The following is a 223581-nucleotide window of genomic DNA, read 5'->3' as shown; positions in this document are numbered from 1 at the left end:
TCCAGCAAGGGGCGCCGCCGGCGCCGGTGATTGCGGCGATCCGGCGATACCTCGAGGAGGCCCGCGCGGGGGCTGATCGGATCGCACGCCTGGCGATGAAACTGCCGTGAGCTGAAGGCAAAAGACCGTCCGACGCGGACGCATTCGGACGGTCGGACACTGGCGATTTTCACCAACATTAACGTATTGTAAAATAACGGAAAAGTGGTGAGCCCAGCAGGATTCGAACCTGCGACCCACTGATTAAAAGTCAGTTGCTCTACCAACTGAGCTATGGGCCCATCGCACGGGAGGCTAACTACGGTCGGCGGTGGGTGGGGTCAAGCGGAAAAAACGCCGCCTCTGGCAAAAACTTCGGGGCGGGCGTAAAGGGGCTTCATGGAACATCAGCAAAACCTCGGCCTGCCTTTCATGAAGATGCATGGGCTCGGCAATGATTTCGTCGTTCTCGACGCGCGCGGAACGGGCCTCCTGCCCGAGGCCGGCGTTGTTGCTGCCATGGCCGATCGCCATCGCGGCGTCGGATTCGACCAGCTGGCCGTCATTCTGCCCGGAGAAAACGTCGATGCGCGGCTGGTGTTCTTCAACGCGGACGGCTCGCGCTCGGCGGCCTGCGGCAATGCCACGCGCTGCGTCGCACGCTTCCTGATGGACGAATCGGGGGCGGGGGCGCTGCGGCTTGCTACCGATCATGCCGTGCTGATGGCCGAGGATGCGGGCAATCGCCTGACCCGCGTCAACATGGGCGCGCCGGTGCTGGATTGGGCGCGGATCCCGCTGGCGGCGGATCTCGACCTGCTGCACCTGCCGATCGCGGGCGATCCGGTGGCGACCGGCATGGGGAATCCGCACATGACCTTCTTCGTGCCCGACGCCGCGGCGGTCGACCTGGAACGCTTCGGCTCCCTGCATGAGCATCACCCGCTTTACCCGCAGCGCGCCAATGTCGAGGTCGTGCAGGTCGTCTCGGACAGCGAGATCGTCCTGCGCATCTGGGAGCGCGGCACCGGTATCACGCTGGCCTCGGGTTCGTGCTCCTGCGCGGCGGTGGTGGCGGCGGCGCGGCGCGGGCTGACCGGGCGGCGGGTCAAGGTGAACGTCCCCGGCGGGCAGCTGGAAATCGACTGGCGCGAGGACGGGGTCTGGATGACCGGCCCGACCGCGCATGTCTTCGACGGGGTCTGGCGCGGATGAAGGACCTGAAGGCGCCTGTCTTTGCCACTCTCGGCTGCCGGCTGAACGCCTATGAGACCGAGGCGATGCGCGAGATGGCCGAAAGCGCCGGGCTTTCCGGCGCGGTGATCGTGAACACCTGCGCGGTGACGGCTGAGGCGGTGCGCAAGGCCCGGCAGGAGATCCGCCGGCTGGCGCGCGAGAACCCCGGCGCCCCGGTCATCGTCACCGGCTGTGCGGCCCAGACCGAGCCCGAAACCTTTGCCGCCATGGCCGAGGTCAGCCGCGTCATCGGCAACCACGAAAAGATGCAGCCGGCGACCTGGGCCGCGATGCAGGCCCCCGACCTGATCGGCCAGACCGAGCGTGTGCAGGTCGACGACATCATGTCGGTCAAGGAAACCGCCGGCCACCTGATCGACGGCTTCGGCCGGCATCGCGCCTATGTGCAGGTGCAGAACGGCTGCGACCATCGCTGCACCTTCTGCATCATCCCCTATGGCCGCGGCAATTCGCGTTCCGTGCCGGCGGGGGTGGTGGTGGACCAGATCAAGCGGCTGCGCGACCGCGGCTTCAACGAGGTGGTGCTGACCGGGGTGGACCTGACCTCTTGGGGCGCCGACCTGCCGGGGACGCCGCGGCTGGGCGATCTGGTGATGCGCATCCTGCGGCTGGTGCCGGACCTGCCGCGGCTGCGGATCTCCAGCATCGACTCGATCGAGGCGGATGAGAACCTGATGCTGGCCATCGCCGCGGAGCCGCGGCTGATGCCGCATCTGCACCTGTCCTTGCAGGCCGGCGACGACATGATCCTGAAGCGGATGAAGCGCCGGCACCTGCGCGACGATGCCATCCGCTTCTGCGAGGAGGCCCGCAAGCTGCGGCCCGGCATCATCTTCGGCGCCGACATCATCGCCGGCTTCCCGACCGAGACCGAGGCGATGTTCGAAAACAGCCTGAAGCTGGTCGGCGATTGCGGGCTGACCTTCCTGCATGTCTTCCCCTATTCGGCGCGCAAGGGCACGCCGGCGGCGCGGATGCCGCGCGTGCCGGGACCGGCGATCAAGGAGCGGGCCGCCCGGCTGCGGGCCGAGGGCGACGCGGCCTTGGTCCGGCATCTGGCGTGCGAGGTCGGGCAGAGCCGCATGGTGCTGACCGAGGGTCCGCGCCTGGGCCGGACCGAGCATTTCACCGAGGTTGCCTTCGACCGCGACATGCCCGAGGGCACGCTGATGGAATTGCGCATGGCGGGGCATGACGGGCAGCGGCTGACGGTTTGAGTCTGGCGCGGTTGCTGCCGGGGGCTTTGCGCCCCCGGACCCCCGCAGGATATTTCTGCACAAAAGAGAGCAAGTCCTGGGGCTGCGGTTCCGCCCGGGGCGTCGATTTCGGCAGGTCGCGGAACATTTGCTTGCCGGGGCGGGGGGCGGCCCATAATCCTTGGCCGATGACATTGCTTTACACCCATCCCTCGGGACAGGCGCATGTGACGCCGCCCAGCCACCCCGAGCAGGTGGCCCGGCTGGATGCGGTCCTGGCAGCCCTGGAGGGGCTTGCGCTGGAGCGGCGCACGGCACCGGAGGCCGATGAGGCAGATCTGCTGCGCGCGCATCCGCCCGAATATCTGGCGATGCTGCGCCGCAAGCAGCCGGCCGAGGGCTGGGCGATGCTGGATTCGGACACCTATCTGTCGCCGGGCAGCCTGCTGGCGGCGCGCCATGCCGCGGGCGGGGTCTGCGCCGCGGTCGATGCCGTGCTGGCGGGGCAGGCGCCCAATGCCTTTGTCGCCATGCGTCCGCCCGGCCATCATGCCGAGCGCATGAAGCCGATGGGCTTTTGCATCCTGTCCTCGGTCGCGATCGGGGCGAAGCGGGCGCTGGACCATCACGGGCTGGAGCGCGTGGCGGTGCTGGATTTCGACGTGCATCACGGCAACGGCACCCAGGACGTGCTGTGGGACGAGGCGCGGGCGCTGTTCGTCTCGACCCATCAGTCGCCGCTTTACCCGGGCACCGGGGCGGCCTCGGAGACCGGGGCGCATGGCCAGGTGGTGAACGTGCCGCTGGCCGCCGGCAGCGATGGCGCGCGGGCGCGTGAGATCTGGCGCGGGCTTTTGGCCCGGGTCGAGGCCTGGCGGCCGCAACTGGTGCTGGTCTCGGCCGGTTTCGATGCCCATGCCGACGATCCGCTGGCCGGGTTGCACTGGGACGAGAGCGATTTCACCGCCATCACCAGGATGATCTGCGATACCGCCGCTGCCTGTTCGGCCCCGGTGGTGTCTGCGCTGGAAGGCGGCTATGATCTCGGCGCTTTGGGCCGCTCGGCGCGTGCCCATGTCGCAGTGCTGAGGGAGACCGCCGCGTGACCGAGATCGAGAACATGTCCTTTGAAGAGGCGATGAAAGAGCTTGAGGCCACGGTCGGCCGGCTGGAGCATGGCGAGGCCACCTTGGAGGAATCCATCGCGCTTTACGAACGCGGCGCCAAGCTGCGCGCGCATTGCGACAAGGTGCTGCGCGCCGCCGAGGAGCGGGTCGAGAAGATCACCCTGGCCGCCGGCGGCCAGCCGACCGGGACCGTGCCGGTCGAGGGGCTGTGATGCAGGACCGCCTTGAGGATGTGAAGGCGCAGGTCCAGGCCGCGCTGCAAGAGGCCATGGCCGGCCTGCCTTCGGGCGACCTGGCCGACGCGATGCGCTATGCCTGCATCGGCGGCAAGCGCATCCGCGCGCTGCTGGTGATGGAATCAGCCCGGCTGTTCGGCCTGCGCGACCGGGAATCGTTGCCGGTCGCGGCGGCGGTCGAGGCGCTGCATGCCTATAGCCTGGTCCATGACGACCTGCCGGCGATGGATGACGACGACCTGCGCCGCGGCCTGCCCACCGTGCATGTGCAATGGTCCGAGGCGACGGCGATCCTGGCCGGTGACGCGCTGCAATCGCTGGCCTTCGGGCTGTTGACCGATCCGGCGGTCGGCTCGGCCGAGGTGCGGCTGGCGCTGGTGCATGGGCTGTCCGAGGCCATCGGCGCGCGCGGCATGGTCTGGGGCCAGGCGCTGGACATCGCCGCCGAGACCGCGCTGGAGCCTCTGGACATCGTCGCGATCAAGCGCCTGCAGGGGGCCAAGACCGGCGCGCTGATCCAGTTCTCGGCCACGGCGGGGGCGGTGATGGCGGGCGAGGATGCGGCGCCCCTGGCCGACTATGCCAAGAACCTGGGCCTGGCCTTCCAGATCCAGGACGACATCCTGGACGTGACCGGCAACGAGGAAGAAACCGGCAAGCGCACCGGCAAGGACAGCGCCGCCAACAAGGCGACCTTCGTGTCGCTTTTGGGGCTCGACGGCGCGCGGGACAAGGCCCGCAAGCTGGCGCGTCATGCCGAGGCGGCGCTGGACCCCTATGGCGAGCTCGCCGGAAACTTGCGACAGCTTGCGCGTTTCGTTATCGAACGCGACGCCTGAAGCCCGCCCGGAAAGGGGCAAGCCATGACCCAAGACGATCACCGCCCCGCGACTCCGGTTCTGGACCGGGTGACCCTGCCCTCGGACCTGAAGGCGCTGACGGATCGCGAATTGCGGCAGCTGGCCGAGGAATTGCGGGCCGAGACAATCAGCGCGGTCTCCGTCACCGGCGGCCACCTGGGCGCCGGCCTGGGCGTTGTCGAGTTGACCGTGGCGCTGCACGCCGTCTTTGACGCGCCGCGCGACAAGATCATCTGGGACGTCGGCCACCAGTGCTATCCGCACAAGATCCTGACCGGGCGTCGCGACCGCATCCGCACCCTGCGGACCGAGGGCGGGCTGTCCGGGTTTACCAAGCGCAGCGAAAGCGCCTATGACCCGTTCGGGGCCGGCCACAGTTCGACCTCGATCAGCGCGGCCGTGGGCTTTGCCATGGCGCGGGAACTGGGCGGCGATCCGGGCGACGCCGTGGCGGTGATCGGCGACGGCGCCATGAGCGCCGGCATGGCCTTCGAGGCGCTGAACAACGCGGGCCACCTGGGCAAGCGGCTGTTCGTGGTGCTGAACGACAACGAGATGTCCATCGCGCCCCCGACCGGGGCGCTTTCGACCTATCTGACGCGGCTCTATACCGGCGGCCCGTTCCAGGATCTCAAGGCCGCCGCCAAGGGCGCCGTCAGCCTGCTGCCCGGCCCGATGCAAGAGGGTGCCAAGCGCGCCAAGGAGATGCTGAAGGGCATGACCGTGGGCGGTACGCTGTTCGAGGAGCTGGGCTTTTCCTATATCGGCCCGGTCGACGGCCACGACCTCGACCAGCTTCTGCCGCTTCTGCGCACGGTCAAGGCCCGCGCCGACGGTCCGGTGCTGATCCATGCGGTGACGAAAAAGGGCAAGGGCTATGCCCCCGCCGAGCGCGCCGCAGACAAGGGCCATGCCACCGCCAAATTCGACGTGGCGACCGGCACCCAGGCCAAGGCGAAATCGAATGCGCCGAGCTATACCTCGGTCTTTGCCCGCGCCCTGGTCGACCAGGCCAGCCGCGACGACAAGATCGTCGCCGTGACTGCCGCCATGCCGGACGGCACCGGGCTGAACCTGTTCGCCGAGCGTTTCCCGCGCCGCTGCTTCGACGTGGGCATTGCGGAACAACATGCCGTGACCTTCTCGGCCGGGCTGGCTGCAGGCGGGATGAAGCCCTTCTGTGCGCTCTATTCGACCTTTTTGCAGCGCGGCTACGACCAGGTCGTGCATGACGTGGCGATCCAGCGGCTGCCGGTGCGCTTTGCCATCGACCGCGCCGGGCTGGTCGGCGCCGATGGCGCGACCCATGCCGGTGCTTATGACATCGCCTTCCTCGCAAACCTCCCCGGCTTCGTGGTGATGGCCGCCGCCGACGAGGCCGAGCTGGTGCATATGGTCGCCACCGCCGCCGCCCATGACGACGGCCCCATCGCCTTCCGCTATCCGCGCGGCGAGGGCATGGGCGTCGAGATGCCCGAGCGCGGCATTCCGTTGGAGATCGGCAAGGCCCGCGTCATCTGCGAGGGCAAGCGCGTCGCGATCCTGTCCTTCGGCACGCGCCTCGCCGAGGTGATGCGCGCCCGCGAGGCCCTGGCGGCGCGCGGCGTCACGCCGACGGTGGTCGATGCGCGCTTCGCGAAGCCCCTGGATCGCGAGACGATCCTGCGCCTTGCGCGCACGCATGAGGCGCTGATCACCATCGAAGAGGGCGCCGTCGGCGGCTTCGGCTCGCTGGTGGCGCAGCTGCTGTCCGACGAGGGCGTGTTCGACGGCGGGCTGCGCTTCCGCCAGATGGTGCTTCCAGACACCTTCATCGACCACGCCAGCCCCGAGGCCATGTATCGCTGCGCCCGCATGTCGGCGCCCGACATCGAAGCCAAGGTGCTGGAAGTCCTCGGCGTCGCCCAGATTGGGGAAAAACGGGCGTGAGCGAAATTCCTTCGATGTATGAGCTGTTTCGGCCGTGTCTGGAACTCTTGGCTGCTGGGGCGACCAATGCCAAGGAATGCGCGGTGGGCATTCAGAAGCGATATGGCCTCAGCCAAGATCAGATGGCCGAATTGATACCCAGCGGTACAAGAACCCGCGTTGTCGACCGTGCCGATTGGGCCATTTTCCGCTTGATGAAGGCGGGGCTCGTCGTACGCCCGAAGCGCGGTGTCTATGAACTTTCGCCGCAAGGCCAAGCTGTGGCGCGCTCAGGTGCGCACGTTGACAAGAACTATCTCAACGCTCTTATCGCCGAGCGGGAGGAGGGGGCTGGCCTGGCTGCGGTCATAGAGGTGGATCGAGTGGTCGAGTCTTCACTGCCGCCCGTCGAGACGATCGAAGCGGCTTATCAGGAAATCAGTGAAGCCTTGGCGGAAGACCTGCTGGAACAGGTTCTCTCCCTCACCCCCGCCCGTTTCGAGCTTCTGATCGTCGAATTGCTGCTCGCCATGGGCTATGGCGATGGCCGGGCCGAGATGGGGCAGGCCATCGGCAGATCCGGCGACGGCGGCATCGACGGCGTGGTGAACGAGGACAAGCTGGGCCTCGACGCCGTCTATATCCAGGCCAAGCGTTACGCGCCCGAGAATACCATCGGCCGCCCGGCGCTTCAGGCCTTCATCGGCTCGATGACCGGCGAAAGCGCCACCAAGGGCGTTTTCGTCACCACCTCGTCCTTTAGCAAGGACGCGCGGGACTATGTCCGCCGCGTCCAGCAGCGGGTGGTGCTGATCGACGGCGCCCGCCTGGCGCGGCTGATGATCGACCACGGCGTCGGCGTGCGCATCGACAAGACCTATGTCCTGCGTTCGATTGATGCTAATTTCTTCGATGTAACCTGACCGACACGGTGCCCCCATGAACCTGTTGACGACCCTTCTGGCCGGCTTGGCGCTGGCGGCTCCGGCGGCGGCCATGGCCGAGGATTATCTGCCGAATCTCTTCGACGTGACCGTGGTGGAAACCTGGGACACGCTGAACGTGCGCGAGGCGCCGGATGGCAAGGCCAAGGTCATCGCCACGCTGCCCTCGACCGCCAAGGGGGTGGAACTGCTGGCCCGCGACGGGTCGGGCAAATGGGGCCGGGTGAACGCGGGCGAAAAGACCGGCTGGGTGGCGCTGCGCTTCCTGAAGCCGCAGCCCTCGGCCTGGAAGCCGAACGCCCTGCCGCTGACCCTGCGCTGCAGCGGCACCGAACCCTTCTGGTCCTTCAAGACCGTCGAGAAGGGCCTGGTGTTCAGCGCCCCCGACCAGCCCGAGCGCCCGCTGTCGCTGCGCAAGGTCATGGACCGCGGCATCGAGGGCGAGCCGATGCGCGGCATGATCGCCGGCGACGACAAGGGCCGGCTGACCGCGGTGATGCAGCCCGAACAGTGCTCGGACGGCATGTCCGACCGCAGCTTCGCGCTGGCGGTCACGGTGATCCTGGACGGGCAGGACCAGCCATCGCGCATGCTGACCGGCTGCTGCTCGATCGCGCCCTAGATCAACCCCTCGGCCCGGGCCAGCGCCACCAGCCCGGCGCGATAGTCGGGATAGCGCAGCGCGACGCCCAGCTGGCGCTTGATGCGGGTGTTCGTCACGCGCTTGCTTTCGGCATAGAAGCTGCGCGCCATCGGCGTCATCTCGGCCGTGGCGAAATCCTCGGCCGGGGGCAGGGGCAGGCCCAGCAGGGCCGCGGCATGGCCGATCACCGCCTCGGGCGGGGCGGGATCGTCGTCGCAGACATTGTAGACCGCGCCGGGGCAGGGCGCCTTGATCGAGGCCAGCAGCACCCGGGCGATATCCTCGGCATGGATGCGGGAAAAGATCTGCCCGGGCTTGACGATGCGCCGCGCGGTGCCGGCGCGCAGCTTGGCAAAGGGCCCGCGTCCGGGGCCATAGATTCCGGCCAGGCGAAAGATGTGCAGGGGCAACCCGTGTTCCGCCGCCAGCCGCTGCCAGCCCTGCTCGGCAGCGACCCGCTCGCGCCCGCGCCGTGTGGATGGGGTCAGGGGCGTGTCCTCATCGACCCAGCCGCCGCCGTGATCGCCATAGACCCCGGTGGTGGACAGATAGCCCAGCCAGCGCGGCCGCGCGCGCCCGATCTCGGCGCCGAACGCCGCCAGCACCGGGTCCGCGCCGCCGTCCGGCCCGACCGAGACCAGGATCGCATCGGCCGCCGCGATCTCTTGCCGCACCGCGCCTTCGTCCCCCGGCCAGAGCAGCGGCTCGGCCCCCGCCGCCGCCACGCGCGCGGTGTCGCCGCGCGTGGTGCCGGCGACCTGCCAGCCCTCGGCCACGAGCAGCGGCGTCAGGAAGCCGGCGGAATAGCCGTGGCCAAAGACCAGCACCCTCACGCCCGGCCCCGCAGGATCTCGGCCGCGATGGCGAAGGAGCGGTGTCGCGCCGCCTGGTCGTAGATGTTCCCAACCAGGATCAACTCGTCCGGGCGGTATGTCGCGATCAGCGCGTCCAGCTGCGTGGCGACCGTCTGGGGCGCGCCGACGGCGCTGACCGACAGCGCGTGCTCGACCATCGGCAGCACCGCGGCCGGCACCGCGTCATGGATGTCGTCGACCGGCGGCGGCAGCAGCCCCGGCATGCCGGTGCGCAGCCGGGCAAAGGAAATCATCTGGCTGCTGCGCAGCCGCTGCGCCTCGGCGTCGGTGTCGGCGGCGATGACGTTCACCGCCAGCATGAAGCGCGGGCGGGTGCCGAACTCGGTCGCCTCGAACCGCTCGCGGTACAGCCCGACCGCCTGCTCCAGGTCGCCGGGCGCGAAATGGCTGGCAAAGGCATAGGGCAGGCCCAGCACGGCGGCGAGGCTGGCGCCGTAAAGCGACGAGCCCAGGATCCAGACCGGCACATTCGTGCCCTCGCCCGGATGGGCCGCGACCGGGGCGCCGGGGCGCGGCGTGCCCAGATAGCGCATCAGCTCGACCACGTCGTTCGGGAAATCGTCGTTGCGCTGCATGGCGCGGCGCAGCGCATGCATGACGGCACCGTCGCCGCCGGGCGCGCGGCCCAGGCCCAGGTCGATGCGGTCGCCATGGATCGTCGCCAAGGTGCCGAATTGTTCGGCAATCGCCAGCGGCGCGTGATTGGGCAGCATGACGCCGCCGGCGCCGACGCGGATCGTCTGCGTATGTTCGGCGACATGGCCGATCAGTACCGCCGTCGCGGCGCTGGCGATGCCGGGCATGTTGTGATGCTCGGCCAGCCAGAAGCGCTTGTAGCCCCAGCCCTCGGCGGCCTGGGCCAGCGAAACCGAATTGGCGATGGCCTGCCGGGCGTCCGCGCCTTCGGCGACGACGGCAAGATCGAGAACGGAAAATTCCATGCGGATCACTCCTTTGTCTCCCCAGATAGGCACTGGGCCAGCCGCTTGCCAGTGCCGGGCGGCGCTGGCACTCTGGCGCCAAATTGGAGAGCGCGCATGACGACCGACCGCCGGACCCTTCCCCTGGAAACGCCCGAACCCGCCGAGCGGCAGTCCTTCGACGACCCCGCCGCCGCCGTCGCGCGGCTGATCGAACTTTACGAACGCGCCTCGCATTTCCTGCTGGAGCGCTTCGTCGCCACGTTGCAGGGCGCCCGGCCGCAGGCGCGCTATCGCGCCTTCTACCCCGAGCTGCGGCTGCGGGTGCCGGTGCATTCCAAGACGGATTCGCGGCTGTCCTTCGGCCATGTCGCGCTGCCCGGGGTCTATGCCACCTCGATCACCCGGCCCGACCTGTTCCGCGGCTACCTGACCGAGCAGATCGGGCTGTTGATGAAGAACCACGGCGTCCCGGTCTCGGTCGCCGACAGCGGCACGCCGATGCCGGTGCATTTCGCCGTGGCGACGCAAAGCGACCTGAACGTGCCGCAGGAAGGCGTGCTGAACTATTCCCTGCGCGACGTCTTCGACGTGCCGGACCTGAACACGATGAACGACGACATCGTCAACGGCACCGCGGGGCTGAACCCGGACGGCAGCCAGCCGCTGGCGCCCTTTACCGCGCAGCGGGTGGATTATTCGCTGGCGCGGCTGTCGCATTACACCGCGACCCTGCCCGAGCATTTCCAGAACTTCGTGATGTTCACGAACTACCAGTTCTACGTCGACGAGTTCGAGGGTTTCGCCCGCCGCGCGCTGTCCGACCCCGAGTCGGGCTATACCGCCTTCATCGCGCCGTGGAACCAGGTGCTGGAGCGGCCCGAGGACATCATCGCCACCGGCGCCAAGATGCCGCAGATGCCGGCCTATCACCTGAAACGCCCGGACGGCGACGGCATCACCCTGGTGAACATCGGCGTCGGGCCGTCCAATGCGAAAACCGCGACCGACCATATCGCCGTGCTGCGGCCTCACGCCTGGCTGATGGTCGGCCATTGCGCCGGGCTGCGCAATTCGCAGTCGCTGGGCGATTTCGTCCTGGCCCATGCCTATCTGCGCGAGGATCACGTGCTTGACGACGACCTGCCGGTCTGGGTGCCGATCCCGGCTCTGGCCGAGGTGCAGGTGGCGCTGCAAGAGGCGGTGGCCGAGGTCACGCAGCTGGACGGCTACGACCTCAAGGCGATCATGCGCACCGGCACGGTGGCGACGATCGACAACCGCAACTGGGAACTGCGCGACCAGTCCGGCCCCGTCCAGCGGCTGTCGCAGTCGCGCGCCGTCGCGCTGGACATGGAAAGCGCCACCATCGCCGCGAACGGGTTCCGCTTCCGGGTGCCCTATGGCACGCTGCTCTGCGTGTCGGACAAGCCGCTGCATGGCGAGTTGAAGCTGCCCGGCATGGCCACGGATTTCTATCGCACCCAGGTCGCGAACCATCTGCTGATCGGAGTCCGGGCGATGGAAAAGCTGCGCGCCACGCCGCTGGAGCGCATCCACTCGCGGAAGTTGCGGTCGTTCAACGAGACCGCTTTCCTCTGACAGGCCGGTTTTCGGGTATTTTCGCTACGTCCGCGGCCCGAAAACACAGGAAAACGCTTGATCTGCGCGCAAAAACCTTGTGTAGCGACTTTCGTGCCGCCACTGTGGCGTCCGAAAATTTCCCGAACGGGGAACAACGAGGAGACAGAACATGGCTCAGGCCGCTTCTAAACCGATGACCAAGACTCAGCTCGTCGCCACGCTGGCCGATGAAATGGGCAGCGACAAGAAGACCGCAGCGGCGGCTCTGGATGCGCTGTCGGCCGTCGTGTCGCGCACTGTTGCCGAAGGTGGCGCCGTCACCCTGCCGGGTATCGGCAAGGTTGCCTGCCGCGCCCGCCCCGAACGTCAGGTCCGCAACCCGCAGACCCAGGAAATGATGACGAAGCCTGCCGACAAGGTGGTCAAGGTCACCATCGCCAAGGCGCTGAAAGACAGCGTGAACGCCTGAAACCGGGCGTTCGTGTCAGGAGGGGCCGCGCAAGGAGAGCGCGGCCCTTCTTCGTTTTCGCCCGATCCGCGGGTTCCGGAACCCCGCGCGCGCTGGGCATGGGTATCGGGCCGACGGTGAAGGCCGGCCGCGCTTGCACCGGCGGCGCGATCTGCTAGCCCAAGGGGGGCGGGCAGGGAAAGGAAGCGCCATGGACCTGAAAGCCATCCTGATGGGGGTCGGTTTCGCGCTGGCCTGGGCCTCGGCCTTTACCACCACCCGCATGATCGTGCTGGCCGCGCCGCCGCTGACGGCGCTGGTGATCCGCTTTGCCCTGTCGGCCCTGGTGGCGATTCCGCTGGCCCGCGCCATGGGGGAAAGCTGGCGACTCGGCCGGGCGGAATGGCGCACGGTGGTGATTTTCGGTATGTGCCAGAACGCGCTTTACCTGGGGTTGAACTGGGTCGCCATGCAGCATGTCGAGGCCTCGGCCGCGGCGATCATCGCCTCGATGATGCCGCTTCTGGTGGCCCTGCTGGGCTGGCTGGTCCTTGGCGAGCGGCTGCGTCCCATGGCCGTGGCCGGGCTGGTCGCCGGCATCCTGGGCGTGGGCCTGATCATGGGCGTGCGGCTGCGCCACGGGCTGGACATTCCCGGGCTGGTGCTGTGCCTGATCGGCGTGGTGGCGCTGACCCTGGCGACGCTGGCCGCACGCGGGGCCGGGGGCAGCCGCAACATGATGATGATCGTCGGCCTGCAGATGGCGGTGGGGGCGCTGGCGCTGCTGCTGCCCGCCGCGGCGATGGAGTGGAGCCGCCCGGTGCATTGGAGCCCCGGCCTGGTCGGCGCCTTTCTCTATACCGTTCTGGTGCCCGGCATCGGCGCGACCTGGCTGTGGTTCCTGCTGGTCAACCGCGTCGGCGCGGTGCGGGCGGCGACCTTTCATTTCCTGTCGCCGATCTTCGGCGTCGTCATCGCCGCCGTGCTGCTTGGCGAACGCTTCGGCGCCGCCGATGTGCTGGGCGCGGCGGTGGTGGCGGCCGGCATCCTGATGGTCCAGCTGGCGCGGCTGCCCGCCGGCGGCCCGGCTCAGCCGTCGAAATCGCGGGCCCATGCCATCGACGGCCGCGACTGAACCCGGCTGACCCATGCCTCCACCACCGGCGGGCGCGGCATGCCCTCGCCGAAGAAGATGAAGGGCGAGGCGATCAGCAGGTCGGCGGCCGAGAACCGCTCGCCCAGCAGAAAGGGCTGCTTCGCCAGCACCTCTTCGAGCCGCCGGATCGCGGTGTCGTAGTCGCGGAAGGTGGCTTGCAGCGCCGGATGCTCGATCTTGAAGAAGTTCAGGATCGCCACCGGTTCCAGCACGCCCTGATACCAGCTGAGCCAGCCCAGGTATTGCCCGCGCGCGGGGTCGCCGGGCAGGGGACCCAGCCCGGCCTCGGGGAACAGGTCGGTCAGGTAGAGCATGATCGCGCCGCGTTCGCGGACATGGTCCTGGCCGTTGGTCAGGTAGGGCACCTTGCCCTCGGGGTGCGGGTTGGCGGGATCGCGGGCGCCGCTGCCGTCCTGACGCGGGATATCGACCTTGCGGATCTGCACCCGGTCGAGCGCGTCGAGTTCCTTCAACAGCACGAGCACGCTGGACGAGCGGCTTTTCGGGGCGTGGTATAGGGTCAGCATCTTGGCCTCCTGTGACGATGGCGGCAGGATGCGGCAGAGGTCCTGACAGAAGGTGACAGCATGTCCCGCACCGACCGGCTGATGCGCCTGATGGATGCGCTGCGCCGCCTGCCCGCCCCGGCGACGGCGGCGCGGCTGGCGGCGGAAACCGGCGTCTCGACCCGTCAGCTTTACCGCGACATCGCCACCCTGCGCGCGGGCGGGGCGCTGATCGACGGCGAGGCCGGCGTGGGCTACAGCCTGACCGAGGACCCGGCCCTGCCGCCGCAAAGCTTTTCGCGGCTGGAGATCGAGGCGCTGGTGCTGGCGATCTCGGCCCTGCGCAGCATCGGCGACGCCCAGCTGACCGCGGCGGGCGAGGACGCCATGGCCCGCATCATCGCCACCCTGCCGGAAAGCCAGGGCCGCCACGCCCTGCACGCCACCCTGCGCCTGTTCCGCCCCGAGGCGCGCCTGCCGGTGCCGGGCATCGACATGTCCCTGCTGCGCGCCGCTATCTGGGAGGAACGCAGCCTGGTCATCGACTATCAGGACCTGCGCGAGGCGCGGACCACGCGCGAGATCTGGCCCCTGGGCCTGAGCTATGGCGAAAGCCACATCATGCTGCTGGCGCATTGCCGGCTGCGGCAGGATTTCCGGGTCTTTCACGTTCCCCGCATCCAGGCCATGCGGCCGGGCGGGACCAGCTTCCGGCCGCGCCGGGTGGCCTTGGTGCGGGACTATGCCGCCCGGCGGTGCGCGGGCTAGGGACCCGGAACGCGCCGGCGGCGTTTTGCCTTGGCGATCGACGGATCTCCCGTTGATTTTCACGAAATGTTCCACATCTTGGGCCCATGCGCAGCGATCCGATCCTTTTGCCGACCGAGGCCGGGCTTTACTGCCCCGAGGGCGGCTTCCACATCGACCCGCTGAAGCCGGTCGCGCGGGCGCTGATCACCCACGGCCATTCCGACCACGCCCGTTTCGGCCACGGCGCGGTCATGGCCACCGCCCAGACGCTCGACATCATGCGCCTGCGCATGGGCGAGGGCTTTGCCGGCAGCACCGAGATCGCCGAGGGCGAGACCCGCATCGGCGGCGTCACCGTGGGCTTTCATCCGGCGGGTCATGTGCTGGGCTCGGCGCAGATCGCGGTGACGCGGGGGGATTGCCGGATCGTGGTCTCGGGCGATTACACGCGGCAGCCGAACCCGACCTGCGCGCCGTTCCAGCCGGTGCCCTGCGACGTCTTCGTGACCGAGGCGACCTTCGGCCTGCCGGTGTTCCGCTTTCCCGATCCCGCCACGCAAACGGCCAAGCTGCTGGCCAGCATGGCGGAATTCCCCGAGCGGCCGCATCTGGTCGGCGCCTATGCGCTGGGCAAGGCGCAGCATGTCATCGCGCTGCTGCGGCAGGCGGGCTATGACGCGCCCATCGCCATCCACGGCGCGCTGAAGACGCTTTGCGATTATTACATCGCCCAGGGGGTGGATTTGGGCGCGCTGGTCCGTGCCACTGCCGAAGAGGTGCCTGCGCAGCTGGTGGTTGCCCCGCCCTCGGCCTTTGCCAGCCCCTGGGTGCAGCGGTTCCGCGACCCGGTGATCTGCTTTGCCTCGGGCTGGATGGCGGTCCGGGCCCGGGCGCGGCAGCGGGGCGTCGAGCTGCCCCTGGTGATCAGCGACCATGTGGACTGGCCGGCGCTGACCGGCACGCTGGCCGAGCTTGCGCCGGCCGAGGTCTGGGTCACCCATGGCGCCGAAGAGGGCGTGATGCGCTGGTGCGAGCTCGCGCAGATTCCCGCCCGGCCCCTGCGGCTGGTCGGCTATGAGGACGAGGCCGAGGAATGAAGGCCTTCGCCGCCCTGCTGGAACGCCTGGCCTTCACGCCCGCGCGCAATGCCAAGCTGCGGCTGGTGCAGCATTACCTGGCACGCACCCCCGACCCGGATCGCGGCTGGGCCCTGGCGGCGCTGACTGGGGACCTGGACCTGCGGCGGGTCACGCCGTCCCTGCTGCGCACGCTGGCCGAAGAGCGGGTGGACGCCCAGCTTCTGGAGCTGTCCTATGATTTCGTCGGCGACCTGGCCGAGACCATCGCCTTGGTCTGGCCCGAAGGCGCGCAGGACGATCCGCCGCTGTCGCAGGCGGTGGCGCTGTTGCAGGGAACAGGCAAGGCGGCGCTGCCGGGGGCCATCGCCGGGATGCTGGACCGGCTTGGCGCGTCCGAGCGGCTGGCCTTCCTGAAGCTGGCGACGGGGAACCTGCGGATCGGCCTGTCGGCGCGGATGGCGCGGATGGCGCTGGCGGCAATGGGCATGCCCTCGGTCGCCGAGATCGAGGAGATCTGGCACGGGCTGGTCCCGCCCTATGCGCCGCTGTTTCACTGGATCGGCGGCGGGGTCCGGCCGGAAAGCGCGGGCCGCGCGCCGTTCCGCCCGGTGATGCTGTCCACGCCCACCGACCTGGACGAATTGCGCGCGCTGGACCCGGCGCAGCATGTCGCGGAATGGAAATGGGACGGCATCCGGGTGCAGGCGGTCAGCGACGGCGGCGTGCGGCGGCTTTATTCCCGCAACGGCGAGGATATTTCCCATGCCTTTCCCGACGTGATCGAGGCGATGGATTTCGACGGCAGCGCCGACGGCGAATTGCTGGTGCGGCGCGACGGCGACGTGGCGCCCTTCGGCGAGCTGCAGAAGCGGCTGAACCGCAAGACCGTGGGCAAGGGCCTGCTGGCCAGCCACCCGGCCGGGCTGCGGCTTTACGACCTGCTGATCTGGCAGGGCCGCGACCTGCGCGCCGAGCCTCTGGAGGTCCGCCGCGCGGTGCTGGAAGCGGCGGATTTCGGAGCGCGGATCGACATCTCGCCACTGCTGGATTTCGGCTCATGGGACGATCTGGCCGCGCTGCGCGCCGACCCGCCGGTGGCGGTGATCGAGGGCGTGATGATCAAGCGGCGCGATTCCGTCTATCTGTCGGGGCGTCCGCGCGGGCCGTGGTTCAAGTGGAAGCGCGATCCGATGGTGGTGGATGCGGTGCTGATCTATGCGCAGCGCGGGCATGGCAAGCGCTCGGGTTTCCATTCGGACTTCACTTTCGGGCTGTGGGACGGGACCGAACTGGTGCCGGTCGGCAAGGCCTATTTCGGCTTTACCGATGCCGAACTGCGCGAATTGGACCGCTTTGTCCGCGCCAATACCGTCGAGCGTTTCGGTCCCGTGCGGGCGTTGGCGCCGAAGCTGGTGGTCGAGGTGGCATTCGAGGGGCTGAACCGGTCCTCGCGTCACCGCTCGGGCGTGGCGATGCGGTTCCCGCGCATCAGCCGCATCCGCTGGGACAAGCCGGCGGCCGAGGCGGACCGGCTGGAAACGCTCGAGGCGATGCTGTGATCCTGCCGCAAGCGTTTCAGGACTGGTTCGCGCGCCAGGGCTGGCAGCCGCATCCGCATCAGCTGGCGCTGCTGGCGGCCGAAGGCGACAGCCTGCTGATCGCGCCGACCGGGGGCGGCAAGACGCTGGCGGGGTTCCTGCCCTCGCTGGTGGAACTGGCGCGGTTGCAGGATGGGTATTTGGAAAACGGAAAGACGCGCGGCTTGCATACGCTTTACGTCTCGCCGCTGAAGGCGCTGACAGCGGATATCGCCCGCAACCTGGGGCGGCCGGTGGCGGAACTGGGGCTGGCGATCCGGGTCGAGGACCGCACCGGCGATACCGGGCAGGGCCAGCGGCGGCGGCAGCGGGTCGATCCGCCCGAGGTGCTGCTGACCACGCCGGAGAGCCTGGCCCTGATGCTGAGCTATCCCGAGGCGCCGGCGATCTTTGGCGGGCTGCGGCGGGTGGTGCTGGACGAGTTGCACGCCTTGGCCGAGAGCAAGCGCGGCGACCAGTTGATGCTGGGGCTGGCGCGGTTGCGGGCGTTGTCGCCGGGGGTGCGCGTCACCGGCCTGTCGGCGACGGTCGAGGATCCGGCGGGGCTGGCCGGTTTCATGGCCGGGGCGGGGCCGGTCCAGATCGTCGAGGCCGATCCCGGCCCCGAGCCCGACATCGCCATGCTGCGGACGGCGCGACCGGCGCCCTGGTCCGGCGGCGGCGGCCATTACGCCATCCCCGAGGTGCTGGCGGCGATCCGCGAGGCCCGCACCACCATCGTCTTCATCAACACCCGTGCCCAGGCCGAGCTGTTCTTCCAGGCGCTCTGGGCCGCGAATGACGAGAACCTGCCCATCGGGCTGCACCACGGCAGCCTGGAGCGCGAGGCTCGCGCGCGGGTCGAGGCGGCGATGGCGGCGGGGCAGTTGCGGGCGGTGGTGGCGACCGGCAGCCTGGACCTGGGCATCGACTGGGGCGCGGTGGACCTGGTGATCCAGGTCGGTGCGCCGAAGAACGTCAAGCGGCTGGTCCAGCGCATCGGCCGGGCGAACCACCGTTACAATGCGCCGTCCAAGGCGCGGATCGTGCCGGCGAACCGCTTCGAGCAGATCGAATGCGTGGCGGCGCTGGAGGCGGTGCGGGAACGCGACCTGGACGGCGATCCGCGCGGGCCGGGGCCGCTGGACGTCCTGTGCCAGCATATCCTGCTGACCGCCTGCGCCGCGCCCTTCGACGCCGATGCGCTTTTCGCCGAGGTGGTCACGGCGGGTCCCTATCGCGGTTTGAGCCGGGCGGATTTCGACGCCTGCCTGGATTTCGCCGCGACCGGGGGTTATGCCCTGCGCGCCTATGACCGCTGGCAGCGGCTGATGCTGCGCGACGGGCTGTGGCAACTGCGCGATCCGCGCGCGGCGAAGCTGTTGCGGATGAATGTCGGCACCATCGTCGAGGCCGAGATGATGAAGGTCCGGCTGCGCGGCCGCGGCGGCGCCCCCCTGGGCGAGGTCGAGGAGGGGTTCGCCGCCAGCCTGTCGCCCGGAGACAGTTTCCTGATCGGCGGCCGGGTGGTGCGGATGGACGCGATGCGCGAGATGGTGATCGAGGTCACGCCCGATCCGCGCAACCAGCCCAAGATCGCGGTCTATTCCGGCGTCAAGCTGGCCACGTCCACGCAACTTTCCCACCGCGTGCTGGAACTGATCGGCGATCCCTCACGCCACAGCGCCCTGCCCGCCGACACCCGCGACTGGCTGGCGCTGCAGGCCGAAGTCTCGGCGCTGCCACAGCCCGGGCTGCTGCTGTCGGAAAGCTTTCCCCATGCCGGGCTGTGGCATTTCGCGCTTTACGGCTTTGCCGGCCGCAACGCCTTGCAGACCCTGGGGCTGCTGGTCACCCGCGAGATGGAGCAGGCCGGGCTGGGTCCGCTGGGCTTCCTGTCCACGGATTACGCGCTGCTGGTCTGGTCGCTGGACCCGGTGACCGATCCCGGACCGCTTCTGGACGCGGCGCGACTGCGGGCGGGTCTGGGCGACTGGCTGGGCGGCAATGCGGTGATGAAGCGGACCTTCCGCAATGTCGCCACCGTCGCCGGGCTGATCCAGCGCAACATGCCCGGCGCGCGCAAATCGGGCCGGCAGGCGACGTTTTCCAGCGACATTCTCTATGACACGTTGCGGAAATACGATCCCGGCCACCTGATGCTGCGCATCACCGCCGATGAGGCGGGCAGGGGACTGGTCGATTTCGGCCGCATCGAGGAAATGCTGGCCCGCTCGCCCCGGCGCGCGCATCGGATGCTGGAGCGCGTCTCGCCCATGGCCGCGCCCCTGCTGCTGGAGGTCGGCCGGGTGCCGATCCGCGGCGAGGGCCGCGAGCGGCTGGCCCGGATCGAGGCCGAGGATCTGATGCGCGAGGCCGGGCTGGAAGGGATCGCATGAGCGGCTATGGTTTCGATTTCCACGGCCTGCGCCTTGAAGCGCGGCCCTCGGGCGCGCTGTGGTGGCCGGAAGGGCGCTGGCTGGTCGTCGCCGACCTGCACCTGGGCAAGGCCGAGCGCATGGCCCGCCGCGGCGGACCGCTGCTGCCGCCCTATGAGGGGCTGGCGACCCTGGAACGCCTGGCAGGCGAAATCGAGCGGCTTCAGCCCCGGGCCGTGATCAGCCTGGGCGACGGGTTCGACGATCCGACGGCGGCCGCGACGCTGGATCCGCAGGTCGCGGTCACGCTGGCGGGGCTGGCACGGGGGTGCGACTGGATCTGGATCGCGGGCAACCACGACCCGTCGATCCCGGCGGGCCTGCCCGGCCGGGCGCTGGCGGAACTGCAGTTGGGTGCGGTCCGGCTGCGGCACGAGGCGGGGCGGGGGCCGGACATCTCGGGGCATTTCCATCCGGTGGTGCGGCTGGCTGGCGAGCGTCGCCGGGCCTTTCTGCTGGGGGCCGAGCATCTGCTGTTGCCGGCCTTCGGTGCCTATACCGGCGGCTTGTCCCATGACGATCCGGCCTTGCTGGCGCTGGTGCCGCAGGGGCTGGCGGTGGCCTGCGGTGCCCGCGCCATCGTGCTGCCGGTCGGGCTGCGCCGGCGGCGCTGAACGAGAAAGGGCCGCCCGAAGGCGACCCTTTCCCGTCCGTGGAGCCGGATCAGATCTTGCGGATCAGAACTTGAAGTTCACGCCCAGCTTGATGTTGTGGAACTTCGGCGTCGCATTGGTGGTGTTGGTGCCGTCCGACAGCTTTTCCTTGCCGAAGTTGGCATATTCGTATTCGCCGGTGACCGACCATTTGTCGTTGATCATCCGTTCGGCGCCCAGACCGACGATGTAGCCGGTCTTGGTGTAGGTGTCGTTGATGTCGGCGCCGTTGCCGGTGACCGAATAGTCGATCTTGCCGCGGGCCACACCGGCGATGCCGTAGACCAGCGTGTTGGGGGCGACTTCGTAGCCGGTCTTCATGCGCAGGGCGAGGACGTTCTTGACCTTCGATTCGGCGTCATAGCCGTCGGTCGAGAAGCTGTCCTTGATGTTGCCGCCTTCGTAGCCCAGTTCCGGACCGAAGACCCAGCGGTCTTTCTGCCAGCGATAACCCAGGCGGACGCCGCCGTTGGCACCGCTCATTTCCAGCGAATCGGGGGTGACGCCGCTGACGCCGACATCATCGTCGCCGCCGAAGGCATAGCCCAGGGTCAGACCGGCATAGCCGCCCTGCCAGTTGCCGACCGGAGCGACCTCGGTGATCGGAGCCACGACACCCGTGTCCACCACCGGGGGGGTATAGCCACCGGCATTCGCGGCCGCGGCGCCAAGGGCCAGGGTGGCGAAGGAGGCGATCAGGCGAGTTGCGCGCATATTCATTCTCCTAACGATTGGGTGCCTGGCACAGGAGCTGTCTCGCAGGCGTCGGATTTGAACCAGAACTAGTCTCGTGACCGGCTGGCCGCAACCGGTGCGGCGCAGATAAAGATTTCTGCCGCGTGATGCGCGACATGATGGCAACAATCAACCTAAAATTGCATCAACATTTGGCGACCTGTCCAGAAGGGACTTGGCGCCCGCCCTCAGATATCCAGATTCTCCACGCTGAGCGCATTCTGCTGGATGAAATCGCGCCGCGGTTCGACGACATCGCCCATCAGCTTGGTGAAGATGTCGTCGGCCTCGGAAACATCCTCGATTCGCACCTGCAGCATCGTGCGGGCGACCGGGTCCAGCGTGGTTTCCCAAAGCTGCTCGGGGTTCATCTCGCCCAGACCCTTGTAGCGTTGCAGCGACAGGCCCTTTTCGCCCTCCAGGAAAACCGCCTTCAGCAGGTCCAGCGGGCCGTGGATCGGAATGCCGCGGTCCTTGCGCATCAGATGCGCGGTCTGGCCATAGATTTCCTGCAGGCTTTCGGTCATCGCACCCAGCCGCCGGCTTTCGGCGCTGCGCAGCATCGGCCCGTCCAGGGTGCGGCTTTCCTCGACGCCCCGCAGAAGCCGGGTCAGGCGGATGCCGGCGTCCTGGGTCGGCCGGCCGGTCCAGCCGCGCTCGTATTCCTCGGCGATCATGTCGAGCCGGGCGGCGACCGCCGAAGCCACGCCCTGGGCATCGGCATCGACGCGCCCCTGCACCAGCGCGCCGGCAATCGCGGCCTGTTCGGTGATATGCGGCGGATAATGCGTCGGATAGGCGCGCAGAAGGCGCCGCGCGCTGCGCGCTTCCTCGACCACCCGGGCCAGATCGGCGCCGGTCAGCTGCTCGCCGTTGCCGAGCCGCAGGCTGGCGCCGTCGACGCCCTGCTCGATCAGGTAATCCTCCAGCGCCGCCTCGTCCTTCAGATAGACCTCCGAGCGGCCGCGCGCGACCTTGTAGAGCGGCGGCTGGGCGATATAGAGGTGCCCGGCCTCGATCAGTTCCGGCATCTGCCGGAAGAAGAAGGTTAAGAGCAGGGTGCGGATATGCGCGCCGTCGACGTCGGCATCGGTCATGATGACGATCTTGTGATAGCGCAGCTTGCCCAGGTTGAACTCGTCCCGGCCGATGCCGGTCCCCAGCGCGGTGATCAGCGTGCCGATCTGGTCGCTGGACAGCATCCGGTCGAAGCGCGCGCGTTCCACGTTCAGGATCTTGCCGCGCAGGGGCAGCACGGCCTGGTTCTGGCGCGAGCGGCCCTGCTTCGCGGAACCGCCGGCCGAGTCGCCCTCGACGATGAACAGTTCCGACAGCGCCGGATCCTTTTCCTGGCAATCGGCCAGCTTGCCGGGCAGGCTGGCCACGTCCATGGCGGTCTTGCGGCGCGTAAGCTCGCGCGCCTTGCGCGCCGCCTCGCGGGCCAGCGCCGCCTCGATGATCTTGCCGACGATACTCTTCGCCTCGGTCGGGTTTTCCTCGAACCACTCGGCCAGCTTCTCGTTCACCAAGCTCTCGACGGCAGGGCGCACCTCGGATGAGACCAGCTTGTCCTTGGTCTGGCTGGAAAACTTCGGATCCGGCACCTTGACCGACAGCACGCAGGTCAGCCCCTCGCGCGCGTCGTCGCCGGTGAAATCGACCTTTTCCTTCTTCGCGATGCCGCTGGTCTGGGCGTAATTGTTGATGACCCGGGTCAGCGCGCCGCGGAAACCGGCCAGATGGGTGCCGCCGTCGCGCTGCGGAATATTGTTGGTAAAGGGCAGCACCGTCTCGTGATAGCTGTCGTTCCACCACATCGCGACCTCGACGCCGATGCCGTTCTTCTCGCCCTGGATGAAGATCGGGTCGGCCATGACCGGCGTCTTCGAGCGGTCGATGAACTTCACGAACTCGCGCACGCCGCCCTCGTAGAACAGCTCGGTGCGCAAAGCCTCCGCAGGCCGCTCGTCCTCCAGGATGATGCGCACGCCCGAGTTCAGGAAGGCCAGCTCCCGCAGCCGGTTCTCCAGCGTCTTGAACACGAAGTCGCGATTCGAGAACGTGCCATCCGCCCGGTCTTCCTTGGACGAGGCCAGGAAGCGCACCTCGGTGCCCTTCTCGCCCGGCTCGGCGTCGCCCAGCACGCGCAGATGCTCGACCGTGTCGCCATTCTCGAAGCGGGCGTAATGTTCCTTGCCGTTGCGCCAGATGCGCAGCTCCAGCCAGTCCGACAGCGCGTTCACCACCGAGACGCCGACCCCGTGCAAGCCGCCCGAGACCTTGTAGCTGTTCTGGTCGAACTTCCCGCCCGCATGCAGCTGGGTCATGATGACCTCGGCCGCCGAAACCCCCTCGCTCGGGTGCAGGTCGACCGGGATGCCGCGGCCGTTGTCGCGCACGGAAACGCTGCTGTCGGCGTGGATCTTGACGCGCACGAAATCGGCATGACCGGCCAGCGCCTCGTCGATGCCGTTGTCCACGACCTCATAGACCATGTGATGCAGGCCCGAGCCGTCGTCGGTGTCGCCAATATACATGCCGGGACGCTTGCGCACGGCTTCCAGGCCCTTGAGAACCTTGATGGAATCTGCGCCATATTCCGAGGACTGCGGGGCGGGTTCGCTCATCGTCTTCTTATCCTGCCTTGGGCTCGCATCTTATAGGGGCAAAGCCGGGGAATGTCACGGGAAAGCCACAAGATTTAGCGGTTCGCACCGCGTTCCTCCGCCTCTCCCGATTCAGCGTTTCTTCGTTCCGCAAATACTCATGCCGAGAGCACCGTTCAGACTGCCGGATGGGCTTTCGCGAAACCGCGCAAAATGTGCCAGCGAGCCGCGCATCTGGACGGTTGGCATGAGTATTTGCGGAACGAAGAAACGCGTGGCCGGGCGTGGATGCTCAAGCCAGCCCGTCCTGATCCAGCATGGTGCTGCCGTCGCGACTCTCGATCTCGATCACCCACAGGTCCGGGTCGCGGGCGGCGTTGCGGGCGATCTCGGCGTCGATCTCGCGCTCGGGCGCCTCGTTCAGCCGGATCCACAGCCGCCGGTCGGTCTCCAGGTCCCACTCGCGGACCCAGAGGCTCGCCCGCCCGTCCAGCGTCGCGCATTTCACCATGACGCTGCCGGCGGTGTCGTCGCCGTGGCGGGTGACATAGGCCGGGATGTCGGCCAGCCCCAGCCGGCGCAGATAGGCCGCGACCCAGATTCCGGCCGCAAGACGCGCCTCAGCCATGGCGGAGCCCGGTCGGCCGGACCTCAGGCATCGCCGTCGCGGAAGTCGAGGCCCATCTCGTTGTAGCGCTCGGCCTCGTCCAGCCAGTTCTCGCGCACCTTGACCTGCAGGAACAGATGCACGGGGCGACCCATGAATTCCATCAGCTCCGCCCGCGCCGCCTGGCCCACGGCCTTGATGGTCTCGCCGCCCTTGCCCAGCACGATGCCCTTGTGGCCGGGGCGGGCGACATAGACGATCTGGTCCACGCGGGCCGAGCCGTCCTTCTTCTCCTCCCACCTCTCGGTCTCGACCGTCAGCTGGTAGGGGATTTCCTCGTGCAGGCGCAGGGTCAGCTTCTCGCGGGTGATCTCGGCGGCGATCATGCGCATCGGCAGGTCGGCGACCTGGTCCTCGGGGTAAAGCCAGGGACCGGCGGGGACCTCGGCGGCCAGCCAATCCATCAGGTCGTTGCAGCCATAGCCCTTTTCGGCCGAGATCATGAAGGTCCGGGCGAAGGGGAAGCTCTCGTTGACCTGTTGCGACAGCGCCAGCAGCACCTCGGCCTTGACCCGGTCGATCTTGTTGATGATCAGCGCGACCGGAGTCTTGCCGGCATGTTCGCGCAAGCTGGCGATGATCGCCTGCGCGCCCTCGGTCAGCCCGCGATGCGCCTCGATCAGAAACAGGATGATGTCGGCATCGGCCGCGCCGCCCCAGGCCGCCTTGACCATGCTGCGGTCCAGACGGCGGCGCGGGCGAAAGATGCCGGGCGTGTCCACGAACACCACCTGCGCCGGCCCGTGCATGGCGATGCCGCGGATGCGGGCGCGGGTGGTCTGCACCTTATGCGTCACGATCGAGACCTTGGCCCCGACCATCTGGTTCAGCAGGGTGGATTTCCCGGCATTCGGCTCGCCGATCAGGGCGACGAAGCCCGCGCGCGTTTCGGTCATGTCTTCCCTTCGATCTGCCCGAGCAGCACGGCCGCGGCCGCCTGTTCGATGCTGCGTTTGGTGCCCTTGCCGCTGGCCTGGGCCTCGCGGCCGTCGTCCAGCCGGACGGTGATTTCGAATTCCGGCGCGTGGTCCGGCCCTGTGCGCGCGGTCTGGACATAGCGCGGCGGGCTCATGCCTTGGGCCTGGGCCCATTCCTGCAGCGCGGTCTTGGGGTCGCGGGCGTCGTCATCGACCCGCGCCAGCCGGTCGGCCCAAAGCCGCAGGATCACCGCGCGCGCGGCCTCGAGCCCGGCGTCGAGATAGATCGCGGCCAGCACCGCCTCCATGGCGTCGGCCAGCAGCGCCTCCTTCCGGCGCCCGCCCGACATCATCTCGGAGCGGCCCAGCTTCAGCACCTCGCCCAGGCCGATCTCGCGCGCGACCTCGGCGCAGGTCTCGCCCTTGACCAGCGCGTTGTAGCGCGGCGCCAGCTGGCCCTCGGTCGCGGCGCGGTCGGCCGCGAACAGCGCCTCGGCCATGGTCAGGCCCAGCACGCGGTCGCCCAGGAACTCCAGCCGCTGGTTGTCGGGCCGCGTCGCGGTCGAGATCGAGCCATGCGTCAGCGCGCGCAGCAGGAGCTCGGGGCGCGAGAATTCATGCCCCAGACGGTCCGAGAAAGCGCGCAGGTCGGCGGAAATCTTCATGTCTCATCCTGCCACGGCGGGGGCCGCCGCGGCAATGTCCCCTAGTCCACGGCCTTGAAGAAGCGGTCGGCGCGCCAGGTCCAGAAATACAAGAGCGACTTGCCGGCCGAAGAGAACATGATCCGGTCGGCCCGCCCGATCAGCGCATCCGCCGGCACCATGCCGACGCCGCCCGCCGCGGCCGGCCAGCGCGAGTCGCCGGAATTGTCGCGGTTGTCGCCCATGAAGAAATAGTGCCCTTCGGGTACGGTGAATTCCGGCGTGTTGTCGCCCGGGCCGTTGTCGGTCAGGTTCAGCACGTCGTGGCTGACACCGCCCGGCAGGGTCTCGGTGAACCGCTGGGCGACGCATTGGCCGTTCTCGGCCTCGCGGATCTGGCCGGGGCAGGGCAGGCTGCCGGCCGGGCCCTGCGGTTCCTGCGCCTCGATGAATTCGCCCGCCGGGACTTGCGGCGCGGCTTCGCCGTTGATCCACAGCACGCCCTGCTTCATCTGGATGCGGTCGCCGGGCAGGCCGATCAGCCGCTTGATGAAATCGTCGCCGCGCGGGTGGCGGAACACCACCACGTCGCCGCGCGCGGGCTCCGAGCCCAGGATCCGGCCCGAGATCGGGCAGATGCCGAAGGGGCAGGAGACGGCGGAATAGCCATAGGCCATCTTGTTCACGAACAGGAAATCGCCGATCAGCAGCGTGTCCTTCATGCTGCCTGAGGGGATCCAGAAGGGCTGGAAGAACAGCGTGCGGAAGACGCCCGCGATCAGCAGCGCCCAGAAGATGGTCTTGACGGTTTCCCAGATGCCCCCATCCTTGCGGGCGTCGCTTTTGGCCATGGCCGTTCCTTCCTGCGAAAGTCGCGCGTTCATGGGCCGCGCGGGGCGGCAAAGTCAAGCCGCGGCGGATGCGGGCCTGCGCCCTCGGGCAGCGCCTCGATCAGCACGAAGGCCTGCGCCCAGGGGTGGTCGTCGGTCAGGGTGACATGGACATGCGCCCGGTGGCCGGGCGGCGTCATCGCGGCCAGCCGCTCGGCGGCCCAGCCGGTCAACTGCATCCTGGGCTGGCCGGTCGCCAGGTTGCTGACCGCCATGTCGCGCCAGGCGATGCCCATGGCAAGCCCGGTGCCGAGCGCCTTGGAGCAGGCCTCCTTGGCGGCCCAGCGTTTCGCCAGCGTCGCGGCCTCTTGCTTGCGGCGCGCGGCCAGGGCCAGCTCGGTTTCGGTAAAGACCCGGTTGCGGAAGCGGTCGCCGTGGCGCGCGAGCACGCGCTCGATGCGCTCGATATTGGCGAGGTCGCTGCCGATGCCGAGGATCATCGCGAATGGGCGCCGTTGCCGGGGTATTTGGAAAACGGAAAGATCACGGGCGCACCGCGTCCATGCAGCGGCGCATTTCGGTGATGGCGGCGCCAAGGCCCATGAAGACCGATTCCGCGATCAGGAAATGGCCGATGTTGAGTTCGCGGAACTCCGGGATCGCGGCGATGGGGCCGACGGTGTCGAAGGTCAGGCCGTGGCCGGCATGGACTTCGAGCCCCAGCAGCTGGGCCTGGGCCGCGGCCCGGCGCAGCGCGGCCAGTTCGGCGTCGCGTTCGGGCAGCCGGCCCTCGGTGTCGAGGTCGCAATAGGCGCCGGTGTGCAGTTCGACCACGGCGGCGCCGATGCGGGCGGCGGCCTCGATCTGGGTCTGCTCATGGCCGATGAACAGCGAGACGCGGCAGCCGGCCTCGCGCAAGGGCGCGATGAAGTCCCGAAAGAAAGCCTCGTTGCCGGCGACGTCGAGGCCGCCTTCGGTCGTGCGCTCTTCGCGCTTTTCCGGCACCAGGCAGACGGCGTGCGGGCGGTGGCGCAGGGCGATCTGCTGCATTTCGGCGGTGGCGGCCATTTCCAGGTTCAGCGGCAGCTTGAGCCCCTGCATCAGCCGGTCGATATCGGCATCGGTGATATGGCGGCGATCCTCGCGCAGATGGGCGGTGATGCCGTCGGCGCCGGCCTGCTCGGCCAGCTGCGCGGCGCGCAGCGGGTCGGGCCAGGGTGTGCCCCGGGCGTTGCGGATGGTGGCGACGTGGTCGATGTTGACGCCGAGGCGCAGCATGGTGATCCCCCCTGGTGGATTTGCTTGCAGGTTTAGGGATTTGCCGGCGCGAGTCCAGATGCGGCGACCCACCAGCCCGGGTTCGCCCCGGCGATGCGGGTGCGGGCGGCCTCGGCCTGGGCCGCGCTGGCGAAGAGGCCGAAGCAGGTCGCGCCCGAGCCGGACATGCGCGCAAGCTGCGCACCCTGGTCGCGGATCGCGGCCAGGCAGGCGGCGATTTCGGGCATGAGCCGGATGGCCGGCGCTTCGAGGTCGTTGCGGCAGCGGCGCAGGAAGTCGATCAGCGCCGCGGCGTCGGGAAAGCCGGGCATCGGCTCGGGCATGGGCGGGTTGTCGCGCCGCTGCAAGGCCTGGAACACCTGCGGCGTCGACAGGCCGCGTCCGGGGTTGACCAGCAGCACATGCAGCTGGGGCAGCGGCGGCAGCGGGTCGAGGATCTCGCCCAGGCCGCGCATCCGGGTGGGGCGGCCGGCCAGGCAGACGGGGACGTCGGCGCCCAGGACCTCGCTGCCCTCGGGGCGGGCGTCGAGCGCGCGCAGCACCGCCGCCGCATCGGCCGAGCCGCCGCCGATGCCCGAGGCGACCGGTAGGTTCTTTTCCAGCGTGATCCGCGCCTCGTGCCCGGCCAGCCGGGCGGCGCGCAGGCAGAGGTTGTCGGGCTCGGCCGTCAGCCCCTTTGCGAAGGGGCCGGAGAGTTCCAGGGACAGCGGCCCGGGTGCCACCGTCACCACATCGCCGAGTGCCAGGAACACCACCAGCGAATCCAGCAGGTGATAGCCGTCGGGACGGCGCCCGGTCACGTGCAGCGTCAGGTTCAGCTTGGCGGGCGCCAGCTCGCGCCGGGGCTGGGGCATGGCTCAGTCGGCCTTGGCGGGTTCCGGCGCGGGCTCGGGAAGGCGGCCGCCGTTGGACTTTTCCTGTTCCAGCACCGCATCCAGCCCGTGTTCCAGCTTGGCGCGGATGCGGCGGGCGTCCTCGTCCTTGTCGGGCTTCAGGGACAGGGCGCGATGCCACTGGATTTCCGCCTCGCGCTGGCGGCCGGCCATCCAGTAGATGTCGCCCATGTGGTCGTTGACCAGGGAATCGCCGGCCATGGCGGCGACCGCGCGTTCCATCGGCGCCACCGCCTCGTCGTAGCGGCCGAGGCGGAAATAGGCCCAGGCCAGCGAATCGAGGATATAGCCGTCGTCCGGGCGCAGCTCGACCGCGCGCTGGATCAGCTTCAGCGCCTCGTCCAGCTTTTCGTTGCGGTCGACCAGGCTGTAGCCCAGATAGTTCAGAACCTGCGGCGAATCCGGACGGATCTTCAGCGCGGCGCGGAAATCGGACTCGGCCTGCGGGAACTTGCCGGCGCGTTCCAGCGCGATGCCGCGGGCATAGAGCGGGAACCAGCGCGCCTCGGGCGCCTTGTCGCCGATCAGGGACAGCGCCTTGTCATAGGCGGGGACCGCCTGGGCGAACTTGTCCTGCTGGCGCAGCAGGTCGCCAAGCGCGATCCAGCCCTGCGCCAGTTCGGGGTGGGTGGCGGTCAGCGCCAGCGCCGCCTTTTCGGCGTCGTCCAGCCGCTCGGCCCGGGTCAGGGCGTCGATGCGGGCCAGTTCGGCGATGGGGCGCATGTCGCCCAGTTCGCGCAGCTTCTCGAATTCGCGCTCGGCCAGGTCGAACTGGCCGAAGCCCTGCAGAAGTTGCGCGGCCAGCAGATGCGCCTCGCCCATGTCGGGGGCCAGGTATTCGGCCAGGCGGACATGGATCAGCGCCAGCGGGTCGGGCTCGTCGGTCGAGGCCAGCACCGAGCCGAAGGTCAGGAACACCTGCGCGATGCCGTCCGCCGGGGTGCGGATCGAATCGAAGGGCAGCGTCTGACCCTTGGCCAGCCGGTCGCGCAGCGCCAGCAGATGCGGCTCTTCGGCCACGCCGGGGGTCGCGTCCAGCATGGCGACGGCATCCTTGTCGCGTTCCAGCTGCGACAGCACCTGCGCCCGGGCCACCACGCCCAGGATATGCGCGCCGGTGGTCGGATCGGCCAGCAGTTCCTCGGCGCCCTCGAAATCGCCGACCTTGGCCTTGGCCAGCGCCAGGTGATAGTTCACCATCGGCGCGGCGCCGCGCAGGGTGGCGAGCTTCTTGAAGGCAGAAAGCGACTCGCCGGCCTTGCCCGCGCCCAGAAGCGCCCAGGCCCGCATCATGCCGTCGACCAGCGCGCCGCCGCCGGGCATGTCGCCCGCGTCCTCGGGCGAGGGGGCGGCGTCGATGGCCTTGATCAGATCGTCCCAGCGGCCGGCGCGGGCCAGTTCGGTGCGCTGCACCAGCTTCGCAAGCTCGGTGGCGCGGCCCTGGTCGGACATGGTCAGGGCCAGGGCGGTCGCCCGCTCCATCTCGCCGGCCGAGATCAGCGCGACCAGGGCGCTGTCCTGCAGATAGCCGTCGGTGTCGTTCTGGGCCAGCGCCTGCAGGTAATAATCGGCGGCGCTGCGGTAATCGTTCTGGATCGCGGCCATGCGCGCGGCCATGTAGGGGCCGGCCAGGCCGTGGATCTCGGCCGGGGCGGCGGGACGATGCGCGGGGCGCACGGCCGGCTGTTCCTGGCCCTGCGCCTGGGCCAGCAGGGGGGCCGCGACGACGGGCCGCAGCGGAAGCGTGGCGGTCAGCGCGATCAGCGCCAGCGGGATCAGTCTTGTCGTCACGGCTTTGGCCCAGTCCTTGGCAATTCGCGAGGCGACCCTAGCCGCCGCCGCGGCGATGGGCAACGCCGCGGCCGGGGCCACTGCCGTCCCCGCGATCACATATTCGGGTAATTCGGGCCGTCGCCGCCCTGCGGGGTTGTCCAGTTGATGTTCTGGGAGGGGTCCTTGATGTCGCAGGTCTTGCAGTGCACGCAGTTCTGGAAGTTGATCTGGAACTTCGGCCCCTCCGGCCCCTCCAGCACCTCGTAGACTCCGGCCGGGCAGTAGCGCTGCGCCGGCTCGGCATAGAGCGGCAGGTTCACCGCGATCGGGATCGCGGGGTCCTTCAGCTTCAGGTGGCAGGGCTGGCTTTCCTCGTGATTGGTAAAGGAAAACGCCACGTTGGTGAGGCGGTCGAAGCTGAGCTTGCCGTCGGGCCTCGGGTAGTCGATGGGCTGGTAATCGGCGGCCTTGCCGGTGGCGGCGGCGTCGGTCTTGCCGTGCTTCCAGGTCCCCATCGGGTTCCAGCCGGTCAGGTTCGCCACCCACATGTCGAAACCGCCAAGCGCCAGCGAGGGCCACAGCCCCAGCTTCGACCAGATCGGCTTGACGTTGCGCACCGGGCGCAGGTCCTTGCCGATGGCGCCCTGGCGCACCTCGGCCTCGTAGTCGGTCAGCTCGTCGCCCGCGCGCCCGGCGGCGATGGCGGCGGCAGCCGCCTCGGCCGCGGCGATGCCGGACAGCATGGCGTTGTGGTTGCCCTTGATGCGCGGCACGTTCACCAGCCCCGCCGAGCAGCCCAGCAGCATCGCGCCCGGCACCGTCAGCTTCGGGATCGACTGCCAGCCGCCCTCGGAGATGGCGCGGGCGCCATAGGCGACGCGCTTGCCGCCCTCCAGCAGTTCCGCGACCAGCGGATGGTGCTTGAAGCGCTGGAACTCCATGTAGGGATAGAGATAGGGGTTCTTGTAGTTCAGGTGCACGACGAAGCCGACCAGCACCTGGTTGCCGCCGAGGTGATAGATGAAGCTGCCGCCGCCGGCGTTCTTGCCGAGCGGCCAGCCCATGGTGTGGGTGACGGTGCCGGGACGGGCCTTGGCGGGGTCGATCTCCCAGATCTCCTTCATGCCGATGCCGAATTTCTGCGGATCAACGCCCTTGGAGAGGTCGTATTTGCCGATCAGCTCCTTGGCGAGGCTGCCGCGCACGCCCTCGGCGATCAGCACGTATTTGCCGCGCAGCTCCATGCCGGGCTCGTAGCCCGGGCCCGGGGTGCCGTCGGCGTCGAGCCCCATCTCGCCGGCGACGACGCCGACGACGCGGTCGCCCTCGTAGACCAGCTGCGAGCAGGCCATGCCGGGGAAGATCTCGACCTCCAGCGCCTCGGCCTGCTCGGCCAGCCAGCGGCAGACATTGCCCATCGAGACGATGTATTTGCCGTGGTTCGACATCAGCGGCGGCATCGGCCAGTTCGGCACCCGGACCTGGCCGCCCTCGCCGAGGATGTAGAAATTGTCCTCATGCACCTCGGTGCTGATGGGCGCGCCTTTTTCCTTCCAGTCCGGGATCAGCCGGTCGAGGCCCGCGGTATCCAGGACCGCGCCCGACAGGATATGCGCGCCGATCTCCGAGCCCTTCTCCAAGAGCACGACGGAGAGCTCGGGGTTGACCTGCTTCAGCCGGATCGCCGCCGACAGACCCGCGGGCCCGCCGCCGACGATCACGACATCATATTCCATCGACTCGCGTTCGATCTCGGACATAGCTCGGCCCCCATCCCTGGCTTTTGAATCTGAGCTGCACACCTAACCCGTCATATTCTGTGCGGCAATCGGAACGCGACGAACAAATGCAATTCTGCGACCTTTCTGCGCGCGGCCGTGCCGATCCCCGGCGGCGGGGGCTTGAAACAGGGGGCGGAACGGGCCACGATGCCCACCGGATTTCTGCGGACGCCCCCGGCCCAAGGCCGGGGGCGTTCCAACACCTCAGTATCGCTGTGAATGGTAGCGACCGGAAGGACTGGAATGGAAAAGATACCGATGACCCGCGCGGGCTACGACCAGCTGGACGAGGAATTGCGCGAACTGCGCGCCGTCGAGCGGCCGGCGGTGATCCGCGCCATCGCCGAGGCGCGCGAACATGGCGACCTGTCGGAAAACGCCGAATACCACGCCGCCCGCGAGAAGCAGAGCTTCGTCGAGGGCCGGATCAAGGAGCTCGAGATGATCATCTCGCGCGCCGAGGTCATCGATCCGTCGAAGCTGAACGGCAGCATCAAGTTCGGCGCCACCGTCACCCTGCTGGACGAGGATACCGAGGAAGAGCGCACCTATCAGATCGTCGGCGAGGCCGAGGCGGATCTGGAGCGCGGGCTGCTGAACATCCGCTCACCGCTGGCGCGGGCGCTGATCGGCAAGGACGAGGGCGACAGCGTCGAGGTGGTCACGCCCGGCGGCGGGAAATCCTATGAAATCATTTCGGTTCGCTTTCTCTGAATGGCGGGGTCGGGTGCATGAACTCGCTTGATGCCCTGCGCCGCCTCGCCGCAGCCCAGGCCCGCGACCGCGTGCTGGCGGCCGGTGTCGCTGCCAGTCTGGCCTGGCTGGCGCTGGCGGGGCTTTTCGCCCTGATCGGTTCCGATTCGTCCTCGGACGGCGCCCTGGGCTGGGCGGTCTGGCTGGTCGGGCTGCTGCTGCCGCTGGCGCTGATCTGGCTGGCGGTCTGGTCGGCGCGGGCGCTGCTGGCGCTGCGCGCCGAGGCGGCCGAACTGCGCGAGACGCTGGCGCGGATGCAGGGGCAGGAGGGCGCCCCGCCCACCGCCGCCATCCCCGCGGCGCCGCGTGCCGAACCGGCGCGCACGGTGACGGCCCGGCGCGCGGCCGTTCCCGCGCCGCCGCCGCGCGCCGCCTCCGACAACCGCCAGGCGACGCTGGAGCTCGATTCGCCGCCCGCGGCGGAACTGACCGGGCCCGAGCTGTTCTATGCGCTGAACTTTCCCGACGGTCCCGAGGATCGCGAGGCGATTCGCTGTCTGCGCCTGGCGCTGTCCGATCCCGGCATGGCGCGGCTGATCCGCGCCGCGCAGGATGTGGTCACGCTGCTGGCCGGGCACGGCGTCTATATGGACGAGCTGGCGATACCGCAGACCGATCCGCTGCTATGGCGCCGCTTTGCCGAGGGCACGCGCGGCGAGGCCGTGGCCGGGCTTGCGGTGATCGCGGACGACGCCGCGCTGCATACCGCCGGCGCCATGCTGCGCGAGGACGAGGTGTTCCGCGACGTCGCGCATCACTTCCTGCGCCATTTCGACCGGTTGCTGAACCGCAAGGCCCAGGACAGCGATCCGCAGCTGCTGGCGGCGCTGGCCGAGACCCGCTCGGGCCGCGCCTTCACCCTGCTGGCGCAGGTCACCGGGATGCTGGGCCGGGACGGCGCCGAGGATCCCGAGGCCGATACCGAGCCCCGGCCCGAAGCCTAGCCGGGAAGCGGCAGCCGCAGCACATGCGCCGGGGCGGCCCAGGGCCAGCCCAGCCTCTGCCGGGGCAGGGGCTGGAACCCCAGCGCCCGCCAGGCGGCAAGACCGGCCTGGTTGCGCGCCTCGACCTCGGCGCGCAGCCCGGCGTGGCCCCGCGCCCGGGCATGGTCCATCGCCGCCCGCACCAGCGCCCGGGCGATGCCCTGCCGGCGCCAGAGCGGATGGACCGCAAGTCCGTCCAGCACCAGATCGGCCGTCGCCGCGCCCGGGCGATAAAGCGCGGCCGCCATATGCCGCAGCCGCCCGCCCGCCTGTCCCCAGACCGCGACGAAACTGTCCGGTGCCGGGTCCAGGAAGCCGCCGCCCGCGTCGCGCAGCCCGGCAAGGCCCAGCAATTCGCCCGAGGGCGACAGCGCCACCAGCGCCTGCTGCGGCCGCATGGCGGTGCGGATCAGGGCGATGCCCCGGCGCGGCGCCACCGGCAGCGGCAGCAGCTGCGCGCCGAAATGGCGCCAGTAAAGCACCGCCGCCGCCTGGCGCAACGCGTCCGGCACGCCCCGGCGGATGTCTGGCGGAACCGGCTGCGGGCGATGCTGCGCTTGGGGCATGGCGCTCCTTGTCAATGGCCCGCGGATGCGCCTATCTGCCCCAGTCCTGTCCGTTTGGCGAGCCCCGTTCACCATGCCCACCTCCTCTGCTTCCCCCGGCGCGCCGCCGCCCCTGGCCGAAGAATTGCGCTCGCCCCGGCAATGCGCCCGGCAGGGATTCGTGCAGGCGCTGCCCTTCGTCCTGGTGCTGCTGCCCTTCGGGATGCTGTTCGGGGTGGTGGCCTCGGACGCCGGGCTGGACCTGCCACAGGTGATGGGCTTCACCGTGCTGGTGCTGGCCGGGGCGTCGCAATTCACCGCGGTGCAGCTGATGACCGATCATGCGCCGGCGCTGGTGGTGATCGTCTCGGCCATCGCGGTCAACCTGCGGCTGGCGATGTATTCGGCCTCGCTGGTGCCGTGGCTGGGCGCGGCGCCGGCGCGGGACCGCGCCTGGCTGGCCTATGTGCTGGTGGACCAGAACTATGCGCTGGCGATCCAGCATTATGAAAAGCACCCGGGACTGAGCGTGCGGCAGCGGGTCGCCTATTTCTTCGGCACGGTCTTTGCGACCTGCGTGCCCTGGTTCGGGGCCACGCTGCTGGGGATCTGGGTCGGCAATGCCATCCCGGAAAGCTGGGCGCTGGACTTCGCCATGCCGATCACCTTCATCGCCCTGATCGCGCCGATGCTGCGCAGCCTGCCGCATATGGCGGCGGCGCTGGTGGCGGTCGTGGGGTCGCTGATCTTCGCCTTCCTGCCCTCGGGCCTGGGGCTTTTCATCGCCGCGCCTTTGGCGATGGCGACCGGCGCCGGGGTCGAGACCTGGATGGCCCGCCGCAAGGGCGCGCGGACATGACCGGCTATGGCGATACCACGATCTGGATCATCATCCTGGTGCTGGCGCTGGGGACCTATGGGCTGCGCTGGTCCTTCCTGGGCGCATTGGGCAACCGGCCGCTGCCGGTCTGGGCGCAGCGGCTGCTGCGCTATACGGCGGTGGGGGTGCTGCCCGCGATCGTCGCGCCGCTGGTGGTCTGGCCCGCGGCTACGCATGGCCAGCCCGATCCGGCGCGGATGATCGCGGCCATGGTGGCGCTGGCGGTGGGGCTGGTCACGCGCAACGTGCTGGCCGCCATCGTCTCGGGGATGGCGGCCCTTTATCTGGCGCTTTACCTCATCGCGTGAAGCTGGCCGTCCTGGCCATAGCCCTGCACCACGCCGGTTTTCTGCCGCAGGAGCACGTTGTGGTTGTTGGCCGGATCGCCGTCCATGTGCTTTTTCGACTGCACGCCCGGCAGCGTCAGGAACCAGTCCCGCAGCTTTAGCGGCGAGAAACCGGTCGGCGCGCCCTCGAAGCCCGGGATGCGGCGCAGCGCTTGGCCGGTGTTCACGGCGCAGAAGCTCTTGTTCGAGGATCCCTGCGCCTCGACGGCGCGGATCGCGGCATCGGCCACGGCCAGCGACACCTGAACGGTGTCCTCGGCGACCCAATAGGTCTCGCGCGCGTGGTAGTCGATGTAGAAGTTCTTGAAGTTCGGCGTGATGCCATAGAGCACGTCGTTGCGCTCGGGGATGGCGGGATGTTCCCAGCTGCCGGCCGGATCGTAGATCACCCGCTGGCTGCCGTTGATCATCAGCGCGGAATGGCCGCCTTCGCCGCGCGGAATGCCGATCACGGTGAAGAGCGTGATCGAGGGCGGCTCGTTCGAGACATAGCGCGCCCGGCGGACCGCCTCGTCGCTGGCCCATTTGTTCTCGGCACCGCAAGCCGCAAGCGCGGCCGGCAGCGCCAGCGCAAGAAACGCGCGCCTTTGCATGATCTGTCTCCGATTGCCGGGGGCGTCAGGCGTTGCTGAGCGCCATGAACACCAGGACGGCGATGGCCAGGCCGGACACCCAGATCGAGGCCTTGACGAAGCCGGCGAAGGTCGCCTGATGTGCGCGGATATCCATTTCGCCGTGCTTGTGTTCGGTGATTTCGTGATGCGAGGCCATGATCCTGTCCGTCAGATGCGATGCGTCGCGCCAAGGGATAGCGCAAGCGTGCCGGCCTGTCACGCCCCCCACAGCACGGCGCCGCTTTCGGATGTGCCGGCCTGCCACACCCGGCCGCCGGCGCGCAGGTGGTTGACATGGCCCACCGCCTCGGCCAGCGCCAGGCCGAACTCGGGCTTGGCGATCTGGCGGCGATAGAGCGCGGGAAAGCAGCCGACGGCGCTGAGCGGCTCGGCCCGCAGCGCCTGCACCACCCGGTCCAGTGCCGCGCGCTGGTTCTCGGCCAGCTGCCGCAGCCGGGTCGGCAGGCCGCGATAGGGCAGCCGGTGGCCCGGCAGGACCAGCTGCGCAGCCGTGGCGAACCGGGCCAGCCGGGCGCAGCTTTCCAGCCAGTCGCCGATGGTATCGGCCTCGGGCTCGGTCGGATAGACGCCGAGATTGGGCGAGATCGTCGCCAGCAGCTGGTCGCCGCCGATCACCAGATCGTCGTCCAGCGACCACAGCGTGACATGTTCCGGCGCGTGGCCGTTGCCCATCCGCACGATCCAGCGCCGCCCGCCGAAGGCGATCTGCTGCCCCTCGGCCAGCCGGCGATAGCCCGGCGGCAGCGGGGCGCAGATGTCGGCGCTGTTGAAGGGACGCTCGTGGCTGCGTTCCTCGATCAGGTCGGGCGGCATGCCGGCCCGGCGCCAGAAGGCCAGCGCCTGCGGAGTCGGCCGTTCCTGCACGTCGAGGATGCCCATCCGCGCCGTCAGCCAGGCGGTGCGCGAGGTCCAGAGCTCGGCCCCCTGCGCCACGAACCAGCCGGCCAGGCCCATGTGGTCGATGTGGTGATGGGTGGCGATCACCCGGGTGACCGGCGCCCCGGCCAGCGGGCCGGCCAGGATCGCCTGCCACAGTGCCCGGCCGCGGCGGGTGTCCAGCCCGGTATCGACCAGGGTCCAGCCGTCGGCGTCGCGAAAGGCATAGGCGTTCACCGTGTCGGGCTTGAAGGGCAGCGGCAGCTGCAGCCACAGCACGCCCGGCGCGATCTCATGCGCCTCGCCTTCGGCCGGAGGGGTGTGGGTCTCGCTGCGTATCACCCGGGCATTTGACCTGCGAGGAGGCGATCGTCAACCGCCAGCAGGTCGTCGAGCCCGGCGCGGGCGGCCGCCAGGTCGGCGGCGTAATGCGGCAGGATACGGGCGATATGGACCCGCGCCAGCGGCTTGCTGCCGCCGCCGGTCGCGGCCCGCAGGTGGAAATGCGCGCCCAGCACCCGGGCGAAACCGGCGAGATAGGGTGCCGCGCCCGCGAAACGCGCGTCCAGGTCGCGGTCCAGCAAGTCCTGCGTCGCCTCGCGCAGGGTCTCGGCCGCCTGCCAGACCTGGTTCGCCAGTTCCGGCTCTTCGGCCTGGGCCGCCTTGGCGCCGTCCAGGATCTCGTCCAGCAGCGCCATCGCCGCCGCGCCGCCGTCCATCAGCTTGCGGCCGACCAGGTCCATGGCCTGGATGCCGTTGGTGCCCTCGTAGATCGCGGTGATGCGCACGTCGCGCAGATACTGCGCCGCGCCGGTTTCCTCGATATAGCCCATGCCGCCATGCACCTGCACCGCGGTATCCGAGACGCGGATGCCGACATCGGTGCCATGCGCCTTGGCGATGGGGGTCAGGAAGGCGGCGCGCGCCGCCCATTCGTCCGAGCCGGTGGCCTTGGCCATGTCCAGCGCCACGGCGCAGGCCATGCAGATGGCGCGGGCGGCAAAGACCTCGGCCCGCGATTCGGCCAGCATCCGGCGCACGTCCGGGTGGCGGATGATGGGGCCCATCTGCACGCGCTCGGCCGCATAGGCCACGGCCTGTTGCAGTGCCGCCTCGGCCTGGGCCACGCCTTGGACGCCGACGCCCAGACGGGCGCAGTTCATCATGGTGAACATGGCGGCCATGCCCTTGTGTTCCTCGCCGACCAGCCAGCCCTGGGCGCCCTCGAAGCTCATCACGCAGGTGGGCGAGCCGTGGATGCCCAGCTTGTGCTCCAGGCTGACGACGCGCAGGTCGTTGGCGACGCCGGGGTTGCCGTCCGCGTCGGGGATCAGCTTCGGCACCATGAACAGGCTGATGCCGCGCGTCCCCGGCGCGCCGTCGGGCAGCCGGGCCAGCACCAGATGGCAGACGTTTTCCGTCACGTCGCTGTCGCCCCAGGTGATGAAGATCTTTTGTCCGGTGATGCGATAGGTGCCGTCCCCGGCCCGCTCGGCCCTGGTGGTCAGCGCGCCCACGTCCGAACCCGCCTGCGGTTCGGTCAGGTTCATCGTCCCCGACCATTCGCCCGAGATCAGCTTCGGCAGATACAGCGCCTTGAGCGCGTCGCTGCCGTGATGCTCCAGCGCCTCGATCTGGCCCTGGGTCAAGAGCGGGTTCAGCTGCAGCGCCAGGCAGCCCGAGGCGATCATCTCGTTCATCGCCATGTTCAGCGCCTGCGGCAGGCCCATGCCGCCGTGTTCGGGGTCGGCGGCGATGCCGATCCAGCCGCCCTCGGCCAGAGCGCGGAAGGCCTCGGCATAGCCGGGCGAGGAGCGCAGCCTGCCGTTCTCCAGCCGCGCCGGGGTCAGGTCGCCGGCGCGGTTGACCGGGGCGATGATCTCGGTGGCAAGCTTGCCGGCTTCGGTCAGGATGGCGTTCAGGGTCTCGGGGGTGGCCTCGGCGAACAGTTCGGTCTCGGCCAGTTGGGGAAAGGATACGATCCGGTTCAGGATGAATGCGATCTGCTCGACCGGTGCTTGATAGGCCATCCGTCTTCTCTCTCCCTGTTGCGCCTTGGCAAAACCGGCCGCGGCGCGTAACTGACTCCCTGACAAGGATCATAGGTGCCGTCTGCCGGCCGGCAATCGCAACCTGACGTAACAGCATGAAAACCCGAATCCTGCATCCCGATCCCCAAGGCATCGCCGCCGCCGCCGCGCTGCTGGGGCAGGGCGCGCTGGTCGCCATGCCGACCGAGACCGTCTATGGCCTGGCCGGCGATGCGCGCGATCCCCGCGCCGTCGCCGCGATCTATGAGGCCAAGGGCCGGCCGGTCTTCAACCCGCTGATCGTGCACCTGCCCGACCTCGCGGCGGCCGAGCGCATCGCGCTGTTCGACGATCAGGCGCTGGCGCTGGCCCGGGCCTTCTGGCCCGGCGCGCTGACGCTGGTGCTGCCGCTGCGGCCAGAGGCGGGGATCGCCGGGCTGGTGACCGCGGGGCTGGACACGGTGGCGATCCGGGTGCCGGCGCTGGCGGCGGCGCGCGATCTGCTGCGCGCCTTCGGCGGGCCCTTGGCGGCGCCCTCGGCCAATCCCTCGGGGCGGATCAGCCCGACCGCCGCCGCGCATGTCGCCGACCCCGAGACCGGGCTGGGCGGCCGCATCGCCGCGGTGCTGGATGCCGGGCCCTGTCCGGTCGGCGTGGAATCGACCATCCTGGGCTGGGTCGACGGCGCGCCCGCGCTGCTGCGCCCGGGCGGTATCGCCGCCGAGGCGATCGAGGCGGTTCTGGGTCGCCCCCTGTCTCATCCCGCGCCGAACCCCGAGGCGCCGAACGCGCCCGGCCAGTTGACCAGCCATTACGCGCCGCGCGCGCAGGTGCGGCTGGATGCGGTCGCGGCGCGCCCTGGCGAGCTGCTGATCGGCTTCGGCCCGGTCGCGGGCGAGATGTCGCTGAGCGAGGCCGGCGACCCGGCCGAGGCGGCGGCGCGGTTGTTCGAGCTTTTGCACCGCGCCGACGCGGACGGCCGTCCCATCGCGGTGGCGCCGGTGCCCGAAACCGGCCTCGGCGCCGCGGTCAACGACCGGCTGCGCCGGGCGGCGGCGCCGCGGTAGTCATCCTCCGCTTGGTTGGAGGATGCGTCAGGAGAATTTCCCCGTGAGCCGTGCCGTGGAAAATCGACTAAGGGAAAGCCGTTTCACGCCGTCGCAGATCGTGGACTTGCTGCGCCAACCCGCGTCGGCTGGCTTTCAGGGCGAGGGCGTCGGGCGGGTGCGGATGCCGCTGGCAGACAGACCAGGGGCAATTCGCCGGTGGGGCAGGCTGCTCGTCCGGCCTCCGCCGCCGGCGGACCGCGCAGCGGTCGGATCGGCCCTTCGCGGCGACCGGCGTCAGCCCCGGCTGCCGCCGTGGGCTGAATGCGCCCAGATCTCGTAGCGGATGCGGGCGCGCTTGTAGGCGTCGAAGATCGCCATGGCGTGGACGAAGAAGGCGCCGGCGAAGCGGCCGACGAAGGACACGTCGGGTCCGGAGGTCACCAGCGTGAAGCCGCCCAGCAGCAGCAGGAAGAACAGGAAGATCAGCCCGCGCTGCGGCTCTCCGTTCCAGACCTGGCCGGAACCGGGCAGCACGATGGCCGAGGCCAGCACCAGATGCGGGTTGGGCGGTTGTTTCATGCGCATTTCCTTTCCGGGGCATCCGTTTCCAGGATGTCCGCGCGCAGAACGGCCAGCGCGGCCAGCAGCGGGTCCAGCGACTCGGGGGCCAGCGGCGTCCGGCCCATCTCGGCCTCGCGGAAGATCAGGTAGCGGCCGCGTTCGGCCTCGTCCGCCAGCCAGCTGATCCGCAGGCCCTGGGGCGCGATCACCAGCTCCTTGACCCTGGGATCGTCCAGGATCGCGCGGTGGCGGGCCAGCAGGGCGGCCTCGTCGGGCGACAGCGGCCTTTCGCTGCGCAGGGTGGCGTCATAGGGAAAGCCCGGGGGCAGCAGCGTCTGGTGCGGCAGCGTGTCGAAGGCCGAGAAGGGCTCGATCCCGCGCGGGCGCGCCATCAGGTGGATGCGTTGCGGCACCGGCAGGGCGGCGGGCTGGGTCACCAGCAGCCACAGCGCCGGCAGCTTGCGATAGGTCAGCGTGTCCGGCACGACCTGGAGGTCGGTCTCGACCCCCGCGATCCGGCCCGAGACGCGGGCGAAACCGGTGGCCGAGATGGCGCGGCGCAAGCCGTCCATCAGCGGCGCTACCCGGTCGAAATAGCCGGCGCGGGCGGCTTTGCGCCGCGCCGCGTCGGCCCGAAGGCGAAGGGCCAGGATCACCAGCCCCCCGCCCAGGATCAGGACGGTCAGTCCCGCCAGCATGTCAGTAACCCTTCGGCTTGGGCCAGGGCATGGTGAACTGGGCGCCGCGGTTCACGAAGCGGTAGCGCCAGAAGTGGAACCACAGCGACACGACGATGTAGAAGGCGATCATCGCGACCAACTGCGTGCCGTAGCCCAGGAACACCGCGAAGAAGGCGGTGCCGCACAGCGCCAGCAGCGCGATGGCCGGCACCGGGTGGAACGGATGTTCATAGCCGCGCTTGATGGTGTCCAGCGGCCATTTGCGGCGGAACAGGATGATGTTCAGCGGCATGAAGGTGTATTCCAGCAGGCCCGACAGGATCGAGAAGGTGATCACCTGGTCGATCGGCGCGCCCAGTGCGAAGATCAGCGCGATCGGCACCAGGAAGATGATCGAGCGATAGGGCGTGCGGTATTTCGGATGCACCGCGCCGAACCATCCGGGCAGGTAGCGGTCGCGCGCCATCGCGAACCAGGCCCGGCTGGCGTCATTGATGCAGCCGTTGGCCGAAGCCAGCGTGGCGAACATCGTGCCGATGCCCAGGAACACCATCAGGAAGGTCGAGCCCGACAGCCGCGCCGCGTCGAAAAGCGGCACCCCGGCCTGGCCCAGGTATTCCCAGGGCATCAGCCCGGTGCAGACATACCAGGTCAGCGTCGCGGCGATGGCCAGCGTCATCACTCCGGCCAGCGTGCCGAAGGGCAGCGACCGCGCCGGGCTGCGCACCTCTTCGGCGGCCTGAGTGGTGCCCTCGATGCCGAGGTAGTACCACAGGCCGAAATGCATCGCCGCCAGCACGCCCAGCCAGCCATAGGGCATCGCCGCCTGGCCGCTCATCAGGTCGATGTGGCGCAGCGGGCTGTCGCCGATCACCCCCGAGGTCGACAGGAACAGCACGATCACCGCGGTGAAGGCGATGGCGGTGATGACTAGGTTGAAGGTCAGCGTCGCCAGCACGCCGCGATAGTTCAGCCAGGCCAGGAACATGATCGCCAGGATGATGAACGGCCGCTGGTCCAGCCCGCCTTGGTGGCCGCTGATCGTGGCCACGGTATCGACCAGGAAGCCGAAGGTGATCGCATTCGCCGCTTCCAGCATCGTATAGGCAAAGACCAGATACAGCCCGACGTTGAAGGCCATCAGCGGCCCGACGATATGCTTGGCCTGGGTGTATTGCCCGCCGGCCGCGGCGACGGTCGAGGTCACCTCGCTGTCGATCATGGCCACGCAGGTGTAGAGGATGCCCGCGAACCAGCAGGCCATCAGCGCCGCATAGGCGCCGCCCTTGCCGACCGAGAAGTTCCAGCCCATGTATTCGCCGACCAGCACGATGCCGACCCCCAGCGCCCAGACGTGGGCGGGGCCAAGCACGCGGGCAAGGCCGACATGTTCGGTTTGTTGTGCCTGTGCCATGTTACCCCCGGTGATGCTGTTCTTCGGTCAGAGCTTCCAGCTCGCCCTCGCGCGAGGAGGTCAGGAATTCCTCGCTGTAGGTGCTGTCGGTCCTGATCCAGTCGATCACGATGAAGAGGCCGAACAGGAACGATACCGCCCAGGCCGCGTATTCCAGAAAGTCAAACAGATCCATGTTGGCCCCTCACTCGCCGAATTTCTCGGCGATCACCTCGCGGTATTCCTTCTCGGAGAACCGCAGCAGGATCGCGTAATAGCCCACGATGACCACGATCATCACGATCAGCGCCGTGATCGAGAAGCTGTAGTCGAAGCGCGCCGTGATCAGTTCCGCGGCCGAGGCGGGGTCGGCATAGCCCAGCTTCTGCCATTGCTCGACCATGACCGGGTTCTGGCCCAGCGATTCCCAGGTCGGGTTCTCGATGGCCTGCGGGGTCTTGGCCGAGCCGGCAAGGCCCATCCACAGCGGGATGTAAAGGGCGCCGATGGCCATGATCAGCAGCACGATCACGTCGATGATCTGGCCGACCTTGCCCTGGGTCGGGGCGACATATCTAGGCATGGCGGCGGGCCCTCTTGGCTTCGCGGGCTTCGTCCAGGAACTGGATGTCCAGCCCGTACATGAAGTCGCGGTCCTCGCGGTAATGGCGCAGCATCGCCATGATCGCGGCCGAGTTGAACAGCAGCACCACGGCGCCGCTGATCAACAGGATCGTGCGCGCCGCCGGCGTGGGCGCGAGCGGCCAGGTTTCGATCGCCACGAAGATGATCGCAAACCAAAGCCCCAGGACGAAGGCCAGCGCCACAGCGATGTCGCGCTGGTGCATGGCCTTGATCCGCTTTGTCAGATCCGACACGTTTTATCCTCCCTGATGGCCCGATTTTTGATGGATCTCCCGCGCGCCGGGCCACTGCGCTTGTTTCTGCGGTCGAAAACTTTTTTCCCTACAAGAAACGTGCCCTGCGACATTCTGTCAAGTTTCTTCTTTCGGATGGGGGGAAACCGCACAGGGCGACGGCTGGCGGGGCCGAGAGGCGCCCATGCGGAAAGCCCCGCCTCGGAAGGGTCCGGGCGGGAGGCGGCTGTCGCGATTGCAGGACAAGGAAACCCGTGGCCGCGCGGACCAAAGCGCGCGGCCGGGTCTTTTCAGGCAGGGGGCGTGGTGTCAGCCCGGCTTCAGCGGGCGACGGTCACGGTGCAATGCGCGCGCGCCATCACGTCGGCGGCGACCGAGCCGATCATCAGCCGCGACAGGCCGCGCTTGTCGCCAGTGCCGACGACGATGTGGTCGAAGCCGTTGTGCTCGGCATAGCTGACGATGCCGGCGGCGGCTTCGCGGCTGACGATGTCCACCATCTTTGCGTCGGGGACGCCGTTGTCGCGCACCAGGGCGCGGGCGCGGTCCAGCTTCTCGGACATTTCCTGGTCGGTCCAGTGGTTGATGACCGGGCCGCGGGCGCCGCCATGGGCGATGTTCACCACGCAGACCGTCAGCGGCACGCCGAATTTCGCGGCAAGCTGCGCGGCATAGACCACGGCGATGTCGGAATGATCGGTTCCGTCAGTGGGACAGAGTATCTTTTGGATCATCGGATTCCTCCCTTTCCTAAAATCCACAGGGCCGGAGGCTCACATTTTTTTGCATGGCCTGCCAAGGAGTTTTTGCAAGCCGCCCGCCGGCGCCGTGGCGTTATTGCGCATATCGGCGCCGGGCCGGAATCGCCCGCCCGCCTTTGCCGGCAAGCCCCGGACGCGGGCTTCGCGCGACGCGGCGGCCGCAAACCCGGACCCTGCGGCGAATCGTCGCCCCGGCCGGATGCGGGGCGCGCGGGGGCGCCGGGGCGGATCCGCCCCGGGCCGGTGCCGTCGACCTGCGGCGACGCGCGCCGCCGCGACCGCTGCCTAGAACCGGTGGAGCAGGGTCAGCGTGGCGTGGCGCTCGGGGCCGATGAAATTGCCGTAACCGGGGCTTGCGATGGCCGAGTAATAGGTCTTGTCGAACAGGTTCGCGACATTCAGCTGCAGCGCCGTTTCCTCCGAGAACGCGTAGCGCGCCATCAGGTCCACCACGGCGAAGCCGCCCTGGTCGATGCGATAGGGCAGGCCGCCGCTGTCGAAGCTGCCCTCGGGCGCATCGACGAAGGTCCGGCTCTGGAAGCGCAGCGCGCCGCCCAGGGTCAGACCCTCCAGAGCGCCGGCCATGCGATAGGTGGCGCCCAGCTTCAGCAGGTGCATCGGCGCGGTGCCGGTGTTGAAGCGCTGGCCGGCGTTCTCGCCCTCCTGATACTTCGCCTTGGCATAGGTATAGCCGGCGGCGATGTTCCAGCGCTCGCCGATCGTCCCGGTCAGCTCCAGTTCCAGGCCGCGGGTGCGGATCAGCCCGGCGTTGACCGAACAGGTGGGGCCAGGCCCGCCGCAACCGCTATGGTCGGGATCGGTTTCGGCCAGCCCGTCCTGGTCGGTCTGGAACAGGGCCGCGGCAAAGGTCAGCCCGCCGTCCAGCAGCGCGGCCTTGGTGCCGATCTCGTAGTTCTTGCCCTCGACCGGATCCAGCAGCCCGTTCACCCCGCGCGCGGATTGCGGGCTGAAGATGCCGGTATAGCTGCCATAGACCATCCAGTCCTGGTTCAGGTCGTGGACCAGGCCCAGGTAGGGGACGAATTCGCCGTCGGCCTTGAAGCCGCTGCGGTTGTCGCTGCCGTCATAGCCGTTGTGGTCGTCGAGCTCGTACCAAGACAGGCGCGCGCCGGTGATCAGCTTGGTGCGGTCCGACAGGCTCCAGCGCGCCGCGGCATAGGCGCCGTAGTTGCGCGACACCATCTCGCCGAAATAGGTCACGTCGTTCGGGGCGGGAAAGGGATGCTCGCCCGGATCGGCGACCGAAGGGTCGGCAAAGGCGTAGTTATAGGGATTCGCGCCGTCGTAGCGGGTGCGGTCGCGGTTGCCGTTGATGCCGAAGACCAGGTCGTGGCTGCGGCCGAACAGCTCGACCGGCCCCGCCAGCCGGACATCGGCCGAGACGGTCTGGCTGATATAGTGAAACAGCGCCCCGTCGCGATACAGCGTCCCGGCAGCGTCGTAATACATGTAGGACGACAGCATATCCACGTCGCCGTCCGAGGCGCGGGCCTTGGCGTCCAGCGTCCAGCCGTTGTCGAATTCATGCGACAGCGAGAAATAGCCGACCGTCTGCCGGCGATCCGAATATTCCCAGTCGGTCGAGGGCGAGGTGCGGGCGTCGAAATCGTAGAAGCCGCCGTCCTGCCGGGTCCAGAGCCCGCCCCAGGAATAGCCGTCGATGTTTTCCCTGCCGTAGCTGAGGCCGATGTTCACCCTGGTGGTCTCGGTCAGGTCGTAATCCAGCGTGGCATAGTAAAGCTGGCGTTCGTCGGTCAGGTTGTCGCGCTGGCCGTCGCCGCCAAGGCCCGAGGCGACGAAACGCCCGCGCAGGCGGCCGTCGCGGCTGATCGGCCCCGAGGTGTCGTAGGTCAGCCGGGCATTGCCGAAGCTGGACAGCTCCGCCTCGACCGAGCTTTGCCGCACCGCGGTCGGCAGTTTGCGCACCAGGTTGATCGAGGCCGAGGGATTGCCGGTGCCCTCCAGCAGGCCGGTGGCGCCGCGCACGACCTCGATCCGGTCGAGGATGGCCAGGTCCTCCTGCGGGTTCACGTCGCGGGAATAGTAGTGGACATAGTTCGGGACCCCGTCGAACTGCTGGTTCTCGACCGCCGAGCCGCGGGCGTAGAAGACCCAGCGGAATTCGCCGTTGCCCTGCATCGCGGTCAGGCCCGGGGTCCAGTCCACGGCCTGGTTCAGGGTCGAGATGCCCTTGTCGCGGATCTGCTGGCTGGTGAGGATGCTGACCGATTGCGGCGTCTCGCGCACCGTCAGCGCCAGGCCGGCGGCGGTGCCCGAATCGGCGGGGGTGGTGTAGCTGCCGCTGTTCTCGGTCGCGCCGTCGCCTTCCAGAACGACGGTATCCAGCACCACGGGCGCGGCCGCCGCCTGCTGCGCCCGCGCCGGGGCCGCCAGGGTGGCGGCGCCCGACAGGGCCAGGGCGGCCAGGCAGGTGCTGCCGGCCAGCCGGACGAGTTTTCTGCGATGCGATGCCTGGGGCATGGCAATATCTCCTGCGAAGGCCCGCGGCCAGGGGTGGCGGGCGAGGATGGCTCAAAAGGGGAAAGGGTCGCTGGGTGATCGCCGCGCGATCGCCTGGCTGGGGTATCTGCCGGACTTCCGGACAAAGTATTTGCTGGATTTGACGGCCGCCGTATAGGGGGCGGTCCGCGGTTTCCGCGTCCTGTGTCGCCGCCGTGACACCCGGGCGGCGTCGGCGGCAATTCCGCCGCGTCTTATTTCTGACTATTCCACTCTGAAAAGTTTTGCGATAATCGCGGCGGGACGAGGGCGGGGCGGACGATGACGGGACAGAGTCGTATCGGCGGAACGGCGGCAAGGCCGGCCAAGCGCAAGAAGGGCAGTCTGGCGCGGCTGTGGCTGCTTTTGCACGGCTGGCTGGCGCTGCCGCTTTGGGCCTATATCTTTTTCATCTGCGTGACGGGCACCATCGCCACCATCAGCCACGAGCTGATCTGGGTGACCAATCCCGATGTCCGCGCCTCGCGCCCGGCGGGGGTGGAACAGCGGCTCGGGGCCGACGCCATGGTCGCCGCGGTGCTGGAGCAGCGTCCGGGCAGCCGCGTCACCGATATCTCGTGGCCGGTCGAAACCCATTTCGCCCCCTCGGTCGGCATCGTCGATGCCGGCGGCACCGCCAGCACGCTTTACGTCAACCCCTATGACGGCCAGGTCCAGGGCGTCGCCGGCACGGTCGGATTCCGCTATTTCATCCGCGCCCTGCACGGCTGGCTGTTCCTGCCCTGGACCGGCGGCTATTCCTGGGGCTGGTATGCGGTGTCCTTCATGGGCATCCCGATGCTGGGATCGCTGATCACCGGCATCCTGGTCTACAAGAAATTCTGGCGCGCCTATTTCAAGCCGCGGCTGCGAATCGGCAAGGGCGCCCGCACCTTCTGGGGCGACTTCCACCGCCTGGCCGGGATCTGGTCGATCCCCTTCGTCGCCATTATCGGCGTGACCGGGACCTGGTTCTTCATCCAGGCGCTGCTGTCGGACAACGGCATCACCGTTTCGACCGCCGGGGTGCCGGTGGTGCTGGACCGCGAGACGGTGCCCCAGGTCGCCAGCCGCGCCGATCTGCCGCCGGTCAGCCTGGACGCGATCATCGCCTCGGCCAAGGCGGCGCATCCGGGGCTACATGTGGACTATCTGTCGCTGCCCGGCGACGCCTTCTCGCCCGCCGGGATCTTCGGCCGCGGGACGGTTCCGCTGTTCTACGAGACCGCCTCGATCAACCCCTATGACGGCCAAGTTGTGGACCTGCGCCGGGTCTCGGACAAGACCACGGTCGAACTGGTCACCGAATCGATGTATCCGCTGCATTTCGGCGATTTCTGGGGCGTCGGCCTGAAACTGGTCTATTTCCTCTTCGGTGTGCTGCTGTCGATGATGGTGCTGTCGGGCATGCTGATCTGGACCAAGCGCACCGCGCGCGAGACCGGCGTCTTCATCGCCGAACGCCGCGCCGCCCGGCTGGAGCCCGCGGAATGAGCGCGGGGGTCGCGCGCGGCACCGCCGCCACCCGGCTGGGCCGCTGGTGGCAGGACTGGCGCTTTCATCTGTGCGCGCTGCTGATCCTGCTGCCGGTCGGGGCTTTCCCGTCCTTCTATCACCTCGCCCGTCTCGATACCGGCGAGGCGGGCCTGGGCGCGCGCGCGCCGAGCGCGGTCGAGGTCGGACCTTTCGCGCTGAAGCTGGTGGAATTCGACGCCTATGCCCCCATCGACGCCGGTATCGCCGGCAAGCGCAAGGTGTTCCGCCTGGCCCAATGCACCGGCTGCGACGACCGCATCCGCGCCGTGCATGTCCGCATCGGCAAGCCGCGGTCGCTGCGGGCGGCGGGGGCGATGTTCAGCGGCCCGCCGGCGCGGCAAAGCGCCGATCTGGCGGTGCCGGAAAGCGCCCGGCCCGACGACGGGCTGTGGCTGACGGTCGAGGAATGGGACGGCAGCGTCCACAAGGCCGAGATCCCGCTGGCCGAGGTCTCGCCCGCGACGGCGGATTGGCTGCGCCGCATCCAGGAGAAACGCAAATGAAACGCATCGCCCCGGCCCTGGCGGCCCTGGTCCTGTCGGCGCTGCCCGCCGCAGCGCACTATCCGTTCTGCACCTGCGTGGCGCAGGGCGGCAAGATCACCTGCCAGGGCGGGTTCTCGGACGGCACCGGCGCCGAGGGGGTCAAGCTGGACGTGATCTCTTATGACGAGGAGGTGCTGGTCCCCGCCAAGTTCGACGCCTCGTCCAAGGTGGATTTCCCGAAACCGGAGGGCGAGTTCTACATCCTCTTCGACGCCGGCCCCGGCCATGTGGTCGAGGTGGACTGGCAGGATGTCGAGGGGCTGACCCCGTGACCACGCGCGTCCTGGTCCCGCCGGCCTCGGGGCGGCGGGAAAGCCTTGCGGTGGCGGTGCTGGTCGCGGCGATCCTGGCGGTCGCGGCCGCCGTGGTGTCGCTGCACCGCGACCGCGGCGAACTCGCGGCCCTGCCGGGCTGGCAGATCGATCTGCGCAGCGGCCTGAACGCCGCCGAACAGGGGCTGACCGCCGACCTGCTGAACGCGGCGGCGGAAATCCCCTTCCTGCCCGACAGTTCGCCGCAAGCCCTGGCCGAAGAGGGGCTGCCGCCCTTCGTCGCCGATGCCACCGCCGCGGCGCGCGGCGGACATGGCTGGCGGCTGGTCGAGTCCGGAATCTTTCGCGCCTGGCTTGGCCTGCCAGAGCGGCCCGAGACGGCGCGGGCGATGCTGCTGCGGCTTCAGGACCGGACGCCGACGGTCTGGATCGGCGAGACCCTGTCCGATGCCTCCGATCTGGCCGACTCCGACCTGGCCGATGCCGGGCTGATCGCCGCCGGCTGGCGGCAGGTCGTGACCCGCTACGACGCCAGCGTGACCCGAAAGGATGCCCCGCATTGAGCCTGACGAGACGCGGCCTTCTGGCGGCCGGACTTTCGCTGCCCTTCGTCGCCCGTGCCCACGCGGCCCGGCCGCCGCTGCGCATCGGCGTGACGCTGCATCCCTATTATTCCTGGGTCGCCAATATCGCCGGCGATGCCGGCCAGGCCGTGCCGCTGGTGCCGGTCGGCTTCAACCCCCATGCCTATGAACCGCGGGCCGAGGACATCCGCCGCATCGGCGCGCTGGACGCGGTGGTGCTGAACGGCATCGGCCATGACGATTTCGCCGGCCGCATGATCGCCGCCTCGGAACGGCCCGACGTGCCGGTGATCGAGGCCAACCGCAACGTGCCGCTGCTGCCCGCCGTCGGCGCCTTCGCTCGCGGCCTGGGCGACACCATCGGCGGGCGGGTGGTGAATTCGCACACCTTCCTGTCGATCGCCGGTGCGATTTCGCAGGTCCAGACCATCGCGACCGATCTGGGCGCGCTTCATCCCGACCGGGCCGAGGCCTTCGCCGGCAACGCCCGCGCCTATAACCGCCGGCTGCGCAAGCTGCGCGCCGATGCGCTGGCGCAGGTGGTCGCGGCGCCGTCGCCTGATTTCCGCGTCGCCACCATCCATGGCGCCTATGACTACCTGTTGCGCGAATTCGGGCTGGAGGTCAGCGCCGTGGTCGAGCCCGCCCATGGCATCGAGCCCTCGCCTTCGCAGCTGGCGCGCACCATCGAGAAGATCCGGGCGATGAACGTCTCGGTGATCTTTTCGGAATCCAACTTCCCCTCGGCTTATGTCGAGACCATCCAGGCGGAAACCGGCGTCACCATGTATCCGCTGTCGCATATCATCCACGGCGACTATACGCCGGAAAAGTTCGAGACCGAGATGGGCCAGAACCTGGCCACCGTCACCCGCGCCATCCGCGAAGCAGGCCAGGCGTGACCGGTCCGGCGATTTCCTTCGAGAGCCTGTCGCTGAGCTTCGGCCGCACCGAGGTGCTGCGCGACGTCTCGTTCCGGATCGCGGCGGGCAGCATCCATGCCGTCGTCGGGCCGAACGGCGGCGGCAAGTCCTCGCTGATCCGCTGCCTGCTGGGGCAGGTCGCGCATCGCGGCCGGGTGATGCTGGACTGGCCGGGTGCGCCGGGCCGTATCGCCTATTCGCCGCAGGCGCTGCAATTCGACGCCGGCCTGCCGATGACGGTGCAGGATTTCCTGGCCGCGCTGGACGGCGCCCGGCCGGCCTTCCTGCGCCCTTCGGCCGAAAGCCGCGCCCGCATCGAGACCCGGCTGGCGCGCGTCGGCATGGCCGGCAAGTCGCAGCGCCGAATGGGTGCGCTGTCGGGGGGCGAGCGGCAGCGGGTGCTGATGGCCCAGGCCCTGGACCCCGCGCCCGACCTGCTGATCCTCGACGAGCCCATGGCCGCGCTGGACGAGGCCGGCGCCGCGCTGGTCGAGGACCTGCTGACCGGGCTGCGCGCCGCCGGCGTCACCGTGATCTGGGTCGAGCACGACCTCGACGCCGTCCGCCGTCTGGCCGACCGCGTCACCGCGCTGAACCGGCAGCTGCTGTTCCAGGGCGCCCCGCGCGACGAACTGACCGCCGAGCGGGTGATCGGCCTCTTTTCGCACCGGGCCGCGGCATGAGCTTCGAGTCGTTCCGGCAAGGCGTGCAGGCGCTGGCCGAGGCCGGCTGGCTGCCCTCGGCCCTGGGCTGGGGTTTCGCCGTCAACGCGCTGCTGGCGGGGCTGATCGTCGGGCCGATGCTGGGCGGGCTGGGCACGCTGGTCGTCATCCGCCGCCACGCCTTCTTTGCCGAGGCCGTGGGCCATGCCGCCCTGACCGGCGTCGCCATCGGCATCCTGTTGGGCGAGCCTTATACCGGCCCCTATGGCGCACTCTTCGGCTATTGCCTGGTCTTCGCGGTGGGGCTGGAATACCTGCGCGGCCGCACCGGGCTGTCCGCCGATACGCTGATCGGCGTCTTCCTGTCGATGTCGCTGGCGCTGGGCGCTTCGGTGCTGCTGATCCTGGCGGGGCGGATCAACGTCCATATCCTGGAAAACGTGCTCTTCGGCTCGATCCTGACGGTGAACGGCACCGATCTTGCCGTGCTGGCGGTGGTGGGGGTCGTGGTGCTGGCGCTGACCGCCTGGCTTTACAACCGCTTCATGATCGCTAGCTTCCACCCGGCGCTCGCCAGCGTGCGCGGGGTGCCGGTGCGGGTGCTGGACTATCTCTTCGTCATGCTGGTCACGGTGGTGACCGTCGCCAGCCTCAAGATCGTCGGCGCGGTGCTGGTGGGGGCGCTGCTGGTGATCCCGGCGGCCGCGGCGCGCACCGTGGCGCGGGGGCTGCGCGGCTTCTGGTGGGTCTCGATCGGCATCGCCAGTTTCGCGACGCTGGCGGGAATCCTGCTGCCGATGCAGTTCGACCTGCCGGTGCCCTCGGGCGCGGCGATCATCCTGGTCGCGGGTGGCTGCTTCCTGCTCTGCGCCCTGATCCGCGCCCTGAAAGGAGACGCCGCATGAAACGCCTGGTCCTTGCGCTGACGCTGGCCCTGGCCCCTGCCGCCCAGGCAGAGACGCTGCTGACCGCCCATCCCGCGGCCGAGGCGCTGGCGCGGCGGCTGACCGAGGGCACGACGATCTCCGTCGAGGCCGTGCAGCCGGTCCGGCTGCCGGCCTCGCGCCTGCATTCCTTCCTGGCCGGCCGTGGCAGGGCGCAGCTGGAAGAGGCCGCCCGCAAGGCCGACGCGGTGCTGACCTTCCGCAGCTTCTGGCCCGAGGACCCGCTCTATCCCGCGGCCCGCCGCGCCAATATCCGCATCGTCGAGATCGACGCGGCCCAGCCCCTGGACCAGCGGATGCCGGGCATCGCCATGCTGAAGCCCGACGACACCGACGCGGCGCTCTATGCCCGGCTGGGGCTGGAGCCGATGCCGCCCGCCGGCGAGGAGACCGCGCCCTGGCTCGCGCCGACTCGTCTGGGCGAGATGGCCGAGGTGGTGGCCGGAGACCTGTCGCGGCTGGTGCCCGCCGATGCCTCGCGCCTTGCCGAGAACCTGCGCGCGCTGAAGCACGACCTGCTGCTGGCCAAATCCGAGGCCGACCGCGCCATGGCCGCGCGCGACAGCGTCGACTTCGTGGCCTTGTCGCCGCAATTCGGCTATATGGCCGCCGATTACGGGCTGGACCTGCGCGCCCGCATCATCGCCGCCCCTGCCGAATGGACCCCCGAGCGCGCCGGCAGCCTGGCGCGCTGGATGGCGCAAGAGGGCATTGCGGACGTCCTGACCGCGCGGGCCTTGACCCCAGAGCTGACCGCCGCGCTAGAGGCCGAGGGCATCCGCATCACCCGGCTCGATCCCACCGCCGAGGGCGACCTGGCCGCACTGATCCTGGCCAACCTGAAGCGTCTGGAGCGATAGGGCCCGAGGACGAATTTCTCTCCGGTGCAACTGCCCTTCTGCGGGAGGCCGTCTAGCGCAGATCGCGAAGCTATCGGCGGGCAATGCAGCCGTGGGCCGGCAATCTTCCCCGTGGCAGTTTCAGGCCGATTGACTACTGGATAGTCCCGAACTTTGGGGTCTGGTGCCAGCGTTCGTTCTTGCCTTGGGTCTGGGGATGCATCCGGCACCATGCCTATGACTCATGCCGTTGGTGCTGATCCATTCGGCAGAGTTCCTCGGCGATCATCTCACGCTGTTGCCGATGTACCGGCACGGGCTGCTAGTCGGCGAGTTGATCGCCCTGCGGCGCGCGGACTTGCACCTGACTTCGGGCCATCTCTGGGCGCAGCGGCTGAAGCGCGGTCTCGACCAGCCAGCGGCTGGCCGGTGGTGGGCTTCGGGCGCTGCGACGTCAATCGGCCAGCCGCCAAGACGCGCTGCCCTGGCTGTTTCTGTCGGAGCGTGGCGAGCCGCTGATCCGGCAGGCGGTGAACACTCTCCTGAGCTGCATCGCGGCGCGAGCCGGGCTCGGCGTGGTGCAGCTCCATACGCTGCGCCATCCTGCGGGCGCGCCCTTGCCCGTGCCGAGCGACCTGCGGCTGATCCTGGCCTTCCGGGCCATCGCGATCCCCGGCATACGGTCCCGACCGCCCTTCGTCCGCGTCAACGGCGTTTGGCGATTGGGGTTCTGGCCGACGCGACCTCGCTATGATCGGGGAGGACACATAGCTTGGCGGAAATGCGCGTTGCGATCTCATTCACCGACATACAATCGTTCATGCCGAGGACGATTTCGGCCTCGATGAACGCTGCAAGCCGGCTCAAGTCGCCTGGCATGGCGGCGGGGTGCGGGAGCGGAAGATGGAAAGTCATGCTGGCCTGGCCTCGTTGGTCTCGAACCCAAAGGTTAACGAGGAAACATGCCAGTTTGACGACACCGGCACGATCGGCGGTTGTATTTTCTGGGCAGCACTGTATGACTGAGGACTTGACAGCCCCAGGACGATGACTTGGCCGCCGGGTGGCCGCGATGGGGACGGCCTGAACTCGCGCGGATGCCCGGAGCGAAGTGATGCGGCGTATTCTGACCTACGGTACTTTCGACACCCTGCATTATGGACATATCCGTCTGCTGCAACGGGCCCGGGCGCTTGGCGACTATCTGATCGTCGGCTTGTCCACCGACGAGTTCAATGCCCGCAAGAACAAGCAGGCCTTCCATAGCTGGGAGGAGCGCAAGGCGCATCTTGAGGCGTTGCGCTATGTCGATCTGGTCATCCCGGAACGGACCTGGGAACAGAAGCCCGACGACGTGCGCCTTTATCATGTCGATGTCTTCACCATGGGCAGCGACTGGGCCGGCAAGTTCGACGATCTCGCATCGCTTTGCGAAGTCGTCTATCTGGAAAGGACCAACGGCATTTCCAGCACGATGATCCGCAGCAGCCTGCAACCGGCCGAGCCGGAGCCCGCACGGCCGGCCATGGTGAAATAGAGGCGCGCCGGACCCGCTTGCGCCCGTTCGGCCGGCAGCGTCAGCAAGCCGGGGTCACGTTTTCCAACAGCACCCCGGCGATACGGGCGGGCGTCTTTTCTTCGGGCATCGTCAAGGTCGAACGAAGTTCGTGTTCGGCATAGAATTCTCCCGGATGGCGAGCGGGCGAAAGCAGCAACCGGTCGCCGGGTCCAAAGAGCCAGTGCGTGTCCCAACGCTTGCCGAGTGCGTTTTCAAGCGACACCGCCTTGAGAATGACGCGCCGATGGCTGCTGTTCGTGGTCGAAAAGCGCATTTGCCGCATCTGGTCCGCGTCTCGCTGCAATTGCACGCGGATGCCGCTTTCGAAATCCGCATGGCAGAGGGCGCAGACGGCGGCGACCCGGCCGTGCCCGTTCAGCTCGATCGAAAGCGGCAATTGCGCCGTCGGAATGCGCATCAGCGCGTTCTCGTGCCAGCCCTGCGTCAGCCCCTCGACCAGCGCGACGCTGCGTCCCGCGGTATGCAGGGGCGCGACCGGGGCCGGAACGCGGCAGGCGGCGACCAGTTCCGCGACTCCGGCGGCGATGAACGCCGTCAGTTCCGGTGCGCGCGTGTAATGGGCGCTGTCGGTGTAAAGCGCGTAGGGCAGGCGTTGTCCCGCGTTCCGCTGGCGCCAAGCCACCGAGACGTCGAAGGGGACGATGCCGTGATGGGCGAAAAGATCCGTCAGCATCTGGTAATAGGGATCGCGCTGCGGCGCCCGTTCCTGCCAGAGCGGAGTCAGGATCAGCGGAACGAAGCGGCAACCGCGCGCGCGGCACAACGCCATGAGATGCTCGACATTCTTCAGCAGCATCTCGCGGCGATAGCCGCGTGCGACATGGTTCACCTCGTTGAGCGCATACTCCCAAAGAACGCAGTCGCCTTCGCCCGGTTGATCGCCGTCTCCGGGCATCAGAAAGCGGAAAAGCCCGGTGAGCGTCGTCGTGGCCCCGACCGAGCGGTTCAGGACGGGCTGTCCTGTCTGCTGGGAAAAACTGGACACCCAGCCGTCGCGGAAAATTGAATTGGACCCGCCGAAAACATAAAAAGGCATGATGATCTCCGACCGGCCGTGCGCGGAAAATGGCCGGTTCCATGCGGCGGATCGACCGCTTTTGTCATGCCGCCGCGCACTGATGCCGTTATCGCGTCCAACCGATCGGACCAGGACCGAAAGAATGGCCGCAGCCATTGCTCATCGCGGCCATATGGGCCATTTTCTCCGCGCCCCCGACCGTCGATTCCGCTTCGGCCGCGCCCAAGCAACATGGTACCGGAACATGACCAAGACATTTTTGCGCAACCTTCTTCTTGCCTACAAGCCCCTTGATGCCCGGCTGCGCCATATCGGTCCCTATGCACGGCTCTCGCGGGTGCTGCAAACCCGCTACAACGCGATGATGAGCGGCGAGGGCGCCGCCAGTGCGAAGGCGCTCGACGCGCGCGCCTATATCGACAATTTCGAGCGCGTGGCGCCGCGGACCGATACGATCCTGTTCGAATGCTACTGGGGCAAGAAATTCGCCGACAATCCCCTGGCCATGTATCGCGCCCTGCTGCGCAACCAGCCGCAGGGGCGGTTCCGCATCATCTGGGTCGCCAAGGAGGGCGAGTCGGCCCCCGACGAGATCGCCAGGAACCCCGATGTGCGGCTGGTGCGGGCCGGCACGGCGGAATACGGCATGGCGCTGCTGGAAGCGGGCTATCTGGTGAACAACGTCACCTTCCCGACCTGGTTCATCCGCCGTCCCGGCCAGCACTATTGCAACACCTGGCACGGCGTTCCGATGAAGGCGATGGGGCGCGACATGGTGGCGCCGCTGGTGTCGAAGGCCAATTCGCAACGCAATTTCCTGCAGGCGGACGTCATTCCCGAACTGAGCGAATATTATCGCTGGGCGACGATCCGGCCCTGCTATGCGGATGAACTGCTTGCGGACGCGCTGTTCCCCTGCGGTGCGCCGCGCGTGGACGACGTGATCGTGCCCAAGGTGCCCGCGCGGCAATTGCGCGACCGCTACGGTATCGGCGCGGATCAGCAGATCGTGCTGTTCGCCCCCACCTGGCGGGGCAATTCGACACAGATTTCGCAGGTTTTCGGCGACCAGGCCAAGCTTTGCAGGGAGATGGCCGAGGCGCTGGGGCAGGGGTATTTCGTGCTGTTCTCGGCGCATCAGATGCTGAGAGTCCGCCAGACCGACCTTGCCCCGAACATGGCCTTGCTGGCCGAGAACGACAATATCAACGACATTCTGACCATCGTCGATGTCATGGTCAGCGATTATTCCAGCATCCTGTTCGATTTTCTGCCCGTGGACCGGCCGATCGTCCTGTTCACCCCCGATATCGACCATTACCGTGAAGACCGGGGACTCTATCTGGAGCCCGCCGATCTGCCTTGCGCCAATACGACGGATTTCGCCGGTCTGGTCGGTGCCATCCGTGCGGCCCGGCGGCCGTCGGACTTCCCGGGTTACGAACAGATGCGGCAACGCTTCACCCCGTTCGAGGACGGCCATGCCGCAGAAACCGCGCTGGCGGCCTTGCTGGACCCGGCGACGAAGGCCAGTCACCGCCGTCCCGACGGGCGCCTGCGCCTGCTGATCGAGCCGGGGGGGATGCTGCCGAACGGTATCACCGCATCGCTGAGGAGCCTGATTGCCAACCTCGATTACGAGCGTTTTGACCCTTATATCCTGATCGATGCGACAGCCATGGACAATGAACCTGGCCGTATGCAGCAGTTTCAAGAATTTGATCCGCGCTGCAATTGGATCTGGCGCTATGGTGACATGCTGCGCACTAGCGAGGAGCAGTCCGTTTATCAGAGTTTCTGCATCGGCGATACGCTGAACGCTAATAGGGACCTGCCTATACTCCGTCGCATCTTCGAGCGCGAGGCCCGGCGGGTGTTGGGCAGCGCTCATTTTGATATTGCTATCGAGTTTGGCGGCTACTCTCCTTACTGGACGAGCTTGATTGCTTGCAGCAACGCCGTACGCAAGGTTTGCTATCAGCACAGCCATCTGTGGGCTGAATACAACAACCTTATGAAAGCGCACCGTCAGCTTAACGCGGTATTCCAGATCTATCGTTGGTTCGATCAGATCATTGCAGTCTCTGACGAAACGCGGACGGTAAACGAGACGCATTTGAAGCAATTCTATCCAGCGGCGCGGGCGCGAACCGTGCGCAATACGCTGGATGTGAAACGGGTTCTGGAAAAGGCACGTCTGCCGGTTTCGCTGGCGCATCCCGAGGCGGGCATGCTGTTCCAAGACCCCGGCCTATTCCGGTTCGTCGCCCTTGGTCGGCTATCGCCTGAGAAGCGCTACGACCGGATGATCGGGGCATTGGCCCGCATCGCCCCGGAGCATCCGAATGCGGTCCTGATGATTTGCGGCGAAGGTTCCCTACGCGACAAGCTGGTCCAGCTTGCCCGTCGAAAGGGGGTGGCCGAACAGGTCCGTTTCCTTGGTCAAGTCTCGAATCCCTATCCGCTGTTGGCTCATGCCGACGTCTGCATGCTGTCCTCGGATTACGAAGGGCAACCCATGGTCCTGCTGGAGGCGCTATGTCTTGGCGCGACCTGCATCGGTTCGGATATCCCGGGCGTGCGCTCGGTGTTGAAGGATGGGCTTGGCCATATCGTTGCCCCGACAGAGGAAGCCTTTGCCGAAGCGATGAAGGCTGCCATCGAGGGCCGTCTGCCCGCGTTGAAGCCCGCCGATATCGGCGGACCCTATATCGAGGAAACCATGCGGGAGTTCACCGAAATTGTCTGCGGGCTGGCGGGTTCATCCGCGGCGGCCCCGGGGCAGGCAAAGCTTGTCATGCCCGCCTGATCATCGGGTCCGCTCACGCCTTCGGCCAGCGCGGTTCCAGATACTCCGGGTGGTCGGGAAAGAAAGTCTCGATCACCCAGGCGTTGCCCTTGTCGAAGCGGCTTTGGAAGGTGCGGGCCTGTGCAAGGTTGGGTTCTGCTCCCTGTCCCGAGAAATTCGCCTCAATCCGGGCAATCTCCTGCCGGCGCTGCGCGGGATCAAGCTCGCCATTGACATTGGCTAGGCGCAAGAGTTCCTGTCCCTGGATATTGATCGAACTGTTGAGCTCTTTGGGGTGCGAAAAAAGCGGATCAGCGTGATCCTGTCCCAGAAACCGACAAAAATCGGCGATGACGCCGCCTTCCTGCCGGGAAGGAAGCGCCTTGTAGGGACGCACCTCGATATTTTCGATTCCAAAGACGTTGCCCCAGCGGCTGATGAGTCCTTGAAGGTCGAAATACTTGAAGAAGCCCTTGGTAAGTCGCTGAATATGCTCTTCCATCGTGTCGGAGAAACCGTGCCGCAGTAGGGTCGAATAGAGCGACACGAGTTGATCGAGCTGCGGGCGCACATAGACTAGGATGCGGACCTGGGCGAATCCTTCAGCGAAAAGCTCGCGGAAGCGCGTGACATTTGCTTCTAGGTTGCAGCGCGATTGCAGGTGTTCGCTGGTGATGACGACCTCGCGCGGCAACGTCGTCTCGATGGTCTCGCGATAGGCGGCGTGGGTTTCCGCGACGAAGCGGGCATGATCGTGCTGATCGCGGATGCCTAAGGCTTGCATCAGAGCCTGGGACTGCCCGAAATTTAGCGCGGATATGGTGGCCTTGCGATGATCCTGCACACCCAGAACCTCGGGGATACAGATCTCCTTCTGGGCGAAGGCGGCGCGGTTGTGACGCAGGAAGTCTTGGATGCTGGTCGAACCAGTCTTGGTCGTGCCGATATGGACGGTCAGTTTCATTGCGATTTCCGCTGCAACAGGGCGGATGCACCGACCCGCCGAGAACCCTCCTTAACAACCCCCCTTTGACTTCGCAACCGGCCGGGATCACCAGACCGTATGGTAGCCACCAGGGATCGCCAGCCCGGCAAGATGCTGGTTGATCTGCGATAGGGCGTGGGGGATGGTCAGCCGCCCGACATCGGGATGGGAACGAATCTCGGGATTTTCCGAGTTCAGGAACAGGAAGCGGTCGCGAAAGCGTCCGATCAACGTCTCATCGATATAGGGAAATTGCGGCGAGCGGGTCGAGCAGATCACCGAAAGCCGTGCCTCGGGGTGGACCTGACCCACCAGCTCGGCGAAGCGCTCCTGCTTGGTGGCCGCGAATGTGTCGAGCGTGAAATGGGAGTCGTTATATGTATTCACATAATGCTCGTCCGACAGGATCGGGTCCGCCGCTACCCCGCGCCATCCATGGCGCATCGCGTAGAAGGCCGCGGCGGTCCCACCCTTGGAGCCGCCGTAGAGCACGATATTGTCCCGCGCCACGCCAAGCCCGGCGGCGGCATCCTCAATCCGGGTACAAATGTGATCCTCGTTGTCGGGCAGAGCCCGGGAGTTGAGGTAGAACGATCCCACGACGCCGCCGAAATCGGCGATGCGCATGATATGCGTGTTCTTGGGGACATATTTTCCGATCGAGGCGAAGTTCTGCTCGAAATGCCGCATCAGGCTGGGCGTATACATGACGCCTGCGATCGACGAGAACACGACCAGCAGCCGCGGCTCGCCGCCGCCGGGGGCGGTTTCCAACTTGCTGAAAATGGTGTTGCTGTCCACAGCCACCTCGCCCGCGATGGCCAGCCGCCACAGCGTCGGAATCCGGCGGTGGCGCACCATTGAGGACACGCCTTCGCGCAGGGTGTAAAGATGGAACCCCGCGTTGGCCATCATCACCAGCTTTTCCTTCAGGGCCGGGTCCTGGCGCGCCAGGGTGATGATGCTGTCGGTTTTGGTGCGGCTGGCCGCCGCGTGATCCACATGGATGAAGTTCAGGTGTGGCAGCGAGGCGATTCGGTCGCGCAACTCATCGACAGGAATGTCGAGGGGTACGTGGATGACGGATGCGCTGTCGATCTTTTCCATGAATAACCTGACCTTGCTGCGGCCCTCGGCCAGGGCCAGCCTTAGCAGGCGCTTATTCCGGCGCCAGTCCGCCAAGTCAATGCGCGGCAGGTGCAAAGTTCATGTCCCGTCCCGTGTTCCGCCGGCCCGGACCGGCCCGACGGGCGCTTCTTCGTCCGCCGCATCCCCTGAGCCGTCGAAGATGGTTTCGGAAATCCTCCAACCTCGCAGAGGATCGGGCCGGACAAAGCCCGCCGCCGCCATCTGTTCCAGCAACCGTGCCGCATCCTGCGGGCGCGAATGCAGCATTGCGAGCCGTCGCACCGAAACCGCCAGTGCCATCGGCCCGGCGTGCAGCACCAGGTTGGGCGTATCCAGGGCACAGTCGAAGCTCAGTTTCGGTTTGCGCCAATCGCCGTAATTTTCGGTCAGGTTCTGTTCGGCAGTCGCGGGCGCCAAGGGGCGAACCCCTGCAAGATCGCGAGGGGCCAACGTGAAGGGGCTGTTCACCCATCTGTAAAGCGTCGTGCCGTGCCAGATGCAGTCGCGTTCCCGGTAGTGCAGGAAAATATCGATCACGATGCCGCCGGCGTGACGCAGCTTGTAGAGCACCGGGATATCGCATCGTATCGCCCCCTCCGGACCTCCCAGAATGAGCGTCTGCGACTCGGCGCGCAAGCAGCGGAACGGCGGACTGTGACAAAGCAGTCGTTCAAGCTGGGCCAGGTCGGCTTCCTCGGCGAAAAGGCCAAGGTCGATGTCATAGTCATGCGCCAGCATCCGGCCTTCCCGGACTGCGCCCAGCAGCGTGCCCGACAGGATGAACGGACGAAAGCCCGCGCCTTCAAGCAGATCCAGCGCGTCGCGCAGGGCGGCTTCGGCCCCGAGCGGCGAAAATCCCGCCCGCGAGGAGACGGCCCCGGGGTCGCGCTGGGGCAGGTCTGCGGGCGAAGCGTCGGTAGCGGGCAAGGCATGGCGCAGGGCGTGGTCCAGCAGCCTGTCGGCATCGGCGCTCAGCCGGCCCATATGCAGGGCGTAATCCGGAGTGCCGAAGGCCTGGAGCGTCGCACTTGCCGAGAGAAAGCACAATTCGCCCAGCAGGACCTCGGCCTTGATGCGTCCACCATAGCGCAGAAGGAAATCGCGCATCGCCTCGAGTTCCGCGAGCGTCATGCCGGAACAGAACAGATACAACGGGTCCAGGGACATATCCATCCTGGGAAATCTGCGCCGGACATACCATGCCAGACGCGCGAGCCCGATGTGATAGTCGTCCGCTCTTATGCGGCGCGACACTTCACGCGCCAGACAAGGGGCCATGGTGATGGCCAGCGTCGCGCAAAAGGCACACAAACTGACGACCCTGCGGCTGACGGCCCCATGCCTGTCGGTGACATAGCTTCTGGGCAGGATCCGGCGGATCAAAGACTTCAGCATCGCTTGGCAGTCAACTCGGCATGGGGGAATATGCGGCGATAGAAGCGCGCGCCATTGATGTCAATTGCTCTTCCATACCGATGTCCTGCCGGGCGCGCGCCTCGCCGCCAGGAGCGCGCAAAAGGGCCGGCTGCAATGTCAGCGCTCCCGTTCCCCGGTCAGAGAGGTCCACAGCTGACCCAGCCCGGTGCGGATGTCGGTTCCAGCGGAGAATCCGAGCGCGTGCGCCGCTTCCGACGGATCGCCCAGCGACATGCGGATGTCTCCCGGGCGCGGGTCGGCGCGAAGGATCGGGGACGGATCGCGGCCAGCCACGCCATCAATTTCCGCAGCAAGGGCGAGGAGAGTGGTCTCGATTCCCGTGCACAGGTTGAAGACGCTGGCGCCTCCGCGGGTTTCGGCATGAGCGCGGGCCTGGATCAGCCCTTCGATGATATCGGCAACATAGATGAAGTCGCGGCTTTGGCCGCCGTCGCCGAATACGGTATGAGGAGCGTCGGTCAGGCGGTTCGCGCAGAATCGCGAAATCACCCCGGCATAGGGCGAACGCGGGTCTTGGCGGGGTCCATAGACATTGAAAAAGCGCAGACCGACCGAAGGCAGCCCATGAATTTCCGCCATTGCCCGGGCCTGATGCTCGCAGCCCAGCTTATCGGCGCCGTAGGGTGATATGGGGGCAGGCACGCTGCTCTCGCGACACATCGTCCCGGACCGGTCGCCATATACGGCGGCCGAGGAAGCATAGACCACCGGCACCCCGCCCGGCCGAGCCTTGGCAGCGGCGCGAAACAGTCCGATTGTTGCCTCCAGGTTGATGCGATGGCCACGCTCCCAGTCTTTTATGCATTCCTGGACCGATACCAGCGCTGCCAGATGAAAAACACTGTCTGCCCCGTTCATCAGTTCGCCGACCATCGCGCCGTCGGTGATATCGCCGATGACGAGCTCGGCCTCAGGGGGCAGATTTTCCCGGTTTCCGCTGGAGAGGTCGTCCAACACGATGACCTGCTCGCCGGCTGTCACAAGACGATCGACAAGATGGCTGCCTATGAAGCCTGCGCCTCCGGTGACGAGAGTCCGACGTGTCATATGCGTCCCACCATTCTTCCTGCAGTTGCTTCAAGTCCGTGTCGTATGAGGCCGGGCTGACCGGCCGTTTTGAGTGCCTGCCCCGGATTACATATGGTCGATCATGAAGTCTATGGAGTGTCTATGATTGTCGAACCAACTGGTGGAACAGCTCTGAGAGTGCCTGATCGGCGGTCCAACTGAGGATTGCGCGGAGCTTGGCAAACGTTGGGCTGCGGCGGCTCTCTCGCTTTCCTGAAGCGGGCGAAAGCATCTGTGCGAACCGTCGCCAGCTTGGCGCTGCCGGCGGGGATCAAGGCGCAGGTTGGCTACAAGCGCCGCCCTGCCGCCTTATGGCGGCAAGCCGGCGATCATGGTCGACAGCACTCTGGATCGGCAGTAGGACGTCGAGGTCCCGGACCAGGTTTGCGTGGCCGATATCACATGCATGCGGGCGCGGCGTCTGGCCGGCGATACTGCCTATGTCGCAACCGGCGAGAGGTGCAGGATCGCTGCTTCCGTAACCTGGGTATTGTCTGCTGACCGATAGGCCAGCCGATGCTTGACCTGGTGGGGCTTTTCCGGCATAGGACCGCATCGCTGCCGGTTTCTCGAGAATCGGTGGCCATCAGGCAGGGCCGCCGCCAAGGCGGCCTGCTGTTGTTTTATACGGTTCGACGCTGGCGGGGCATGGTGTGCTGTCAGCCTCTCAACTGGAACTCCCCGCAAGAGGGAAGTCTATGCAAAGCCAGAATATCCGCATCCGGCTGAAGGCGTTCGACTATCGCGTCCTGGATGCCAGCACGCAGGAAATCGTGAACACCGCCAAGCGCACCGGCGCTACGGTTCGTGGTCCGATCCCGCTGCCGAACAAGATCGAGAAATTCACCGTTCTGCGCGGCCCGCATATCGACAAGAAATCGCGCGACCAGTGGGAAATCCGCACCCACAAGCGTCTGCTCGACATTGTCGATCCCACCCCGCAGACCGTTGACGCCCTGATGAAGCTCGACCTCGCCGCCGGCGTGGATGTCGAGATCAAGGTCTAAGGGGGTCATCATGCTTCGGACTGGTGTTATCGCCAAGAAGCTGGGCATGACCCGGCTGTTCCTGGAAGACGGACGTCAAGTTCCCGTCACCGTTCTGCACGTCGATAATGTGCAGGTCATCGCTCAGCGCACGACCGACAAAGACGGTTACGTGGCTCTGCAGCTCGGCGCGGGCGAGGCGAAAGCCAAGCGCACGACCGCCGCTCTGCGTGGCCATTTCGCCAAGGCGAATGTCGCGCCCAAGCGCAAGATCGCGGAATTCCGCGTTGCCGAGGAAAACCTGGTGGACGTGGGCGAGGAAATCATCGCCGATCACTATTTCGCGGGTCAGTTCGTCGACATCGCCGGTACCTCGATCGGTAAAGGCTTTGCCGGTGCGATGAAGCGTCACAACTTCGGTGGTCTGCGCGCCTCGCACGGCGTGTCGATCAGCCACCGCTCGCACGGTTCGACCGGCCAGTGCCAGGACCCCGGCAAGGTGTTCAAGGGCAAGAAGATGGCGGGTCATCTGGGTGCCGTTCGCGTCACCACGCAGAACCTGCAAGTCGTGCGCACCGATGCCGACCGTGGCCTGATCATGGTCAAGGGCTCGGTTCCGGGCTCGAAAGGTGGCTGGGTCACCATCAAGGACGCCGTGAAGAAGCCGCTGGCCGAAACCACGATCTTCCCCGCCGCGACCCGCTCGAAGGCCAAGGAAGCCGCGCGTCTGGCCGAAGAAGCCGCCGCTGCCGCTGCCGCCGAGGAAGAAGCCGCCCGCAAGGCCGCTGCCGAAGCCGAAGCCGCCGCGCAAGAGGCTGCTCTGGCCGAAGCCCAGGCCTCGATCGAAGCGGACAAGTCCGCTGACGATGCCGCGCCCGAAGGAGAGAGCAAATGAAACTCGATGTGATCTCGCTCGATTCCGGCAAGGCCGGCGACATCGACCTGAGCGACGACATCTTTGGTCTGGAGCCCCGCGCCGACCTGCTGCACCGCGTGGTGCGCTGGCAGCGTGCGAAAGCCCAAGCCGGCACCCATTCGGTGCTGGGCAAGTCGGACGTCAGCTATTCGACCAAGAAGATCTATCGCCAGAAAGGCACCGGCGGCGCCCGCCACGGTTCCCGCAAGGCGCCGACCTTCCGTCACGGCGGCGTCTACAAGGGCCCGACCCCGCGCTCGCACGCCTTCGACCTGCCGAAGAAAGTCCGCGCGCTTGGCCTGAAGCACGCGCTGTCGGCGAAAGTCGCGGCGGGTGAGCTGGTCATCGTGGACAGCCTGAACATTGCCGAAGCCAAGACCTCGGCCGTCGCCAAGGCGGTCAAGGAAAACGGCTGGAAGCGCGTGCTGGTGATCGACGGTGCCGAAGTGAACGAGAACTTCGCCCGCGCCGCCCGCAACCTCGAAGGCGTCGACGTGCTGCCCTCGATCGGTGCCAACGTCTATGACATCCTGCGTCGCGACACGCTCGTGCTGACGCGCGCCGGTGTCGAAGCTCTGGAGGCTCGCCTGAAATGAGCGTGAAACCCGAACATTACGACGTGATCGTGAAGCCGCTGATCACCGAGAAGGCGACGCTGGTGGCTGACGCCAACGCCTATGTCTTCCAGGTGGCCAAGGATTCGAACAAGCCGGCGATCAAGCAGGCCGTCGAGGCCCTGTTCAACGTCAAGGTGAAGGCCGTGAACACGACCATCACCAAGGGCAAGACCAAGCGCTTCCGCGGCCGCCCGGGCGTGCGCTCGGACGTCAAGAAGGCCTATGTGATGCTGGAAGCTGGCAACAGCATCGACGTCTCGACCGGTCTTTGATAAGAAGCCGCGAATCGACGGCCCCGGCAGCGGGGCCGTCCATTTTTGACTGAAACGGACCAGCTACGGTCCAAAGCAACGGAAGACAGAGAGCATGGCACTCAAGTCGTATAAGCCGACGACGCCTGGCCAGCGTGGGCTGGTTCTGATCGACCGTTCGGAGCTTTGGAAAGGGCGCCCGGTCAAATCCCTCACCGAGGGTTTGACCAAGAACGGCGGCCGGAACAACACCGGACGGATCACGATGCGCCGCAAGGGCGGCGGGGCGAAGCGTCTTTACCGCATCGTCGATTTCAAACGCACGAAGTTCGATGTTTCGGCCACGGTCGAGCGGATCGAATACGATCCCAACCGCACCGCCTTCATCGCGCTGATCAAATACGAAGACGGCGAGCAGGCCTATATCCTGGCTCCGCAGCGTCTGGCCGTGGGTGACAAGGTCATCGCCGGCGCCAAGGTCGACGTGAAGCCCGGCAACGCCATGCCGTTCAGCGGCATGCCGATCGGCACCATCGTCCACAACGTCGAGCTGAAGCCCGGCAAAGGCGGCCAGATCGCCCGTTCGGCTGGCACCTATGCCCAGTTCGTCGGTCGCGACGGCAGCTATGCCCAGATCCGCCTGTCCTCGGGCGAGCTGCGCCTGGTCCGCCAGGAATGCATGGCCACCATCGGTGCCGTGTCGAACTCGGACCACTCGAACCAGAACCTCGGCAAGGCTGGCCGCAACCGTCACAAGGGCATCCGCCCGAGCGTGCGCGGTGTCGCCATGAACCCGATCGACCACCCGCATGGTGGTGGTGAAGGCCGGACCTCGGGTGGCCGTCACCCGGTGACCCCGTGGGGCAAAGGCACCAAGGGCACCAAGACCCGCTCGAACAAATCGACCGACAAGTATATCCTGCGGTCGCGTAATGCGAAGAAGGGGCGTTAATCCATGGCACGTTCTATCTGGAAGGGCCCCTTTGTCGACGCTTATGTGCTTCGCAAGGCCGAGAAAGCCCGCGAAGCCGGCAAGTCCGACGTCATCAAGATCTGGTCGCGTCGTTCGACCATTCTGCCGCAGTTCGTCGGCCTGACCTTCGGCGTCTACAACGGTCACAAGCACATCCCGGTCGCCGTGACCGAAGAGATGATCGGCCAGAAGTTCGGTGAATATTCGCCGACCCGGACCTATTACGGTCACGCCGCCGACAAGAAAGCGAAAAGGAAGTAATCCCCATGGGTAAGGAACAGAATCCGCGCCGCGTGGCGGAGAACGAGGCGTTTGCGAAGACCAAGATGCTTCGCACCTCGCCGCAGAAGCTGAACCTCGTCGCGGCGCTGATCCGTGGCAAGAAGGTGGACAAGGCCCTGGCCGACCTGACCTTCTCGCACAAGCGCATCGCCGGCGACGTGAAGAAGTGCCTGCAATCGGCCATCGCCAACGCCGAGAACAACCACAACCTGGACGTCGACAGCCTGATCGTCGCCGAGGCCTGGGTCGGCAAGAACCTGGTCATGAAACGCGGCCGTCCGCGCGCCCGTGGCCGTTACGGCAAGATCATGAAGCCGTTCTCGGAAATCACCATCAAGGTTCGTCAGGTCGAGGCCGTCGAAGCAGGGGAGCGCGCGTAATGGGTCAGAAAGTCAACCCCATCGGGATGCGTCTTCAGGTCAACCGCACCTGGGACAGCCGCTGGTACGCGGACGACAAGGACTACGGCAATCTGCTGCTGGAAGACCTGAAGATCCGCGACTTCATCCATGATGAAGCCAAGCAGGCCGGCGTCAGCCGCGTCATCATCGAGCGTCCGCACAAGAAATGCCGCGTGACGATCTATGCCGCGCGTCCGGGTGTCATCATCGGCAAGAAAGGCGCGGACATCGAGACGCTGCGCAAAAAGCTGGCGAATTTCACCGCCTCGGAACTGCACCTCAACATCGTCGAGGTCCGCAAGCCCGAGCTGGACGCCCAGCTGGTGGCCGAGTCGATCGCCCAGCAGCTCGAGCGCCGGGTGTCGTTCCGCCGCGCCATGAAACGTTCGGTGCAGAACGCCATGCGCATGGGTGCCCTGGGCATCCGGGTGAACGTCTCGGGCCGTCTCGGCGGCGCCGAAATCGCCCGCACCGAATGGTATCGCGAAGGCCGCGTGCCGCTGCACACCCTGCGCGCCGACATCGACTATGCGCTGTCGGAAGCCACGACCCCCTACGGGATCATCGGTGTGAAGGTCTGGATCTTCAAGGGCGAGATCATGGAACACGACCCGCAGGCCCGCGACCGCCGCGCCACCGAGGCGCAGGACGGTCCGGCCCCGCGCGGTCCGCGCCGTGATCGCGACCGCGACGCGCGCTAAGGAGAAGTCAAAATGCTGCAACCGAAACGGACCAAGTTCCGCAAACAGCACAAGGGCCGGATCCACGGCGAAGCCAAGGGCGGCTTTGCCCTGAACTTCGGCTCTTACGCGCTGAAGGCGATCGAGCCCGAGCGCGTGACCGCCCGCCAGATCGAAGCGGCCCGCCGCGCGATCACCCGCCACATGAAGCGTCAGGGCCGGGTCTGGATCCGGATCTTCCCGGACGTGCCGGTTTCCTCGAAGCCGACCGAAGTGCGGATGGGTAAGGGCAAGGGCTCGGTGGACTTCTGGGCCGCCCGCGTCCACCCCGGCCGGATCATGTTCGAGATCGACGGCGTGAACGACGTCATCGCCCGCGAAGCCCTGCGCCTGGGCGCGCAGAAGCTGCCGGTGCTGACCCGCATCGTCGCCCGCGAAGACTGGTAATCCTGGTCAAGCGACGCCGAAAAAGGCCCCGCCATGCGAATGGCGGGGCTTTTGCCTTGCCTAGCCGGTCACCACATGGAAGCTGGACGGCAGCAGGCTCTGCACGCCCACAAGGCGGATGATCGAGAGGTATTCCATCGGCTCCTCCTCGGCATCTAGGCCGAGATAGCGCAATTCGATCTCGGTGCCGCCATTGCGCGCGATCACATTGTGGCCAAGGTAATTCTGCTCGGCCGCCGGGATGTTGATGGTCAGCACGTCCTGCGTCGGGTCGAAATCCGAGACCTCGACCGCCGTGCCCGAACCGGCCTGGCCCGGATTGATGTCGCCCTGCTGCATGTCCAGTTGCAGATGGTCGGCGCCTTCGCCCAGCGTGACATCGGTGGTGTGGTTCCAGTCGCTGCCCAGTGAAGGGCTTTTCGCGATCAGCACCATGTCGTTTCCGGCGCCGGCGTCGATCACGTTCGGCTCATCCATGGCGCGGTCGATCAGGCTTATCGTGTCGTCGCCATCGCCGCCCAGCACTTCGGTCTTGATCGCGCGGTCCACGCGGATCTGGTCGTTGCCGGCGCCGCCGTCGATCACGCTGCCATAGGACGTGTCGATCAGGATCACGTCGTCGCCATCCTCGCCATAGGTATCGACCCCCAGGGACAGGCTGACCGTGTCGTTGCCGGCGCCGGCATGGATCTCGGTCGGGTAGGGCGAGGCGGTTTCGTCATAGGCAAGATCGTCGTCCCGGTCGGTGCCGGTCACGCGGCCTTGGTCGTCCATTTCGGGCTCCGGTTCCGGTTCCGGTTCGCGATCCGGTTCGTCGTCATCGTCGAAAATCGCCACGCCCAGCATAAGGGCGATCAGCCCACCGAAGATCAGTGCCGCAGGTTCCATGAAGAATACCTTTTGATTAAAATGCCGAGCAGGATGGTAACGGCGCCGTTACTATCGTCAAGCGTGTGCCGCGCCGCGGCTGCAAAGAAATTCCTTGTGTTTGCTGGGAAACGCGCCTATAGGCACGGCTTCATCACGAAACTCCACCGGAATCAGGGTGGCCCTGCGATGCAGGGGCTCTCCGGTGATGTTGAAAGGAACAGGCGCATGAAAGCGCAGGAACTGAAAGAAAAGTCGCCGGAACAGCTGCGCGAGCAGCTTCTGTCGCTGAAGAAGGAAGCGTTCAACCTGCGCTTCCAGCAGGCCACCGGCCAGCTCGAATCGACCGCTCGCATGCGTGCCGTCCGTCGCGACGTCGCCCGTGTGAAAACCATTCTGAACCAGAAAGCGGCGGAAGCCGCGGCGGCGAACTGAGGAGTCCGGTCCATGCCCAAACGCATCCTGCAAGGCCGTGTGGTCAGCGACAAGAACGAACAGACCGTCACCGTCCTAGTCGAGCGCCGCTTCAAGCACCCGCTGCTGCACAAGACCGTGCGGTCGTCCAAGAAATACCGCGCCCATGACGCGGAAAACCAGTTCAAGGTCGGTGACACCGTTCGCATCGTCGAATGCGCGCCGATCTCGAAGACCAAGCGCTGGACCGTCCTGCTTGACGCTGCCGAAGCCCAAGCCTGACACCAGTTTAATCGATACCCTGGGGCCGGTCAGGCCGGTCCCCAAAGGTCGGGAGTAACCCTATGATCCAGATGCAGACCAATCTGGATGTCGCTGACAACTCCGGCGCGCGCCGGGTGCAGTGCATCAAGGTCCTGGGTGGTTCGCACCGTCGCTATGCGTCGGTGGGCGACATCATCGTCGTCTCCGTCAAGGAGGCCATCCCGCGCGGCCGCGTGAAGAAAGGTGACGTCCGCAAGGCCGTCGTCGTGCGCACCGCCAAAGAAGTGAAGCGCGAGGACGGCACCTCGATCCGCTTCGACCGCAACGCCGCCGTCATCCTGAACAACCAGGGCGAACCGGTCGGCACCCGTATCTTCGGGCCGGTCGTGCGCGAGCTGCGCGCCAAGAACTTCATGAAGATCATCTCGCTTGCGCCGGAGGTGCTGTGATGGCTGCCAAGCTGAAAAAAGGCGACAAGGTCGTCGTGCTGGCCGGCAAGGACAAGGGTAAGCAGGGCGAGATTACCGCCGTCATGCCCAAGGACAACAAGGCCATCGTCGACGGCGTCAACATCGCCATCCGTCACACCCGTCAAAGCCAGACCTCGCAGGGTGGCCGCGTGGCGAAAGCCATGCCGATCGACCTGTCGAACCTCGCGCTGCTGGACAAGAACGGCAAAGCGACCCGCGTCGGCTTCCGCGTGGAAGGCGACCAGAAGGTCCGTTTCGCCAAGACCACCGGAGACGTGATCTGATGCTGGACCAAGCCACCTACACCCCGCGTCTGAAGTCGCTTTTCAAGGACAGCATCCGCGCTGCCCTGAAGGAAGAGTTCGGCTACAAGAACGACATGCAGATCCCGCGCCTGGACAAGATCGTCCTGAACATGGGCATCGGCGAAGCGGTCAAGGACACCAAGAAGGTCAAGCAGGGCGCCGAGGAGCTTTCGCTCATCGCCGGCCAGAAGGCCGTGGTGACCCATGCCAAGAAATCCATCGCCGGCTTCCGCGTTCGCGAGGAAATGCCGCTGGGCGCGAAAGTGACCCTGCGCGGCGACCGGATGTATGAATTCCTGGACCGCCTGATCAACATCGCGCTGCCGCGCGTCCGCGACTTCCGCGGCGTGAAGGGCAGCTCCTTCGACGGCCGCGGCAACTATGCCATGGGCCTGAAGGAGCACATCGTTTTCCCGGAGATCAACTTCGACAAGGTCGACGAAGTTCTGGGGATGGACATCATCATCTGCACCACCGCGCCGACCGACGCGGAAGCGAAGTCGCTGTTGAAGCATTTCAACATGCCGTTCAACAGCTGATCGCGAAGGGAAGAAGATATGGCTAAGAAATCCATGGTCGAGCGCGAGAAGAAGCGCGAGAAACTGGTTCAGAAATACGCCGCCAAACGCGCCGCTCTGAACGAGATCGTCCACGATCAGTCCCTGCCGATGGAAGAGCGCTTCAAGGCCAGCCTGAAACTGGCTGAACTGCCGCGCAACTCGTCGGCGACGCGTCTGCACAACCGGTGCCAACTGACCGGCCGTCCGCACGCATACTATCGGAAACTGAAACTGTCGCGGATCATGCTGCGCGAGCTCGGCTCGTTCGGTCAGATCCCCGGCATGGTCAAGTCCAGCTGGTAAGGGGGCATATACAATGATGAACGATCCTCTCGGCGATATGCTGACCCGCATCCGCAATGCTCAGATGCGCGGCAAATCGACCGTTCGCACGCCTGCCTCCAAGCTGCGCGCTTGGGTTCTGGACGTGCTGAAAGCCGAAGGTTACATCCGCGGCTATGAAGAAACCACGACCGAAGCCGGTCACAAGGAACTGGAAATCAGCCTGAAGTATTACGAAGGCACTCCGGTCATCCGCGAACTGGCCCGCGTGTCGAAACCCGGTCGCCGCGTCTATGCCGGCGCCAAGGAAATCCCGCAGGTCCGCAACGGCCTGGGCGTTTCCATCGTCTCGACGCCGAAGGGTGTCATGTCTGATGCAGCAGCGCGCAACGCCAACGTCGGCGGCGAAGTGCTCTGCACCGTGTTCTAAGGAGGGCAGAGATGTCTCGGATTGGTAAGAAACCGGTCGCCCTCCCGAAAGGCGTGACCGCTGAAATCAAGGGCCAGACGATCGAGGTGAAGGGGCCGAAAGGCGCCCGTACGTTCACCGCGACCGACGACGTGACCCTGTCGCTGGAAGAAGGTTCGGTCAAGGTGACGCCGCGCGGCACCTCGAAGCGGGCCCGCCAGCAGTGGGGCATGACCCGCTCAATGGTCGAGAACCTGACCGTCGGCGTGTCGGAAGGCTTCAAGAAAGAGCTCGAGATCCAGGGCGTGGGCTACCGCGCCACCATGCAGGGCAAGACCCTGAAACTGGCTCTGGGCTATTCGCATGACGTGAACTTCGAAACGCCGGACGGTGTGACGATCACCTCGCCGAAGCAGACCGAGATCGTGGTGGAAGGCATCGACCAGCAGCTGGTCGGCCAAGTCGCCGCGAACATCCGCGAGTGGCGCCGCCCCGAGCCCTACAAGGGCAAGGGCATCCGCTACAAGGGTGAGGTCGTCTTCCGCAAGGAAGGCAAGAAGAAGTAAGGGGCGCGAGAAATGGCACTGAACAAACGAGAGCTGTTCCTGAAGCGCCGCCTGCGCGTGCGGAACAAACTGCGGGCAATCTCGGACGGTCGTCCGCGTCTGTCCGTTCACCGTTCTTCCAAGAACATCAGCGTCCAGCTGATCGACGACGCGAAGGGGGTCACCCTGGCCGCCGCCTCGTCGCTCGAGAAGGATCTGGGCGTCGTCGGCAAGAACAACGTCGAGGCTGCCGCGAAAATCGGCGCCGCGATTGCCGAGCGGGCCAAGAAAGCCGGTGTCGAGGAAGTCATTTTCGACCGTGGCGGCTTCCTGTTCCACGGCAAGATCAAGGCTCTGGCAGACGCAGCCCGCGAAGGCGGTCTGAAGTTCTGATCCTGTGGGCGGCTCTCCAGCCGCCCCGATGATCCGGGGGCGCTCCATCGTGGGCGCCCACCTGGATTGAATGAACCGGCGCTTGTCGCCAACCTGATAAGGAATGCCTCATGGCAGAACGTGATAATCGTCGGGGTCGCCGCGAAGAGCGCGAAGAAACCCCGGAATTCGCCGACCGTCTGGTCGCGATCAACCGCGTGTCGAAAACCGTCAAGGGTGGCAAGCGCTTCGGCTTCGCCGCTCTGGTGGTCGTCGGCGACCAGCGTGGCCGCGTCGGCTTCGGCAAGGGCAAGGCCAAAGAGGTGCCGGAAGCGATCCGCAAGGCCACCGAGCAGGCGAAACGCTCGCTGGTTCGCGTGCCGCTGCGCGACGGCCGCACCCTGCACCACGACATCGAAGGCCGTCATGGCGCCGGCAAGGTGATCATGCGCACCGCCGTTCCGGGGACCGGCATCATCGCCGGCGGTCCGATGCGCGCCGTGTTCGAGATGCTGGGCGTTCAGGACGTCGTCGCGAAATCGCAAGGCTCGCAGAACCCCTACAACATGATCCGCGCCACGCTCGACGGTCTCAAGAAAGAGGCCTCGCCCCGCAACGTCGCCCAGCGTCGTGGCAAGAAAGTGGCCGAGATCCTGCCCTCGAACGACAAGCCGGCTGACGCCGCTGTCGAAGCGTAAGGAGAGGCAACAATGGCCAAAACCATCGTCGTCAAGCAGATCGGTTCGCCGATCCGCCGCCCCGCCATCCAGCGCGAGACGCTGAAAGGCCTGGGCCTGAACAAGATGAACCGCACCCGTGAGCTGGAAGATACCCCGGCCGTGCGCGGCATGGTCGCCAAGATCCCGCATCTGGCCGTGATCATCGAAGAGCGCGGCTGATCCCAGCCTTCGCGAATTCAGCGAACGTGCCCCGGAGCGATCCGGGGCGCGTTTTGCTTTGCGCGTTAACCTTTCGCTAACCAGGTCTGGTTAATCTGGCGTCGGTCGGGTTGGGGCGAAGGGACAGGACATGCGCGGCATAATCTGCTGTCTGGCGGCGCTGTGGCTGCTGGCCTCGGCCGCTTCGGCCGGGCCCTGGGCGCGCGATCCCGGCGCGGTCTTCGCCGCGCTGTCGCTGGAACAGGACCGCGACGACAACCGCCACACCGGGCTTTACGCCGAATACGGGCTCGGCCCGCGCAACACGCTGGGGCTGGAGTTGGGCCGGACCCGGGACGAGACCACGCTGCTCTTCTGGTGGCAGCGCGCGCTCGGCCGGGACGAGGGGCCGAACCGCTGGGCGGTGTCGCTTGGCCTCGGGGCAATCCAGCGCGATGGGCGCACGCATCCCATGGCGCAACTCGCCACTGCCTGGGGTCGCGGCTTCGACAGCATTCCGCTGTTGCGCCGCATCCCGGGCGGCGGCTGGCTGGCGGTCGAGACCCGCTCGAAACTCGCCGCGATCACCCGCGACTACCCCGAGGAGCCCAATGTAATCTGGGAGGACCCGACCTATCTGACGCCCGAGACCACGCACAAGCTGGACCTGACGCTGGGCTGGCACGCGCGCGACACGCTGATGCTGATCAGCCAGTTCCGTTTCGAGCATCGTGACGATACCGGCTTCTCGGGCAAGCTGGCGATCTCGGCCGTGCGCGACCTCTGGGGCCCGGCGAAGCTGGAACTGGGGCTGATCGAGCCGCTGACCGGGCAGGACGAGCGGGCGGTGAAGCTGGGGACGTGGCTGGAGTTCTAGGGGACTCGGCCTCGTCTCAAAGCGGGAGATTTTGCACTAGTCGGTGATACCTATTCGCAGGGAGATCTGATCGTGAGCGGCCTTTACTTGGATCAAAACCTCGTGGGCCTCAAGAATCATTGCGACCTGAGCCACCGCGACGACGGACCGGAAGTAATAGTTATCGGCGTCTGCGCGATGGTCTTCTGCGAACTCTGACGATTGCATGCCATCGACCAAAAATCTTCCTGATCTACCGTCATACATATCCATTATTGCCTCGGAGCTCCCGTGGACAAAAGATGAATAGGCGTGACTTATGGTAGCCCCAGCGTTGACGTGATTGTGGGAATATCCAGCACTTTGCACCAATGAGGCAATTCTTGCTCGAATCTTCTTTCGTGGTGGAGAGTTCGGCCCCTTCAGCGGAGCACGCTGCACCCCTCGCTCACTGATCGGCTCTGCATAAAAAGCACCCATAAGCTGTTCCAGCGTTGCGCACCGCTCGCCGGCAGATAACGCAAGACACATGAAATCGATGTCCTCAGTCAGTTCATCATGGACTCGCTGGAGCGCTGCTTGTTCTTGGAAGAACCCTTCTTGGCTCAGAGCTTCGATCGCACTAAGTCCCGAGATGACACGTGCAAGCTTTTGCACCATCGCTTGCTCCACCATCCGTTCGCGATATCGAAAGGTGTAGCCTCCCTGTCTGACGACTTCGACGGGCTTCGGTACGAGGTGCTGCAGGATTTCGAACGCCCATCGGAGAAGACGGCGGATGTGCTGTCGTTCGTTAGTAGTCAGTGACATGCTCAGAGGGCCAAGGGCGCAATCGTTGTTCAGCCACAATATTTCTTGTAGCGCGGCGCGCAATGGGCTATTCGCGCAGCGCGCCGGCAAATCTGCCGACTCAACAAGCAAGAAATGCCGTGTCCGCCCCCTTGCGCTTCATGGGGCGCTTCCGGCTCAAGGAGAAGCGATATGAAACTGCATGAAATCCGCGACAACGAAGGCGCCAACCGCAAGAAGAAACGCGTCGCGCGCGGCCCGGGCTCGGGCAAGGGCAAGACTGCCGGCCGTGGTATCAAGGGCCAGACCTCGCGCTCGGGCGTCGCGCTGAACGGCTATGAAGGCGGCCAGATGCCGCTCTATCGCCGTCTGCCGAAGCGCGGCTTCAGCAAGCCGAATCGCCTGGACTTCGCCGTGGTGAACCTGGGCCAGCTGCAGGCCTTCGTCGATGCCGGCAAGCTGGACGCCAAGGCCGAGGTGACCGAGGACGCGCTGGTCGCGGCCGGCGTCATCCGCCGCAAGCTGGACGGCGTGCGTGTGCTGGCCAAGGGTGAGCTGAAGGCTGCCCTGACCCTGACTGTCGCCGGCGCGTCGAAAGCCGCCGCCGAGGCGATCGAGAAGGCCGGCGGCAAGATCACCGTTACCCGCGCGGCGAAAGAAGAAGCCGCGGCCGAATAAGCTGTTGAAGGGGCCGCCCGCGCCCAATAGATAGCTATCCAAGTTTTCCTTAGCGCCGCGGGATCGGAAAACGATCCGGCGGCGCTGCCATGAAGGGGCACATCAATGGCGTCAGCCGCAGAACAGATGGCCGCGAACCTGTCCTGGGGCGCGCTCGGCAAGGCGACCGAGCTGCGCCAGCGGATCTGGTTCACGCTTGGTCTTCTCATCATCTATCGCCTCGGCACCTATATCCCGGTGCCGGGCATCGACGGCGCGAGCCTGCGCAACTTCATGGACCAGGCCCAGGCCGGCATCGGCGGGATCCTCTCGATGTTCACCGGCGGCGCGCTGGGGCGGATGGGCGTCTTCGCGCTGGGGATCATGCCCTATATCTCGGCCTCGATCATCGTGCAGCTGATGGCCTCGATGGTGCCGGCGCTGGAGCAGCTGAAGAAAGAGGGCGAGACCGGGCGCAAGAAGATCAACCAGTACACGCGCTACGGCACCGTGGCGCTGGCGCTGTTCCAGGCCTGGGGCCTGGCCGTCAGCCTGGAGCACGGCAACCTCGCGCATGAGCCGGGGCTGTTCTTCCGCGCCTCGGTGGTCATCACCCTGGTCGGGGGCACCATGTTCCTGATGTGGCTGGGCGAGCAGATTACCGCCCGCGGCATCGGCAACGGCATCTCGCTGATCATCTTCGTCGGCATCGTGGCCGAGATCCCGGGCCACTTGGCGCAGTTCCTGGCCCAGGGCCGCACCGGCGCCATCTCGACCCCGGTGATCCTGGGGGTGATCGTGATGGTGGTGGCCGTGATCGCCTTCGTGGTGTTCATGGAACGCGCCCTGCGCAAGATCCACATCCAGTATCCCCGCCGCCAGGTCGGGATGAAGATCTACGACGGCCAGTCCTCGCACCTGCCGATCAAGGTCAACCCGGCCGGCGTGATCCCGGCGATCTTCGCCAGCTCGCTTCTGCTGCTGCCGATCACCATCTCGACCTTCTCGGGCAACCAGACCGGCCCGGTGATGTCGACGATCCTGGCCTATTTCGGCCCCGGTCAGCCGCTCTACCTGCTGTTCTTCTGCGCGATGATCGTGTTCTTCACCTATTTCTACACGTTCAACGTCAGCTTCAAGACCGACGACGTGGCCGAGAACCTGAAGAACCAGGGCGGGTTCATTCCCGGCATCCGGCCCGGCAAGCGGACCGAGGATTACCTGAGCTATATCGTCACCCGGGTGCTGGTGATCGGCTCGGCCTATCTGGCGGCGGTCTGCCTGCTGCCCGAGATCATCCGCCACCAGCTGGCGATCCCCTTCTATTTCGGCGGCACCTCGGTGCTCATCGTGGTCAGCGTGGTGATGGATACGATCAACCAGGTGCAAAGCCACTTGCTTGCCCATCAATACGAGGGTCTGATCGAGAAATCGCAACTGCGCGGCAAGCGCTCGGGCAAGACGGGGGCGGCCAAACCCCGCAAGGCTCCGGCGCGGCGCTGAGGGGAAACCCACCAAAAAGGGTAGGAGAGGGACGATTACATGGCGATCAACATCATTCTGCTGGGCCCGCCCGGCTCCGGCAAGGGCACCCAGGCCCGCCGCCTCATCGAGGAGCGCGGCCTGGTCCAGCTGTCCACCGGCGACATGCTGCGCGAGGCGCGCAGCTCGGAGACCGAGATGGGCAAGCGCGTGGCCGAGGTCATGGACCGGGGTCAGCTGGTCACGGATGAGATCGTCATCGGCCTGATCCGCGAAAAGCTGGGCCAGGGCGGCAACGGCTTCATCTTCGACGGCTTCCCGCGCACGCTGGCCCAGGCCGACGCGCTGCAGGCGCTGATGGCCGAGACCGACCAGCAGATCGCCGCGGTGATCGAGATGCGGGTGGACGATGCCGCGCTGGTCAGCCGCATCTCGGGCCGCTTCACCTGCGGCAATTGCGGCGAGGTTTATCACGACCAGACCAAGCCGACCAAGGAGCCGAGCAAATGCGACGTCTGCGGCTCGACCGACCTACGCCGGCGCGCCGACGACAACGAGGACAGCCTCAAGACCCGGCTGATGGAATATTACAAGAAGACCTCGCCGCTGATCGGCTATTACTACGTCAAGGGCAATCTGCACACGGTGGACGGCCTGGCCGAGATCGACGAGGTCGCCGCCGCCGTCGCCAAGGTGCTGGACCGGCTGCCGGCCTAGGGTTGACCTTGGCTTGCGAATCCCTTAATTCGCAGCATCTCGCATGAGAATCACCCTGCAAGGGGTGGCCGTTCAAGGGCCCGGAGGCGATGCTTTCGGGTCTTTGGTTGTGAAAAAAGGTTCCGGTGCTACGGAACCGCAACGCAGAAAAGGAAGCACGCGTGGCTCGTATTGCTGGCGTCAACATTCCGACCGGGAAGCGCGTCCCGATCGCACTGACCTATATCCACGGCATCGGCTCGAAATTCGCCGATGAGATCGTCACCGCCGTCGGCATCGAGCCGTCCCGCCGCGTGAACGAGCTGTCGGATGCCGAAGTCCTGAAGATCCGCGAATACATCGACGCCAACTACACCGTCGAAGGCGACCTGCGCCGTGAGACGCAGATGAACATCAAGCGCCTGATGGATCTGGGTTCCTATCGTGGCCTGCGCCACCGTCGTGGCCTGCCGGTCCGCGGTCAGCGCACCCACACCAATGCCCGCACCCGCAAGGGCCCGGCGAAGCCCATCGCCGGCAAGAAGAAGTAAGGGGGAACGGACATGGCACGCGATAAAACCCGTATCAAGCGCAAGGAACGCAAGAACATCGCCACCGGCGTGGCGCATGTGAACTCGTCCTTCAACAACACCAAGATCCTGATCTCGGACGTGCAGGGCAACGCGATCTCGTGGTCGTCGGCCGGCACCATGGGCTTCAAGGGCTCGCGGAAATCGACCCCCTACGCCGCCCAGATGGCCGCCGAGGACGCGGGCAAGAAAGCCCAGGAACACGGCGTCCGCACCCTGGAAGTCGAAGTCCAGGGTCCCGGCTCGGGCCGCGAATCGGCGCTGCGCGCGCTGGCCGCCGTCGGCTTCAACATCACGGCGATCCGTGACGTGACCCCGATCGCGCACAACGGCTGCCGTCCGCCGAAACGCCGTCGGGTCTGATCCCTCGGGATTTTGACGCGTCCTGCGCGGGGCAGTCCCGTGCGGGGCGCGCTTTACGCATTTCACCTCGGGCGTTTCCGGCCACGGTCATGGGGCGGAAACTGGTATGGAGGCAAACGCATGATCCACAAGAACTGGGCCGAACTCATCAAGCCCACCCAGCTTGAAGTCAAGCCGGGCGCCGATTCGTCCCGCGTCGCCACGGTCGTGGCGGAACCGCTTGAGCGTGGCTTCGGCCTGACGCTGGGCAACGCGCTGCGCCGCGTGCTGCTGTCCTCGCTGCAGGGCGCGGCCATCACCTCGGTGCAGATCGACAATGTGCTGCACGAATTCTCGTCTGTCCCCGGCGTGCGCGAGGACGTGACCGACATCGTCCTGAACCTCAAGGGCGTGACGCTGAAGATGGACGTCGACGCACCCAAGCGCCTGACGCTCTCGGCCAAGGGTCCGGGCGAGGTCAAGGCCGGCGACATCCAGGAATCGGCCGGCATCAGCATCCTGAACCGCGACCATGTCGTCTGCCACCTCGACGAGGGCGCCGAGCTGCACATGGAACTGACCGTGGCCAACGGCAAGGGCTATGTCGCCGCCGACAAGAACCGCCCCGAGGATGCGCCCATCGGCCTGATTCCGATCGACGCCATCTTCTCGCCGGTCAAGCGCGTCAGCTACGAAGTCACGCCCACCCGCGAGGGCCAGGTGCTGGACTATGACAAGCTGACCATGAAGGTCGAGACCGACGGTTCGCTCAGCCCCGAGGATGCGGTGGCCTATGCGGCCCGCATCATCCAGGACCAGCTTTCGGTGTTCGTGAACTTCGACGAGCCCGAGACCGCCAGCCGCTCGGATGCCGAGGACGGTCTGGAATTCGACCCGCGCCTGCTGAAGAAGGTCGACGAGCTGGAACTGTCGGTGCGTTCGGCGAACTGCCTGAAGAACGACAACATCGTCTATATCGGCGACCTGATCCAGAAGACCGAAGCCGAGATGCTGCGCACCCCGAACTTCGGCCGCAAGTCGCTGAACGAGATCAAGGAAGTGCTCTCGGGCATGGGCCTGCACCTCGGCATGGATGTCGTGGACTGGCCGCCGGAGAACATCGAGGACCTGGCCAAGCGTTTCGACGACCAGTTCTAAGCGTTTCGGGGGCGGCGACGCCCCCGCAACACCCGGGCAATTCCGCCCCAAGGAGAGCGGCCCGCACGCATGGGCTGCCGGACAAAGCAAAAGACGTCATAGGAGATCATCATGCGTCACGCCCGTGGCTACCGCCGCCTGAACCGCACCCACGAACACCGCAAGGCGCTGTTCGCCAACATGGCCGGCTCGCTGATCGAGCACGAGCAGATCAAGACCACGCTGCCGAAAGCCAAGGAATTGCGCCCGATCGTCGAAAAGCTGATTACGCTGGCGAAGCGCGGCGACCTGCACGCCCGCCGCCAAGCCGATGCGCAGCTGAAACAAGACCAGCATGTCGCGAAACTTTTCGAGGTTCTGGGCGCCCGCTACAAGGACCGTCAGGGCGGTTATGTCCGCATCCTGAAGGCCGGTTTCCGCTATGGCGACATGGCCCCGATGGCGATCATCGAGCTGGTCGACCGCGATCCTTCGGCCAAGGGTGCTGCTGACCACGCCCGCCTGGAGGCCGAATCGGAAGCCGACGAATCGTAAGAAGATTAACTCTTTCTTAGGGTTAAACGAATGTTTCCAACCCGCCGCCAGGTTCTGGCGGCGGGTATTTTTGTCACAGGGAAGCGGTTTCCTGGGTTGCGGCCGAATGGCCGCCGGTCGGGCGATTCCCGTCATGGGCGATGCGGCGTCGCGGAAAACAAACAGGAATTGCCGGATCGGCTTCGCGCTTGCCTTTCTCGCCATGGCCCGGGTAAGGGTATGTGCGCCGTCAGGGTGACCCTGCGGCATGGCGGAAAACGCTGCTCGCAAATGCGGTATTGCTTGAATCCATTGCGAACCATGCCATTTTTCGTGCTAACCCTGTGAAACGCAATCTGTCCAAAAAGTCATGTCATCTCGCGCGGAAATCAATGCAGCACTCGCCAAGTTGAAAAAGCTCGCCCCGGCGGGTTATTTCATCGGGCTGCACATACGTTTTGCTGCACCGCTGATGCAGTTCCAGACCTATAACAAGGAATGGGCGCAGCGCTATTCCGAACGGGCCTATGCCCTGCGCGATCCCACCATCGCCTGGGGCTTCTCGACCACCGGCACCTGCCGCTGGAGCGTGCTGCCGATTCCCGACCCGTTCTCGATCCTTCAGGACGCGGCGGATCACGGCCTGCGCTACGGCCTGGCGGTCGCCTATGGACCCATCAAATCGCGCACGATTTGTTGCTTTGCGCATGACAAACGGGAATTCACGGATGACGAGATCGAAGCGATCTCGGCCATGGTACGACGGCTTCACGACATCACAGAGCCGCCGGAGAGCCTGACGAAGGCTCAGCAAGAGGCCCTTCGGTGTATCGCAGAGGGGGATCGTCATGCAGCGGCGGCTGCCAAACTTGGTATTACGGAGAGCGCATTCAAGGCTCGTCTCATTTCGGCGCGTGAAAGACTGATGGCGCGCACGACTGCCGAGGCGCTGCAACGGGCCAAGGACTACCGCTTGCTATAAACGGTCCGTCCACCGTTGCGGTTTACACCTGGGGGCCACCACCACCACAAACCCCAGGAGAAGACCATGCAGACCACCACACTTTCCTTCGCCAACCTGCACAACCACGGCGAACTCTTCGCGAACATCTTCCGCGCCCGAAAACAGAGCTTCATCGTCCAGAAGCGCTGGAAGCTGCCCCAGACGGACGACATGGAGTTCGACCAATACGACACGCCCATGAGCCGCTGGGTCGCAATCCACGAGCATGGCCGGGTGATGGCCGGCGTGCGGCTGACCCCCACCACGGCCAGCTGCGGCATGTATTCCTACATGATCCGCGACGCGCAGCTGGACCTGCTGGGCGGCTCGATCCCGCAGAACCTGCTCGACGGTCCCGCGCCGGTCGAGCCGGGCACCTGGGAAGCCAGCCGGCTCTTCGTCGACCACACCATCCCGCAGCGCGACCGTCGTCGGGTGCAGCTGGCCCTGGTGCAGGAAATGACCAACTCGGCCCGGGCGCTGGGTGCGTCGCGGCTGGTCTGCCTGGTCGCCTCGACCTGGCCGCGCTGGCTCAAGCCCGCTGGGCTTGATGCGCAAGCGATGGGCCCGGTGGTCTGGATCGACGACGGCTATTTCCAATGCGTGTCGATCAACCTGACGGCCAAAATGCATTGATGCAGGCCGCCGGGAGGAGGGCCTTTCGCAGGCGATGCGGGCGGCGTAACATGCCGCCCGCATGGCAGACCTATTCGACACCGCGCCCCCCGCAGGCGAACCCGCGCGCGACAAGACGCGCCCTCTGGCCGACCGGATCCGTCCGGCGCGGCTGTCCGATGTCGTCGGCCAGGACAAGGTGCTTGGCCCCGACGGTCCGCTGGGCGCCATGCTGGGCGCCGGCAGCCTGTCCTCGCTGATCCTCTGGGGCCCGCCGGGGGTGGGCAAGACCACCATCGCCCGGCTTTTGGCGCAAGAGACCGACCTGGCCTTCGTGCAGATCTCGGCGATCTTCTCGGGCGTGCCGGAACTGCGCAAGGTTTTCGACGCCGCCCGGCTGCGCCGTCAGCAGGGGCGCGGCACGCTGCTGTTCGTGGACGAGATCCACCGCTTCAACAAGGCGCAGCAGGACAGCTTCCTGCCGCATATGGAGGACGGCACCATCACCCTGGTGGGTGCCACCACCGAAAACCCCAGTTTCGAGCTGAACGCCGCGCTGCTGTCCCGCGCCCAGGTCATCGTGCTGGAGCGCCTGAGCCTTGCCGACCTCGAGCGCCTGACCCAGCGCGCCGAGCAGGAGTTGGGCCGGCCGCTGCCGCTGGCCGCCGAGGCCCGCGACCGGCTGCTCGAAATGGCCGATGGCGACGGACGCGCCGCGCTGAACCTGATCGAGCAGGTGATGGCCTGGAAGGTCGCGGGCAAGCTCGACACCGACCAGCTGTCGCAGCGGCTGATGCGGCGGGCCGCCAAATACGACAAGTCGGGCGACGAGCACTACAACCTGATCTCGGCCCTGCACAAATCGGTGCGCGGCAGCGACCCGGACGCCGCGCTTTATTGGTTCGCCCGCATGTTGGAGGGCGGCGAGGACCCGCGCTATCTCGCCCGCCGCATCACCCGCATGGCGGTCGAGGACATCGGCCTGGCCGATCCGGCGGCGCAGCGCCATTGCCTGGACGCCTGGGCGCTTTACGAGCGGCTGGGCAGCCCCGAGGGCGAGCTGGCGCTGGCGCAGGCGGTGATCTATCTTGCGCTGGCGCCGAAATCCAACGCCGGTTACGTCGCCTACAAGGGCGCGCGGGCCCTGGCGCGCCAGTCGGGCAGCCAGATGCCGCCGGCGCATATCCTGAACGCGCCGACCACGTTGATGAAGGATCAGGGCTATGGTGCCGGCTATGCCTATGACCACGATGCCGAGGACGGTTTTTCCGGCCAGGACTATTTTCCCGAGGGGATGAAGCGGCCGGTGCTCTACCTGCCGGTGGAGCGCGGATTCGAGCGCGACCTGAAAAAGCGCGTTGAATGGTTCGCCGGCCTGCGCCAGAAGCGGCGAACAGAGGGCAAAGCATGATGAAACACACCTTCCTTCAGGTCGCGCTTGGCGGCGCGCTGGGGTCCACGGCGCGTTACGGCGTCAATATCCTGGCCGGGCGGCTGACCACGCTGCCGCTGGGCACGCTGACGGTCAATGTCACCGGCTGCTTCGTCATGGGGCTGCTGGCCGCCGTCCTGGCCTTCAAGGGCGGCCAGCACCTGGCGCCGCTGCTGCTGACCGGGGTTCTGGGCGGCTACACCACCTTTTCCGCCTTTTCGCTGGACACGCTGGTGCTGTGGGAACGCGGCGCCACCGGGACGGCGCTGGCCTATGTTCTGGGCTCGGTCGTCCTGTCTCTGGCCGCGGTCACCGCGGGGCTGGCCGTGGGACGGAGCGTCTTCGCATGAGCGTGCAACTGATCCGCATCGGCGTGGACGAGGGCGACCAGCGCATCGATCGCTGGCTGAAGAAGCGTTTCCCGCAGCTGACCCAGGGCGCGGTGGAAAAGATGTGCCGCACCGGCCAGCTGCGCGTGGACGGCGGCAGGGTCAAGGCCAATACCCGCATCGAGGCGGGGCAAGAGGTCCGCGTGCCGCCGATCCCCGAAGGCGCGGCGCCGGCGCCGGCCGCCAAGCCCCGCGTCAAGCCGTCCGATGCCGAGATGATCCAGTCCTGCGTCTTGTGGCGCGACGAGCATATCATCGCCCTGAACAAGCCGCCGGGCCTGCCCTCGCAGGGCGGCAGCGGCCAGGGCGACCGCCACGTGGACGGGCTGACCGAGGCCTTGATGTTCGGCTACAAGGACCGGCCGAAGCTGGTGCACCGGCTGGACAAGGACACTTCCGGCGTCTTGCTGCTGGCGCGGACCGACCGCATCGCCCGCGCGCTCAGCGAGGCGTTCCGGCACCGGCTGACCCGCAAGATCTATTGGGCCGCCGTGGCGGGCGTGCCGCATCCGCGCATGGGCTCGATCAAATACGGCCTGGTCAAGGCGCCGGGCCGCGGCCGGGGCGGCGAGGGCGAGAAGATGGTCGCCGTCCTGCCCGGCGAGGTGGCGACGACCGAGGGCGCCAAGCGCGCGCATACCGATTACGCCGTGCTGGACGCGCTCGGCGGCCGGGTCAGCTGGGCCGCCATGGTGCCGATCACCGGCCGCACCCACCAGCTGCGCGCCCATATGGCCGAGATCGGCCATCCCATCGTCGGCGACGGCAAATACGGCGGCTCGGGCCAGGAAAACCTGGGCGACGGCTGGGGCGCGCAACTGGGCGGAGAGATCAGCCGCAAGCTGCACCTGCACGCCCGCATGATCCGCTTCGAGCATCCGATCACCAAGAAGCAGATCACCGTCACCGCGCCCTTGCCCGAGCACATGGCGCGGACGTGGAAGACCCTGGGCTGGTCCGAGCAGGACGTGCCCGAAGACCCCTTCGCCGAGGTGCCATGAAGCTGGTCGTCTTCGACATCGACGGCACGCTGGTCGACAGCCAGCACGAGATCGTGCAGTCCATGAACAGCGGCCTGGCGGATGCCGGCCTGCCCGAGATGGCGCCGGCCGAGATCCTGTCCATCGTCGGCCTGTCGCTGCCGGTCGCCGTCGCCCGGCTGCTGCCCGGCGCGGGCGCGGACCTGGTCGAGCGGGTGGTCGGCGGCTATCGCACGGCCTTTATTGCTTCGCGCGCGGCCGGGGCCGTCCCGCCGCTCTATCCGGGCGTGCTGGAATGCCTGGACGCGCTGGCGGGACGCGAGGGCGTGGTTCTGGGCATCGCCACCGGCAAGCCGGCGCGCGGACTGGCCGCGATCCTGGCGGCGCATGGCCTGACGCAGCGTTTCGTCACCCGGCAATCGGCGGACGGCCATCCCTCGAAACCGCATCCGGCGATGCTGGAAAGCGCCCTGGCCGAGACCGGCATCGCCGCCCCACGCGCCGCGATGGTGGGCGACACCGTCTTCGACATGGAGATGGCGCGCACGGCGGGGCTGGCCGGCTTCGGCGTCGGCTGGGGCTATCATCCGGGCGCCGCGCTGCTTGCCACCGGGGCAAGGCTGGTCGCCCCCGATTATCCCGCGCTGACCGGCGCGCTGCTGGAGTGGGCCGATGAGTGAATGGAAAGCGCGGCGGTTCTGGACCTCGGCCAAGGTCCGCCCGGCCGGAGACGGCTGGGAGGTGGTGCTGGACGACCGGCCGCTGCGCACCCCGGGCAAGCATCCGCTGATCCTGCCGACCCAGGCGCTGGCCGAGGCCGTCGCCGCGGAATGGGACGCCCAGGCCGATGTGATCGACCCCAACCGCATGCCGCTGACCCGCGCCGCCAATTCCGCCATCGAGAAGGTGACCCCGCAATTCGACGAGGTGGCGGCGATGCTGGCCGAATACGGCGGCACCGACCTGCTGTCCTATCGCGCCCAGGAGCCCGAGGCGCTGGTCCGCGCCCAGGCCGAGGGCTGGGACCCGCTGATCGACTGGTCCGCGACCGAGCTGCGCGCGCCGCTGCGCATCACCCACGGCGTCATCCCGGTGCCGCAGGATCCGGCAACGCTGCTGAAGCTTCAGGCCGAGGTGGCGGCGCTGGATGCCTTCGGCCTGACCGCGCTGCACGATCTGGTGACGCTGCCCGGCTCGCTGATCCTGGGGCTGGCGGTGGTCCGGGGCCGCATCGACGCCGCGACCGCCCATGCCCTGGCGCGAATTGACGAGGAATTTCAGGCCGGACGCTGGGGCCGCGACGAGGAAGCCGACGCGGCCGCCGCCGCCCGCCTGGCCGCAATGCGCGATTCTGAGCGTTTCTGGCATCTCAGCCGGCGCTGACGGGATCGTTTTTCTTCTTTCTTGACGCATCGCCCTTCATCGGCACAATGCTTGTATGGGGGGAGTTCTCCAGCTCCTCGAAACACGGGCTCGCCAAAGGCAGTCTGCGGCTGGTCCCGTGGCGCGACCCGGGAACAACAGTGAGGAAATCATGAAGAGCACTGCATTCTTCGGCACCGTGACCGCGCTTGCCGTCGCGGCGTCGGGTGCCGTAGCCGCCGAAGGCGACACGCTGAAGGAGGTCAAGGCGCGCGGCGTGCTGAACTGCGGGGTGAACCCCGGCCTGATCGGCTTTGCCGCGCCCGATGCCAGCGGCAACTGGTCCGGCTTCGACGTGTCCTTCTGCAAGGCGCTGGCCGCCGCCGTTCTGGGCGACCCGGCCAAGGTGAAATACGTGCCGGCCACCGGCCAGACCCGGTTCACCGCCCTGTCCTCGGGCGAGGTGGACATCCTGGCCCGCAACTCGACCTGGACCTTCCAGCGCGACACCGACCTGAAGCTGGATTTCATCGGCGTGAACTACTACGACGGCCAGGGTTTCATGGTGCGCAAGGACCTGGGCGTCAGCTCGGCCAAGGAACTGGACGGCGCCACCGTCTGCATCCAGACCGGCACCACGACCGAGCTGAACCTGGCCGATTACTTCAAGTCCAACGGCATGACCTACCAGCCGGTGAACATCGACAGCAATTCCGAGGGCGAACAGCAATACATGGCCGGCGCCTGCGACACCTACACGACCGACGTCTCGGGCTTGGCGGCGACGCGCGCCAGCTTCGCCGATCCGGAAAACCACATCATCCTGCCCGAGATCATCTCGAAGGAACCGCTTGGCCCGGCGGTGCGCCACGGCGACAACAACTGGGGCGACATCGCGCGCTGGACGCTGTTCGCGCTGATCGCGGCCGAGGAATACGGCGTCACCTCGGCCAATATCGAGGAACTGGCGAAATCCTCGACCAACCCCGAGGTGCAGCGCCTGCTGGGCACCACCGACGATCTGGGCAAGATGATGGGGCTGGACGCCGAATGGGCCAAGCGCGCCATCAAGGCCGGCGGCAACTACGGCGAGATCTTCGCCGCCACCATCGGCGAGCAGACGCCCATCGGCCTGGCGCGCGGGCTGAACGCGCAATGGACCCAGGGCGGGCTGATGTATGCCATGCCCTTCCGCTGATCGCGGCTGACACGGGCGGCGCGAGGGTCCGACCCCCGCGCCGCCGCGCATGATCCAAGCCGGCGCCAAGAGGCCAAAGGCCCGCATACAGGCCGGCACAGGGGGTTGAACCATGGTCACCTATCCGGGGGCGGATCATCCGCCATTCCGATGGTCGATGCTTGTCTACGACCGGCGCTATCGCTCGCTGACCCTGCAAGCCGTGGTCTTCATCCTGGTGATGCTGCTGGCCGCCTGGCTGATCGACAATACGCTGCGCAACCTGTCCGACCTGGGCAAGACGCTGAGCTTCGACTTCCTGTTCCGCCGCGCAGGCTACGACATTCCGCAGCAGCTGATCCCCTACAATTCCGACGACACCCATCTGCGCGCCACCGTCGTCGGGCTGCTGAACACGCTGCTGGTCTCGGTGCTGGGGTGCGCGGCGGCGACGGTGGTGGGGGTGGTCGCGGGCGTGTTGCGGCTGTCCTCGAACTGGCTGATCGCGCGGCTGATGACGGTCTATGTCGAGGTCTTCCGCAATATCCCGGTGCTGCTGTGGATCCTGGTCAGCCTGGCGATCTTTACCGAGATCATGCCGCCCCCCAACGCCTATCGCGGCGAGAACCCGGCGGCGGGCATGATCCTGTTCGACATGGTGGCGCCGACGAACCGCTACACGGCCATCCCCTCGATCGGAATGACCAATCCGCCCGGCACCATCGCGCTGGGGCGCGAGGCGGTCAGCTGGGCCTTCGTCGCCTATGTCGCGGTGCTGGCCGCCGCCCTTGTCGGCCATCGGCTGCTGAAGCGGCGGGCGCGCCGCATCCAGGACAAGACCGGCCGCCGGCCCGCGACCTGGTGGATCACCGCGGCCATGTTCCTGCTGCCGCCGCTGGCGCTGACCTGGTATTTCGGCCTGCATCTGATCCCGCCGGTCCTGCGCGGCTTCAACTTTGCCGACGGCATCAACCTCGACAACAGCCTGGTGGTGCTGTGGCTGGCGCTGACGCTCTATACCGGCGCCTTCATCGCCGAGATCGTGCGCGGCGGCATCCTGGCCGTCAGCAAGGGCCAGACCGAGGCCGCCTATGCCCTGGGCCTGCGCCCGCGCCGCACCATGTCGCTGGTGATCCTGCCGCAGGCGCTGCGGGTGATCATTCCGCCGCTGATCTCGCAATATCTGAACCTGACCAAGAACAGCTCGCTGGCCATCGCGGTCGGCTATATGGACCTGCGCGGCACCCTGGGCGGCACCACCCTGAACCAGACCGGGCGCGAGATGGAATGCATGGTGCTGATGATGGGCATCTACCTGCTCTTGAGCCTGCTGATCTCGGGCGGGATGAACCTGTTCAACGCCCGTGTCCGACTGAGGGAGCGCTGAGCGATGAGCGAGACCCGCACCCAAGCCGCCGTCTATGTCCGCGAGACCATGCTGCCGCCCGCGCCGCCGCCCGTCACCCAGCGCGGCGCGATCAAATGGCTGCGCGAGAACCTGTTCTCGGGGCCGCTGAACATCCTGCTGACCCTGCTGGGGCTGGGCGTCCTGTGGCTGCTGATCGGCACCTTCGGGCCCTGGCTGGCGCATTCGGTCTGGAATGCCGACAGCATGGCCGACTGCCGCAGGATCGTCGCCGAGACCTGGGGCCAGGGCGCCCACGGAGCCTGTTTCGCCGTCGTCAAGCATCGCTGGAACCAGTTCCTGTTCGGCTTCTACCCGCCGGTGCTGTATTGGCGGCCGGTGCTGGCCTTCGGCCTGCTGTTCCTGGCGCTGGCGCCGGTGCTGTTCTCGGACGGCACCCGGGCGCGGCGGGTGGTGCTGGCCCTGGCCACGGTGCTGACCTTCGCCGTCGCCCAAGTGCTGGGCGCCGGTTCCGGGGTGCTGTCGGCGATGGCGGCGCTGATGCTGGCCTGGGCCGCGCTGATCGAGATGCGGCCGCGCTGGTCGCTGCTGGCAAGCCTTTTCTATCCCTTCCTCGGGGTCTGGCTGCTCTGGGGCGGCTCGCTGTGGTCCGAGATCATGGCGCTGGCGGGGTTCGGCGCCGGCTTCCTGGTCTGGAGGCTGTCGGCCGCGCGGCTGGGCCTGCTGGGCTTTGCCCTGGGGGTGGTCGCCGCGGCGGCCTGGTGGCTGCTGCTGTCGGGACCGCTGGCCGCGGCGCTGGCCGGGGTGCTGCCGCTGCGGCTGCGGCCGGTGCCCTCGGACCTGTTCGGCGGCTTCGTGCTGTCGATCACCATCGGCGTCGCCGGCATCGCGCTGTCGCTGCCGGCGGGCGTGCTGCTGGCGCTGGCGCGGCGCTCGGACCTGCCGGTGATCAAGATCCTGGCGGTGATGTTCATCGAGTTCATCCGCGGCGTGCCGCTGATCACGCTGTTGTTCGTGGCCTCGCTGCTGTTGAACTATTTCCTGCCGCCGGGGACGAATTTCGACATCATCCTGCGGGTCATCATCATGGTGACGCTGTTCGCCTCGGCCTATATGGCCGAGGTGATCCGCGGCGGACTGGCCGCCCTGCCCAGGGGCCAGTACGAGGCAGCCGACGCGCTGGGGCTGGACTATTGGAAGGCGCAGCGGCTGATTGTGCTGCCGCAGGCGCTGAAGATCTCGATCCCCGGCATCGTCTCGACCTTCATCGGCCTGTTCAAGGACACCACGCTGGTGGTCTTCGTCGGGTTGTTCGACCCGCTCAAGGGCATGACCGACACCATCCGCGCCAATTTCGAATGGAAGGGCGCCTATTGGGAGCCCTATATCTTCGTCGGCGCGATCTTCTTCATCCTCTGCTTCGGCATGTCGCGTTACTCGATGTATCTGGAACGCCGCCTGAAGCGCGACAACCGCTGAGGCCAACCCATGCAGACGCAAGCGCAGAGCCAGACCGACACCCCCGCCATCGACATCGTCAAGCTGAACAAGTGGTACGGCACCTTCCACGTCCTGCGCGACATCGACCTGTCCGTCGGCCGGGGCGAGCGCATCGTCATCGCCGGCCCCTCGGGTTCCGGCAAATCGACGCTGATCCGCTGCATCAATCGGCTGGAGGAACACCAGTCCGGCAAGATCATCGTCGATGGCACCGAGCTGACCCACGACCTGAAGAACATCGACAAGGTGCGCTCCGAAGTCGGGATGGTGTTCCAGCACTTCAACCTGTTCCCGCATCTGACCATCCTGGAAAACTGCACCCTGGCGCCGATCTGGGTGCGCAAGGTCCCCCGGCGCGAGGCCGAGGAGACGGCCATGCATTTCCTGACCAAGGTCAAGATCCCCGAACAGGCGAACAAATATCCCGGCCAGCTGTCGGGCGGCCAGCAGCAGCGGGTGGCCATCGCCCGGGCGCTGTGCATGCGCCCCCGGATCATGCTCTTCGACGAGCCGACCTCGGCCTTGGACCCCGAGATGATAAAGGAAGTGCTCGACACCATGATCGAGCTGGCCGAGGAGGGCATGACCATGCTTTGCGTCACCCATGAAATGGGCTTCGCTCAGGCGGTGGCGCATCGGGTGATCTTCATGGACCAGGGCCAGATCGTCGAGCAGAACACCCCGCACGAGTTCTTCAACAACCCGCAGAGCGAGCGGACCAGACTGTTCCTGTCGCAGATCCTGGGGCATTGACAGGCTGCCGAGAAAGGCTCCACCACGAGGCGCGCTGGACCGGAAAGCGGGAAATTCGCCTTGAAATGGCGGGGAACTTCCCGGTTCCGGCCGATCGTTGCCAGATCCCGGACGATTTCCGTCCCGACAATTCGCGGAATGCTTTTTCAGCAGCCTGCCAAGGGAGCCTGCGCGTCCGTGCCGCTGCTGGCGTGTCAAGAGACCCGCAGGTCATCGCGGGTCTCTGCTGTGCCCTTCTTCGTCCTTGGGAGTCCTCAGGAGCGCGGCTGGCGCGGCCGGCTCTCCTTGCGGGGTATTTCCGAAACGGAAAGACCTTCGCGCCGCCGGTTGCAGGGTGGGGGCGGCCGGTCTATCGTGCCGGCAAGCGCTTCGGAGACTTCGTGATGAACCAGACCATTTTCCTGATGCTGGGCCTCTTGGGCCTTGTCGGTATCGGCTCGCTGGTGTCGAGCAACGACGACGACCACGCCCCCGACGATGCGGGCGATCCCTATGGCGGCCGCGATCTGATCGAGGGCACGAACGACGCCGACACCATCACCGGCACCGCCGGCGACGATGCGATCCAGTCCTATGACGGCGACGATTCCGTCGATGCCGGCGCCGGCGACGACCTGGTCTGGACCGGCTACGGCAACGACACTGTCAGCGCCGATGCCGGCGACGATGAGATCTATCTGGGCTATGGCGACGACGTCTACGGCGCCGAGAACTCCGGCGTGAACGAGGGCGACGACACCATCGACGGCGGCGAGGGCAACGACAGCATCACCACCAACCTGGGCCATCACTCGATCACCGGCGGCCGCGGCGACGACACGATCTTCGACAACGGCGGCACCGTCTATATCGACGGCGAGGAAGGCGACGACCTGATCCTCTCGCCCGACGATTCCGACCCCGATGCCCCCGACACGCTGCTGGGCGGCGACGGCAACGACACCATCCATGCCGGCGGATACGACATCGTCGATGGCGGCGACGGCGACGACACCTATATGCTCAGCTCCGCGGCGGGCGGCGCGGCGGACATCACCTACAGTTCCGACGACACCATCGTCATCACCCTGGCCGAGGACTATGCCGGCGAGGGCGACTATACGCTTGAGCAGGATGGCGACGACGTGCAGCTGCTTCTGGACGGCAAGGCCGTCGCCGTGCTGCGCGACACGCTGGTCGATGCGGTCGGCGCGATCGACGTGGTCAGCGCCTCGGCCACCTGAACGCCAGGGGCGCGGGCTTTCCCGGTCCGCGCCCCTGCTTTTTCCGTTTTATGAAGCGTTCGATCGTCCGGAGGATCCGGCAAACCTGTTCCTGCCGTGCCGGACCGAAGGGGCGCATGGCCCCGGCACGACGGTCGCCTCAGATCGCCGTTTTCAGCGATTCCTCCAGGTAAAGCTCGCGCAGCCGCGTCGCAACCGGCCCGGGCCGGCCCGATCCCAGCGCGACGCCATCGACCTCGACCACCGGCATGACGAAGGCCGAGGCCGAGGTGAAGAAGGCCTCGTCCGCCGCCTGCGCCTCGGCGATGGTGAAGGGGCGTTCCTCGATCTGCATCTGCGCCTCGGCGGCATAGCGCAAGAGCGAGGCGCGGGTGATGCCGTGCAGGATGTCCTGCGACAGCTGGCGGGTGATGATCCGGCCGTCCTTGACGATATAGGTGTTGTTCGAGGTGCCCTCGGTGACGAAGCCGTCCTCGACCAGCCAGGCGTCGTCTACGCCGCGGCGCTTGGCCTCCATCTTGGCCATCGAGGGATAGAGCAGCTGCACCGTCTTGATGTCGCGCCGCCCCCAGCGCAGGTCCTCGACCGAGACCACGCGCATCCCGGCCCGCGCCTGCGGGTTGTCGGCCAGGCCCGGCTTCGACTGCGTGAACAGCACCACCGTCTGCGGCGTATCCTCGGGCGGATAGGCGAAGTCGCGGTCGCCCGGGTTGCCGCGGGTGACCTGCAGATAGATCATGCCCTCGTGGATGCCGTTCAACTCGACCAGCTTGCGGTGGATCGTCAGCCATTCCTCGGCGGACAGCGGGTTGCCCATCTGCAATTCCCCCAGCGAGCGGCCCAGCCGCGCCAGGTGCCCGGCAAAGTCCAGCAGCTTGCCTTGCAGCACGCTCGTCACCTCGTAGACGCCATCGGCCATGACGAAGCCGCGGTCGAAGATCGACACCCTGGCTTCGGTTTCCGGCAGGTATTCGCCATTCAGGTAGACGGTGCGGGTCATCATTCCCTCCAATTCGCAACGGCTGCTGGCGTGGTCCTGCGCCCAAAGCGGCGGGGCGTCAAGATGGCCGTCCTTTCGCGGTTGCGAAATGGGCTTGATGCAGGCGCAGCAATTATCTATCGGTTTTCCTGTCCGCCTTGAAATATCCTTATCCGAAAGGCCAGCCATGTCCCTGCGCATCCAACCCGCCGCCCCCGCCCGCCTGAACCGCTGCCAGCTGTTCGGCCCCGGTTCCCGCGAGGCGCTGTTTCAGAAGATGGCCGGCTCGGCCGCCGACGTGATCAACCTGGACCTCGAGGATTCGGTGGCGCCGGACGACAAGGCGCAGGCGCGCCGGAACATCATCCAGGCCATCGGCGACATCGACTGGGGCAACAAGACGCTGTCGGTGCGCATCAACGGGCTGGACACGCCGTTTTGGTATCGCGACGTGGTCGACCTGCTGGAACAGGCCAGCGACCGGCTGGACCAGATCATGATCCCCAAGGTCGGCAATGCCGCCGACGTCTATGCCGTGGACGCGCTGGTCACCGCCGTCGAGGCCGCCAAGGGCCGCGCGAAACGCATCAGCCTGGAGGTGATCATCGAATCCGCCGCCGGCATCGCCCATGTCGAGGAGATCGCGGCGTCCTCGCCCCGGCTGCAGGCGATGAGCCTGGGCGCCGCGGATTTCGCCGCCAGCATGGGCATGGCCACGACCGGCATCGGCGGCACCCAGGAAAACTATTACATGGCGCATGAGGGCGCGCGCTATTGGGCCGATCCCTGGCACTGGGCGCAGGCCGCCATCGTCGCCGCCTGCCGCACCCATGGCGTGCTGCCGGTCGACGGCCCCTTCGGCGATTTCGGCGACGAAGAGGGTTTTCGGGCGCAGGCGCGCCGCTCGGCCACGCTGGGCATGGTCGGGAAATGGGCCATCCATCCCAAGCAGGTGGCGCTGGCGAACGAGGTGTTCTCGCCCAGCGAAGCCGCGGTCACCGAGGCGCGCGAGATCCTGGCCGCGATGGAACAGGCCACCAAGACCGGGGCCGGCGCCACGGTCTACAAGGGCAGGCTTGTTGACATCGCGTCCATCCGTCAGGCACAAGTGATCGTGAGGCAGGCAGAATTGATCGGCGCCTGACCAAAGGAATACCTGGGTGGCCACGCGGGGAGGCTGGCCGCCATCACAGGGGAGGAGCAACAGGCCTTGCGCATAGCAAGGCCTGTTGTCATTTCGGCCAGGGCGCCGAGAAAATCACAGGATTTTCATGGAATTGTCATAGTGCCCGGCGCGCGGCGGTCGCGGCGCATCCTTCCGGCCGCGCGGCCGGGGCGCGGGGCTGTCGCGGATTGGGCGACCGGTGGCGCGGCGCAAGCTGCGGGATGGGTGATTCGGGCATGGCGGGCAGCCCGCCGGGAAAGACGGGGGTCGACGCGGTCTCGCGGCGATCGGTCCCGGCGCGGGCTGTCGGCGCGCCGTCGGTGTCGGGTTTCATTCTGGGCCTCGCTTTCGTCCGGCCCGCGGCAGTTATGGTCCGGGCGGCGGCAGCGCAAGGGGGCTGGCGGGAATGTGAGCCCAGGCCGCCGGGATGCGCGGCGTCGCCGCCAGCAGCGCCCGGGTATGGGGATGCTGCGGCGCCTCCAGCAGCTGGTGCGTGGGGCCGGCCTCGACGATCCGGCCGTGCTGCATGATCAGCACCCGGTCGGTGATCTGGCGCACCACCGACAGGTCGTGGCTGATGAACAGATAGGCCAGGCCGTGGCTGACTCGCAGCCGCGCCAGCAGGTCCAGAACCTGCCCGCGCACCTGCACGTCCAGGGCGCTGACCGCCTCGTCCAGCACGATCAGGCGCGGGCGGATGATCAGCGCCCGGGCGATGGCGACGCGCTGGCGCTGGCCGCCCGAGAGCTCGTGGATGCGCCGGCGCATGGCATCGCCGCGGATGCCGACCTCGTAGAGCGCCTCGGCCACCTGCTCGCGCCAATCGGCGGGCCGTCCGGTCAGGTGGAAGGGCTCGGCCACCAGCCGCTCGACCTTCCAGCGCGGATCGAAGCTGCCGAACGGGTCCTGGAACACCGCCTGCATCTGCGCGCGCAGGGCCCGGGGCATGGCGCGACCGGCCCGCACCTGTTGCCCGTCGAGCAGGATGCGGCCCTGCTGCAGCGGGTCGAGGCCCAGGATGGCCCGGGTCAGCGTCGATTTCCCGCAGCCGGATTCGCCGACCAGCCCGACCGATTCCCCGGCGTCGATGCGGAAGCTGACCCCGTCCACCGCCCGGAACCGTCCCGGCGGCGCCCGCCACCCCACGCGCGGCAGCGGGTATTCGCGCACCGCCTCGCGCACCTCCAGCAGCGGCCGCGGCTGGCCCGAGGCCAGCACCAGCCGCGGCTGCCGGGTCGCGGCGGCCAGCAGCGCGCGGGTATGGGCATGGTCCGGCCGGCGGAATACGGTTTCGGTCGGGCCTTCCTCGACGATCCGGCCCTGCTGCATGACCGCCACCCGGTCGGCGATGCCGGCGACCACGGCCAGGTCGTGGGTGATCAGCAAAAGCGCCATGCCCTCGTCCCGCACCAGCCCCTTGAGCAGGTCCAGGATCCGCGCCTGCGTGGTCACGTCCAGTGCCGTCGTCGGCTCGTCGGCGATCAGCAGGTCGGGGCGCTGGGCAATGGCGATGGCGATGGCGACGCGCTGGCGCTGGCCCCCGGAGAGCTCATGCGGATACAGCGTCAGCGGAAAGCGCGGCGCCTGCAGCCCGACCCGGTCCAGCCGGCCGCGGGCGCGTTCCAGCGCCTGGTCGCGGGGCAGGGACTGGTGAAGGCGCAGCACCTCGGCCACCTGTTCGCCGATGGTCATCAGCGGGTTCAGCGCCGTCATCGGTTCCTGGAAGATCATGCCCAGCCGGTTGCCGCGCAGGCGGCACAGCGCGTATTCCGGCAGGTCCAGCAGGTTGCGGCCGTCCAGGTCCACCCGGCCCTCGGCCCGCATGCCCGGCGGCAGCAGCCCCATGATCGCCAGGGCGGTGACGGATTTGCCCGAGCCGGATTCGCCCATCAGCGCGGTGATCCGGCCGGGCGGCAGGCGCAGATCGACGCCGCGCAGGATCGGGTCGTGGCCGATGTCGACCGAGAGATTGGCCGTCTCGATCATGGCGACCTGCGCAGCCTGGGGTCCAGCGCGTCGCGCAAGCCATCGCCCAGCAGGTTCAGCCCCAGCACCGTCAGCACGATGGCCAGGCCCGGGACGACGGCGACATGCGGCGCCAGCGAGATCATGGTCTGCGCCTCGGCCAGCATTCGGCCCCAGCTGGGCGTCGGCGGCTGCGCGCCAAGGCCGACATAGCTGAGCCCGGCCTCGGCCAGGATGCCCAGGCTGAACTGGATGGTGGCCTGCACGATCAGCAGGTTGGCGATGTTCGGCAGGACGTGCTGGATGCTGATCCGGGCCGCGTCCTTGCCGGCGACTTCGGCCGCGCGGATATAGTCCAGCGTCCAGGTCGGCAGCGCGGCGCCGCGCGTCACTCGGGCAAAGACCGGGATATTGAAGATGCCGATGGCGATGATCGCGTTCACCGCCGAAGGTCCCAGCGCCGCGGTGATCAGGATGGCGATGACCAGGCTGGGAAAGGCGAAGACCAGGTCGTTGCCGCGCATCACCGCCTCGTCCAGCCAGCTGCCCGCGCGCGCGGCCGCGAGCAGGCCCAAGGGCACGCCGAAGCCCATGCCGATGCCGACGGCGACCAGCGCCACCGCGATCGAGGTCCGCGCGCCGACCATGATCATCGCCAGCATGTCGCGGCCGAAATGGTCGGTGCCCAGCCAATGCGCGGCCGAGGGCGGCTGCAGCTTCTGCGCGATGGCGATCTGGGTCACGTCGCCCGGCGTCCAGACGAAGGACAGCAGCGCCGCGACCAGCGCCAGCCCGGCGAGGACGCCGCCGAAGGCCAGCGACCATCTCATCGGCGCAGCCTCGGGTCGACCAGCGCATAGCTGAGGTCCACGAGGAAGGTGACCAGGATCACGGCAGCGACCAGCACCAGCACCGCGCCCTGCACCACGATCAGGTCGCGCTGGGTGATGGCCTGAAAGATCAGCCGGCCCAGGCCCGGCAGGTAGAACACGTTCTCGATGATGATGGCCCCGGCCAGCAGGAACGAGAATTGCATGCCGAGAACGGTCAGCACCGGGATCAGCGCATTGCGCAGCGCGTGGCGGGTCAGCGCCTGCCCGGCGGTCAGCCCCTTGGCGCGGGCGGTGCGGATATAGTCCTGGCCCAGGGTCTCGACCAGGGCCGAGCGCAGCACCCGCGCCAGGATCGCGGCCTGCGGCAGCGCCAGCGCGACGGCGGGCAGGATCAGCGCTTTCAGCGCCGCGCCGGGGTGGCTCCAGCCCGGAAAGCCGCCGGCGGGCAGCAGGCGCAGGTTCACCGCAAAGACCAGCACCAAGAGCATGGCGAACCAGAAATTCGGCAGGGCGATGCCGATCTGGGTCGCGCCCATCACCGCCGTCTCGGCCGGCCGGCCCCGGCGCGCGGCGGCGAACATGCCGATGGGCAGCGCCACCGCCGCCGCCAGCACCAGCGCCAGCAGCGCCAGGGGCAGCGAGACCTGCAGCCGGTCGAGGATCATCCCCGCCACCGGTGTCTTGTAGGTGAAGCTGTGGCCAAGGTCTCCGGTCGCGACGCCGCCGAGCCAGTGCAGGTAGCGCAGCGGCAAGGGCAGGTCCAGTCCCAGCTGTTCACGCAGCGCGGCAACGGTTTCGGGCTGCGCGCCGGTGCCCAGCATGAAGCTGGCCGGGTCGCCCGGCACCAGTTCCACCACCGCAAAGATCAGCGCCGAGGCCACGAGCAGGCTCAGGCCGAGCGAGATCAGGCGTCTGGTCACATAGCGCAGCATGGCAAAACGCTAATCCGGGGACCGGCGGCGGTAAAGGTGGCTATAAGGTTCAAGGAACCTCGATCTTGCCGATCAGCGGCACGTCGTCGTCCAGGCTGACGCTGTGGCGCTCGATCATGCGGTGCACCTGCGGCGGCTCGGCGCCGCGATGCAGGCGGTTCAGGTCCTGGTAGGTCTCGAAATCGGCCTTGGTGCGGCGCAGGTTGTGGCGCACATATTCGTCCCAGGTGGCGATGTGATAGCTTTCGGTCCAGCGCTCGGGGTGTTCCAGATCGCGCAGCAGCGCCCAGCCGCGCGCACCGTCGCGGCGGCGGATATTGCGGCGCAGGGCCATCAGGCGCAGGAACTCGGGCACGTCGACCTGGTCGATCTCATAGTCGATCATCACCATGATCGGGCCGGAACGGCCGCGCAGGTCCAGCGCCAGCTCGGGCTCGCGAAAGCGGTTCACCGGGTCCAGATCCAGCGTGCCGAATTCCGGGATGCGCAGCCAGTAGCCGGCGATGGCGCCCAGCATCAGCGGCACCGAGGCGGCGACCAGCGCGGTGTTCACGCTGTAATTGTTCGCGACCGAGCCCCAGATCCAGCTGCCCGCCGCCATGCCGCCGAAGACCGCCGTCTGGTAGAGCGCCAGCCCGCGCGCCACCACCCAGCGCGGCGTCGACAGCTGCACGGTGACGTTGAAGAGCGACAGCGCCAGCACCCAGCTGGCGCCGGCGGGCAGCATGGCCAGCGCGTGGACCCAGGTCTGTTCGGTCAGCCCCAGCAGCAGCGCCGCGCCGGCAAAGGCCGCGAAGGCCAGGCGCACGACGTTTTCGTTGTTCAGCCGCTCGCGCACCATCGGGTTGATCAGCGCGCCGCCGATTGCCCCCAGCCCGAAGCAGCCGAGCAAGAGCCCGAACAGCAGCGAGCCACCCGAGGGGTTCTGCTTGGCCACCAGCGGCAGCAGCGCCATGATGACGATGGCGGAAAAGCCGAAAAGCGCGCCCCGCGACATCACCCGGACCAGGTTCGGCGACAGCGCGACATAGCGCAGCCCGGCGCCGACGGCGGCGACGAAGGGCTCGGGCGTGGTGGTGCGCGGCGGCGTAACCGGATGCCAGCGCGCCAGGGCGCCCAGCAGCGGGATATAGCTGACCGCGTTCACCGCGAAGGCGGCTGCGGCGCCGAAGGCCGCGGTGATGATGCCGCCCACCGCCGGTCCGACGCTGCGCATCAGGTTGAAGCCGACCGAGTTCAGCGACACCGCCGCCGGCAGGTCCTCGCGCGGGACCAGGTCCTGCATGCTGGCCTGCCAGGGCGGGTTGTAGATCGCCTGGCCGACCCCGATCAGGAAGGTCAGCGACAAGAGCAGCAGCGGCGTCATCCAACCCTGCCAGGTCAGCACCGCCAGCAGGACCGACACCACCGCCATGAACACCTGCGCCCCCAGAAGCAGCGTGCGCCGTTCCAGGATGTCGGCCAGCGCGCCCGACAGCAGCGCGAACAGCATGATCGGCAGCGTGTTCGAGGCCTGCACCAGCGCGATCAGCGTGGCCGAGTTGGTCAGCTGCGTCATCATCCAGGCGGCACCCACCGCCTGCACCAGCGCGCCGAAGTTCGAGATCAGCGTCGCCGACCACAGCAGGCGGAAGTCATGGTGCCGGAACGGGGCAAAGGGGTTCTTGCGGGCAGTCGCTGGCATCGGGGGTAACCTGTTCGCTTGGCGCCAACCTTAGGCAGCCCTCGCCCGGGCCGCAATCGCCGCCGCCGATTCTGTGAAGGACCGCCGTATCTTGTGCCGTTTCCATAATATGTCGAAGAAATTGCGTGAAAATTGGCAAATTTGCTTATATCATTGCGGAAACCGCGCCATTTCGCGGCAACTTCGGGATTTCATTTCTGGCGCTGCTGCTATCTTTGCGGAAATCTTCTTCGACAGGGTGCGCGAACATGAAAGTCATCGTTCTGGGGGCCGGCGTTCTGGGTGTCACCTCGGCCTGGTATCTGGCCAAGGCGGGGCATGAGGTCACGGTCATCGACCGCCAGACCGGCCCGGCGCTGGAGACGAGCTTTGCCAACGCGGGCGAGATCTCGCCCGGCTATTCCTCGCCGTGGGCGGCGCCCGGCATTCCGCTGAAGGCGCTGAAATGGATGTTCCAGCGCCACGCGCCGCTGGTGATCCAGCCGCGGCTGGACTGGCAGCGCCTCTCGTGGATGGCGCGGATGCTGGGCAACTGCACCTCGGCCGCCTATGCCGTCAACAAAAGCCGCATGGTCCGCGTCGCCGAATACAGCCGCGACTGCCTGGGCGCGCTGCGGGCCGAGACCGGCATCCACTACGACGAGCGCACCCAGGGCACGCTGCAGGTGTTCCGCAAGCAAGAGCAGCTGGACGGCGCCGGCAAGGACATCGAGGTGCTCAAGGCCGACGGCGTGCCCTTCGAGGTGCTGGACCGCGCCGGCTGCATCGCGGCCGAGCCGGGTCTGGCCGGCGCCGCCGACCGCATCGTCGGCGGGCTGCGCCTGCCGGGCGACGAGACCGGCGACTGCTTCAAGTTCACCAACCGCCTGGCCGAGATGGCCGCGGCGGCCGGCGTGACCTTCCGCTGGGGCGTCGGCATCGAGGCGCTGGAGGCCGAGGCCGGCCGCATTAGCGCCGTGCGCACCGACCAGGGCCGCATGGTGGCCGACCGCTATGTGCTGGCGCTGGGCCCGCATTCGCCGCTGCTGGTGCGGCACCTGGGGATCAAGCTGCCGATCTATCCGCTCAAGGGCTATTCGCTGACCATCGACATCCAGGACGAGAGCCGCGCCCCGGTCTCGACCGTGATGGACGAGACCTACAAGGTCGCGATCACCCGTCTGGGCGACCGCATCCGCGTCGGCGGCCTGGCCGAGATCGCCGGCTACGACCTGAGCCTGAACCCGCGCCGCCGCGCCACGCTGGCGAAATCGGTGTCCGAGATGTTCGTCGGCGCGGGCGATCCCGACAAGGCGCAGTTCTGGACTGGGCTGCGGCCGATGACGCCCGACGGCACGCCCATCGTCGGCGCGACGCCGATCCCGAACCTGTTCCTGAACACCGGCCACGGCACGCTGGGCTGGACCATGTCCGCGGGTTCGAGCCGGGTGCTGGCCGACGTGATCTCCGGCCGCCGTCCGGACATCCAGTCCGAGGATTTGGGCTATGCCCGCTATCTGAAAGGCCGCAAACCCGCCGCGACGGGCGTGCTGCAGCCGGCGAACGCCTGACCTCGCCGCATGAAAAAGGGGCCCGTCGCCGGGCCCCTTTTGGGTCATCAGGCCTGTTTGATCAATCGCAGGATGACCAGCAGGATCACCGCGCCGATGGTGGCGAAGATGATCGTGCCGACGATGGGGGCCGATACGCTCATCCCGATGCCCAGCATCGGGAACAGCCAGCCGGCGATCACCGCGCCGACGATGCCGACGACGATGTTCATCAGCAGGCCCTGGCCGTGGCCTTTCACGATCAGCCCGGCCAACCAGCCGGCGATCGCGCCGATGATGAGGGTGACGAGCAGGGCAGTCAAAGTCATGGCGGGCTTCCTTTGCAGGTTTCCGGCTTGCCGTCCGTTGCGGCGCAAGACCGTCTGGCGGAAAAACGCCGATGGCGCGCCGGGGGTTCCGCGACCCTGCGCCCAGCCCGGCGGCGAGAGCGAATCGGCAACAGTTCGGTAACGATTGCACGCGTTTCGGGGAGCGCCACTTGACGCCGCAGCGCCCGGGAAGGCTGATATGACGATACGAATCGCGCCCCGGCCTCTGCTCGGCCCAGGCTTGATCGCGACGAAATGTCACCGCTGCCACGGCCGCGCCCCCCGGGGATGCGGCACGTTACGAAGGGAAATACACCGATGCGCCTCGCACCGCTGATGCTGGCACTGGGCCTGGGCCTTGCCGCCTGCGCGCCCACGCCCCAGACCCCGTCCGCGCCGCCTGCGGCCGACCAGGGCGTCTATGGCGCCCGCACCGATTCCGGCCCCAACGGCGAGCCGATCGAGATCCACGCCGTCCGCCCCGCCTATCTGACCGACCGCAACCGCCGCCAGCTGGTGCCCTACAACGGCCCCGAGGCCGCCGGCACCATCGTCGTCGATCCCTATGCCCGCTTCCTCTACCATGTCCAGGGCGATGGCCAGGCGATGCGCTACGGCGTGGCCGTGGGCCAGGCCGGCAAGAACTTCCAGGGCAATGCCACAGTCGGCCGCAAGCACGCCTGGCCCAGCTGGACGCCCACCGCGAACATGGTCCGCACCCAGCCCGAGCTCTACGGCCCGCTGAAGGGCGGGCTGCGCGGCGGGGTGGACAACCCGCTGGGCTCGCGCGCGCTGTATCTCTACAAGGGCGGCCGCGACACCATGTATCGCATCCACGGCACCATGGACCCGTCCTCGATCGGCAAGGCCACCTCGGCCGGCTGCATCCGCCTGTTCAACCAGGACATCATGGATCTGTTCAACGAGATCCCCAGCGGCACCCAGGTCAAGGTGCGCACTCGCGCCGAAAGCCTGGCGCTGGAAGGGCCGCTGGTCGAACAGCCGAACGGCTATCTCGCGCCTGCGGGCGGTGAGATGCAGACCGCCGAGGCTTCGGCCGCGCAATAGGCCCCTGCCGCGATCCTGAACCGCCATGCGCCCCGGTCCGCAAAGGCCGGGGCGTTTGCGCTGGCAAGCGCCGCCACGGCGTGGCATTTTCCGCGCGCAAAGGCGCCTATCAGGAGAATACCATGACCGATCCCGATCACAGCAAGGCCGCGTCGCCGGATCTGGACGCCATCGTCGCGCAGACCCAGGCCGCCGCGTTGCGCCTGCTGGAATTGCCGGCACTGAAGGCGTTGCAGCGCGACCTGCGCGCGATGAAGGAAGGCGCCGCCGACGAGCGCATGCGCAAGACGCTGGCCAAGGCCCTGCAGCGCGCCGCCGCCGAGAAACGCCGCCGCAAGGCCGAGGCCGAGGGAACGGCACCGGCCGCGGCCCCCGCCGCGGCGCCGGCGCGGCCGCGCGCCGCTGCGGGCGCCGGGGCCGACAAGGCCGAGCGCAAGCGCGTCAAGGAGGCCGAAAAGGCCGAGAAGCAGCGCGTGAAGGAGCTGGAAAAGGCCGAGCGCAAGGCGGCGAACCAAGCCGCCCGCGCCGCCGCGAAGGCTGCGGGCAAGCCCGCCGCCGGCAAGGGCGGCGCCAAGGGCAAGGGCGCGCAGGTCCGGGACGCCAAGTGAGGTTGCAGGGCGCGGTTCCCAAACCGCGCCCTGCCTGCTATCCGAACGCCAGCCCTTTCCTTCGAGTCCCAGATGCGCCGTCTGCTTCCGGTCCTTGCCGCCGCCGTCTTCGCCGCTTTTCCCGCCGGACCCCTGCCGGCCTATGAGGCGGTGGATGCGATTCACGGCCTGCCGGCGCCGCGCGATTCGAGCCAGCTGCGCTGCACCGACGACGGAGCCTATTGCATCTCGGTCGCGCGCTATGTGCCGGATGTCTGCTCGGTCATCGAGCGGGCGGCGGGGCGGCACGGGCTCGACCCGCATTTCTTTGCCCGGCTCTTGTGGAAGGAAAGCCTGTTCGAGCCCGGCGCCATCAGCCCGGTGGGCGCCATGGGCATCGCCCAGTTCATGCCCGGCACGGCCGAGATGGTCGGGCTGGACGATCCCTTCAACCCGGCCAAGGCCATCGAGGCCAGCGCCCGTTACCTGCGCAAGCTGACCGACGGTTTCGGCAGCGTCGGCATGGCCGCCGTCGCCTATAACGGCGGCGAGAACCGTGCCGCCCGCTTCATCGCCCAGGGCGGCAGCCTGCCCTGGGAGACGCAGGACTATGTCCAGGCCATCACCGGCCTGACGGCCGCCAGCTGGCGCGAAAGCCCGCCCAAGGTGCTGGACATCCGGCTGGACAAGCAGCGCAGCTTTCGCGAGGCCTGCATCGACCTGGCCGGCAAGCGCAAGCTGCGCGAGTTCAACACGCCCGAGCATCCCTGGCCCTGGGGCGTGATCGTCGCCACCCATCCCAGCCAGTCCGGCGTCAGCGCCCAGGTCTCGCGGCTGAACCGGCAGCTGCGGCCGATCCTGGGCGGCAAGCGGGTCAGCTATGTGCGCCGCAAGATCTCGGGCGGGCCGCGGAAGGTCTATACGGCGCAGATCGGCTATTCGTCGAAGACCGAGGCCTATGCCTTCTGCAACCGGTTGCGCGGCGTCGGCGGGCGCTGCCTGGTGCTGAAGAACTGAAGCGCGGGCGCCGGTGGCGCCGTTGCCGTCGGGTATTTGGAGAGCAAAGAAGCGCGGGGTGCTAATCCCGCCAATGCACCGCCGTGAGGTCGTTGGCGGGCATCGGGGCGTTTTCCCACAGTCCCTCGATCTCGGCCTTGGCGACGCCGGTCTTCGCCAGTTGGAACAGGTAGGCGTTGGCGTAGTCCTCGGCGATGATCCTCTGCGCCTGGTTCAGCAGGGTGGTGCGTTCCGCCGGGTCGGTGGCGGCGTCGAGTTTCGTCATCACCGCGTTGAAACCGGGATTGGCGTAGTTGAAGTAATAGCCTGCGCGGCCGTAGATGCCGATGTCCATCGGCTCGACATGGCTGATGACCGTCAGGTCGTAGTCGGCATTCTTGAACACCTGTTCCAGCCATTGCGCCCATTCCATGTTGGTGGTCGTGGTCTGGATGTCGACGGCGCGCAGCTCGGCCGCCAGGATCTCGCCGCCGCGTCGGGCATAGGGCGTGGGCGGCAGCGCGAGGCGCAGGGTCAGGTTTTCCACGCCGGCCTCGGCCAGGAGTTTCTTCGACAACTCGGGGTCGTATGGCGATTGCGCTTTCAGGTCGAGGTAATCGGGGTTGTGCGGCGCGAAATGCGTGCCGATGGGGGTGCCATAGCCGAACATGGCGCCGTCGATCAGTTCCTGGCGGTTGATGGCATGGGCGATGGCCTTGCGCACGCGCTTGTCGGCGAGCGCCGCGGTCTTGTGGTTCATGGCGAGGATGGTCTCGCCCTCGGTGGTGCCGACCAGCACCTTGAAGCGTGGATCGGCCTGTAGCTGCGCCAGCGTTTCCGGCGCGGGATAGATCGGGAATGCGTCCACGTCGCCCGCCATCATCGCCGCAAAGGCCGCCGTCGGGTCGCCGATGAAGCGGAAGGTCGCGGTCTTCAGCGCCGGCTTCGTGCCCCAATAGCCGTCGAAGGCGGTCAGGGTGATGTGGTCGCCCTGCTTCCATTCGCCTAATTGGAAAGGTCCGGTGCCGATGGGATGGGTGGCGATGTCCTTGACGTTCGCCTTGTCCACCATGACCGCGTCGCCCCAGGCCAGCTTGAAGGGCAGGGCGCCGTCCGGGGCCTTCAGGGTGATGCGGACGGTATGGGGGTCCAGCGCCTCGACCATCTCGATGCCCTCGAACAGGGCTTTCTGGGCGTTGGTGCTGTCGGGCGCCCGCGCGCGGTCGAGCGAGAAGATAACGTCCTGCGCGTCGAAGGCGCTGCCGTCGTGGAACTGCACGCCCGGGCGCAGGTGGAAGGTGTAGGTCTGGCCGTCCGCCGTCTCCCAGCTTTCGGCGAGGCCGGGCTTGACGCTGCCGTCGGGGCCGATGCGGGTCAGGCCCTCGAAGAGGTTCGCGTAGACCACCTCGTCGATGGCGGCGGCGGCGTTTCCGGTCGGGTCGAGGTTCGGCGGTTCCAGCACCATGGCCAGCGTGATCGCGTCCTGCGCGGCCTGGGCCGGTAAGGCCATAGCAGCTGTCAGCGCGGCCGCCTGCATCAGTCTTGCGAACATTCCCGTCCCTCCGCCCGGTCTGCGGGGGTCACATTCCGGGCAAAGCCCGGCGCGATCAAGCCCGCTTCTCGGTCAGCTGCTGGGCCATGCCGGCGAAGAGCAGCCAGAGCGAGGTCAGCAGCAGCCCCCAGCGCGCGACGCTTTCGGGGTGGAAGTCGTCCAGCGCCGCCCAGACCGCAAAGCCGACCCAGGCCGCGCAGACCGGCAGCGAGATCGCGCGCCAGCGCTGGGTCCGCACCGGATGGATGAACTTGACGTTGGTGAACATGGTCACGGCCAGCGCCACCACGATCACCAGGATCACCCAGAAGTTCGGCTTGAGCGCGAAGAGCACCAGCACCACCATGTTCCAGCACGCCGGGAAGCCGGCAAAGGAATTGTCCTTGGTCTTCATGCGGGTGTCGACGAAATAGATCACGCTGCCATAGGTGATGGCGATGATCGCGATCCAGCCGGTCCAGCCGGGCAGCAGGCCCGACATGAACAGCGCATAGGCCGGGATGAAGACATAGGTCAGGTAGTCGATGATCAGGTCCATCAGGACCCCGTCATAGGTCGGCCAGTTCTTCTTGACGTGATAGCGGCGCGCCAGCGGACCGTCGATGCCGTCGACGATCAGCGCGACGACCAGCCAGAGGAACATCCGGGACCATTCCGCATTGGCGGCCGCCAGAAGGGCAAGCATCGACAGCACCGCGCCGGTGGCGGTCAGCAGATGCACGGACAGGGCTTTGAGGCGCGAATTCATCGTCTGCTTCTGTCACCGAAAGGACATGATCGCAAGTTCGCGCCTGCGGCCGCCGCCGCTTTTCGGCACGGGTGATGCACGGATGCGCCGGGTGCGTTCAGTCGACGAACTCTTCGGCGCCATAGCCTTGCAGGTAGAGCAGCGCGGTCAGGTCGCCGTGATTGATGCGCAGATCCACCTGGGCCGCGACCGCCGGCTTGGCATGCAGCGCCACCCCCATCCCCGCCAGTTGCAGCATGCCGAGGTCGTTGGCGCCATCGCCCACCGCCAGCACCTCGGCCGGGGTCAAGGCGCGGGCGGCGGCGATCTGCTGCAGCGCCTCGACCTTGGCTTCGCGGCCCAGCACCGGCAGCGCGACATGGCCGGTCAGCATGCCGTTGTCGGCCAGAAGCGTGTTGGCGCGATGCTCGTCGAAGCCGAGCGCGGTCGCGACCGGACCCGAAAACACCGTGAACCCGCCCGAGACCAGTGCCGTCCAGGCGCCTTGCGCCCGCATGGTGGCGACCAGCTGCCGCCCGCCGGGGGCAAGGGTGATGCGGTGGTCCAGGACCTCGCCGATCGCGGTCTCGGGCAGGCCGGCCAGCAGGCCGACGCGGGCCAGAAGCGATTCGTGGAAGTTCAGCTCTCCGTTCATCGCCCTTGCGGTGATGGCGGCAACGCGGGGGCCGACGCCGGCGAAATCCGCCAGCTCGTCGATGCATTCCTGCTGGATCATGGTCGAATCCATGTCGGCCAGCAGCACGGCCTTGCGCCGGCCGCGGGTCGGCTGGATCGCCAGGTCGAAGCCCTGGGCCTGAAGCGCCTGCCAGCTGTCCCAGAAACCGGCCGGAGGTGCCTCGACCGGGAATTCGGCGGCGATTCGCGGGTTCAGCCAGATAGCGTGCCCGCCGTTCCAGCCCGCGCGCAGGTCGTCGATCAGCGCCGGGGTCAGGTCGGCGCGGCTAGGGGCGGCAAGGACGGAGACGGTGAACATGAGGACCCCTTCGGAGGTTGTTTCCGGCAGCACTAGCCAAAGCGCCGCGGGGGATCAATCGGTCGGATTCGTCCCATCGATCTGTCGCAAGCGTGGCTTGCAATTTTCGCTTGCGGGAATCCGGGCGCGGTTGTAGTCCCGTCTGTGGGACACGCCGCCCCAACGCGGCGCTTATAGCTGGAAGGCTAATATCATGGGCATCACTGCTCCGGCCGCGCGGCCGGTCAATCCGCGCTTTTCCTCGGGCCCCTGCGCCAAGATTCCCCAATTTTCGCTGGACATGCTTGCCGACGCGCCGCTGGGCCGCTCGCATCGTGCCGCCGTGGGCAAGGCCAAGCTGGCCGAGGCCATTGACCTGACCCGGGCGGTGCTGGGCGTTCCGGCCGATTACCGCATCGGCATCGTGCCGGCCTCGGACACCGGCGCGGTCGAGATGGCGCTGTGGTCGCTCTTGGGCGCGCGCAAGGTCGAGATGCTGGCCTGGGAAAGCTTCGGCGAGGGCTGGGTCACCGATGTGGTGAAACAGCTGAAGCTGGATGCGGTGGTGCGCAAGGCGCCCTATGGCCGGATCGTGGACTTCGCCCAGGTCGATTTCGCCAATGACGTGGTCTTCACCTGGAACGGCACCACCTCGGGCGTGCGGGTGCCGGACGGCGACGCCATTCCCGCGGATCGGGCCGGGCTGACCATTTGCGATGCGACCTCGGCCGCCTTCGCGATGGAGCTGCCCTTCGACAAGCTCGACGTGGTGACCTTCAGCTGGCAGAAGGTTCTGGGCGGCGAGGGTGCGCATGGCATCCTGATCCTGTCGCCGCGCGCCGTCGAGCGGCTGGAGAACTACACTCCGGCCTGGCCGCTGCCGAAGATCTTTCGCATGACCAAGGGCGGCAAGCTGATCGAGGGCATCTTCAAGGGCGAGACCATCAACACGCCGTCTATGCTCTGTGTCGAGGATTACCTGGTGGCGCTGAAATGGGCGCAATCCATCGGCGGCCTGCCGGGGCTGATCGCGCGCTGCGAGGCCAATGCGGGGGCGGTGCGCGATTTCATCAAGGGCCGCGACTGGATCGCCGATCTGGCCGAGGACCCGGCCACCGCCTCGACCACCAGCGTGTGCCTGAAATTCACCGATCCGCGCATCGCGGACGGCGCCGCCTTCGCCAAGGCCGTGGCCAGGCGGCTGGAGAAGGAAGGCGTGGCGCTGGACGCCGGGGCCTATCGCGATGCGCCTCCGGGTCTGCGGATCTGGTGCGGGGCGACGGTCGAGGCCTCGGACGTGGCGGCGCTGATGCCCTGGATCGAGCATGCCTTCCAGGCCGAGATCGCCGCGCAGGCGGTGGACGCCTGAACCGCCGGACCGGGGGCGCTGCCCCCGGACCCCCGGGATATTGAGACACAAAAGAAGCATGGAAGGCGGGAGGTCGGTCCCGCACCTGCTTTCCGCATCTCCAAGAGGATAGAGAAGATGCCCAAGGTTCTTGTTTCGGACAAGCTTTCGGAGACCGCCGTGCAGATCTTTCGCGATCGCGGCGTGGATGTGGATTACCTGCCGGATGTCGGCAAGGACAAGGAGAAGCTGGCCGAGATCATCGGGCAGTATGACGGGCTGGCGATCCGTTCGGCCACCAAGGTGACGGCGAAGCTGCTGGAGCATGCCCCCAACCTGAAGGTGATCGGCCGCGCCGGGATCGGGGTCGACAATGTCGACATTCCGGCCGCGTCGAAGAAGGGCGTGATCGTGATGAACACGCCGTTCGGGAACTCGGTGACCACCGCCGAGCATGCCATCGCGCTGATGTTCGCGGTGGCGCGGCAGCTGCCCGAGGCCAGCGTTTCGACCCATGAGGGCAAGTGGGAGAAGAACCGCTTCATGGGGGTCGAGGTCTTCAACAAGGTGTTGGGGATCATCGGGGCGGGGAATATCGGCTCGATCGTCATCGACCGGGCGCTGGGGCTGAAGATGAAAGTCCTGGCCTATGACCCCTTCCTGTCCGAGGAGCGGGCCAAGGAGCTGGGCGTGAAGAAGGTCGAGCTGGACGAGTTGCTGGCCAGGGCCGATTTCATCACCCTGCATGTGCCGCTGACCGAAAAGACCAGGAACATTCTGTCGCGCGACAACCTGGCCAAGACCAAGAAGGGCGTGCGCATCGTCAATGCCGCGCGGGGCGGGCTGATCGACGAGGAGGCGCTGGCCGAACTGCTGAAGTCGGGTCATGTCGCCGGGGCGGCGCTGGACGTCTTCGCCGTCGAGCCGGCGACCGAAAGCCCGCTGTTCGGCCTGCCGAACGTGGTGGTGACGCCGCATCTGGGCGCCTCGACCACCGAGGCGCAGGAGAACGTGGCCCTGCAGGTCGCCGAGCAGATGTCGGATTATCTGCTGACGGGCGCGGTGCAGAACGCGCTGAACATGCCCTCGGTCACCGCCGAGGAGGCCGCGACCATGGGGCCGTGGCTGAAGCTGGCGGGCCATCTGGGTGCCTTCATCGGCCAGATGACCGACGAGCCGATCAAGGCGATCAACGTGCTTTATGACGGCACCGTGGCCGAGATGAACCTTAAGGCGCTGAATGCCGCGGTGATCGCCGGGGTGATGAAGGCGACGAACCCGGATGTGAACATGGTCTCGGCCCCGGTGATGGCGGCCGAGCGCGGCGTGCAGCTGCAGACCACGACGCAGGCCAAGTCGGGCGTCTTCGACGGCTATATCAAGGTAACCATGGTGACCGAGAAGCGCGAGCGCTCGATCGCCGGCACGGTGTTCAGCGACGGCAAGCCGCGCTTCATCCAGATCCGCGGCATCAATGTCGATGCCGAGATCGGCGCGCATATGCTTTATACCCGCAACAAGGACGTGCCGGGGGTGATCGGCGCGCTGGGCATGACCCTGGGCGACCTGGGCGTGAACATCGCCAATTTCACCCTGGGCCGGACCCATGCCGGCGACGATGCGATCGCGATCCTTTACTTGGACGAGGCGATGCGCCCCGCGACGGTCGAGGCGCTGCGGGCCACCGGCAAGTTCCTGCAGGTGCGGCCGCTGCAATTCGAGGTCTGAACCGACAACCCCCCGGGGGGCATCTTCCCCGGGGGATCGCATTTCGGAGGCTGCATGCGCACCTATGCCATCGGCGACATTCATGGCCGGCTTGAACTGCTGCTGCGCGCCCATGAGCGGATCGCCCGCGATGACGCGGCGCGGGGCGGCGCTTCGCAGGTGGTCCATGTCGGCGACCTGCTGGACCGCGGACCGGATTCGCGTGGTGTGGTCGATTACCTGATGCGCGGCCAGGCCGAGGGCCGGCCCTGGATCGTGCTGAAGGGCAACCACGACCGCTTTCTGCCGCGTTTCGCCGCGCAGCCGGGCTGGATCGATCCGGGTCTGACCTCGGGGCGGCATTGGTTGGACCACACGACGCTGGGCGCGGCCGAGACGCTGGCTTCTTATGGGGTCGAGGTCGGCGATCACGCCCGCACCCATGCCGCCGTGCTGCGCGCCGTGCCCCAGGCGCAGCTTGACTGGCTGGAGGCGCTGCCGCTGTGGCACCTGATCCCGCAGGCGCTGTTCGTCCACGCCGGCATTCGCCCCGGCATCGACCTGGCCCGGCAGACGGCGCAGGATCTGGTCTGGATCCGCAAGGGCTTCCTGGACCACGCCGGCGACCATGGCGTGCTGGTGGTGCATGGCCATACCGTGGTCGACCGGGTCACGCATTTCGGCAACCGGCTGGCGGTCGACACCGGGGCGGCCTATGGCGGGCCGCTGAGCGTGGTCGTCTTCGACGAGACCGGGCTGCATCTGCTGGCCGAGGACGGGCGCGAGCCCATCGTCCCGCCGCAAGGCTGTGGCCGGGCCGCCATCGCGCAGGCGTGAAATGACTAAAATCAAGGGCATTCATTGACGCGCGGCCGGACGGGGCCAAATATGACGGTAACATGACATTCATGCGCCGCCTCCGTGCGGAGCAGGAGGTGAGTCGCCGTGGAGTCCCTTTCCGTCGTCCTTCAGCTTGCCGGTGCCGTGGCGCTGCTGCTCTTCGGCCTTGGGCTGGTGCGCGACGGCATGCTGCGCGCCTTCGGCATGAAGCTGAAGGTGGCGCTGGGCCGGGGGACCCAGACCGGGCTGCGCGCCTTCGCCTCGGGGCTGATCGCGACGCTGGGGCTGCAAAGCTCGACCGCGACGGCGCTGATGACGGCCTCTTTCGTGGATCGCGGCATGATCCGGCCGCGGATGGCGCAGATCGTGCTGCTGGGCGCCAACCTGGGAACGGCGCTGACCGCCTGGATCGTCGCCACCGGGATCCAGGCGCTGGTGCCGGCGCTGCTGCTGGTCGGCTATGTGCTGCGGCGGCGCGACCAGCGCACATGGTCGGGGGCGGGGCTGGCGCTGATCGGCATCGCACTGATGCTGCTGTCGCTGTCGCTGCTGTCGCAGGCGACCGAGCCGCTGCGCGATTCGGCTGCCATGGCCGCCTTCCTGGCCATGCTGGGCAATGCCTGGCCGGTGGCGCTGGTCTTCGCCGCCGGGCTGGCGGTGGTCTGTTCCTCGTCGCTGGCGGTGGTGATGCTGGTGCTGTCGCTGGGCATGGCGCCCGCGCTGACCGTGGTGCTGGTGCTGGGCGCCAATCTCGGCGGGGCGATCCCGCCGGTGCTGGCGACCGCGGGGCAGGGCGTTCCGGCGCGGCGCGTGGCGTTGGGCAACCTGATCGTGCGCGCCATCGGTTGCCTGGTGGCGCTGCCTCTGGCCGGCCAGGCGGCTGGGCTGCTGACCGCCATGCCGCTGCCCCAGACCGGGCTGGCGGTCGAGGCGCATCTGGCCTTCAACCTGGTGCTGGCCGCCGCGATCTGGCCCTTTGCGACCCTGGTGACCCGGCTGGCCGCGATGCTGATGCCCGCCGTCGAGCCGGCGCCGCCGATCGAGGCGCAACTGCTGGATGGTTCGGCACTGGATACGCCGGCCGTCGCGTTGGGCCGGGCCAGCCGCGCGGCGCTTGCCATCGGCGACGTGGTCGAGCGGATGCTGCACCAGGCCCGCACCGCCTTCGTGCGCGGCGACGACGCGCCGCTGGCCGAGGTCCGCGTGCTCGAGGAGCGGGTGGACCGCATGCAGCAGGAGGTCAAGGGCTTCCTGTCCCGCCTGGGCCGCGAGGCCGGCGAGGAAGAGCGGCGCCAGGCGATCACCATTCTCGATTACGTCATCAACCTCGAACATGTCGGCGACATCATCGACAAGGGTCTGGCGCCCGAGATCCGCAAGAAGGCCGGCCTGTCGCTGCGCTTTTCCGACGAGGGCTACCGCGAATTGGACGGGCTGTTCCTGATGACCATCGAGAACCTGCGCGTCGCGCAGACCGTGTTCATGACCCGCGACCGCGACCTGGCCCGGCAGCTGATGGAGGAAAAGGTCGAGATCCGCCGGCTGGAACGGCTGTCGGCGCAGCGCCACCTGATGCGGCTGCGCGAAGGACGCGAGGACAGCCAGCAGACCTCGTCCCTGCATCTGGACATCCTGCGGGACCTGAAGCGGGTGAACGCGCATATCGTTTCGGTCGCGCATCCGATCCTGGACGAGGCGGACCTGCTGATCGAAAGCCGTCTCAAGCGGGGTTAGTTCGGGTGCAACAGCAGGGAAAGGCGGATGGCACGTTCCCGCGGGGCGGCCGGGGCGCTGAGGAGGTCAAGATGCTGAAATGGATTGCCGCCTTGGGCCTGGCTGCGGCGCCGGCGGCCGCCGATGTGGTCGGCAAGGTCGGCGTGGACTGGGTCGGCAACGACATCGTCATCGAGGCCATCGCCGATCCGCAGGTGCAGGGCGTGACCTGTCATCTGGCCTATTTCGACCGCTCGATGATCGACCGACTGAGCCAGGGCAACTGGTTCGAGGATCCGTCGAACTCGGCCATCGAATGCTCGCGCACGGGGCCGATCAGGATCGGCGACATCCGTCGCGGGCCCAAGGGCGAGGACGTGTTCAGCGCCTCGCGCTCGCTTATCTTCAAGTCGCTGCGGGTGAAGCGGATCTATGACGAGCAGAACCAGGTGCTGATCTATCTGGCCCATGCCGATCAGGTGAAGGAGGGCTCGGCGAAGATGTCGATCTCGACCGTGGCGCTGGAGCCGGGGGAAGCCTTGCCCGCGCGCTGAGGGTGGAGGATGTCCTTTGAGCCAAAAAGGCTACCAGCCGCCGGGGTAGGAGGAGGACGGACCCGCATCGCGTTCGTGGCCCGAACGGCGGGTGTGCGCTCTGGTGAGAGCCGGCTTGATCGAGATCCGCACGTCCCGGATGCCCGGACCGGGCCGCCGCCGCGGCGGCCAAGCGTCCGGCGGCAAAAGCCGGAGCGGGCGGCGCAATCTTTGTCCGGCAGGTGGACTCCGACGCCGGCTGGCTGTAAGAGCCGCGCCAAATGGGAAGGATGTGATGCAGATTCCGTCCAAGTCGGCCAAATACAGCCTGGGCCAGGTGGTCCGCCATCGCGAACATCCGTTCCGCGGGGTGATCTTCGACGTGGATCCGGAATTCTCGAACACCGAGGAATGGTATGAATCCATTCCCGAGGAATCGCGTCCCTCGCGCAATCAGCCATTCTATCATCTTTATGCCGAGACCGAGGCCACCTTCTATGTCGCCTATGTGTCCGAGCAGAACCTGATGCCCGACCCGTCGGGCGAGCCGCTGGAGCATCCCGAGGTCACCGAGATGTTCGGCGAATTCCAGGATGGCCGCTATCCGCTGCAATTCGGTCTGAACTAGCGGTGGCAGGGGCTGCCGGCCGCTTATCCGGCGACGGTCACGACGCCGCGCCTGCGGGAGGGGCGGCGGGCGGGCATTGCATCAGCGGTTCGGTCACCGGCACGATGAAGGCCAGGAAGTTGCGGCGCCCCTCGCGGAAATAGCTCAGCGAGGCCGTCAGTTCCTGGATCAGGAACCAGCCGAAACCGCCTTCGGGCAGCCGCAGGATGCCGGTGCCGTCGCCCGGGACGAAGGGCAGGTCGCGCGGATCCAGGCAGGACAGCGGCAGCGGCCGGCCGTCGTCGGTCACCGCGCAGGCGATGCCGCCGACATGGCGGGCGACGCAAAGGTGGATCAGCGGCGCGTGCGGCTGGCCGTCCAGCCGCATCGCCTCGGTCATGGTGCCGTGTTCGCAGATATTGTTCAGCACCTCGGCCAAGGCCAGTTCCAGCTTGGCGATCACCTCGTCCTCGGCGCTGCCGTCGAATCTTTGCCGCAGGAAGACCAGCGCGGCGCGCACGGTTTCCGGGTCGGCGCGGAAGATGCGGTGGAACATCGGCCGTTTCCCCGGCGGAAGCTGGCGCAGCCGCTTGTCTGCCTGAGGGGATAGGGCGCTCATCCGTGCGGGCTTTCCTGTCGGGGTGCGTCCGTCGGATCGTGGCGGATGTTCAGCACCGTGTCCATCCGCGTCAGCCGGAACACCCGCTCGACATTCGGGGTCAGCCGCGTCAGCACCAGCGCGCGGTCGGGCGGCATGGCCTTGAAGATCGCGATCACCGCGCCCAGACCCGAGCTGTCCATGAAATCCACCCCGCCCAGGTCCAGCGTCACCGGCGGCCCGCCTTCGCCGATCATGCTGCGCACCCGGTCCTTGAAGGCGGTGGCGATGGCCGCATCCAGGCGCCTTTCGTCGACGCGGATCGTCAGCCCGTCCTGCTGGGGCAGCAATGTCAGTTGCATCTTCGGCTCCGGCCTTGTGGTTCCCTTTGGCCCGGTCTAGCGCCAAAAGGTTACCGTCCGGTAAGCGCCGGCGGTTCGCGGCCGGCCCCAGAAAGAGAAAATGCTTCGCATCTTCCCGGCGCGGGCGTCGCCGACCTGTCCCAAAGGGCAGCCCCGGCGCCGTTGAAGCGTCCCCGGCCCGCGGGTTATTTTCGTCTGACGGACGACGACCCCGGACAAGAGATGCCTCCATGCGCCCCGCCCTTCTGCCCGCGATCCTGCTCGCGGCCTGCACCATGAGCGGAGCGGCCCAGGCCGGTCCGGCCGACCTGACCTGCCCCGGTTCAGAGGATGCGCTGACGGGGCGCCTGTGCGCTGCGGTCGGGCAGGAATTGCGCAGCCTGAACCGCGAGAGCGCCGGGGATCAGACCGCGCTGCGCCTGACGCTGCACGCGCGCAGCCCGCGCCCGGACCTGCTGCGCGCGCGGCTGACGGTCGATGAGGGCGGCGCCCGCCGCGAGGGGCCGGAGCTGGAATTGACGGTGACGGACCGCGCCGCGATCTCGGACCGGCAGATCCAGCAGCTGGCGCGGCTGTTGCTGGACCAGACGCTTTCGCATCCCAAATGATTGACCATCAAGGATTTTGATATGACCCATCCCCTGAACTCCGACCTTTTCGCCCCGGACTGGAGCCGGGCGGCCGGCCCCGATGCCGCGGTGTCGCGCGCGATCCGGGTCGAGGGGACGGATGCCCCGGAAACGACCGCGACCGGCTACCGCATCAATGTCGGCGATACGTTCAACGGTTTCCTGGGCGCCGGCGATGCGGATTGGGTCCGGGTGCAGCTGCAGCCCGGCAACTATATCGTCACCCTGGATTCCCGCGGCGGCGCCGGGGTCTACGACCCCTATCTGCGGGTGATGAACGGCGCGGGCGTGACCATCGCCTATGACGACGACAGCGGCGGCGGCCACAATGCGCGGCTGATCCTGAAGGTGACTCAGGCCGGGGCGTATTACCTCGAGGCCGGCAGCTTCGCCGATTACTATTCGGGCAATTACAGCCTGTCGATCTCGGCCGCCCCCTCGCTGCGCAACTTCACCATGCCCGAGATCGCCCGCCAGCTGACCGACGGCTTCTGGCAAAGCAACGGCAGTGCGCGCCGATCCTTCGACGTGGGCCAGGGCGACGTGCTGAACGTGGACCTGTCCGGCCTGACCGCCGCCGGCCGCGCCCTGGCCGACATGGCGCTGTCCGCCTGGGAGGCGGTGACCGGCATCCGCTTCAACCGCCACGCCGGCCCGAACGCGCCCATCCACATCCACTTCGACGACAGCGACCCCAACAACGCCTGGTCCAGCTCGATCACCAGGGGCGGCACCATCCTCAGCTCCGAGGTCAATGTCGGGACCGGCTGGCTGCGGGCCTATGGGACCGGCTTCAACAGCTACAGCTTCCAGACCTATATCCACGAGATCGGCCATGCCCTGGGTCTGGGCCATGCCGGCAACTACAACGGCAATGCCACCTATGGCCTGGACAACCACTATCTGAACGACAGCTGGCAGGCCTCGGTCATGTCCTATTTCTCGCAGGACGACAACACGACGGTGGATGCCAGCTATGCCTTCATCGCCTCGGCGATGATCGCCGACATCCTCGCGATTCAGAGCCTCTATGGCCCGACCGCCATCCGCACCGGCAACAACAGCTATGGCGAGCAGACCAATGCCGGCCCCGCCTATGCCGCCATCGCCAACCTGCTGCGCAATGCGAACACCCGCGACGACATCGCCTTCACCATCTTCGACCAGGGCGGCATCGACCTGCTGGACCTGTCGCGGGACAGCCGGAACCAGCGCATCTCGCTGCAGCCGGGCACGGTGTCCGATGCCTATGGCCTGATCGGCAATATCTCGATCGCGCAGGGCACGGTGATCGAGAACATGCGGGCCGGCAGCGGTCACGACCTGGTCATCGGGAATTTCGCCCACAATCAGCTGTATGGCGGTGCCGGCAACGACACGCTGCGTGGCAACGGCGGTAACGACACGCTGGTGGGCGGCCGCGGCGCCGACCTGATGCAGGGTGGCGTCGGCAACGACCTGTATTTCGTCGATACGCTTCAGGACCGCGTGGTCGAGGCCGAGAATGCCGGCATCGACACCGTGCGCTCGACTGTCTCGCTGACGCTGGGCGCGAATCTGGAAAACCTGGTGCTGATCGGGAATGCGCCGCAGAACGGCACCGGCAACGGGCTGGCGAACCGGCTGATCGGCAATGCCCATGCCAACCAGCTCTACGGGCTGGCGGGCGATGACACGCTGCTGGGCGGAGGCGGCAACGACACGCTGAACGGCGGGCTGGGCAATGACCTGCTGAACGGCGGTGCCGGGCGCGATCTGATGATCGGCGGGCTCGGCGCCGACATCTATGTCACCGACGGCAACGACGTGATCCGCGAACAGGCCGGCCAGGGCATCGATACCGTGCGGGCGATGGTCTCGCTGACGCTGGGCGCGAATCTGGAAAACTTGGAGCTGATCGGGAACGCGGCCCAGAACGGCACCGGAAACGCGTTGGGTAACCGCATGACCGGCAATGCCCTCGCCAACCAGCTGAGCGGGCTTCTGGGCGACGACACGCTGTTCGGGGCGGGCGGCAACGACACGCTGCTGGGCGGAATGGGCAATGACGTGCTGTGGGGCGGCGCCGGAAACGATCTGCTGCACGGCGGGATGGGCAACGACCTGCTGCACGGCGGGCCGGGCGACGATCTGGTGATCGGCGGGCTGGGCGACGACACGATGATCGGCAGCCTGGGCGCCGATCACTTCGCCTTCCAGGCGGGACGCGACGTGATCCTGGATTTCCAGGACGACGTGGACACCCTGCGCATCGACGATGCGCTCTGGGGCGGCGGCGCGCGCAACGTGGCGCAGGTGCTGGCCTTTGCACGGGTGGTCGGCGGCAATACCGTCTTCGACTTCGGCCAGGGCAATACGCTGACGCTGAACGGCTTTGGCGACATCAATGCGCTGCGCGACGACCTGATCGTCATCTAGCCCGCCGCCGACGGCACGGCCGGGGCGCCGCGGACCGTGCGGCGCCCTTGGCCTGTCGCAGCGCTGTTTTCTGGCGCGGGCGGAACTTCGGGCCGCATATCTGCCTTGATTTTCGGCAGAAACCACGACTCGCCGGGCAAAGCAGAAAAACCGATGCGCCGGAGCCGGGCGGGCCGTGGACAGCGCGCGCCCGGTTGCGAAGATCGTAGGCAGCGGCAGAGGTGGCAGATGACGATGTTTTACGATGAAATGGCGGGCGAAACCGGGGTCAGGGCGCCCTATGCCATGCTGGCCGACTGGATCGAGACCATGCCGGCCGAGATGCGCCAGATGAAGCAGGCCGAGGCCGAGGCGCTGTTCCGCCGCATCGGCATCACCTTCGCCGTCTATGGCGAGGGCGGCGACCCGGACCGGCTGATCCCCTTCGACATGATGCCGCGGGTGTTCCTGCAAGCCGAATGGCGCAAGCTGGAACGCGGCATCAAGCAGCGCGCCCGGGCGCTGAACGCCTTCCTGCGCGATGTCTACGGCCGCGGAGAGATCATTCGCGCCGGCCGCATCCCGGCCCGGCTGGTCTATCAGAACGCCGCCTATGAAAAGGCCGTGGTCGGCTTCGTGCCGCCGCGGGGGGTGTTCTCGCATATCGTCGGCATCGACATCGTGCGCACCGGCCGCGACGAGTTCTTCGTGCTCGAAGACAACTGCCGCACCCCCTCGGGCGTCAGCTACATGCTGGAGAACCGCGAGATCATGATGCGCATGTTCCCGGGCCTGTTCCGCCACAACCGCATAGAGCCGGTGGACCAGTATTCCGAACTGCTGCGCCGGACCCTGGCCAGCGTGGCGCCGGCGAAATGCGAGGGCGCGCCCACCATCGTCATCCTGACCCCCGGCCCCTACAACAGCGCCTATTACGAACACAGCTTTCTGGCCAACCTGATGGGCGTCGAACTGGTCGAGGGCAGCGACCTGTTCGTGGACGGGGGCTTCGTCTACATGCGCACGACCCAGGGGCCCAGGCGGGTGGACGTGATCTATCGCCGGATCGACGATCCCTTCCTGGACCCGCTGTGCTTTCGCCGCGATTCCGTGCTGGGCGTGCCGGGGCTGATGGATGTCTATCGCTCGGGCGGGGTCGCCATCGCCTCGGCCCCGGGCGCGGGGGTGGCGGACGACAAGGCGGTCTATGCCTTCGTCCCCGAGATGATCCGCTTCTATCTGGGCGAAGAGCCGCTGCTGCCCAACGTCCGGACCTGGACCCTGTGGCAGGAAGAGGACTGCCGCTATGTCCTGGCCAATCTCAAGGACCTGGTGGTCAAGGAGGTGCATGGCTCGGGCGGCTACGGCATGCTGATCGGCCCCCGCGCCACCCGGGCCGAGATCGACGCCTTCGCCGAGCGCATCCGCGCCAATCCCGGCAACTACATCGCCCAGCCGACGCTGGCGCTGTCGACCAGCCCGACCTTCGTCGAAGAGGGCATCGCGCCGCGCCATGTCGACCTGCGGCCCTTCTGCCTGTGCGGCGACCGGATCGAGCTGGTGCAGGGCGGTCTGACCCGGGTGGCGCTGCGCGAGGGCTCGCTGGTGGTGAACTCGTCGCAGGGCGGCGGGGTCAAGGACACCTGGGTCCTGTCGGAATAGGAAAGGGGCCAGCCATGCTCAGCCGCACCGCCGCCAACCTGTTCTGGATGGGTCGCCACCTGGAACGCGCCGAAACCGCCGCCCGGCTTCTGGACGTGGGCGAGCGCATCACCCTGCTGCCGAACACGGCCGAGGGCTATCGCAACGAATGGGAATCGCTTTTGCGGGCCTCGGGCGCGCGCGAGGCCTTCGCCGGGCGCCACGGCGACGCCATCAACCAGGAAAACCTGGTGGATTGGCTGTTCTTCGACCAGGGCAACCCGTCCTCGGTCGTCTCGTGCCTGGGGCAGGCGCGCGAGGGCGGGCGCATCGTCCGCACGGCGCTGACCAGCCAGGTCTGGGACGCGCTGAACACCGCCTACCAAGAGCTGCGGGCGCTGGAGAGGCAGCCGCGCCAGCGGCTGGACACGCCGATGCTGACCGATTTCACCACCCGCCACGGCGCCACCGTCCGCGGCGCCATCAACGCGACGCAGCTGCGCAACGACGGCTGGCATTTCGTGAACCTGGGCTATGCGCTGGAGCGCGCGGACGCCACGGCCCGGCTTCTGGACGTGAAGTATTTCGTGCTGCTGCCGCGGGTGGAGTTCGTCGGCTCCGGTCTCGACAATTACCAGTGGCAGGTGATCCTGCGGGCGCTTTCCGCGCATCGGGCCTTTCACTGGGCCTATGGCGGCGAGGTGACCGCCAGCAAGGTGGCGCATTTCCTGATCCTGAACGGGGAAAGCCCGCGCTCGCTGCTGACCTCGCTCTACGAGGCGGTTTGGCACCTGGACGGTCTGGCGCGGCGCTATGGCGAGCAGGCGCCGGCCACCGCCTCGGTCCAGGCGCGGGCGACGCTCGACGCGCTGATGGCCCGCGACATCGAGGCGATCTTCGACGAAGGGCTGCACGAGTTCCTGTCCTGGTTGATCAACGAGGTGGCCGGCATCTCGAACGCCGTGCACGAGGATTATCTGAGCGGACGGATGTAGGGGGGCGGCATGCGGCTGAAGATCACCCATGAGACGGGCTATCGCTACGACCATCCGGTGCGGGGGTTGGTGCAGAGCCTGCGGCTGACGCCTTCGATCCACGCCGGGCAACGGGTGACGGACTGGCGGATCGCGGTCGCCGGCGGCCAGCGCGGCGCGGGCTTTCGCGACGGCGCCGGCGACTGGATCGAAGCCTGGACGGTGCGCGGCCCGGCCGACGAGGTCACCGTCGCCGTCGCCGGCGAGGTCGAGACCCGCGACACCGCCGGCGTGCTGCGCGGTCACCGCGAGACGATCAGCCCGCTGGTCTATCTGCGGCCGACCGCGCTGACCGCCGGCGACGCCGCCCTGCGCGACCTGGCCCATGCCGAGGGTGGCGAGGATGCGCTGGATCTGGCGCATCGGCTGTCGGCCGCCGTGGCCCGCGCCATCGCCTATGAGCCGGGCGTGACCGGGGCCCAGACCTCGGCCGCGCAGGCCCTGGCCCTGGGGCAGGGGGTCTGCCAGGACCATGCCCATGCGCTGATCGCCTGCGCCCGCGAACGGGACCTGCCGGCGCGCTATGTCTCGGGCTATCTGCATTCCAATATCGACGGCCAGCCGCATGACGCCGCCCATGCCTGGGCCGAGATCCATGTCGGCGCCCTGGGCTGGGTGGGCTTCGACGCCGCCAACGGCTGCTGCCCGGACGACCGCTATGTGCGGCTCGGCTCGGGCCACGATGCCGACGATGCGGCGCCGGTGCGCGGCACCGCCTTCGGCCCGGGCCGGGAAAGCCTGGCGGTGCGGGTGCAGGTCGAGGAGATGGGCCAGGAGCAATGACCGCCCTTGCCGTTGCGAAACCCGCCGCGCCGGCGTATGTGCGGCGCAGTTTTCCACAGCCAGCGGTCGGGCGATGACCTATTGCGTCGGTTTGAAGTTGAATGCCGGGATGGTGCTTCTGTCCGATACCCGGACCAATGCCGGGCTGGACAATGTCTCGACCTATCGCAAGATGTTCTTTTTCGAGGAGCCGGGCGAAAGGGCGATGGTCATCATGGCGGCGGGCAGCCTGTCGGTGACCCAGACCACCATCGCCCGCCTGACCGAGGCCATCGAGCTGCCCGAGGCCGACGGGTCGGGTTCGATCATGCAGGCGCACAGCATGCTGCAGGTGGCGACCATCGTCGGCAACACGCTGAACCGCACCCTGCGCGAGATTTCGGACCGCACCCGCGAGCTGCAGCAGCAGGCCACCGCCAGCATGATCCTGGCCGGCCAGCGCCGGGGCGGCGAGATGCGGCTGTTCCTGATCTATCCGCAGGGCAATTTCATCGAGGCGACCGAGGACACGCCCTTCCTGCAGATCGGCGAGCACAAATACGGCAAGCCGATCCTGGACCGCGTGGTGACGCCCCGGACCAGTCTGGCCGACGCGCAAAAGGCGGTGCTGCTGTCGATGGATTCGACCCTGCGCTCGAACCTGTCGGTGGGGATGCCGCTGGACCTGGCCGTGATCGCGCGCGACGAATGCAAGGTCGGCTACAAGCGCCGCATCCCCGAAGGGGATCCGGCCTTCATGGCGATGTCGGCGGCCTGGTCGACGGCGCTGCGCGACAGTTTCGGCAAGGTCTCGCTGTAGCGTTAATCCTTCGTTCATCTTTTGACTAATTTGCATTAACCATTTCTCAGGACCCTGTCGGCGGCGTGCGGGCCGCCCGACGGCCGGGATGGAGAGTGTGATGCAGATCGAGTTTACGCGGCCGCCAATGACCTTGTTCCACATGCCGGGGCTGCATCCCGGCATTTCTTACCTTGGCCCGGCGCCGGACTGGATCATGCGCCCCGTCGCGGGCGCCGAGATCCGGCTTTTCGCCGAAAGCGACGACGACGCCCTGCGGGCGAACCAGCAGAATGCCCTCGACCGCCAGCAGGAGCGGCTGCTGACCACGGTGATGGAGATCAACTGCGCCCCGGTGGTGCTGGAGAATGCGGTGTTCTCCAAGGGGGCGGCCGCCATCGACGGCAGGTTGTGGCTGAACGGCGCCGCCGGGGGCCGGCAGCGGACCCGCTTCGACCAGCAGAATCGCGCCGACTGGCGGCAGAGCCGGCTGCACTGGGCCTTTCGGCGGGCGCGCAACGGCGCGGAATTGCCGCTGCCGGTCTGGGAGAACCGCGCCCGCGGCCTGCCGGTGGCGATCGAGCTGAAGAACGGGTTCAACTACTATCATTTCACCGCCGAGACGCTGGGCTGCCTCGCCCCCTTCGTCGGGGACGAAAGCGACCAGCCCATCCGCCTGCATCTGCCGCAGGACAATGCGCGCGGCTTCGTCATGGGTTTCATCCAGGCGGTGTTTCCGACGCTGGCCCCCCGGATCGAGATCGTCGCCACCTCGACCGGCTATGACCGGGTGCGGGCGCATTACAGCCACCGCCATTACCTCTATCAGGTCGCGGACCCGCGCATCCGCCAGGCCGTCGAGCAGGAAGGCGTCGATCCGCGCTGGCAGGACCATATCCGGTCCGAGCCGCTGTATCGCAAGAACGTCGCGATGGCCTCTTACGACAGCAGCCTGCGCGCGTTGCGCGACCATGCGCTGCGGCAGGTGCCGCCCGGGATGGTCCGGCGCATGCCCCGGCTGGTCTGGATGGGCCGGGACGAAAGCGGCGCCGCCCGCGCCCGCGGCATCACCGGCGCCGAGCCGCTGCTGCAGGCCTTGGCCGGGCGCGGTTTTGTCCAGGTCGCCTTCGAGCACCTGACGCCCATCGAACAGATCGCGCAGATGCAGGCCGCGGACGTCCTGATCGCGCCGCATGGCGCGGGCCTTGCCAATATGGTCTATGCCAAGACCGGCGCGCTGGTGATCGAGATCGGCACCCGGCAGACGCAGCAGCATCGCTGGGGCGACTTCCTGCCCCAGGCGCATGTCTCGCGCTGCCGCTACGACACGGTGTTCGCCGATGTTGCGGGCCTGTCCCAGCTGTCGCGCATTCCGCCTGTGTCGCAGGGGCTGCTGGGGGTGCATGTCGGCAAGCGTGCGGCCCGGCGCATCCTGGACCTGGTCGACGAGTTCCTGTCCGAGACGGGCCTGGTTCAGGAGCCCGAGGCCAGCATGGCGCGCAATTCATAGACCAGGTCCAGCGCCTCGCGGGCGCTGATCGCGTCGGGGTTCACCTCGCGCAGCCGCGCCTCGACCGCCGAGGCGCGCGCTGGCGGCGCAGGCGGCGGCGCGGCGCGGAACAGCGGCAGGTCGTCGAGCAGGGCTGCGGGCTTGCCCGTCCCCTGCCGCTCGCCGCTTTCCAGCTGGTGCAGGATGTCGCGGGCGCGTTCCACCACCGCGTCGGGCAGGCCGGCCAGCCGGGCGACCTGCACGCCATAGCTGCGATCCGCGGCGCCCTTCCTGACCTCGTGCAGGAAGATCACCTCGCCTTCCCATTCGCGCACGGCGACGGTGGCGTTCTCGACCCCCGGCAGCCGGGCGGAAAGGCTGGTCATCTCGTGGTAATGCGTGGCGAAAAGCGCCCGGCAGCGGTTCTTGCCGTGCAGGTGCTCCATCACCGCCCAGGCGATCGACAGCCCGTCCCAGGTCGCGGTGCCGCGACCGATCTCATCGAGGATCACCAGCGCGTGGTCGTCGGCCTGGTTCAGGATCGCCGCCGTCTCGACCATCTCGACCATGAAGGTCGAGCGCCCGCGCGCCAGGTCGTCGGCGGCGCCGACGCGGCTGAAAAGCTGGCTGACCAACCCGACATGGGCGCGGCTGGCGGGAACGAAGCCGCCGGCCTGCGCCAGGATCGCGATCAGCGCGTTCTGGCGCAGGAAGGTCGATTTCCCGGCCATGTTCGGCCCGGTCAGCAGCCAGATCGCCGGCGTTTCGCCCGTGGTCAGGGCGCAGTCGTTGGCGACGAAAGCCTCGCCCTTGCGCTTTAGCGCGCGCTCGACGACCGGGTGGCGCCCGCCTTCGATCACGAAGGCGCGGCTGGCGTCGACCTCGGGGCGGGACCAGCCCTCGCCCGCGGCCAGATCGGCGAAAGCGGCGGTCAGGTCGATTTCGGCCAGGGCGCGGGCGGCCTGGCCGATGGCGCCGGCGCGGTCCAGGACGGCGCGGGTCAGGCGGGCAAAGACGCCGCGCTCGATCTCCAGCGCGCGGTCGCGGGCGTTCAGGATGCGGGTTTCCAGTTCCGACAGCGCGACGGTGGTGAAGCGGATCTGGTTCGCGGTGGTCTGGCGGTGGATGAAACGCTCGTTCAGCGGCGGTGCCAGCATCCTCTCGGCATGGGTCGAGGTGGTCTCGATGAAATAGCCCAGCACGTTGTTGTGCTTGATCTTCAGGCTGGTGACGCCGGTTTCCGCGATGTAATCGGCCTGCATCCGGGCGATGACGCCGCGGCCTTCGTCGCGGAGCGCGCGGGTCTCGTCCAGGTCGGGGTCAAAGCCCGGCGCGGTAAAGCCGCCGTCGCGGGTCAGCAGCGGCGGCTCGGCCACAAGCGCCTCGTCCAGAAGGTCGATCAAGGCGTCGTGGCCGGTCAGGTCGCGCGCGGCCTCGGCCAGCACCCGCAACTCGTCGTCGCCGAGCATCGCGGCGATGCGCGCGCCCTGGGTCAGCCCGGCGCGGATCGCGGCCAGGTCGCGCGGCCCGCCCCGGTCCAGCGCCAGCCGCGACAGCGCGCGGTCCATGTCGGGGGCGCGGCTCAGTGCCTCGCGCAGGTCGGCGGTCAGGCGCGGGTCGTCCAGCAGATGCGCCACGGCGGCCTGCCGGGCATGGATCTGGTCCAGGTCGCGCGACGGCGCGCTGATGCGGCGTTCCAGCAGCCGGGCGCCGCCCGCCGTCACCGTGCGGTCGATGGCCGCAAGCAGCGAGCCTTCGCGGCCGCCGGAAAGGGATTGCGTCAGCTCCAGGTTGCGTCGCGTCGCCGCGTCGATCTGCATGGCGCCGCCCGGCGCCTCGCGCACCGGCGGGCGGATCAGCGGCATCCGGCCCTTCTGGGTCAGCTCCAGATAATCGGCGATGGCGCCCATGGCGGACAATTCCGCCCGGGAAAACTGGCCGAAGCCGTCCAGCGTCTCGACCTGGAACAGCGCGCAAAGCCGGCGCGTGCCGGCGGCGCTGTCGAAGCTGCCCGCCGGCAGTTCGGTCAGCGCGCAGCCCGCCTCGCGCGCGGTTTCGTCCAGGCGCGCGCCCTCGGCGGCCAGCAATTCGCGCGGCGCGTGGCGGGCGAGTTCGGGCGCCAGCTTCACCTCGGGGCAGGGCATGACCCGGAACTCGCCGGTCGAGATGTCCACCCAGGCCAGCGCGGATTCGTCGCGCACCGCGGCGAAGCAGGCCAGGAAATTGTGCCGCCGCGCCTCCAGGAGCGATTCCTCGGTCAGCGTGCCGGGGGTGACCAGCCGCACCACGTCGCGGGCGACCACCGATTTGCTGCCGCGCTTCCTGGCCTCGGCCGGGTCCTCCATCTGCTCGGCGATGGCGACGCGGAAGCCCTTGCGGATCAGCGCCAGCAGATAGCTTTCGGCGGCATGGACCGGCACGCCGCACATCGGGATCGGCTCGCCCAGATGCGTGCCGCGTTTCGTCAGCGCGATGTCCAGCGCGGCCGAGGCGGCCAGCGCGTCCTGAAAGAACATCTCGTAGAAATCGCCCATGCGATAGAACAGCAGCGCGCCGGGATTGGCCTCGCGGATCGCCAGATACTGGGCCATCATCGGGGTCGGTTGTTCGCTCATGCGCTGCCTTTTCGCCTGCGGTGCCGCCGTTCTAGGGGATGCGCGGGCCGATGCAAACAGGATTGGGCCAAGATACCGGCAGGGCGTGAAAAATCCCGGTGACAGCGGCGCGCCGTTGCGGCATCGTCTGCCGAAATACAACCGCGAGGCCATCGCATGAGATCCGTGATTCTGGGCATGTTGTTCGTGTCGCTGGCGCAGGCTGCGTCCGCGGCCTGCCCGGATGTCTCGCTGATGCAGAACGCGGCGCGGGGCTGGATGGCCGGCCAGCGCCTGCCCGACCCGCTGGTGCGCACGGTCGAGGACGGCGCCTGCGCCTATGCCGCCTTCCGCGGTATCCTGGAGGCCCAGATGGGGCCGCCGGTGGGGGTCAAGGTCGGCTTCACCTCGGCGGCGGCGCAGGAACGCTTCGGCGTCTCGGCCCCGCTGGCCGGGGCGCTGTTCGCGCCGATGCTGGTGCCGGACGGGGCGCGGCTCAGCCTCAAGGGCAGCCGCACCCCCTATTTCGAGGCCGACCTGGTCGTCACCGTGGGCAGCGCCGCGATCATGCGGGCGACCACCCGCGAAGAGGTGGCGGCGGCGCTGAAGGACGTGCGGCCCTTCATCGAGGTGCCCGACATCGCGCTGAAGCAGGGCGTGACGCCCACCGGCCCTTTGCTGGCGGCCTATGGCGTGACCCCCTGGCGCGGCGTGCTGGGACGCGGCATCCCAATGTCGGAACTGGCCGATCCGGTCGCCGATCTTGCCGGGCTGACGGTGACCCTGAAGCTGGACGGCAAGGCCGTCGGCACCGGCTCGGGCGAGATGCTGCTGGGCCATCCGCTGGACGTGGTGCTGTGGCTGGTCCGGCAGCGCAGCTATGAGCTGAAGCCGGGCTCGGTCATCTCGCTGGGGTCGCTCGGCAAGCTGCATCCGGCCTATGTCGGCCACCGGGTCGAGGCGGATTACCGCGTCGGCGGCAAGGCGATGAAGGTGGGATTCACGCTGGCGCCATGATGACGTCGCGGCCGGCGCGGCCGCGCTTGCGGAAAATTCCTTTGCCTTGCGGGGGCTGGTGTCGCAACACTGTCACCCGGGGCCGCTAGGTGGCAAGCCGGCCGCCACGGCGGGCGTTCTGTAACGGAGTTGACCAATGACCATCCAATCGACCGCGGCGGGACTTGCCGCCCTGACCCTGCTGGCGAGTTCCGGCGCCGCGCTGGCGCAGGACCTGGCGGCGCTGGAAGAGGCGGCCAAGGCCGAGGGCATGCTGACCACCATCGCCCTGCCGCATGACTGGTGCAACTATGGCGGCGTGATCGAGGGCTTCAAGGCCAAGTATCCCGGGATCAAGGTCAATGAGCTGAACCCCGACGCGGGCTCGGCCGACGAGATCGAGGCGATCCGCTCGAACAAGGACAACAAGGGCCCGCAGGCGCCGGACGTGATCGACGTCGGCCTGTCCTTCGGCCCGCAGGCCAAGGCAGACGGTCTGATCCAGCCCTACAAGGTCGCGACCTGGGACTCGATCCCGGACGATGCCAAGGACGCCGAGGGCTATTGGTACGGCGACTATTACGGCGTCATGGCCTTCGGCGTGAACTCGGACCTGATCGACGAGGTGCCGAAAACCTGGAAGGACCTGACCAAGCCGGAATACGCCAACGCCTTCGCGCTGGCCGGCGATCCGCGCGCCTCGGCCCAGGCGATCATCTCGGTCATGGCGGCGGGCATCGCCAACGGCGGCGAGGCCGGCGAGGCCTCCGGCCAGAAGGGCATGGAACTGATGGCCGAGGTGAACAAGGCCGGCAACTTCGTCCCGGTCATCGGCAAGTCGGCGACCATCGCCCAGGGCGCGACGCCGATCGTCACCGCCTGGGACTACAACCTGCTCAGCTGGCGCGACGGGCTGAACGGCAACCCGCCGGTCGAGGTGGTGATCCCCGAGGACGGCGTGGTCGCGGGCGTCTATGTCCAGGCGATCTCGGCCTATGCGCCGCATCCGAACGCGGCCAAGCTGTGGATGGAATACCTGTATTCCGACGAGGGGCAGCTGGGCTGGCTGAAAGGTTATTGCCACCCGATCCGCTTCAACGACCTGGTCGCGAACGGCAAGGTGCCGCAAGAGCTGCTGGACGCGCTGCCGCCGGCCGCCGCCTATGAAAAGGCGATCTTCCCGACGCTGGAGCAGCAGGAGGCCAACAAGAAGGCCGTGACCGAAGACTGGGACAAGGTCGTAGGCGCCGCGGTCAAGGAGTAACCGACGATAAACGAAAAGCGTGTACGCCGGTCGTGCACTGCTTTTAGGCGCGGCGTCGTCCAGAAGGGCGGCCCGAAGGGCAAGGCCCCGCCCGCATTGCGCTAAGGCGGGCGGGGCGACAAGGCAACCGGCCGCGCCGGAAAGACCGTCACGGGCGCAAAGGGCGCCGGCAGGAACCACGCATGACGCGACTGAACTGGAACTGGCTGGGCGTGGTGCCCTTTTTCGCCTTCGCGGCGCTGTTCCTGATCTTGCCGACGATGAACATCGTCATCGGCGCCTTCCAGAACCCCGAAGGCGGCTTCACGCTGTCGAACCTCGCCGGGCTCGCCTCGCCGCGCATCGTCGACAGCTTCGCGATCTCGATCAAGGTGTCGCTGGCCTCGGCGGTGCTGGGCTGCCTGATCGGTTTCGCCATGGCGGCGGCGGTGGTCATGGGCGGCGTGCCGGGCTGGATCAAGGCGCCGCTGATGACCTTTTCCGGCGTCGCCTCGAACTTCGCCGGGGTGCCGCTGGCCTTCGCCTTCATCTCGACGCTGGGGCGGGTCGGGCTGGTCACCATGCTGCTGCGGCAATGGTTCGGCATCAACATCTATGCCATGGGCTTCAACCTGCTCAGCTTCTGGGGCCTGACGCTGACCTATCTGTTCTTCCAGATCCCGCTGATGATGCTGATCATCACCCCGGCGCTGGAGGGGTTGAAGCGCGAATGGCGCGAGGCGGCCGAGGTGCTGGGTGCCAGCACCTTCCAATACTGGCGCATGGTGGCGCTGCCGATCCTGTTCCCCTCGCTTCTGGGCACCTTCGCGCTGCTGTTCGCCAACAGCTTCGGCGCGGTGGCGACGGCATATGCGCTGACCGGGTCGTCGCTGTCCATCGTGCCGATCATGCTGTTCGCGCAGATCCGGGGCGACGTGCTGCAGGACCCGCATCTGGGCTATGCCATGGCCTTCGGCATGATCGTGGTCACCGGCCTGGCCAACCTGGCCTATGTCGTCATGCGCGCCCGCGCCGAAAGGTGGATGCGATGAAGCGGCTGTGGTCCTGGGCGGCGCTGATCGTCGGCGCGCTGTATTTCCTGCTGCCGCTGATCGGCACCATCGAATTCTCGCTGCGGATGCGGCGCGGGGAATATTCGCTGGACGCCTATCGCTCGGTCCTGGCCGACCCGGCCTTTCGCGCCACCTTCGGCTATTCCGTGATCATGGCGCTGCTGACCATCGTGCTGGGGGTGCTGATCGTGGTGCCGACCGCCTATTGGGTGCGGCTGCGCCTGCCGCGGCTGCGCCCGGTGATCGAGTTCATCACCCTGCTGCCGCTGGTCATCCCGGCCATCGTCGTCGTCTTCGGCTATATCCGGCTTTACAACACCAGCTCGATCCTGCCGCTGACCGGCACCGCCTCGGGGACCAACCTGCTGCTGCTCTGCGGCTATGCCACGCTGGCGCTGCCCTATATGTATCGCGCCGTCGACACCGGGCTTTCGACCATGGACGTGCGCTCGCTGACCGAGGCCGCGCAATCGCTGGGCGCCGGCTGGACCCGGATCATCGGCCGGCTGATCCTGCCCAATGTGCTGGGCGCGGTGATGTCGGGCGCCTTCCTGTCCTTCGCCATCGTCATCGGCGAATTCACCATGGCGGCGCTGCTGAACCGCCCGGCCTTCGGCCCCTATATGCAGCTGCTGGGCGCGAACCGCGCCTATGAGCCGGCGGCGCTGGCGGTGATCGCCTTCGCCGTCACCTGGGGCTGCATGGGGCTGATGCAGCTGATCTCCCGCCTGTTCGGCACACGGATCCAACCGACATGACCTTCCTGACCCTCGATCACCTGCAGAAATCCTTCGGCCCGACCAGGGTGGTCCACGACTTCGACCTCGCCGTGGACAAGGGCGAGTTCGTGTCGTTCCTGGGCCCCTCGGGCTGCGGCAAGACCACGGTGCTGCGCATGGTGGCGGGGTTCGAGACCCCCAGCGCCGGCCGCATCGTCATCGACGGCCAGGACGTGACCCGGTCGCGGCCGAACCAGCGCCGCATCGGCATGGTGTTCCAGGCCTATGCGCTGTTCCCGAACCTGACCGTGGCGCAGAACGTCGGCTTCGGGCTGAAGGTCGCGGGCGTCGCCCGGGCCGAGCGCGGCCCCCGCGTGACCGAGATGCTGGAGCTGATCGGCCTGTCCGATCTGGGCGGGCGCTATCCGTGGCAGCTGTCCGGCGGCCAGCAGCAGCGGGTGGCGTTGGCCCGGGCGCTGGCGCCGCGGCCCCGCGTCCTGTTGCTGGACGAGCCGTTGTCGGCGCTGGACGCCAAGATCCGGGTCAGCCTGCGCAACCAGATCCGCGAAATCCAGCAGCAGCTGGGCATCACCACGATCTTCGTGACCCACGACCAGGAGGAGGCGCTGTCGATCTCGGACCGCATCGTGGTCATGCACAAGGGCGTCGCCGACCAGACCGGCACCCCGGCACAGATCTACAACCAGCCCGCCACCGATTTCGTCGCCGGCTTCGTCGGCACGCTGAACCGGTTCGAGGCCGAGGTGCTGGACCCCGCCCGCGGGCTGGTCCGCGTCGAGGGGGCCGAGATCGCGCTGGACCGGCCGCTGCCGGCCGGCCGCATCACCCTGGCGGCGCGGCCCGAAAGCCTGCGGATCGCCGAAGAGGGTATCCCGGCCGAGGTCACCGGGGCCGAATTCCTGGGCTCGGTCCAGCGGCTTCGCCTGCTTGCCGGCGGCCGCGAGGTGGTGCTGGACCGCTTCAACGCCCCCGGCACCGAACTGCCGCGCCCCGGCGCGCAGCTGCGCCTGGCCGCCCCCGCCAGCGGATGGCTGGTGCTGGGCGCCTGAGGTGCCCGCTTCGCACCTATCGAAAAGGATAGCTGAACTGTTCCCGCTGGAATGGTTTAAATCGGCATGAATTCGCCGATTCGGCGCTGTTCCCCCGCGGAAAACCGCCCCCCTGCGCATTATGAGTTCTGGAGAGTTTTATTATGACCACGTTTCCCGGGACGCCCGGTAACGACAGCATTGTCGGGTCGGATAGCAACGATACCATCACGGGCGGTGCCGGCAACGACACGCTGGACGGAGGCCGCGGCAGCGACCTAGTCGATGGCGGCAGCGGCGCGGATCTGCTGATCTGGGAGGCCGATCCCGACAGCTCCGGCGCGCATGACGTCTATCATGGCGGCGATGGCGCCGACGGCTACGATCCCAGCGTCTATTCCTCTGCCGGCGGCGACACGCTGAGCATGGTTTCCTCGGGCTCGGACGGGTTCACGGTGACCTTCACGGACCCGAATTCGGGCTCGGCCCAGGATGGCCATGGCAACACCCTGTCCTTCGACGGGATCGAGCGCGTGTCCACCGGAGCGGGCAACGACTACATCGATGCCACCGGCGCCGCGCCGGTCAATGAGCAGGGCATCCGGGTCTATACGGGTGGCGGCAACGATACGGTCATTGCCGGCAGCGGCGACAACTACATCAACACCGGCGACGGCGATGACCTGGTCCAGGGCGGCGACGGCTATGACGTCGTCGAGTCCGGTCCCGGGAACGACACGGTCTATGGCAACGGCGGCAAGGACGGCTTGCGCTGGGGCGACCACAGCTACGACGGTCCGATCGGCAACGATGTCTATTACGGCGAATATGGCGGGCAGGGCGGCCATGCCCTTGGCCACATCGACCCCGGTTCGGAAAACACGCTGAACGCCTGGCAATACGACAGCGCGGGGAACGGCGTTAAAATCGTCCTGGACAGTGCGACCAGCGGCACGGTCGATGCGACCGGCAACGCCACCGGCCATCTGGACTTTTACGAGATCAACAACGTCATCACCCATTCCGGCCGCGACACTGTGGATGGCTCGGCGGCGGGCGTGGACGGTTTCCGGACCAACACCTTCTGGGGCGATGACCTGATCCTGGGCAGCCGCGGCGACGACACGCTGGAAGGCGGCTGGGGCGCCGATACGATCAACGGCGGAAAAGGCAACGACATCATCTCGATGACGGGCGAGTTCTACAACCTCCAGGGAGCGGCGCTGGATTCCGATGTCGACACCCTGGTGCTGGAGGACGGTTTCGGCCGCGACACGGTGGTCGCGTTTTCCTTTGGCGATTCGGTCGATGGTTATGGCGATCCGGCACCCGCCGACCGGCTGGACGTGACCAATCTGCACGGTGTCGGCGGCGGCGATCTGCATCTGGACGACATCGCCGTCCGGGGCGACGTCGACCAATGGGGCAATCACTTCGCGGTGATCCGGTTCCCCAATGGCGAAGAGCTTTGGCTGCCGGGCGTCGACCCCGCCTATCTGACCCGCGAACGTCTGCACTCGATGGGCATTCCCTGCTTCTGCCGGGGCACCCTGATCGGCACGGATCGCGGTGAAATCCCGGTTGAACAGCTTGCGGTTGGTGATCTGGTGATGACGCGCGACCATGGGTTGCAGCCGATCCGCTGGATCGGCGGCCGGGCGCTGGACGCCGTCGATCTGGCGCTGGCGCCGAAGCTGCATCCGATCCGCATCCGCGCCGGGGCGCTGGGCCACGGCCTGCCGCGCGCCGATCTGATGGTCTCGCCCCAGCACCGGGTTCTGGTGCGCTCGGCCATCGCGCAGCGCATGTTCGGCGCCCCCGAGGTGCTGGTCGCCGCCAAGCAATTGCTGGCGATCGAGGGCATCGAGCAGGTCGCGGTCGAGGCGGTGGAATATTTCCACATCCTCTTCGACCGGCATGAGATCGTGCTGTCGAACGGCGCCGAGACCGAGTCGCTCTATACCGGACCCGAGGCGCTGAAATCGCTGGGCGAGGCAGCGCGGGAGGAAATCCTGACCCTGTTTCCCGAACTGCGCGACGGTCCGGCCGAGGCCGTCCGTCCGCTGATTCCGGGCGGCAAGGCCAGGCAGATGGCCGAGCGCCACCTGCGCAATGGAAAGGCGCTGATCGGCTAGGAGAGACAACCAAAAGGTGAAATGCGGGCCGGAACACGGCCCGCTGCCTGCCCGAAAGGACAGGTAACGGCATTTTGGTCATTTCAATCTAATCCGCCCCGGATAGGTGATTCGGGCGGAGTGTTCATTCGCGCCTCTGGCCTATCCCCAACGACACAGCAGATTGGGGAACTTCGATGGCCGTGATCAACGGAACGACCGGCAGCGACCGTTTGAACGGAACGGTGGGGCGCGACACGATCCGGGGCCTGGAAGGCCGCGACACCATCAATCCCGGCCGAGGCAGCGATTATGCGCATGGCGGGCCGGGCGCCGACGTTCTGATCTGGAACCAGGACCCGAATTCCCGCGGCAATGTCGACACCTATATCGGCGGCAGCGCCGGCGAGAACTATGAGGCCGACATCTACGGCTCGCTCGCCGGCGGCGACAGGCTGCACCTGTACGGGGCGCGCGGCTTTCGCGTCACCTTCACCAGCAGCGAGAACGGTTTTGTGCTGGACGCCTTCGGCAACCGGCTGAACTTCAGCGGCTTCGAGCGGTTGCAGACCGGCGCCGGCAACGATTCCATCGACGGCAGCCGCGGCCTGCTGAACGCCGCGCGCGGCGCCGGCTCCAGCTTTACGCCCGTCCACGGGCTGACGGTGAACTCGGGGGCTGGCAACGACACCATCCGCGGCACCAACGGCAGCGACGTGATCGACCCGGGGCCCGGCAACGACCGGGTGTTCGGCGGCGGCGGCACCGACTTGCTGATGCCGTCGCAGGGCAACGACTACGGCCATGCCGGCGCCGGCGACGACAACGTGCGCTGGGGCAACAACGGCAGCATGGGCCCGATCTACAACATCGGCCGCGACACGCTGGTCGGCGGCGCCGGTCACGATCTGCTGAACGTCTGGGCCACGGGCAGCGGCGAGAACAGCGCCGGCGCCCATGTGGTCTTTACCACCAACAGTTCCGGCCGGGCCAGCTTTCCGCAGGCGAACGGCACCCTGGTCTTCAGCGAGTTCGAGCAGTTCTGGACCCATGAGGGCCGGGATACGGTCAGCGCCGCCAATGCCACCATCGGCGCGGACGGCAAGGGCATCTTCTTCAACACCCGCTGGGGCGACGACCGGCTGACCGGCAGCGCGGGCCGCGACACGCTCGAAGGTGGGCAGGGCGCCGACACCATCGACGGCGGCCGTGGCAACGACCTGATCTCGATGGTCGACGACGTGCATTCCGGCCGCGTCATCCCGGATTCGCAGCGCGATGTGCTGATCATCCGCGACGGCGCCGGCGCGGATACGATCCGGGGCTTCCAGATCCACGATGGCGGCGGCATCGCCAGCGACCGTCTGTCCGTTGCCACGCTGCACGACCGCGGCGGCCATCTGGTCGACGTGAACGACGTGACGGTGACCGCGCGCGGCAACGGCGCCCTGCTGAGCTTTCCCAAGGGCGAATCCATCCTTCTGGAAGGGGTCTCGGCCGCAAGCCTGACCCGCGCCATGCTGATCAAGCTGGGAATTCCCGCCAGTTCGGCGCAGGCGGCCGAGGTCGCCCGCGCCAAGGTGATGACCGCGCAGGCGGACCCGGCGGCGGCGAGTGCGACGGCGGCCGAGGCGGACGACGGCGGCGCCCGCACCCTCGCGGCGGATCATTTCAGCTGGCGCTTCCCGGCGGCCGAGCCGGTCCCGCATCCAGACCAGCACCACGGCGGCATTTCGGCCATGATCTCGGATCTGGTCGGGACCTATCGCGAGATGGCGGCCCACCCCGGCGGCGACCACGCCGAGCTGCCGCATGTGCTGGCCCAGATCTTCGACTGAACTAGCGCAGGCCGCAGTCGGCGCCTTGGCCGGCTGCGTCAGCCCTTCCCCGCGCGCCGGATGGCCGCGGCCCGGCGGACATGGCCGGGCAGGATGGTGAAGCCCTTGGCATAGCGCAGGAACAGCCGGCGCGGATTCGACAGCATCCGCCAGGCCCATTCCATCTTGGCCTTGCGCATCAATGCCGGCGCCCGGCGCTGGTGGCCGGACAGGAAGTCGAGCCCGGCGCCGATCGAGGCGAAGCCGACATCGCCCAGCGCGTCGCGGGCGCGGATGGCGAAAAGCTCTTGCCGGGGGGCGCCCAGGGCCAGGAAGCACAGCCGCGCGCCCGATTCGCGGATGCGCGCGATGATCCGGTCCGCCTCGTCGCCCATCGGGTCGAAGGGAAAGCCGGGGGCATGGGTCAGGGCCACCCGCAGTCCGGGCACGGCGCGGGTCATGCTGGCGGCCGCCAGCGCCAGCGATTCGTCGCTGCTGCCGATCAGGGCCAGCGGCAGGCCGGCCTGCGCCGCCTCGGCCGCCAGCGGCAGCACCAGGTCCGAGCCGGGGGCCAGCGCCACCGGCCGCCCCGCGATCCGCGACAGCCAGACGATGGGATTGCCGTCGGCGCAGACCAGGTCATGCGCGGCATAGGCGGTGCGGAACCGGGCGTCTTCGCCCAGCCGTTGCAAGTGATCGACGTTGATCGTGGCGATGGCGAAGCCCTGTCCGTCGCGCAGCCGCTGCCGCACCGCCGCCAGAAGCGCGGCTGAATCCTTACAATTGATCCGCACGGCATTGCCGTCGGGAAAACTGAAATGCATGATGCGCCTCGGGTTCCGGCCGGAGTTTGCGGCAGGATGTGGCGCGGGCGCGGGGATTGCAATGTCCTTCCCCGGCCAAAGCATGTTGCGGCGCCCGCCGCGCGACTGGTGGAGGCAGGCCATGCCCTTATTGGCCCTGACGATGCTGCTGATCTGGCCGGTGGTGGTCGGCATCCTGTTTTCGCGCAAGGACCGCGCGACGGCGATGATCTGGTCGATCTTCGCCGGCTACCTGATTCTGCCGCAGCTGGTCGAGATCGACCTGCCGGCCTTTCCCAGCCTGAACAAGCACATCATCCCGGCCATCGCGGCCGGGGTCATGGTCTGGTTCGTGACCAAGGACCGCGCCCCGCAAGAGCCGGCCTCGCCGCCCTTCGGCCGCTGGGTTGTGCTGCTGCTGGGGATGAACCTCGTTTCGCCGATGCTGACGGCGCTGACCAATCCCGACGGGCTGGTCGACGGCGTCAACTACCGCCCACCCATGGCGATCACCCACGGCATATCCAACCTGATCCAGCAATTCCTGCTGCTGCTGCCTTTCCTGATGGGCTACAAGCTGTTGTGGAACGCGCGCGGGGCCGAACTCTGGATCCGCGCCCTGGTGCTTGGCGTGCTGTGCTATACCGTCCCGATGCTGATCGAGCTGCGGATGAGCCCGCAGATGAACGTCTGGGTCTATGGCTATTTCCAGCACGATTTCATCCAGACCATGCGCTATGGCGGCTTCAGGCCCATCGTGTTCCTGGAGCACCCGCTGTGGGTGGCGCTGATGACGATGACGGCGTTTCTGTCGGCCATCGCCGTGGCCCGCAACGACTTCACGCGGCGCAACCTGCTGATCGCGGTCTATCTGGGCTGCATCCTGTTTCTGTGCAAATCCGCCGGGGCGCTGCTGCAGGCGATCATGGCGGCGCCGCTGGTCCTGCTGGCGCGGCCGCGGGGGATGGTGCTGGTGGCGGTGATCGTGGGCACGCTGGCCTTTTCCTATCCGATCTTGCGCACCACCCCGTGGATGCCGCTGCAGGGCATCGTCGACCTGGCCATGTCGATCTCGCCCGACCGCGGCGGTTCGCTCGCCTTTCGCCTGATGAACGAGGAGGTGCTGCTGCGGCGCGCCATGGAGCGGCCGTTCTTCGGCTGGGGCGATTGGGGGCGGTCGCTGTTCTACGACCCCTATAGCGGCCGGCTGGCCTCGGTCCCCGACGGCGTCTGGGTGATCTGGCTGGGGGCGCGCGGCATCTTCGGCTATCTGGCGCAGTTCCTGCTGCTGCTGACGCCGATCTATGCGCTGCTGCGCGCCATCCCCCGCGGCCGGCAACCCGGCCGCGAGAAGGAACTGGTGTTCCTGGGCACCCTGTCGCTGATGCTGGCAATGAACCTGCTGGACCTGATTCCCAATGCCACCATCACGCCGCTGACCTGGCTGACGGCGGGGGCGCTTCTGGGCAATGCGCACAGGCTGCGGCAGGGTGCCGCAGAGGCTGCCGATCTGCCGGCCGAACGGCGGATTCTGCCTAAAAAGGCAGGCATTCCGACGGTTTTATAGGTTGGTGCGCGGCCCCGAATTGGCTATGCCGAACACGCCTGCCAGTTGTTAAGATATTTGCCTCCGCAAGGGGGTTCCACGAGTTGAAAAGGGGCATCGCCCATGGCCTTCGACAAGATCGTCGTTGAGGACAGTGACATCGCCATCGTCGGCATGGCCGCGCAGCTTCCTGGGGCGGCAGGCGTCGCGGAATACTGGGACAACCTGTGCAAGGGCGTGGAATCCATCCAGCGCATCCCCCAGGCGGACCTGCTGGCGCGGGGCGAGTCGCGGGCGCGGATGGCCGATCCGAACTACGTGCCCTCGGCCGCGATCCTGGGCCAGTTCGACGAATTCGACGCCGAATTCTTTGGGCTCTCACCCAAGGAAGCAGCGATCATGGACCCGCAGCACCGCAAGTTCCTTGAGACCTGCTGGCACGCGCTGGAGGATGCCGCCCATGTGCCCGAGCGTTTCGCCGGCAATATCGGCGTCTGGGCCGGCTGCGGCGCGGGCAGCTATTACTACTGGAACGTGTGCTCGAACCGCGATCTGGTCGATGGCGTGGGGCATTTCCTGTTGCGCCATACCGGCAACGACAAGGATTTCCTGTCGACCCGCGTCAGCCATGTCTTCGACCTGAAGGGGCCGTCGGTCAACGTGCAGACGGCCTGCTCGACCTCGCTGGTCGCGGTCCACATGGCCTGCCAGTCGCTGAATTCGGGCGAATGCGACATGGCGCTGGCCGGCGGCGTCACCATCGAGCTGCCGCATGGCGTCGGCTATCTCTACAAGGAAAACGAGATCCTGTCGCCGGACGGCCATTGCCACGCCTTCGACCACCGCGCGCAGGGCACCGTCTTCGGCAGCGGCGCGGCGGTGCTGGCGCTGCGGCGGGCGGCGGACGCGATTGCCGATGGCGACCATGTCTGGGCGATCATCAAGGGCTCGGCCATCAACAACGACGGCGCCGCCAAGGCGGGCTATCTCGCCCCCAGCGTCGAGGGCCAGGCCCAGGCGATTTCCGAGGCGCTGGTGATGGCCGGGGTCAGTTCCGACAGCATCGGCTATGTCGAATGCCACGGCACCGGCACGGCGCTGGGCGACCCGATCGAGGTCGCGGCGCTGAACCAGGCCTATGAGCGGGTCTCGGACGGCACGCGGCAGGGGCCCTGCCATATCGGCTCGGTCAAGACCAATATCGGCCATCTGGATACGGCGGCGGGCAGCGCGGGGCTGATCAAGTCGGCCCTGGCGGTGCATCACGGCCAGATCCCGCCCAGCCTGGGCTATGAAGCGCCGAACCCGGCCATCGACTTCGAGGGCGGGCCGTTTCGCGTCAACTATGCCTTGGGCGGCTGGCCCATCGCCGGGCCGCGCCGCGCCGGGGTGAACTCGCTGGGCGTCGGCGGCACCAATGCGCATGTGATCCTGCAGGAACCGCCGCTGGCGCAGCCTTCGGGCGAATCCGACTGGCCGTTCCAGATCGTCGCCGTCTCGGGCCGCAGCAAGGCGGCGCTGGACGCCAATAGCGCGGCGCTGTCGGCCTGGCTGGGCGCCAACCCCGGCGTGGACATGGCCGACCTGTCCTTCACCCTGACGCAGGGCCGGCGGCAGTTCGACCGCCGCCGGGTACTGGTCGCCCGCGATGCGGCCGAGGCGGCGGCGCTGCTGGCCGATCCCGACCCGCGCCTGGTCTTCGACCACCAGCCGGTCGGCGACCCGGCCGAGGCGGTGTTCATGCTGCCCGGCGGCGGCGCGCAATATGCCGGCATGGCCCGCGGGCTTTACGAGACCGAGCCGGTGTTCCGCGACTGGATGGACCGCGGCCTCGACCACATGGCGCAGGCGCATGGCACCGACCTGCGCGCGCTGTGGCTGCCCGAGCCGGGCGCCGAGGCCGAGGCGGACCGGCGGCTGCTGCAACCCTCGCTGCAACTGCCGCTGCTGATGATTACGGAATATGCGCTGGCGCAGCTGTGGATCAGCTGGGGCGTCTCGCCCTCGGCCCTGATCGGCCATTCCATGGGCGAAAACACCGCCGCCTGCATCGCCGGGGTGATGTCCTTCGAGGATTGCATCGGCCTGGTGCGGCTGCGCGGGCTGCTGTTCGACCGCGTTCCGGCGGGCGGGATGCTGTCGGTGCCGCTGGAGCCGCAGGATTTCGCCGCCGAACTGGAGGAGTTGGGCCTGGACCTGGCGGCGGTGAACGGCCCGTCGATGTCGGTCGTCTCGGGCCCCGACGCCAAGCTGGACGCCTTCGCCGCGAAAATGGCGGCGCGCGAGATCGAATGCCAGCGCATCGCCATCTCCATCGCCGCGCATTCGCGCATGCTGGAGGGGATCCTGGCCGAGTTCCGGGCCTATCTGGCCTCGATCCGGTTGAACCCGCCGCAGGTCCCGATCATCTCGAACCGCACCGGCCAGGCGCTGACCGATGCCGAGGCGACCAGCCCGGACTATTGGGTCGCGCATCTGCGCGGCACCGTGCGCTTTGCCGACGGCATAGCGCATCTGGCGCAGGTGCCGGGCCGGGTGTTCCTGGAGGTCGGGCCGGGCCGGGCCATGCAGGCCATGGCCAAGGCCAATCCGGCGGTGGCGGCGCATCAGGTCGTCTCGACCCTGCGCCACCGCGATCATGCGACCGCGGACGACAGCTATTTCATCGCGGCGCTGGCCCGGTTCTGGGCCTGCGGCGGCGTGATCGACTGGGACCAGATCTGGGGCGATGCCCGGCGCCGGCGCCTGTCGCTGCCCGGCTATGCCTTCCAGCGCAAGCGCTATTTCATCGAGCGTTCCGCCAGCGTCGCGGCCGAGACCGCCGAGGAACTGGCCCGCATCGAGGAGCTTGCCGAATGGGGCTGGCGCCCGGCCTGGAAGCTGGCCTCGCCGAATATCGAGATCGGGCCGCAGGGGCCGGTGGCGCCCCTGGCGCAGAGCTGGCTGATCTTTGCCGACGATCTGGGCCTGGCCGAGCAGGTGACCGAGGGCCTGCGGACCCGCGGCCAGCGCGTCGCCGTGGTGCAGGTCGGCGACACGTTTGCCGACAAGGGGCAGGGCCGGTTCACCCTGCCGGTCGAATCCGACCGCGAGGGTTACGAGATGCTGCTGGCCGCGCTGGCGGCGCAGGACCTGGTGCCGGACCGCATCCTGCATCTGTGGTCGGTGACCCAGGGGGCGAAGTTCCGTCCCGGCTCCAGCCTGCTCAACAGCCAGCTGGAACGCGGCTTTTTCGGTCTTCTGCATCTGGCGCAGGCCATCGGCGCCGAACTGCCCGAGGCCAGGCTGGAACTGATCGCCGTTTGCAACGACGCGCTGCGGGTCGCCGACGAACCCGCGCCGGTGCCGGAAAAGGCCGCGGCAGCCGGGCCGATCCGGGTGATGCCGCATGAAATGCCGAATATCCGCGCCCGGCTGGTGGACATCCGCCTGCCGGCCAAGGGCGGTCTCGACGCGCTGGCCGCCAATCTGCTCGAAGAGGCGCTGGCGCCCTCGGGCGCGGCCATCGCCGCCTGGCGCGACGGCCGCCGCTTCGAGCAAAGCCTTGAGAAGGTGGCGCTGGCCGAGGACGGCATGGCCGCCATTCCGCAGGGTGCGACCTGCCTGATCACCGGCGGCTTCGGCGGCATCGGCCAGGCCATCGCCCGCGAACTGGCGCAGCGGGGCGGCGCCAAGCTGGCGCTGACCACGCGCGGCCGGGTCGATTCGCCCGCGGTCGTGGCCGCGGTCCGGCAGTTGCAGGGCCTGGGGGCCGAGGTGCTGGCGCTGCGCGCCGACGTGACCTCGCCCGAGGACATGGCGGATGCCGTCGCCGAGACCAAGGCGCGTTTCGGCAGCCTCGACGTGGTGCTGCACGCGGCCGGCGTGATCCGCGACAGCCTGATCGCCGCCAAGACCGACGACGACGCCTGGGACGTGCTGGCGCCCAAGCTCTTGGGCACGCGGGCGCTGATCGAGGCGCTGGCCAAGGATCCCGTCCGGCTGACGGTGCTGTTCTCCTCGACCTCGTCGGCGATCGCGCCGGCGGGGCAGGCGGATTACGTCGCCGCCAACGAATATCTGAACGCGGTGGCGCGTTCGGCGCCGCCGGCGCTGGGTCGCGTGGTCGCGGTGAACTGGGGCGTCTGGGCCGATGCCGGCATGGCCGCGCGGGCGATGGGGCTGGACACGGCCGCGGTCGTGGCCGCGCCGCAGGGCCGGCCGCTGCTGGACGAAAGCCTGCCGGTCCCGGGCGGGCGCGAATTCCGCAGCACGCTGCGGATCGAGGACTGGATCATCGGCGGCCACAAGACCGCATCCGGCCAGGCGCTGATGCCGGGCACCGGCTGGATCGAGCTGGCGGCCGAGGCCGCGCTGGAATCCGGCCTGTCGCTGCCGCTGGTGATCCGCGACCTGGAATTCCGCCGCCCGGTGCTGGTCGGCGACAAGGCGCTGGTGACCACCCGGGTCACGCCCGAGGGCGACGCCATGCGCATCGACATCCTCGACGATCCGCAAGCCGATCCGAACGTGACCGCGCTGGTCGCCGGGCTGCACGAAGCCGCGCCGGCGCCGCTGGCGGTCTCGGGTCCCTGGGACCAGGACGGGCAGGGCGCGGCCCTGGCCTCGGCCCAGGAACGGCAGATGGCCTTCGGCCCGCGCTGGAAGGTGCTGCGCCGTTTCCGCATCCAGGGCGACGAGGGCGTGGCAGAACTGTCGCTGCCGCCGGAATTCGCCGGCGAGGCGGGCGCGTGGCTGGCGCATCCGGCGCTGCTGGACATTGCCACCGGCTGGGCCATGCCGCTGATCCAGGGCTGGACCCCGGAAAACCTGTGGGTGCCCATGGGCTATCGCTCGATCCGGCTTTACGCGCCCCTGCCGGCGCAGCTGACCAGCCGCATCCGCAACGCGGGCGAGAACAGCGACGCCCAGGGCATGGCGCAGTTCGACATCACCCTGGCCGGGCCCGACGGTGCCGTCGTGGCCGAGATCCGAGGCTTTGCGCTGAGAAAGCTCGCCGCGGCGATTTCCGCCCAGCCGGTGCGCGGCCAGTCCGCGCGCAGCCTGTCCCCGGCCGAGCGGCGCCTGCAGCACAACATCAGCCAGGGCATCCCCGCGGCCATCGGTCCGGCGATGCTGAGCCGGGCGATCTCGACCGGGCTGGCGCAGGTCTATGTCTCGTCGCTGGATCTGGACGCGTTGATCGCCGAGGCCGGCCTGGTCGAGGATGCCGCGCCCAGCGAAGGCGGGTTCGAGCGTCCCGACCTCGACAGCGATTTCGTCGAGCCGGCGCCCGGCACCCAGGCCGAACTGGCGGCGATCTGGTCGGACCTGCTGGGCATCGCCCAGGTCGGCGCCGCCGACAGCTTCTTCGACCTGGGCGGCCATTCGCTGATCGCGGTGCGCATGTTCGGCCAGGTCCGCAAGGCGTTCGGCGTGGACCTGCCGATCTCGACCCTGTTCGAGGCGCCGACCATCGCCCAGCTTGCCGCGCTCGTCGAGGAGCGCACCGGCCCGCGCGAGATCGTCTCGCCCGACAATGTCGCCGCGCTGCCGGTATCGCAGAAACCCCGCTTCCGCTTCGTCGTGGACATGGGCGGGCGCGGCGCCGGCACGCCCTTCTTCATCGTCGCCGGCATGTTCGGCAATATCATGAACCTGCGCCAGCTGGCGCAACGGGTCGGGCCGGACCGCCGTTTCTACGGCCTGCAGGCGCGCGGGCTGCTGGGCGACGACCAGCCGCATGAGGACTTCTCCGAGGCCGCCCGCGACTATATCGAGGAAATCCGCCAGGTGCAGCCGCACGGCCCCTATCTTCTGGGCGGCTTCTCGGGCGGCGGGCTGACCGCCTACGAAATGGCGCGGCAGTTGCGCGCGGCGGGCGAAGAGGTGGCGATGCTGGTCATGCTGGACACGCCGCTGCCGCTGCGCGAGCCGGTCAGCCGCAAGGACCGGCTGGCGATCCGCCTGGGCGAATTGCGCGAGGGCGGTCCGGGCTTCGTCTGGAAATGGCTGCGCGACCGCGTCGCCTTCGAGTTTCGGCGCCGCAGCAAGGCCAAGGCGGTCGAGGCCGAGGTCGCGACCGAAGCCAGCGGCGCCTTCCACGACCTCGCCATCGAGGCTGCGTTCCTGGCCTCGCTGCCCAAGATGCGGCTGTCGGTCTGGGACGGGCCGGTGGCCATGTTCCGGCCGCCGCTGGACAAGCGCTGGAAGGCGACGGGCGGGCGCTGGATCAACTCGGGCCGCGACTACGTGGTCGAAGACAACGGCTGGACGCCCTGGATGCCGCAGCTGCGGGTGATCGAGGTGCCGGGCGACCACGACTCGATGGTGCTGGAACCGAACGTGCGCCGCATGGCCTCGGTCCTGCGCGAGATCCTGCGGCAGGCCGACGGCGACGCCCCGGCCCAGGCAAAGGCGGCAGAGTGACCATGCCCAGCGTTCATGTGGTGGTGCTGAACTGGCGCACGCCCGAGATGTCCCTGCAGGCGGCCGAGGCGGCGCTGCGCGAATTGCAGGGCCTGGATGGCGGCTTGACCATCGTCGACAACGATTCCGGCGACGGCTCGTTCGAGACCATGCAGGCCGGGGTGCAGGCCCGGGGCTGGCCCGCCGACCGGGTCGCCGTGGTGCAATCGGGCTGGAACGGCGGCTATGGCGCCGGCAACAACCACGGCATCCGCCAGGGCCTGCCGGACGGGCGCCGGGCCGATCTGGTCTATCTGCTGAATTCGGACGCGATCCCGCAGCCGGGCGCGATCCGGGCGCTGGTCGACTACCTGGCCGCGCATCCGCAGGCGGGAATCGCCTGCTCGCGGCTGCGCGGCACCGACGACGAGCCGCACAGCACCGCCTTTCGCTTTCCCAGCGCCGCGGGCGAATTCGAATCGGAAAGCCGCACCGGCCCGATCACCCGGCTGCTGCGCCGCAAGATGGTGGCGCTGCCGCAGCCCGAGACATCCGGTCGCGTGGACTGGTCGGCGGGGGCGTCGATGATGATCCGCATGGATGTGCTGGATCGAATCGGTCTCTTCGACGAGGGCTTCTTCCTCTATTATGAGGAAACCGACCTGTGCCGCCGTGCCGCGCTGGCGGGCTGGCAGACCCATTACGTCGTCGAAAGCCTGGTGCTGCATATCGGTTCGGTCAGCACCGGCATGAAGGAATGGAAGCGGGTGCCGGATTACTGGTACGACTCTCGCCGCCGCTATTTCGAGAAACATCATGGGCGTCTGGGCGCGCTTTGGGCCACGGTCGCGCATCTGGGGGGCGCGGGGGTGTTCCGCCTGCGCTGCCTTTTGTCGAGGCGCGCGCCCGATGGGGCGCCGGGGCACCTGTCCCATCTGACGCGCCACGCGCTCCGTTCGCAGCCAAAGCCCGTGCATGTTGAAAAGGGTAAGCCATGACGCAATTTTCCGCGATTCTGGTCGGTAACGAATCTCTGACGCGCCATGCGGCCGAAACGCTGCTGGCGCGCGGCCATCGCATCGTCGCGGTGGTGACGCACAATCCCGAATTGCGCGACTGGGCGACCGGCGCCGGGCTGACGGTCGAGGATCAGGACGCGCCGATGCCCGCGGACGCCCCGGCGGCCGACTGGCTGTTCAGCGTCGCCAACCTGTCGATCCTGCGCCCCGGGATGCTGGCGCGCGGCCACCTTGGCGCGATCAACTTCCACGACGGCCCGCTGCCCAGGCTGGCGGGGCTGAACGCCCCGGTCTGGGCGATCGTCGGCGGCGAGCCCCAGCACGGCATCACCTGGCACATGATCGAGGGCGGCGTGGACGAGGGCGACATCCTGGCCCAGCGGCTGTTCGAGCTGCGCCCGGACGATACCGCGCTGACCCTGAACGCCCGCTGCTTCGCCCGCGGCGCGGAAAGCTTTGCCGATGTGGTGGCGCAGCTGGAGGGTGCCGGGCCGCAGCGCGTGCAGCAGGACCTGTCGCAGCGCAGCTATGTCGGCAAGGACAAGCGCCCCGAGGCCGCCGGCATCATCGACTTTTCCCAGCCCGCCGGGCGCATCTGCGCCCTGGTGCGCGGGCTCGACCACGGCGGTTACTGGAACCCGCTGACCGAGGCCAAGATCCGGCTGGACGATGGCCGGGTGCTGGCGGTCGCGGCTTCGGCCGGGACCGAGCCGGTCGGCGCCGGCATCGTGCCCGGCACCGTGCTGGCGCATCACGGCGAGATCGCGACCATTGCCGCCGGCGATGCCGCGATCCGGCTGGTCTTTCGCGGCGAATTGCCGCCGCTGGGTGCGGTGATCCCGACGCTGCCGGACGATGAGCGCGCGCGGCTGACCGAACTGGCGGCGCGGGCGGCGAAACAGGACGGCTGGTGGCGCAAGCGGCTGGCAAAGATGAACCCGGCGGTGCTGCCGGGCGAGGACTCGGCTGCGCGCCAGCGCGTGCAGTTGCTGCCCGGCGCGGCACCCGAGCGGATCGCGCTGGCGGCGGCGCTGCTGGCGCGGCTGGGCGGGCAGGGCGCCTTCGACCTGGCGCTGCGTCCCGCGGACCAGCCCGAAGCGCAGGGGATCGTCGCCGATTGGCAGCCGCTGGCGGTTCAGACCCGCGGCGACCAGACGCTTGCCGCATTGGGCGCCGCCATGGCGGGACAGATGGCCGATCAGGCCGGCCGCGGCTTCTTGATGGCCGATCTGCTGGCCCGCGCGCCCGAACTGCGCGACATGGCGACGCCTGACCTGGCGATCAGCCTGGATGCGCACGCCTCGGTTCGCGGCGCGGCGCTGACCGTCGCCCTGGCCTCGGACGGGGCCTGGTTGGAGCACGACCCGGCCCGCATCACGCCGGCGCAGGCGCAGCGGTTGGCCCGGGCGCTGGACGCGGGCCTCGCGCTGCCCGGCACGACCGCGCTGCGCGACATTCCCCTGATGGACGCGGCCGAGCGCGAGGATCTGCTGGTTGCCCGCAACGCCACGCAGGCCGAGGTGCGGCTGGCCTGCATCCACGAGCTGATCGCGGAAAAGGCCGCCGAGAACCCGGATGCATCGGCCCTTGCCTTCGAGGACCACGGCCTGACCCGCGGCCAGCTGGACCGCGCCGCCAATGCGCTGGCCGAAAAGCTGGTGGCGATGGGTGTCGGTCCCGATCAGCCGGTGGGCCTGTTCGCGAAACGCTCGCCCGAACTGGTGATCGGCGCGCTGGCGATCTGGAAGGCGGGGGGCGCCTATGTGCCGCTGGACCCCGATTATCCCGCCGAGCGGGTCGAGCTTTACCTCCAGGATTCCGGCGCGCGCGTGGTGCTGGTCCAGGACGGTCTGGCCGACAGGCTGCCGGCGCATGGCGCGCAGGTGGTGACCATTCCCTCGGACCTGCCGCATGGCATGGTGGCGGCGCCGGTCGGCACGGTCGGGCCGCAGCACCTGGCCTATCTGATCTATACCTCGGGCTCGACCGGCCTGCCCAAGGGGGTGATGGTCGAGCATCGCAACGTCGCCAATTTCTTCGCCGGCATGGATGCGGTGATCCCGCATGCCGAGGGCGATGCCTGGCTGGCGGTGACCAGCCTCAGCTTCGACATTTCGGTGCTGGAGATCTTCTGGTCGCTGGCGCGCGGGCTCAAGCTGGTGATCGCGGGCGAGGAATCGCGGCTGGCGGTGTCCTCGGCCCCGGCGCAGCCGCGGCGCGAGGTTGCCGGCGGCATGGACTTCAGCCTGTTCTATTGGGGCAACGACGACGGGCCGGGGCCGAAGAAATACCAACTGCTGCTGGAGGGGGCGCGTTTTGCCGACCAGAACGGCTTCGTCGCCGTCTATACGCCCGAGCGGCATTTCCACGCCTTCGGCGGCCCCTATCCGAACCCGGCGGTGTCGGGCGCGGCGGTGGCGGCGGTGACCAGAAACATCTCGGTCCGCGCCGGCAGCTGCGTGCTGCCGCTGCACCATCCGGCCCGGGTGGCCGAGGAATGGGCTGTGATCGACAACCTGACCTCGGGGCGGGCGGGCCTAGCCATCGCCTCGGGCTGGCAGCCGGACGATTTCGTGCTGCGCCCGGAAAACGCGCCGCCGAACAACAAGGCGGCGATGATCGAAGGCATCGAACAGCTGCGCCGGCTGTGGCGCGGCGAAAGCGTGGATTTCCCGCGCGCCGGCGGCGGCAGCTTCGGCGTCGTGACCCAGCCGCGCCCGGTGCAGAAGGAACTGCCGCTGTGGCTGACCGTGGCCGGCAACCCGGAAACCTGGGTCGAGGCCGGACGGCTGGGCATGAACGTGCTGACCCATTTGCTGGGCCAGAGCATCGAAACGGTGGCGGCGCGGATCAAGGATTATCACGCGGCGCTGCGCTCGGTCGGGCATGATCCGGCGCATTTCACCGTCACGCTGATGCTGCACACCTGCCTGGCCGAGGACCGCGAGACCGCGCGCGAGATCGCCCGCGAGCCGATGAAGAACTACCTGCGCAGCGCGGCGGCGCTGGTCAAGCAATATGCCTGGGATTTCCCCGCCTTCCGCAAGCCTGCGGGCATGACCAACCCCATGGCCATCGACCTGGGCTCGCTCTCCGAGGAAGAGCTGGACGGCATCCTGGAATTCGCCTTCCTGCGCTATTTCGAGGATTCGGGCCTGTTCGGTTCGATGGACGACGCCATCGCGCGGGTCGAACAGCTGAAGACCATCGGCGTGGGCGAGATCGCCTGCCTGATCGACTATGGCATCGCCCCCGAGCAGGTGATGGCCGGCTTCCCGATGCTGGCGCGGCTGCGGGCCGAGGTGAACCCGCATGGCGCCGCGCCCGCGGACGGCGATTTCTCGATCGCGGCGCAGATCCGGCGCTGGAAGGTGACGCATCTGCAATGCACGCCCAGCATGGCGCGGATCCTGGTTTCGGACCCGCAGGTGGCGGCGGCGATGGCGGGGCTGAAATGCGTCATGGTCGGCGGCGAGGCGCTGCCGCCCTCGCTGCTGGCCGAGATCAAGGCGGCGACGCGGGCGCGGGTGCTGAACATGTACGGCCCGACCGAGACCACGATCTGGTCCACCGTCGCCGACCTGACCGATGCGGCCGAGGTGACGCTGGGCCGGCCCATCGCCAATACCCAGCTTTATGTGCTGGACGCGGACGGCGTGCCGGTGCCTCCGGGCGCGCAGGGCGAGCTGTGGATCGGCGGCCATGGCGTGACGCGCGGCTATTGGCAGCGCGAGGATCTGACCTCGGGCGCGTTCCGGCCGGATCCCTTCGTGCCGGCGGATCGCGCCGCGCCCTGGGGCGCGCGCATCTATCGCACCGGCGACCTAGTGCGCTGGCGCGAGGATGGCGGGCTGGACTATCTGGGCCGGGCCGACCATCAGGTGAAGCTGCGCGGCTTCCGCATCGAGCTGGGCGAGATCGAGGCGCAACTGACCGGTCAGCCCGGTGTGCGCGAGGCGGTGGCCCTGGTTCGCGAGGACGCGCCCGGCGACAAGCGGCTGGTGGCCTATGTCACTGGCGAGCCGTCGCTGTCCGAAAAGGCGCTGCGCGAGGCGCTGCTGGCGCATCTGCCGGCGCATATGGTGCCGGGCCGGATCGTGCGGCTGGACCGGATGCCGCTGACCCCGAACCGCAAGATCGACCGCAAGCATCTGCCGGTGCCGGGTGCGGTCGTCTCGGCTGCGGTGGGGGTGGCGCCGGCGGCGGTCGTCGAGACCGCCCCCGCCGCGGCGGCTGGCGCCGCCAATGCCGCGCCGACCGAGGATCTGGCGGCGGCCGTGCATGCGCTATGGGCCGAGACCCTGGGCGTGCCGCAGATCGGCCCGCGCGACAATTTCTTCGCGCTCGGCGGCCATTCGCTGCTGGCGATCCAGCTGCATCGCACGATGCGCGACCGGCTGGCGCTGCCGCGGTTGGGGGTGACGGATATTTTCCGTTTCCCGGTGATGGCTGATTTCCTGAAGCATATCGCCTCGCTGTCGCCCGCGGCACCGGCCGTGACGCCGGTGGCGGCCGCGGCTGTGGCCCCCGCGGCTTCGCCCGCTTCCGCGCCCGCGCCCGAGGCTGCGGCGGCCGGCGACGATGCCATGGCCAAGCGCCGGGCGCTGCGCGCGCAATTGCGCGGCGGACGGTGAGCGAAGCCGAAGCGCTGCGCGACCTGGCGCGGGGCCTGCTGCCGGTCGGCTATGGTTGCGCCGTGTTGCCGCTTATGGCCGAGCCGGCGCCGCTGCTGCCGGCCGAGGCCGAAGCCATGGCCCGTGCCGTCCCGAAGCGGCGGCACGAGTTTGCGCTGGGACGCCTAGTCTTGCGGGCGGCGATCCGCCAGGCGGGGCATGAGCTGCCGGAGTCGCGTCCCATCGCCATGCGGCCGGATCGCCAGCCCGACCTGCCCGCGGGCATCCGCGCCAGCCTGTCGCATGGCGGCGATTACTGCATCGCCATCGCCGCGCCGCCGGGCGGCCCCAGCCTGGGCATCGATCTGGAACCCAGCGACCGCAACCCGCCCGAGGGGCTGGCGGGGATGGTAATGCCCTTTCGCATGGCCGCGGACCTGCCGCCGCTGCTGGCATTTTGTGCCAAGGAGGCGATGTTCAAGGCGCAATATCCGCTGACCGGGCGCATGCTGGACTTTCGCGAGGTGCCGGTGGTGATCCGCGGCGACCGCTTTCGCGGTTGCATGGGCGAGCGGCTGATCGGCGGGCGCTGGGGACGCGCAGCGGGCTGCTGGCTGGCGCTCAGCCTGTGGCGCGGCTGAACAGCGCCGACAGGCGGTCCGCCGATTCCCGGATGTCGTGGCGTTCGGCGACGCGGGTGCGGGCCGAGGCGCCCATGGCGGCCAGAGTCTCGGGCTGGGTTTCGGCGGCTTCAAGCATCGCCTGGGCCAGGGCGGCATCGTCGCCCGCGGGGACCAGCCAGCCCTCGATCCCGGGCCGAACCAGTTCGGGGATGCCGGCGATATAGGTGGCGATGACCGGGCGGGCGCAGGCCATGGCCTCCATGATCACCACCGGCAGGCCCTCGGCGAAACTGGGGGTGACCAGGGCATGGGCGGCGTTCATCGCGGCGCGGACGCCGGCTTCGTTCTGCCAGCCCAGCAGCGACACGGCCTCGCCCATGCCAGCGGCGGCGATCTGGCTTTCGATCTGCGGCCGCAACTCGCCATCTCCGACCAGCGACAGCCGCAGCGCCGGGTTTTGCCGCCAGGCGTGGGCGAAGCCGCGGATCAGCAGGCCGAAACCCTTCTGCTCGGCGAAGCGGCCGACGGCGACCATGTGGAAGGGACCGGGGGGCAGGGGCGCGGGCTCGGCCCAGCGGTCGAGGTCCAGTCCGCAATGCACGACCCGGACCTTGGCCCAGTCGCCGGCGGCGGCCCAGCGATACATCTGCGACCGGCCATAGCTGCTGACGGTGACGCAGAAATCGGCCAGGGCCAGCTTGCCGCCCAGGTCCAGCGGCTGGACGTTGTCGAACTCCTCGGGGCCATGCACCGTGAAGCTGAAGGGCGGGCCGCCGAAGAGCCGTGCATAGCCGGCGACGCGGGCCGAATTGGTGCCGAAATGCGCGTGCAGATGCCGCAGCCCCAGTTCGCGGGCGCGGGCGGCGACATGGGCGCCTTCGGCCATATAGATGATCTGCCGCGCCAGCCCGGATTCGCCGGCGCGCGCGCGGGCGCGAGCGGACTTGAACGCCGCCTGGAAACGGCCTGGCGCGGCCAGCGCCTGCCGTGCCAAGCCGGCCAGCAGCCGCTTGCCGCCGGTGTCCAGCACCCGCTCGGTCCGGTCATGCTCGGCCAGGTCGGCGGGATCGGTCAGCGCCGCCGCATCGCCGCGCATGGCGAAGCGATGGACCTGAAAGCCCCGCTGCTCCAGCGCGGCGATCTCGCGCCGGATGAAGCTGTGCGAGGGACGCGGATAGGTGTTGACCAGATAGCCGATTCGCAATTGCGGCTCCTTATCCAAGAGGAAACGCCGCGACCTTGCGGCATTTCGGCTGGATTACGCTGATTTTTGCTCAAGAATAAGCGGATATGCAGTAGTAGCCGCCGTCAGATGAAAGTTTGTATGGCGATTCGATTTTTCTTTGGCAGTATGGATAAGGAAAGCAGGCATTTCACGGAGTAAACCCCTGAGCGGGATCTTGACCATAGGGATTGCAGTCGCGCTGTTCAGCACGGTGGTCGGGGTCGTGGCCCTTGGCCTGTCGTTCTGGACTGCCTTGCTGCTCTACTCGGTCAGCGGAACGGCCGCCACGCTTTTCGTTGCATGGCGGCGCGTCAGATGTCTGGATCATCACAAGATGCAGCCCCGGGGCTGAAGCCGCTCAGTAGCCCGTGCAGCGCAGGACCACGCCCACCGTCTTGGCGACGATGGTCACGTCCCCGGTCAGGCTGAGATCGGCCGCATAACGCGCGTCGAAGGTGGCGCGGGCCGCGAAGGTGCTGTCGTTCCGATCCGAGATCTGCCACAGCCCGGTCACGCCGGGACGCAGGTGATAATAATCCGCACCCGGGTAAAGCTGCGCCTGCTCCAGCATCATCGGACGCGGGCCGACGATGCTCATGTCGCCGCGGAACACGTTCCACAGCTGCGGCAGCTCGTCCAGCGAGGTCTTGCGCAGGAAATGCCCGGTCTTGGTGATGCGCGGGTCGTTCTTCAGCTTCTGGGTCGAGTCCCACTCGGCCCGGGCTTCGGGATTGCCGGCCAGGTATTCGGTCAGGCGCAGATCCGCATCCTCGACCATCGTGCGCAGCTTCCACAGCCGGAAGCTGCGGCCCGAACGGCCGACGCGCAATTGCGTATAAAAGGGCTTCTCGCCATGCCAGAGGATGACGAGCGCCAGCAGCAGCACCAGCGGCAGGACGATCGGCGCGGCCAGCAATACGGCCAGGATGTCCATCGGCCGTTTCAGGAAGCGCGCATAAAATGAACTGATACCCGTGGGCTCCCCGATGCTGGTTCCAGTGGCGGGGGATTGCAGCACCGAGTCAATGGACTCGATATCGAAATCTGAACTGTGCCGCATGATAAACCTGTCCTAATCACTACAGCGGCAGTATAGCCATGCATTTTAATAAAACTAGATCGAAATGCCGGGCTGACCAAAAGTATAGGTTCGTTTATAATCAATAGGTTGAGATGATTTTCTCGATGCCTCGGCGCGGGTTACGTTGGGTCAGGATCGGCCGGGCTTTCCTGGTCGCGCAGCGGCTTGCAACAGGAGGGAGGGCTTGGTTTATTGATAACAACCGAAAGTTGAATTTCACAGGCGCACGGCTTCTTTCAGGAAATCGCCGAATATCCATTTCGGCAACTTTCGGTTGAATTAACATCCAGTTTATTTCAATTCTGGATAGAAGCCGGTCGCGAGGTTCGCATCGCAGCATCCATCCTTCGGGTCGAAAGGCGCAATGATTTCTATACCGTTCGGTTCAGAATCCGCCCTCGCCGGCGCGGCGGAGGACGGCGCATCCCGACCGGGCGCAGGCGAACCGAAAGGCAGCCGAATCAGAGGGTAGAAAACCGAGGCGCGGTCAGCGGCCCCGCGCCCAGCCCTGCCGGTTGCGGCCCAGCCGGACCGCCAGCGCGACGGCGGCATAGGTGGCGAAGCCGACGGGGTCGCGGACTGCCAGCCGCAGCAATTCACCGCGGCTGGGCCGGACATGGCCCTGCCGCGGCGGCAGCTCGGGAAAGAGCCTTGCGATCTCGGCCACGCCCATGTCCTGGCGCCGGCGCACCCGCACCAGGGGCGAAAAACCCTCGACCAGCGGCCATCGATAGGGTTCGTCCACCAGGAAGCGCTCGGATTCCGAAAACTGCAGCCGGGCGAAGGTGTCGTCCGAGATGATCTGCGGAAAGGCGCCCCAGCGCGCCCGGCCGGCCTGGTTCACCGCGAACAGCCCGGCGCCGGTGACGCCCTGGGCGACGAAGGGCAGCTTCTGCCAGAACCGGGCATAGGCGCGCGAGACCGGACTGCGCGCCGGTGCGACGACCAGCCGCCCGCCGGCATAGCGCGGCTCGTTTCCGTCCAGCGCCCGCATGATGCCGGACAGCAGCCGCGGTCCCATATGGATGTCGGCGTCCAGATACAGGCGCACGCCGGGCCCGGCGCAGGCGTCGCCATGGTTCAGCGCGCCGATCTTGCCGCCCTGGGTCAGTTCCTCGACCCGCAGCGACCAGCCGCGGGCGGCAAAGCGCGGCGCCTGCGCGCGGGCCCGGGCGGCGGTATCGTCGGTGCAGCCGTTGGCCACCACCACCACCGCGACCGGGCCGTCGTGATCCTGGGCCAGCAGGTGGTCGAGGCAGGAGTCGATATAGCCGGCTTCGTCATGGGCCGGCAGGATGATGGTGCAGGGCGTCATCTTTTCGCTTTCGCGGCTTCGGGGCGGAAAGGCCGATTCGGCCGGCCGGGATCGCGGCGCGGGTGCCCCCGGCCCCCGGCAGCCGGCGCGGGGCCTGCGGCGGCTGCGCGGCGGGGCCTGTATAAATGGTCAGGCAAGCCCGCGAAATGCGGCGCATTCTCGTGATCGGACGTGTTTTCGGTTGTGGCCTTCATGGCGCGGACGCTACCATGCCGCTGCCATGAAAGTCACGGCAGGCGGCGCCCTTGCAGGCGGCCGCATTCCACCAGAGGCAGAGGGGCCACAGGTTTGAAGCCCGCGACAGAGAAGACACCGGACAAGGCGCCGGAGCAAGGCCTTGCGCCCGAGGACCGGCGCGGCAAGGTCTCCAGCAGGTTCGTCCGGCGCGAGGCCGCGATGGCGGCCTCGGACGCGAAACATGCCCGGATCATCGCGCAGCGTTTCTCGCTGCTGCGCACCCGCATCCTGCACGAGATGCGCAACCGCGGCTGGAGCAAGCTGGCCGTGGTGCCGGTCACGCCCGGCGCCGGCGGCACCTTCGTCGCGGTGAACCTGTCGCTCGCCCTGGCGCGGCAGCCGCATACGCGGGTGGCGCTGGTCGATCTCGACCTCGGCAACCCGGGCGTGGCGCGCCAGCTGGGCATCCCGGGCTGCGCCCCGGTGGTGCCGGTGCTGCGCGCGGGCACCGAGCTGGACGAACTGGTCGTCTGCGTGGACGAGGCGCCGAACCTGGCCGTGCTGGCGCCTGAACGGCCCGAGGCCGAAGCCGCCGAGATCCTGCAGGACGAGACGCTGGCGCAGGCGATGCAGCGGCTGCACGAGCTGCATCCGGCCGAGATCGTGATCCTGGACACCGCCGCCCTGCTGGCGGAGGACGCCGCGCTGGCGGCGCTGCCGCTGGCCGATGCGCTGCTGCTGGTCGCCGACGGCCGCAAGGGCACCGCCGCCGACATGGCCGAGGCCGAGCGACTGCTGGTCGGCATGCCCCCGGTGATGGGCGTGGTGCTGAACAAGTCAGAAGATTGATTTCATGAGTTTTAACTAAGGGTTCAGGATTTTGGGACCGATTCAATCCTTGCAGGACCTGATCTCTCTGATCTGGCGGCGGCTGCCGCTGGTGATGACGATCCTGATCCTGGGTGTGCTGATTTCGTTTTATCTGATCGTCTCCTCGCCCCGGGTCTATCAGGCCTCGGCGGTGATCCAGCTCGACATGCCGGCGGTGATGGACCAGGGCGCCGACAGCTCGCTGCCGGCCTCGCGTCGGGTGCAGCTGATCGAGCAGCGGCTGATGGCGCGGGCCAACCTGCGCGACGTGATCGAGCGGCTGGGGCTGTTCGCCGACAGCCACGGCCTCAGCGAGACCGACAAGCTGGCGGCATTGCGCAATTCGACGCGCATCGAAAGCATCACCGCGCCCGGCGTCTCGGTCGATTCGCGGCTGGCGTTGGCCGCAATCGTCATCACCTCGCAGGCCGAGACGCCGGCCATGGCCGCCGCCATCGCCAACGACTTCGCCGACAGCGTGGTCAACCGCGACCGCGAGAACCGCAAGGTCCGCATCCGGGAATCGCAGGACTACCTGCGCAGCGAAGAGGCGCGGCTGAACGAGCAGATCGCCATCCAAGAGCGCAAGGTGGTCGAATACAGCGCCCGCAACGAAGACGCCCTGCCGTCGTCGCAGGCCTTCCTGCAGACCGAACTGGCCCAGCTGACCGAGCTGGAGACCACGATGGACCGCAACCTCATGGACCTGCAGCGCGAGCGGCTTTCGCTGGAAGCGGGCGGGTCGGGGACCGAGGTGCGGCCCTCGGCCTCGCTGGTGCAGCAGATCCGCTCGGCCGAGATCGAGCTGGCGCAGGCGCGTCGCACGTTGGCCCCCAACCACCCCGAGATCAAGCGGCTCGAGGACAACCTCGAGCGGCTGAACAGCGGCGGCGGCAGCGGCGCCTCGGACGTGGTCCGCCGCCAGGCCGAACTGATCGACGCCCAGCTGGCGCAGCTGAACCAGCAGAAGGCGGGCTTCGCCTTGCGCCGGGCCGAGATCGACCAGGCCCGCGCCCGCGCACCCCAGGTCACCCGCGAGCTGGAGACCATGCAGCGCGATCAGCGTCGGCTGCAGGACCGCTACAACGAGATCTCGCGCCAGCTGGCCCAGGTCGAAACCCAGCAGATGCTGATGGAGAACGACCAGACCGAGCGTTTTGTGCTGCTGGAGCGCGCCCTGCCGCCGGAATACCCGGCGCTGTCCAACCGCAAGAAAAGCGCGGTGATGGGGGTGGGCGGCAGCCTGGCGCTGGCGCTGACCGTGGCCTTTCTGCTGGAAATGCTGAACCCGGTCCTGCGCCGCACGGACCAGTTCGCGCGGGCGACCGGCACCCGGCCGGTGATCGCCTTGCCCTATCGCCTGTCCGAAAAGGATCTGCGCGCCCGGCGGCGGCGCAACATCTACCTGTTGGTCCTGCTGACGGTGGGTCTGTTCGTGGCGCTGTGGCTGCTGGGCCGGATCCCCGGCCTGCCGTCGCCCGGCGTCGTCTCCACCCTCACCGACGGGATGGGTTGATGAGCGAGACCGTCCCGCAGGCGCCGCGCAAGGCCTTTGCCTCGCGTGCCCTGGGCAGCAGCGCCTGGACCATGGCCAATTTCGGCCTGGGCCAGATCATGCGGCTGGGCTCGAACCTGATCCTGACCCGCATCCTCAGCCCGGACGACTTCGGGTTGATGGCGCTGGTGACCAGCTTTCTGATCGGGCTGAGCATGTTCAGCGACATGGGCTTCGGCCCCTCGATCATGCAGAGCAAGCGGGGCGACGACCCGGATTTCCTCGACACGATCTGGACGCTGAAGATCATCCGCGGCTTCCTGATTTTCCTGGCCGCGATGGCCATGGCCTGGCCGCTGTCGCTGTTCTACGACGCGCCGCTGTTCAGCTGGGTATTCCCCGTCGCCGCCACCTCGATGATCGTGGGCGGCTTCCTGCCGACCCGCATCGACAGCGCCGCGCGCCACCTGCAGCTGGGCCGGCTGACCGTGATCGAGCTCGGCAACCAGCTGATCGGCATCCTGATCACCGTCGCCGCGGCGCTGATCCTGCAATCGGTCTGGGCCTTGGTCTGGGGGAACGTGCTGGGTGCCTTCGCGCAGCTGCTGATGTTCCGGCTGTTCCTGCCCGGCCACCGCAACCGCTTCCGCATGGAGCCCGAGGCCCGGGCCGAGGTGATGAAGTTCGGCAAGTGGATCTTTTTCAGCACCATCTGCGGCTTCCTGCTGTTCCAGGGCGACCGCATCATCCTGGGCCGGGTGCTGACGCTGCACCAGCTGGGCATCTACAACATCGGCCTGTTCCTGGCGACGGTGCCGGCGATGCTGGGCTCCTCGATCGGCAGTCGGCTGTTCATCCCGATGTATCGCGAGCATCCGCCCTCCGAGGGCGCGCATCATCGTCGCACCCTGGCGCGCACCCGCGCCGGCCTGACCGCGCTGCTGCTGTTCGCCGCCATCGTCCTGGCCTGGGTCGGCCCGCCGCTGGTCGATCTGCTCTACGACGCGCGCTATACCAGCGCAGGGGGCATCCTGGTCGCGATCGCCTGCATCCAGATGCTGCAGGTCATCCCCATCAGCTATGAATATTCGGCCCTGGCGGCGGGGGATTCGCGCGGCTTCTTCGTCATGCAGTCCGCGCGTGCGGCGATCTATTTCGGCCTGGTCGCGGGGGGTGCCTTTCTCTACGGCCTGCCGGGGCTGCTGGTCGGCCAGGCGTTGTCGCAGGTGTTCTGCTATCCGGTCACGGTCTGGCTGGCCCGGCGGCACGACTGCTGGGACCCCCGCCACGATCTGGTCGCCGCTCTGGTCGCCGTGGTCGCGGCCGCGGCGGCCTTGGCTGCCCATCGCGACGCCATCGCCGCCGCGCTGTTTTCCTAGGGGCTGATTCAGGCATTTTCCCCCTTCCGGTTCCTCGTCCACCGGCGCTATGGCATAGCCACGTCATGAGGAGGAACCGGATGAGCGACGACAACACCCCGCACAGGTCCCGTGTCACGCGGGAAGAGGCGCTGGCCTATCATCTGGAGCCCCGCCCGGGCAAATACGACATCGTGGCCTCGACCCCGATGGCCACCCAGCGCGACCTGTCGCTGGCCTATTCCCCCGGCGTGGCGGTGCCCGTCGAAGCCATCGCCGAGCGCCCCGAGACCGCCTACGACTATACCGTCAAGGGCAACATGGTCGCGGTGATCTCGAACGGCACCGCGATCCTGGGGCTGGGGAACCTGGGCGCGCTGGCCTCGAAGCCGGTGATGGAGGGCAAGGCGGTGCTGTTCAAGCGCTTCGCCGACGTGAACGCCATCGACATCGAACTGGACACCGAGGACCCGGACGAGATCATCAACGCCGTCCGGCTGATGGGTCCGACCTTCGGCGGCATCAACCTGGAAGACATCAAGGCGCCCGAGTGCTTCATCATCGAGCAGCGCCTCAAGGAGTTGATGGACATCCCGGTGTTCCACGACGACCAGCACGGCACGGCGGTGATCTGCGCCGCGGGGCTGATCAACGCGCTGGAGCTGTCGGGCAAGAAGATCGAGGACGTGCGCATCGTGCTGAACGGCGCCGGCGCCGCCGGCATCGCCTGCCTGGAGCTGCTGAAATCCATGGGCGCGCGGCATGAGAATTGCATCATGTGCGACACCAAGGGCGTGATCTGGCAGGGCCGCACCGAGGGCATGAACCAGTGGAAATCGGCCCATGCCGTGGTGACCGAGGCCCGCACGCTGGAGGACGCGATGACGGGCGCCGACGTGTTCCTGGGCGTCTCGGCCAAGGGCGCGGTGACGCAGGCGATGGTCCAGGACATGGCCGACAATCCGGTGATCTTCGCCATGGCGAACCCCGACCCGGAAATCACCCCGGAAGAGGCCCATGCCGTCCGCGCCGACGCCATCGTCGCCACCGGCCGCTCGGACTACCCGAACCAGGTCAACAACGTGCTGGGCTTTCCCTACCTGTTCCGGGGCGCGCTGGACATCCATGCCCGCGCCATCAACGACGAGATGAAGATCGCCTGCGCCCGCGCCCTGGCCGAACTGGCGCGCGAGGACGTGCCGGACGAGGTTGCCGTGGCCTATGGCCGCAAGCTGCAATTCGGCCGCGACTACATCATCCCGACGCCCTTCGACCCGCGGCTGATCCACGTCATCCCTCCGGCGGTGGCCAAGGCCGGCATGGACACCGGCGTCGCCCGCCGCCCGATCATCGACATGGAGGGCTATGTCCAGTCGCTGAAGGCGCGCATGGACCCGACCGCCGCCATCCTGCAGGGCATCCACGCCCGCGCCCGGCAGGCGCAGGCCCGCATGATCTTTGCCGAGGGCGACGACCCGCGCGTGCTGCGCGCCGCCGTAGCCTGGCAGCGCGGCGGCATGGGCCAGTCCATCGTCGTCGGCCGCGAGGCCGATGTGAAGGAAAAGCTGGAAGCGACCGGGCTGGGCGATGCCGCGCGCGAGATCACCGTGGTCAACGCCGGCAACTCGCGCCACCTCGACCAGTATCACGAGACGCTCTATGCCCGGTTGCAGCGCAAGGGCTACGACCGCGAGGATGCGGTGAAGCTGGCCAATCGCGACCGCCATGTCTTTGCCTCGCTGATGCTGGCGCATGGCCATGGCGACGGGCTGGTGACGGGGGCCACGCGCAAGAACGCGCATGTGCTGGCGCAGATCGGCATGGTCTTCGACGTGACCCCGGCGGCGGGCGCGGTGGGCATCACCACGGTCCTGCACAACGGCCGGGTGATCCTGATCGGCGACACGCTGGTCCACGAATGGCCCGAGGCCGAGGATCTGGCCGACATCGCCACCCGCGGCGCCCATGTCGCGCGCGGGCTGGGGCTGGAGCCCCGGGTCGCCTTTCTGTCCTTCTCGAACTTCGGCTATCCGGTCAGCGAGCGGGCGGTGAAGATGGCCCATGCCACCGAGGTTCTGGACGCCCGCAAGGTCGATTTCGAATATGAGGGCGAGATGACCGTGGACGTGGCGCTGAACCCGTCGCAGGCGGCGAAATATCCGTTCTCGCGCCTGACCGGTCCGGCGAACGTGCTGGTGGTGCCGGCGCGGCACTCGGCCTCGATCTCGGTGAAGCTGCTGCAAGAGATGGCGGGGGCGACGGTGGTCGGCCCGATCCTGACCGGCGTGCCGCAGCCGATCCAGATTTGCTCGACCGGCTCGACCGTGAACGACATCCTGAACATGGCCGCCATCGCGGCCGGTCGGCTGGGTCAGGTGAAATAGGCGCGTCGGGGCCGGCGGGTGCCGGCCCCGGCCGTTTTCAGGTAAACAGAAAATCCTCTGCCGTCAGCAGGGCGTGATCGGAATTCGCCAGCGTGATGGTGACATTGCCGAAGCTGATCCGGGCGTCGGCGCCCAGGTCGGCGATGCGCAGGTCGGTGAAACGCTCGGCCCCGGATTCGATCACGATCCGGTCCTGGCCGTCGGTAAAATCGTTGATCCGGTCCGCGCCGTCGCCGGCGGCGAAGATGAAGCGGTCGGCGCCCGCCCCGCCGTGCAGCGTGTCATTGCCCAGCCCGCCGCGCAGACGGTCGTTGCCGGCCTGGCCGAACAGCCGGTCATTGCCCGCCATGCCCCAGAGCACGTCATTGCCTGCTCCGGCCGTGATCGCATTGGCCACGGCATTGCCGACGATATTGTCGTTGCCGGCGCCAGTCAGCACGTTCTCGATATTGCGGATATTGTCGTTGCCGAAGCCGGTAGCCTGCGGATTGGCGTTGCCCAGGTTGATCCGCACGGCGTTCGCACCCGAAAAGCGGACGGTGTCGATGCCGGCACCGCCGTCCAGCACGTCATTGCCGAGACCGCCTTCCAGCGTATCGGCGCCGGCGCCGCCTGAAAGCGTGTTGTTGCCGCTGTTGCCGATGATGAGATTGGCCAATCCGTTCCCCGTGCCGTTGATGGCGCCGGTGCCGAGCAGCGTAAGGTTTTCGAGATTGGCCCCCAGCTTCCAGCTGACCGAACTGTTCACCTGATCGGCGGGGTTGGGGTCGTTGTCGAAATACGGCACATATGTTTCCTGGATTCTGTCCAGAAGCGAATCCACGACATAGATGTCCGCGCCGTTGCCACCGATCATGGTGTCGTTGCCAGTACCGCCGTCGAACAGGTTGCCGCTGTTGCCGCCGCGCATGTAGTCGTTGCCGGTCCCGCCCCGGAAGGTCGAGAAGCTGTCGCTCTGCCACGCATCCATCACGTCGTTCCCGGCCCCGCCGTCCAGCAGGTTGCCGTTTGCGCCACCCATGAGCGTGTCGTTGCCGGTGCCGCCGAAAAGTTCGTTGTAATGAAGAAATGCGCCGACAAGCTCGTCATGCCCGGCCAAGCCATTCACGCGAATCGTTTCCGAAAAGGGAAACAGATTCTCCATCCGGATCCGGTCGTTGCCCGCTGTGCCGTTGCGGATAATCGTCATCATTCACCCGTCAGATTGCAACCTTTCCGATCGCTAATGCGGGTCGAGCGGGCGGGCCAGCTATCTATCCGGTCAAATTGAAGTAATTTGCCGCGTCCGGCCCCGGCGCTTGCGGGCCGATGGGGCAGGACGGGCGCTGCCGAAGCCGCGCCCGTCCCCTGGCGTCAGAACTTGTAGGAGGCGCGGACCTGCACCATGTTCATGTCGAGGTCGTTGCCGTCCACGCCCAGGCTGTCGTGCAGCACGTCCTTGAAGTCGTTGCGGGTATATTCCGCGCCGACGGTGAAATGCTCGGCCACCTTGTAGTCCACGCCCAGGCCATAGGTCAGGCCGGTGTCCGAGAATTCGTCGGTGTCCAGCTTGGCCGCGCCCAGCGTGACATAGGGCAGGAACCGGCCCGCGTCATAGCCGGCCCGCAGCCGCAGCCGCGTCAGGTCGCCGTCGCTGTAAACCTCGTCGGGCGAGACCTTGTTATAGTCCAGCTCGCCGCCCAGCACGAACTTGCCGAAGCCCTTCTGATAGCCGGCGTGCAGACCATAGGCGTCGAAGTCGCCGAAGTCCGCCAGCGCGCCGCGGTTGCCCAAATCGCCGGTGCCCTTGCCGTATTGCAGACCGGCATAGAAGCCGTCCCAGGTGCCGACAGACGGAGCGACCGTCTCGACCGGGGTGATCACGGGCTGCTCGACCACCGGGGCGACATAGCCCCCGGCATAGGCCCCGCCCGCGATCAGCGAGGCAAGGGCGGCATAACCAATTGCTTTCATGGTGAGTTCTCCATTTCTTGCGGGCCGGTGCGGCCCAGATCACTCGGCCTTCATGCCTAGCACCATGCCCGCCGGATGGAAGCTGTCGCGGCCCCGCAGCACGGACAAGTGTCAGTCGGTGAGACCCGCACCCAGGCGCGTGGCGGGAAAAGGTGCAGGATGAAAGGCTTAGCCGATCAAGCGGATTTGAGCAGGCGTGATCCGGGTAATTTTTTTATTTTCAAAGCGTTGCCGGATATGTCCAAATGACTCCCGAGCGTCAGTCGCGGGGCTCGCCGAAACACTCGCCGCGCTCGGCCTGGCGCTGGCGGGTGCGGAATCGGCTGCGGTCGGCCTCGGAATAGTCGTCGGCACAGCGGTGGCAGGATACGCCTTCCTCATACTCCGGGCGGGCGCGGTCCTCGGGCGCCAGCGGTCGGCGGCAGGCATGGCACAATGCATGGCGGCCCTGCCGCAGCCCGTGGCCCAGGCTGACGCGCTTGTCGAAGACGAAACATTCGCCGCGCCACAGGCTGTCGGTCTCGGGCACCTCTTCCAGGTATTTCAGAATGCCACCCTTGAGGTGGAACACCTCGGGCACGCCTTCGCCCAGCAGGAAATTCGTGGATTTCTCGCAGCGGATGCCGCCGGTGCAGAACATGGCGATGCGCTTGCCGGCAAAGCGGTCGCGGTTCTCGCGCCACCAGCCGGGAAAATCGCGAAAGCTGCGGGTCCCGGGATCGATGGCGCCGGCGAAGCTGCCGATCTCGACCTCGTAATCGTTGCGGGTGTCGATCACCGCCACGTCCGGGGCGGCGATCAGCGCGTTCCAGTCCCGCGCCTCGACATAGCGCCCGACCGCGGCCACCGGATCGACCTCGGGCTGGCCCATGGTGACGATTTCCCGCTTCAGCCGCACCTTCATGCGGCCGAAGGGCATGGTCTCGGCGGTGCTTTCCTTCCACTCCAGCGCCGCGCAGCCGGGCAGGGCGCGGATATGCGCCAGCACCGCTTCGATGCCGGCGCGGGTGCCGGCGATGGTGCCGTTGATGCCTTCGGGCGCCAGCAGCAAGGTGCCGCGGACCCCGTTCGTGCAGGCGCATCGGGCCAGCGGCGCCTTCAGCGCGGCGGGGTCGGAAAAGCGGGTGAAATGGTAAAGCGCGGCGACGATCAGCATGGCCCGGCCATAGCGCTGCCGGGGCGCGCATTCAAGTTGCCGCATTGACGCCCTCGCCGCCTGCGCCTACCAGTTTTCAGGGAAGAACCAAAGGGGGCCCCGATGGCAAAAGCCCTGATCGTCATCGACATGCAGCTGGATTTCTGCCCCGGCGGACGGCTTGCCGTCGCCGGCGGGGACGAGATCGTCGCGCCGATCAACGACCTGATGGCCGATTACGACGCGGTGGTGCTGACCCAGGACTGGCATTCGCAGGATCACGCCAGCTTTGCCGACAACCATCCCGGCGCGGCGCCGTTTTCGGTGGTCGAGATGGCCTATGGTCCGCAGGTGCTGTGGCCGGCGCATTGCGTGATCGGCTCGGTGGGGGCGGGGTTCCACCCGGCGCTGGCCGTCGATTGCGCCGATCTGGTGATCCGCAAGGGCTTCCGGCCGCAGATCGACAGCTATTCCGCCTTTTACGAGAACGACCGCCGCACGCCCACCGGCCTGGCCGGATACCTGCGCGAGCGTGGGCTGAGCGACCTGACCTTCGTCGGCCTGGCGCAGGATTTCTGCGTCGCCTGGTCGGCGATGGATGCCGCGCGTCTGGGTTTCGCCGCGACGGTGATCGAGGGCGCCACCCGCGCCATCGACCTGAACGGCTCGCGCGAGGCCGCCCGCGACGCCATGCGCAAGGCAGGAGTGACCCTGGCATGATGATTCCGACGGTCGATATCGCGACCCGCGTCTATAACCACAAGTGGAAGATCGATCCGATCGTGCGGTCGCTGATCGATACCGATTTCTACAAGCTGCTGATGTGCCAGTCGGTGTTCCGCAACCGGCCGGACACGAATGTCACCTTCAGCCTGATCAACCGCACCAGCCGTATCCGCCTGGCCGACCTGATCGACGAGGGCGAGCTGCGCGAGCAGCTGGACCATGTGCGCGGGCTGACGCTGACTCGGGGCGAAAGCACCTGGCTGCGCGGCAACACCTTCTACGGCAAGCGGCAGATGTTCCGCCCCGATTTCATGGAGTTCCTGGAGAACCTGCGCCTGCCGGCCTATCAGCTGGAAAAGCGGGACGGGCAATACGAGCTGACCTTCGAGGGCCGCTGGCCCGAGGTCATGCTGTGGGAGATCCCGGCCCTGGCGATCATCATGGAACTGCGTTCGCGCGCCGTCCTGAAGGACATGGGCCGGTTCGAGCTGCAGGTGCTTTATGCCCGCGCCATGGCCCGGCTGTGGGAAAAGATCGAAGAGCTGCGCAAGCTCGGCCCCGACCTGCGCATCGCCGATTTCGGCACCCGGCGGCGGCACAGTTTCCTGTGGCAGGACTGGTGCGTGCAGGCGATGTACGAAGGGCTGGGCGAGGATCGCTTCATCGGCACCTCGAACTGCCTGATCGCCATGCGTCGCGACATCGAGGCCATCGGCACCAATGCCCACGAACTGCCCATGGTCTATGCCGCCCTGGCCGACAGCGACGAAGAGCTGCGCCAGGCGCCCTATCGCGTCCTCGCCGACTGGCACGAGGAACATGACGGCATGCTGCGCATCATCCTGCCCGACACCTATGGCACGAACGGGTTTCTGGAACACGCCCCGGATTGGCTGGCCGGCTGGACCGGCATCCGCGTCGACAGCGGTGACCCGGCCGAGGGCGCCGAAACCGCGATCCGCTGGTGGCAGGACCGGGGCGAGGACCCGCGCGAAAAGCTGATCATCTTTTCGGACGGGCTGGACGTGGACAAGATCAGCGAATTGTTCCGGCGCTTCCACGGCCGGGTGAAGCCCAGTTTCGGCTGGGGCACGCTGCTGACCAACGATTTCCGTGGACTGGTGCCGGGCGACGGGCTGGCGCCGTTCTCGCTGGTCTGCAAGGCGGTGGCGGCCGAGGGGCGGCCGACGGTGAAACTGTCCGACAACCCGGAAAAGGCCACCGGCCCGGCGGACGAGATCGCGCGTTACAAGCGGGTCTTTGGCGTCGGCCAGCAAGAGCGCAGGGCGGTGGTCGTCTGACCGCCCGGAAAGGGAAAAGGCCCCGGCATGTGGTGGTCCGGGGCCTGAGGTATCAGCGCGACAGCGCCTTTTGCAGCTCGCGTCCGTTTGCGGAATGGCGCTTCGCGAGCTGCCGCCCCTCGCGGCCGGAACCGATCCTGCGCGCGGGTTCCTGCGCGCAGGTTTCGGACAGCAACTCGGGGAACAGCGCCAGAATTTCGGCCCGCGCCTCGGGAGAAACCGATTTCAGCGCCTCGGGCCCGGTGAACAGCGATTCCGTCTGCGCGCCTTCCGAGCAGACGATCTCGTGCCGGTCGAAGAGCAGGTGGAAATAGGTCAGCTCCTCGGCGCTGTCGTCGATCTCGATGCCCTCGATCGCGGTCAGGTGCTTGGCGGCGACCAGGACCTCGGGCTCGCCGAAGATGCGTTCGGCGATCTTGGAGCCGACCAGGACGCGGTGCTGCTGCGAGACATGTAGATCGCGCGCCGGCAGGCCCGCCCCCAGCGCCCCGGCCCGGATCCGCACCGGCCGCATCTTGTGGAACAGCTGCAGCAGGTCCGAGGTCACCTGTTTCGAGCCGATCCAGCGCAGCGGCTGCGGGCCGTGGTCGCGGGTGACGACCATGTCGCCCGGGCGCAGGTCCTCGACCGGGACATTGCCGCGCGTGGTCAGGATCAGCGTGCCGTTGCGGAAGCAGACGAAGGCCGGCGCCTCGAGCCCGTAGCGCGAGGTGTCGAGCCCGCCGAAGTCGCTGCGCACATAGTCGGTCAGGGTGATCGACTGGATCGGCTTGGTGGTGACCGCGTCGATTTCGGATTGCGAGGCCGAGGTGGGCGGCGGCAGCAGCACCAGGTTGCCGTCGGTGTCCTGCAACACGCGCAGCGTCACGTCGGTGGCGCAGCTGCCGTCCATATAGGTCACCGTGCCGCGATACATGATCCCCGAATCCGCATAGTGGCGGGCGCCGTCATGCAGGCCGTATTCGTCCGAGGGCGAGCCGTAGCGGTTGTCGAAGGAAATCCTGCCGTCGGCATTGCCGTCCATCAGGGTGATGCTGTTGATGTCGCGCGCCAGCGGGGCGTCGGCGCTGCCGAAGGACGAACCGACAAGCTCATGGGCGCGTTCGGCGCCCAGGTGCCGCTCGTCGGGGTCCAGATCGCAGTGTTGACCAAGATAGATGACGCGAATCGTCGTTGTCAGCATAAGCAGACCCTCATCATTAACAGACCCTCCGAAGAGGTATCGGTGACCAATCAACCATCCCACCAGACAGCACCGGAACGCGGCGCATGGTGGATTGCCCGGAGAATACGCACCCCCGGTCCAACCGCATAGCTAAGGAATATCGCGAAGTTTAAGAACCTGTCGAAATCGCCAAGTTTGCAGCGATCCCGATTGTAGATTCAAACCATATCAACGGCTTGTCTTGATTTGGCGATTGCCTATGCCGGTTGCGCCGCCGGGGTGACGTGGCGTCAACCGCTGTCAGATCCGGTCGCGCCAGCGGTTCACCAGCGGATAGCGCCGGTCCAGCCAGAAGGCCTTGGTCGAGATGCGCGGTCCCGGCGCTGCCTGGTAACGCTTCCACTCGCTGCCATAGAGCAGGGATTCGACCTTCCTGACCGTCTCGGGATCAAAGCCTTGGGCGACCAGGTCCTGCAGCGCCAGGTCCTTTTCCACCAGCCCTTCCAGGATCGCGTCCAGCACCTCATAGGGCGGCAGGCTGTCCTGGTCCTTCTGGTCCGGGCGCAGCTCGGCCGAGGGCGGTTTCGAGATGATCTGCGGCGGGATCACCGCGCCCGCGCGGCCCAGCATCCAGTCGCGATGGTTGCGGTTGCGCCAGCGGCAGGTCTCGAAGACGCGGGTCTTGTAAAGGTCCTTGATCGGGTTGTAGCCGCCGGCCATGTCGCCGTAGATCGTGGCATAGCCCACCGCGACCTCGGACTTGTTGCCGGTGGTCAGCAGCAGTTCGCCGAACTTGTTCGACAGCGCCATCAGCATCACGCCGCGCAGCCGGGACTGGATGTTTTCCTCGGTGATGTCGGGCTGGGTGCCGGCCATCAGATGCGCCAGCGCCGCACCGACGGCGTCGCGGGCGCCCTCGATATGCACGGTATCCAGCCGCGTGCCCAGCCGGGCCGCGCAATCGGCGGCGTCGTCCAGGCTGGCCTGCGAGGTGTATTCGCTGGGCAGCATGACGCAGCGCACGTTCTCGGGCCCGACGGCGTCGGCGGCGATGGTGGCGACCAGCGCCGAGTCGATGCCGCCCGACAGGCCCAGCACCACCTTGCGGAACCCGGACTTGCGCATGTAGTCGCGCAGCCCCAGCATCATGGCGCGATAATCCTGTTCCCATTCGTCGGGCTGGTGGTCCATCCGGCCAGGCACCGCGCGCCAGCCCTGCGGGGTGCGGGTGAAATCGACATGCACCAGCATCTCGTCGAAGGGGGCCAGCTGCATCACCTTGACCGCGCCGCCGTCCTCGCCCGGATTCAGCACGAAGCTGCCGCCGTCATAGATCTGGTCGTCCTGCCCGCCGACCGAGTTCAGATAGATCAGCGGCAGGCCGGTTTCGACCACGCGGGCCACCATATGGCCCATGCGCAGGTCCAGCTTGCCCCGATGATAGGGGCTGCCGTTCGGGACCAGCATGATCTCGGCCCCGGTCTCGGCCAGGGTCTCGGCCACCTCGGGCCACCAGGCGTCCTCACAGATCGGGCTGCCGATCCGCAGCCCGTCCAGGCTGTAGGGACCCGAGATCGGCCCGACGTTGAACAGCCGCCACTCGTCGAACAGCTGCTTGTGCGGCAATTCGTGCTTGAGCACCCGGGCCACCACCTTGCCGCCGCGGAGGATCCAATAGGCGTTGTAGAGTCGGTCGCCCTCGGCATGGGGGCCGCCGATGCCGATGGCGGGACCGTCGGCGCAGTCCCGCGCCAACGCCTCGATCGCGGCCATGGCGTCGCGGGTGAAGCCCGCCTTCAGCACCAGGTCCTGGGTCTGGTAGCCGGTGATGAACATCTCGGGCAGGGCCAGCAGGTTCGCGCCGGCCTCGCGCGCCTTCGCCCATGCCTCGCGCGCCTGGGCGGCATTGCCGGGCAGGTCGCCCACGGTCGGGTTCAGCTGTCCGAGAGTGATGCGGAACGTGTCGGTCATGGCGCTTCCTTTGCCCGGGTCTTGCCGTTGTTGATAGGTCAGCCTGCGGCAAAGGAAAAGTCGGGCTTTGCGCCGGCGGCGCCCATGCGGTAAACCCCTGCCGAAAGAACGAACAGCCGGAGGCAGGCCCATGAAGGCAGCAGCCCTTGTCGCATGCGCGATGATATTGGCCGGCAGCGGCACGGCCGGCGCGCAATCCGTCATCACCAAGCAATATGACGACGGCGGCGTCTATGAGGGCACCTTTCGCAACGGCAAGCAGCATGGGCGCGGCACCTACACGCTGCCCTCGGGCTATGAATATACCGGCGACTGGGTCGAGGGCGAGATCCGCGGTCAGGGCGAGGCCAGGTTCCCCAACGGCTCGGTCTATGAAGGCGCCTTCGCCCGCGGCAAGCCGCATGGCAAGGGCAAGATCACCTACGAGGACGGCGGCACCTACGAGGGCGACTGGCTGGACGGCCAGATCACCGGCCAGGGCGTGGCGCATTACGCCAACGGCTCGGTCTATGAGGGCGGCTTCCTGAACGCGCTGCACGACGGCAAGGGGGTGCTGACGCAACCCAACGGCTATCGCTACCATGGCGACTGGAAGGCCGGCGTGAAAGAGGGCTTCGGCAAGATCACCTATCCCGACGGCGCGGCCTATGAAGGCGAGATGAAGGCCAACCAGCGCTCGGGTCAGGGCAAGCTTACCATGCCGGACGGGCTGTCCTACGAGGGCGGCTGGTCGGCCGGTCAGATGGCGGGGCAGGGCAAGCTGGTCCAGCCCTCGGGCGACAGCTACGAGGGCCGCTTCGCCAATGGCAAGCGCGAGGGCAAGGGCATCGCCAAATTCGCCAACGGCGACCGTTACGAGGGCGACTTCCGCGCCGACAAGCGCTGGGGCGTGGGCACCTTCACCGGCACCGACGGCTATGTCTATTCCGGCGACTGGGTCGAGGGCCGGATGGAGGGGCTGGGCCGCATCACCTATCCCGACGGCTCGGTCTACGAGGGCGCGCTGAAAGCCGACATGCCGGACGGGCGCGGGCTGATCACCTATCCGGACGGCGCCACCTACGACGGCACCTGGATCGCGGGCGTGATCGAGGGTCAGGGCGTGGCGAAATACGCCAACGGCCTGGTCTACGAAGGCGGTTTCAAGCGCGGCCGCAACGAGGGGCAGGGCCGGATGACCTATCCGGACGGCTATGTTTACAACGGCGCCTGGCGCGACGGGCAGCGCCACGGCCAGGGGCAGGCGACCTATCCCGACGGCACGACCTACGACGGCTCCTTCGTGGACGGGTTGCGCCACGGCAAGGGCCGGCTGATCGCGCCGGACGGCTTCCGCTACGAGGGCAGCTGGAAGGAAGGCGAGATCGACGGCGAGGGCGTGGCCACCTATGCCAACGGCGACGTCTATACCGGGCATTTCAGCGACGGCAAGCGGCAGGGCGCGGGGGTGATGCGCTATGCGACGGGCGAGGTGGCCTCGGGCGAATGGGACGACAACCGGCTGGCCGTCCCGACCGAGGGAACGGCCCCGGAAGGCGCCACGCCCGAGAGCGCGGTGCCGGCGGAGCCGGTCGAGGGGGGCGCGAACAATTGACAGGCTGCTGAAAAAGTCCGCGTGACGGCACATTCCGCGCCGGAAACCAGGAAATTCACCTGGAATCGGCCGGAAATGCCCGGCTTCTGACCGAGACGAAGCCGGTGGACTTCCGCTGCGGGCACCAGGCCCTTGCGCTGATGGTTCAGACAGAGTTGAAGCTCGACCCGCATTCCGGGGTGACGGTGATCTTCCGGTCGAAACGCGGGGACAGGTTGAAGATCCTGGTCTGGGACGGCACCGGAATGGTGCTGACCTACAAGGTTCTGGAACACGGCAGCTTCGCCTGGCCCAAGGTCCAGGACGGGGTGATGCGGCTGTCGCGGGCGCAGGCGGAAGCTCTGTTCGAGGGTCTGGACTGGCGGCGGACGGTTGATCGCCACAGTGCGCCCCCGTTATGCCTGCCCCAAGGGGCGAGCCGGTGTGGTGCAGGCCAAGGCACCCGCGCATCTTCTGGAGGGCAGTTGGCCGACCGAGGCACTGCTGGCGCAGATCGCCGTTTCCAAGCATTCCGAGCATATGCCGCTGAACCGGCAGGCCGTGGTGATGGCGCGGCACGGGCTGCCGATCGAGCGCTCGGTGCTGGCCGACTGGATGGGCCGGACCGGTGCCCTGATCGCGCCCGTGGTCGACCACATGGCCAGGCGGCTGATGGCGGAAAGCACGCGGCTCTATGTCGATGAAACCACCGCCCCGGTGCTCGATCCAGGGCGTGGCACGACGAAAACCGGCTACCTCTGGGCCGTTTTACGGGACGACCGGGGTTGGGGCGGCACCGCTCCGCCCGGCGTGGTATTCCACTACCGGCCCGGGCGTAAGGGCGAATATGCCGCTGAAATCCTTGCTGGCTTCGATGGCACGATCCAGGTTGATGCCTATGGTGCCTATACCCATCTCGCCACGCCAAAACGCACCGGCGGCGCTCCCTTGCGGTTGGCCTTTTGTTGGGCGCACGGTCGGCGCAAGCTGATCAAGGCCAAGCCGAAGAAAGGCTCACCGATCATCGATGAGGCGCTCCTGCGCATTGCTGCACTCTACAAGGTCGAGGATGCCATCCGCGGAAGCGATCCGGAACATCGACGGGCCGTCCGGCAGGAACTGTCCCGCCCCCTAGTCGACGCGTTCTTTACCTGGCTGAAGGCGCAGGCTGCCCGGGTCTCGCGAAAATCCGACCTTGGTGAGGCCATGGCCTATATGCTGAAGCGCCAGGACGGCTTCCGGCTGTTCCTTGATGACGGCCGCGTCGACATCGACTCCAACTTGGTCGAGAATGCCATCCGAAGCCGGCCATGAACCGCCGCAACGCATTGTTCGCCGGCCATGACGAGGGCGGACGCAACTGGGCTCGCTTCGCCAGCCTCATCGGCACATGCAAGATGAATGGCGTCGAGCCCTATGCCTACCTGCGCGATCTCTTCACGCGCCTGGCCAACGGCCACCGGGAAAAAGACATCGACGCCCATATGCCCAGGCGGCGAAACCAGCCGGGATGAGCTCATAAAGGACTCCTTTCTGAGCTACGAACGGGCATCAGCTCTGTCCGGCACCCCGCGGCGCAAGCCTGAAATCAATGGGGCGCAGCCGCCGCATACGATACAGCCACCCCTCGCGGGTCCAGATGTAGCTAATGTCACCTGCCCATTTCTGGTTCGGCCCGGCCGCACGGAAGTCGCGGTCTAGCAGGTTCGGGGCGATGTTGAATGTATGATCGCTGTCTGTGGTCGCCTTGAACTTGCGCGTTCTTTCAACGGCGATCCCGTTTTCGCGCATCAGGCGACCGACGCGCCGGTGCCCCACATCGACACCGGCCTCTTTCAGTTCCTCGGTCATTCGTGGGTGACCGTGTCGAACCCGCCAGCCGCCCTTGGCGTCTTCTGTCGCCAGCGACAGGCGACGCGGGCGACGATCTGCCAGCCCCGAGGGGGAGACGGCGGGCAGGCGCGATACCGCCCGCCATCCCCCGATCCGCGCGCGGGAGGAGCCCTTCGCGCAGGACACCCCCTTAGCCGGAAGTCCGTTCCAACCTCGGCCGGACATGCGTCCGGGCTACCGCCACCAGACCGGACTGTAGTCCGGTTGACGGGCGCGAAGACCAAGGAAGGCGAGGATTGGCATGAACAGCAAAGCCGTCAGGATGGAAGAATACCAAAGCAACTGCCCGGAAGGCGCGATGGCTTACATCGCCGACATGCTGGGCGCGGGCCTCCGCGACAAGATGGTCGCCACCATGGGCGGAACCTCCATCAAGATTCCGACGCGCATCAAGGCGCTGACCGACGAGCACCCCCTTGTTCGCAATCTTGGGCGGCTCGACGCGGAGGAGCTGGTCGCCATCATGCCGGGCGAGTCCTTCTACATCCCGAATGGTTCAGCCAATACCGGGAGGCGTGACGCCGTTCTTGCCCTCATCACCGAGGGCAAGAACAACCAAGAGGTGGCCCGAATTCTCGGCATTTCGGAACGTATGGTTCGCCGGCATCGCTCGCGAGCCGGTCTGAATGGCCACGAGCTTGCCACACGTTTCGGAGTGGGGTGCCAGAAGCTTGCCGCCTTCATCTCCGACACATCTCCCCGCCAACTTGCGGCTCAATAGGCCCGGAGCGCGATCCTAACAGGGGGTTAACAGGGCTTCCCCCTCATTTGGCACCCCTGGACAGCCCCGAACGTCTCCGGGCCGCTCCACGGCCCGGAAATCAGCATCCAAGGAAAACAGGCAACATGAGTGGATTGAACAGCCGCACCGCCCGCGTGATCGACCCGGTTCTGTCGGGCATCGCGCAGGGTTATCGCCACGCGCAGCGCGTCGGGCATATCCTCTTCCCCCGCATCGACGTGCCCCAGCGCGGTGGCAACGTGATCGAGTTCGGACGCGAGAGCTTCTTCAACTACAAGGCCCGCCGCGCGCCGGGCGCGGACGCCATGAACATTCAGTTGGGCTATGAGGGCCGGCCTTACAGCCTCGACCAGTATTCGCTGGATGTGCCGGTTCCGCGTGAACATGCCGAGGAAGCGGAGGTTCCGGGGATCGACCTGGGCAAGCGCGCGGTCAATACCGCCATGGACACGCTGACCCTGACGCTGGAAATCGAGCAGGCGGAGCTTGCCTCGGACCCGGCCAGCTACACCCCTGCGAACCGGCTTGCGCTGACCGGCGGCGACCGCTGGGATAGCGACGACAGCGATCCGGTTGGCGACGTGGAAGCCGCCAAGGATCAGGTGCGCACCACCTGCGGGATCGAGCCGAACCGCATGGTGATCGGCAGCAAGGGGTTCATGGCGTTGAAGAACCATCCCAAGATCGTGGAACGGTTCAAATACACCACCGCCGACAGCATCACCGCCAAGATGCTGGCCGGGCTCTTCGACCTGGAGGAACTGGCGGTCGGGAAAGCCACCTATGTGGACAATACCGCGCCCGCTATTCTGAACCGTTACACCGCGCTTGGCACCCCCGTCACAGAGGCCGTGGGATAGATCTGTCCGGGGAAAGGGGAAATCCGGCCATCAACTCTTTGGTGCAACAGAGTCGGTAAAAATGCGCGGTTTCCGAACTTTCACCGCGCATGCAATCGACATTGGGGCAGCATGAACCGCGCATCTGCTAACATCCAGCCAGCATTGAAGAAAGGCCGTCAGCGGGGCGCTCTGTGGGTGCCGCTTTCCGGGGGGGCAAAAGCGAAGGGAGTTTCGGAAGTGAGTTGCTACCTTGCGAAACCAGTTCCGAAACACACAATATGAACAGGTTAAGCTCCGCTTTCGCGCTGTTTCTCTGCCGAGGTTTCCGAACTGGCACGGCGCAGCCTGCTTCGTGATTTCAGAATATTGTTCCAATATTCAAATGATATTAGGAATATTTTTCCGATCAGCCCAAGCCGAGCCAGTCACCGGCTATGTCAAGAATATCCTGCTGATCCACTGCCGATATGCCGAGGAAGGGCCGCGCCGTGATTGTCAGCTTATGCGCGGATCGCTGGATCGTTTCGGTATGGTTCGCCGCCTTCTTGGACACGAACCTGCGGCCGATCTCGCCTTTGCGGTTGCGCTTCAGGTAGAGCGTCTGTTGCCGGGCCGGCATGTCGATAGTCCCGCCCAGCTGATGGATTGCAGCATACGGCGAAGGCGATCCAATGCGCACATCGTCATTGCTGCTTTCCGCGCTGATCGAGCCGCGAAGCCAGCCGTGATCGCGCAGGATGCCAGCGGGTGACTTCCCTCGCCGGATGCGGCTCTTGATCGTGCCGGGCTTGAGCGGCGCCCATTTCGTTCCGTCCGGCGCCGTGTCCAAGTCGAACCTGCGCCCGGTCGAAGTCATCAGGTGTTCGCCGACCTGCTCAAAGAACGGCCGGCGGTTGTCCATTTTCTGGATAAGGGCCCGAAGGCGCTGCCGTGCGCCCTCGGAATCGAACTCGACCTGTATACCGATGCCGCTCATGCCCGGCCCTCGCTCACCCGCGCGACCGCTTCGGCCACGTTGATGGTGGCGACGGTATCCCTGACGCGGACTCTGTTGCACCAAAGAGTTGATGGCCGGATTTCCCCTTTCCCCGGACAGATCTATCCCACGGCCTCTGTGACGGGGGTGCCAAGCGCGGTGTAACGGTTCAGAATAGCGATACGGACCTGAAGCTCGGCGACCTGTCGGTCAAAGTCCCGTGCCATGAGGCGCTGACCCAGCAGTTTCACACAGTGCATCTTCGTCTCGACGCGGCTTCGGGGGTGGTATCCACTCCATCGTCGCCAGAGGGCACGACCGAGGTATTTCGATGCCCGCAGAGCCTCGTTTCGTGCGCCCGCGCCGGCGGCGACTGTCTTCCAGGGTTTGGCGTTCTTGCGGGGCGGAATGACAGCGTCGGCGCCGCGGTCAGCGATGGCATCGTGGCATTTGCGGGTGTCGTAGGCGCCGTCTGCTGTGACGCGGCCGATCTGCTCGTGCGCCGGGATCTGTTTGAGCAGGTCGGGTAACACCGGCGCATCGCCGATGTGGCTCCCTGTGATCTCCACCGCCCGAACCTCCAGCGTTTCCTCATCAATCCCCAGATGGATCTTGCGCCAGACGCGCCGTTTCGGGCCGCCATGCTTGCGGGCGTGCCACTCGCCTTCGCCCTCGACCTTGATGCCAGTGCTGTCGATCAGCAGGTGCAGCGGCCCCTTGGACCCGCGATACGGTATGTTCACAGCCAGGGTCTTCTGGCGACGGGACAGGGTGCTGAAGTCAGGCACCGTCCAGTCGAGACCAACCAACTGCAGCAGGCTCTCGACGAAACCAGTCGTCTGCCTGAGCGCCATGCCGAAGAGCACCTTCATCGAAAGACACGTCTGAATGGCGGCATCGCTGTAGGTCTGCTGGCGGCCACGCCTGCCTGTCGGCGCGGCATCCCAGCTCATCTCGGGGTCGAACCAGATCGTCAGCGAACCCCGGCGCTTGAGCGCTTCATTGTAGGCTGGCCAGTTCCGGGTTCTGTATGTCGGGGATGCGGGTCGGCTCATGCAGACCAGCTACCGTACGGGTTTCATCAGATGAATCCATGACAGGATTTGTGCAACAGAGCCCCCCTACAGCGGCCGAAGGCATTCTCGATGCGATATCGCTTGCGGTAGAGCCGCTTGTTATATCTGGCAGGTTTCTTGCGCTTCTTCCGAGGCGGGATGCAGGGGCGGATGCCACGATCCCTGAGCCGTCGCGCAACCAGTCGGCATCATACGCCTTGTCGCTCAGAAAGCGCCTGGCTGTCGCCAGATGGCGCACCACCACGAGGGCACCCGATTGTCGGCCATCTGGCCGGGAGAGCGGAAGACGTCCAGCGGGCGTCTTTGCCGTCGCTGAGCATGTGCAGTTTGGCGTTCAGGCCACCTTTCGTGCGCCCTATCGCCCGCGGCCGATCCCGTCCGTCGGGAAAACGATCCACTGGATCGTTTCCTGATCCTTGGACTTTCGAAGGCTGGCAGCGGTGCGGTGCGTCTTCATGAAGGTGCTGTCGATCATCAGCGTGTCGCCCTGGCCGCCGGGCTGCGCCAGTTCCTGGAATAGTCGCGCAAAGATGCCCATCCTGGACCAGCGGGCTAACCGGTTATACAGAGTCTTGCAAGGGCCGTAGACAGAAGGCGCATCCTGCCATCGCAGCCCATATCGCTTGACGCAGATGATCCCGCTCAACACCTTACAGTCGTCGGACCGCACCCGTACTTTGGGAAAGAAGGGCCGAAGTCGCTGCATCTGCTGCACACTCAGCCAGAAGTATCGATTGTCTCGCTTGCACATGATCCGCGTGGATCACTCAACCCCCTAGCCTGCAACAGAAAATCATAGGGGTGGACCCTAAGGCATAAGGCCATTCAATTGCCGGAAAGCGCAGAAATCAAAGACTCCTTTGGGCTTCAAGTAGCCCTCAGTCCACCATCCGCACGCCCACCGTCTCGCCCCAATGCGCAAAGGGCAGCACCCGCCCGTTCCGTCGGCTTTCGGCCACCAGGTCCAGATCCACGCTCGCCTTGACCCAGCCCGGCGCGTCCATCGCGCCCTCGGCCACCACGCCGCTTTCGGGCCACAGCCCGTCCGGCGGCGCATAGATCGCCGCCGCGCCGCGATTCTCGTCGATGGCGGGGTTCCAGTCCACCTCGCCTACGGTCGGCGCCTGCACGACCACGCATTGGCTCTCCAGTGCCCGGGCCATGGCGCCGATGCGGACGCGATTAAACCCCGCAACCGTGTCGGTGCAAGAGGGGGTCAGCACCACCTCGGCCCCCGCCTCGGCCAGCGCCCGGCCCAGCAACGGGAACTCGCTGTCATAGCAGATCAGGACGCCCAGCCGTCCCACGGCCGTGTCAAAGACCCGCAGGCCGGGGGCGCCGACGACGTCCCAATCCTCGCGCTCGAAGCGGGTCATCACCTGCTTGTCCTGATGGCCGATCCGTCCCTGCGGCCCGAACAGCACCGCGCGGTTGACCGGGCGCGGCCCCTCGAACGCCGGCCCCGAGGCAGCCAGGATGTGCACCCCGTGTCGTGCCGCCAGTTCCTTGTGCAGCGCGTCGCGGGCGGGCTCGTGCCGGGCGACCTCATGCAGCGAAGCCTCCAGGTCGCCCGCCACCGCGCGGCCGCCCAGCGAGGCCAGTTCCATGGCGCCATATTCGGGAAAGACCAGCAGGTCGCAATCGGCGGCCTCCTGCACCCAGCGGGCGATCTTGGCGCGATAGGCGTCGAAATCCGCCAGCCAGTCGAAGGGATAGGCGGCGGCGGCGATGCGGACGGTCCGGGTCACAGCGTTTTCATCCAGAATTGCAGGGGCTTGCGGGTCGGATCGTCCTCGCCGATGTCCTTCCATTCGAACTCGGCCACCACCCCCGGCAGAGGCGCGTAGCCGCGCTTGCGCCAGAAGCCGTCCAGCGGGCGATAGTCCTGCGGATGCAGCGGATGGTCCTCGGGCCGGACCACGCGGCAGAAGGTGCAGAAGCGCCGTCCCAGGGCGCGGGCCTGCGCCTCGCGCCCGTCGAAGAAGGCGTGGCCGAGCCCATGGCCGCGATAGTCCGGCAAAAGCACCGATTCCGCGCAATAGAAGATCTGGTCCAGCGGTTCGGAGCGCGCGGCGAAGGCGGCGGCAAAGTCGCCGGCGTGATCCTCCATCGGCGCGCCGGTCGAGGCGCCAATCATGCGGGCACCGTCATAGGCCGCGACCACCACCGCGCCGGGCGACTGATAGGCGCGCAGGTAGTCGCGCTCGTAATCCAGGTCGCCGTCGTAGAGATAGGGCCAGTCGCGGAACACCGCGATCCGCAGCCGCGCCAGGTCGTCCAGCGCCTCGGCCACGGCGTCCCCGGTCAGGATGCGGGTCCGGATCATTCGCCGACGACCTGCCGCGTCCAGTCGGCGAGGTTGTAATAGGTGGTCACGCGGGCGATCTTGCCATCGCGGATGGTGAAGAAGGTGCCGGCGGGCAGGACGTAGGTCTGGCCATTGGCCTCGGGCAGGCCCTCGTCGGTCGCCAGATAGGTGCCGTTGACCACGAACTCGGCCGCCGCCCGGTCGCCTGCCTCGTTGGCGAAGATCACGATGTCGGTCAGCAGCTCCTTGTAGCTGTGGGTCATATGGGCGTTGAACTCGGCGAAGGCGGGTTTGCCGCGACGGATGCCGCCCTCGTTGACGTGATGTTCGACCTCGTCGTGCAGATAGGCCAGCATCTCGTCGGTGCGGCCGGCGTTGAAGGCGTCGTAATAGGCGGCGATCAGGGCCTTGGTATCCATGGGCATTCTCCTTGTTTCGTCCGGTCTAGCGCGGCGGGGGGCTTGCGTCACCCCGGCCCTTTGGCGGAGGCGTTAACCCTTCTGCAATGCTGACGCATTATTCCCATCGCCGGGCGGCTGGTGTAGCCAAGGGCGGCAAAGAAGGGGATGGGACATGGCTGAGGCGCGACGGATCGACTGCTTCAAGGCTTATGACGTGCGCGGCCGGCTGGGGACCGAACTTGACGCGGACGTCGCCTGGCGCATCGGCCGCGCCTTCGCGCAGGTGCTGGGCGCGCGCGAGGTGATCGTCGGCCGCGACACGCGCGAAACCTCGCCTGAACTTGCCGCGGCGCTGATCCGGGGGCTGAACGAGGGCGGCGCCGATGTGCGCGACCTGGGTCTTGCCGGCACCGAGGAGATGTATTTCGCCACCGCCCATTTCGGCGCCGACGGTGGGATCGAGGTCACGGCCTCGCATAATCCGATCGACTACAACGGCATGAAGCTGGTCGGGCGCGGTGCGGCGCCCCTGGACCCCGAGGGCGATTTCGCCGCCATTGCCGAACTGGCGCAATCGGGCGCCTTCACCGAAACAGGGCGCCGGGGCGAGACGCGGGACTTTCCCGAGGCGCGCGACACTTATGCCCGGGCAATGGCCGATTTCGTCGATATCGCCGCGCTGAAGCCGCTGACCGTGCTGGTCAACGCCGGCAACGGCACCGCGGGGCCTACCTTCGACACCGTCGCGGCCGAACTGGAACGGCGCGGGGCGCCCCTGCATTTCATCCGTGTCAACCACGATGCCGACCCGAGCTTTCCGAACGGCATCCCGAACCCGCTGCTGCCGGAAAACCAGCCGATGACGGCGGATGCGGTGCGGCAGCATGGCGCCGACCTGGGCGTGGCCTGGGACGGTGATTTCGACCGCTGCTTCTTCTTCGACGAGAACGGCGATTTCATTCCCGGCGAATATATCGTCGGATTGCTGGCGACCGCTTTCCTGGAAAAGCACCCGGGCGAGAAGATCGTGCACGATCCGCGTGTGGTGCTGAACAGCCGCGACATGATCGCGGCGGCGGGCGGGCAGGCGGTGCAGGCCCGCACCGGCCATGCCTTCGTCAAGCGCGCCATGCGCGAGTCGGGCGCGATCTATGGCGGCGAGATGTCGGCGCATCATTATTTCCGCGACTTCCACTTCGCCGACAGCGGCATGATCCCTTGGCTGCTGGTGACCGAACTGGTCAGCCGCAAAGGCGTCAGCCTGGGCGCGCTGGTGGCCGAGCGGATGCGGGCCTTTCCCTCTTCGGGCGAGATCAACTTCCGCCTCGGCGATCCCGGCGCCGCCATCGACCGGGTGGTGGCGCATTTCGCGCCGCAGGCGATTCGCCGCGACGACACCGACGGTATCAGCCTGGAGTTCGCGGATTGGCGCTTCAACCTGCGCCGCTCGAACACCGAACCGGTGGTGCGGCTGAACGTCGAATCGCGCGGCGATGCGGCGCTTGTGGCGGCAAGGCGGGCCGAAATCGAGGCCCTGCTGGCCGGTTAGTCGCCCACGACCACCTTGGGTACGCGCAGGATTGCCTCGTGATGGGCGATCGCCTCTTCGAGGTCGTCGAAGACGGTCAGATGGCCGTGTTCCAGCACGGCGCCCATGGTGCACATGCTGCGGATCATGGGCATGGAGTGGCTGACCACGATGGCGCCGGAATTCGCCATGCGGTCGCTGAACACACGTTGCGACTTCACCCGGAAGTTGGCGTCGCCGACGCTGGTCACCTCGTCCACCAGATAGGTGTCGAAATGGATGCCCATGCTGGTCCCCATCGCCAGCCGCGAGCGCATCCCCGAGGAATAGCTGCTGAACGGCTGGTGGTAATGCTGGCCCAGCTCCGCGAAATCGGCGACGTAATCGACCAATTCGTCGGTGTCGACGCCATAGATCCGCGCCACGAAGCGCACGTTCTGCGCCCCGGTCAGTTCGCCGTGGAAGCTGCCCATGAAGCCCACCGGCCACGAGATCGTGCCGTTCGACAGCACCCGTCCCGCCGTGGGCGAGACGGTGCCGGCGATCATCCGCAGCAGCGTCGATTTCCCCGCGCCATTGCGGCCCAGAAGCGCCACCGAGGCGCCGGTCGGAAAGACCGCGTTGACATTGTCGGCGACCAGCGTCCGACGGCCTTTCAGCCGATAGGCCTTGGTCAGGTTCTCCAGCCGGATCATGGCTCAGCCGCGGTCGCGGATGCTGTAATAGATCAGGACCAGGATCGACCAGCCGGCCAGCAGCATGCCGGAGACCATGAACAGCAGCCACAGCCGGCGCGGTTCGGTCGAGCTTTGCGCGACCTTGGGCTCGATATGCGCGGCGAGATAGCGCGACTGGCGCTGCGCCTCGGCCATGGCGGTCTCATAGGCGATGCGGGCGGTGCGATAGGCGCCCTCGGCGAATTCGCGGTCCACCGCCAGCTTTTCGTATTCGGCCATCAGCTGGGCATAGCTTTCACCGGCCGGCCCCTGGCCCTCGGCGCCGAACTTGCTGCGCTCTTGATCGATCAGCCGGCGCAGGGCGTCGATCTTTTGCTGGGACTGAGTCACGCGATGGTCGGTCGGCTGGGCGTTTTCCAGCAGCATGTCATGGGCGACCAGTGCCTCGGCCAGTTGCGCCTGAAGCCCGCTCAGCACGCCCATCTGCCCGGCCAGGTCGGCCTGCGGATCGACGATCTGCGACTTCATGCGAAAGGCGGTCATCGCCTGTCGGGTCGTGGTCAGTTCGTCCCGGGTCTTGTCGAGTTCCAGTTTGGCCAGCCGGGTGGCGTCCTCCTGGGCGATGGCCGAAAGCTGGTTGATCTTGTCCGAGCTCTGCTTGAACACCGCGGCGGCGATCGCCTGGGCGTCCTCGGCGCTGAAGGCGCTGACGTTCAGCGTGATCAGCGCGGTCGAGCTGTCGTAAAGCACCTTGACCTGGCGCTGCCAGTATTCCGTCAGGTCCTCGACATGGCCTTCGGGATTGAAGGCAAAGACGAAATCCCGCGGCCAGTCGCGCGAGAAGCGCGACCGCAGGTCGAGATCCGAGTCGATCTTCTCGACCATGTCCTGACTGCGGATGTATTCGTACAGGATGTCCGTGTCCGAGGCGGTGCCGCTGGCGCCGGTAAACGAGGAGAGCCCGCCCAACAGGTCGATCGAGGGCGCCGCCTGCTCCTTGCGGACCGAAAAGCCGACGGTCGAGACATATTGGTCGCTGGCCCGCGCCCACAGATACCAGGCCCAGAGCAGCGTCGGCAGCACCACCAGCAGCAGGAACGAGGCCAGCATTAACCAGTGCCGGCGCCGCGGCTGGGCCAGGCCGACGGCCGGACGGACCGGCTGCACGGGCGTGGGCGGCACGGCGGGCACCTGCCGGCCTGCCGGCTGCGCCACCGCTCGGCCCATGGGTTTCACCGGAATCGGCTGGCCCTGGGCCTGCGGGCGCACCGCCAGGGGCTGCTGGGTGCCGGTGCCCTGCGGCCGTGCCCGGGGCGGCTGGCCGGTCGCGGCTTGCGGTCGCGGCTGGTTGGGCTGGCCGGAACCCTGTTGCGTCTGCGGCTGGGCCGGCCGTTGCGCCGGTTGCGCCGCAGGCTGCGGCGGCCGCTGCACGGGCGCGCCGGCCGGGGCCGGCTGCGCCTGGAACGGGCGGTTCGGCTGCGGTGGGGCCGGCGCAGGCTGCGCCTGATTGTCGGCCTGCGCACGGGGACGGGCCGCCGGATCGGGTGCGGAACGCGCGGAGGGTTGCTGTTCTGCTGCCGGCTCGGCCGGCGGGCCGGCCTTGGCGCCGGCCGGGTTCAACGGGGTGGTCACAGCAGTTGCGCTTTCGCTGGTTTACCTTTTCCGCGCAGTTGTTACATATTGCGGCTCGCCAAGGCCAGCATTTGCGTTCACATGTCCGACATTCCAGGTGAGATCAGACCTCCGCAGCGTCCGTCCAAGATCGGGCCGCGCTTTCGCATGATGCGCATCATCGTGGCGCTGATGCTGCGCGAGATGGCGACGACCTATGGCAAATCCGCCGGAGGCTATATCTGGGCGGTGCTCGAGCCGGTGCTGGGCGTGGCGCTGCTCTCGCTGATCTTCAGCCTGGCGCTGAATCGGCCGGGGCTGGGCACGAATTTTCCGCTGTTCTACGCCACGGGCTTCCTGCCCTTCGCCATGTTCAACGACCTGACGAACAAGGTTGCCAGCGCGATCCGCTTCTCGCGGCCGTTCCTGGCCTATCCCAGCGTCACCTTCATCGACGCGATGATCGCGCGGGTGCTTCTGAACGCGCTGACTCATACGGCGGTGATCGCCATCGTGCTGATCGGCATCTACGTGATCTTCCAGCTGCCGGTGGTGGTGAACCTGGCTTCGGTCTTCGAGTCGCTGCTGCTGGTCGCGCTGCTGGCGGTGGGGGTCGGCACCCTGAACTGCTACCTGATGACCGCCTTCCCGATATGGGAGCGGATCTGGCAGATCCTGACGCGGCCGCTGTTCCTGATGTCGGGCATCTTCTTCACCTATGACCTGATGCCGACGCAGGCCCAGAACTTCCTGTGGTACAACCCGCTGATCCATTGCGTCGGCCTGATGCGGCAGGGCATCTATCCGACCTATCAGGGCAGCTATATCAGCCAGGGCTACGTCATCGGCATCTCGGTCGCGTTGCTGGTGCTGGGGTTGATGCTGCTTGAGCGCAGCCATCGCGACCTGCTGGAGCGCTAGAGCAGCAGGTCTCCGGCCCCGATCGTATCCAGCCCCGTCAGTTCGATGGTCAGATCGGCGCGGCCGTCGCCGTCGAGGTCGACAAGCAGCCGGCCGGCACCCGGCTGCGACAGGTCGGCGCGAATCTGGCCCGCGGCGGAAAAGGTGTCCGTCCCGATGAAACTGAGGTTCAGACCCGAGAAGTCGATGCGGTCCAGCCCGGTCTGGAAATCGGTAATCAGGTCGAGGCTATCGTCGAAATTGTCCAAGCCGACGAAGACGAAACTATCGGCTCCCGCCCCACCGGTCAGGGTGTCGTTGCCGGCGCCGCCTTCCAGTCGGTCGTCGCCCGCGCCGCCGCCCAGAACGTCGTGACCGCCGCCGCCCCGGAGCGTGTCGTTGCCGTCGCTGCCGCCGAGCAGGTCGTCCCCGTCGCCGCCATCCAGAAGGTCGTTGCCCAGCCCGCCGAACAGGGTGTCGGCGCCAAGCATGCCATAGAGCTGGTCATCGCCGTCCTCGCCGACGAGATAGTCGTTTCCGGCGTCGCCCCAAAGCGTATCGTTGCCGGCGCCGCCGCGCAGGCTATTGTTGCCCGCCTCGCCAAACAGCAGGTCGTCGCCGTCACCGCCCAGCAACGTATCATGGCCGTCGCCACCGCGCAGCACGTCGTTGCCGGCCCCTCCGTCGAGCAGGTCGTGGCCCTCGCCGCCAAAGAGGCTGTCATTCCCGAGGCTGCCGTAAAGCGTGTCATTGCCGGTTTCTCCGGCCAGAAAATCGTCGCCCGCGCCGCCGTAAAGGGTGTCGCTGCCCCCGCCGCCAAAGAGGCTGTCGTTGCCGGTTCCGCCGGAAAGCAGGTCGTGCCCTTCGCCGCCAGACAGCATGTCGGCCCCGGAATCCCCCCAAAGCGTGTCATGGCCGTCGCCGCCGTACAACTTGTCATCGCCCAGGCCGCCCTGCAGGAGGTCGTGGCCTGCGCCGCCGTAAAGCGTGTCGTTGCCGGTGCCGCCGTCCATGCTGTCGTTGCCGGCCCCGCCGCTCATGTAGTCGTTGCCGGCGTCGCCGATCAGCGTGTCGTTCCCCGCCCCGGAAACCATGCTGTCGTTCCCCGCCCCCCCGGACAGATAATCGTTGCCCGCACCCGAAATCAGCGTGTCGTTGCCATTGTCGCCGCTGAGCCGTCCGGCGGCATTGCCGATCCTCAGATAGTCGTTGCCATTCCCGCCCCAGAGCGTGTTGTTGCCCAGCAGATCGATCAGCCGGTCGTTGCCGTTTTCGCCGAACAGCCGGTCGTTGCCGGCCTGCCCCGACAGGATGTCGTCGCCTTCGCCGCCGTAGAGCGTGTCATCGCCCGCCCCGCCATAAAGCTTGTCGTCGCCGTCTCCGCCAAGAAGCCGGTCGTTGCCGGTCAGACCGAACAGCGTGTCCTTGCCGGCACCGCCGCGCAGCGTGTCGTGGCCGGCGCCGCCGTTCAGCATGTCGTTGCCCACGCCGCCCAGCAGCAGGTCGTTGCCGAGATAGCCGAAGACCTGCGAGCCGTTGCGCGCGGCGCTCAGCGTGTCGTTGCGGGCGGTGCCATGCACGACGGTTCGCATGTTCGGCGCGGCGTAATGGCTGATCGGGAACAGCGAATTGTCGAAGGCGCTGGCTTGCAGCATGGTGTTGTCTTTCGTCATGAGGAAAATCACCGAGTTTCCGTAAAATATCTTGATGCCGAAGGCCTGCGGGCGGAACACCAGCTGGCTGGTGCTGCGGATCATGCCCAGCAGTGACAGGTCCAGCCGATCCACCCCCAGCTCGAAATCGGTGATGGTGATGCGGCCGTTGACCTCGGTCACGGCGAAGACGTCGGCGCCGGCACCGCCCGTCATGCTGACCGGGCTGCTGCCCGAGATCAGGATGTCGTCGCCGTCGCCGCCCAGCATCTCGGTCGTGCCGGCGCTGGCCTGCATCATGTCGCTGCCGTCGGTGCCGCCCTGCACGCCCGCGCCGACCACCCGGGTCAGGCCGATCCCGCCCGGCTCGAAGACGAACTGGGTGATGCCGCGCTCGGTCCGGGACGAGACGAAGACCGCGATCCTGCCGTCGATCACCGTGGCCGAGATCGCCGAGACACCCGCCAGCGTCCGGTCGTCGGTATCGGCCAGCGTCGCCAGATGCAGCAGCTTGCCGCCGGGCATGACGGTAAAGACGCTGATCCCGTCGTCGCCGCCGCCGACGAAGACATAGGCGCGGCCGTCCATCTGCACCGTCTCCAGCGCGGTGGCGCCGGCAAAGCGGGTCGTGCGCTCGTCCACGATGTGATCGACGGGCAGCAACTCGCCCGCATAGGTCAGCCGCATCATCGTCAGGGACGAGCTTTGCGACGCGGCGATGACCACATAGGTCACGCCGCCGACCGTCACCGAGTCGATATGGCTGGGCTGGTCCATGCCCAGCCCGTTCCAGGACCACAGCATCTGCGCGCTGCCCAGAGACCCGTCGGCGTGGATCATCTGCACCGAGACGTAATTGCCCATGCCCGAGGCCGCCAGGATGAAGCTGCGGTCGGCCATGGTGGCCACATGCATGGCGTCGAGTTCCGTCCCCTGCACGCCGGCACCGACCGGCAGCTGTGCGCGCGTCACATGGCTGATGCCGCCGTCCCCGCCCACCCGCCAGACATCGATGGCGGTCTGCCCGTCGCGGGCCGAATACAGGAAATTGCCCAGGGGCGTGCGGAACTGACCCAGCTGGATCAGGTCCTGAGGCAGCACGCCGGGGGTCAGCGGCGCCGCGCTGTCCAGGAAATCGCCTTGCCCGCCCAGCCGGATCGCGGCGCCCGAAGCGTTGCGCAGTCCCGTGCCCAGCAGCACGGAATCGCCGCCCAGATCCAGGACGGCCGCGCCGGGGACGCCGGCATAGCCCGCCGCCGCCGGATAGGCCTGGGCGCTCATGATCTGGATCGGCTGCTCGGCGCCGGGGATGCGATAGGCCGCGATGCCGCCGCCGAGATGGGTCGTGCTGTAGAGCGCGTATCCATCGGGCCCGGCATGAGTCTGCAAACCCGTGATATTGTTCACGAAGGCTGCGTCGGTGCCGGCATAGGTGGCAATGTGGCGGTAACGCATCGCGGGGGTCGCTTGTGGCAGGTGGTGGTGGTGCACGGGACAATTCCCGGTTGCCTAACAAAGCGATAATTCCCGTAATCGAGTCACGCATTATTCCCCGTGCATTTTAATATCCGCAGGCATAGGTTGGCGCGATCCGGCGCTTGTGCGCCGCGGGCTGTTCCTTCATACGGCATGCCGGGTGGAGCTTATCTGGTAGAGACAGATGCAGATCGAAAAGACCTCGCTTCCGGGCGTTCTGGTCCTTGTCCCCCGGCGCTTCGGCGACGAACGCGGATTTTTCTCGGAAAGCTGGAACCGCAGGACCCTGCATGAGGCGGGTTTGGACCTGCCGGAATTCGTGCAGGATAACCATTCCTTATCATCGACTTGCGGAACCCTGCGCGGGTTGCATTTCCAGGCCCCCCCGCATGCGCAGGGCAAGTTGGTGCGCTGCGGCCGCGGGCGGCTTTTCGATGTCGCCGTCGACATCCGCAAGGGCAGCGCGACCTATGGGCGCTGGACCGGGCAGGAGCTTTCTTTCGAGAACGGCCGCCAGCTGTGGATTCCGCCGGGGTTCCTGCACGGCTTCCTGACCCGCGAGGCCGATACGGAAATCCTGTATAAATGTACGGATCATTACGCGCCGGATTGCGACGGGGCGGTGGCGTGGGACAGTATCGGCATCGACTGGAGGTTGACCGGCCTGCCGATCCTGTCGGGCAAGGACGCGGTCGCTCCGGCATTGGAACGGTTCGACAGCCCCTTCGTCTATGAGGGGCCATTTGATTACGAGGCGAGATTATGAGGATACTGGTTACCGGCGGCGCGGGATTCATCGGCTCGGCCGTGGTGCGGCTGGCCATCGCGCGCGGGCACGAGGTCGTCAACCTGGACGCGTTGACCTATGCCGCCAACCTTGCGAACGTCGCCTCGGTCGCGGACGACCCGCGCTATGCCTTTGAACGGGCCGACATCCGCGACCGCGCCGCGCTGGACCGCATCCTTGCCGCACACAAGCCTGACGCGATCATGCACCTGGCCGCCGAAAGCCATGTCGACCGCTCGATCGACGGGCCGGGCGCCTTCATCGAGACCAATGTCACCGGCACCTACAACCTGCTCGAGGCGGCGCGGGCCTATTGGACCGCGCAGGGCCGGCCCGACGGGTTCCGCTTCCACCATATCTCGACTGACGAGGTCTTCGGCTCGCTGGGCGAGACCGGGCAGTTCACCGAAGCCACCCCCTATGACCCGCGCAGCCCCTATTCGGCCTCGAAAGCCGCCTCGGACCACCTGGTCCGCGCCTGGCACGAGACCTACGGCCTGCCGGTGGTGCTGACCAATTGCTCCAACAATTACGGGCCCTTCCATTTCCCGGAAAAGCTGGTGCCGGTGGTGATCCTGAACGCGTTGCACGCCCGGCCGATCCCGGTCTACGGCGACGGCGGCAATGTCCGCGACTGGCTTTATGTCGAGGATCACGCCGACGCGCTGCTGCTGGTGCTGGAAAAGGGCGCGCTCGGGGAAAGCTACAACATCGGCGGCGAGAACGAGGCCAGGAACATCGACCTTGTCCGCACCATCTGCGCCGAGATGGACCGGCTGCGTCCCGGTTCGGCGCCGCATGACCGGCTGATCGGCTTCGTCACCGACCGGCCCGGCCACGACCGGCGCTATGCCATCGACCCGACCCGCATCCGCACCGAACTGGGCTGGCGCCCTTCGGTCACGGTCCAGGAGGGGCTGCGCCGCACCGTCGAATGGTATCTCGCCCACGAGGACTGGTGGCGCCCGCTGCTGACGCGGCAGGGCGTCGGCGAACGGCTGGGCACGGCGTGAGCGATCTGCTGGTCTTTGGCCGCACCGGCCAGGTCGCGCGGGAATTGGCGCGGCTGGCGCCTGAGGCGCGATTCCTGGACCGGGCCGCCGCCGACCTCTCGGACCCGGCAGCCTGTGCCGAGGCGATTCGCGAATCAGGCTGCGCGGCGGTGCTGAATGCCGCCGCCCATACCGCCGTCGACCGCGCCGAATCCGAGCCGGAGCTCGCCCGCCGCATCAATGCCGAGGCGCCCGCCGCCATGGCCCGCGCCTGCGCCGCGCTGGGCGTGCCGTTCCTCAGCCTCTCGACCGATTACGTCTTCGACGGTTCGGGTGCGGCGCCCTGGGTCGAAACCGACCCGACCGGCCCGCTGGGCATCTACGGCGCGACCAAGCTGGCGGGCGAGCAGGCTATCGCCGCGTCCGGCGGGCAATGGGCGGTGCTGCGCACCTCCTGGGTGTTCTCGTCCCATGGCGCCAATTTCGTCCGGACCATGCTGCGGCTGGCGGCCGAGCGGTCGGAACTGCGCGTGGTCGCCGACCAGCACGGCGGCCCGACGCCCGCCGCCGACATCGCGGCCGCCTGCCTGACCGTGCTGGCCGCCATGCGCGGCGACGCCACGCGCGGCGGCCTCTATCATTTCTCGGGCGCGCCCGACATCACCTGGGCCGATTTCGCGCGCGCGATCATGGCGGACGCCGGGCTGGCTTGCCGCATTATCGACATTTCCACTTCGGATTATCCCACCCCGGCGCGACGCCCGGCGAATTCCCGCCTGGATTGCGCCGCCATTCTGCGGGACTTCGGCATCAGCCGCCCCGACTGGCGCGCCGGTCTCGCCAAGGTATTGCAGGAGCTGACAGCATGACCCAGACCGTTTCGTCCCCGCGCAAGGGCATCATCCTGGCCGGGGGCTCGGGCACCCGGCTCTATCCGATCACCATGGGCGTGTCCAAGCAGCTGCTGCCGATCTACGACAAGCCGATGGTCTATTATCCGATCACGGTGCTGATGCTGGCCGGCATCCGCGAGATCGCCATCATCACCACGCCCGAGGACCAGCTGCAGTTCCAGCGCCTGCTGGGCAACGGCAGCCAATGGGGGCTGCGTTTCGAATATCTGGTCCAGCCTTCGCCCGACGGGCTGGCACAGGCCTATCTGCTGGCCGAGGATTTCCTGGCCGGCGCGCCGTCGGCCATGGTGCTGGGCGACAATATCTTCTTCGGCCACGGCCTGCCGCTTCTGCTGGCGGCTGCCGACCGCCGGAGCGAGGGCGGCACCGTCTTCGGCTATCGCGTCGCCGACCCCGAGCGTTACGGCGTGGTCGCCTTCGATGCTGACGGCAAGGCCAGCGCGATCATCGAGAAGCCCGAGGTGCCGCCCTCGGATTACGCGGTGACCGGGCTCTATTTTCTCGACGGCAGCGCACCCGCCCGTGCGCGCGAGGTCAAGCCCTCGGCCCGGGGCGAGCTTGAGATCACAACGCTTCTGGAAACCTATCTGCACGACGGCAGCCTGACGGTCGAGCGCATGGGCCGCGGCTTCGCCTGGCTCGACACCGGGACGCATGCGAGCCTGCTGGATGCCGGGAACTTCGTGCGCACGCTGGAACAACGCCAGGGCCTGCAGACCGGCTGCCCCGAGGAAATCGCCTTCGAGGCCGGCTGGATCTCTGGCGAGGAACTGCGGGCGCGGGCGGCGCTGTTCTCGAAAAACGCCTACGGGCGCTATCTGCTGCGTGTGCTGGGCGAGGCGGGGTAAGAGCGGCCCTGGACCTGGCGCGCGACCGGTCTGCCCCGGTGCCTCTGCCGGTCGAGCAGACGCGCGCCGTCCGGATGCCGCTGCCGGCATACAACGCATGGCGCGACGCTTCGCCCGCGGCGATGGAAAGCTGGACGCGTTGGAGTTGTTCCAACCCGTCCGGTTGTCGCTTGCGACTCTGCGCGAACGAGGGCGGCTTTCGGAAGCGGCGCCAGCGTACGGCAGTCGCCCGTCCATGATGGTGTTCTGCACCCGGTCCTCCGGCTTGGTCTCGCTATCCATCCCGCAACTTCTTGCTTGGCGGGGCGGGCGTCCCGGGCTTGGCGAGAGCGACGATCTCGGCATGGCTGCGGGTGAAATTGCCGTGCAGGGCGTCCTTGATCGCCAGCCGGACCAGCCGCCTGCATGTGCGTCTTTCGGGGCGCGGCAGCGCGCCTCCGATCGCCAGCCATCTGGGCAGCATCGCCGTCATCAGCAGCGGAAAGATCCACGCGCCGGCGGCGCGGCGATAGATCAGCCAGCGATTGCGATAAGTATAATAGACCTTCCAGAGGGGGCTTGGAATCGCACCGGCCCGTTGCGTGCCGCATTCGTGTTCGAATGCCAGGTCCGGCGCGAACAGCAGCCGTCCGCCCGCCTGGGTCAGGCCCAGCGTATAGAGCACGTCGTCGCCATAGATGAACAGCCGCCCGTCGGGATAGCCCGCGCGGATCGCGCCGGCACGGGAGACGAAGAAGCCCACGAAAGAGGTTCCATCCAGCGGCCGCGGCGCCTCGGTCTCATAGGCCGCATCGGGAATATGAAAGGCGGCGCGACCGCCTCCCGCGAGCACGCGCAGGAACACGCCCGGGCTGGCGAAAGGGTTGACCCAGGGCCGGTTCATCTCGCAGATGCCGCCGTCGGGAAACCGGACCGCCGCGGCCAGCGCCTCGGCGCCCGGCCAGCGGTTCGCCGCCAGACCTTGCCGGAAGCGGGCGATGGCGCCCGGGCAGGGGCGGGCGTCGTCATCCATCAGTAGCAGCCAGTCCGGATCGAAACGGCGCCTGGCCTCGCGCATCCCGGTCTCGAATCCCAAGGCGCCTCCGCCGTTCTGGGCCATCTCGATTACGGTCAGCCGAGGATCCGTAAGCGCGGCGAGCCAGGCGCGGCTGCCGTCGGTCGAGCCGTTCTCGACCACCAGCAGGCGGTCGACCGGCTCGGCCAGAAGCCGCGCCACGGTCTTTTGCAACTGTTCCCTTCGATTGAAGGTGACGACGATGGCTGCGACGGTCGGGACGGGAGGATCGGCCTTGCTCAAGAGGGGCTCACGGGAAACGCTGCTGTCACGGAATGGCCCGCCCACGCTTGCTTGGCAAGGGGCCGCTCGGCAAAAAGGCCGCTCCAAAAGCAGTTCCCAGGTCGCTGGCGCGCCGGAATACGGCGGGATCTGGGAAAGTGAAGGCAGAGGCGCATGCCCCGCTCGCGCTGCGACACCTTTCTCGGGCTGCGATCCGCCGCGGGACGATTACAAGCGGTCTCGCAGCACGTTCTTGCGCTCCGCGCGGCGGCAGCGCCGTTCGCAATGGCTGGCGCAGGAGCGGAACACGGGTCGCGCACTGCAGGAAGGGGCTCCGTGCAGACTTACCGATCATTTCGCGATCAAGGCGAGCTTGCCCGGCCTTCAAAGGTCCTGCATATGCTTGCGGCGGGCCCCCGCGACCCCGCCCAGCGGGTCATTGCTGCTGCCGGCCGATGTCTTCGATCAGGATCCGCTTGACGCTGGGACCTGCAGCGTTTTGCGCAGCGGCCAACAAGGCGGCGCGCAGGCGCTGCTGCGCCGGATCCGAGGTAAAATTGCCTTCGAAGCCCCCGGTGTTGGCTTCGATCATCAGGGCATTCAGCAGAGCGTCGCGCAGGCGATGCTCCTGCGCTTCGATCTCGGGCCGGGCCGAGGCCGGCATTTCCACTGTCAGCGACAGCACCATGATCGCCGTGGGCGTGCCGTTGCGCAGGATCGGCACGAAGAACTGGGTCGGAAACTTGAACCAGTCCAGCGCGGAATCGTCCTTTGCGACTTCGGCGCCGTGCCCACCCTGAGGCTTGGCGCCATGGCCATCTTCGGCCTCTGCTTCGGCCTCTTGGCCATGGGCGCCGACATCGGCGGTCTCGGCTTTTTCAGCTGCTTCGGCGCCAGGCGCGGTCTCGGTCGCCGTGGCCGGCTTGCCGGCGTGCAGCATGTCGCCCCCCACCGCGCCGGCGATGAAGGCGAGCAAGGGAACAATGATCAGCAGGATCTTTTTCACGCATTCACCTCAATAGGGCAGCACGATGTCGGCAATCTGCTGGCCATAGCGCGGCTGCTGCACGTCGCTGATATGGCCTCGGCCGCCGTAGGAGATGCGCGCGCCCGCAATGCGATCATATGAGATTTCGTTGCGGCGCCCGATGTCCGAGGGCCGCACGAATCCGCTGACCGTCAATTCGCGCACCTCGTAGTTCACACGCACCTCTTGCGTGCCCTGGATGCGCAGCACCCCGTTCGGCAATCGGTCGACCACGGTGGCGGCGACGCGCAGCGTCAGCTTGTCGCGGCGCGAAATATTGCCGCTGCCCTTGTAGCTGGAAGAGGCCTTGGCCTCGGCCAGCTCGTCCATGCTGGCGCCTTCGGGCAGGATTTCGTCGATGCGCTGCGGCAGGCCGGCCAGCGACGGAATGCTGACCTTGTCGGCCGAACTGCGGCTGCGGCCCGAACTGTTCTGGATCTCGGCGCGGTCGTCGATCTCGATCACCACGGTCAGGATGTCGCCGCGATTGGCGGCCCGCCGGTCCGCGACCAGCGAATTCTGCGACGTCGTCCACAGCGAGGCCGCGCTGTCCGGCCGGTCGGGCAGTTCTTGCGAACCATAACCTTGCGAGGTCATGGCCTGGAATTCGACGCTGCTTTCGGGCTGGGTCATTTCGGGCACCCGCCCGACCTGCGAAACCCGGCCGCAGGCCGTCAACGAAAGGGCGAGGGTCGCAGCGCCTAGCAGGACCAAGGGGCGCGATTGCATGGGGTAGGGCATGGCAAGTCCTTCAGTTCTGCGCGACGATCACGGTCCCGTCGGCGGCGACGCGCCCCGAGACGGTGACCCGCGACGCGTTGTTCATGACGCGGATGATCTGGCCGACGCTTCCGGCAGAGAGCGCGCGCCCCTCGGCCTCGATCCGCAGGGCGGATTTCTGATAGGTGATAGTGACGATCTGGTTGCGGCCGACCAGCATCGGCGCCGACAGGAACGAGGGGTCGATGCGGCGTCCCTCGTAGACCATGACCCGCAACTGTTGGCCGACGACCTGCGACACGTCCTGCAAGCCGCCGTCCTGGTCCGCGGCCAGGACGACATCCCCGGGCGCGAGCACGGTCCCGGCCGGCAAAGTGCGCGTGGCCAGCGCGGCGCCGGCCAGCGCCGAATGCGGCAGCAACAGCAAAAGAAGTGCAAGATACCGCATCATCGCACCTGCACCGTGGTGCCCAGCATCTGGTCGGCGGCGGTGATCACCTTGGAGTTCAGTTCGTAGCCGCGCTGTGCCTTGATCAGCTCTGCGATTTCGCGCACCGGATCTACCGCGCTTTCTTCCAGGAAACCGCCGCGGATCGTGCCCAGCCCTTCCTGGCCCGGTGTCGCGACGCGCGGCGGCCCCGAGGCCACGGTTTCCAGGAACAGGTTCGAGCCCGTCGCTTCCAGCCCCTTTTCGTTGACGAAGCTGGCCAGGGTGATCTGGCCCAGGTTCTCGGGTTCGACGCGGTCGTCGAAATAGGCGAAGACTTCACCATTGGGGTTGATCGAGATGCTGCGGGCATCCTCGGGGATGGTGATGTCGGGGACAAGTGGATAGCCCTCGGAGGTCACCACCTGCCCTTCGGGCGAGCGTTTCAGACTGCCGTCCCGCGTATAGGCCGAGATGCCCGAAGGCAGCGTCACCTCGAGATAGCCGGCGCCGTCCACGGCCACGTCCAGGTCGCCGTTGGTCTGGGTCAGCGAACCCTGGGACAGCATGACCGCGACGCTGGCCGGGCGTACGCCCAGGCCCAGCTGCACGCCGGCCGGGACCATGGCGCCATTGGTGGCGGTCAGCGTGCCGGGGCGGGTCACCTGCTGGTATTGCAGGTCGGCGAATTCCGCCCGCCGCGGGTTGTAGCCCGTGGTCGACATGTTGGCGAGGTTGTTCGAGATGACCTCGACGCGCATCTGCTGCGCGCTCATCCCGGTCGCCGCGATCTGAAGTGCTCTCATGGTCTGTCCTTTCACCGGGTCAGCGATGTGATGGTCTGACGGATGCGCTGGTCTTCCTGGTCGAGGAAGCTTTGGCCCAGTTCATAGGCGCGCTGCACCTCGATCATGCGCGACAGTTCCAGCACCGGGTCGACGTTGGAATCCTCCAGGAAGCCCTGGCGCAGCTTGGCGTCGTCCAGCGGCTCGACGGCACCGCCGGGATCGAAGAGCGTGCCGGCCTCGTGCTGCAGCTTCGCGGGGTCGGGGCTGGCAAAGATGCCGACGCGGCCGACCGGATTGCCATCGGCGGAAACCGTGCCGTCCACGCCGATGCCGACGCTGCCCACGCCGGACGGGATCACGATCGGGGCCTGGCCGTCGTCCAACAACTGGTAGCCGTCGCTATTGACCAATTCGCCTTCGGCATTGGTCATGAAGGCGCCGGCGCGGGTCAGGCGGTTGCCCTGGGGGGTCTGCACCATCAGGAAGCCGTCGCCCTCCAGGGCGAGGTCGTATTGGCCGTTGGTCTGGGTCATGCCGCCCGGGCGCAGGTCGACCATGCGGCCGCGGCCGTTGGCCATCGCCAGGGTTTCGCCCCGGCGGTCCAGCGGCACCATGTATTCCGAAAAGACCACGCCCTCGCGCCGGAAGCCGGTGGTGTTGGCGTTGGCGATGTTGTTGGCCACGCTGCGCATTTCGCGCATCAGGCCGGACTGGCGGGTCAGGGCGGCATAGATCGCATTGTCCATGGCCTAGGACCCCGCGATCTGCGGCAGGATCTGGTCGTTGAAGAAGCTGACCAGAGTCGCCGTCATGAAGCTCATGCTGACCCAGAACACCACCAGCATCAGCCCGATCTTGGGCACGAAGGTCAGCGTCATTTCCTGCACCGAGGTCAGGGCCTGGAACAGGCCGATGACCACGCCGGTCACCAGCGCGACGATCAGCAGCGGCGCAGCCATGCGCACCGCGATCCACAGCGCCTGGCGGGTCAGGTCGAAGATCAGGTTCTGGTCCATCGTCCCGTCCTCAGACCGGCATGCGCAGGATTTCCTGATAGGCCTCGACCACCTTGTCGCGAATGGCGACGACGGTCTCGAGCGCGATCTCGGCCTGCGCGATGCTTTGCACCAGTTCATGGGTGTCGGACTTGCCGGTCATGGCGCCGCTGGCGGCGACGTCGACCTGCTCCATCACCTTGGCAAAGTCCGAGGCGGCGGCGGTCACGCCTTGCGGCAGGCCCTGGGCCGGAGCGACCGCGTCGCGGGCGCGGTCATAGGCGGTTGCGGCGATTGTCGATGTGATCATGGCACTATCCTCAACGGCGGATCAGATCCAGCAGCGAGCTGCCCATCTGCCGGGATTGTTCAAAAACGCGAAGATTGGCCTCGTAGCTGCGGCCAGCCTCTTTCGAGTCGGCGATCTCGACCACCAGGTCGACGTTCGAGCCGGCATAATAGCCCTCGTCATCCGCCATCGGATGCGCCGGGTCGTAGATCTGCGGCAATTCGCGGCGGTCCAGCCGGGTCGGTCCGGGCGCCACGGCGCCGGTCGGACGGCCGAAATCCATCTGCTCCTGGAAGGCCACCGTCTTGCGGCGATAGCCGGGCGTATCGGCATTGGCGATGTTTTCCGAAATGTGGCGCAGGCGTACGGATTGCGACTTCATCCCCGAGACGGCCAGTTCGACGGCGGAAAGCGGTTCGGTCATCATGCCCTCCGTCAGCCGCGCCGGCCGATGCTGGTGCGCAAGAGCGACAGCGAGGATTTCGTCACCGCCAGCGAGATGTCGAATTCTCGCTTCGCCGCGGCACTCCGGAACATCTCATCTTCCAGCGAGACGGTATTGCCGTTCGGGGCGGGCTCGCCGCCGGCGTCCAGCGCCCGTTCGGCGCCGCCGCCCCAACTGATCCCGGTCACATGGCCAGGGCGCGAGGCCCGCATCTCGGCCGCGGGTTGCGAGCGATAGGTCTCGGCAAAACCGGCCAGATCGCGCGAGCGAAAGCCGGGCGTGTCCGCATTGGCCACGTTCCGGGCGATCAGCTTCTGCCGTTCCGCCGCGTGTGCGGTCAGCGCGCCGGCCATCCGCAGGGTTCCGATCCGGTCAAACATCGAGGCATCTCCTCTGTTCCGATAAACCCGGTCTTAACCCCAATAGGTTTAGAAACCCTTTCGAGGCGCAGGCCCTGCGCGAAAAAAGGGGATGTCGGAATGGATAAAATGCAGTCGATCGCGGCCCGGATGCGCGGGATCGGCATGACGCGCCACTTCGGCCAGGTCAGCGCGATCCAGGGCGGTCTGATCTCTGCCAGCGGGCTGAACAGCCACGCATCCTTGGGGGATCGTGTCATGTTTTCAATGCGTTCTGGCAGGACCCTGGCCGGAGAGATCGTCGCGCTGCATACGCAGCACGCGGCGATCCTGCCCGAGGGACCGATGGACGGGCTGTCCATCGGCACACGGGTCGAACTGGTCTTTGCCCCCACGCTGGCGGCCGCAAATGCCTGGATCGGGCGAATCATCGATCCCTTCGGCAAGCCGCTGGACGGCCGCCCCATCCTTGCCGGCGGGGAAGAGCGCGGCTTTCGCCCACCGCCGCCGCCAGCAGCCTCGCGCAACCGGTTGGGCACGCGGCTGGATACCGGGCTGGCGGTCTTCGACACCATCCTGCCGCTGGTGCGCGGCCAGCGCATGGGGTTGTTCGCGGGCTCGGGCGTGGGCAAGTCCACGCTGCTGTCGGCGCTGGCCAAGGGGGTATCCGCCGATGTCGTGGTCATCGCCCTGGTGGGCGAGCGCGGGCGCGAGCTGCGCGAATTCGTCGAGGAAACCTTGGGCGAAGAGGGGATGGCACGGTCGGTCGTCGTCGCCGCGACCTCGGACCAGTCGCCGCTGATGCGGCGGCGCTGCGCCTGGGCGGCGATGACGGTGGCCGAACATTTCCGGGACCAAGGAAAACATGTGCTGTTCCTGGCCGATTCCATCACCCGCTTCGCCGAGGCGCATCGCGAGATCGCGCTGGCTGCCGGCGAAAGCCCCAGCTATCGCGGCTTCCCGCCCTCGGTCTCGCATCTGATCATGTCGCTGGCGGAGCGCTCGGGCCCGGGGCCGCAGGGCTCGGGCGACATCACGGCGATCTTCAGCGTGCTGGTCGCGGGTTCGGACATGGAGGAGCCGGTGGCCGACATCCTGCGCGGGGTGCTGGACGGACACGTGGTTCTGGACCGCGCCATCGCCGAGCGCGGGCGCTATCCGGCCGTGGATGTGCTGCGTTCGGTCTCGCGCTCGCTGCCGCAGGCGGCAAGCGCGCCGGAAAACGTTCTGATCGCGCGGGCGCGGGCGCTGCTGGGGACCTATGCCGAATCCGAGCTGATGATTCGCGCCGGGCTCTATGCCCAGGGCTCGGATCCGAAGCTGGACGAGGCGGTTCGGCTCTACCCGGCGCTGGACCAGTTCTTCACCCGGCAAAGCCCGAACGCAAGGCAAAGCTTCGCGCTGCTGGCCGAGGCGATGGGCGCGACCCCGGCAAGGGCGGTCTGACACGCAACAAGCCTATGAATTCGGTGGGGTTATGGCATGATTGATGAAAGTTAACCCCCGCCCCGGGGCATTGCGCCGTCGTGCCAGAGTTGACACTCTCCCGCGGTCTGCCGAGGAGCATCATGGCCATCACCGAATATTTCGTCCGCTACTTGCAAAGAAGGGACCAGCTTTCCGGCGCAGACATCGACCGTCTTCGCGCCGTCCAGACCACCCATGTCGCGTTCCGACCGGGCGAGGTGATCGTGCCCAGGGGCCGGCTTGCCACGCGCAGCTGCATGATGCTGCGCGGCATGTCGGCGCGCCAGCATGCGCTGGTCGGCCGTCCGTCCGAACATGTCATCACCGCCCTGCATGTGCCCGGCGATTTCGTCGACCTGCACGGTTTCGTTCTGGCGGGGCTCGAGCATGAGGTGGTCTCGGTCGGCGACTCGGAGGTCGAATTCGTCGATCATTGCGAATTGCGCGAGATTACGGACAATTTTCCGCATCTGACCCGGCTGTTGTGGATGTCCACGGTGATCGACGCGGCGATTCACCGGCAATGGCTGGTGGCCGCCGCGTCGTTGCGGTCCAGCGGCCATCTGGCGCATCTGCTCTGCGAGCTCTACATCCGGCTGGCCAGCGTGGGTGCGGCCCAGGACCATCGCTTCACCCTGCCGCTGCTGCAGAAGGAACTGGCCAATATCCTGGGCTATACGCCGATCCATGTGAACCGGGCGGTGCGCGATCTGCGCGCCGAGGGGCTGATCCGCTGGAACGGCAGCGAGGTCGAGATCCTCGACTGGCAGGGCCTGGTGCGGCTGGCGCGGTTCAACCCCGAATATCTGGAACTGGACCGGGTCCGGCGCTGACTATTGGCACAGCCGCCAGCCGCCGCGGCGCGCCTTGATGTCGAGGTGCAGGTGGTCGTCATGCGCGGCATTGGCCCCCGGGCCAAGCACGGTGGTGAAGTGCAGGCAGGCCGCCCCGCGCACCGCGCGCTGGAAGGCCTCTTGCAGGTCGCCGCTGTCCGCCCGTGGCTCGACCGCGATGCGGCTGCCGTCCTCGAAGCGGAAGGCGGCGATGTCGAAGGCGTTGCCGAAGGCGTGTTCCGACAGTTTCCCGCCCGCGCCTTCGCCGCCCACCGTGGCGCGGCATTGATAGGTCGTGCCGGGTTCGAGCCCTGACAGCCGCGGCTGGCCCGGCAGCCGCGCCGCGGCGGGGCGCACGAAATCGCGCAGCCAATGCGCCAGCTGCCGGGCGGTGTCGCAGCGCATCGGCGCGCCGCCGGCGATCTCGATGCCGGGCAGAGGCGCGCGCAGCAGGATCGGACGGTCGATGCCGCAATCGCGCTGCTCGGCATCGGCGATCGGCGCCTGCTCGTCGAAGTCGGCGCCCAGCAGCGTCAGCTCCATCAGGCAGGCGGCATAGTCGAAATCGCTTTCCCGCAAGGTGGTGTGGACCGGCGGGCCGGCGGGTTCGGGCGGCTCGTCCGGCTGGGTCGCGGGCTCGGGCTGTTCCGGCGCGGGATCTGGCAGGGCAGAGGCCGCCGCCGGGTCCGCGGCGGGCGCGTCCTGCGGCCGGGGGGCGGGACGATGCTCGCCGGGCGGCTCGGGGCGCGGGGCGGGGGCGTCCTGGGCCAGCGCTAGGCCCGGCAGGGCCAGCAGGACCAGGGCCAGCCCCCGCATCTCAGGGCTGCCCCGGTTGGGGATACAGCGTCACGCTGCCCGCCGGGTCGCCCGGCAGGGTATCGGGCAAGCCGACGTCCGACGGATATTCCGGCTCTTCCGGGACGGCGGCGGGCGGCGCGGCCTGGGGGACCAGCGGCTCGGCCGAGGCGGGGGTCTCGGGCGTGATGACCAGCGGCCCCGGGTTGGCGACCGCCGCGGCGGTGCTGGCTGCCACCGTCTCGGTCATGGCCGCCTCTGCGGGGACCGGCGCCGGCTCGGCCGCCGCCAGCACCGGCGGCTGCCGGACGCCCCGCGCCGGCGGCCGGGTCGGGGCCAGCGTCGTCGCCATCGCCGTGCGGCCCGCCGCCGCCGCCGGGGTGACGCCGGTCACGTCGGCGATGCTGGTGCCGGGGTCCAGGAACTCGACCGTGGTCACCTTGGCCTTGACCATATGCGCCAGTTCCCAGGCGTCCCAGTTCGTCAGCCGCACGCAGCCATGCGACTGGTTCAGGAACAGCTGCGACGGCGTCGCGGTGCCGTGGATGCCGTAGCTGGGTTCGGAGAGGTCGATCCAGACATTGCCCACCGGCCCGTTCGGTCCCGGCGGCACGATCAGCACCCGGTCGTTCTTGCCCTGCTTGAAGTTGCGCTGCGGATTGTAGGTATAGGTCGGGTTCAGCGCCACCGCATCGACCAGATGCTTGCCATGCGGCGAGGGCGTGTCGGCCGAGCCGACGGTCGCCGGATAGTCGGCGACCATGTTGCCCTTGGCGTCGTAGGCGGCGACGCGGCGCGTGGCCTTGTCCACGATGATCCGGGTGACGGCGGCGCGGATCGGCTTGGCCGGCACGGTGACATGGATGGTCTCGCCGGGGCGGAAGCCGCTGCCGGGGTTCAGCTTGGCCAGGAACTTCTCGTCCATGTGAAAACGCTCGGCCAGCTTCTCCAGCACGCTGGTATAACCCTGCGAGCGCATCGCGGCCTTTTCGGCGTAATCCGCGGGGATGTTGTCGACAAGGCCGGTCGCGTCCTCATCGGTGATGGTATAGTCGGCGGTCAGCGGCGCCGCGGCATAGCCCTGCAGCAGGTCCCAGACGGCATGGTCCATGCGTCCGGACATCGGCAGGCCGGCCCGGCGCTGGAAGGCCTTGATCGCGCTTTCGCTCATGCCGCCGCGCCAGCCGTCCACCACGCCCGGCGAAATGCCCGACCGGTCCAGCAGGATCTGCACCTTCGCGGTCAGTGCCGATTGGCCGGGGGGCAGGTCGCTGCCGTCGTATTGCGCCGCCTCGATCTCGTCGCGGGTGATCGAGATCAGCGCCCGGGGTTTCGGCGGCGCCACCGCGGCGGCCGGGTCGGGGGCGATTTCGGCCCCGGCGGGCGCCAGCGGCAGGAAAAGGGCGGCAGAGGCCAGCGCAAGGCGCGCAAGAAGCCCCCGCGTCGTGCTGATCGGGAACATGCTCGGGTCGGGTCCGTTTGCCTGTCGTATCTTTGTTTTGCCCGCATCATTGGCGAAATGCGGCCGCCAAGGCAAGCAAGCAGCGGTCAACTCGGGTTGATCCGGCCTAGATATTCGCAATCATCCGGTGTTCCTGCGGGAAATAGCGCCGGGTCAGCGAAACGGGCATGTTGTCCAGCCAATCCATCCGTTCCAGCAGCAGCACCGGGGCGTCGACCGGCAGTTCCAGCGCCTGCGACACGAAGCCCTTGCCCGCCGCCGTCGCCGCCATCGCCATGCTGCCGCGGTTGATCGGCACATGGCCCAGCAGCCATTCGCAGGGGCTGATCTCTTCCAGCGCGTCGCGGGTCAGGCCGGGGGTGGCGAAATTGTTGAGCCAGCGCTCTTCGCAGCAATAAATCGCCCCGTCGGCGGTAAAGCGCGAACGGATGCGCAAGAGCACGTCGTCGGTGCGCAGCAGCATCGCCTGGGCGATGTCCGCGGGCGGCGAGGCCTCCTGATAGTCGAGCAGCGCATAGCCGTAGACTTTGCCCGCGGCCTCGATCTCGCGCCGCAGCAGGAAGCGGACCATCTGCACGCGCGGGTGCCGGGCGACGCGGGTGCCGACCTTGCGCCGGCGTTCGAGCACGCCGCTTTGCGCCAGCGCCTGCAGGGCGCGGTTGACCGTGGCCCGGGCGCAGCCGAATTCGGTGGCAAGATCCGCCTCGGTAGGAATCAGTTCGCCCTCGGGCCATTCGCCGTTGCGGATGCGGTTGAGCACGTCCTCCTGCACGCTCTGCCAGGTCATGTTCCGCCGCTTGCGTTCCTGATCCTCGGCCGAGAGGGCCTGCGCCACACTTCTGGGGAATGTCATCATTTTGAATATTATGGCGATCTATCGAGGGTTTTTCGGGGGACTCGATAACGGGGCGGCCGGCGGGCGTCGCATTGACACTGACCGGCCGGGGCAGCAAGAAGGCTTGTCGTCGCGCCGTCCGACCCTGGAACTCAAGTAAACTCTTCAGTTTAGCTTTGAGAGCAAATCGTCGCAGGGGTCAAGGCAATTCGGCGCCGGCCCGGCGGCGTGGCCAGGTTGACAATTCCCCGACGCAGGGGGAAATACGGGCAATTCGCAAGAGGTGGATCCCCGTGTCGGACGCATCGACCATCCGCGGCCATGGCGTTTCGGCCACGGCCTGGACCGTGCTGATCGCCATCAGCCTGTGCCACATGATCAACGACATCATGCAATCCATGCTGGCGGCGATCTATCCGCTGCTGCAGCAGGAATTCACCCTCTCCTATTGGCAGATCGGGCTGATGACCTTCGCCTTCCAGGTGACGGCCTCGCTGCTTCAGCCGGTGGTGGGGGCGGTGACGGACAAGAAGCCGATGCCGCGGTCGCTGGCGGTCGGCATGGGCGCCACGGTCTGCGGGGTGCTGCTGCTGGCGCTGGCGCATGAATACTGGGTGCTGCTGGCCGGAGCGATGTTGATCGGTGTCGGCTCGGCGGTGTTCCATCCGGAAAGCTCGCGCGTGGCCCGGATCGCCTCGGGTGGGCGGTTCGGCACCGCGCAATCGCTGTTCCAGCTGGGCGGGAATTTCGGCCAGGCGCTGGGGCCGCTGCTGGCGGCCTTCATCGTGGTGCCGCTGGGCCGGCCTTCGGTGGCGGTGTTCTCGGTCGCGGCCATGCTGGGCTCGGCCATGCTGTGGCGGGTCGGGACCTGGGCCGAGGGCCGGCGCAAGGCGGCGGGCGCGCGGGTCGTGGGCCCCTCGCCGCTTGCGCCCCGCCGGGTCGCGATGGCGATCGTGGTGCTGGCGCTGCTGACCTTCACCAAGAACATCTATACCGCCAGCCTGTCCAGCTATTACACCTTCTTCCTGATCGAGAAGTTCGGTCTCAGCACCCAGCAGGCGCAGATCATGCTGTTCCTGTTCCTGGGCGGCATGGCGGCCGGCGTCATGCTGGGCGGGTTGCTGGGCGACCGTGTCGGCCCCCTGAAGGTGATCTGGTTCTCGATCCTGGGCATCCTGCCCTTTACCCTGGCGCTGCCGCATGTGGGCCTGGCCGCGACCGGGGTGCTGACGGTGATCATCGGACTGATCCTGGCCTCGGCCTTTCCGGCCATCGTGGTCTTTGCCCAGGAGCTGGTGCCGGGGCGGACCGGCATGATCGCCGGCATCTTCTTCGGCTTCGCCTTCGGCATGGGCGGGATCGCCGCCGCCGTGCTGGGGCTGGTGGCGGATGCCAGGGGGATCGAATTCGTCTACAAGATATGTTCCTATCTGCCGCTGATGGGGCTTCTGACCGTCTTTCTGCCGCGGATGGAGCGGCTCTGAGAGGACAGGGGCGGGGGCCTTGCCCCCGCACCCCCAGGATATTTACACACAAAAGAAGCAGGGAAGATGAGCAAGATCAAAATCCAGCCGATCACCGCCGAGGCCTTCGCACCCTTCGGAGAGCTGCTGACGCCGCGCGAGGCGCCCAGCAAGATGATCAATGCCGGGCGCTGCGAGCGTCATCATGCGCTGGCCACGGTCGAGCGAGGCGGCGGTGAGGCGATCATCTCGATCTTTCGGTCCGAACCGGTGAGCCTGCCCTATGATTGCACGCTGCTGGAGCGGCATCCGCTGGGCAGTCAGGCCTTCGTGCCGCTGGGGGCGGATCCCTGGCTTTCCGTCGTGGCGCCGGACGAGGGCGGTCGGCCGGGGGCGCCTGTGGCCTTTCTGGTGCCGGCCGGCATGGGGGTGAACCTGCGGGCCGGGGTGTGGCACGGCGTGCTGACGCCGCTGGACCGGCCGGCGGATTTCCTTGTCGTGGACCGCGAGGGCGAGGGCGTGAACCTGGAAGAGGTCGCCATCGCCCCCGTCACCGTCGAGGCATGAACTGGCCCGACTATGCCTTCGAGGAAGCGGCGCTGCGCAACGGCGCCCGCTTCGTCGCCGGCGTGGACGAAGTGGGGCGCGGCCCGCTGGCCGGACCGGTGACGGCGGCGGCGGTGATTCTGGATGCCGCCTGCATTCCCGAGGGGCTGAACGATTCCAAGAAGCTGACGGCGAAGCGGCGAGAGGCGCTGGCCGAGCGGCTGATGGCCTGCTGCGACTGGGCCGTGGGACATGCCAGCGTCGAGGAGATCGACCGGCTAAACATCCTGCGCGCCTCGCATCTGGCGATGTGCCGGGCCATCGCCGGGCTGCGCCGGCGGCCCTGCCTGGTGCTGATCGACGGCAACATGCTGCCGCGCGACCTGGACCTGCCCGGGCAGGCGGTTGTGGGCGGCGACGGGCGCTGTCTGTCCATCGCCGCGGCCTCGATCGTGGCGAAACTGTTGCGCGACCGCATCATGGTGGATTTGGCGCAACAGCACCCCGGATACGGCTGGGAGGCGAATGCCGGTTATGCGACCGCGGCGCATCGCCAGGCGCTGCTAGATTTGGGCGTGACCCCATATCATAGGCGCAGCTTCGCCCCGTCCACAATATCTTGTGTAAAGCTGAAACCGCAAGCTGTTGATTCAAAAAAGAATTTGACGGCGAATCGCCTCTGACTCATGATCGGGCCAAGCAAATCGGCGACCAACGCCGAAACCCGAGGCAGTGATGACGAAGCAAGACACCAAATCCCGCGCCGCGGCGCGACCCCTTCCGCTGAACCAGATTCTCGCCGGCGACTGCGTCGCGTTGATGAACGCGCTGCCGGAAAACAGCGTCGACCTGATCTTTGCCGACCCGCCCTATAACCTGCAGCTGAAGGGCGAGCTGCACCGTCCCGATAACAGCCGCGTCGATGCCGTCGACGACCATTGGGACCAGTTTTCCGGCTTTGCCGCCTATGACCAGTTCACCCGCGACTGGCTGGCCGCCGCCCGCCGCATCCTGAAGCCGGATGGGGCGATCTGGGTGATCGGCAGCTATCACAACATCTTCCGCGTCGGGGCCGAGCTGCAGAACCAAGGGTTCTGGATCCTGAACGACGTGGTTTGGCGCAAGGCCAACCCGATGCCGAACTTCCGCGGCAAGCGGCTGACCAACGCGCACGAGACGATGATCTGGGCCAGCAAGTCCGAGGGCGCGAAATACACCTTCAACTACGAGGCGCTGAAATCGCTGAACGAGGGCGTGCAGATGCGCAGCGACTGGGTGCTGCCGATCTGCACCGGCGGCGAGCGACTGAAGGATGAGGGCGGCGCCAAGGCGCATCCGACACAGAAGCCGGAATCGCTGCTGCACCGCATCCTGGTCGGGTCCACGAACCCTGGCGACGTCGTGCTGGATCCGTTCTTCGGTACCGGCACCACCGGCGCCGTGGCCAAGATGCTGGGCCGCGACTTCATCGGCATCGAGCGCGAGGCGGCCTATCGCGCGGTGGCCGAGAAGCGGCTGGCGCGCGTGCGCCGCTTTGACAGCGAGGCCATCGCCACCACCAAGGCGAAGCGCGCCGAGCCGCGCGTGCCCTTCGGCCAGGTCATCGAGCGCGGCATGCTGCGTCCGGGCGAGGAGCTGTATTCGATGAACAGCCGCCACAAGGCCAAGGTGCGCGCCGACGGCAGCCTGATCGGCAATGACGTCAAGGGCTCGATCCACCAGGTCGGCGCGGCGCTGGAAGGCGCGCCCAGCTGCAACGGCTGGACCTATTGGCATTTCCGCCGCGAGGGCAAGATGATCCCCATCGACATCCTGCGCCAGCAGATCCGCGCCGAGATGGAGGGCGACGAGACCCGCCCGCACTGAGTTTTCCGGTTCGCCAAGTCCCGACGTTCCGCGAGCTCTGGCGCGGCCGGGACCGCCTTGCCCCGTTCGGCCTTGCGCCGGGCGGGGCCTTTTAGCTTTCAGAGCGCGCCGCGCGGGGGGGGGTTCTGGCCCTTGGTATAGGGCTGCCAGTCGGTGATTTCGGGGTAGAACTGCTTGCGCCAGGCGCGCACGCGCGGGTTCATCCGCCGTCGCCACAGGGGCGGCACCATGGCCAGGAAGGTCATCGCCGGATAGCCCATCGGCAGCTGCGGCGCCTCTTCCTGCGAATAGGTTTGCAGCAAGGGAAAGCGCCGGTCGGGCTTGTAATGGTGGTCGGAATGGCGCTGCAGGTTGATCAGCAGCCAGTTCGTCGCGGTATGCGAGGAATTCCAGCTGTGGCGCGGCAGGACATGTTCGTAGCGACCGTTGCCCAGGTATTTCCGGGTCAGCCCGTAATGTTCGACGTAATTGGTCAGTTCCAGCTGCCAGACCGCGACGAAGGCCTGCCAGACGAAGAGCAGCAGCCCCTGCCAGCCGCCCAAGCCGGCCGCCAGCGCCAGCATCGCCAGCTGCAAGGCGCCGTAGCGCCAGAACGGGTTGCGGCGGTCGAATTTCGAGCGGCCCGAGCGGGTCAGCCGCCGGGTCTCGGCCGCCCAGGCGCTGGCCGGGCATTCGATCAGCACGCGCAGGAAGAAGCGGAAGAAGCCCTCGTTGTAGCGGGCCGAGACGGCGTCGCGCGGCGTCGCCACCCAGGAATGATGCACCAGCAGGTGCTCGGTGCGGAAATGCGAATACAGCGTCGAGGCCAGCAGCAGGTCGCCCAGCCAGCGCTCCAGCTTGTTCTTCTGGTGCAGCAATTCATGGGCATAGACGATGCCGATGGTGCCCGAGGCGACGCCGATGCCGAAGAACAGGCCGGCCTTTTCCCAGCCCGAAAGCCCGCCGCGCGTGGCGAACCAGATGCCGCCGAAGATCATCGCCGCCTGGATCGGGAACCAGATCACAGTGATGGCGCGATACCAGATCAGCTGCGATTCGGGCGTCCCGGTGTCGGGGTTTTCCTCGTTCAGGCCCAGCACCGCGTCCAGCATGGTCATCAGATACCAGGCGTAGAACGGCATCAGCGCGAACCACCAGCCGCCCCAGCGCAGCGCGACCAGAAACAGCGGCACCATGCCCAGCGACAGCCAGAAGGGCAGGGCGTCGATCAGGCGGGAACGGAAGGCGGTCTGCATGGGCTCACCTATCGCGTGTTGCGGGGGTTTGCCATGGCGGCGCGTTGTCGCGGGCTGTGGCCGGGAACGGATTCTGGGCGAGGACCCAGGCCTTGCGCATCAGGCCGGGCAGGGCGCTGGGGTCGAACCGGCCGAGCGGCACCAGATTGCCGCGTTGCGGCGTTGCGGTCAACCGGCCGGTCGCGACGGTCAGGTCCAGCGCGAAATGGGTGAAGACATGGCGCACCAGCCCCAGCTCCTGCCAGTCCGCCGGCGCGGGCGGCGGCAGGTCGGAGCCGTCCCAGCCGGTCGAGGGGAAGGCCAGTGTGCCGCCCAAGAGGCCCTTGTCGGGCCGCGTCTCGACCAGCACGGCATCCTCGGTCAGGCCGATCCAGACCGTGCCCCGGCGCTGCGGCTTGGCTTTCTTCGGCGCCTTGCGCGGCAGTTCCGCGGCGATGCCCTGGGCACGGGCCTGGCAATGCGGGATGATCGGGCAGATGCCGCAGGCCGGGCTGCGCGGCGTGCAGATGGTGGCGCCCAGGTCCATCATGGCCTGGGCGAAGTCGCCGGGACGCGCCTGCGGGGTCAGGCGGGCGGCCAAGGCGGTGAGTTCCGGCTTGGCGGCGGGCAGCGGGGTTTCGACCGCGAAAAGCCGGGCGACGACGCGCTCGACATTGCCGTCGACCACGGTCTCGGGGCGGTCGAAGGCGATGGCGGCGATGGCGGCCGAGGTATAGGCGCCAATGCCGGGCAGGGCCGCCAACCCTTCGCGGGTGTCCGGAAAGGCGCCCAGTTGCGCGACAGTGCGGGCGCAGGCCACCAGGTTGCGGGCGCGGGCGTAATAGCCCAGGCCCGCCCATTCCGCCATGACCTGCGCATCCTCGGCCGCGGCCAGGTCGTGGACCGTGGGCCAGAGCGTGGTGAAGCGTTCGAAATAGGACTTCACCGCCGCCACGGTGGTCTGTTGCAGCATGACCTCGGACAGCCAGACTCGATAGGGGTCGGCGCCTGTGCCGCCGGGCGGCGTGCGCCAGGACAGCACGCGGGCGTGGCGGTCGTACCAGGCCAGCAGCTCCTGCGGGATCACCGCCATGTCACGCAATTTTCAGCCTCATCTCTCTGGCGTCCGGGCGCGTCGCAGGTCAGACTGCGCCGAAGTTGAACCAAGCGTCGCAAGATGGCCCAGAGCAGACCCGACAGCAAGCCCAAGCGCCGGATGCGTGGTTTCGAGCCCGCAGCCCAGCTGGTCGCCGCCCGCGTGAAGAACGTGGGCGAGAGCCGCGGTTTTGCCGTGGCGCGGCTGCTGACGCATTGGGCCGAGGTGGTCGGCCCTGAGATCGCCGCCCACAGCCGCCCGGTCCGCGTCAGCCATGGCAAGGGCTTCGGCGCCACGCTGACGCTGCTGGTGGCCGGGGCGCGCGCGCCGCTGGTGCAGATGCAGATCGAGCAGATCCGCGACAAGGTGAATGCCTGCTACGGTTTCAACGCCGTGGCGCGCATCGTGCTGACCCAGACCGCACCCATCGGCTTTGCCGAGGGCCAGGCCGAATTCACCCCGGCGCCGCGCCGTGCCGTGCCGCCCGATCCGGCCCGGGTCGCGCAGGCCGAAGGCATCGCCGAAGGCTTCGACAATCCCGCGCTTTCCGCCGCCATGCGGCAGTTGGCGCTGAACATCCTGTCCCGCCGGGACATCAACGACCGAAAGGCCAATCCATGACGCTGTTCCGCCGCTCTTTCATCGTCGCCGCCACGGCCGCGCTGACCGTTTCCGCGCTGCCCGCGCTGGCGCAGGAGACGACGCCCGCCCCGGCGGAAAGCGCCCAGACCGCCGAGCAGATGCCGCAGGGCAAGGTGCTGCCCGACATCGTGTTGGGTCAGGCCGATGCGCCGGTCACCATCGTCGAATATGCGAGCTTCACCTGCCCGCATTGCGCCGCCTTCCATGACGAGAACCTGCCCAAGCTCAAGGCGGAATATATCGACACCGGCAAGGTGAAGTTCATCCAGCGCGACGTCTATTTCGATGCGGTCGGGCTGTGGGCCGGGATCCTGGCCCGCTGCGGCGGCGACGACAAGTATTACGCCGTCTCGGATCTGCTGATGAGCGGGCAGAAGACCTGGCTGGATGCCAAGACCATGGACGACATCTCGGCCAACCTGCGCAAGGTCGGTGCCAAGGCCGGCATGACGCCCGAGCAGATGGACGCCTGCTGGAACGACAAGCAGAAGGTCGCGGACCTGGTCGCGACCTTCCAGACCCATGCCACCGCCGACAAGGTCGAGGGCACGCCCAGCTTCGTCATCGACGGCGAGAAGGTCTCGAACCAGCCTTGGGACGAGATGAAGAAGATCATCGACGCCAAGCTGGCCGCCAAGGGCTGAGCGCCTGGCGGCAGCGCCGCAGGGGTATTTGGAAAACGGAAAGTCCCGGTCACGCCGGGGCTTTCTGCTTTCTAGAGCTTCAGCGCCGCCAGCCGGTCGAGCAGCGGCGCGGGATCGTCCAGTTGCAGCCGCACCGGCAGCGCCAGCACCTTGGGCCGGAAGCTGCGCGGCAGGCGGGCGGCGTCCTTTTCCGTGGTCACCATCTGCGCGCCCACCAGCCGCGATTCGGCCTCGAGCCGGGTCAGCAGTTGCGGGGTGAAGGGCTGGTGATCCTCGAGCGCCTCGGCCCGGACCACCTCGGCGCCGAGGCCGCGCAGGGTGGCAAAGAATTTCTCGGGATGGCCGATGCCGGCGAAGGCCATGACGCGCTGGCCCTGCCAGTCCATGCCGGTCTGCAGCGGTGCGAGCCGGCCGGTCAGGTGCGGCAGGGAAAGGCGCTGCCCCCAGGCGGCGGCGAAGGCGGCTTGCGCGGCGGGCTCTCCGATCGACAGGAGCAGGTCGGCGCGGGCAAGGCCGCGGTCCACCGGCTCGCGCAGAGGGCCGGCCGGCAGGCACAGCCCGTTGCCGAAGCCCTTGGCCGCATCGACCACCACCAGCGACAGGTCATGGGCCAGTGCCGGATCCTGGAAGCCGTCGTCCAGCAGCACCGCCTCTGCGCCGGCCGCGACGGCGGCCTGCGCTCCGGCCAGCCGGTCGTCGGCGACCCAGACCGGTGCGAAAGCCGCCATCAGCAAGGGCTCGTCGCCGGTCTGCGCCGCCTTGTGGCGCATTTCGTCCACCCGCAACGGCCCCTTCTCGCGGCCGCCATAGCCGCGCGAGACGATATGCACCGCGATGCCCCGCGCTTGCAGAAGCTGCGCCAGCATGATGGCGGTCGGGGTCTTGCCGGTGCCGCCGGCGTTCAGGTTGCCGATGCAGATCACCGGCACCGGCAGTTTCGCGCGCTGACCGCGGGCCAGCCGGCGGGCGGTGGCGGCGGCATAGAGCGCACTCAGCGGCGCCAGCAGCCGCGCCTTGGCGCCGGGCCGGCGGAACCAGAAATCCGGGGCGCGGCGGCTCATGCGCGAGTCTCCATCGCTTCGATCACCGTATCGGCGATCCGGCGCAGCACGGCGGCGCCGCCGGTGCTGACCGACCAGGCATTGCCGGCCAGCATGGCCGCCTGGTCCGGGGCCGAGAGGTCGGCCACCGCCCGCGACAGTCCCGCCGCATCCGTCACCAGCCGCGCCGCCGAGGCGCCGTCCAGCTGCACCCATTCCGGCGCATGCGCCTCGGTCAGCGGGCCGTGGATGATGGCCGATCCCAAGGCCGCCGGCTCGAACGGGTGGCGCGGCGCGGCGCCGGGGCCGGGCAGCAGCGTGCCGCCCATGAAGCAGACCGGGGCCAGGCGATACCACAGGCCCATCTCGTGGTCCTCTTCGGCGATCAGGACATGGTCGTCGGATGCGGGGTCGTCGTCCTCGGAGCGTAGCACGGCGGCCAGACCCAGGGTTTCGACCTCGGCCAGGATCTCGGGCAGCAGGCCGGGCGACAGGCCGGCGAGGATCAGAAGCGCCCGGTGGTTGTGGTGCAGCGTCGCCTGATGCGCGGCCAGGGCGGCCCGCGCCTCGGGCAGGGTGGGGCTGGCGGCCAGCCAGATGTGCCGGCCGGCCAGGATATGCGCCAGTGCCCGGCGCTCGGCCTCGTTGGCGGCAAGCGGCGGGCGGGTCTCGGTCACCGGGCCGGTCAGTTCGATCTGTTCGGGGCGCGCGCCCAGTTGGCGGGCGGCGGCGCCCGCGGTCAGATCGGGCGCCAGGATGCGGGTGATGCGGCCCATCAGCCCGCGATTGATCGCCCCCCGCCAGGAGCCGCGCCGAGTATAGGCCACCAGCCGCGCCTCGGCCAGGATCACCGGCAGCCCGGTATCCGCCGCCACGGTGATCAGCGAGGCTGGCAACTGATCGCCCAGGATCAGCAGAGCCTGCGGCGTCAGGGCCTGGATCAGCGCCCGGGCCGTCACCGGGTCGGCGGGCCGGGGCAGGGCAACGGCGGCAAGATCGCGGGGCAGCGTCCCGGGCGCCGGCGGCGTGCCGGTGAAGGCGAAGCGCAGCCCCGGCCGCAGCCCCAGCATCGCCCGCAGCAGTGCTGCCAGCGGCGGAGGCTCCTCGGCGCGCTCGGACAGGTGCACGATCAGCAAAGGCCCTTCGCCCGGCGGTGAGGCGAAGGGTTCGGCCGCAGGGCCGGCCAGCGCCGCACGGCGGCGCAGATGCAGCCACAGCGCCAGCGAGGCGGTCGCCTTGGAGGGATGCATCGCGCTCAGCGGTCGGGCCTAGCCGCCCAGTTCCTCGGTCGGGCTGACCTCGCGTTCCTCGTCGCGCAGCCGATGCAGGTGGGCGATGAAATAGCGGGTATGGGCGCTGTCCACGGTGCGCTGCGATTCGGCCTTCCAGGCGGCATGGGCCTGGGCATAGTCGGGAAAGACGCCGACGATATGGATGTCCTTGGTGTCGCGGAACTCGGTGCGGCCGGGATCGACCAGTTCGCCGCCGAAAACGAGGTGCAGGCGCTGCGCCATCACATTCTCCTGGGTTCGATTTTCGGCGCGAACCTAGCCGAGCGGAAGCAGCGAACCAAGGAGATTTGTTTAAAATCGGCCTCGGTTGACATTTGCGACGAATCGAGAGGCGCGGTAAGCAGGGGATGCCGTGAGAGGGAAGCGAATCCCGGATCGTCCAAGCGTGGTGGTGAGGGCTTTCCGGGGCGCAAGGGAAGGCGAACCGGTGCGTTTTTCCTCCCCTCTTTCTGCGATCGCGGGCGGCCATTTCGCGATGGCTGCCTGCGATCTCGTCTCTGGCCGTGCGTTGGCTCCGGAGGGCGCAGCAAGCCTATTCGACAATAGTGTGGGATGGCGGCGGCGGCCGGTTCCGATTCCCTGGACTATGCGGTTTGCCGCAGCCTGCGCAAGAGGCGGGCGGGCAGCGGGCGATGGGGATGAGCTACAGTCCAGAACCGATCGCGGAAAGCCGGTTGAGAAAGCTGCGGCCGAGGCGCGTCGGGGCACAAGCGTGCCCGGCAGGAAGGATGCCTCTCTTGCCGAATCCTCTCCGCAAAGCGCGCCAGCCGGACGATGCAGGGATGCTCAGATACTGGGCGGATTCAACCGAAATGGTGCGGCGGCGGGACATGTGGCGGAGATGGCGGGATTCGGTTCGGCGGTTTCCCTGCGCCAGCATTTCACCCGGGCGTTCTCGATCTCGCCTGCAAGCTATAGACGGCAGTTCAGGAGCAAGAGCGAACTACAGGGTCGTCAGTACGAGCACTCTCGATACGTCTCTGTCGGATTGCCGAGCGACTAATATGATGGTGCGGACGACGGGACTCGAACCCGTACTCTCACAGAGAAGCAGATTTTCGTACCACTTCGACTTTCGCCGCCGCCTTTCGACGTTCGTGGTCTGGACTGTCCCTTCGCCGTGGCCCGAAGGCTTTAGGCGCCGCCCGTCCAGTCTCTACACCTTCCCCGACGAGGGGCTTGGCTCGGGATTGGCATAGGGCAGATGCCCTTTAGCGTTCCCCGACTTTGAGCGGTTCTACTCCGCGGATTTCCCCGCGGGCACTCCAATTCTAAAGTCTGCTGCGTCTACCGATTTCGCCACGTCCGCCCTTGGCCGCCGATTCTCGCCCTTGGTCTCTGCTCCTACGCAGCCCCTGGAGCCAGATCAGCCTATTTCCGCCTTCCTCACCTCGCGCCCATAGCGCATTGAAAAACCACTCAATTCCCTTCCGCAAACTATTTTGCAGCGTGGTAGAAAAAAGACTTCCTAAGTCCCATGCGTCTACCATTCCGCCACGCCCGCGCCGGGATTGGCTAGCGGGCGGAGGCGCGATTGGCAAGCCTCAGTAGCTGCGCGTCGGACGGTCGAACACCTTGCGCCCCATCAGCGAGCCGACCAGATCCACCATCAGCTTGGCCGTGCGGCCGCGTTCGTCCAGAAAGGGGTTCAACTCGACCAGGTCCAGCGAGGTCATCAGCCCGGAATCATGCAGCAATTCGCAGACCAGATGCGCCTCGCGGAAGGTGGTGCCGCCGGGAACGGTGGTGCCGACCGCGGGCGCGAGCGACGGGTCCAGGAAGTCCACGTCCAGCGAGACATGCAGCAGCCCCTGCGCTGCGCGCACCCGGTCAAGGAATGCGCGCAGCGGCGCGACGATGCCATGCTCGTCCAGAACGCGCATGTCGTTGACGGTGATCTCGGTTTCCCGCAGCGCCGAGAGTTCGGCAGGATCGACCGAGCGGATGCCGAACATGCAGATGTTCTCGGCCGGGATCGGCGCCGGGAAAGGTGGGAAGGGATCGAAGCCCGGCCGGCCGGCGGCATAGGCCATGGGCGTGCCGTGCAGGTTGCCGGACACGCTGGTCTCGAGGGTGTGGAAATCGGCATGCGCGTCCAGCCACAGCACGAATTGCGGCCGGCCGGCCGCGTGGGCGTGGGCCGCGACGCCGGCGAGCGTTCCCAGCGCCAGGGCATGGTCGCCGCCCAGGAAGATCGGCAGGCCGTCCTCCATCGCGGTGGCACCGGCGGCGGCCAGGGCCTCGGTCCAGGCCACGATCTCGGGCAGGTGATGCACGGCGGGGTTGGCGCAAGCCTGGTCGCGGCCGGGCGCCGGGGCGACGTCGCCGCGGTCCTCGACGGTATGGCCCAGGGCCGCGAGGGTCGAGGCCAGCCCGGCCACGCGATAGGCCGCCGGCCCCATCAGGCAGCCGGGCCGCCTTTGGCCTTCGTCCACCGGGGCGCCGATAAGGATGCAATGGGTCATGCGTTCTCCTGCGTCCGGGCTTCAACGCGCAGGGTCAGCTCCGGATCCCCTGGAAGCGCTGCTGCCATTCGTCGCGGCTTTCGTCGGCGATCTTGGCGAAAAGCACCTCGGGCACGGCGAAGCCATGCCCGGCGGGCAGCGCCGCCAGTGCGGCGCGGACATCGTCGGGCCAGCTGCGGTCCTCGGTGCGCATCGCCGCCAGCATCGCATCGGAGGCGAAGGGGATGAAGGGCGCAGAGAGCACGGCATAGAGCCGGATCAGGTTCAGGCCCAGACGGACCTGCATCGCGGCCTTGACCGGGTCGGTCTTGAAGGTGGACCAGGGCGCGGCGGATTGCAGGTATTCGTTGCCGAGCACCCAGATCGCGCGCAACTCGGCGGCGGATTTGCGGATCTCGGTATGGTCCATGAAGCCTTCATAGGCGCGGATGCGGGTGGTCAGCGCCTCGATCAGCGCCTCCTCCTCGGGGCCGTAGCTGCCGCCTGCGGGGATGGTCTCGCCGAACTTGCTGCGGCAGAATTTGGTGATGCGGCTGACGAAATTGCCCAGCACGTCGGCCAGGTCCTTGTTGACCGACTGCTGGAAATTGTCCCAGGTGAACTCGCTGTCGCCGGATTCGGGGGCGTGGGACAGCAGCCACCAGCGCCAGTAATCGGCGGGCAGGATCGACAGCGCCTGGTCCATGAACACGCCGCGGCCTTGGCTGGTCGAGAACTGGCCGCCGTCATAGGTCAGGTAGTTGAAGGACTTGATGTAATCGACCAGCTTCCAGGGCTCGCCCGAGCCGATGATGGTGGCCGGGAAGCTGAGCGTGTGGAAGGGCACGTTGTCCTTGCCCATGAACTGGGTATAGGTCACGTCCTCGGCGCCCTCGTCCAGGCGCCACCAGCGGCGCCAGGCGCTGTCGGGCAGGCCGGCCTTGTCGGTGCCCTCGGCGGTGGCGGCGATATATTCGATGGGCGCATCGAACCAGACGTAGAAGACCTTGCCCTCCATCCCCGGCCAGGGCTGGTCGCCCTTCTTCACCGGGATGCCCCAATCGAGGTCGCGGGTGATGCCCCGGTCCTGCAGCCCGTCGCCGTCGTTCAGCCATTTCCGCGCGATCGAGGTGGTCAGGATCGGCCAGTCGGTCTTGCTGTCGATCCAGGCCGCGATCCGGTCCTTCAGCGCGCGCTGGCGCAGGTAAAGGTGCTTGGTCGCCCGCACTTCCAGATTGGTGCTGCCGCTGATCGCCGAGCGCGGCTCGATCAGGTCGGTGGGGTCGAGCTGCTTGGTGCAGTTCTCGCACTGGTCGCCGCGGGCCTTGTCGTAGCCGCAGTTCGGGCAAGTGCCCTCGATATAGCGGTCGGGCAGGAAGCGGCCGTCGTCGATGGAGTAGACCTGCTTTTCCTCGACCTCGGAGATCCAGCCGTTCTCGTCCAGCTTGCCGGCGAAATGCTGGGTCAGAACGTGGTTGCGTTCGCTGGAAGAGCGGCCGAAATGGTCGAAAGACAGGCCGAAGTCGCAGGCGATGTCCGCCTGGACGTCATGCATTTCCGCGCAATAGACCGGCACCGGCTTGCCGGCCTTGGCGGCGGCCAGTTCGGCCGGGGTGCCGTGTTCGTCGGTGGCGCAGATGAACATCACCTCATGTTCGCGGGCGCGCAGGTAGCGGGCATAGAGGTCGGCCGGAAGCTGCGAGCCGACGAGGTTGCCGAGGTGCTTGATCCCGTTGATATAGGGGATCGCCGAGGTGATGAGATGCCGGGCCATGGGTGCGTCCTTCGTGATCGCCGCCCTGTCTAGCCGCGATGGGGGGCGATGGAAAGTCCTGCGCGCGTTGCGCGGCGCGGGCGCGTGGCGGCGGCGGTCGCAAGCCGGAAAACCCCAGGGGAACATGGGGTTTTCGGCCTGTTCAGGGTGTGCGCCGGCGACTGCCGCGCCGCGCGGGATCAGCCCTCGATGCGGCTGAAATCGGCGACGAGGCGGCCTGCCTCGCGGATGCGCGACAGCAGGTTCAGGCGGTTGCGGCGGGCGATCTGGTTGTCGGTGTTGATCTGCACCGCCTCGAAGAAGGCGTCGATGGGCGCCCGCAGGCTGGCGATGCCTTGGGTTGCGGCCTGGAAATCCTCAAGCCGGACGGCCTCGCGGATCGCGGGTTCGGCGCGGTCGAGGGCGGCGAAGAGGGCGCGTTCCTGCTCGGTCTCGGCGAATTTCGGGTCGGCGCCGAAGCTGTATTCGACACCGTCTTTCTCTTCGGCCTGGGCGAGAATGTTGCCGGCGCGCTTGAGCCCTTGCAACAGGTTGGTGCCGTCCTCGGTCTTCAGCACGTCGTTCAGCGCCGTGGCGCGGTTGACCAGCAGCACGAGGTCGTCATTGCCGGGCATGGCGATGACGGCGTCGATGATGTCGTGGCGGATGCCTTGGTCGCGCAGATAGACTTTCAGGCGGTCGTGGAAGAAGGTGAGGAGGTCGGAGGTTAGTGCTTGAAGAGGCAACCAGTTTTTCTCGGCTACAGTATATTGCCCAACCTCGACACATGCGAGGTCGCCATTCGCAATGGCTCGGTCAAGCGTTTCGCGGTCAAACATGAAACGCAGGGCTTTAATCGCCTCCGCATCTTTCTTCAGTGTCAGAGTGCGGCTTCCATCTTTGGAAACTTTTGACACAGCCAGCAAATGGCTGTCTGCCAACGAGTAAGCAGTATTTTTTATGGAGCCGCTGAATATTTCGGCCAAGCTGATCCGCGCCCCATTCCCCAGCAACAGCCGGATCACCCCCAGCGCGGCGCGGCGGAGCGCGAAGGGGTCTTTCGAGCCCGTGGGTTTCTCGTCGATGGCCCAGAAGCCGGTCAGCGTATCCAGCTTGTCGGCCAGCGCCACCGCGACCGAGACAGGGGCGGTGGGCACGGCGTCGGACGGCCCCAAAGGCGAATAGTGGTCGCGGGCGGCGTCGGCCACCGCCGTATCCTTGCCGGCCTCCAGCGCGTAATAGCGACCCATCGTGCCTTGCAACTCGGGGAACTCGCCGACCATGGCCGAGCGCAGGTCGAGTTTCGCGATCTTCGCGGTTTCCTCGGCCTGATCCGGATCCACCCCGACCAGCGGCGCGATCTCGCGCGCCAGCGCGGCGATGCGGGCGATGCGGTCGGCTTGCGAGCCGAGTTTGCTCTGGAAGGTGACGGATTTCAGCCCCTCGGCCCAGTCGCCCATCCCCGCCCGCGCCTCGCGCAGGTCGTTTTCCCAGAAGAAGGCCGCGTCCGAGAGGCGGGCCGCCAGTACGCGCTGGTTGCCCTTCAGGATCGTCTCGCCATGGTCCGGGGTTTCGATGTTCGCCACCGTCACAAAGCCCTCGATGCGGCCGGTCTTGGGATTGCGGGCCGAGAAGAACTTCTGGTGCTCCTTCATCGAGGTTTGCAGCACCTCGGGCGGCAGCGTCAGGAAACGGTCCTCGATGGCGCCCATCAGCGGCACGGGCCATTCGACCAGGCCGGCGATCTCGGTCAGCAGGGCGTCGTCGGGCACGATTTCCCAGCCGCGGGCGAAGGCGAGGTTCGCGGCCTCTTGCCGGATCGCGGCCTCGCGTTCGGCCGGGTCCAGCATGACCTTGGCGCGGCGCAGCTTGGCCGCATAGTCGTCGAAACCCGAGACGGTGAAGGCGTCGGGGGCCATGAAGCGGTGGCCGCGGGTGCTGTTGCCGGCGGCGATGCCCTCGATCTCCAGCGGCACCACCGCGGCGCCGGATTCGTCCGAGAGCAGGCATAGGATCGAATGCAGCGGGCGGACCCAGCGCAGCGAGCCCGCGCCCCAGCGCATGGATTTCGGCCAGGGGAAGTTGCGGATGGTGGCTTCCAGCACCTCGGCCACGATCTCGGACGCCGGGCGGCCGGGCTTCTGGATCACGGCGAACCAGACCTGGCCCTTCTTGTCGTCGCGGGCTTCGAGCTGGTCCCTGGTCAGGCCGGTCGAGCGCAGGAAGCCTTGCAGCGCCGCGTCGGGGGCGTCGGTGCGGGGACCCTTGCGTTCCTCGCGCGTGGTCGGGCTGTGGGCGGTCAGGCCCTCGACGGTCAGGACCAGGCGGCGCGGGGTCGAGAAGGTGCCGGCGCTGGCATAGGTCAGCCCGGCCTCGACCAGCCCGTCGGTGACGAGTTTCTTCAGGTCCTCGCGGGCGCGGGCCTGCATCCGGGCTGGGATTTCTTCCGAAAAGAGTTCGATCAGCAGGTCGGGCATCAGTCGATGGTCCTTTTCTCTTCGGCTTCTTCGTTCAGCTGGCGCCATTCATAGGCGCGGCCGTCGGGATAGACGGCGATGACGCTGTCGATCTTGGGCGCCACATCGTGCTGGCCCAGATAGGCGGTGGCGCGCCCGGCCGCGAGGTCCTCGGTCAGCGCGGCCGGGTCGAAGCAGTCGAACCAGCGCGGCGGGATCAGCGGCGTGGGGGCGGCGTAGGTCTGCGCGCCCTCGGCGGCGCGGGCGTCGGTGACAAAGCAGGCGCGGTCGGCGAGCGGCGAGCTGACCGAATAGATGCCGCGATAGTCGCGGACCGGCAGCAGCTGCCCGCCGGCCAGCGCGATGCCTTGCGGCGGGTCGGTCACTTCGCGGTAATAGTGATAGACCTGCAGGTAATACATGCCGGCGCCGGCGACCAGCACCAGCAGGGCGAAGAAGATCGCGATGACCTTGCCGCTCACCGTCTCAGGCTCCGGCGGGGAAGGCGGGCAGCGGCTCGCCCGTGGCCGCGGAGGTGGTCACGAACAGGTCGGCGCAGCGTTTCGCCAGCGCGCGGACGCGGGCGATATAGGCTTGGCGCTCGGTGACCGAGATCACGCCGCGCGCATCCAGCAGGTTGAACAGGTGGCTGGCCTTGATCGCCTGGTCATAGGCCGGATGCGCCATCGGGATCGTGCGGCCGGCGCCGTCGGTTTCCGAGGCGGAAAGGATGCGGTCGCATTCCGCCTCGGCGTCCTTGAAATGTTGCAACAGCGTGTCGGTATCGGCCTGGTCGAAGTTCCAGCGCGAATATTCGCGCTCGGCCTGGCGGAAGATGTCGCCATAGCTCAGCGGGATCGGGCTGTCGGGGCGGTTGAAGGGCATGTCCATGACATGCTCGACCCCCAGCACATACATCGCCAGCCGTTCCAGACCATAGGTCAGTTCGCCCGAAACGGGTCGGCAGTCGTGGCCGCCGACCTGCTGGAAATAGGTGAACTGGCTGACTTCCATGCCGTCGCACCAGACCTCCCAGCCCAGACCCCAGGCGCCCAGCGTCGGGGATTCCCAATCGTCCTCGACGAAGCGCACGTCGTGGATCATCGGGTCGAGGCCGATGGCCTTGAGGCTGCCCAGATACAGCTCTTGCAGGTTCGCCGGCGAGGGTTTGATGATGACCTGGTATTGGTAATAGTGCTGCAGCCGGTTCGGGTTCTCGCCGTAGCGGCCGTCGGTCGGGCGGCGCGAGGGCTGGACATAGGCCGCGGCCCAAGGCCGGGCGCCCAGGCTGCGCAGCGTCGTCGCCGGGTGGAAGGTGCCGGCGCCGACCTCCATGTCATAGGGCTGCAACACCGCGCAGCCCTGGGCCGCCCAATAGGATTGCAGCCGCAGGATCACGTCCTGGAAGCAGACGGGTTTCGCCGTCTGATTGTCCTGGGGGCTGGTCATCGCGGTTTCCTTCGGCATAACTGGCAGGAAAGGTCAGCCGCCTTCTAGGCAGAGGGCGGCGCAGGGTCAATGAGAGGGACGGTTCGATGCGGCGCTTTGCTTGGGTCATCGGTGCGGCGCTGCCGCTTGTCGGGGCATGGCCCGCTTTGGCCGAGGATGTGGTGATCCGTATCGAGGCCAAGCGCGGCGCCGAGGCCGCCGCTCAGACCGCCGCCGCCTGGGGCGCGCAATTTCCCGACGTGGTGACCTTCCCGGCCGGCAGCGACTGGGTGGCGATCGCGCTGGGCCCGATGCCGCGCGAAGCGGCCGCCGCGCGGCTGGAGCAGCTGAAGGCCGAGAACAAGGTGCCTGGCGACAGCTTCCTTTCGACGGCCGAGGGGCGCGACCTGACGCGCATTGGCGCAACCGCGACCGCCCCGACTGCGCCCGAGCCCGCGGCCACGCCCGGCAGCGCCTCGACCTTCGCGCCGGCCGCGCCCGCCGCCGATCCGGCCGCCGACGCCGCCGAGCCCGTGGTGGGCGATCTTGCCGGCGAGGACGCCCCCACGATCGCGCCCTCATCGGCCGAGCCCGAACTCGCGCCGCAGGCCGAAACCCCGGTCGCCGCCGAACCGCCGCCGGCGCAATTCTTCCTGCGCCTCGAATCCAGTCCCGACCGCGCCAAGGCCGAGGCGATGCTGGAAAAATGGCGGCAGACCCTGCCCGAGGCGGGGCTGTGGACCATGCCGAACGGTCGCTCGGCCATCGCCTTCGGCCCGATGGACGAGGTGACCGGCAAGGCCTGGCTGCGCGCCCTGCGCAATGCCGGCGCCGTGCCCAAGGATGCCTTCCTGTCCCCCGGCGAGGACATGGGAGAGATTGCGATCATCGGCGCCAAGCCTGATCTCGGCGCGCCCCCGGCCGAGGATGCCGCGCCGGTGCCGATGCCACCCTTGGAGCAGATCCAGCGGGCGCTGCGCTGGGCCGGGCATTATCAGGGCGCCATCGACGGCAAGGACGGGCCGATGACGCAAAAGGCCATCGCCGAGGAAATCGTGCGCCTGCGCGCCTCGCCCGACACCGCCACCGCCATGGCCGAGCTGATCCGCCGGCGCGAGGCATGGCGGGCCGAGATGGGGCTGACCCAGCTGCAGGACGCCCATACCGGGCTGATGCTGCCCGCGCCGATGGACAAGCTGCAATTCGACCGCGCGGAACGGGCGCTGTCGATCTATGGCCCCAAGGACGGCTCGGGCGCGGCGCTGATCCTGTTTTCGCAGCCCGGCGGCCAGCAGGAGATGCTGGACATCGCCGGCCTCGTCACCGCACTGGGCTGGGTGCCGGCGCCGGAGCGCAAGGTCGAGCGCGGCAGCGTGATCCTCGACGGCCGCAACCAGACCCATATCGGCCATGCCGAGGGCCGGGTGGTGGACGGCCGCGCCCAGGGCTTCGTGCTGATCTGGCCGATTTCGGACCCCGAGGACCAGGTGCGGCTGGCGGCCGAGATCTCGGACAACCTCGCGCGTTTCGCCCCCGCTGCGGGCGAGGCACAGCCCGAGGCGCCCGCCATCGCCCCCGCGACGGCGGTGCCGCAGGACTAGCCGCGCCAGAACCGGGGCAGGAACAGCACCAGCACCGACAGCAGTTCCAGCCGGCCCATATACATGCCCAGAATCATCAGCCACTTGGCCGCGCCGGGCAGGTCGGTGACGGCGCCGTTCGGCGTCAGCTCCGGCCCCCAGATCACGCCGACATTGGCGATGGCGGTCCAGGCCCCGGTCAGCGCCGTCCTGGGGTGCAGCCCGGTCAGGGCCAGACCGACGATCAGCAGGCCGAAGCTGAGGATGAACAGGGTGAAGAAGGCCATGACCGAATCGACCACGTCCTCCTCCAGCGGCCGGCCGCCGTAGAGCAGCGGAAACACCCGGTGCGGCGACTGCATCCGCCGCAGCTGCGCCTTGACCGCCTGGAACAGCACCAGATAGCGGAACACCTTGACCGAGCACGAGGTCGAGCCGGTGCAGCCGCCGATCAGCCCGACGATGACCAGGATGACGAAGGGGAAATGCCCCCATTGCATCATGTCGGTCGAGGCGAAGCCGGTGCCGGAAAAGGTCGAGATCACGTTGAAGGTGGTTTCGCGGATCACGTCCAGCGGGTTCTGCGCCTGCAGCCAGAACAGCCGGTAGAGCACGATCACCGCGATGGCATAGAAGGTCCAGCGCAGATAGGCCCGGACCTGGATGTCGCGCCACAGGGGCTCGGCCGAGCCGCGGATCAGCTGCACCATGCGGATGAAGGGGATCGAGGCCAGGATCATGAAGAAGGCCGCCGCATATTCCGCCGGCCCGATGAAGGGCGCGAAACTGGCATCGTAATTCGAGAACCCGCCGGTCGAGCAGGTGGACAACGCCAGCACCAGCGCGTCGAAACCCGTCATGCCCAGCAGGATATAGACCACCATGCAGGATGCGGTCATGGCGAGATAGACCCCGGTCATCTCGCGCGCGATGTCGAAGGCGCGGGGCAGGATCTTGCCCAGGGTGTCGAACCCCTCCGAGCGAAAGAACTGCATGCCGCCGACCTTCATCACCGGCAGGAAGATCATGGCGACGACGATGATCCCCAGGCCCCCTGCCCAGTTCAGGAAGGCCCGCCACAGATTGGTGCCCTTGGGCAGGCCGTCGAGCGCGGGAAAGGCGGTGGTGCCGGTGGTGGTCACGCCCGACATCGCCTCGAAATAGGCGTCGGTGAAGCCGACATGCGGCGCGCCCAGGATGAAGGGCAGGGCCCCCGCCACCGGCACCACCAGCCACAGCATCGCGGTCAGCAGAAAGACCTGGTGGATGCTCAGCGACTTGTCGGCCTGGGCGGTGGCCAGCGCGACGATGCCGCCGGCCAGCATGGTCAGCAGTCCGCATTCCAGGAAGATCTGCCAATGCGGGTCGCCGTGCCACCAGTCGACCAGCATCGGCAGCGCCATCGCCGCCCC

At 67.5% G+C, this 223581-nt stretch carries 213 protein-coding genes, 1 tRNA gene and 5 pseudogenes (2 of these 219 running past the window's edge); 128 read left to right on the top strand and 91 right to left on the bottom strand.

The window, feature by feature from the left end; translation table 11 throughout:
- Positions 1-110, top strand: the 3' portion of a protein-coding gene (locus JCM7685_RS14080; protein WP_074965999.1) for a hypothetical protein. 106 nt of this gene lie to the left of the window's left edge; only the last 110 of its 216 coding nucleotides appear in the window; its start codon lies off the left edge, out of view; the stop codon is at positions 108-110.
- A 95-nt stretch (positions 111-205) separates the two neighbouring features.
- Here JCM7685_RS14080 and JCM7685_RS14075 read toward each other — a convergent pair.
- Positions 206-281, bottom strand: a tRNA-Lys gene (locus tag JCM7685_RS14075).
- Between the two features lie 97 nt (positions 282-378).
- Here JCM7685_RS14075 and dapF point away from each other — a divergent pair.
- The 8 genes from dapF (at position 379) to JCM7685_RS14035 (ending at position 8129) form a co-directional block, all read left to right on the top strand.
- On the top strand, positions 379-1194 hold the full coding sequence (gene dapF, locus JCM7685_RS14070; protein ID WP_074966000.1) for a diaminopimelate epimerase: 816 nt from the start codon (positions 379-381) through the stop codon (positions 1192-1194).
- A 5-nt stretch (positions 1195-1199) separates the two neighbouring features.
- On the top strand, positions 1200-2453 hold the full coding sequence (gene mtaB / locus JCM7685_RS14065; protein ID WP_100526128.1) for a tRNA (N(6)-L-threonylcarbamoyladenosine(37)-C(2))-methylthiotransferase MtaB: 1254 nt from the start codon (positions 1200-1202) through the stop codon (positions 2451-2453).
- 167 nt (positions 2454-2620) lie between these two features.
- Positions 2621-3538 (top strand): histone deacetylase family protein, encoded by a 918-nt coding sequence (locus JCM7685_RS14060; RefSeq protein WP_074966002.1) that lies wholly within the window; start codon positions 2621-2623, stop codon positions 3536-3538.
- A complete protein-coding gene (locus JCM7685_RS14055) occupies positions 3535-3771 on the top strand; it encodes an exodeoxyribonuclease VII small subunit (protein ID WP_074966003.1) in 237 nt (78 codons plus the stop codon). Before JCM7685_RS14060 ends, JCM7685_RS14055 begins: the two co-directional genes overlap by 4 nt.
- Positions 3771-4634 (top strand): polyprenyl synthetase family protein, encoded by an 864-nt coding sequence (locus JCM7685_RS14050; RefSeq protein WP_074966004.1) that lies wholly within the window; start codon positions 3771-3773, stop codon positions 4632-4634. Before JCM7685_RS14055 ends, JCM7685_RS14050 begins: the two co-directional genes overlap by 1 nt.
- Before the next feature lie 24 nt (positions 4635-4658).
- Entirely contained in the window at positions 4659-6584 is a 1926-nt protein-coding gene (dxs, locus tag JCM7685_RS14045) for a 1-deoxy-D-xylulose-5-phosphate synthase (RefSeq protein WP_074966005.1), read from the top strand.
- Complete coding sequence (locus JCM7685_RS14040; RefSeq protein WP_139218058.1) at positions 6581-7486, top strand: restriction endonuclease; 906 nt, start codon at positions 6581-6583, stop codon at positions 7484-7486. The genes dxs and JCM7685_RS14040 overlap by 4 nt, the downstream gene beginning before the upstream one ends.
- A 16-nt stretch (positions 7487-7502) precedes the next feature.
- Positions 7503-8129, top strand: coding sequence for a COG3650 family protein (locus tag JCM7685_RS14035; RefSeq protein ID WP_074966007.1), 627 nt, complete (start codon positions 7503-7505; stop codon positions 8127-8129).
- Here JCM7685_RS14035 and JCM7685_RS14030 read toward each other — a convergent pair.
- The gene (locus tag JCM7685_RS14030) at positions 8126-8983 is read right to left on the bottom strand and encodes an SDR family oxidoreductase (RefSeq protein ID WP_074966008.1); all 858 of its coding nucleotides are present in this window, start codon (positions 8981-8983) and stop codon (positions 8126-8128) included. The two genes, JCM7685_RS14035 and JCM7685_RS14030, sit on opposite strands and share 4 nt — an antisense overlap.
- Complete coding sequence (locus tag JCM7685_RS14025; RefSeq protein ID WP_074966009.1) at positions 8980-9966, bottom strand: LLM class flavin-dependent oxidoreductase; 987 nt, start codon at positions 9964-9966, stop codon at positions 8980-8982. The genes JCM7685_RS14030 and JCM7685_RS14025 overlap by 4 nt, the downstream gene beginning before the upstream one ends.
- 96 nt (positions 9967-10062) lie before the next feature.
- Between JCM7685_RS14025 and JCM7685_RS14020 the strand changes: the two genes are divergently transcribed.
- From JCM7685_RS14020 to JCM7685_RS14010, 3 genes are all read left to right on the top strand, one after another.
- Positions 10063-11547 carry an AMP nucleosidase gene (locus JCM7685_RS14020; RefSeq protein ID WP_074966010.1) on the top strand — a complete coding sequence of 495 codons (1485 nt, stop codon included), beginning with the start codon at positions 10063-10065 and terminating at the stop codon, positions 11545-11547.
- 151 nt (positions 11548-11698) lie between these two features.
- The gene (locus tag JCM7685_RS14015; RefSeq protein WP_019352361.1) at positions 11699-11998 is read left to right on the top strand and encodes an HU family DNA-binding protein; all 300 of its coding nucleotides are present in this window, start codon (positions 11699-11701) and stop codon (positions 11996-11998) included.
- Between the two features lie 190 nt (positions 11999-12188).
- Positions 12189-13112 (top strand): DMT family transporter, encoded by a 924-nt coding sequence (locus JCM7685_RS14010; protein WP_074966011.1) that lies wholly within the window; start codon positions 12189-12191, stop codon positions 13110-13112.
- Here JCM7685_RS14010 and JCM7685_RS14005 read toward each other — a convergent pair.
- Positions 13067-13660: a glutathione S-transferase family protein gene (locus JCM7685_RS14005; RefSeq protein WP_074966012.1), complete on the bottom strand. Its 594-nt coding sequence runs from the start codon at positions 13658-13660 to the stop codon at positions 13067-13069. The two genes, JCM7685_RS14010 and JCM7685_RS14005, sit on opposite strands and share 46 nt — an antisense overlap.
- Positions 13661-13720: 60 nt before the next feature.
- Here JCM7685_RS14005 and JCM7685_RS14000 point away from each other — a divergent pair, with 60 nt between their 5' ends.
- From JCM7685_RS14000 to pdeM, 5 genes are all read left to right on the top strand, one after another.
- Positions 13721-14407, top strand: coding sequence for a helix-turn-helix transcriptional regulator (locus JCM7685_RS14000; protein ID WP_074966013.1), 687 nt, complete (start codon positions 13721-13723; stop codon positions 14405-14407).
- Positions 14408-14493: 86 nt separating this feature from the next.
- Positions 14494-15486: a ligase-associated DNA damage response exonuclease gene (locus tag JCM7685_RS13995; protein WP_074966014.1), complete on the top strand. Its 993-nt coding sequence runs from the start codon at positions 14494-14496 to the stop codon at positions 15484-15486.
- Entirely contained in the window at positions 15483-17027 is a 1545-nt protein-coding gene (locus tag JCM7685_RS13990) for a cisplatin damage response ATP-dependent DNA ligase (protein WP_074966015.1), read from the top strand. Before JCM7685_RS13995 ends, JCM7685_RS13990 begins: the two co-directional genes overlap by 4 nt.
- Positions 17024-19444 (top strand): ligase-associated DNA damage response DEXH box helicase, encoded by a 2421-nt coding sequence (locus JCM7685_RS13985; protein WP_074966016.1) that lies wholly within the window; start codon positions 17024-17026, stop codon positions 19442-19444. The genes JCM7685_RS13990 and JCM7685_RS13985 overlap by 4 nt, the downstream gene beginning before the upstream one ends.
- Complete coding sequence (gene pdeM / locus JCM7685_RS13980; protein WP_074966017.1) at positions 19441-20097, top strand: ligase-associated DNA damage response endonuclease PdeM; 657 nt, start codon at positions 19441-19443, stop codon at positions 20095-20097. Before JCM7685_RS13985 ends, pdeM begins: the two co-directional genes overlap by 4 nt.
- 63 nt (positions 20098-20160) lie before the next feature.
- Here the strand turns inward: pdeM and JCM7685_RS13975 are convergent, their stop codons facing one another.
- The 11 genes from JCM7685_RS13975 to JCM7685_RS13925 form a co-directional block, all read right to left on the bottom strand.
- The gene (locus JCM7685_RS13975; RefSeq protein ID WP_231964648.1) at positions 20161-20850 is read right to left on the bottom strand and encodes an outer membrane protein; all 690 of its coding nucleotides are present in this window, start codon (positions 20848-20850) and stop codon (positions 20161-20163) included.
- A gap of 209 nt (positions 20851-21059) precedes the next feature.
- Positions 21060-23498, bottom strand: coding sequence for a DNA topoisomerase (ATP-hydrolyzing) subunit B (gene gyrB / locus JCM7685_RS13970; RefSeq protein ID WP_074966019.1), 2439 nt, complete (start codon positions 23496-23498; stop codon positions 21060-21062).
- A gap of 271 nt (positions 23499-23769) precedes the next feature.
- Positions 23770-24105, bottom strand: a complete 336-nt coding sequence (locus tag JCM7685_RS13965; protein WP_074966020.1) for a DUF1491 family protein — start codon at positions 24103-24105, stop codon at positions 23770-23772.
- Between the two features lie 23 nt (positions 24106-24128).
- Positions 24129-25040, bottom strand: coding sequence for a GTPase Era (era, locus tag JCM7685_RS13960; RefSeq protein WP_074966021.1), 912 nt, complete (start codon positions 25038-25040; stop codon positions 24129-24131).
- The gene (gene rnc / locus JCM7685_RS13955; protein WP_074966022.1) at positions 25037-25726 is read right to left on the bottom strand and encodes a ribonuclease III; all 690 of its coding nucleotides are present in this window, start codon (positions 25724-25726) and stop codon (positions 25037-25039) included. Before rnc ends, era begins: the two co-directional genes overlap by 4 nt.
- Positions 25727-25767: 41 nt before the next feature.
- Positions 25768-26556: a signal peptidase I gene (gene lepB / locus JCM7685_RS13950; protein WP_074966023.1), complete on the bottom strand. Its 789-nt coding sequence runs from the start codon at positions 26554-26556 to the stop codon at positions 25768-25770.
- A gap of 29 nt (positions 26557-26585) precedes the next feature.
- Positions 26586-27035, bottom strand: coding sequence for a holo-ACP synthase (gene acpS, locus JCM7685_RS13945; RefSeq protein ID WP_074966024.1), 450 nt, complete (start codon positions 27033-27035; stop codon positions 26586-26588).
- Positions 27036-27078: 43 nt separating this feature from the next.
- The gene (locus tag JCM7685_RS13940) at positions 27079-27813 is read right to left on the bottom strand and encodes a pyridoxine 5'-phosphate synthase (RefSeq protein WP_074966025.1); all 735 of its coding nucleotides are present in this window, start codon (positions 27811-27813) and stop codon (positions 27079-27081) included.
- A gap of 32 nt (positions 27814-27845) precedes the next feature.
- Positions 27846-28667, bottom strand: a complete 822-nt coding sequence (locus JCM7685_RS13935) for a 4-(cytidine 5'-diphospho)-2-C-methyl-D-erythritol kinase (RefSeq protein ID WP_074966026.1) — start codon at positions 28665-28667, stop codon at positions 27846-27848.
- Between the two features lie 3 nt (positions 28668-28670).
- Positions 28671-30497, bottom strand: coding sequence for a tetratricopeptide repeat protein (locus JCM7685_RS13930; RefSeq protein WP_231964647.1), 1827 nt, complete (start codon positions 30495-30497; stop codon positions 28671-28673).
- Between the two features lie 95 nt (positions 30498-30592).
- Entirely contained in the window at positions 30593-32239 is a 1647-nt protein-coding gene (locus JCM7685_RS13925; protein ID WP_074966027.1) for an electron transfer flavoprotein-ubiquinone oxidoreductase, read from the bottom strand.
- A gap of 264 nt (positions 32240-32503) precedes the next feature.
- Here JCM7685_RS13925 and greA point away from each other — a divergent pair, with 264 nt between their 5' ends.
- Both greA and JCM7685_RS13915 read left to right on the top strand, forming a co-directional pair.
- Positions 32504-32974 carry a transcription elongation factor GreA gene (gene greA / locus JCM7685_RS13920; protein WP_074966028.1) on the top strand — a complete coding sequence of 157 codons (471 nt, stop codon included), beginning with the start codon at positions 32504-32506 and terminating at the stop codon, positions 32972-32974.
- Positions 32975-32991: 17 nt separating this feature from the next.
- A complete protein-coding gene (locus JCM7685_RS13915) occupies positions 32992-33957 on the top strand; it encodes a hypothetical protein (RefSeq protein ID WP_074966029.1) in 966 nt (321 codons plus the stop codon).
- Here JCM7685_RS13915 and JCM7685_RS13910 read toward each other — a convergent pair.
- Complete coding sequence (locus JCM7685_RS13910; RefSeq protein ID WP_074966030.1) at positions 33954-34562, bottom strand: GNAT family N-acetyltransferase; 609 nt, start codon at positions 34560-34562, stop codon at positions 33954-33956. The genes JCM7685_RS13915 and JCM7685_RS13910 overlap by 4 nt on opposite strands.
- A 73-nt stretch (positions 34563-34635) precedes the next feature.
- On the opposite strand from JCM7685_RS13910, the gene JCM7685_RS13905 reads away from it, so the two are divergent.
- The gene (locus JCM7685_RS13905) at positions 34636-35400 is read left to right on the top strand and encodes an AzlC family ABC transporter permease (RefSeq protein ID WP_083412532.1); all 765 of its coding nucleotides are present in this window, start codon (positions 34636-34638) and stop codon (positions 35398-35400) included.
- The gene (locus JCM7685_RS13900) at positions 35397-35729 is read left to right on the top strand and encodes an AzlD domain-containing protein (protein WP_074966032.1); all 333 of its coding nucleotides are present in this window, start codon (positions 35397-35399) and stop codon (positions 35727-35729) included. Before JCM7685_RS13905 ends, JCM7685_RS13900 begins: the two co-directional genes overlap by 4 nt.
- On the opposite strand, the gene JCM7685_RS13895 is transcribed toward JCM7685_RS13900, so the two are convergent.
- Genes JCM7685_RS13895 through JCM7685_RS13880 form a run of 4 tightly spaced genes read right to left on the bottom strand, consistent with a single transcriptional unit; the run spans position 35714 to position 39309 of the window.
- A complete protein-coding gene (locus JCM7685_RS13895; RefSeq protein ID WP_074966033.1) occupies positions 35714-36361 on the bottom strand; it encodes a hypothetical protein in 648 nt (215 codons plus the stop codon). The genes JCM7685_RS13900 and JCM7685_RS13895 overlap by 16 nt on opposite strands.
- Positions 36362-36386: 25 nt before the next feature.
- Positions 36387-36539, bottom strand: coding sequence for an aa3-type cytochrome c oxidase subunit IV (locus tag JCM7685_RS13890; RefSeq protein ID WP_074966034.1), 153 nt, complete (start codon positions 36537-36539; stop codon positions 36387-36389).
- Between the two features lie 59 nt (positions 36540-36598).
- A complete protein-coding gene (locus tag JCM7685_RS13885; RefSeq protein ID WP_074966035.1) occupies positions 36599-37621 on the bottom strand; it encodes an MBL fold metallo-hydrolase in 1023 nt (340 codons plus the stop codon).
- On the bottom strand, positions 37618-39309 hold the full coding sequence (locus JCM7685_RS13880) for an acyl-CoA dehydrogenase family protein (RefSeq protein WP_074966036.1): 1692 nt from the start codon (positions 39307-39309) through the stop codon (positions 37618-37620). Before JCM7685_RS13880 ends, JCM7685_RS13885 begins: the two co-directional genes overlap by 4 nt.
- Positions 39310-39425: 116 nt before the next feature.
- Between JCM7685_RS13880 and JCM7685_RS13875 the strand changes: the two genes are divergently transcribed.
- On the top strand, positions 39426-40376 hold the full coding sequence (locus JCM7685_RS13875; RefSeq protein ID WP_074966037.1) for an L-threonylcarbamoyladenylate synthase: 951 nt from the start codon (positions 39426-39428) through the stop codon (positions 40374-40376).
- Positions 40377-40652: 276 nt separating this feature from the next.
- On the opposite strand, the gene JCM7685_RS13870 is transcribed toward JCM7685_RS13875, so the two are convergent.
- The 8 genes from JCM7685_RS13870 to JCM7685_RS13840 all read right to left on the bottom strand — a co-directional run bounded on the left by JCM7685_RS13870 (position 40653) and on the right by JCM7685_RS13840 (position 47133).
- Positions 40653-40937, bottom strand: coding sequence for a hypothetical protein (locus tag JCM7685_RS13870; RefSeq protein WP_231964646.1), 285 nt, complete (start codon positions 40935-40937; stop codon positions 40653-40655).
- Positions 40934-41617 (bottom strand): hypothetical protein, encoded by a 684-nt coding sequence (locus JCM7685_RS13865; protein ID WP_074966039.1) that lies wholly within the window; start codon positions 41615-41617, stop codon positions 40934-40936. Before JCM7685_RS13865 ends, JCM7685_RS13870 begins: the two co-directional genes overlap by 4 nt.
- 1 nt (position 41618) lies before the next feature.
- On the bottom strand, positions 41619-43013 hold the full coding sequence (locus JCM7685_RS13860) for an APC family permease (RefSeq protein WP_074966040.1): 1395 nt from the start codon (positions 43011-43013) through the stop codon (positions 41619-41621).
- 1 nt (position 43014) lies between these two features.
- Positions 43015-43188, bottom strand: a complete 174-nt coding sequence (locus JCM7685_RS19915; protein ID WP_170848882.1) for a hypothetical protein — start codon at positions 43186-43188, stop codon at positions 43015-43017.
- A 9-nt stretch (positions 43189-43197) separates the two neighbouring features.
- The gene (locus JCM7685_RS13855) at positions 43198-43575 is read right to left on the bottom strand and encodes a hypothetical protein (RefSeq protein WP_074966041.1); all 378 of its coding nucleotides are present in this window, start codon (positions 43573-43575) and stop codon (positions 43198-43200) included.
- Entirely contained in the window at positions 43568-43870 is a 303-nt protein-coding gene (locus tag JCM7685_RS13850; protein WP_074966042.1) for a hypothetical protein, read from the bottom strand. Before JCM7685_RS13850 ends, JCM7685_RS13855 begins: the two co-directional genes overlap by 8 nt.
- Positions 43871-44190: 320 nt before the next feature.
- Positions 44191-44604, bottom strand: coding sequence for a universal stress protein (locus JCM7685_RS13845; protein WP_074966043.1), 414 nt, complete (start codon positions 44602-44604; stop codon positions 44191-44193).
- Between the two features lie 312 nt (positions 44605-44916).
- Positions 44917-47133 (bottom strand): TonB-dependent siderophore receptor, encoded by a 2217-nt coding sequence (locus JCM7685_RS13840; protein WP_074966044.1) that lies wholly within the window; start codon positions 47131-47133, stop codon positions 44917-44919.
- 300 nt (positions 47134-47433) lie between these two features.
- On the opposite strand from JCM7685_RS13840, the gene JCM7685_RS13835 reads away from it, so the two are divergent.
- From JCM7685_RS13835 to JCM7685_RS13800, 8 genes are read left to right on the top strand one after another with little or no spacing between them, the layout of a single operon-like run.
- Entirely contained in the window at positions 47434-48645 is a 1212-nt protein-coding gene (locus JCM7685_RS13835; protein WP_074966045.1) for a PepSY-associated TM helix domain-containing protein, read from the top strand.
- On the top strand, positions 48642-49190 hold the full coding sequence (locus tag JCM7685_RS13830) for a thiamine pyrophosphate-binding protein (RefSeq protein ID WP_074966046.1): 549 nt from the start codon (positions 48642-48644) through the stop codon (positions 49188-49190). Before JCM7685_RS13835 ends, JCM7685_RS13830 begins: the two co-directional genes overlap by 4 nt.
- The gene (locus JCM7685_RS13825; RefSeq protein ID WP_074966047.1) at positions 49187-49504 is read left to right on the top strand and encodes a hypothetical protein; all 318 of its coding nucleotides are present in this window, start codon (positions 49187-49189) and stop codon (positions 49502-49504) included. Before JCM7685_RS13830 ends, JCM7685_RS13825 begins: the two co-directional genes overlap by 4 nt.
- Positions 49501-50067, top strand: a complete 567-nt coding sequence (locus JCM7685_RS13820; protein ID WP_074966048.1) for a DUF6162 family protein — start codon at positions 49501-49503, stop codon at positions 50065-50067. The genes JCM7685_RS13825 and JCM7685_RS13820 overlap by 4 nt, the downstream gene beginning before the upstream one ends.
- A complete protein-coding gene (locus JCM7685_RS13815; RefSeq protein ID WP_074966049.1) occupies positions 50064-50990 on the top strand; it encodes a metal ABC transporter solute-binding protein, Zn/Mn family in 927 nt (308 codons plus the stop codon). The genes JCM7685_RS13820 and JCM7685_RS13815 overlap by 4 nt, the downstream gene beginning before the upstream one ends.
- Positions 50987-51694, top strand: a complete 708-nt coding sequence (locus JCM7685_RS13810; protein ID WP_074966050.1) for a metal ABC transporter ATP-binding protein — start codon at positions 50987-50989, stop codon at positions 51692-51694. Before JCM7685_RS13815 ends, JCM7685_RS13810 begins: the two co-directional genes overlap by 4 nt.
- Entirely contained in the window at positions 51691-52578 is an 888-nt protein-coding gene (locus JCM7685_RS13805) for a metal ABC transporter permease (RefSeq protein ID WP_074966051.1), read from the top strand. The genes JCM7685_RS13810 and JCM7685_RS13805 overlap by 4 nt, the downstream gene beginning before the upstream one ends.
- Positions 52575-53477 (top strand): metal ABC transporter solute-binding protein, Zn/Mn family, encoded by a 903-nt coding sequence (locus JCM7685_RS13800; RefSeq protein ID WP_074966052.1) that lies wholly within the window; start codon positions 52575-52577, stop codon positions 53475-53477. The genes JCM7685_RS13805 and JCM7685_RS13800 overlap by 4 nt, the downstream gene beginning before the upstream one ends.
- 684 nt (positions 53478-54161) lie before the next feature.
- Here JCM7685_RS13800 and JCM7685_RS19910 read toward each other — a convergent pair.
- Positions 54162-54371 (bottom strand): hypothetical protein, encoded by a 210-nt coding sequence (locus JCM7685_RS19910; RefSeq protein ID WP_170848884.1) that lies wholly within the window; start codon positions 54369-54371, stop codon positions 54162-54164.
- A 199-nt stretch (positions 54372-54570) separates the two neighbouring features.
- Here JCM7685_RS19910 and tagD point away from each other — a divergent pair, with 199 nt between their 5' ends.
- Positions 54571-54993: a glycerol-3-phosphate cytidylyltransferase gene (gene tagD / locus JCM7685_RS13795; RefSeq protein WP_074966053.1), complete on the top strand. Its 423-nt coding sequence runs from the start codon at positions 54571-54573 to the stop codon at positions 54991-54993.
- A 40-nt stretch (positions 54994-55033) separates the two neighbouring features.
- On the opposite strand, the gene JCM7685_RS13790 is transcribed toward tagD, so the two are convergent.
- Entirely contained in the window at positions 55034-56209 is a 1176-nt protein-coding gene (locus JCM7685_RS13790) for an SGNH/GDSL hydrolase family protein (protein ID WP_074966054.1), read from the bottom strand.
- On the opposite strand from JCM7685_RS13790, the gene JCM7685_RS13785 reads away from it, so the two are divergent.
- Entirely contained in the window at positions 56196-58862 is a 2667-nt protein-coding gene (locus JCM7685_RS13785; protein ID WP_231964645.1) for a glycosyltransferase, read from the top strand. The two genes, JCM7685_RS13790 and JCM7685_RS13785, sit on opposite strands and share 14 nt — an antisense overlap.
- A 13-nt stretch (positions 58863-58875) precedes the next feature.
- Here JCM7685_RS13785 and JCM7685_RS13780 read toward each other — a convergent pair whose 3' ends face one another.
- From JCM7685_RS13780 to JCM7685_RS13765, 4 genes are all read right to left on the bottom strand, one after another.
- Entirely contained in the window at positions 58876-59805 is a 930-nt protein-coding gene (locus JCM7685_RS13780; protein WP_074966056.1) for a hypothetical protein, read from the bottom strand.
- 87 nt (positions 59806-59892) lie between these two features.
- Positions 59893-60933 (bottom strand): XcbB/CpsF family capsular polysaccharide biosynthesis protein, encoded by a 1041-nt coding sequence (locus JCM7685_RS13775; RefSeq protein WP_231964644.1) that lies wholly within the window; start codon positions 60931-60933, stop codon positions 59893-59895.
- Between the two features lie 99 nt (positions 60934-61032).
- Complete coding sequence (locus tag JCM7685_RS13770; protein WP_197701058.1) at positions 61033-62349, bottom strand: hypothetical protein; 1317 nt, start codon at positions 62347-62349, stop codon at positions 61033-61035.
- A gap of 138 nt (positions 62350-62487) precedes the next feature.
- Positions 62488-63438: an NAD-dependent epimerase/dehydratase family protein gene (locus tag JCM7685_RS13765; protein WP_074966058.1), complete on the bottom strand. Its 951-nt coding sequence runs from the start codon at positions 63436-63438 to the stop codon at positions 62488-62490.
- A gap of 719 nt (positions 63439-64157) precedes the next feature.
- Between JCM7685_RS13765 and rpsJ the strand changes: the two genes are divergently transcribed.
- The 9 genes from rpsJ to rplP all read left to right on the top strand — a co-directional run bounded on the left by rpsJ (position 64158) and on the right by rplP (position 69012).
- Positions 64158-64466 carry a 30S ribosomal protein S10 gene (gene rpsJ, locus JCM7685_RS13760; protein ID WP_042247848.1) on the top strand — a complete coding sequence of 103 codons (309 nt, stop codon included), beginning with the start codon at positions 64158-64160 and terminating at the stop codon, positions 64464-64466.
- A 10-nt stretch (positions 64467-64476) separates the two neighbouring features.
- Complete coding sequence (gene rplC / locus JCM7685_RS13755; RefSeq protein WP_074966059.1) at positions 64477-65340, top strand: 50S ribosomal protein L3; 864 nt, start codon at positions 64477-64479, stop codon at positions 65338-65340.
- Positions 65337-65957: a 50S ribosomal protein L4 gene (rplD, locus tag JCM7685_RS13750; protein ID WP_062561258.1), complete on the top strand. Its 621-nt coding sequence runs from the start codon at positions 65337-65339 to the stop codon at positions 65955-65957. The genes rplC and rplD overlap by 4 nt, the downstream gene beginning before the upstream one ends.
- Positions 65954-66250: a 50S ribosomal protein L23 gene (locus tag JCM7685_RS13745; RefSeq protein WP_074966060.1), complete on the top strand. Its 297-nt coding sequence runs from the start codon at positions 65954-65956 to the stop codon at positions 66248-66250. The genes rplD and JCM7685_RS13745 overlap by 4 nt, the downstream gene beginning before the upstream one ends.
- Before the next feature lie 94 nt (positions 66251-66344).
- Complete coding sequence (rplB, locus tag JCM7685_RS13740; RefSeq protein WP_074966061.1) at positions 66345-67181, top strand: 50S ribosomal protein L2; 837 nt, start codon at positions 66345-66347, stop codon at positions 67179-67181.
- 3 nt (positions 67182-67184) lie between these two features.
- Positions 67185-67463, top strand: a complete 279-nt coding sequence (gene rpsS, locus JCM7685_RS13735; RefSeq protein WP_017999558.1) for a 30S ribosomal protein S19 — start codon at positions 67185-67187, stop codon at positions 67461-67463.
- 5 nt (positions 67464-67468) lie between these two features.
- Positions 67469-67864, top strand: a complete 396-nt coding sequence (gene rplV / locus JCM7685_RS13730; RefSeq protein WP_074966062.1) for a 50S ribosomal protein L22 — start codon at positions 67469-67471, stop codon at positions 67862-67864.
- Positions 67864-68586, top strand: coding sequence for a 30S ribosomal protein S3 (gene rpsC / locus JCM7685_RS13725; protein ID WP_074966063.1), 723 nt, complete (start codon positions 67864-67866; stop codon positions 68584-68586). The genes rplV and rpsC overlap by 1 nt, the downstream gene beginning before the upstream one ends.
- Before the next feature lie 12 nt (positions 68587-68598).
- A complete protein-coding gene (gene rplP / locus JCM7685_RS13720) occupies positions 68599-69012 on the top strand; it encodes a 50S ribosomal protein L16 (protein WP_074966064.1) in 414 nt (137 codons plus the stop codon).
- A gap of 60 nt (positions 69013-69072) precedes the next feature.
- Here the strand turns inward: rplP and JCM7685_RS13715 are convergent, their stop codons facing one another.
- Positions 69073-69900, bottom strand: coding sequence for a hypothetical protein (locus JCM7685_RS13715; RefSeq protein WP_074966065.1), 828 nt, complete (start codon positions 69898-69900; stop codon positions 69073-69075).
- A 207-nt stretch (positions 69901-70107) separates the two neighbouring features.
- Here JCM7685_RS13715 and rpmC point away from each other — a divergent pair, with 207 nt between their 5' ends.
- The 12 genes from rpmC (at position 70108) to JCM7685_RS13655 (ending at position 75255) form a co-directional block, all read left to right on the top strand.
- Complete coding sequence (gene rpmC / locus JCM7685_RS13710; RefSeq protein WP_074966066.1) at positions 70108-70314, top strand: 50S ribosomal protein L29; 207 nt, start codon at positions 70108-70110, stop codon at positions 70312-70314.
- A gap of 12 nt (positions 70315-70326) precedes the next feature.
- Entirely contained in the window at positions 70327-70575 is a 249-nt protein-coding gene (gene rpsQ, locus JCM7685_RS13705) for a 30S ribosomal protein S17 (protein ID WP_017999564.1), read from the top strand.
- Between the two features lie 62 nt (positions 70576-70637).
- Positions 70638-71006, top strand: a complete 369-nt coding sequence (gene rplN / locus JCM7685_RS13700) for a 50S ribosomal protein L14 (protein WP_010400243.1) — start codon at positions 70638-70640, stop codon at positions 71004-71006.
- On the top strand, positions 71006-71311 hold the full coding sequence (rplX, locus tag JCM7685_RS13695) for a 50S ribosomal protein L24 (protein ID WP_074966067.1): 306 nt from the start codon (positions 71006-71008) through the stop codon (positions 71309-71311). The genes rplN and rplX overlap by 1 nt, the downstream gene beginning before the upstream one ends.
- Entirely contained in the window at positions 71311-71871 is a 561-nt protein-coding gene (gene rplE, locus JCM7685_RS13690; RefSeq protein WP_017999566.1) for a 50S ribosomal protein L5, read from the top strand. The genes rplX and rplE overlap by 1 nt, the downstream gene beginning before the upstream one ends.
- Positions 71872-71889: 18 nt before the next feature.
- A complete protein-coding gene (gene rpsN, locus JCM7685_RS13685; protein ID WP_074966068.1) occupies positions 71890-72195 on the top strand; it encodes a 30S ribosomal protein S14 in 306 nt (101 codons plus the stop codon).
- 16 nt (positions 72196-72211) lie between these two features.
- Entirely contained in the window at positions 72212-72604 is a 393-nt protein-coding gene (rpsH, locus tag JCM7685_RS13680; RefSeq protein WP_036744838.1) for a 30S ribosomal protein S8, read from the top strand.
- 11 nt (positions 72605-72615) lie between these two features.
- The gene (gene rplF, locus JCM7685_RS13675; protein WP_074966069.1) at positions 72616-73149 is read left to right on the top strand and encodes a 50S ribosomal protein L6; all 534 of its coding nucleotides are present in this window, start codon (positions 72616-72618) and stop codon (positions 73147-73149) included.
- A 12-nt stretch (positions 73150-73161) separates the two neighbouring features.
- Positions 73162-73521 (top strand): 50S ribosomal protein L18, encoded by a 360-nt coding sequence (gene rplR, locus JCM7685_RS13670; RefSeq protein WP_074966070.1) that lies wholly within the window; start codon positions 73162-73164, stop codon positions 73519-73521.
- A 110-nt stretch (positions 73522-73631) separates the two neighbouring features.
- A complete protein-coding gene (gene rpsE, locus JCM7685_RS13665; RefSeq protein WP_074966071.1) occupies positions 73632-74198 on the top strand; it encodes a 30S ribosomal protein S5 in 567 nt (188 codons plus the stop codon).
- A 12-nt stretch (positions 74199-74210) separates the two neighbouring features.
- Positions 74211-74399, top strand: coding sequence for a 50S ribosomal protein L30 (gene rpmD, locus JCM7685_RS13660; RefSeq protein ID WP_011747117.1), 189 nt, complete (start codon positions 74211-74213; stop codon positions 74397-74399).
- A gap of 130 nt (positions 74400-74529) precedes the next feature.
- Complete coding sequence (locus JCM7685_RS13655; protein ID WP_074966072.1) at positions 74530-75255, top strand: hypothetical protein; 726 nt, start codon at positions 74530-74532, stop codon at positions 75253-75255.
- Between the two features lie 36 nt (positions 75256-75291).
- Here JCM7685_RS13655 and JCM7685_RS19625 read toward each other — a convergent pair whose 3' ends face one another.
- Positions 75292-76044 (bottom strand): hypothetical protein, encoded by a 753-nt coding sequence (locus JCM7685_RS19625; protein ID WP_139218059.1) that lies wholly within the window; start codon positions 76042-76044, stop codon positions 75292-75294.
- Positions 76045-76215: 171 nt separating this feature from the next.
- Here JCM7685_RS19625 and rplO point away from each other — a divergent pair, with 171 nt between their 5' ends.
- The 19 genes from rplO to JCM7685_RS13550 all read left to right on the top strand — a co-directional run bounded on the left by rplO (position 76216) and on the right by JCM7685_RS13550 (position 93261).
- On the top strand, positions 76216-76701 hold the full coding sequence (gene rplO / locus JCM7685_RS13640) for a 50S ribosomal protein L15 (protein WP_074966074.1): 486 nt from the start codon (positions 76216-76218) through the stop codon (positions 76699-76701).
- Between the two features lie 105 nt (positions 76702-76806).
- Positions 76807-78183, top strand: a complete 1377-nt coding sequence (gene secY / locus JCM7685_RS13635) for a preprotein translocase subunit SecY (RefSeq protein WP_074966075.1) — start codon at positions 76807-76809, stop codon at positions 78181-78183.
- 39 nt (positions 78184-78222) lie between these two features.
- Positions 78223-78879: an adenylate kinase gene (locus JCM7685_RS13630; RefSeq protein ID WP_074966076.1), complete on the top strand. Its 657-nt coding sequence runs from the start codon at positions 78223-78225 to the stop codon at positions 78877-78879.
- 161 nt (positions 78880-79040) lie between these two features.
- The gene (rpsM, locus tag JCM7685_RS13625) at positions 79041-79409 is read left to right on the top strand and encodes a 30S ribosomal protein S13 (protein ID WP_074966077.1); all 369 of its coding nucleotides are present in this window, start codon (positions 79041-79043) and stop codon (positions 79407-79409) included.
- A gap of 12 nt (positions 79410-79421) precedes the next feature.
- Complete coding sequence (rpsK, locus tag JCM7685_RS13620; protein WP_011747123.1) at positions 79422-79811, top strand: 30S ribosomal protein S11; 390 nt, start codon at positions 79422-79424, stop codon at positions 79809-79811.
- Between the two features lie 120 nt (positions 79812-79931).
- Positions 79932-80948, top strand: coding sequence for a DNA-directed RNA polymerase subunit alpha (locus JCM7685_RS13615; RefSeq protein WP_074966078.1), 1017 nt, complete (start codon positions 79932-79934; stop codon positions 80946-80948).
- Between the two features lie 111 nt (positions 80949-81059).
- Entirely contained in the window at positions 81060-81482 is a 423-nt protein-coding gene (gene rplQ / locus JCM7685_RS13610) for a 50S ribosomal protein L17 (protein WP_074966079.1), read from the top strand.
- A gap of 349 nt (positions 81483-81831) precedes the next feature.
- The gene (locus JCM7685_RS13605) at positions 81832-82443 is read left to right on the top strand and encodes an autoinducer binding domain-containing protein (RefSeq protein ID WP_074966080.1); all 612 of its coding nucleotides are present in this window, start codon (positions 81832-81834) and stop codon (positions 82441-82443) included.
- Positions 82444-82509: 66 nt separating this feature from the next.
- Entirely contained in the window at positions 82510-83100 is a 591-nt protein-coding gene (locus JCM7685_RS13600; protein WP_074966081.1) for an acyl-homoserine-lactone synthase, read from the top strand.
- A 61-nt stretch (positions 83101-83161) separates the two neighbouring features.
- The gene (locus tag JCM7685_RS13595) at positions 83162-84490 is read left to right on the top strand and encodes a replication-associated recombination protein A (protein WP_074966082.1); all 1329 of its coding nucleotides are present in this window, start codon (positions 83162-83164) and stop codon (positions 84488-84490) included.
- Complete coding sequence (gene crcB / locus JCM7685_RS13590) at positions 84490-84861, top strand: fluoride efflux transporter CrcB (RefSeq protein ID WP_074966145.1); 372 nt, start codon at positions 84490-84492, stop codon at positions 84859-84861. The genes JCM7685_RS13595 and crcB overlap by 1 nt, the downstream gene beginning before the upstream one ends.
- On the top strand, positions 84858-85901 hold the full coding sequence (locus JCM7685_RS13585; RefSeq protein WP_074966083.1) for an RluA family pseudouridine synthase: 1044 nt from the start codon (positions 84858-84860) through the stop codon (positions 85899-85901). Before crcB ends, JCM7685_RS13585 begins: the two co-directional genes overlap by 4 nt.
- The gene (locus JCM7685_RS13580) at positions 85898-86560 is read left to right on the top strand and encodes an HAD-IA family hydrolase (protein WP_074966084.1); all 663 of its coding nucleotides are present in this window, start codon (positions 85898-85900) and stop codon (positions 86558-86560) included. The genes JCM7685_RS13585 and JCM7685_RS13580 overlap by 4 nt, the downstream gene beginning before the upstream one ends.
- Entirely contained in the window at positions 86553-87263 is a 711-nt protein-coding gene (locus JCM7685_RS13575) for an ATP12 family chaperone protein (RefSeq protein WP_074966085.1), read from the top strand. Before JCM7685_RS13580 ends, JCM7685_RS13575 begins: the two co-directional genes overlap by 8 nt.
- Positions 87264-87414: 151 nt before the next feature.
- Positions 87415-88440 carry an amino acid ABC transporter substrate-binding protein gene (locus tag JCM7685_RS13570; RefSeq protein WP_074966086.1) on the top strand — a complete coding sequence of 342 codons (1026 nt, stop codon included), beginning with the start codon at positions 87415-87417 and terminating at the stop codon, positions 88438-88440.
- Between the two features lie 112 nt (positions 88441-88552).
- Positions 88553-89806, top strand: coding sequence for an amino acid ABC transporter permease (locus JCM7685_RS13565; protein WP_074966087.1), 1254 nt, complete (start codon positions 88553-88555; stop codon positions 89804-89806).
- A 3-nt stretch (positions 89807-89809) separates the two neighbouring features.
- Positions 89810-91264: an amino acid ABC transporter permease gene (locus tag JCM7685_RS13560; RefSeq protein ID WP_074966088.1), complete on the top strand. Its 1455-nt coding sequence runs from the start codon at positions 89810-89812 to the stop codon at positions 91262-91264.
- 9 nt (positions 91265-91273) lie between these two features.
- Positions 91274-92038 (top strand): amino acid ABC transporter ATP-binding protein, encoded by a 765-nt coding sequence (locus JCM7685_RS13555; protein WP_074966089.1) that lies wholly within the window; start codon positions 91274-91276, stop codon positions 92036-92038.
- Between the two features lie 383 nt (positions 92039-92421).
- Positions 92422-93261 carry a calcium-binding protein gene (locus JCM7685_RS13550; RefSeq protein WP_074966090.1) on the top strand — a complete coding sequence of 280 codons (840 nt, stop codon included), beginning with the start codon at positions 92422-92424 and terminating at the stop codon, positions 93259-93261.
- 139 nt (positions 93262-93400) lie between these two features.
- Here JCM7685_RS13550 and JCM7685_RS13545 read toward each other — a convergent pair whose 3' ends face one another.
- Positions 93401-94261 (bottom strand): D-amino-acid transaminase, encoded by an 861-nt coding sequence (locus tag JCM7685_RS13545; protein WP_074966146.1) that lies wholly within the window; start codon positions 94259-94261, stop codon positions 93401-93403.
- Between the two features lie 166 nt (positions 94262-94427).
- Between JCM7685_RS13545 and JCM7685_RS13540 the strand changes: the two genes are divergently transcribed.
- A complete protein-coding gene (locus JCM7685_RS13540; RefSeq protein ID WP_074966091.1) occupies positions 94428-95384 on the top strand; it encodes an L-malyl-CoA/beta-methylmalyl-CoA lyase in 957 nt (318 codons plus the stop codon).
- A 387-nt stretch (positions 95385-95771) separates the two neighbouring features.
- Here JCM7685_RS13540 and JCM7685_RS13535 read toward each other — a convergent pair whose 3' ends face one another.
- From JCM7685_RS13535 to JCM7685_RS13520, 4 genes are read right to left on the bottom strand one after another with little or no spacing between them, the layout of a single operon-like run.
- Positions 95772-97391 carry an ABC transporter ATP-binding protein gene (locus tag JCM7685_RS13535; protein ID WP_074966093.1) on the bottom strand — a complete coding sequence of 540 codons (1620 nt, stop codon included), beginning with the start codon at positions 97389-97391 and terminating at the stop codon, positions 95772-95774.
- Complete coding sequence (locus JCM7685_RS13530; RefSeq protein WP_074966094.1) at positions 97388-98200, bottom strand: ABC transporter permease; 813 nt, start codon at positions 98198-98200, stop codon at positions 97388-97390. The genes JCM7685_RS13535 and JCM7685_RS13530 overlap by 4 nt, the downstream gene beginning before the upstream one ends.
- On the bottom strand, positions 98197-99135 hold the full coding sequence (locus JCM7685_RS13525) for an ABC transporter permease (protein ID WP_074966095.1): 939 nt from the start codon (positions 99133-99135) through the stop codon (positions 98197-98199). Before JCM7685_RS13525 ends, JCM7685_RS13530 begins: the two co-directional genes overlap by 4 nt.
- Positions 99136-99184: 49 nt before the next feature.
- Complete coding sequence (locus JCM7685_RS13520) at positions 99185-100819, bottom strand: MFS transporter (RefSeq protein ID WP_074966096.1); 1635 nt, start codon at positions 100817-100819, stop codon at positions 99185-99187.
- A 248-nt stretch (positions 100820-101067) separates the two neighbouring features.
- Here JCM7685_RS13520 and JCM7685_RS13515 point away from each other — a divergent pair, with 248 nt between their 5' ends.
- On the top strand, positions 101068-102369 hold the full coding sequence (locus tag JCM7685_RS13515; RefSeq protein WP_074966097.1) for a D-amino acid dehydrogenase: 1302 nt from the start codon (positions 101068-101070) through the stop codon (positions 102367-102369).
- A 47-nt stretch (positions 102370-102416) separates the two neighbouring features.
- Here JCM7685_RS13515 and JCM7685_RS13510 read toward each other — a convergent pair whose 3' ends face one another.
- A complete protein-coding gene (locus JCM7685_RS13510) occupies positions 102417-102677 on the bottom strand; it encodes a GlsB/YeaQ/YmgE family stress response membrane protein (protein ID WP_074966098.1) in 261 nt (86 codons plus the stop codon).
- Positions 102678-102995: 318 nt separating this feature from the next.
- Here JCM7685_RS13510 and JCM7685_RS13505 point away from each other — a divergent pair, with 318 nt between their 5' ends.
- The 3 genes from JCM7685_RS13505 (at position 102996) to JCM7685_RS13495 (ending at position 105349) form a co-directional block, all read left to right on the top strand.
- Positions 102996-103745: a L,D-transpeptidase gene (locus JCM7685_RS13505; RefSeq protein WP_074966099.1), complete on the top strand. Its 750-nt coding sequence runs from the start codon at positions 102996-102998 to the stop codon at positions 103743-103745.
- 122 nt (positions 103746-103867) lie between these two features.
- Complete coding sequence (locus JCM7685_RS13500; RefSeq protein ID WP_139218060.1) at positions 103868-104353, top strand: hypothetical protein; 486 nt, start codon at positions 103868-103870, stop codon at positions 104351-104353.
- Between the two features lie 72 nt (positions 104354-104425).
- Positions 104426-105349 (top strand): lytic transglycosylase domain-containing protein, encoded by a 924-nt coding sequence (locus JCM7685_RS13495; protein WP_074966101.1) that lies wholly within the window; start codon positions 104426-104428, stop codon positions 105347-105349.
- 61 nt (positions 105350-105410) lie between these two features.
- Here the strand turns inward: JCM7685_RS13495 and JCM7685_RS13490 are convergent, their stop codons facing one another.
- From JCM7685_RS13490 to serB, 3 genes are all read right to left on the bottom strand, one after another.
- A complete protein-coding gene (locus JCM7685_RS13490; RefSeq protein ID WP_074966102.1) occupies positions 105411-106880 on the bottom strand; it encodes an ABC transporter substrate-binding protein in 1470 nt (489 codons plus the stop codon).
- A 55-nt stretch (positions 106881-106935) separates the two neighbouring features.
- A complete protein-coding gene (locus tag JCM7685_RS13485) occupies positions 106936-107628 on the bottom strand; it encodes a CDP-alcohol phosphatidyltransferase family protein (RefSeq protein ID WP_074966103.1) in 693 nt (230 codons plus the stop codon).
- Between the two features lie 97 nt (positions 107629-107725).
- Positions 107726-108601, bottom strand: coding sequence for a phosphoserine phosphatase SerB (gene serB / locus JCM7685_RS13480; RefSeq protein WP_074966104.1), 876 nt, complete (start codon positions 108599-108601; stop codon positions 107726-107728).
- Positions 108602-108794: 193 nt separating this feature from the next.
- Here serB and JCM7685_RS13475 point away from each other — a divergent pair, with 193 nt between their 5' ends.
- The 6 genes from JCM7685_RS13475 to hspQ all read left to right on the top strand — a co-directional run bounded on the left by JCM7685_RS13475 (position 108795) and on the right by hspQ (position 115349).
- Positions 108795-109949, top strand: coding sequence for a phosphoserine transaminase (locus JCM7685_RS13475; RefSeq protein ID WP_074966105.1), 1155 nt, complete (start codon positions 108795-108797; stop codon positions 109947-109949).
- 117 nt (positions 109950-110066) lie between these two features.
- On the top strand, positions 110067-111656 hold the full coding sequence (gene serA, locus JCM7685_RS13470) for a phosphoglycerate dehydrogenase (RefSeq protein WP_074966106.1): 1590 nt from the start codon (positions 110067-110069) through the stop codon (positions 111654-111656).
- Positions 111657-111710: 54 nt separating this feature from the next.
- Entirely contained in the window at positions 111711-112472 is a 762-nt protein-coding gene (locus JCM7685_RS13465; protein WP_074966107.1) for a metallophosphoesterase family protein, read from the top strand.
- Between the two features lie 108 nt (positions 112473-112580).
- Complete coding sequence (locus JCM7685_RS13460) at positions 112581-114209, top strand: Na/Pi cotransporter family protein (RefSeq protein WP_074966108.1); 1629 nt, start codon at positions 112581-112583, stop codon at positions 114207-114209.
- A gap of 71 nt (positions 114210-114280) precedes the next feature.
- Entirely contained in the window at positions 114281-114742 is a 462-nt protein-coding gene (locus JCM7685_RS13455; protein WP_100526089.1) for a CreA family protein, read from the top strand.
- A 274-nt stretch (positions 114743-115016) separates the two neighbouring features.
- Complete coding sequence (gene hspQ / locus JCM7685_RS13450; protein ID WP_074966109.1) at positions 115017-115349, top strand: heat shock protein HspQ; 333 nt, start codon at positions 115017-115019, stop codon at positions 115347-115349.
- Positions 115350-115386: 37 nt separating this feature from the next.
- Here the strand turns inward: hspQ and JCM7685_RS13445 are convergent, their stop codons facing one another.
- On the bottom strand, positions 115387-115884 hold the full coding sequence (locus tag JCM7685_RS13445) for an ATP-binding protein (protein ID WP_231964643.1): 498 nt from the start codon (positions 115882-115884) through the stop codon (positions 115387-115389).
- A gap of 59 nt (positions 115885-115943) precedes the next feature.
- Positions 115944-116288 (bottom strand): STAS domain-containing protein, encoded by a 345-nt coding sequence (locus JCM7685_RS13440; protein WP_074966111.1) that lies wholly within the window; start codon positions 116286-116288, stop codon positions 115944-115946.
- Positions 116289-116518: 230 nt separating this feature from the next.
- Between JCM7685_RS13440 and JCM7685_RS13435 the strand changes: the two genes are divergently transcribed.
- The 7 genes from JCM7685_RS13435 to JCM7685_RS13405 all read left to right on the top strand — a co-directional run bounded on the left by JCM7685_RS13435 (position 116519) and on the right by JCM7685_RS13405 (position 125060).
- Entirely contained in the window at positions 116519-116896 is a 378-nt protein-coding gene (locus JCM7685_RS13435; RefSeq protein WP_074966112.1) for a hypothetical protein, read from the top strand.
- Between the two features lie 21 nt (positions 116897-116917).
- Positions 116918-119335 carry a M10 family metallopeptidase gene (locus JCM7685_RS13430; RefSeq protein ID WP_074966148.1) on the top strand — a complete coding sequence of 806 codons (2418 nt, stop codon included), beginning with the start codon at positions 116918-116920 and terminating at the stop codon, positions 119333-119335.
- 228 nt (positions 119336-119563) lie between these two features.
- Entirely contained in the window at positions 119564-120976 is a 1413-nt protein-coding gene (locus tag JCM7685_RS13425; protein WP_074966113.1) for a circularly permuted type 2 ATP-grasp protein, read from the top strand.
- Between the two features lie 14 nt (positions 120977-120990).
- Complete coding sequence (locus tag JCM7685_RS13420; protein WP_074966114.1) at positions 120991-121950, top strand: alpha-E domain-containing protein; 960 nt, start codon at positions 120991-120993, stop codon at positions 121948-121950.
- Positions 121951-121959: 9 nt separating this feature from the next.
- The gene (locus JCM7685_RS13415) at positions 121960-122772 is read left to right on the top strand and encodes a transglutaminase family protein (protein WP_074966115.1); all 813 of its coding nucleotides are present in this window, start codon (positions 121960-121962) and stop codon (positions 122770-122772) included.
- Between the two features lie 73 nt (positions 122773-122845).
- Positions 122846-123571: a proteasome-type protease gene (locus JCM7685_RS13410; protein WP_074966116.1), complete on the top strand. Its 726-nt coding sequence runs from the start codon at positions 122846-122848 to the stop codon at positions 123569-123571.
- 100 nt (positions 123572-123671) lie between these two features.
- Positions 123672-125060, top strand: coding sequence for a glycosyltransferase 61 family protein (locus JCM7685_RS13405; protein WP_074966117.1), 1389 nt, complete (start codon positions 123672-123674; stop codon positions 125058-125060).
- Here JCM7685_RS13405 and mutS read toward each other — a convergent pair.
- Positions 125024-127654: a DNA mismatch repair protein MutS gene (gene mutS / locus JCM7685_RS13400; protein WP_074966118.1), complete on the bottom strand. Its 2631-nt coding sequence runs from the start codon at positions 127652-127654 to the stop codon at positions 125024-125026. The two genes, JCM7685_RS13405 and mutS, sit on opposite strands and share 37 nt — an antisense overlap.
- A gap of 156 nt (positions 127655-127810) precedes the next feature.
- Here mutS and JCM7685_RS13395 point away from each other — a divergent pair, with 156 nt between their 5' ends.
- From JCM7685_RS13395 to JCM7685_RS13365, 7 genes are all read left to right on the top strand, one after another.
- Complete coding sequence (locus JCM7685_RS13395) at positions 127811-128650, top strand: 2-keto-4-pentenoate hydratase (protein ID WP_074966119.1); 840 nt, start codon at positions 127811-127813, stop codon at positions 128648-128650.
- A gap of 136 nt (positions 128651-128786) precedes the next feature.
- Positions 128787-129893: an ABC transporter substrate-binding protein gene (locus JCM7685_RS13390; RefSeq protein WP_074966120.1), complete on the top strand. Its 1107-nt coding sequence runs from the start codon at positions 128787-128789 to the stop codon at positions 129891-129893.
- Positions 129894-130075: 182 nt separating this feature from the next.
- Positions 130076-130924 (top strand): ABC transporter permease, encoded by an 849-nt coding sequence (locus JCM7685_RS13385; protein WP_074966121.1) that lies wholly within the window; start codon positions 130076-130078, stop codon positions 130922-130924.
- Positions 130921-131703 (top strand): ABC transporter permease, encoded by a 783-nt coding sequence (locus JCM7685_RS13380; protein ID WP_074966122.1) that lies wholly within the window; start codon positions 130921-130923, stop codon positions 131701-131703. The genes JCM7685_RS13385 and JCM7685_RS13380 overlap by 4 nt, the downstream gene beginning before the upstream one ends.
- Positions 131700-132734, top strand: coding sequence for an ABC transporter ATP-binding protein (locus JCM7685_RS13375; RefSeq protein ID WP_074966123.1), 1035 nt, complete (start codon positions 131700-131702; stop codon positions 132732-132734). The genes JCM7685_RS13380 and JCM7685_RS13375 overlap by 4 nt, the downstream gene beginning before the upstream one ends.
- 143 nt (positions 132735-132877) lie before the next feature.
- Complete coding sequence (locus tag JCM7685_RS13370; protein ID WP_074966124.1) at positions 132878-134848, top strand: Hint domain-containing protein; 1971 nt, start codon at positions 132878-132880, stop codon at positions 134846-134848.
- A gap of 176 nt (positions 134849-135024) precedes the next feature.
- Entirely contained in the window at positions 135025-136665 is a 1641-nt protein-coding gene (locus JCM7685_RS13365) for a calcium-binding protein (protein ID WP_074966125.1), read from the top strand.
- A gap of 38 nt (positions 136666-136703) precedes the next feature.
- Here the strand turns inward: JCM7685_RS13365 and JCM7685_RS13360 are convergent, their stop codons facing one another.
- Positions 136704-137468 carry a WecB/TagA/CpsF family glycosyltransferase gene (locus tag JCM7685_RS13360; protein WP_074966126.1) on the bottom strand — a complete coding sequence of 255 codons (765 nt, stop codon included), beginning with the start codon at positions 137466-137468 and terminating at the stop codon, positions 136704-136706.
- A 121-nt stretch (positions 137469-137589) separates the two neighbouring features.
- Between JCM7685_RS13360 and JCM7685_RS13355 the strand changes: the two genes are divergently transcribed.
- The 5 genes from JCM7685_RS13355 (at position 137590) to JCM7685_RS13335 (ending at position 151653) form a co-directional block, all read left to right on the top strand.
- A complete protein-coding gene (locus JCM7685_RS13355; RefSeq protein ID WP_074966149.1) occupies positions 137590-139014 on the top strand; it encodes a hypothetical protein in 1425 nt (474 codons plus the stop codon).
- Positions 139015-139116: 102 nt separating this feature from the next.
- Positions 139117-145401 (top strand): type I polyketide synthase, encoded by a 6285-nt coding sequence (locus tag JCM7685_RS13350; RefSeq protein ID WP_074966127.1) that lies wholly within the window; start codon positions 139117-139119, stop codon positions 145399-145401.
- A gap of 2 nt (positions 145402-145403) precedes the next feature.
- Positions 145404-146378 carry a glycosyltransferase family 2 protein gene (locus JCM7685_RS13345; RefSeq protein ID WP_074966128.1) on the top strand — a complete coding sequence of 325 codons (975 nt, stop codon included), beginning with the start codon at positions 145404-145406 and terminating at the stop codon, positions 146376-146378.
- Positions 146375-151033: a MupA/Atu3671 family FMN-dependent luciferase-like monooxygenase gene (locus JCM7685_RS13340; protein WP_074966129.1), complete on the top strand. Its 4659-nt coding sequence runs from the start codon at positions 146375-146377 to the stop codon at positions 151031-151033. Before JCM7685_RS13345 ends, JCM7685_RS13340 begins: the two co-directional genes overlap by 4 nt.
- Positions 151030-151653 (top strand): 4'-phosphopantetheinyl transferase family protein, encoded by a 624-nt coding sequence (locus tag JCM7685_RS13335; protein WP_074966130.1) that lies wholly within the window; start codon positions 151030-151032, stop codon positions 151651-151653. The genes JCM7685_RS13340 and JCM7685_RS13335 overlap by 4 nt, the downstream gene beginning before the upstream one ends.
- On the opposite strand, the gene JCM7685_RS13330 is transcribed toward JCM7685_RS13335, so the two are convergent.
- From JCM7685_RS13330 to JCM7685_RS13315, 3 genes are all read right to left on the bottom strand, one after another.
- On the bottom strand, positions 151634-152839 hold the full coding sequence (locus JCM7685_RS13330; RefSeq protein WP_074966131.1) for a glycosyltransferase: 1206 nt from the start codon (positions 152837-152839) through the stop codon (positions 151634-151636). The two genes, JCM7685_RS13335 and JCM7685_RS13330, sit on opposite strands and share 20 nt — an antisense overlap.
- Positions 152840-153218: 379 nt before the next feature.
- Complete coding sequence (locus JCM7685_RS13320) at positions 153219-153920, bottom strand: sugar transferase (RefSeq protein ID WP_074966132.1); 702 nt, start codon at positions 153918-153920, stop codon at positions 153219-153221.
- A gap of 508 nt (positions 153921-154428) precedes the next feature.
- The gene (locus JCM7685_RS13315; protein ID WP_074966133.1) at positions 154429-155256 is read right to left on the bottom strand and encodes a glycosyltransferase; all 828 of its coding nucleotides are present in this window, start codon (positions 155254-155256) and stop codon (positions 154429-154431) included.
- 288 nt (positions 155257-155544) lie between these two features.
- Here JCM7685_RS13315 and JCM7685_RS13310 point away from each other — a divergent pair, with 288 nt between their 5' ends.
- The 4 genes from JCM7685_RS13310 to JCM7685_RS13295 all read left to right on the top strand — a co-directional run bounded on the left by JCM7685_RS13310 (position 155545) and on the right by JCM7685_RS13295 (position 161540).
- Positions 155545-156282 (top strand): P-loop NTPase family protein, encoded by a 738-nt coding sequence (locus JCM7685_RS13310; protein WP_074966134.1) that lies wholly within the window; start codon positions 155545-155547, stop codon positions 156280-156282.
- A 49-nt stretch (positions 156283-156331) separates the two neighbouring features.
- Positions 156332-157819, top strand: coding sequence for a GumC family protein (locus JCM7685_RS13305; protein WP_074966135.1), 1488 nt, complete (start codon positions 156332-156334; stop codon positions 157817-157819).
- Positions 157819-159177 (top strand): oligosaccharide flippase family protein, encoded by a 1359-nt coding sequence (locus JCM7685_RS13300; RefSeq protein WP_074966136.1) that lies wholly within the window; start codon positions 157819-157821, stop codon positions 159175-159177. Before JCM7685_RS13305 ends, JCM7685_RS13300 begins: the two co-directional genes overlap by 1 nt.
- 80 nt (positions 159178-159257) lie before the next feature.
- On the top strand, positions 159258-161540 hold the full coding sequence (locus tag JCM7685_RS13295; protein ID WP_074966137.1) for an NADP-dependent malic enzyme: 2283 nt from the start codon (positions 159258-159260) through the stop codon (positions 161538-161540).
- Between the two features lie 37 nt (positions 161541-161577).
- Here the strand turns inward: JCM7685_RS13295 and JCM7685_RS13290 are convergent, their stop codons facing one another.
- The 3 genes from JCM7685_RS13290 to trhO form a co-directional block, all read right to left on the bottom strand.
- Positions 161578-162729: a calcium-binding protein gene (locus JCM7685_RS13290; RefSeq protein ID WP_170848885.1), complete on the bottom strand. Its 1152-nt coding sequence runs from the start codon at positions 162727-162729 to the stop codon at positions 161578-161580.
- Between the two features lie 164 nt (positions 162730-162893).
- Positions 162894-163493 carry an outer membrane protein gene (locus tag JCM7685_RS13285; RefSeq protein ID WP_074966139.1) on the bottom strand — a complete coding sequence of 200 codons (600 nt, stop codon included), beginning with the start codon at positions 163491-163493 and terminating at the stop codon, positions 162894-162896.
- A 259-nt stretch (positions 163494-163752) separates the two neighbouring features.
- Positions 163753-164649, bottom strand: coding sequence for an oxygen-dependent tRNA uridine(34) hydroxylase TrhO (trhO, locus tag JCM7685_RS13280; RefSeq protein ID WP_074966151.1), 897 nt, complete (start codon positions 164647-164649; stop codon positions 163753-163755).
- Between the two features lie 102 nt (positions 164650-164751).
- Between trhO and pncA the strand changes: the two genes are divergently transcribed.
- Together pncA and pncB are read left to right on the top strand one after the other, a co-directional pair.
- On the top strand, positions 164752-165348 hold the full coding sequence (gene pncA / locus JCM7685_RS13275) for a bifunctional nicotinamidase/pyrazinamidase (protein ID WP_074966140.1): 597 nt from the start codon (positions 164752-164754) through the stop codon (positions 165346-165348).
- The gene (pncB, locus tag JCM7685_RS13270) at positions 165345-166655 is read left to right on the top strand and encodes a nicotinate phosphoribosyltransferase (protein ID WP_074966141.1); all 1311 of its coding nucleotides are present in this window, start codon (positions 165345-165347) and stop codon (positions 166653-166655) included. The genes pncA and pncB overlap by 4 nt, the downstream gene beginning before the upstream one ends.
- Before the next feature lie 52 nt (positions 166656-166707).
- On the opposite strand, the gene JCM7685_RS13265 is transcribed toward pncB, so the two are convergent.
- Positions 166708-167838 (bottom strand): Hint domain-containing protein, encoded by a 1131-nt coding sequence (locus tag JCM7685_RS13265; protein WP_231964641.1) that lies wholly within the window; start codon positions 167836-167838, stop codon positions 166708-166710.
- Between the two features lie 282 nt (positions 167839-168120).
- Positions 168121-169791 (bottom strand): NAD+ synthase, encoded by a 1671-nt coding sequence (locus JCM7685_RS13260; RefSeq protein WP_074966142.1) that lies wholly within the window; start codon positions 169789-169791, stop codon positions 168121-168123.
- A gap of 130 nt (positions 169792-169921) precedes the next feature.
- Here JCM7685_RS13260 and JCM7685_RS13255 point away from each other — a divergent pair, with 130 nt between their 5' ends.
- The 3 genes and pseudogenes from JCM7685_RS13255 to tnpC all read left to right on the top strand — a co-directional run.
- Complete coding sequence (locus JCM7685_RS13255) at positions 169922-171385, top strand: MORN repeat-containing protein (protein WP_074966143.1); 1464 nt, start codon at positions 169922-169924, stop codon at positions 171383-171385.
- Between the two features lie 104 nt (positions 171386-171489).
- Positions 171490-171726, top strand: a pseudogene (tnpB, locus tag JCM7685_RS20810) (IS66 family insertion sequence element accessory protein TnpB); the annotation flags it as partial.
- A gap of 31 nt (positions 171727-171757) precedes the next feature.
- A pseudogene (tnpC, locus tag JCM7685_RS13245) lies at positions 171758-172878 on the top strand (IS66 family transposase); the annotation flags it as partial.
- Positions 172879-172978: 100 nt separating this feature from the next.
- Here tnpC and JCM7685_RS13240 read toward each other — a convergent pair.
- A pseudogene (locus tag JCM7685_RS13240) lies at positions 172979-173230 on the bottom strand (IS3 family transposase); the annotation flags it as partial.
- A gap of 268 nt (positions 173231-173498) precedes the next feature.
- Here JCM7685_RS13240 and JCM7685_RS13235 point away from each other — a divergent pair.
- Both JCM7685_RS13235 and JCM7685_RS13230 read left to right on the top strand, forming a co-directional pair.
- Positions 173499-173978: a LuxR C-terminal-related transcriptional regulator gene (locus tag JCM7685_RS13235; protein ID WP_074971308.1), complete on the top strand. Its 480-nt coding sequence runs from the start codon at positions 173499-173501 to the stop codon at positions 173976-173978.
- 125 nt (positions 173979-174103) lie between these two features.
- Positions 174104-174859, top strand: a complete 756-nt coding sequence (locus JCM7685_RS13230) for a major capsid protein (protein ID WP_083412992.1) — start codon at positions 174104-174106, stop codon at positions 174857-174859.
- A 388-nt stretch (positions 174860-175247) separates the two neighbouring features.
- Here the strand turns inward: JCM7685_RS13230 and JCM7685_RS13225 are convergent, their stop codons facing one another.
- The 6 genes and pseudogenes from JCM7685_RS13225 to JCM7685_RS13200 form a co-directional block, all read right to left on the bottom strand.
- A complete protein-coding gene (locus JCM7685_RS13225; protein WP_074971326.1) occupies positions 175248-175817 on the bottom strand; it encodes a phage virion morphogenesis protein in 570 nt (189 codons plus the stop codon).
- A gap of 122 nt (positions 175818-175939) precedes the next feature.
- A complete protein-coding gene (locus tag JCM7685_RS13220; protein WP_100526019.1) occupies positions 175940-176872 on the bottom strand; it encodes an IS5 family transposase in 933 nt (310 codons plus the stop codon).
- Between the two features lie 65 nt (positions 176873-176937).
- Positions 176938-177644 (bottom strand): annotated as a pseudogene (locus tag JCM7685_RS20345) (IS5 family transposase); the annotation flags it as partial.
- Between the two features lie 127 nt (positions 177645-177771).
- The gene (locus tag JCM7685_RS13210; RefSeq protein ID WP_074969499.1) at positions 177772-178641 is read right to left on the bottom strand and encodes a carbon-nitrogen hydrolase family protein; all 870 of its coding nucleotides are present in this window, start codon (positions 178639-178641) and stop codon (positions 177772-177774) included.
- Positions 178638-179219, bottom strand: coding sequence for a GNAT family N-acetyltransferase (locus JCM7685_RS13205; protein WP_074969497.1), 582 nt, complete (start codon positions 179217-179219; stop codon positions 178638-178640). The genes JCM7685_RS13210 and JCM7685_RS13205 overlap by 4 nt, the downstream gene beginning before the upstream one ends.
- Entirely contained in the window at positions 179216-179620 is a 405-nt protein-coding gene (locus JCM7685_RS13200) for a ketosteroid isomerase-related protein (RefSeq protein WP_074969495.1), read from the bottom strand. Before JCM7685_RS13200 ends, JCM7685_RS13205 begins: the two co-directional genes overlap by 4 nt.
- Before the next feature lie 154 nt (positions 179621-179774).
- Here JCM7685_RS13200 and JCM7685_RS13195 point away from each other — a divergent pair, with 154 nt between their 5' ends.
- Positions 179775-181151, top strand: coding sequence for a phosphohexomutase domain-containing protein (locus JCM7685_RS13195; RefSeq protein ID WP_074969493.1), 1377 nt, complete (start codon positions 179775-179777; stop codon positions 181149-181151).
- On the opposite strand, the gene JCM7685_RS13190 is transcribed toward JCM7685_RS13195, so the two are convergent.
- Together JCM7685_RS13190 and JCM7685_RS13185 are read right to left on the bottom strand one after the other, a co-directional pair.
- A complete protein-coding gene (locus JCM7685_RS13190; RefSeq protein ID WP_074969491.1) occupies positions 181148-181825 on the bottom strand; it encodes an ABC transporter ATP-binding protein in 678 nt (225 codons plus the stop codon). The genes JCM7685_RS13195 and JCM7685_RS13190 overlap by 4 nt on opposite strands.
- A gap of 3 nt (positions 181826-181828) precedes the next feature.
- Positions 181829-183439 (bottom strand): capsule biosynthesis protein, encoded by a 1611-nt coding sequence (locus JCM7685_RS13185; RefSeq protein WP_074969489.1) that lies wholly within the window; start codon positions 183437-183439, stop codon positions 181829-181831.
- A gap of 147 nt (positions 183440-183586) precedes the next feature.
- Here JCM7685_RS13185 and JCM7685_RS13180 point away from each other — a divergent pair, with 147 nt between their 5' ends.
- The gene (locus tag JCM7685_RS13180; RefSeq protein ID WP_074969487.1) at positions 183587-184339 is read left to right on the top strand and encodes an ABC transporter permease; all 753 of its coding nucleotides are present in this window, start codon (positions 183587-183589) and stop codon (positions 184337-184339) included.
- Here JCM7685_RS13180 and JCM7685_RS20550 read toward each other — a convergent pair.
- Positions 184336-187425 carry a calcium-binding protein gene (locus JCM7685_RS20550; RefSeq protein ID WP_074969485.1) on the bottom strand — a complete coding sequence of 1030 codons (3090 nt, stop codon included), beginning with the start codon at positions 187423-187425 and terminating at the stop codon, positions 184336-184338. The two genes, JCM7685_RS13180 and JCM7685_RS20550, sit on opposite strands and share 4 nt — an antisense overlap.
- A 205-nt stretch (positions 187426-187630) precedes the next feature.
- Between JCM7685_RS20550 and rfbC the strand changes: the two genes are divergently transcribed.
- The 4 genes from rfbC to rfbA are packed head-to-tail and all read left to right on the top strand — an operon-like array spanning position 187631 to position 190987.
- Entirely contained in the window at positions 187631-188212 is a 582-nt protein-coding gene (gene rfbC / locus JCM7685_RS13170) for a dTDP-4-dehydrorhamnose 3,5-epimerase (protein ID WP_074969483.1), read from the top strand.
- Complete coding sequence (gene rfbB / locus JCM7685_RS13165; protein WP_074969481.1) at positions 188209-189246, top strand: dTDP-glucose 4,6-dehydratase; 1038 nt, start codon at positions 188209-188211, stop codon at positions 189244-189246. The genes rfbC and rfbB overlap by 4 nt, the downstream gene beginning before the upstream one ends.
- Complete coding sequence (gene rfbD / locus JCM7685_RS13160; RefSeq protein WP_074969479.1) at positions 189243-190094, top strand: dTDP-4-dehydrorhamnose reductase; 852 nt, start codon at positions 189243-189245, stop codon at positions 190092-190094. Before rfbB ends, rfbD begins: the two co-directional genes overlap by 4 nt.
- Positions 190091-190987: a glucose-1-phosphate thymidylyltransferase RfbA gene (rfbA, locus tag JCM7685_RS13155; protein WP_074969478.1), complete on the top strand. Its 897-nt coding sequence runs from the start codon at positions 190091-190093 to the stop codon at positions 190985-190987. Before rfbD ends, rfbA begins: the two co-directional genes overlap by 4 nt.
- A 274-nt stretch (positions 190988-191261) precedes the next feature.
- Here the strand turns inward: rfbA and JCM7685_RS13150 are convergent, their stop codons facing one another.
- The 10 genes from JCM7685_RS13150 to JCM7685_RS13105 all read right to left on the bottom strand — a co-directional run bounded on the left by JCM7685_RS13150 (position 191262) and on the right by JCM7685_RS13105 (position 197334).
- Positions 191262-192329 (bottom strand): glycosyltransferase, encoded by a 1068-nt coding sequence (locus JCM7685_RS13150; protein ID WP_408634313.1) that lies wholly within the window; start codon positions 192327-192329, stop codon positions 191262-191264.
- Between the two features lie 370 nt (positions 192330-192699).
- Positions 192700-193269 (bottom strand): hypothetical protein, encoded by a 570-nt coding sequence (locus JCM7685_RS13145; protein ID WP_074969474.1) that lies wholly within the window; start codon positions 193267-193269, stop codon positions 192700-192702.
- A 9-nt stretch (positions 193270-193278) separates the two neighbouring features.
- Positions 193279-194031 carry a flagellar basal body L-ring protein FlgH gene (gene flgH / locus JCM7685_RS13140; RefSeq protein WP_083412853.1) on the bottom strand — a complete coding sequence of 251 codons (753 nt, stop codon included), beginning with the start codon at positions 194029-194031 and terminating at the stop codon, positions 193279-193281.
- 10 nt (positions 194032-194041) lie between these two features.
- Entirely contained in the window at positions 194042-194458 is a 417-nt protein-coding gene (gene flgA / locus JCM7685_RS13135; RefSeq protein ID WP_083412859.1) for a flagellar basal body P-ring formation chaperone FlgA, read from the bottom strand.
- Positions 194458-195243, bottom strand: a complete 786-nt coding sequence (gene flgG, locus JCM7685_RS13130; RefSeq protein WP_074969471.1) for a flagellar basal-body rod protein FlgG — start codon at positions 195241-195243, stop codon at positions 194458-194460. Before flgG ends, flgA begins: the two co-directional genes overlap by 1 nt.
- Before the next feature lie 11 nt (positions 195244-195254).
- Positions 195255-195971, bottom strand: a complete 717-nt coding sequence (locus JCM7685_RS13125) for a flagellar hook-basal body complex protein (RefSeq protein ID WP_074969469.1) — start codon at positions 195969-195971, stop codon at positions 195255-195257.
- A gap of 3 nt (positions 195972-195974) precedes the next feature.
- Positions 195975-196241, bottom strand: a complete 267-nt coding sequence (locus JCM7685_RS13120) for a flagellar biosynthetic protein FliQ (RefSeq protein WP_074969467.1) — start codon at positions 196239-196241, stop codon at positions 195975-195977.
- 10 nt (positions 196242-196251) lie between these two features.
- Positions 196252-196530 carry a flagellar hook-basal body complex protein FliE gene (gene fliE, locus JCM7685_RS13115; RefSeq protein ID WP_074969465.1) on the bottom strand — a complete coding sequence of 93 codons (279 nt, stop codon included), beginning with the start codon at positions 196528-196530 and terminating at the stop codon, positions 196252-196254.
- A 10-nt stretch (positions 196531-196540) separates the two neighbouring features.
- Positions 196541-196933, bottom strand: coding sequence for a flagellar basal body rod protein FlgC (flgC, locus tag JCM7685_RS13110; RefSeq protein ID WP_074969505.1), 393 nt, complete (start codon positions 196931-196933; stop codon positions 196541-196543).
- Between the two features lie 11 nt (positions 196934-196944).
- The gene (locus JCM7685_RS13105; RefSeq protein WP_074969463.1) at positions 196945-197334 is read right to left on the bottom strand and encodes a FlgB family protein; all 390 of its coding nucleotides are present in this window, start codon (positions 197332-197334) and stop codon (positions 196945-196947) included.
- Positions 197335-197442: 108 nt separating this feature from the next.
- Between JCM7685_RS13105 and JCM7685_RS13100 the strand changes: the two genes are divergently transcribed.
- Positions 197443-198759 carry a FliI/YscN family ATPase gene (locus JCM7685_RS13100; protein ID WP_074969461.1) on the top strand — a complete coding sequence of 439 codons (1317 nt, stop codon included), beginning with the start codon at positions 197443-197445 and terminating at the stop codon, positions 198757-198759.
- A gap of 122 nt (positions 198760-198881) precedes the next feature.
- Entirely contained in the window at positions 198882-199613 is a 732-nt protein-coding gene (locus tag JCM7685_RS13095) for a Crp/Fnr family transcriptional regulator (protein ID WP_074969460.1), read from the top strand.
- Here the strand turns inward: JCM7685_RS13095 and JCM7685_RS13090 are convergent, their stop codons facing one another.
- The 3 genes from JCM7685_RS13090 to JCM7685_RS13080 all read right to left on the bottom strand — a co-directional run bounded on the left by JCM7685_RS13090 (position 199614) and on the right by JCM7685_RS13080 (position 202657).
- Complete coding sequence (locus JCM7685_RS13090; RefSeq protein WP_074969458.1) at positions 199614-200429, bottom strand: extensin-like domain-containing protein; 816 nt, start codon at positions 200427-200429, stop codon at positions 199614-199616.
- A 1-nt stretch (position 200430) separates the two neighbouring features.
- On the bottom strand, positions 200431-201870 hold the full coding sequence (locus JCM7685_RS13085; RefSeq protein WP_074969456.1) for a L,D-transpeptidase family protein: 1440 nt from the start codon (positions 201868-201870) through the stop codon (positions 200431-200433).
- 106 nt (positions 201871-201976) lie between these two features.
- Positions 201977-202657, bottom strand: a complete 681-nt coding sequence (locus tag JCM7685_RS13080; protein ID WP_231964639.1) for a GntR family transcriptional regulator — start codon at positions 202655-202657, stop codon at positions 201977-201979.
- Between the two features lie 341 nt (positions 202658-202998).
- On the opposite strand from JCM7685_RS13080, the gene JCM7685_RS13075 reads away from it, so the two are divergent.
- The 4 genes and pseudogenes from JCM7685_RS13075 to JCM7685_RS13060 all read left to right on the top strand — a co-directional run bounded on the left by JCM7685_RS13075 (position 202999) and on the right by JCM7685_RS13060 (position 206580).
- On the top strand, positions 202999-204189 hold the full coding sequence (locus tag JCM7685_RS13075) for an MFS transporter (RefSeq protein ID WP_074969452.1): 1191 nt from the start codon (positions 202999-203001) through the stop codon (positions 204187-204189).
- 66 nt (positions 204190-204255) lie between these two features.
- Positions 204256-204735: an ureidoglycolate lyase gene (locus JCM7685_RS13070; protein ID WP_074969450.1), complete on the top strand. Its 480-nt coding sequence runs from the start codon at positions 204256-204258 to the stop codon at positions 204733-204735.
- Positions 204732-205363 (top strand): annotated as a pseudogene (locus JCM7685_RS13065) (ribonuclease HII). The gene JCM7685_RS13070 and the pseudogene JCM7685_RS13065 overlap by 4 nt, the downstream one beginning before the upstream one ends.
- A gap of 86 nt (positions 205364-205449) precedes the next feature.
- The gene (locus JCM7685_RS13060; protein WP_074969449.1) at positions 205450-206580 is read left to right on the top strand and encodes a site-specific DNA-methyltransferase; all 1131 of its coding nucleotides are present in this window, start codon (positions 205450-205452) and stop codon (positions 206578-206580) included.
- 98 nt (positions 206581-206678) lie between these two features.
- On the opposite strand, the gene JCM7685_RS13055 is transcribed toward JCM7685_RS13060, so the two are convergent.
- Both JCM7685_RS13055 and JCM7685_RS13050 read right to left on the bottom strand, forming a co-directional pair.
- Complete coding sequence (locus JCM7685_RS13055; protein ID WP_074969447.1) at positions 206679-207815, bottom strand: alkane 1-monooxygenase; 1137 nt, start codon at positions 207813-207815, stop codon at positions 206679-206681.
- Positions 207816-207819: 4 nt separating this feature from the next.
- Positions 207820-208887, bottom strand: coding sequence for an A/G-specific adenine glycosylase (locus JCM7685_RS13050; protein ID WP_074969445.1), 1068 nt, complete (start codon positions 208885-208887; stop codon positions 207820-207822).
- Positions 208888-208971: 84 nt separating this feature from the next.
- Here JCM7685_RS13050 and JCM7685_RS13045 point away from each other — a divergent pair, with 84 nt between their 5' ends.
- A complete protein-coding gene (locus JCM7685_RS13045) occupies positions 208972-209511 on the top strand; it encodes a DUF721 domain-containing protein (protein WP_074969443.1) in 540 nt (179 codons plus the stop codon).
- Positions 209508-210176, top strand: coding sequence for a DsbA family protein (locus JCM7685_RS13040; RefSeq protein ID WP_074969441.1), 669 nt, complete (start codon positions 209508-209510; stop codon positions 210174-210176). Before JCM7685_RS13045 ends, JCM7685_RS13040 begins: the two co-directional genes overlap by 4 nt.
- 71 nt (positions 210177-210247) lie before the next feature.
- Here JCM7685_RS13040 and lpxK read toward each other — a convergent pair whose 3' ends face one another.
- From lpxK to JCM7685_RS12995, 8 genes are all read right to left on the bottom strand, one after another.
- Positions 210248-211237: a tetraacyldisaccharide 4'-kinase gene (gene lpxK / locus JCM7685_RS13035; RefSeq protein WP_074969439.1), complete on the bottom strand. Its 990-nt coding sequence runs from the start codon at positions 211235-211237 to the stop codon at positions 210248-210250.
- Positions 211234-212466, bottom strand: coding sequence for a 3-deoxy-D-manno-octulosonic acid transferase (locus JCM7685_RS13030; protein WP_074969437.1), 1233 nt, complete (start codon positions 212464-212466; stop codon positions 211234-211236). The genes lpxK and JCM7685_RS13030 overlap by 4 nt, the downstream gene beginning before the upstream one ends.
- Positions 212467-212484: 18 nt before the next feature.
- Positions 212485-212730 carry a DUF4170 domain-containing protein gene (locus JCM7685_RS13025; RefSeq protein ID WP_074969435.1) on the bottom strand — a complete coding sequence of 82 codons (246 nt, stop codon included), beginning with the start codon at positions 212728-212730 and terminating at the stop codon, positions 212485-212487.
- Positions 212731-214052: 1322 nt separating this feature from the next.
- Complete coding sequence (rocF, locus tag JCM7685_RS13015; protein ID WP_074969433.1) at positions 214053-214973, bottom strand: arginase; 921 nt, start codon at positions 214971-214973, stop codon at positions 214053-214055.
- A gap of 34 nt (positions 214974-215007) precedes the next feature.
- A complete protein-coding gene (gene metG / locus JCM7685_RS13010) occupies positions 215008-216726 on the bottom strand; it encodes a methionine--tRNA ligase (RefSeq protein WP_074969431.1) in 1719 nt (572 codons plus the stop codon).
- 179 nt (positions 216727-216905) lie between these two features.
- On the bottom strand, positions 216906-219182 hold the full coding sequence (glyS, locus tag JCM7685_RS13005; RefSeq protein WP_074969429.1) for a glycine--tRNA ligase subunit beta: 2277 nt from the start codon (positions 219180-219182) through the stop codon (positions 216906-216908).
- The gene (locus JCM7685_RS13000) at positions 219182-219643 is read right to left on the bottom strand and encodes a DUF6446 family protein (RefSeq protein ID WP_074969427.1); all 462 of its coding nucleotides are present in this window, start codon (positions 219641-219643) and stop codon (positions 219182-219184) included. Before JCM7685_RS13000 ends, glyS begins: the two co-directional genes overlap by 1 nt.
- 4 nt (positions 219644-219647) lie before the next feature.
- Positions 219648-220610 carry a glycine--tRNA ligase subunit alpha gene (locus JCM7685_RS12995; protein ID WP_074969425.1) on the bottom strand — a complete coding sequence of 321 codons (963 nt, stop codon included), beginning with the start codon at positions 220608-220610 and terminating at the stop codon, positions 219648-219650.
- An 86-nt stretch (positions 220611-220696) separates the two neighbouring features.
- On the opposite strand from JCM7685_RS12995, the gene JCM7685_RS12990 reads away from it, so the two are divergent.
- The gene (locus JCM7685_RS12990) at positions 220697-222190 is read left to right on the top strand and encodes a peptidoglycan-binding domain-containing protein (RefSeq protein WP_074969423.1); all 1494 of its coding nucleotides are present in this window, start codon (positions 220697-220699) and stop codon (positions 222188-222190) included.
- Here the strand turns inward: JCM7685_RS12990 and JCM7685_RS12985 are convergent.
- Positions 222187-223581, bottom strand: the 3' portion of a protein-coding gene (locus tag JCM7685_RS12985) for a TrkH family potassium uptake protein (protein ID WP_074969503.1). 54 nt of this gene lie beyond the right edge of the window; the window shows 1395 of its 1449 coding nt (coding positions 55-1449); its start codon lies beyond the right edge, outside the window; its stop codon occupies positions 222187-222189. The genes JCM7685_RS12990 and JCM7685_RS12985 overlap by 4 nt on opposite strands.

This window comes from Paracoccus aminovorans, assembly GCF_900005615.1.
In the GTDB taxonomy this organism is placed as follows: Bacteria; Pseudomonadota; Alphaproteobacteria; order Rhodobacterales; family Rhodobacteraceae; genus Paracoccus; species Paracoccus aminovorans.
The sequence above is the reverse complement of the archived record's forward strand: the minus strand, read 5'-3'. Positions and strand labels throughout refer to the sequence as shown.

Coding starts and splice junctions, on each gene's coding strand:
- JCM7685_RS13070 (WP_074969450.1), top strand. CDS start 204,256: ATGAGCAAGATCAAAATCCAGCCGATCACCGCCGAGGCCTTCGCACCC.
- flgA (WP_083412859.1), bottom strand. CDS start 194,458: ATGCGGTATCTTGCACTTCTTTTGCTGTTGCTGCCGCATTCGGCGCTG.
- rplO (WP_074966074.1), top strand. CDS start 76,216: ATGAAACTGCATGAAATCCGCGACAACGAAGGCGCCAACCGCAAGAAG.
- rpmC (WP_074966066.1), top strand. CDS start 70,108: ATGAAAGCGCAGGAACTGAAAGAAAAGTCGCCGGAACAGCTGCGCGAG.
- JCM7685_RS13825 (WP_074966047.1), top strand. CDS start 49,187: ATGAAACGCATCGCCCCGGCCCTGGCGGCCCTGGTCCTGTCGGCGCTG.
- JCM7685_RS13060 (WP_074969449.1), top strand. CDS start 205,450: ATGACGAAGCAAGACACCAAATCCCGCGCCGCGGCGCGACCCCTTCCG.
- JCM7685_RS13875 (WP_074966037.1), top strand. CDS start 39,426: ATGAAAACCCGAATCCTGCATCCCGATCCCCAAGGCATCGCCGCCGCC.
- JCM7685_RS13255 (WP_074966143.1), top strand. CDS start 169,922: ATGAAGGCAGCAGCCCTTGTCGCATGCGCGATGATATTGGCCGGCAGC.
- JCM7685_RS13745 (WP_074966060.1), top strand. CDS start 65,954: ATGAGCGTGAAACCCGAACATTACGACGTGATCGTGAAGCCGCTGATC.
- flgC (WP_074969505.1), bottom strand. CDS start 196,933: ATGACCGAACCGCTTTCCGCCGTCGAACTGGCCGTCTCGGGGATGAAG.
- JCM7685_RS20550 (WP_074969485.1), bottom strand. CDS start 187,425: ATGCGTTACCGCCACATTGCCACCTATGCCGGCACCGACGCAGCCTTC.
- JCM7685_RS13550 (WP_074966090.1), top strand. CDS start 92,422: ATGAACCAGACCATTTTCCTGATGCTGGGCCTCTTGGGCCTTGTCGGT.
- JCM7685_RS13765 (WP_074966058.1), bottom strand. CDS start 63,438: ATGACACGTCGGACTCTCGTCACCGGAGGCGCAGGCTTCATAGGCAGC.
- JCM7685_RS13385 (WP_074966121.1), top strand. CDS start 130,076: ATGACGCGACTGAACTGGAACTGGCTGGGCGTGGTGCCCTTTTTCGCC.
- JCM7685_RS13430 (WP_074966148.1), top strand. CDS start 116,918: ATGACCCATCCCCTGAACTCCGACCTTTTCGCCCCGGACTGGAGCCGG.
- JCM7685_RS13025 (WP_074969435.1), bottom strand. CDS start 212,730: ATGGCGCAGCGCCTGCACCTCGTTTTCGGCGGCGAACTGGTCGATCCC.
- JCM7685_RS13200 (WP_074969495.1), bottom strand. CDS start 179,620: ATGGATACCAAGGCCCTGATCGCCGCCTATTACGACGCCTTCAACGCC.
- JCM7685_RS13800 (WP_074966052.1), top strand. CDS start 52,575: ATGAAACGCCTGGTCCTTGCGCTGACGCTGGCCCTGGCCCCTGCCGCC.
- JCM7685_RS13545 (WP_074966146.1), bottom strand. CDS start 94,261: ATGACCCGCACCGTCTACCTGAATGGCGAATACCTGCCGGAAACCGAA.
- JCM7685_RS12990 (WP_074969423.1), top strand. CDS start 220,697: ATGCGGCGCTTTGCTTGGGTCATCGGTGCGGCGCTGCCGCTTGTCGGG.
- glyS (WP_074969429.1), bottom strand. CDS start 219,182: ATGCCCGACCTGCTGATCGAACTCTTTTCGGAAGAAATCCCAGCCCGG.
- JCM7685_RS13630 (WP_074966076.1), top strand. CDS start 78,223: ATGGCGATCAACATCATTCTGCTGGGCCCGCCCGGCTCCGGCAAGGGC.
- JCM7685_RS13100 (WP_074969461.1), top strand. CDS start 197,443: ATGCAGTCGATCGCGGCCCGGATGCGCGGGATCGGCATGACGCGCCAC.
- trhO (WP_074966151.1), bottom strand. CDS start 164,649: ATGCTGATCGTCGCCGCGCTTTACCATTTCACCCGCTTTTCCGACCCC.
- lepB (WP_074966023.1), bottom strand. CDS start 26,556: ATGGCCAAAAGCGACGCCCGCAAGGATGGGGGCATCTGGGAAACCGTC.
- JCM7685_RS13030 (WP_074969437.1), bottom strand. CDS start 212,466: ATGCATCCCTCCAAGGCGACCGCCTCGCTGGCGCTGTGGCTGCATCTG.
- JCM7685_RS13220 (WP_100526019.1), bottom strand. CDS start 176,872: ATGAGCCGACCCGCATCCCCGACATACAGAACCCGGAACTGGCCAGCC.
- metG (WP_074969431.1), bottom strand. CDS start 216,726: ATGGCCCGGCATCTCATCACCTCGGCGATCCCCTATATCAACGGGATC.
- rnc (WP_074966022.1), bottom strand. CDS start 25,726: ATGAAGATTTCCGCCGACCTGCGCGCTTTCTCGGACCGTCTGGGGCAT.
- JCM7685_RS19915 (WP_170848882.1), bottom strand. CDS start 43,188: ATGGATCTGTTTGACTTTCTGGAATACGCGGCCTGGGCGGTATCGTTC.
- rplR (WP_074966070.1), top strand. CDS start 73,162: ATGGCACTGAACAAACGAGAGCTGTTCCTGAAGCGCCGCCTGCGCGTG.
- JCM7685_RS13555 (WP_074966089.1), top strand. CDS start 91,274: ATGCAGACGCAAGCGCAGAGCCAGACCGACACCCCCGCCATCGACATC.
- JCM7685_RS13485 (WP_074966103.1), bottom strand. CDS start 107,628: ATGAATTCGCGCCTCAAAGCCCTGTCCGTGCATCTGCTGACCGCCACC.
- JCM7685_RS13045 (WP_074969443.1), top strand. CDS start 208,972: ATGGCCCAGAGCAGACCCGACAGCAAGCCCAAGCGCCGGATGCGTGGT.
- tagD (WP_074966053.1), top strand. CDS start 54,571: ATGCGGCGTATTCTGACCTACGGTACTTTCGACACCCTGCATTATGGA.
- era (WP_074966021.1), bottom strand. CDS start 25,040: ATGACCGAAACGCGCGCGGGCTTCGTCGCCCTGATCGGCGAGCCGAAT.
- JCM7685_RS14035 (WP_074966007.1), top strand. CDS start 7,503: ATGAACCTGTTGACGACCCTTCTGGCCGGCTTGGCGCTGGCGGCTCCG.
- JCM7685_RS13315 (WP_074966133.1), bottom strand. CDS start 155,256: ATGACGCCCTGCACCATCATCCTGCCGGCCCATGACGAAGCCGGCTAT.
- JCM7685_RS14015 (WP_019352361.1), top strand. CDS start 11,699: ATGGCTCAGGCCGCTTCTAAACCGATGACCAAGACTCAGCTCGTCGCC.
- JCM7685_RS13225 (WP_074971326.1), bottom strand. CDS start 175,817: ATGAGCGGCATCGGTATACAGGTCGAGTTCGATTCCGAGGGCGCACGG.
- rplB (WP_074966061.1), top strand. CDS start 66,345: ATGGCACTCAAGTCGTATAAGCCGACGACGCCTGGCCAGCGTGGGCTG.
- JCM7685_RS13475 (WP_074966105.1), top strand. CDS start 108,795: ATGGGCATCACTGCTCCGGCCGCGCGGCCGGTCAATCCGCGCTTTTCC.
- JCM7685_RS13880 (WP_074966036.1), bottom strand. CDS start 39,309: ATGGCCTATCAAGCACCGGTCGAGCAGATCGCATTCATCCTGAACCGG.
- JCM7685_RS13565 (WP_074966087.1), top strand. CDS start 88,553: ATGGTCACCTATCCGGGGGCGGATCATCCGCCATTCCGATGGTCGATG.
- JCM7685_RS13910 (WP_074966030.1), bottom strand. CDS start 34,562: ATGCCCCAAGCGCAGCATCGCCCGCAGCCGGTTCCGCCAGACATCCGC.
- rpsN (WP_074966068.1), top strand. CDS start 71,890: ATGGCTAAGAAATCCATGGTCGAGCGCGAGAAGAAGCGCGAGAAACTG.
- JCM7685_RS13600 (WP_074966081.1), top strand. CDS start 82,510: ATGCAGACCACCACACTTTCCTTCGCCAACCTGCACAACCACGGCGAA.
- JCM7685_RS13235 (WP_074971308.1), top strand. CDS start 173,499: ATGAACAGCAAAGCCGTCAGGATGGAAGAATACCAAAGCAACTGCCCG.
- rpsQ (WP_017999564.1), top strand. CDS start 70,327: ATGCCCAAACGCATCCTGCAAGGCCGTGTGGTCAGCGACAAGAACGAA.
- JCM7685_RS13805 (WP_074966051.1), top strand. CDS start 51,691: ATGAGCTTCGAGTCGTTCCGGCAAGGCGTGCAGGCGCTGGCCGAGGCC.
- JCM7685_RS13655 (WP_074966072.1), top strand. CDS start 74,530: ATGCGCGGCATAATCTGCTGTCTGGCGGCGCTGTGGCTGCTGGCCTCG.
- JCM7685_RS13105 (WP_074969463.1), bottom strand. CDS start 197,334: ATGTTTGACCGGATCGGAACCCTGCGGATGGCCGGCGCGCTGACCGCA.
- rocF (WP_074969433.1), bottom strand. CDS start 214,973: ATGACCCATTGCATCCTTATCGGCGCCCCGGTGGACGAAGGCCAAAGG.
- rpsE (WP_074966071.1), top strand. CDS start 73,632: ATGGCAGAACGTGATAATCGTCGGGGTCGCCGCGAAGAGCGCGAAGAA.
- JCM7685_RS13180 (WP_074969487.1), top strand. CDS start 183,587: ATGATGCGCATCATCGTGGCGCTGATGCTGCGCGAGATGGCGACGACC.
- JCM7685_RS14005 (WP_074966012.1), bottom strand. CDS start 13,660: ATGCTGACCCTATACCACGCCCCGAAAAGCCGCTCGTCCAGCGTGCTC.
- JCM7685_RS13560 (WP_074966088.1), top strand. CDS start 89,810: ATGAGCGAGACCCGCACCCAAGCCGCCGTCTATGTCCGCGAGACCATG.
- JCM7685_RS13455 (WP_100526089.1), top strand. CDS start 114,281: ATGCTGAAATGGATTGCCGCCTTGGGCCTGGCTGCGGCGCCGGCGGCC.
- JCM7685_RS13420 (WP_074966114.1), top strand. CDS start 120,991: ATGCTCAGCCGCACCGCCGCCAACCTGTTCTGGATGGGTCGCCACCTG.
- lpxK (WP_074969439.1), bottom strand. CDS start 211,237: ATGAGCCGCCGCGCCCCGGATTTCTGGTTCCGCCGGCCCGGCGCCAAG.
- JCM7685_RS13770 (WP_197701058.1), bottom strand. CDS start 62,349: ATGCTGAAGTCTTTGATCCGCCGGATCCTGCCCAGAAGCTATGTCACC.
- JCM7685_RS13495 (WP_074966101.1), top strand. CDS start 104,426: ATGCGCCGTCTGCTTCCGGTCCTTGCCGCCGCCGTCTTCGCCGCTTTT.
- JCM7685_RS14000 (WP_074966013.1), top strand. CDS start 13,721: ATGTCCCGCACCGACCGGCTGATGCGCCTGATGGATGCGCTGCGCCGC.
- rplE (WP_017999566.1), top strand. CDS start 71,311: ATGCTGGACCAAGCCACCTACACCCCGCGTCTGAAGTCGCTTTTCAAG.
- JCM7685_RS13040 (WP_074969441.1), top strand. CDS start 209,508: ATGACGCTGTTCCGCCGCTCTTTCATCGTCGCCGCCACGGCCGCGCTG.
- JCM7685_RS13125 (WP_074969469.1), bottom strand. CDS start 195,971: ATGGACAATGCGATCTATGCCGCCCTGACCCGCCAGTCCGGCCTGATG.
- JCM7685_RS13865 (WP_074966039.1), bottom strand. CDS start 41,617: ATGCTGGCGGGACTGACCGTCCTGATCCTGGGCGGGGGGCTGGTGATC.
- JCM7685_RS14050 (WP_074966004.1), top strand. CDS start 3,771: ATGCAGGACCGCCTTGAGGATGTGAAGGCGCAGGTCCAGGCCGCGCTG.
- JCM7685_RS13265 (WP_231964641.1), bottom strand. CDS start 167,838: ATGCTGACAACGACGATTCGCGTCATCTATCTTGGTCAACACTGCGAT.
- JCM7685_RS13835 (WP_074966045.1), top strand. CDS start 47,434: ATGACGGGACAGAGTCGTATCGGCGGAACGGCGGCAAGGCCGGCCAAG.
- rplP (WP_074966064.1), top strand. CDS start 68,599: ATGCTGCAACCGAAACGGACCAAGTTCCGCAAACAGCACAAGGGCCGG.
- JCM7685_RS13895 (WP_074966033.1), bottom strand. CDS start 36,361: ATGCAAAGGCGCGCGTTTCTTGCGCTGGCGCTGCCGGCCGCGCTTGCG.
- JCM7685_RS14010 (WP_074966011.1), top strand. CDS start 12,189: ATGGACCTGAAAGCCATCCTGATGGGGGTCGGTTTCGCGCTGGCCTGG.
- rpsS (WP_017999558.1), top strand. CDS start 67,185: ATGGCACGTTCTATCTGGAAGGGCCCCTTTGTCGACGCTTATGTGCTT.
- JCM7685_RS13415 (WP_074966115.1), top strand. CDS start 121,960: ATGCGGCTGAAGATCACCCATGAGACGGGCTATCGCTACGACCATCCG.
- JCM7685_RS13715 (WP_074966065.1), bottom strand. CDS start 69,900: ATGGAACCTGCGGCACTGATCTTCGGTGGGCTGATCGCCCTTATGCTG.
- JCM7685_RS13580 (WP_074966084.1), top strand. CDS start 85,898: ATGAAGCTGGTCGTCTTCGACATCGACGGCACGCTGGTCGACAGCCAG.
- JCM7685_RS13380 (WP_074966122.1), top strand. CDS start 130,921: ATGAAGCGGCTGTGGTCCTGGGCGGCGCTGATCGTCGGCGCGCTGTAT.
- JCM7685_RS13370 (WP_074966124.1), top strand. CDS start 132,878: ATGACCACGTTTCCCGGGACGCCCGGTAACGACAGCATTGTCGGGTCG.
- crcB (WP_074966145.1), top strand. CDS start 84,490: ATGAAACACACCTTCCTTCAGGTCGCGCTTGGCGGCGCGCTGGGGTCC.
- fliE (WP_074969465.1), bottom strand. CDS start 196,530: ATGATCACATCGACAATCGCCGCAACCGCCTATGACCGCGCCCGCGAC.
- JCM7685_RS13120 (WP_074969467.1), bottom strand. CDS start 196,241: ATGGACCAGAACCTGATCTTCGACCTGACCCGCCAGGCGCTGTGGATC.
- JCM7685_RS13790 (WP_074966054.1), bottom strand. CDS start 56,209: ATGGCTGCGGCCATTCTTTCGGTCCTGGTCCGATCGGTTGGACGCGAT.
- JCM7685_RS13360 (WP_074966126.1), bottom strand. CDS start 137,468: ATGCATTTCAGTTTTCCCGACGGCAATGCCGTGCGGATCAATTGTAAG.
- JCM7685_RS13405 (WP_074966117.1), top strand. CDS start 123,672: ATGCAGATCGAGTTTACGCGGCCGCCAATGACCTTGTTCCACATGCCG.
- JCM7685_RS13300 (WP_074966136.1), top strand. CDS start 157,819: ATGAGCGAGACCGTCCCGCAGGCGCCGCGCAAGGCCTTTGCCTCGCGT.
- rplQ (WP_074966079.1), top strand. CDS start 81,060: ATGCGTCACGCCCGTGGCTACCGCCGCCTGAACCGCACCCACGAACAC.
- pncA (WP_074966140.1), top strand. CDS start 164,752: ATGGCAAAAGCCCTGATCGTCATCGACATGCAGCTGGATTTCTGCCCC.
- JCM7685_RS13860 (WP_074966040.1), bottom strand. CDS start 43,013: ATGGCACAGGCACAACAAACCGAACATGTCGGCCTTGCCCGCGTGCTT.
- JCM7685_RS13775 (WP_231964644.1), bottom strand. CDS start 60,933: ATGGAAAAGATCGACAGCGCATCCGTCATCCACGTACCCCTCGACATT.
- JCM7685_RS13840 (WP_074966044.1), bottom strand. CDS start 47,133: ATGCCCCAGGCATCGCATCGCAGAAAACTCGTCCGGCTGGCCGGCAGC.
- JCM7685_RS13530 (WP_074966094.1), bottom strand. CDS start 98,200: ATGAGATGGTCGCTGGCCTTCGGCGGCGTCCTCGCCGGGCTGGCGCTG.
- JCM7685_RS13935 (WP_074966026.1), bottom strand. CDS start 28,667: ATGCCCCAGCCCCGGCGCGAGCTGGCGCCCGCCAAGCTGAACCTGACG.
- JCM7685_RS13965 (WP_074966020.1), bottom strand. CDS start 24,105: ATGGCTGAGGCGCGTCTTGCGGCCGGAATCTGGGTCGCGGCCTATCTG.
- JCM7685_RS13465 (WP_074966107.1), top strand. CDS start 111,711: ATGCGCACCTATGCCATCGGCGACATTCATGGCCGGCTTGAACTGCTG.
- JCM7685_RS13900 (WP_074966032.1), top strand. CDS start 35,397: ATGACCGGCTATGGCGATACCACGATCTGGATCATCATCCTGGTGCTG.
- JCM7685_RS13845 (WP_074966043.1), bottom strand. CDS start 44,604: ATGATCCAAAAGATACTCTGTCCCACTGACGGAACCGATCATTCCGAC.
- JCM7685_RS13055 (WP_074969447.1), bottom strand. CDS start 207,815: ATGCAGACCGCCTTCCGTTCCCGCCTGATCGACGCCCTGCCCTTCTGG.
- JCM7685_RS13340 (WP_074966129.1), top strand. CDS start 146,375: ATGACGCAATTTTCCGCGATTCTGGTCGGTAACGAATCTCTGACGCGC.
- JCM7685_RS13350 (WP_074966127.1), top strand. CDS start 139,117: ATGGCCTTCGACAAGATCGTCGTTGAGGACAGTGACATCGCCATCGTC.
- JCM7685_RS13890 (WP_074966034.1), bottom strand. CDS start 36,539: ATGGCCTCGCATCACGAAATCACCGAACACAAGCACGGCGAAATGGAT.
- acpS (WP_074966024.1), bottom strand. CDS start 27,035: ATGATCCTCGGCATCGGCAGCGACCTCGCCAATATCGAGCGCATCGAG.
- JCM7685_RS13205 (WP_074969497.1), bottom strand. CDS start 179,219: ATGATCCGGACCCGCATCCTGACCGGGGACGCCGTGGCCGAGGCGCTG.
- rpsK (WP_011747123.1), top strand. CDS start 79,422: ATGGCACGCGATAAAACCCGTATCAAGCGCAAGGAACGCAAGAACATC.
- JCM7685_RS13365 (WP_074966125.1), top strand. CDS start 135,025: ATGGCCGTGATCAACGGAACGACCGGCAGCGACCGTTTGAACGGAACG.
- flgH (WP_083412853.1), bottom strand. CDS start 194,031: ATGCCCTACCCCATGCAATCGCGCCCCTTGGTCCTGCTAGGCGCTGCG.
- rpsH (WP_036744838.1), top strand. CDS start 72,212: ATGAACGATCCTCTCGGCGATATGCTGACCCGCATCCGCAATGCTCAG.
- JCM7685_RS14060 (WP_074966002.1), top strand. CDS start 2,621: ATGACATTGCTTTACACCCATCCCTCGGGACAGGCGCATGTGACGCCG.
- rplV (WP_074966062.1), top strand. CDS start 67,469: ATGGGTAAGGAACAGAATCCGCGCCGCGTGGCGGAGAACGAGGCGTTT.
- JCM7685_RS13615 (WP_074966078.1), top strand. CDS start 79,932: ATGATCCACAAGAACTGGGCCGAACTCATCAAGCCCACCCAGCTTGAA.
- rfbB (WP_074969481.1), top strand. CDS start 188,209: ATGAGGATACTGGTTACCGGCGGCGCGGGATTCATCGGCTCGGCCGTG.
- JCM7685_RS13915 (WP_074966029.1), top strand. CDS start 32,992: ATGAACTCGCTTGATGCCCTGCGCCGCCTCGCCGCAGCCCAGGCCCGC.
- JCM7685_RS13855 (WP_074966041.1), bottom strand. CDS start 43,575: ATGCCTAGATATGTCGCCCCGACCCAGGGCAAGGTCGGCCAGATCATC.
- JCM7685_RS13390 (WP_074966120.1), top strand. CDS start 128,787: ATGACCATCCAATCGACCGCGGCGGGACTTGCCGCCCTGACCCTGCTG.
- JCM7685_RS13830 (WP_074966046.1), top strand. CDS start 48,642: ATGAGCGCGGGGGTCGCGCGCGGCACCGCCGCCACCCGGCTGGGCCGC.
- JCM7685_RS13490 (WP_074966102.1), bottom strand. CDS start 106,880: ATGTTCGCAAGACTGATGCAGGCGGCCGCGCTGACAGCTGCTATGGCC.
- JCM7685_RS13095 (WP_074969460.1), top strand. CDS start 198,882: ATGGCCATCACCGAATATTTCGTCCGCTACTTGCAAAGAAGGGACCAG.
- serA (WP_074966106.1), top strand. CDS start 110,067: ATGCCCAAGGTTCTTGTTTCGGACAAGCTTTCGGAGACCGCCGTGCAG.
- JCM7685_RS13090 (WP_074969458.1), bottom strand. CDS start 200,429: ATGCGGGGGCTGGCCCTGGTCCTGCTGGCCCTGCCGGGCCTAGCGCTG.
- JCM7685_RS13575 (WP_074966085.1), top strand. CDS start 86,553: ATGAGTGAATGGAAAGCGCGGCGGTTCTGGACCTCGGCCAAGGTCCGC.
- JCM7685_RS13925 (WP_074966027.1), bottom strand. CDS start 32,239: ATGTCCGAGATCGAACGCGAGTCGATGGAATATGATGTCGTGATCGTC.
- JCM7685_RS13975 (WP_231964648.1), bottom strand. CDS start 20,850: ATGCGCGCAACTCGCCTGATCGCCTCCTTCGCCACCCTGGCCCTTGGC.
- JCM7685_RS13260 (WP_074966142.1), bottom strand. CDS start 169,791: ATGACCGACACGTTCCGCATCACTCTCGGACAGCTGAACCCGACCGTG.
- JCM7685_RS13525 (WP_074966095.1), bottom strand. CDS start 99,135: ATGCTGCGCTATGTGACCAGACGCCTGATCTCGCTCGGCCTGAGCCTG.
- JCM7685_RS13050 (WP_074969445.1), bottom strand. CDS start 208,887: ATGGCGGTGATCCCGCAGGAGCTGCTGGCCTGGTACGACCGCCACGCC.
- rfbC (WP_074969483.1), top strand. CDS start 187,631: ATGCAGATCGAAAAGACCTCGCTTCCGGGCGTTCTGGTCCTTGTCCCC.
- JCM7685_RS13995 (WP_074966014.1), top strand. CDS start 14,494: ATGCGCAGCGATCCGATCCTTTTGCCGACCGAGGCCGGGCTTTACTGC.
- secY (WP_074966075.1), top strand. CDS start 76,807: ATGGCGTCAGCCGCAGAACAGATGGCCGCGAACCTGTCCTGGGGCGCG.
- JCM7685_RS13080 (WP_231964639.1), bottom strand. CDS start 202,657: ATGACCTGGCAGAGCGTGCAGGAGGACGTGCTCAACCGCATCCGCAAC.
- dxs (WP_074966005.1), top strand. CDS start 4,659: ATGACCCAAGACGATCACCGCCCCGCGACTCCGGTTCTGGACCGGGTG.
- JCM7685_RS13870 (WP_231964646.1), bottom strand. CDS start 40,937: ATGAAACAACCGCCCAACCCGCATCTGGTGCTGGCCTCGGCCATCGTG.
- JCM7685_RS13395 (WP_074966119.1), top strand. CDS start 127,811: ATGAGATCCGTGATTCTGGGCATGTTGTTCGTGTCGCTGGCGCAGGCT.
- JCM7685_RS13435 (WP_074966112.1), top strand. CDS start 116,519: ATGCGCCCCGCCCTTCTGCCCGCGATCCTGCTCGCGGCCTGCACCATG.
- JCM7685_RS13295 (WP_074966137.1), top strand. CDS start 159,258: ATGAGCGACGACAACACCCCGCACAGGTCCCGTGTCACGCGGGAAGAG.
- JCM7685_RS13785 (WP_231964645.1), top strand. CDS start 56,196: ATGGCCGCAGCCATTGCTCATCGCGGCCATATGGGCCATTTTCTCCGC.
- JCM7685_RS13320 (WP_074966132.1), bottom strand. CDS start 153,920: ATGCGGCACAGTTCAGATTTCGATATCGAGTCCATTGACTCGGTGCTG.
- JCM7685_RS13940 (WP_074966025.1), bottom strand. CDS start 27,813: ATGCTGCGCCTCGGCGTCAACATCGACCACGTCGCCACCATCCGCAAC.
- rpsJ (WP_042247848.1), top strand. CDS start 64,158: ATGCAAAGCCAGAATATCCGCATCCGGCTGAAGGCGTTCGACTATCGC.
- mutS (WP_074966118.1), bottom strand. CDS start 127,654: ATGAGCGAACAACCGACCCCGATGATGGCCCAGTATCTGGCGATCCGC.
- JCM7685_RS13570 (WP_074966086.1), top strand. CDS start 87,415: ATGAAGAGCACTGCATTCTTCGGCACCGTGACCGCGCTTGCCGTCGCG.
- JCM7685_RS13290 (WP_170848885.1), bottom strand. CDS start 162,729: ATGACGATTATCCGCAACGGCACAGCGGGCAACGACCGGATCCGGATG.
- JCM7685_RS13535 (WP_074966093.1), bottom strand. CDS start 97,391: ATGATCGAGACGGCCAATCTCTCGGTCGACATCGGCCACGACCCGATC.
- JCM7685_RS13085 (WP_074969456.1), bottom strand. CDS start 201,870: ATGTTCCCGATCAGCACGACGCGGGGGCTTCTTGCGCGCCTTGCGCTG.
- serB (WP_074966104.1), bottom strand. CDS start 108,601: ATGTTCACCGTCTCCGTCCTTGCCGCCCCTAGCCGCGCCGACCTGACC.
- JCM7685_RS13540 (WP_074966091.1), top strand. CDS start 94,428: ATGTCCCTGCGCATCCAACCCGCCGCCCCCGCCCGCCTGAACCGCTGC.
- JCM7685_RS13990 (WP_074966015.1), top strand. CDS start 15,483: ATGAAGGCCTTCGCCGCCCTGCTGGAACGCCTGGCCTTCACGCCCGCG.
- JCM7685_RS13595 (WP_074966082.1), top strand. CDS start 83,162: ATGGCAGACCTATTCGACACCGCGCCCCCCGCAGGCGAACCCGCGCGC.
- JCM7685_RS13195 (WP_074969493.1), top strand. CDS start 179,775: ATGGCTGAGGCGCGACGGATCGACTGCTTCAAGGCTTATGACGTGCGC.
- JCM7685_RS13500 (WP_139218060.1), top strand. CDS start 103,868: ATGACCGATCCCGATCACAGCAAGGCCGCGTCGCCGGATCTGGACGCC.
- rfbA (WP_074969478.1), top strand. CDS start 190,091: ATGACCCAGACCGTTTCGTCCCCGCGCAAGGGCATCATCCTGGCCGGG.
- JCM7685_RS19910 (WP_170848884.1), bottom strand. CDS start 54,371: ATGACTTTCCATCTTCCGCTCCCGCACCCCGCCGCCATGCCAGGCGAC.
- rpsC (WP_074966063.1), top strand. CDS start 67,864: ATGGGTCAGAAAGTCAACCCCATCGGGATGCGTCTTCAGGTCAACCGC.
- gyrB (WP_074966019.1), bottom strand. CDS start 23,498: ATGAGCGAACCCGCCCCGCAGTCCTCGGAATATGGCGCAGATTCCATC.
- dapF (WP_074966000.1), top strand. CDS start 379: ATGGAACATCAGCAAAACCTCGGCCTGCCTTTCATGAAGATGCATGGG.
- JCM7685_RS13605 (WP_074966080.1), top strand. CDS start 81,832: ATGTCATCTCGCGCGGAAATCAATGCAGCACTCGCCAAGTTGAAAAAG.
- JCM7685_RS13285 (WP_074966139.1), bottom strand. CDS start 163,493: ATGAAAGCAATTGGTTATGCCGCCCTTGCCTCGCTGATCGCGGGCGGG.
- rplD (WP_062561258.1), top strand. CDS start 65,337: ATGAAACTCGATGTGATCTCGCTCGATTCCGGCAAGGCCGGCGACATC.
- rplF (WP_074966069.1), top strand. CDS start 72,616: ATGTCTCGGATTGGTAAGAAACCGGTCGCCCTCCCGAAAGGCGTGACC.
- JCM7685_RS14025 (WP_074966009.1), bottom strand. CDS start 9,966: ATGGAATTTTCCGTTCTCGATCTTGCCGTCGTCGCCGAAGGCGCGGAC.
- JCM7685_RS13345 (WP_074966128.1), top strand. CDS start 145,404: ATGCCCAGCGTTCATGTGGTGGTGCTGAACTGGCGCACGCCCGAGATG.
- JCM7685_RS14020 (WP_074966010.1), top strand. CDS start 10,063: ATGACGACCGACCGCCGGACCCTTCCCCTGGAAACGCCCGAACCCGCC.
- JCM7685_RS13515 (WP_074966097.1), top strand. CDS start 101,068: ATGAAAGTCATCGTTCTGGGGGCCGGCGTTCTGGGTGTCACCTCGGCC.
- rplN (WP_010400243.1), top strand. CDS start 70,638: ATGATCCAGATGCAGACCAATCTGGATGTCGCTGACAACTCCGGCGCG.
- JCM7685_RS13505 (WP_074966099.1), top strand. CDS start 102,996: ATGCGCCTCGCACCGCTGATGCTGGCACTGGGCCTGGGCCTTGCCGCC.
- JCM7685_RS13190 (WP_074969491.1), bottom strand. CDS start 181,825: ATGATCCGGCTGGAGAACCTGACCAAGGCCTATCGGCTGAAAGGCCGT.
- JCM7685_RS12995 (WP_074969425.1), bottom strand. CDS start 220,610: ATGACCAGCCCCCAGGACAATCAGACGGCGAAACCCGTCTGCTTCCAG.
- JCM7685_RS13585 (WP_074966083.1), top strand. CDS start 84,858: ATGAGCGTGCAACTGATCCGCATCGGCGTGGACGAGGGCGACCAGCGC.
- JCM7685_RS13905 (WP_083412532.1), top strand. CDS start 34,636: ATGCCCACCTCCTCTGCTTCCCCCGGCGCGCCGCCGCCCCTGGCCGAA.
- JCM7685_RS13230 (WP_083412992.1), top strand. CDS start 174,104: ATGAGTGGATTGAACAGCCGCACCGCCCGCGTGATCGACCCGGTTCTG.
- rplX (WP_074966067.1), top strand. CDS start 71,006: ATGGCTGCCAAGCTGAAAAAAGGCGACAAGGTCGTCGTGCTGGCCGGC.
- JCM7685_RS13410 (WP_074966116.1), top strand. CDS start 122,846: ATGACCTATTGCGTCGGTTTGAAGTTGAATGCCGGGATGGTGCTTCTG.
- JCM7685_RS13375 (WP_074966123.1), top strand. CDS start 131,700: ATGACCTTCCTGACCCTCGATCACCTGCAGAAATCCTTCGGCCCGACC.
- JCM7685_RS13440 (WP_074966111.1), bottom strand. CDS start 116,288: ATGCAACTGACATTGCTGCCCCAGCAGGACGGGCTGACGATCCGCGTC.
- JCM7685_RS19625 (WP_139218059.1), bottom strand. CDS start 76,044: ATGTCACTGACTACTAACGAACGACAGCACATCCGCCGTCTTCTCCGA.
- flgG (WP_074969471.1), bottom strand. CDS start 195,243: ATGAGAGCACTTCAGATCGCGGCGACCGGGATGAGCGCGCAGCAGATG.
- pdeM (WP_074966017.1), top strand. CDS start 19,441: ATGAGCGGCTATGGTTTCGATTTCCACGGCCTGCGCCTTGAAGCGCGG.
- rpmD (WP_011747117.1), top strand. CDS start 74,211: ATGGCCAAAACCATCGTCGTCAAGCAGATCGGTTCGCCGATCCGCCGC.
- JCM7685_RS13510 (WP_074966098.1), bottom strand. CDS start 102,677: ATGACTTTGACTGCCCTGCTCGTCACCCTCATCATCGGCGCGATCGCC.
- hspQ (WP_074966109.1), top strand. CDS start 115,017: ATGCAGATTCCGTCCAAGTCGGCCAAATACAGCCTGGGCCAGGTGGTC.
- JCM7685_RS13425 (WP_074966113.1), top strand. CDS start 119,564: ATGACGATGTTTTACGATGAAATGGCGGGCGAAACCGGGGTCAGGGCG.
- JCM7685_RS13520 (WP_074966096.1), bottom strand. CDS start 100,819: ATGCCAGCGACTGCCCGCAAGAACCCCTTTGCCCCGTTCCGGCACCAT.
- pncB (WP_074966141.1), top strand. CDS start 165,345: ATGATGATTCCGACGGTCGATATCGCGACCCGCGTCTATAACCACAAG.
- greA (WP_074966028.1), top strand. CDS start 32,504: ATGGAAAAGATACCGATGACCCGCGCGGGCTACGACCAGCTGGACGAG.
- JCM7685_RS13445 (WP_231964643.1), bottom strand. CDS start 115,884: ATGTTCCACCGCATCTTCCGCGCCGACCCGGAAACCGTGCGCGCCGCG.
- JCM7685_RS13780 (WP_074966056.1), bottom strand. CDS start 59,805: ATGAAACTGACCGTCCATATCGGCACGACCAAGACTGGTTCGACCAGC.
- JCM7685_RS13355 (WP_074966149.1), top strand. CDS start 137,590: ATGCCCTTATTGGCCCTGACGATGCTGCTGATCTGGCCGGTGGTGGTC.
- rplC (WP_074966059.1), top strand. CDS start 64,477: ATGCTTCGGACTGGTGTTATCGCCAAGAAGCTGGGCATGACCCGGCTG.